The organism is Mesorhizobium sp. P160219 (assembly GCF_057786095.1).
The window spans coordinates 1288053-1518738 of sequence record NZ_JBYNWG010000001.1 but is presented as its reverse complement, the minus strand read 5'-3'; the positions used below and the strand labels follow the sequence as shown (position 1 = coordinate 1518738).

Sequence of the window (230686 nt, the reverse complement as noted above, 5' to 3'; positions counted from 1 at the left end):
GCACGCTGTTCTTCGGTTTCAACACTCGCACCCACAGCTATTTCCAGGGCACGGACCTAGCCTCCAGCGGCTTGCCGCAAGGCAAGGAATTGGAGATCCTGGAGAAGTACCGCGACAAGCTGCCGCCGGAAGTATTCACCCAGGAATTCAAGTTGCCGGTCTACGATTCGCCGCAGGCGGAGCGCAAATATCTGAAGCAGGCGGTCGACCTGTTCGCCCAGGCCGGCTGGGTGATCAAGGGCGGCAAGATGGTCAACGCCAAGACCGGCGAGCCATTCAAGTTTGAAATCCTAGGCTCGAATGAAACCGACCAGGTCATTTCCAGCCCCTGGATCGCCAATCTGCGCAAGATCGGCGTCGATGCAACACTGCGCATCGTCGACCCGAGCCAGTACACCAACCGCGTCAGAAACTTCGATTACGACGTCATCACAGGACAGCTCCAACAGTCGGAATCGCCCGGCAACGAGCAGCGCGATTTCTGGAGCTCCAAGGCCGCCGACACACCGGCATCGCGCAATTATTCCGGCATCAAGAACCCGGTCGTTGACGCCCTTGTCGACCGCATCATTTTTGCCACGGATCGCGATGACCTCGTCGCCACCACCCATGCGCTCGATCGCGTGCTGCTGTGGAATTACTATGTGGTGCCGCAATACTATCGCGCCGTTGTGTGGCTGGCTTACTGGAACAAGTTCGGCATCCCGGAAAAGCAGCCCGGCTACCGTGGCGCCGATATCGATTCCTGGTGGATCGATGCGGACAAGGAAAAGGCCCTGGCCGCCAAGTACAAGGGCAGCAATTGATGGCGGGGCTCCCTCGCCGCGATTTCCTGGCCCTCAGTGGCGCCGCGGCCGTTGCTGCGCTGCTGCCGGGCAAGGCTTTCGCCGCCAGCCCAACCGGCGTGAAACTGCATGGACTGTCGGCTTTCGGCGACCTCAAATACAAGCCGGACTTCACTCATTTCGACTATGTCAATGTCGATGCGCCGCAAGGTGGCGTCTTCAACTTCCTGCCGCGCAACTGGCTTGCCAACCAGACGCCGCTGACCTTCAACACGCTGAATTCGTTCGTTCCCAAAGGCGATTCGCCCCAGCGCACGGAGATGTGCTTCGATTCACTGATGGTGAGAGCGTACGACGAACCTGACGCCGTTTACGGGCTGATCGCTGACAGCGTGACGATTTCCGACGACCGCAACGACTTCACCTTCTCGCTGCGCCCGCAGGCCCGCTTCCATGACAGCACGCCATTGACGGCAGAGGATGCCGCCTTCACCTTCAAGCTGCTCAAGGACAAGGGGCACCCGTACTATTCCCTGCCGCTAACGCATCTGGATGACGCGATTGCCGTGGATGCCCACACGCTGCAGCTTAGGTTTTCCGGCAAGCAGACAAGCCGCACCATCCTCAACGTCGTCGAGTTCCCGGTCCTGTCGAAGGCGTTCTACACGGCCAACCCGTTCGATTCCTCGCAGATGAACCCGCCGTTGGGGTCAGCCGCCTACAAGGTCGGTCGCTGGTCGGCAGGGGCCTGGATCGAATATGAGCGTGTGGCTGATTATTGGGGCAACGACCTGCCGGTCAATCGCGGCCAGAACAATTTTCAGCGGATCCGCGTTGAGTTCTATCAGGACCGTAGCGTTGCCTTCGAAGCGTTCAAGAAGGGAGAAATCCTCTACAGGGAGGAATTCACCTCGCGCGTCTGGGCGACCGGCTACGACTTCCCAGCGTTCACTGCCGGCAAGGTGGTGAAGCACGAATTCCCGGCCGAAACGGTGCCTTCGATGCAGGGCACCGCCGTCAACCAGCGGCGCGAGCAGTTTCGCGACTCGCGCGTGCGGCAGGCGATCGGGCTCTGCTTCGACTTCGAATGGACGCGGCGCAATTTCTTCTACGGTTCCTATGAGCGCTCGCAATCCTGCTTCGAGAAATCCGAATTTCGCGCCGAGGGCAGACCGTCGCCACAAGAATTGGCTCTTCTTGAGCCGCTGCGTGAGCAGATTCCCGCCGAGGCTTTTGGCGAAGCCGTGATCCAGGACGCGTCGAACGGCTCCGGCCGCGACCGGCAGTTGCTTGGCAAGGCGGCCAAGCTTCTGGCCGAGGCCGGCTGGAAACGGTCCGGCAATTTCGTCGTGAACGACAAGGGTGGTCGGTTGTCCGCAGAGTTTCTTGTCGACGACGAAGTCTTCGAACAGGTCTACTCGCCCTGGGTCGAAAACATGAAGGCGGTCGGCATCGATGCCTCGATCCGGCTGGTGGATGCCGCGCAATATCAGCTGCGGCAGAATTCGTTCGACTACGACCTCGTCTCGGTCGCGGCCTCGTTTCCGGCGACGCCAACCCGTGACGACCTCGAAACCATTTTCCATTCGCGAGCAGCTACCGTATCGGGCTCTCGCAATCTGCCGGGAACGTCGAGCCCGGCCATCGACGCCCTGGTTGACGCCGCAGGTGCCGCCGAGGGTCGCGAAAGCCTGACAATTGCCATGCGCGCGCTCGACCGGGTCTTGCGTGCACGGAGGGATTGGATTCCAAGTTGGTTCCTGGCGAATCATCGAAGCGCCTATTGGGACATGTTCGGTTTTCCCGAGCGGAAACCCGATTTCGACTTCCCGGTCGAAGCGCTGTGGTGGGTCGACAAGGGCAAGGCGGCAAAAATTGGCAAAGGGTAGGCTGTTGCGCGGCACTTTACCCTCCCCCTCGTGGGGAGGGTCGGTGAGCACTTCGTGCGCAGCGCGAATGGCGAACCGGGGTGGGGGTGTGACGGCGTACGCCGGATCGAGACTACCCCCACCCCGCTCCGCTTCGCGGATCGACCCTCCCCACAAGGGGGAGGGTGAAAGCTGATGGGCGCCTACATACTGCGCCGTATCCTGCTGATGATACCGACCCTGTTCGGCATCATGGCGGTTGCTTTCGTCGTCACTCAATTCGCACCGGGTGGACCGGTCGAGCAGGTCATCGCCAGCCTGACCAACCAGGGCGGCAGCGACCGCCTCGGCAGCGGCGGCGGCGATGCAGGAGGCGGCGGCAATTTCGATGTGGCCGGTGACGTCGGCTCGAAGTATCGCGGCGCGCAAGGGCTCGATCCGGAATTCATCAAGAAGCTGGAAAAGCAATTCGGCTTCGACAAACCACCGCTCGAACGCTTCGGCATGATGCTGTGGAACTATGCCCGCTTCGATTTCGGCGACAGCTATTTCCGTGACATCTCGGTTCTTGACCTGATCCTGGAGAAGATGCCGGTGTCGATCTCGCTTGGGCTGTGGATCACGCTGTTGTCCTATCTGATCTCGATCCCCCTTGGCATCCGCAAAGCGGTCAAGGACGGCTCCGCCTTCGACGTCTGGACCAGCGGCGTGATCATCGTCGGCTATGCCATACCGGCCTTCCTGTTCGGCATATTGCTGATGGTGCTGTTCGCGGGCGGCTCCTTCTGGGACTGGTTCCCACTGCGCGGCATCGTCTCCGACAATTGGGACCAATTGTCGTGGCCCGACAAGATCGTCGATTATTTCTGGCACATGACCTTGCCGCTGACGGCGCTGGTGCTGTCGGCCTTCGCGACGACGACGCTGCTGACCAAGAACTCCTTCCTGGAAGAGATACGCAAACAGTATGTGGTGACGGCCCGTGCCAAGGGCCTGTCGGAGCGGCGGGTGCTTTACGGACATGTGTTCCGCAACGCAATGCTGATCGTCATTGCCGGCTTTCCAGCGGCCTTCATCTCGGCCTTCTTCACCGGCTCGCTTTTGATCGAGAACATCTTTTCCCTCGACGGTCTCGGGCTGCTCGGTTTCAGGTCCGTGTTGGCGCGCGACTATCCGGTCGTGTTCGCCAACCTCTATATATTTTCGCTGCTTGGTTTGTTCGTGACGCTGTTGTCCGACCTGATCTACACATGGGTCGATCCGCGCATCGATTTCGAGCGGAGAGACGTCTGATGACGCAGGCTGCAGCCGAGATCACACCGACAAGGATCGCCCGCCCCTGGCTGTCGCCGCTCAACAAGCGGCGCTGGCAGAACTTCAAGGCCAACCGGCGCGGCTACTGGTCGTTGTGGATATTCCTCGCTCTGTTCGTGCTGTCGCTGTTTGCCGAACTGATCGCCAACGACAGGCCGATCGTCGCCTACTACAAAGGCGAGATCCTGTTCCCGGTGGCGGTCGCCTACCCCGAGGAAAAATTCGGCGGCTTCTACGCCGTCACCGACTATCGCGACCCGGTCATCCGCGACGAGATCAACGCCAATGGCTGGATGATCTGGCCGCCAATCCGCTATTCCTACCGCACCGTCAACAATGCGATCCCCGACGCCGCTCCCGCAAAACCGTCATGGGAATACGACGCGCAGAGGCGATGCAGCCAATATCCGCAAGGCGCTGCCGATCCTGACTGCATTGTCGGCAACTGGAACTGGCTGGGTACCGATGACCAGGCGCGCGACGTGCTGGCGCGCATCATCTACGGGTTTAGGATTTCCGTGCTGTTCGGGTTGATCCTGACTGCGGGTTCGTCGGTTATCGGCGTCGCCGCCGGCGCGCTGCAAGGGTATTTCGGCGGCTGGACCGACCTTCTCTTTCAACGCTTCATAGAAATCTGGTCGGCGATACCGCTGCTGTATCTGCTGCTGATCGTCGCCGCCATCCTGCCGCCGGGCTTCTTCATCCTGCTCGGGCTGATGCTGCTGTTCTCCTGGACGTCGCTTGTCAGCGTGGTGCGCGCCGAATTCCTGCGCGCACGCAACTTCGAATATGTCAACGCGGCCCGCGCGCTTGGTGTGTCCAACCGCACCATCATGCTGCGCCATCTTCTGCCTAATGCCATGGTGGCGACGCTGACCTTCATGCCTTTCCTGGTCAGCGCCTCGATCTCGACACTGACCTCGCTCGACTATCTCGGCTTCGGCCTGCCGCCCGGCACCGCGTCGCTCGGTGAACTGCTAAAACAGGCGCAGAGTAACCTCAATGCCCCCTGGCTCGGTATATCGGGCTTCATCGTCATCTCGCTGATGCTGTCGCTGCTGGTGTTCATCGGCGAGGCGACGCGCGATGCGTTCGATCCGCGCAAGGCGTTCCGATGAGCGAGCCCCTGCTCTCGGTCCGCGATCTCAGCGTTGCCTTCACGCAAGGCGGCAACCAGTCGATAGCCGTCGACCACATCTCCTTCGATCTCGCCAAGGGCGAGACGGTGGCGCTTGTGGGCGAATCCGGTTCCGGCAAATCGGTCTCGGCGCTGTCGGTTCTGAAGCTGCTGCCCTACCCGACGGCCAGCCATCCCTCGGGCAAGATCCTGTTCCAGGGCGCCGACCTTTTGGCGATGAACGAAAAGCAGTTGCGCAGCGTGCGCGGCAACAAGATCACCATGATCTTCCAGGAGCCGATGACCTCGCTCAATCCTCTGCACACGATCGAGCAGCAGATCGTCGAGATCCTGGCGCTGCATCAGGGCATGGGCGACCGCCAGGCCAAGGCGCGCACGCTGGCGCTGCTCAACGAGGTCGGCATTCGCGAACCGGAAAAGCGGCTCGACGCCTATCCGCACCAATTGTCCGGCGGCCAGCGGCAGCGCGTCATGATCGCCATGGCGCTGGCCAACGAACCGGAACTGCTGATCGCCGACGAACCGACGACGGCGCTCGACGTCACCGTGCAGGCGCAGATCCTCGAATTGCTGGCGGGGCTGAAGAGCCGCAAGGGCATGTCAATGCTGTTCATCACCCATGATCTCGGCATTGTCAGAAAGATCGCCGACCGCGTCTGCGTGATGACCAAAGGCAAGATCGTCGAGACCGGGCCGACCAGGGACATCTTCGCCAACCCGCAACACGCCTATACCAAGCACCTGTTGGCCGCCGAGCCGAAAGGCAAGCCGCCGGCCGCCAACGACGCCGCCAAGCCTGTGATGACCGGCAAGGACATCAAGGTTTGGTTCCCGATCAAGAAGGGTTTCTTTCGCACCACCGTCGACAATGTGAAGGCAGTTGACGGAATCGACGTCACCGTACGCGCCGGCCAGACGCTCGGCGTCGTCGGCGAATCCGGCTCCGGCAAGACGACGCTCGGCCTGGCGCTGGCGCGGATGATCTCATCGACCGGCACCATCCAGTTCAATGGCAGCGACATCAACCAGCTTTCCTTCAACGCCATGCGGCCGCTGCGCCGCGAGTTGCAGATCGTTTTCCAGGACCCGTTCGGGTCGCTCAGCCCGCGCATGTCGGTCTCGGAGATCATCGAGGAAGGCTTGAAGATCCACGAGCCGAAGCTGTCGCCCGACCAACGCGACGACAAGGTCGTCGCCGTGCTGAAGGAGGTCGGGCTCGATCCGGCGACCAGGAACCGCTATCCGCATGAATTCTCCGGCGGTCAGCGCCAGCGCGTCGCCATTGCGCGCGCCATGGTGCTCAATCCACGCTTCGTCATGCTGGACGAACCGACCTCGGCGCTCGACATGAGCGTGCAGGCGCAAGTGGTCGACCTCTTACGCAATCTGCAGGCCAGGCACGACCTTGCCTATCTGTTCATCAGCCACGATCTGAAAGTCATTCGCGCCCTTGCCAATGACGTCATCGTCATGCGCAATGGCAAGATCGTCGAAGCCGGCCCTTCCGAACAGATTTTCGAGCGGCCGCAGACCGACTATACGAAGGCGCTGATCTCGGCCGCGTTCAAGATCGAGACGGCGCCGGTCGGTATCGTCAGCGAATAACAGGGAATACAATCCGCAAATGGAAAAAGGCAAAATCCTGCTTGCCGTCACCGGCTTTCATCCGCAGCGCTGGCGCGAGCTGCTGTCGGCCGAGCGCGAAGTGGTGCTGGAGCCGGACGGCGCTTCGGATCCGTCGATCACCTATGCGGTGGTGTGGAAGCAGAAGCCGAACCTCTTGAAATCGCTGCCCAATCTACGCGCAATCTTCTCGATCGGCGCCGGCGTCGACCATATCTTCGCCGATCCCGGCCTGCCCGATGTGCCGATCGTCAAAGTGGTAGCCGACAACCTCACCCAATACATGACCGAATATGTCGTCTGGCGGGTGCTCGACCATCATCGCCAGGGCATGCTCTATCGTGCCCAGCAGCCGAAGAAGACCTGGCACGAACCGCCGCAGCGGCCGGCCGGCGACATCTCGGTCGGCATTATGGGGCTCGGCAATCTCGGCCGCGCCGCGGCGTCGGTGCTGTTGTCGCTCGGCTTTGCCGTCAATGGCTGGTCGCGCAGCGACAAGGCCATGAAAGGCGTTGCGACCTATGCCGGAGAGGCCGGGCTGATCCCCTTCCTCAACGCCACCGACATACTGGTGGTGCTGCTGCCGCTGACGCCGGATACGCACGGCATCATCAATTACGGCGTGCTGAAGGAATTGCGCAAGCGCAACGGCCTCGGCGGCTCGGTGCTGATCAATGCCGGGCGCGGCCGGCTGCAGAAGGACGCCGACATATTGCGCGCGCTGGGCGACGGCACGCTGAAGGAGGCGAGCCTCGACGTGTTCGAGGTCGAGCCGCTGCCGAAGACCAGTCCGCTATGGAGTCACCCGAAAGTGTTCGTGACGCCGCACGCGGCGGCGACCTCCGACCCTGTCCACCTGGCGCCGAGCATGTTGCGGCAGATGGATGCCTTCGAGCGCGGCGAAAAGCTTGATAACGTGGTCGACCGCAAGGCGGGGTACTGAGGAAGTCCAGGTTCAGCTCGGCAGACTGAACTTCTTCTGCTTGTTGGGCGTGCCGCAGTCGCGGCGGACGATCGAGCGGTTCATGGCGTCGATCTTGCCACTTGCCAGATCAGTATCGCGCTTGCTTTTGGAGCGCATATCCGGCGTGAACGGGCCGAAGCCCATCGCCGGATTGGAGAAGCTCGGCTTGGCGTCCGTCGACAGATGGTATTGCTGCGCCAGTTCGTTGCGCTGCGCCAGCAACTGGTCGCAAGCCACGTTGTCATATTGCAGCGACGATTGCACGTCCTGGTCCTGCCGCTCCGACATCGAACTGCCCATGCAGCCGGTCATTGCCAGGCAAGACACCAAGACCATCATGTTCCAGCGCATGTGTTCCTCCTCAATGCCTGCCGAGGGCTTTTCTCGGCTTGTATCCTACCTGATGCCGCGCCAGCCGCAAAAATCCTATTCACGTTTTCGAACAAGACGAGACATCAACCCTTGGACGAGGGCACCGCCAGCGCGGCAAGCCCGCCGACCGGCTGGCGGCGATCCCAGCGGATGACGGTCGGCTGCATCGACAGCACCGACAGGCCGTTTGCGGCAAGCACCCGCTCGACATAGGCTTGAGAATGGGCGTAGCGACGAGACGGCTGCAGCGCAAAACCGGCGTCGCCGCCCGCCCCGCCCTTGGCTGGCGTTTCGACGGAAAAGGCAAACAGGCCATTGGTGGCCAGAATGCCGGCGACGGTCTTCACCACGCGATCGAGCGCGCCGACATAGATGAACACGTCGGCCGCCGCCACCAGATCGGCTTTCGGCCCGGCATAGGCGAAATGCTGCAGATCGGCCTTGGCGAGCAGGTCGTAGACGCCCTTGGCGCGGGCCTTTTTCAGCATGGCGGCGGAGATGTCGTAGCCCTCCAGCCGTTCGGCGACCGGCCGCAGTTTCTCGCCCATCAGACCGGTGCCGCAACCGAGATCGAGCGCCAGCGAAAAGCGGCCCGGTCTTGCCGCGCGAATGGCGCGATCGAGAAACTCCGGCAGCCGGTAGCCGAGCTTGTCGACCAGCGAGTCCTCGAAAGTCTCGGCATAGTGGTCGAACAGCGTCTCGACGAAGGCGCTGGGTGGCGCTGCGGCAGCCGGCGCCTTGCCGATCAGCTGCAGCTTCAGCGCAGCACCCAGGCGATCCGCCGGGTCCAGTTTCAGCACCGTCGCCCAGGCCTGCGTCGCCAGGTCGAGCAGCCCCGTTGCCTCCTGCATCTCGCCCAGGCGGAACCAGCCCGCCGCCCATTGCGGCGCCAGTTCCAGCGCGCCGAGCAGCAGCTCCGTCGCTGCCGCGTGCTCGCCCGACCCGAAAAGCATCTCGGCATAGTCGGCGCGACGGTCGGCGGTCAGGTCGCCGGACGAGATTTTCAGCGGTTGCATGGCGATGGCCCCGCCGGCTGATGCGGCCGGTGGCTGGCTGTAGGCCGAGTCAGCAGTCTCTTGCAACAGGCTTCCCGCGCTGGAATTAGCCACTATCTTGACTGGATGCGCGCCAGCGACCTGCTCCATCCCCGGCCTGAAGGCCTTTATTGCCCATGCGGCGATTTCTTCATCGACCCGGTGCGGCCAGTCAACCGGGCGTTGATCACGCATGGCCATTCCGACCATGCCCGATCCGGCCATCGTTCGGTGCTGGCGACGCAGCAGACGCTCGACATTATGGGGTTGCGTTATGGCGAGGATTTTGCCGGGACAACGCAAGCGGCCGTGCTTGGCGAAGCTATGGCGCTGAACGATGTCAGCGTCACCTTCCATCCGGCCGGCCATGTGCTGGGCTCGGCGCAGATCGCGGTCGAGCACAAGGGCAGGCGCATCGTCGCCTCCGGCGACTACAAGCGCCAGAAGGACGCGACCTGCGCACCGTTCGAACCGGTCCAATGCGACGTCTTCATCACCGAGGCGACCTTCGGTCTGCCGGTGTTTCACCATCCGCCCGACACGGAGGAGATCGCCCGGCTGCTCAAATCGGCGGCGCAGTTTCCCGAGCGATCGCATCTGGTCGGCGCCTATGCGCTGGGCAAGGCACAGCGGGTGATGCGGCTGCTGCGCGATGCCGGTTATGACAGGCCGATCTATATCCACGGCGCGCTGGCCAAGCTCAGCGAATATTACCAGAGCCAGGGCATCGACCTCGGCACGCTGGAGCCGGCAACCGTCGACAGCGGCGGCAAGCAGGATTTCACTGGGGTCATCGTTGTCGGCCCTCCATCGGCCTTCGCCGACCGCTGGGCGCGGCGCTTTCCCGACCCGATCTCGTGCTTCGCCTCGGGCTGGATGCGCATCCGCCAGCGCGCCAAGCAAGGCGGCGTCGAACTGCCGCTGATCATTTCCGACCACGCCGACTGGGACGAACTGACCGCCACCGTCAAGGAGACGGGCGCCGGCGAAATCTGGGTGACGCATGGCCGCGAGGAAGCGCTGGTGCGCTGGTGCGAGCTGGAAGGCATCGCCGCCAGGCCACTGCACCTTGTGGGCTATGAGGACGAGGGCGATTGATGGTGATCACCAGCGCCGCGACCCGTTGCGCCCCCCTCTGTCCTGCCGGACATCTCCCCGTCAAGGGGGCATATTGGCAGCTCCAATGCCGGCTCATCTCCGCCAATATCGGAGATTGGCCAAGGCCGGCGCGACATCCGATCTTCCTCCTTGAGGGGGAGATGGCCGGCAGGCCAGAGGGGGGTGCCTCGCGCCGGTTTTCACCATTGGCGTGGGGCGACGCATGAACCGTTTCGCCGAACTCCTCGACCGCTTGGTGCTGACGCCGTCGCGCAATGGCAAGCTGACGCTGCTCGTCGACTATTTCCGCAGCGTCGAGGACCCCGACCGCGGGCTGGCGCTGGCGGCGATCACCGGCGACCTCAACATTGCGGCGGTCAAGCCGGCGATGCTGCGCACGCTGGTCACCGAGCGCATGGATCCGGTGCTGTTCGGCTATTCCTACGACTATGTCGGCGACCTCGCTGAAACCGTGTCGCTGGTCTGGCCGCAAACGCCGGGACATATCCCCAACCGGGAGCCGACGCTTGGCGACGTCGTGGCGACGCTGCAGGCGGCGAGCCGCTCCGACGGACCCAAGGTGCTGGCCGGGCTGCTCGACAGCGCCGGCATTTCGGCGCGCTTTGCCATCATCAAGCTGGTCACCGGCGGCTTGCGCATCGGCGTTTCGGCGCGGCTGGCCAAACAGGCGCTGGCCGATTTCGGCAAGGTCGATGTCGCCGAGATCGAGGAGCTGTGGCACGGGCTGACGCCGCCCTATATCTCGCTGTTCGCGTGGCTGGAAGGCAAGGCCGAGAAGCCGAAGCGGACCGCACTTGCCCTGTTCAATCCGGTGATGCTGTCGAACCCGGTCGGCGACGGCGACCTCGAAAAGCTCGATCCGGCCGACTATGCCGCGGAATGGAAATGGGACGGCATCCGCGTTCAGGCGGTGTGCGAGGGCGGCGTGCGCCGGCTCTATTCGCGCACCGGCGACGATGTGTCCGGCGCATTCCCCGATCTCGCCCAGGCGATGAATTTTTCCGCCGCGCTCGACGGCGAATTGCTGGTCGGCGAGCCCGCGGCGACCGGCACGTTTTCGGACCTGCAACAGCGGCTCAATCGCAAGAGCGTGGCCCCGAAGATACAGCAGCAATACCCGGCCTTCATGCGCTGCTACGATGCGCTGCAGATCAACGGCGAAGATTTGCGCGCGCTACCTTTCCGCGAGCGGCGGGCCCGTCTTGAGGCCTTCATCACAACGCTGGACCCGCACCGTTTCGATCTGTCGCCATTCGTCGAATTCCCGGATTGGCAAACGCTGGAGGAACTGCGCCGCGCGCCGCCGCACCCGATCATCGAAGGCGTGATGCTGAAGCGCTGGGATTCGCCCTATCTCGCGGGACGGCCGAAAGGGCCGTGGTTCAAGTGGAAGCGCGATCCGCACACGGTCGATGCTGTGCTGATGTATGCGCAGCGCGGCCATGGCAAGCGGTCGAGCTTTTATTCCGACTATACGTTCGGCGTCTGGTCGGGGCCGGAAGGCGCGGAGGAACTGGTGCCGGTCGGCAAGGCCTATTTCGGCTTCACCGACGAGGAGTTGAAGCAGATCGACAAATTTGTCCGCGACAATACGGTCGAGCGTTTCGGCCCGGTGCGCTCGGTGCGCGCCGACCGCAGCCAAGGCCTGGTGCTGGAGGTGGCGTTCGAAGGTCTCAACCGTTCGACCCGCCACAAATCCGGCGTTGCGATGCGATTTCCCCGCATCTCACGGCTGCGCTGGGACAAGCCGACCGCCGAAGCCGACCGCATCGAGACGCTGCAGGCGCTGCTTGATCGCTAGGCGGCGCTTACGGTTCGATCGAAACGCGGATCTCGTAGATGTCGACCGCCTTGCCCTGCTTGTCGAAGTCGGAGTTGATGGCGATGCTGCCGGCCGCGCCCGGGGGCTTGTCGGGGAATTTCACGTCGAACAGATATTCGTTACGCTGCTGGCCGACCGCATAGCGCTTGCGGCCGCAGTCGCCGAGATCGCCGAAATTGCAGTCGACGGAGATCTGCGTGTCCTTGCCGTCCTCGGCGCGGGCGACGATGTCGAACACGGCATGTTTGCCGGCAAGCTTCTCCAGCACGCCCTGCCCGACATCGAAGCTGATGGCCGAGCCGGAAGCACCGGAGCGGATGCGCAGGAAGGAGCCGGTGTCGTCCTGCACGACATCGGCCTTGGCGTCGGACGGGGTCGCCACATGCGTTGGATCGGTGGGTGTAAACACGTTGATCCAGTCGCGCGTCTGTTCGGCGACACCAGGCTGCTGCGGCGCGCCAGGCTGCTGCGGCTCAGTTGTATCGGCAGGCGGCGTGAAGTCGTCATCGTCGACGGTCGGCGGCGCTTCGGGCGGCGCCGTGTCGAGCTGCGCCGGCGTCTTGAAGACCCCGGTCTGCACGGCGAAATAGAGGCCGATGCCGGCGGCGGCGAGCAACGTCACGCCAAAGAAGATCGCCGTCAGCGGCAGGCGGCGGCCCCTTATCCGCCTTTCATCACGGTCAGGCGCCACTTCCGCCGCGGCCTCGGCCGGCGCGGAATCGGCCATATCGATCGCCGGGGCGCCGGGCAGCGTGGCGTCAGGCATGATGTCGGGGACGACCGGCAGCACGCGCGAACGCGGCGCGTCGGATGCCTCGGGCTGAACCGGTTCATCAACGACGATCGCAGGCGACGGTCCGGCCGCGACACCTGTCGGGGCATCGACCGCGGGCGCTTCGGCGGCGCCCTGTACGGCGTCTTGCGGCTGCGCAACGCGTTGCGTCAGCGCGGTATCTTGTGTCTGCGCAGCGCTCTGCGTCGGCGCGGCGCTCTGCGTCGGCGCGGCGACATCGGGGACCGCGGGCAGGAATTCGGATTCGATCTCGGCGATCTTTTCCTGGACCGCCTTGCGGCGCTTGATGGCGGCTTCCACCGTCACGCCGGGATTGGCCTGGAGCACGCGGTCGAGCGCCGCGAAAGCCGACCGATAGACCCTCTCGCGAAATGCCCGGTCCTCGGCGTTGCCTTTCTCGAAGGCGTTGCGGATCGCTTTTTCGATCGCGTCCAAGCGAATTTCCCCTGTCCGTTCGCTTACATTGCCATGATCGTTAGCCGCAGGAGACCAATCAATCAACGGGCGAGCGCCCGCATTCTGCCTTACAGGCCTGTTCAAGGCCCATTTCGATGCGTTTTGGCAATAAAATCAGTCGGTTTTGCCGCCTTGCCGGGCAGTTTGTGCGCAGTCCACCGCGACGTCTCCGCGTAGCCGAAAAAGCAAATGAGGCGGTGGCTCATTGCGCGCCAATGGAAAATGCCGGGACGAATTGCCGGATGCCGGCTCGAAATCGCGGTTGCCCATCTTGAATTAGCGGCCGGTTGAGTCTATCACCCAGCCGATCCTGGAACCTCGCGCTTCCCGGGCCGCTTTAGCTCAGTTGGTAGAGCACATCATTCGTAATGATGGGGTCAGGTGTTCGAGTCACCTAAGCGGCACCAGTTCTCCATCCGACGCAAGCGTGACGGCAGGTGCAAGGCTAATGCACGTCACTCCCTACGCCAACACCGGCACTTCCTGTCTGCCTCGTCGACATGCGCCATATGGCCGCCGCCACAGGATTGCGTCGTCAGACGCTTGACCATCGACTATGCTGCATCGCGCAAGAATGACAGCCTAGAGAACCCGACAATACAAGCATAATTTATAAGATACAAAACCACTATCTTAGAATAATCTTCGTCAATTTTGGCCTATATCAGACACTCCGGATTATTGTTGTGTAATTAAACCGTGCCTTTTCTGACATCGTACTACTGCTCATACAGCATTGCGGACGTGAAAAACCCTCAGCGACGCAACGCACTCGCAAATCATACCCATTTTTAGCACTAACTCACACAAATATTACAGCTCGATAGATATTTTGTGTTGCACTGCACCATTGCCCGGTTGCACCATTTCTTGGGGGATTTGGTACCGGGAAGTGCGCCGTGGAGGATTCCGCCAAGTTGATCAGCTTGAATTTTTCGCTGGCCAGCACCGATTTCGAGGCTGCCCCGCGCACAAGGCGCGGGTTTGATGTTGTCGGCGCACTCTCGACGCTGGCAGGCCTCGACCTGAGGCCCGGAATGCAGGGCCGCTGGCTTCATCGGAGATTTCAGACCGGCGGAAATGGCTGATGGCGGTCGCGCGTGACAATCAGTTGGACGCTGTGCGCGCCATCGCTGTCACGATGGTTCTCTATTCCCATTTCCTTGCACCCAACGGGTCCTCCTTTTGGGGCCACATCGGGGTGCGGCTTTTTTTTGTGCTGAGCGGCTTCCTGATCACACGACTGCTGCTCGAAGCGCGCGCCGCGGCCGAATTCAAAGCCGGCCCTGCATTGAGTTCCTTCTACATCAGGCGCGCGCTGCGCATATTCCCGCCCTATTTCGCCGTGCTTGGGTTCGTCTGGCTGACCGATCTGGAGCAGTCCAGTGGATCGCTCGTCTGGCATGCGCTTTACCTGTCGAATTTTTGGTACGCGCTGCGCAACGAATGGACGCCCTGGCTACTCTGCCATTTCTGGAGCCTGAGCATCGAGGAGCAGTTCTATATCGCCTGGCCGCTGGTCGTGCTTCTCGCACCCCGCCGGCGGGTGGAAGCGATCACTATCGGCGTCATCCTGTTGTCGCTGGCCTATCGCTTCTACTGGCCGATCACCGCCACCCCGGCGCTAGCGCGCGACCTGCTGCCGCCAGCATCGATGGATGCGCTGGCGTTCGGTGCTTTGCTTGCCTGCCGGCGGACCAGAGGCGCCGGCCTGCCGCAATGGATGCGGCTAGGCTGGCCAGCCCTCGCGGCTGTCTTCCTGGCGATTGAGTGGCTTATCCCTGCGCCGGTCGATCCTATGCTGGAATGGGCCCGCTGGGCGTTGCTGCAGATCCTGCCCCTGGTGCCGCTGGTGGCCGTTGTCGCCGCCTGTTCAGCCGGCCTTGGCGGCGTCCTCGGCAGGGTTTTCGAACTGCCACCGCTGCTGTCACTGGGCCGCATAAGCTACGGCGTCTATCTTTACCATCCGATCCTTCTGTCGCTCGCCGTCAAGTCACAGCCCTGGATCCCGCTCAATGTCTCGGAGCAGGGGCCAGGGCGTTTCCTGGTCGCGAGCGCCGCCACGATCGCCGTCGCTTCGATTTCGTGGACGGCTTTCGAAAAGCCGCTCAACGGCCTCAAGCGCCGCTTCCCCTATGTAGCGCGCCGCCGCTCCCAGGCACGCGCTGGCGATGCCGGCTGGCTCGGCAGGGCGGCGGACGCCTATCCCGGCGGATCCCCCGATGGCCGCGCCGCACTCGAACTCCGGCGAACGGATGCGCAGAGATGACCACCGCGCCGCTCGTCTCCGTCCTGCTGCCGGTCTACAATGCCGGGCCTTATCTCACCGCTGCGCTGGAGAGCATTCTGCGGCAAGACTACGATCGCCTGGAGGTCATCGCTATCGATGACGGATCGACTGACAACTCGCTCGAGATTCTCGAACGATACCGCCGGGCAGACAATCGCGTTTCTGTCATCTCGCGTGAGAACCGCGGCCTCGTCGCCACCCTCAATGAAGGGCTACGGCTGGCCCAGGGCGAGCTTGTTGCGCGAATGGATGCGGACGATGTCGCCTATCCCCGGCGCCTCTCGCGCCAGGTCGCACTGTTCGAGCGGCGGCCCGATCTCGGCTTCTGCGGCGCCTGCGTCGATACCTTGCTTCACGGCCGTATCGCCAAAGGCAGGCTAGACCCGGTGTTCCGGCTCGGCCGGCTCGACATATTGTCGATGTTCTTTACGATATTCTTACATCCGACGGTGATCTACAACAGGAATGTCATTGGGAACAACGATCTCTATTACGATCCCAAATATAGACATGCCGAGGATTTTGATCTCTTCAGACGGCTTGCCGGCCGTTTCCCGGCGACCATATTGCCCGATAGCCTGCTCGTCTATCGCATCCATGCGGGAAGCGTGACCATGCGGCATGCCAAGGAAATGCGCAGGACGCATTTGCGGATCGTGGCCGAAAATCTCGAGCGTGAGGGGCTTGCGGAAACCACAGCGGATCTGCGCGACATCGGCGAGGCCGTCTCTTTCGACACGGTTTCGCGCGCAGCCGATTTCATCCGTGCGCTCGAAGAGCGGATTTCGGAGCTGCCGACCGACACACGGCCAAGCTTCGAGGCAGGCGCGCTGAACCTGTTCTATTTCCTCTACCAACTCGTCGGCGACGAAGGAGAACCGCCGCTGACCCACGAATTGCTCACGCGGACGGCGAGATGGAATTTCATCCGGCGCCGCGAACAATATGCGCTGCGTCCCGGCGTCTGGGCGCCTTGGCTCAGCCTGCTCTCGATAAGGGCCGGAAAGCGGGCGGACGCGGTGGCCTACTTCTTCAAAACCACGCCGGCCGAAGCGGTGCTTGCGCGTTATCAGCGGGGACTGGTATGACCGACAGGCCCCACCCGCTCCTGCGCGATCACCAGTTTGCGAGTGCGGCTGTCCCGACATCTCCCCGATCGGAGCGGCCGTCGCTCGAGGTCAGTTTCATCGTCTGCACGCGCGACCGCGCCGCTGTGCTGGAGGCTTGCATAGCCTCGATCCAGGCCGCATGCCGGGTGCACGCCACCTTCGCGGCAGAGTTGGTGGTGGTCGATAATGGTTCACGGGACGGCACGTCAAAGCGGCTGGCCGCTATCGCCGAAACTTCCGACATCCCAGTCACAGCCGTCTCGGAGACTCGCCCCGGACTAGCCGCTGCCCGCAATGCCGGATTGGCGCGAGCGCGAGGCCTCGTGCTGGTCTTCGTCGACGACGACTGCAAGCTCGACCGCGACTATCTCCGCGACCTGGAGCGGCACTACCGGAGTGGCGAGAAGTGGCTGATCCGCGGCGGCCGGGTCGAGCTCGGTGATGCCCGGGACCTGCCCTTCACCATAAAGCTCTGCGAGGCAAGCGAGCGGCTGACCCCGGCGGTCCACCCCGGCGGCTTCGTGCTCGGCTGCAACATGACCATGCACCGCGACGTCGCGGCCCGCATCGGCTCGTTCGACGAACGCTTCGGCGCTGGCGGCCCGCTACGCTCGGCTGAAGATACTGATTATCTCGTGCGGGCGATGCTGCTCGGCATGCCGGTCGAGTACGTGCCCGACATGACGGTCTTGCATCATCACGGCCGGCGAGACCGCAAGTCGATCGACAGGCTGCACCGCGACTATAGCCTCGGTAATGGTGCGCTGTGCCTGAAACATGTCCGCCACGCCCCTTGGCTGCTTCGCCATGTCTATTGGTCTGCGCGGGCCGCGTTCAGGGAACTGGCGGGCCGTCCTCGCTTTGACCGCGACCTCGATCTGTCGCACTGGCCTATTGTCGTTATGAATCTGGCAGGTGCCGCCAGATTTGCGCTGCTCGTCATGATGGGATGGCCAAAACGGCTGCCGTTGCGCCACGACCGACAAGCCAGCGAAGCCAATGCGGAGGCCAGAGCGCGATAATGTCACTGATTCCGTCAGCCCTGCCAATGCTGCGCCGCGCGCTTGGTGGCAGGCTGTTGCGGCTCGTTCCCGTCGTGGTGGGGCTCGGGCTTGCGGGCGCCGCGCTGGAAGGCCTCGGCATCGGTCTCATCATTCCGCTGCTTGGCATCATTATGGGACGTGGCGAAACATCAGGCATGGCCGGTTTCTCCGCCCTCCTCCAGCAGGTTGGAGCGGACCTCGGCGAGCGCCAGCGGCTGATCGCCATTTCGGCCGCGATCCTCGGTTCGATCGTACTGAAAAATGTCTTTGCCTTCGCTAACACGCTGCTGACCAGCTACATCTACGGCAAGGCAGGTTATTCGATCCGTAGCGCACTGTCGGAGCAGTTGCTCAGGGTCGGCTACCCCTTTTTCCTGCAGCAAAGCCCCGGGCGGCTGCTCAACATCATCTCCAACGAATCCTGGCGAGCATCCGACGCTATCCAGGCCCTGCTCGGCGCGATCGTCAGTGCCTCGGCCGCCGTCATCCTGCTCGCCTTCCTCCTGCTCCTCTCTTGGCAGATGACGCTGCTGGTGACGCTAGGGCTGGCGCTCGTCCAGCTGGCGCACGGGGTTTTGTCGTCCAATCTGAAGGCGCCGAGCCGCAGCGTCGTCTCGCGCAACAGCGCACTGGCGTCGCAGATGCTGCATCTGGTGCATGCCGGGCGCCTAATTCGCATCTTCGGGCAGGAGAACCGCGAAAAGGCGGTCTTCGCCAAAGCGTCCGACGGGGTGCGGCGGGCGGCTTTCGTGCTTTCAATCCGCCAGGGCGTCTTGCCGCCACTGACCGAGGTATTGCACGCGATGCTGTTCCTGGCGGTGGTGATCGGAGCCTGGCTGGCGAATGTAAGCTTCCCGCTGACCGTCGCCTTCCTCATCCTGCTCTACCGACTGCAGCCGCATATGCGGGCCTTGCAGATGTCCTGGAGTCAGTTGCAAGGCATGAGCGGCTCGCTGGAGGAGGTACAATGGCTGCTCGATCCTTCCGACAAGCCCGAGGCGCCGCAGGGCAGCCTGCCGTTCGACGGCTTGCGCCAAGGGATCAGCTTCGATGATGTGAGCTTCGCCTATTCCGGTCCCCTGTCTGGCCCCGACGCGCGCGAGGCGGTGCTGCATAAGGCGGTGTTCGATATCCGCAGCGGCCGCTCGACGGCGCTGATCGGCCGCTCGGGCGCCGGCAAGACAACGATCGTCAATCTCCTGTGCCGCTTCGTCAAACCCGACAGCGGCAGGATCCTCGTCGATGGGGCACCGCTCGATGAAGTCGACCCAAGCCAGTGGCGGCGGAACATTGCCCTGGCCAGTCAGGAGCTGGAACTGGTCGATGGCACCATTTTTGAAAACATTATCTACGGCTACGACACGGCGTCGGCCAGCGACGCCATGCGCGCCGCAAGGCTGGCCGAGGCACATCAATTCATCGAGCACCTGCCGCAGGGCTACGCGACGCTGGTCGGATACCGGGGCATCAACCTGTCAGCCGGACAAAGGCAAAGGATCGCCCTGGCGCGGGCGCTGGTGCGCGATCCCGATATTCTCATCCTCGACGAAGCCACCAGTGCGGTGGATGGGTTGTCAGAAGCCGCTATTGTCGAGACGCTGAAGTCGCGGGCCGGCCGCCGCACCACCATTGTCATCAGTCATCATTACAGCACCATATCGTTCTGCGACGACGTGGTGATCTTGAGCCGCGGTCGGGTGAAAAAACAGGCCCCCTTCGCAACCCTGGCAATGCTCAGCATGGACGAGCTTTACCAGCACGGAGCGGGTGAGTGATGGGGCGCACCCCCGACCTGCGACGCGGCTTGCGCCCGGCAGCTCGCAGATTGCGATCAATCCTGCCGGCAAACCACCGCCGCGACGCATTTCCGATTGTTCAAAAACAATTCTCGGTGAGAGGTCAGGCGGCCTTCTTCTTCGCCAGCCGCGCCTTGATCGAGGCGACGTCGGCGCGCGGGGTCGCGGCGAACAGCGTTCTGGTGTAGTTGTGCTTGGGGTCGGCGAAGACCTCCTCGCGCGAGCCGTATTCGACGGCTTCGCCGAAATACATCACCATCACGTCGTCGGCGATGTAGCGCACGACAGACAGATCGTGGCTGATGAAGACATAGGTCAGCTGGAATTCGTCCTGCAGGTCGGCGAGCAGGTTGAGCACCTGCGCCTGCACCGAAAGATCAAGCGCGGAGACCGGTTCGTCAAGCACCAGCAGGCTCGGGTTCAGCATCAGCGCGCGGGCAATGGCGATGCGCTGGCGCTGGCCGCCCGAGAACATGTGAGGATAGCGATTATAGTGCTCGGTTCCGAGGCCGACTTTCTTCAGCATCCTCATGGCGAGGTCGCGCCGCTCTTCGGCCGGCTTGTCGGTGTTGATGAGCAGCGGCTCGCCCAGCACATCGCCGATCTTTTGGCGCGGATTGAGCGATCCGTAAGGGTTCTGGAAGACGATCTGCACCTTGCGGCGCATCTCCCTGGTCAGGCCGTTCCTTGCGATGTCGACCTTGTTGCCGTCGATGAACAGTTCGCCCGACGTTGCCGGATCGATCAGCGTGATGATGCGCGCCAGCGTTGACTTGCCGCAGCCCGATTCACCGACGATGGCCAGCGTCTTGCCCTTGTCGACGCTGAACGAGACGCCCTTGACCGCATGCACGGTGCGCGCGCCGCGAAACAGGCCGCCGCCGACGTGATAGTCGCGCACGATGTCCTTGCCTTCGACGACCTTGATGCTCATCAGACGCCCCCGGCAGCCGGTTCGAACAGCATGTCCGAGACGGTCGGCAGCCGGTCGCCGACGGCATTATCCGGCAGCGCCGACAAAAGTGCGCGGGTGTAATTGCTCTTCGGCGATTCAAACAGCGACAGCACGTCGGCCTCTTCCATCTTGCGGCCCTTGTACTGGACGATGACGCGGTCGGCGGTCTCGGCCACGACGCCCATATTGTGGGTGATCATGATCAGGCCCATGCCGTATTTGACCTGTAGCGACACCAGCAGGTCGAGGATCTGCTTCTGGATGGTGACGTCGAGCGCGGTGGTCGGCTCGTCGGCGATCAGAAGCTTCGGATTGCAGGCGATGGCGATAGCGATCATCACGCGCTGGCACTGGCCGCCCGACATCTGGTGCGGGAACGAGTTCAGCCGTTCGGCCGGCTCGGCAATGCCGACCTGCGTCAGCAATTCGATGGCGCGCTCGCGACGCTGGGCCTTGTCCATGCCCATATGGAAGCGCAGCACCTCCTCGATCTGGAAGCCGACGGTGAAGCACGGATTGAGACTGGCCATCGGCTCCTGGAAGATCATCGACATGTCCTTGCCGACGATCTTGCGCCGGTCGGCCGGGCTCATCTTCAGGAGATCGCGGCCGTTGAAGCTCATCTCGTCGGCAGTGACCGTCGCCGTCCACGGCAACAGTCCCATCACAGCCAGCATCGACACCGACTTGCCGGAGCCGGATTCGCCGACGATGGCCAGCACTTCACGTTCGTTCACATGGAGCGAGACGCCATCGACCGCGCGGAACGGGCCGGATGCGGTCTGGAACTCGACGACGAGATTGCGGATGTCGAGCAGCGCCATTACGACCTCCTCAGCTTCGGATCGAGCGCATCGCGCAGACCGTCGCCGATCAGGTTAATGGCAAGTACGGTGATGAGGATGGCCAGACCGGGGAAAGTGACCACCCACCAGGCGCGCAGGATGAATTCACGCGCCGAGGCGAGCATGGTGCCCCATTCCGGCGTCGGCGGCTGGGCGCCAAGGCCGAGAAAGCCGAGAGCGGCCGCCTCCAGGATGGCGTTGGAGAAGGACAGCGTGCCCTGGACGATCAGCGGCGCCAGGCAGTTGGGCAGGATGGTGCGCAGCATAAGCCTTATATGGCCGGCGCCGGCGACCTTGGCGGCGACCACATATTCGCGGCTCTTTTCGGCCATGACGGCAGCGCGCACCAGACGGGCAAAGTGGGGTTGCAGGACGAGCGCGATGGCCAGCATGGCGTTGAACAGGCCGGGGCCGAGGATGGTGACCAGAACCAGCGCCAAGAGCAGCGACGGGAAGGACAGGATCAGATCCATGACGCGCATGATCGCCACGTCGACCCAGCCCCGGAAATAGCCGGCCAAAAGGCCGAGCGTGATGCCGCCGACAAGCGCCAGTGTGACCACGACGGCGCCGATGAGCAGCGAGAAACGCGCGCCATAGAGCAGGCGCGAGAGCATGTCGCGGCCGACCGCGTCGGTGCCAAGCAGATATTCCATGCTGCCGCCCGCCTGCCAGGCCGGCGGACGCAGGAAAGCGGTCTTGTCCTGGATGTCGGGCGCATAGGGCGCCAGCAGCGGTGCAAAGAGCGCGGCCAGCACCAGCAGGATGAAGACGAACAGGCCGATGACGGCGCCGCGGTTTACCGAGAAATAGTGCCAGAAGGTCCTGAAGCCGGTCAGACGGTCAGGGTTGCCGGCGGCCATCGGGGCGATTTCGGTGGACTGGCTCATCACGCCGCCCTGATGCGCGGGTTGATGACGGCATAAAGCACGTCGACGATCAGGTTCACCGCCATGACGATAAGGGCGATCAGCAGCAAGCCTGACTGCACGACGACATAGTCGCGCTTGGATATGGATTCGACCATCCACTTGCCGATGCCCGGCCAGGCGAAGATGGTTTCTGTGAGAATGGCGCCGGCGAGCAGGGTACTGACCTGCAGGCCGATGGTGGTGACCACCGGGATCAGCGCATTGCGCAGCGCATGCACGCCGATGACGCGGGACGACGACAGGCCCTTGGCGCGGGCGGTCCGCACATAGTCTTCGCCCAGCACTTCGAGGATGGCCGAGCGCGTCTGGCGCGCGATCACCGCCAGCGGGATGGTGCCGAGCACAATTGTCGGCAGCACCAGGTGACTCAATGCCGAGCGGAAAGCATCCCACTTGCCGTAGAGCAGGCTGTCGAGGGTCAAGAAGCCGGTGATCGGCTTGATAAAGAACTGAAGGCCGATGCGGCCTGAAACCGGGGTCCAGCCGAGATAGCCGGAGAAAAAGATGATCAGCAGCAGACCCCACCAGAAAATCGGCATGGAATAGCCGATAAGGGCGGTGCCCATCAGCCCCTGGTCGAACCAGGAGCCGCGTTTGACCGCAGCAATGATGCCGGCCGGTATGGCCAGCACCATGGCGAAGATCATGGCGAAGACGGAGAGCTCGATGGTTGCCGGGAACAGCGTCATGAAATCTTCGATGACCGGCCGCTTGGACGAAATCGACACGCCGAAATTGCCGGTCGCGGCATCGCGGACATAATGCGCGTATTGCTGCCAGATCGGCAAATTGTAGCCGAACTGTTCCTTCAGTTCCGCGTAACGCTCGGGCGACACGCCATGCTCGCCGGCCATGGCAAGAATGGGATCGCCGGGCAGCAGCCTGACGAAAGCGAAGGCGCAGATGGTGATGCCGATCAGCGTCGGCAGCACCAAGACGATTTTGTTTAGGAGATATCGGAGCATCTTGAAAAGCGGGCGGCGCCTGATTGCGCGCCGCCCGCCTAACAGTTCTATTCGGCCTTGTCGACGCCGTCGAAGCGATGAATGCCGAGCGGGTCCATCATGAAGCCGCTGACATTCTTGCGCACGACTGCGTAGACTTGGCTGTGTGCCATGAGGAAGGCCGGAGCCTGCTTCTGGAAGACAACCTGCGCCTCTTCATAGAGCTTGGTGCGTTCGGCCTGGTCGCTGGTCTTCTTGGCCTTCTGGATCAGATCCTCGAAGTCCTTGTCGCACCAGCTGGAGTAGTTCGACACGCCGATGGCCGAGCAGGCGAACAGCGTGGCGAAGAAATTGTCCGGATCGCCATTGTCACCGGTCCAGCCGATCTGGAAGGCGCCCGGGCGTTCCTTCTTCTTGCCTTCTTCGCGGTACTTCGTCCACTCGTAGCTGACGATCTCCGCCTTGACGCCGACCTTGGCCCAGTCAGCCTGGATCAGTTCGGCGGCGCGCTGGAAGTTCGGGTTGTAGGGACGGACGCGGTCGGAGGCCCAAAGCTGGATCTCCTTCAATCCGGCATCGGCCAGCACCTTCTTGGCGGCTTCCGGATCATAGGCGTCGGACTTCACGTCCTTGTTCCACGACCACATGGTCGGCGGGATCAGGTTTACGGCCGGCGTGGCGCCGGCGTCCTGGAACAGCGACTTGATGAGCGATTCCCGATCGATCGCCTGGTTGAGCGCATGGCGCACTTCAGGCTTGTCGAGCGGCGGGATGGTGGTGTTGTAGCTCATATAGCCGATGTTGAGGCCAGCCTGATCCATCAGGGTCACGTCGGCGTTGGCCTTGATCGTGCCGATGTCGGCAGGATTCGGATAGGGCGCGATATCGCATTCGCCGGCGAGCACCTTCTGGATGCGGGCGGTGGCGTCAGGCGTGATCGCGAAGACGAGATCGTCGATCTTTTCCTTGCCCTTGAAGTAGTCCGGGTTGGCCGCATAGCGGATGACCGAATCCAGCTGGTAGTCGACGAACTGGAACGGACCTGTACCGACCGGCTTGGTCGAGAAGTCGGCCATCTTGCCGTCTTTTTCCAGCTGGTCGGCATATTCCTTCGACACGATCGAGGCGAAGTCCATGCCGAGATTGGCCAGCATCGGCGCGTTCGGCTCGGTCAGCGTCAGCTTCACGGTCAGGTCATCGACCTTTTCCCACTTGGCGACGTATTTCGGCATGTCCATGCCGGTGTAGTAGTCCCAGGTCAGGTTCGGCAGGTACTTCTCGCCGTTCCAGGGGTTTTCCTTGTTGAACTGGCGATCGAACGAAAAGACGACGTCGTCGGCATTGAAATCACGCGTCGGCTTGAAGAAATCCGTCGTCTGGAACTTCACGCCCGGATGCAGGTGGAAAGTATAGACCAGACCGTCGTCCGAAATCTCCCATTTGTCGGCGAGACCGGGCACAACTTCGGTGCCGCCATGCTTGAACTCGACCAGGCGCGAATAGACGGTGCGCGACGAGGCGTCGAAGTCGTTGCCGCCCGTCGTGGTACCCGGGTCGAAGTTGGCCGGCGAGGCCTCCGAGCAATAGACCAGCGTCTTGGCATTGGCCACACCGCCGAGGACGCTTGCAGCCAGCAACGCGGCTGCAAAAGTCAGTTTCTTTTTCATTGAGCACTCCCTGATGTTCTTCCAAGCCCCTCTATAGGCTCGCGAAGCGCGCATATAAGCACCGTTTTTCCGGCTTTGGAACACCCTGTTTGCCTACCCCACCGTAAGCAGAAAATATTTCTCGGTCTTTGACGAATTGCAGAAACAAATAGCAAAATCTGCTAATCACGGGATTGTTAACGACCGCATTTTTTCATTGATCGCAGCAATCGTAAGCCAAAAATCCACAAGCCTGGGTTTCGCCACCGAGATGACAGGACGGCATTGCCTGAGCTGGCATCGCGGGAAGGATTTCGGCGGCAAATCTTTGCCGTCCTGCCGCTGGGGCAAGACTTGCACGGCCGCCGATAGTCGCAATAGATAGATGACACGCTGGATTTTCCGGGAATCCGCGACATCGCTGCAGCGGAGGACGCCTCACCACATCGAGGCGGCGCAGCAGGAGCAGGCAACAGAACGACCGAGGGAGGCTAGAGGTGGCGAAAGCAACAAAGACAACGGCCCCGGCGAAAGCAAAAGCGGCGAAAGCTTCAAAACCGGCCGCCGCTGCCGCCAAGTCGAAAGCGCCACCCGCCAAAGCCACTCCCGCTGTCAAGCCAACGGCAACCTCGACGCCGGCGAAGGCAAGCGCCAAGCCGGCAGCGAAACCTGTGGTCAAGCGCGCGGCGAAGACAGCACCCGCTGCAAAGCCCGCCCAGCCGCCAGCCGCCAAGACAGCCGCGGCGAAGCCCGCCTCGAAGCCGTCGCCGGGCGCGGCCAAAAAACTGCCGAATACGCTGACGGCGCTTGCCGCGGGCATGCCGGAAAAGCCATGGCTAAAAAGCTATTCGAAAGTCGTGCCGGCGGAGATCGGCGCCCTGCCCTACAGTTCGATCGGCGACTTCCTCGTCGGCGCCTGTAAGCAGTTTTCCGGCCAGCCGGCATACGTCTGCATGGGCAAGTCGATCTCCTATGCCGAACTCGAGCGGCAATCGGCCGCCTTCGGCGCTTATCTGCAATCGAAGGGCCTGCAGAAAGGCGCACGCGTGGCGCTGATGATGCCGAATGTGCTGCAATATCCGGTGGCAATGATGGCCGTGCTTCGCGCCGGCTATGTCGTGGTGAACATCAATCCGCTCTACACGCCGCGCGAGCTCGAACACCAGCTCAAGGATTCCGGCGCGCAGGCGATCGTCATTCTGGAGAATTTCGCCAGCACCCTAGGCGCGGTGATTGCCAGGACGGCGGTCAAGCATGTGGTGGTCGCGGCGATGGGCGACATGCTCGGCGCCCTCAAGGGCACGATCGTCAACCTAGTCGTGCGCCGGGTGAAGAAGATGGTGCCGGCCTGGTCGCTGCCCGGCCATGTCAAATTCAATGCGGCGGTGAAAGCCGGCGCCGGCATCGCCTTCAAACCGGCCAAGATGGAGGCCGGCGACGTTGCCTTCCTGCAATATACCGGCGGAACCACGGGGATTTCCAAAGGTGCTGTGCTGCTGCACTCCAATGTGCTGTCCAATGTCGCGCAGAACACGCTGTGGCTGCAGGACGCCTATGCGATCAAGCCGAAACCGGCGCATCTCAACTTCATCTGCGCACTGCCGCTCTACCATATCTTCGCGCTGACGGTGAACGCGCTGATGGGCATGCAGCAGGGCGCCCAGAACGTGCTCGTTCCCAACCCGCGCGACATTCCCGGCTTCGTCAAGGAGCTGCAGAAATACCCGATGCACATTTTCCCCGGCCTCAACACGCTGTTCAACGCGCTGCTCAACAACGAGGATTTCCGCAAGCTCGACTTCAAGCCGCTGATCATGACGCTGGGTGGCGGCATGGCGGTGCAGAGGGGGGTTGCCGAGCGCTGGAAGGCGCTGACCGGCAATTCGATCACCGAGGGCTACGGGCTGTCTGAGACCTCGCCCGTGGCCACCGCCAACAAGTTCAGCGACGGCAATTTCACCGGTACGATCGGCCTGCCGCTGCCGTCGACCGAGATCGTCATCCGCGACGATGACGGCAACAACCTGCCGCTGGGCGAAGTCGGCGAGATCTGCATCCGCGGGCCGCAAGTCATGGCCGGTTACTGGAACCGGCCGGACGAGACCGCCAAGGTGATGACCAAGGACGGGTTTTTCAAATCCGGCGACATGGGCTTCATGGACGAGCGCGGCTACACCAAGATCGTCGACCGCAAGAAGGACATGATCCTGGTCTCCGGCTTCAACGTCTATCCCAACGAACTCGAGGAAGTCGTCGCCCAGCATCCGGGCGTGCTCGAAGTAGCGGCGATCGGCGTGCCGGACGAGCATTCGGGCGAGGTGCCGAAGCTGTTCGTGGTCAAGAAGGACCCGACGCTGACCGTCGAGGCGCTGACCGCCTATTGCCGCGAGAACCTGACCGGCTACAAGCGGCCTAAATACATCGAGTTCAGGACCGAGCTGCCGAAGACTCCGGTGGGCAAGATCTTGCGCCGGGCGCTGCGGGAATAAATTTGAACGGCGAGCCTGGCGACGGCGGGATAGCGGACGATAGTCGGCGTCCCGATGCAGTAGTGTTCATCAAGGCGAACCTGCGGCTTGCGCCCGTTCCCGCACTTCCTGAAATCCAGCTCTATACGACTCATCCCGGCAGCGGCCTGAGGCGGCTTGTCGAGTGGCGAGCTCATGGACCGGAAGACGGCAGCCAGACCGAGGAGCACGAAGCTGAGCCGCAGCCGCCCTACTGGGCCTATGCCTGGGCCGGCGGCGCCGTGCTGGCGCGCTATATACTCGACCATCCGCAAATCGTGGCCGGTCACCGCGTGCTCGACCTCGGCGCCGGCTCGGGCCTCGTCGGCATCGCCGCCGCCAAGGCCGGCGCCAGCGCGGTGATCGCCGCCGAGAGCGATCGCAACGGCGTCGCCGCGATCGGCCTCAACGCGTTGGCCAACGGCGTCGAGATCACCATTGTCGATCAGGATATCACCACGGGCCCGCCGCCAGCGGTCGATCTCGTGCTTGCCGGCGACGTGTTCTACGGCCGCGAGGTTGCTCTGCGGGTGATCCCGTTCCTCGACCGCTGCCTGGCAGCCGGCATCGAGGTGCTGGTCGGCGATCCCCGCCGCGCCGATCTGCCGCTGTCGCGGCTACGATTGCTCGCCGAATATCAGGTGCCGGATTTCGGCGACGCAAAGGGTGATTTGACCAAGCCGAGCGGTGTGTTTTGGTTCGAGCCGGAAGATTGCTAGCGCGACGCGGCAAAGCCCAGTCGCTCTGAATGGCCGGATTCTACTCATTGTGGACAAACCTCAAGGGGCAGAAAATAGATTGGATTAGCCGTTGATAGGAGAAGTCGAATGGCGTGGATTAAAGTTGTTCAACATATCGGCTTCATAGTTTGCCCAAAGTGCGAAAATCGCGGCTTCGAGCTTCAGCCTGGCGAAGACATCGATAACGCAAGCGCCAAGATCAGGTGCGGCAGATGCGGGTACGTTTGCTCTGCTGATGAGTAGCCCACTATGTCCGAAAACAAACCAGAAGCTCCATAGTTTCATGGCTGCTTCCCCCAACTCGGCCATTGGCGGGGAAATCCCGAGCCGAATTGAGTTTGCCCCAGGCCCCCGTCAGACCGTCTCCTTGACCCGCGCCGACAGAAAGTCCGGCAAGTCGGCAACCGAATCCAGAACGACATCGGCGATCGACGCCAGCGATTCCCGCGTGCCGGTGCCGGAGAGCACGCCGACCGCCAGGCCGCAGCCGCCGGCACGCGCCATCTCCAGGTCGTGGCGGTTGTCGCCGACCATGGCGATCTCGGACGCCTTCAACCCGGTCAGGTCGCAAAAGGCGACGATCGTGTCCGGCGCCGGTTTCGGATTGGCGACCGCGTCATAGCCATAGGCGGCGGTGAACAGCTGCGCGACGCCGAGCGTGACCATGGTCTTTTCGGCACCGGCAGTCGAATCATTGGTGGCGACGCCGAGCCGGTAGGATCGCTTGTGCAGAGCCGTCAGCGCCGCGACGATGCCGGGCAAGGCCACCGCCATCGATGAGCCTTGCACCGAGGTGATCTCGTTGAAACGGGCGACGGCCAGCATCTGGTCCTCGTCGGACAGGCGCGGGAACCATAGTTCGACGACATCCATGTTGGTGCCCGAGGCGAAGATGGAATCCGGCTTGAAACGCTTGGCGACAAAATCGAAGCCCGCCGCTGAAAGCAGCCTGTCGGCTTTCCAGCGATCGCCCTCGGCAGCATCCATGGCCATGAAATCGGCGATGCCGAGCCAGGTCGCGTTGAAATCGACAAGCGTGCCGTCCTTGTCGAACAATATGCCCTTGATGTCGGCCGGATTTTTCATTGCGCCCCCCGCAGTTGCTGGATGCGCGCCACCAGCCCGGCCGTCGATGCGTCGCGCTTGGCGGCGCTCTCCTTGCCTTCCACGACTGGCAACAGGCCGGTCGCCAGCTCCTTGCCGAGCTCGACGCCCCATTGGTCGAAGGAATTGATGTTGAACAGAGTGCCTTCGACGAAGACGCGGTGCTCGTAAAGCGCGATCAGCCGGCCGAAGGTGCGCGGGTCGAGCTTGCGGTAGAGGATCGTCACCGAGGGGCGGTTGCCGGAGAAGACGCGGTGCGGGGCTATTCTGTCGACATCGGCCGGCTTCATGCCCTTGGCCAGCATCTGCGCGCGAGCCTCGTCCAGCGTGCGGCCCTTCATCAACGCTTCCGATTGGGCCAGGCAATTGGCAAGCAGTAGATCGTGCTGGTGCTTCAGATCCGGCTCATGGCCGACGGCAGCGGCAAGGAACTCGACCGGGATGGAATCGGTGCCCTGGTGCAGCAGCTGGAAGAAGGCGTGCTGGCCATTGGTGCCGGGCTCGCCCCAGACCAGCGGTCCGGTCGGCGTCGTCACCGGCGTGCCGTCGAGGGTGACGCCCTTGCCGTTCGATTCCATGTCGAGCTGCTGCAGATAGGCCGGCAGCCTGGAAAGGCGCTGGTCATAAGGGATGACCGCACGCGCCGGATAACCGCAGATCACGCGATGCCACCAGCCGACCAGCCCCAGCAGCGCCGGCAGGTTCTTCTGCAGGGGTGCGGTGCGGAAGTGCTCGTCCATCTCATGCGCGCCATCGAGGAAGGCGCGGAAGTTGCGCGGGCCGATGGCGATCATCACCGGCAGGCCGATGGCGCCCCACAGCGAATAGCGGCCGCCGACCCAGTCCCAGAAGCCGAACACGCGATCCGCTTCGATGCCGAACTTGGAAACCAGGTCGAGCGCGGTCGAGACGGCGGCGAAATGCTTGCCGACAGCTTCCTTGCCGAGCGCCTTCTGCACCCATTCGCGCGCCGTCTCGGCATTGGTCATCGTCTCGACCGTGGTGAAGGTCTTCGAGGCGATGATGAACAGGGTGGTTTCGGCCGACAGGCCCTTCAGCGTGTCGTGGATATGGGCGCCGTCGATGTTGGAGACGTAGTGCGCGCGCGGGCCGTCGTGATAGGGCGCCAGCGCCAGCGTCGCCATGGCCGGGCCGAGATCGGAGCCGCCAATGCCGATGTTGACAATGTCGGTGATTTTCTTGCCGGTGGCGCCGGCGGCCTTGCCGGAGCGAATGGCGTCGGCGAAAGCGCCCATGGCGTCGAGCACGGACAGCACATCCGCCTTGACGTCCTGGCCATCGACGGTGACGCCCTTGCCCGAGAGGTTGCGCAGCGCCGTGTGCAGCACGGCGCGGTCTTCGGTGATGTTGATTTTCTTGCCGGAAAACATTGCGGCGCGGCGACCTTCGAGATCGGCGGCGGCGGCGAGCTTCTCGAGCAGTTCCATCGTGCCCTGGTCGACCGCGCATTTCGACCAGTCGAGCAAAAGGTCGCCGTCGCTGGCCGAGAACGTCTCGAAGCGCTTGGGGTCGGCGGCAAAAGCCTCGCGCATCGTACCCGATGCCGCCGCGCGCGCAGCACGCAAGGCGACAAGCTGTTTGTCGAAGGAGGAATGATCCACTTTCGGCTCCTGATCGTTTTTCACGACATCTTATCAGACCGGATGTTTCCGGCGCGTGTCGTCGCGCTGATCTTATTGAGCCGAATTCCGCATGTTTCAATGCGTGGGGATGACGCAGTGCAGCATAGTGCGATGTGATGGAGCTATGACGCTGCGCGCCGCGCTGGATGATTTGATGGGAGTAGCGACGACGCTGCGCGTCGCGCTGGGGATAATGAGGCGCGACGACGCTTCGCATCGCGCGGGCGTCCGCGCTGCGGGATGACGCAAGCGTCACCCGGGGATGAGACGACGCTGCGCGTCGCGCATAGATCACTGGCATAAATCCCAGCGATCAGAAAAATTGATTGGCGCAACCCCTTGTGCCACGGTTACCTTCCGCTGGTCCAGCCAAGCAAAAAAGACTGGCCATCGAGGAACACCTTCCATGCCACAGCGTAACGACACGGCCATATGGTCCGGCCTGTTCCGGATTTCGGCGGAATCGGGCCAGACCCTGCAGGCGCAGATCCGTCAGGCGATCGTCGCCGCCATTCTCGACCGGCAGATCGCCGCTTCGATGCCGCTTCCGTCCTGCCGCATCCTGGCTGAAAAACTCGGCGTCGCGCGCGGCACTGTGGTGCTGGCGTTCCAGCAATTGGTCGACCAAGGTTTCCTGGTGGCGCGCGAACGGCGCGGCCATTTCGTCAATCCGGATGTGCTGGCCACCCCCGCCAAGCCGCACCAGAAGGCGCCCGACCAGCAGAACGAGATCGACTGGAAGGCACGCCGGCAGATCGCCGCCAGCGACATGCCGCCACCGGCCAAGCACGACAACTGGATCAAGTCCTCCTACCCCTTCGTCTACGGCCAGTTCGACCCGGCGCTGTTCCCGACAGCCGAATGGCGTGAGTGCAACCGCATGGCGCTGGCCGTGCTCGAAATCCGCAACTGGGCCTCCGACATGGTCGATCGTGACGATCCGCTCTTGATCGAGCAGATCCAGGCGCGGCTGTTGCCGCGGCGCGGCATCTTCGCCAATCCGGACGAGATCATCGTCACGCTGGGCGCCCAGAACGCGCTCTATATGCTGGCGACACTGCTGATGACAAAGGGCTCCAAGGTCGCGATGGAAGACCCGGGATACCCCGACGCGCGCTCGATCTTCCGCTTGGCAGGCGCCGAAATCCAGCCGGTTCCGGTCGATCAGTCCGGCATCGTCACCTCGTCCATTCCCAACGATTCCGGCTTTGTCTTCGTCACCCCCAGCCACCACTGCCCGACCATGGTGCCGCTGTCGGCGGAGCGGCGGCAGGACCTTCTGGCGCGCGCCAACCGCCACAACCAGATCATCATCGAGGACGGCTATGACAGCCAGCTTCTCGACGAGGCGCCGCAGCAGGCGCTGAAGAGCCTCGATCGCTCGGGTCGCGTCGTCTATGTCGGCTCGATGTCGAAGACGCTGGCTCCGGGCCTACGGCTTGGCTACATCGTCGCTTCGGCTGGACTAATCTCCGAGCTCAGGGCGCTGCGCCGCTTCATGCTCAGGCACCCGCCGGCCAACAACCAGCGCGCGGTTGCGCTGTTCCTGTCGCTCGGCCATCACGAAGCCCTGGTGCGGCGGCTGTCGTCGGCCTTCGACGAGCGGCGCAAGCGTCTGGTCCATGCGATTTCCGCATTCCTGCCGGAATGGCGCTCGACCGATTCCGCCGGCGGCACATCGCTCTGGCTGGAAGGCCCGCGCGGCACCGATTCACGTGGACTGGCCGAGGCCGCGGCGTCGCGCAGCGTCATAATCGAGCCCGGCGATCGTTTCTTCGATCGCACCGAAAAGCCGTCGCGTTTCATGCGCTTGGGCATTTCCTCGATCGCATTGCAGCACATCGAGCCGGGTATTCGCGAGCTCGCGACCGCAGCCGGACGCAGGCCCGCTGCAGCCTGATTTGCCTGTGCCGGGGCTTTGAACAGTCCCGGCCCTTGGCATGATCACCAACATTCTGCATTAGCTCTCTGGCATACTCGGCTGCGTTGACTGGCCCATAGGCTGGGCCAATGGCAACGGCATAGTCGGCTGACAGAGGGACGAAGCAAGCCGACGGTGGACCAATCACCGCGCCGTGTTTCGCGAGCTAAAGGTGGAGTGCCCCCATGTCAGTGGCTGTTGAAAAGCAGGATGCGGCTCCTAAAGATGCATCAGCCGACCAGCGTTCGCGCCGATCCGGCGGGCGCGAAGCGCGCCGCGCCATGCGGGCCGCACCGCTTGCCGACGATATCCGGCCGGTGCGCGCCGGCCTCGAAGGCGGCAGCTACGGGCCGCTCAACCAGAACGACCAGGAGCGCATCCATGAAGCGGTGCTGACGCTGCTGGAGACCGTCGGCTTCGCCAATGCCATTCCCTCCTGCATCGAGGCGCTGACCGGGGTCGGCGCCGTCTATGGCGATGACGGCCGCGTCCGCTTCCCACGCGGGCTTGTGATGGACACGATCAGACGAGCCGCGCGGAATTTTACGCTGCACGGCCAGGACCCCAGGCATGACATGCTGATCCAGGGCAAGCGCGTGCATTACGGCACGGCGGGTGCGGCGGTGCATCTGGTCGATGTCGAAAAGCGCGAATACCGCGAGTCGCTGGTGCAGGACATTTACGACGCCGCCCGCCTCGTCGAAGGGCTCGACAACATCCATTTCTTCCAGCGGCCCATGGTGCCGCGCGACATTCCCGATCCGCTCGAAATGGACTTCAACACGCTCTATGCCTGCGTGATGGGGACGTCGAAGCATGTCGGCACCTCGTTCACGGTGCGCGAGAACGTGCAGCCGGCGCTGGAAATGCTTTATGCGATCGCCGGCGGCGAGGAGAATTTCCGCGCCCGGCCGTTCGTGTCGAACTCCAATTGCTTCGTCGTGCCGCCGATGAAGTTTGCCGAGGACGCCTGCGGCGTGCTCGAAGCCTGTGTCGACGGCGGCATCCCGATCCTGCTTTTATCGGCCGGCCAGGCCGGCGCCACCGCTCCCGCGGCGATTGCCGGCGCTGTGGTGCAAGCGGTGGCCGAAGTGCTTGTCGGCCTCATCTACGTCAACGCCATCAAGCCCGGGCATCCGGCGATCTTCGGCACCTGGCCGTTCGTCTCCGACCTCAGGACCGGCGCCATGTCGGGCGGCTCGGCCGAGCAGGCAGTGTTGACTTCGGCCTGTGCGCAGATGGCGCAGTTCTACGATCTGCCGGGCGGTTCGGCCGCCGGCATGACGGATTCGAAACTGCCCGACATCCAGTCCGGCTATGAAAAGGGCATCACCGACGTGATGGCCGGCCTTGCCGGCCTCAATCTGGTCTATGAATCGGCCGGTATGCATGCCTCGCTGCTCGGCTTTTGCCTGGAGAGCCTGATCATAGACAATGACATGCTGGGCCACTGCCTGCGCTGCGTGCGGGGCATCGAAGTGACCGACGAAGCGCTGTCGATCGACACCATCACCGAAGTCTGCATGAATGGCCCGGGCCACTATCTCGGCAACGAGCAGACGCTGCGCCTGATGCAGACCGAGTATTTTTATCCGGCCGTCGGCGACCGCTTTTCGCCCAAGGAATGGAACGAGAAGGGCCGGCCCGACATCTTGCAGCGGGCGATCATCGAAAAGAAGCGCGTGCTTGCCGAGCGCTTCCCGCGCCATGTGCCGAAGCTGCTCGACGACAAATTGCGCGCCCGCTTCGGCGAGATGATCAAGCTGCCACGCAGCGGCATGGGCGGGTAAGCTTCACCTTACGTAGGTCAGTCCGCACTTAACCCAAAGCGCTCGACCACTTCGGCGCTAATCAGCTTGCCATGCAGCGCCATCAACACGATCTGGGCATCCAGGCTGTCGCCGGTTTCAAGCGCAGCCTCGATGCGGCGCTCAGCGTCCAGCCGCCGCTCCGGCCCATTGGCCTGCTCGAAGGTTTGTGGGCCCGCGATGCAATAGCCAAACAGCTGCGCCACGGACCGGTAGGCGTCGGGCGGCGGCTCGTCCGGCCAATGATCCTTCATCAAATTGACGATGGTGAGCTTTACCCCCTCAGGGACAAGCGCCGGATGCAGATCGGCGCCGCGCAGCGCGGTGTCGAGTTCCCGCAAATCGCCGGAGCGACCGAACATGCCGAGGAAACCGATTGAAGAGCGCCGTTTAGTCACGTTGATACTTTCCGTCCGATAGCCGACCACTCATATGGGAATGTAGGATCGTTTTTCATCGCCCTTGCGGAGTCTCAGGCAAGCCAGGCGTCGAGCCCGAATTCCCGCTGCAACAGGTCTTCCGCACTTTCCAGCGCGCCCTCGATCCAGCCGTGATTGTTGGACCACGCTTCGCCACAGACATGAATGCCCGGAGCAAGCGTATGGCTCGCCAGTTTTATACCGGAGATATCTATGCCACGGTCCCAGACATGCGACGCGCCGCCATAGGCCGGCGCACCCCAATCCTGCGCAAACCCGCCGATGGGTTTCGAGATGGCGCCGTGTTTGCCATGGACTTCGACCATCTGGCCGTGAAAGGCCTCCAGCGCGGAATGTCCCTCGGCCAAAACCGCAAAACCGTGGCGCCGAGCGAGCTCAGGCAGCAGTGAGCGCCAGAATACCATGTGCCTGCCATCGCAATAGGCCATGGCGACGCTCCGCCGAATCGTCGCGTCGCGCGCGTCCGCTTTTGTGAACTGCCATATCTGGCGAGCCGGCAGATCGGTCACGCTGTGGCCGGCCGCGATGCCGTTTCGAGCCCACCATGGGCTGGCATAGCAGGCGGCCAGCGTGAGCATCGGCCAGGGTTCCGGTGCCGGCAGATCGCTGGGCTGCTCGATGCCGGACTTTTCCAGCAGGGTCCGCAGGGGGCGGACCGGTAACGCCAGCACGACCTTGCGCGCCTCGACCGTCCCGCCCTGCCCCTCGACAGACAAGACCATCCCTTGCGCCGAGCGGGCGATGGCGGTCACGGTGTGATCGAGATGGACGGCGCCGCCGCTGACAGCGATCCGCCCGGCCATTCGCTCCGCAACCGGCTGGAACCCACCATCGGGGGAACAATAGGAGCGGCCGCCGCTCAGCTCGCCGAGCGCAAGCCTGAACGTCTCGGCGGCGTTGGGTCCGCGCAGGAGCAACGAATAGCCCACCGCGTCCTCGGCAAAAGCCATTTCCTCCGGGGTCAAGACCGTCGCCAGCACATCCCAAGTCGCCCAATCCGCCAGCTTGCGGCCGCGATAAACGAAGCCTGCGGCGCCGTTCCATTCGGCGCTGCCGAAGGCCTCCGAACCCGGCAGGATCAGTGCTGCCGCCTTTCGCAGCAGGCGGGACGGGCCTTTTTCCTGCAGCCGACGCGTCACGTCATAGGCAAACAGGCGGCGCGGCGCAAAGCGCGATATAGCGGCGTAGGGCAGGCTCCTACCGCGCAGATGGAGCCGGTTGGCGCCGGTGACGACGTCCATACCCGACAGCTTTACATCCAGCGTCGCCATGAGTTTTTTGAGCAGCCGATGTTGTGGCATCAGCATCATCGCGCCGAGATCGATGCCGAAGTTCGGCTCTCCGGGAAATGAGACCGTGGAGGCCCGACCGCCGACGCGACCGGCGGATTCGAAAACTGCGATCCTTGCGGGCTTTTCACTTTGGGACAAGCGCCACGCCAGGAAGAGACCGGCCATGCCCGCGCCGACAATAGCAATGTCGACCGGGGCAATGTCGATCGGGCTAGGCGGCAAGGATACGCCCGTGGCGGAAAACCATCATCATGGACGACGCTCTGGACCCCTCTTGATTTCGTGTCAAAAAACCCGAAACTGACGAGGACTGCAATGTCATACTGACAGGTGGGATCAGTTGGCGTGCGAGCAGTGATCTAAAACGGGCAACGGGTCCTATGAAGAAACAGTATCACACACCAGTCATCCGCAAGGCAGGACGACTCTCCGGCATCACAGCCATCGCCGCTTCGTCCGGCCCGCCTCCACCCTGAGGCCGCCATCCAAACAAGCTTACGCCAAGGCTTTCATGCCGGCCCGATCAGGCCGGCATTTTCATATCAAGCGGGTGCTCAGTGGTTGTCCCTCGGCACGCCGCTGGTATGGGCGACATCCTGGTATTTCACCGCCGGCTTCAGCACCATGCCCTCCGAGAACTGGTCGACCATGGAGCGCTGGATCTCCTGCCATGGCGTCTGATGCTTGGGATAATGATAGCCGCCATCGACCTGCAGTTCGGCACGGCGGCGCGTGATTTCCTCGTCGGTGACGAGGATGTTGGCAGTGCCTTTCCGTAAATCGATGCGCACACGGTCGCCGGTCTTGAGCAGCGCCAGGCCGCCGCCAATGGCGGCTTCCGGCGAAGCGTTGAGGATAGAGGGCGAGCCCGATGTGCCCGACTGGCGGCCATCGCCGATGCAGGCCAGCGCGTGAATGCCCTTCTTGATGAGATAGGCGGGCGGCTGCATGTTGACCACCTCGGCGCCGCCGGGATAGCCGATCGGGCCGGCCCCGCGCATGAACAGGATGGTGTGCTCGTCGATGCCTTGCGCCGGATCGTCGATGCGGGCGTGGTAGTCCTCGGGACCGTCAAAGACCATGGCGTTGCCTTCGAAGGCTTCCGGGTCGTTCGGGTTGGAGAGATAGCGCTCGCGGAATTCCGGCGAGATGCCGCTCATCTTCATGATTGCGGAATCGAACAGATTGCCGCTGAGATTGATGAAGCCGGCATTGGCCTTCAGCGGCTCGGCGACGGCGCGGATGACGTCGGTGTTCTCGTTGGCGACACCCTTGCAATTGTCACCGATAGTCTTGCCATTGACGGTCATCGCTTCGGGATAAGGCAGCAGCTTGGCCTTCATCAACTCGGCCACCACAGCCGGCACGCCGCCGGCATGGTGATAGTCTTCGCCGAGATATTCGCCCGATGGCTGCAGATTGACGATGAGCGGCACATGGAGGCCGACCGTCTGCCAGTCGTCATTGGTGAGCGGCACGCCGAGATGACGGGCAATCGCGTTGAGGTGGATCGGGGCATTGGTCGAGCCGCCAATCGCCGAATTGACGACAATGGCGTTCTCGAAGGCCTTGCGCGTCATGATGTCGGACGGCTTCAGATCCTCATGCACCATCTCGACGATGCGCTTGCCGGTCTCATAGGAGATCTGGCCGCGCTCGCGGTAGGGTGCGGGAATGGCGGCCGAACCCGGCAATTGCATGCCGAGCGCCTCTGCCAGCGAGTTCATCGTGGTGGCGGTGCCCATGGTGTTGCAATAGCCGGTCGACGGCGCCGATGAGGCGACGATGTCCATGAACTCGTCATAGTCAATCTCGCCGGCGGAGAGCCGCTGGCGCGATTCCCAGACGATGGTGCCGGATCCCGTGCGCTTGCCTTTGTGCCAGCCATTGAGCATCGGTCCGACCGAAAGTGCTATGGCCGGAATATTGACGGTGGCCGCCGCCATCAGCAGCGCCGGCGTGGTTTTGTCGCAGCCGATGGTCAGTACGACGCCGTCGAGCGGATAGCCGTAAAGCACTTCGACCAGGCCGAGATAGGCAAGGTTGCGGTCCAGTGCCGCGGTCGGGCGCTTGCCGGTCTCCTGGATCGGATGGCACGGGAATTCGAAGGGGATGCCGCCCATCGAGACGATGCCTTCGCGCACGCGCTTGGCGAGTTCGATATGATGGCGGTTGCATGGCGACAGATCCGAGCCGGTCTGGGCGATGCCGATCAGCGGCTTGCCCGACATCAGCTCGGCCCGCGTCAGGCCGTAGTTCAGGTAGCGCTCGAGGTAGAGCGCGGTCATGCCTGGATTGTCGGGATTGTCGAACCACTCCTGCGAGCGAAACTTCTTCTTTCCGGTGGGGGCGCCTGCCATCATGGTCTCCGTATTTGTAAGACAAATCGATATGGCAACGCGCGGAAGCAGGCAAGAGGGCGCACCGTCGCAACCGGACTTTGGTGCGATAGACACAGACCAGACCGTGCGTTAGGCCTTCGAAGTCTGTCCGGGAGGTGTCGATGGCTTTGGTGATCGAAGGCGAGGAACGCATTGCCGCCCCCCTGCAGAAAGTGTGGGACGCGCTGAACGATCCGAAGGTTTTGCAGGCGACCATTCCCGGCTGCCAGCACCTGGAGATGAAATCGCCGACCGAAATGGCGGCGACGGTGGTGTTGAAGATCGGACCGATCAAGGCGACATTCAACGGCGAGGTGACGTTGAAGAACCTGAAGCCGCCGCACTCCTACACCATCCAGGGCGAGGGCAAGGGCGGTATTGCCGGCTTCGCCAAGGGTGGCGCCGACGTGACGCTGACGGCGGACGGGCCGGATGCGACGGTCCTCAAATACGCGGCCAAGGCCGAAGTCGGCGGCAAGATCGCCCAACTCGGCAGCCGGCTGATCGAATTGACTTCGAAGAAGCTGGCCGGGCAGTTTTTTTCAAGCTTTGGCGAGAAGGTGGGCTCCCCTCCCCCTTGAGGGGAGGGTGCCTCGTTGTCCGAACCGGATAGATAGGTAACAGAATGGACCGATAGCATGGGTGACAGTTTTCTCCTTCGCCGGGAGGACCGGCGATGGTTAGGCGAGAGACTGGCATCATGGACGAGCGGCTACGGTTTGTTGTGGAGTGTCTTGCTGGGGATGAGACGATGGTTGCGCTTTGTGCGGCCTACGGGACCTCACGCAAGAACGGCTACAAATGGCTCGGACGTTATCGGGAGTTCGGCCCGGAAGGTTTGCACGACCTGCCGCGAGCCCCGCTCAATCAAGGCCGTGCAACAGCTCAGGATCTGGTTGAGCGGATTGTGGCGGCCAAGGAGCTGCATCCGCTTTGGGGTCCAAAGAAGATCGTGGCACGGCTCAGGCGCACGGCTCCCGAGTTCATGTGGCCTTCAGCCTCGACGGTCGGCGCGATCCTTGCGCGGCATGGGCTTGTCCGCGCCCGCAAGCGACCCCGCCTGCGGGCCTGCGGCAATGGACCCTGGCCACAGCCGCAAGAACCGAACGCGGTGTGGACTGGCGATCACAAGGGCTGGTTCCGGACCCGCGACGGCTGGCGTTGCGAACCCTTCACGGTGATGGATGCGTCGAGCCGCTATCTTCTGGCGCTCGAAGCGACGGGGTCGACGGCCGATAGCGAAGCCTGGCCGGTGTTCGAACGGCTGTTTGAAGAGCATGGCCTGCCGGATCGCTTCAGAAGCGACAATGGCCCGCCCTTCGCATCGGCCGGCGTCACCGGGCTGACGCCGCTTGTCGTGCGCTTCATCAAGCTCGGCATCACCCTGGAGCGGATCGCACCCGGCAGGCCACAGCAGAACGGACGTCACGAGCGCTTTCACCTGACCATGCTGCCGATGGCCGAGGCACCGGAAGCCGACCGAACGGCACAGGGCCAGGCCTTCGAGACCTTCCGCCAAAGCTACAATGAGGAACGTCCCCATGAGGCGCTGGGCATGGATACGCCCGCCCAGCACTACCGGTCCTCACAGCGCGCCATGCCCAGGACACCACCCGAGCCCGTCTATCCGGCCGAGGCCTCGGTCCGCCGCGTGCGCCACAATGGCGAGATCCGATGGAATGGCGGCTTCATATATGTCTCGCAGCGCTGGCGGGCGAACCGGTCGCTGCGTTGGAGACCGAAGACGGACAATGGACACTCTCATTCCATGCCCACCCGCTCGGCATCATCGACACACGGCACATGAAGCTTGTCCGCCGCAGCGCCGCGCCAACCAATCCGCTTGGCGCTGCGGCGGACACATAGGGGGAGAGAAGTGTCACCTATGTATCCGGTTCAAAGTGTTACCCATCTATCGGCTGGACATCGTGAAGCGAGGCGGGTGGGGTCGCCTCAACTGCCTCAACGTGAGTTGAGCTGCCTCGACTTGTAAAGAAATAGCGTCGAGCGTGTCACCGCGGACCCCATCCGGCCCTTCGGGCCACCCTCCCCTCAAGGGGGAGGGATATCCGAGCTACTCGAACACGATGTTCGGCACCGCCGCTTCGGCCGCGCCGCGTTCTTCGTTGACCCGGTCCCAGACCTTCGAAGCAATGCCGCGATAGATCTTCGCCTCGGCGCTGTCTGGCTTCGACGCCACCACCGGAGCACCTTCATCAGAACTTTCGCGAATGCCCATTTCCAGCGGCACTTCGCCGAGGAAGGTCACGCCGAGTCGCTCGGCCTCGCGCCGCGCCCCGCCATGGCCAAAGATGTCGTAGCGCTTGCCGGTATCGGGGGCTATGAAATAGCTCATGTTCTCCACGATGCCGAGCAGCGGCACGTCGACCTTCTTGAACATATTCAATCCTTTGCGGGCGTCGATCAGCGCCAGGTCCTGCGGCGTCGAGACGATGACGGCGCCGGCCAGCGGCACCTGCTGGGCCATGGTCAGCTGGGCGTCGCCGGTGCCGGGCGGCATGTCGACGACGAGCACGTCGAGGCGGCCCCATTCGACCTCGCGCAGCATCTGCGTCAGCGCCGACATCACCATCGGACCGCGCCAGATCATCGGCGTCTCCTCGTCGACGAGGAAGCCCATCGACATCACCTTAAGGCCGTAATTCTCCATCGGTTTCAGGATCTTGCCGTCGACGGTCTGCGGCCGGCCATGGATGTTGAGCAGCCTGGGCATGGACGGGCCATAAATATCGGCATCGAGCACGCCGACACGCAAACCGTTGGCGGCGAGGCCAAGCGCGATGTTGACGGCGGTGGTCGACTTGCCGACGCCGCCCTTGCCGGACGCCACCGCGATGATCGCCTCGATGCCGGGCACGCCGCGCTTGCCCGACCTTTCCGAGGCCGGGGCGTGCGGGGCTGGAGAGTGTGGAGCTGGGCGCGGCGCGGCTGGCGCAGCCGGGGGTGCCGGCCTGGGCGCGGGACGCGACGCAACCGGAGCCTCCATGCCGCCGCCCTTCTTCTCCGCCGTCAGCGCGACGACGGCGCCGGCGACACCAGGGATCGCCTTGACGACACGCTCGGCTGCGGCGCGCAGCGGCTCCATCTCCTGTGCACGGGCGGCGGGAACGGTGATCGAGAAAAACACTTTCGAATCGGCGATGAAAATCTCCGAAACCATGCCGAGGTCGACGATGTTGCCGGTGAAGTCCGGCCCGTTGACCGTCTTCAGACGCTCGGTGACGATTTCCTTGGTGACGGACATGCATTGTTCCCTAAGGCGTTTGGCTGCGGCTCAGATAGTGCAGATTGGCAGCGACTCCAAGCACCACAGTGTCCGCCTCACCTTGCCAGGCCAACCGCAAGGTAGGTGAGCGCCGAAATTGCAGCCGTGGCCGGCAAGGTGACGATCCAGGCGATGACGATGTTGCCGGCAATGCCCCAGCGCACGGCCGAGACGCGACGGGCAGCGCCGACACCGATGATGGCCCCGGTGATCGTATGGGTGGTCGACACGGGAACGCCAAGCCAGGTGGCGGCAAACAGGGTGATGGCGCCGCCGGTCTCGGCGCAGAAGCCCTGCATCGGGTTCAACCGGGTGATCTTCGAGCCCATCGTGTGGACGATGCGCCAGCCGCCGAACAAAGTGCCGAGCGCCAGTGCTGTCTGACAGGTGAGGACGACCCACAGCGGCACGTAGAACGTCCCGCCGAGCATACCTTGCGAATAGAGCAGCACGGCGATGATGCCCATGGTTTTCTGGGCGTCGTTGCCGCCGTGCCCTAGCGAATAAAGCGAGGCCGAAAAGAACTGCATGACGCGGAAAGTGCTGTCGACGGCGAACGGTGTCTGGCGCACGAACAGCCAGGAAACGGCCAGGATCAGGACCAGCGCCAGAACAAACCCTGTCGCCGGCGACACGACGATTGCGGCGACCGTCTTGCCAAGCCCGGTCCAGACGATGGCGCCGGGCCCAGCCTTTGCAACGCCGGCGCCGACGAGCCCGCCGATCAGGGCATGCGAACTGCTGGACGGGATGCCGGCAATCCAGGTGACGATGTTCCAGACGATGGCGCCGACGAGCGCCGAGAAGATCACCGCCGGCGTGACGATGCTGACGTCGACGATACCTTTTCCCACAGTTTCAGCCACGTGAAGGCCGAAGAACATGAAGGCGATGAAATTGAAGAAAGCCGCCCACAAGACCGCATATTGTGGTCTCAGCACGCGGGTGGAGACGATGGTGGCGATGGAGTTCGCCGCATCGTGCAAGCCGTTTAGGAAATCGAAAAACAGCGCGACGGCGACAAGGCCGATCAGCACGGGAAAGGCGATGGTGGCTTCCATTGCCTAAACGTTCTCGATAACGATGCCGCTGATCTCGTTGGCGACGTCCTCAAAGCGGTCGACCACCTTCTCCAGCTGGCCGTAGATCTCCGAGCCGATCAGGTAGGCCATCGGATCGCTGCGGCCATGCCGCTTGAACAGGTCCTTCAATCCCTGCTCATGCAGATCGTCGGCGCGGCTTTCGACGCGCATCACCTCTTCGGCGATGGCGTTGAGGCGTACCGTGTGCGTGCCGACCTTGCTGAGCAGCGGGATCGCTTCGGCAACCAGCCTGGAGGCGGCAACGATGACGCCGCCCATCTCCTGCATCAGCGGGTCGAATTCCTTCTTTTCGAACAGCTTCACCGTCTTGACGGTCTTGTGCATCATGTCGATGGCGTCATCCATCGACTGGATCAGGTCCTTGATGTCGCCGCGATCGAAGGGCGTGATGAAGGAACGCCGCACCGCCAGCAGCACTTCGGCCGTGATATGATCGGCCTCGTCCTCGAGATCGATGATCTTCTGGCACCAACGATCGATGTCCTTGCCCTGCAGGAGCTGCTCCAGCGCCTCGGCGCCGCCGACCACGGTGCGGGAATGCCGTTCAAAGAGGTCGAAGAAGCGATCTTCGCGCGGCAAAAGCTTGCGGAACCAGCCCAGCATGTCCGATCTCCTCGTATTCCATCCAACCACATAGCGCCGTGTTCGGCCGGGGGAAACAGCCAGCCGGCCCAAAGATGTGGATGCATGGCCAATTGCGGGTAGAGCTTGCGGCGAAAGGCAATTTCCCCGACCTTGCGCGCAACGAACGGACGGATGGGATGATCGACAAGCTCGAATTCTTCATCGCGCTGGCCAAGGAGGAGCATTTCGGCCGGGCGGCGGAAGCGTGCGGCGTCACGCAGCCGACCTTGTCGGCCGGGATCAAGCAGCTGGAGGGCCAGCTCGGCGTCATGCTGGTCAATCGCGGTTCGCGCTTTCAGGGGCTGACGCCGGAAGGCAAGCAGGTGCTGGTGTGGGCGCGTCGCATCGTCGGCGATTCCAGGACCATGCGCGAAGAGATGCGGGCGGCGCGACATGGCCTGTCCGGGCGTATCCGTATTGCCGCCATCCCAACCGCCCTCGCCATGGTGGCGCGGCTGACGACGCCATTTCGCGAGAAGCACCCGGGCGTCACCTTCTCTATCCTGTCGCGCACCTCGATCGAGGTGTTGTCGCTGCTCGGCAATTTCGACGTCGATGCCGGCATCACCTATCTCGACAACGAGCCTCTCGGACGGGTGACGAGCGTGCCGCTCTATGACGAGCGCTACCAGCTGATCACGGCGGTCGGAAATCCCTATTCGGATCGCGACAAAGTGACATGGGCCGAAATCAGCCAGCTGCCGCTCTGCCTGTTGACGCCGGACATGCAGAACCGCCGCATCATCGACCAGCATCTGGCCGAGGCCGGCGTGCAGGTGCGGCCGACACTGGAATCCAACTCGATGATCGTGCTGTTCTCCCACATACGGACAGGCAAATGGTCGTCGATCATGCCGCTCAACCTGGCGGAAACATTCGGTTTTTCCGAACCGATCCGGGCCATTCCGATCGTCGAACCGGATGCCAGCCACACGGTCGGGCTGGTCGCCGCGCCGCGCGAACCGCACACGCCGCTGGTGCAGGCGCTGCTGGACGAGGCGATGGCGCTGGCAGACGATTTCCGCGCCAATCGCTGAGCTAGTCATAACTGGTCAACCGGCGCGATAGAAATTTTCTATCGTGCAACGAAACCGCTTTATTGATTTCAGAGGTTTTCTCTGATTTCTTAAGCACTTAGCGATTAAGCGGCGTAGGCATGTCGTTGTTCCAAAACTGCTTCATGCTTTTGGACGATTATATGCATCGATCGCTACGATAGGGAGGGCGCTGCGTGACGATGCAGCCTGCAAGTACCGAGATACAGTCGCGCACGGCGGCGATCATCCAGGAGTTGAAGGGCCTCGAAGGCCCCCTGCTGCCGATCCTGCACGAGATCCAGGAAGAATTTGGCCACGTGCCGCAGGACGCCGTGCCCGTCATCGCCGATGGGCTGAACCTGTCGAGAGCCGAAGTGCATGGCGTCGTGACCTTCTATCATGATTTCCGTGCCCGGCCGGCTGGCCGGCATGTGCTCAAGCTCTGCCAGGCGGAAGCCTGCCAGTCGATGGGTTCGGATGCGATCGCCGCAAAGGTCAAGCAGTTGTTGGGCATCGATTTCCATGAGACCACCCGCGACGGATCGGTTACACTTGAGCCTGTCTATTGCCTCGGGCTGTGCGCCTGTTCACCGTCGGCGATGCTGGATGGTGAGGTGATCGGGCGGCTCGATGACGAGAAGATCGAAGAGATCGTCGGGGAGGTACGCTCATGATCCCGCGCATCTACATTCCAGGTGACTCCGGCGCGCTGGCGCTCGGCGCCGAAAAGGTCGCCAAGGCTGTTCGTGCGGAACTGGCTGAACGGGGCGTCGAGGCCAAGATCGTCCGCAACGGCTCGCGCGGCGCCTATTTCCTCGAACCGATGGTCGAGGTCGCGACCGAAAAGGGCCGCGTCGCTTACGGGCCGGTCAAGCCATCGGACGTCAAGAGCCTGTTCGACAGCGGCTTTCTCACCGGCGGGCATCACAAGCGCTGGCTGGGCGCGCCCGACAAAATCCCGTTCCTGGCCAAGCAGACGCGCCTGACCTTTGCGCGTTGCGGCATCAACGACCCGCTATCGCTCGATGCCTACAAGTCACTGGGCGGGCTCAAGGGCCTGCAGAACGCGGTGGCCATGGCGCCGCTCGACATCGTCAAACAGGTCACGGAATCGGGCTTGCGCGGCCGCGGCGGCGCCGGCTTCCCGACCGGCATCAAGTGGAAGACGGTGCTCGATACGACATCTGACCGCAAATACATCGTCTGCAATGCCGACGAGGGCGACAGCGCCACCTTTGCCGACCGCATGATTATGGAGGGCGACCCCTTCGTGCTCATCGAAGGCATGACGATTGCCGGCATCGCCACCGGCGCGACCAAGGGGTTCGTCTATATCCGCTCGGAATATCCGCATGCGGTGGCTGTCATGAACAAGGCTGTCGAGGTCGCCCGCAAGGCAGGCGTGCTCGGCGTCAGCGTGCTGGGTTCGCCCAACGCCTTCGACATGGAAATCCGCGTCGGCGCCGGCGCCTATGTCTGCGGCGAGGAAACTTCGCTGCTGAACAGCCTTGAAGGCAAGCGCGGCGTGGTGCGAGCCAAGCCACCGCTGCCGGCAATCCAGGGTCTGTTCGGCAAGCCGACGGTGATCAACAACGTCATCAGCCTGGCCTCCGTGCCCATCATCATGGACAAGGGTGCTGCCTTCTACAAGGATTTCGGCATGGGCCGCTCGCGCGGCACGATCCCGATACAGATCGCCGGCAACGTCAAGTTCGGCGGCCTGTTCGAGGCGGCGTTCGGCATGACGCTGGGCGAGATCGTCGACGATATCGGCGGCGGTACGGCCACTGGTCGCCCGGTGAAGGCGGTGCAGGTCGGCGGCCCGCTCGGCGCCTATTTCCCGCGCGGCCTGTTCGACACGCCGTTCGACTACGAAGAGTTCGCGAAGCGCGACGGACTGATCGGCCATGCCGGCATCACCGTGTTCGACGACACGGCCGACATGCTGAAGCAGGCGCGCTTTGCCATGGAGTTCTGCGCCATCGAAAGCTGCGGCAAGTGCACGCCCTGCCGCATCGGCTCGATACGCGGGGTGGAGACCATCGACCGGCTTGCCGCCGGCATCGAGCCGGAGAAGAACCTGGCACTGGTCACCGATCTCTGCAACACGATGAAGTTCGGATCGCTCTGCGCGCTGGGCGGCTTCACGCCCTATCCGGTGATGAGCTCGATCACCCATTTCCCCGAAGATTTCAAGCCCGCGCCGGCGCGCGTGGCTGCTGAATAGGAGCTGGCAGATGAATATCAAGGCCGACTTCCCGACACTCATCGAAGAACTCGATTACGGAACCCCGGAATCGAAGGCGCAAAAGCAGGTTACGCTGATCGTCGACGGCCGCAGCATCAGCGTGCCGGAGGGTACGTCGATCATGCGCGCGGCGATGGAAGGCGGGGTCGAGATCCCAAAACTCTGCGCTACCGACATGCTGGACTCGTTCGGCTCCTGCCGCGTCTGCCTGGTCGAGATCGACGGGCGCGGCGGCACGCCGGCATCCTGCACGACGCCCGTCGGCGAAGGCATGGTGGTGCGCACGCAATCCGAGCGGCTCGACGCCATCCGCCGCGGTGTCATGGAGCTTTACGTCTCCGACCACCCGACCGGCTGGAACGAGAAGGCCGGCACCGGCGCCAGCGAGTTCGACGTTGTGGCGAAATCGGTCGGCCTGACCGAGAACCGCTTCGGCATCGAGGGCCGCAACCACGTCAAGCAGGAAAACGGCGTCGCGCCCGGCCATGGCTCGCTGGCGGTCGACTACATCGCCCGCGACGAGTCCAACCCATATTTCACCTACGATCCGGCGCAATGTATCGTCTGCTCGCGCTGCGTGCGGGCCTGCGAGGAGGTGCAGGGCACCTTCGCGCTGACGATCGAGGGCCGCGGTTTCGAATCGCGCATGGTCGCCGGCATGCACGAGGATTTCATCGCCTCCGAATGCGTGTCCTGCGGCGCCTGCGTGCAGGCCTGTCCGACCGATGCGCTGCGTGAAAAGACCGTGCTTGAGAAAGGCATGCCCGAGCGCTCCGCCGTCACCACCTGCGCCTATTGCGGCGTCGGCTGCTCGTTCAAGGCCGAAGTGAAGGACGACGAAGTCATTCGCATGATGCCCTACAAGGACGGCAAGGCGAACCACGGCCACTCCTGCGTGAAGGGCCGTTTCGCCTATGGATATGCCACCCACAAGGACCGCATCCTGTCGCCTATGATCCGGGAAAAGGTCAGCGATCCCTGGCGCGAGGTGAGCTGGGAAGAGGCCATCGCCCATACGGCCAAGGAATTCCGCCGTATCCAGTATCAATACGGCCGCACCTCGATCGGCGGTATCACGTCCTCGCGCTGCACGAATGAAGAGACCTATCTCGTCCAGAAGCTGGTGCGCCAAGGCTTCCGCAACAACAATGTCGACACTTGCGCGCGCGTCTGCCACTCGCCGACCGGCTACGGCCTCGGCCAGACCTATGGCACCTCGGCCGGCACGCAGGATTTCGATTCCGTCGATTTCACCGACGTCGCCGTCATCATCGGCGCCAATCCGGCTTCCGCGCACCCGGTGTTCGCCTCGCGGCTGAAGAAGCGGCTGCGCCAGGGCGCCAAGCTGATCGTGCTCGATCCGCGCCGAACCGAAATGGTCAAGTCGGCGCATATTGAGGCCGACTATCACCTGCCGCTGAAGCCGGGCACCAACGTGGCGGTGCTGACGGCGCTGGCGCATGTCATCGTTACCGAAGGGCTTTTCGACGAAGCCTTCATCCGCGATCGCTGCGACTGGGCGGAGTTCCAGGATTGGGCTTCTTTCGTCGCCTTGCCGGAAAACAACCCCGAAATCGTGGGCAAGCTGTCCGGCGTCGATCCCGAACTGATCCGAGGTGCTGCGCGGCTCTATGCCAAGGGCGGCAATGGCGCGATTTATTATGGCCTTGGCGTCACCGAACACAGCCAGGGTTCGACCACGGTTATGGCTATCGCCAACCTTGCCATGGCGACGGGCAATATCGGCCGTCCCGGCGTCGGCGTGAACCCGCTGCGCGGCCAGAACAACGTGCAGGGTTCCTGCGACATGGGCTCGTTCCCGCATGAACTGCCGGGCTACCGCCACATCTCCGGCGAGGCGGTGCGCGACATCTATGAGACGTTGTGGGGGGTGAAGCTCGACGACGAACCGGGCCTGCGCATCCCCAACATGCTGGATGCCGCCGTCGACGGCTCCTTCAAGGGCATCTACATCCAGGGCGAGGACATCCTGCAGTCGGACCCTGATACCAAGCATGTCGCGGCCGGCCTGGCGGCGATGGAATGCGTGGTCGTGCACGACCTGTTCCTCAACGAGACCGCCAACTACGCGCATGTCTTCCTGCCGGGCTCGACCTTCCTGGAGAAGGACGGCACTTTCACCAATGCCGAGCGCCGCATCAACATGGTGCGCAAGGTTCTGGAGCCGAAGGCGCGCTACGCCGACTGGGAAGCGACACAGGAGCTTGCCCGTGCGATCGGGCTGGACTGGAACTATCAGCATCCCTCCGAGATCATGGACGAGGTTGCAAAAACGACGCCGAGCTTCGCCGGCGTGTCCTTCGAGCTGCTCGACCGTGTCGGATCCGTGCAATGGCCCTGCAACGAGAAGGCGCCGCTCGGCACACCGATCATGCATATGGATGGCTTCGTGCGTGGCAAGGGCAAGTTCATCCGCACTGAATATGTCGCGACCGACGAGCGGACCGGGCCGCGTTTCCCGTTGCTGCTGACCACCGGCCGCATTCTCAGCCAGTACAATGTCGGTGCACAGACAAGGCGCACCGAAAACGTCATGTGGCACTCGGAAGATCGGTTGGAGATCCATCCGCACGACGCCGAGAACCGCGGCCTGCGCGATGGCGACTGGGTGCGGCTGACCAGCCGTTCGGGCGAGACGACGCTGCGTGCGCTGATCACCGACCGGGTGTCGCCGGGCGTGGTCTACACCACCTTCCACCATCCGGACACGCAGGCCAACGTCATCACCACCGACTTCTCCGACTGGGCGACCAATTGTCCGGAGTACAAGGTGACCGCAGTGCAGGTCGGCGCGTCGAACGGACCTTCGGACTGGCAGCGCGACTATAACGAGCAGGCCGAGCAGAGCCGCCGCATCGCTCCGCTACAGGCGGCGGAGTAGTCTGGGTAGACTCGCCGCCGGAGGAAACAAGAGTGACTCAAAAGGAAGCCTACGAAACGCTTCTGCGCCTATGTGAGAAGCAAGGCGCCGACCTGAACCAGTTTTTGTTCGATATCCAGGGACATGCTTCCGAGGAGGATTTCAACAACCTTCGCCGCATTGTCGCGTACATAATGGGCTACGGGCATCATAAGGCCTATGAATCCATCGCGCGCGATGTTCCGGAACTGACACCGGATTGGATGAAGGGACCCTGATGCGCTCCCGCCAGCCAATCAGCCAGATCTCTCGCCTCGCCCACCGTGCAAGTGGCACCGCGGCGGCCAACCGCATGGTGCCGGAGGAGACGCCGGTGGCGTTCTCGTTTGCCGGCACCACCCATGCGGTGATGATGGCGAGCCCGGCCGACTTCGAGGATTTCGCGCTCGGCTTCTCGCTGACCGAAGGCATCATCGGTTTGCCTGACGAGATCGAGGCGATCGAGGTCGAGGACCATGGCGCCGGCATCGATATCCAGATCCGGCTGAAGGACCAGGCCAATACGCGCTTCGAGGCGCGGCGGCGGCGGCTCGCCGGCCCGGTCGGCTGTGGGCTGTGCGGCATCGAATCCATCGAGGAAGCGATGCGCTCGGTCGATAAGGTTAGTGCGTCCAAGCTTACGCTTGAAGCCGACGACATCGTTCGCTCAGTCAAGCTTTTGTCGAAGGTGCAGCCGCTGCATTCCGAGACCGGTGCAGTGCATGCCGCAGGGTTTTATGTGCCCGGCAAGGGCATCGTCATGGCGCGCGAGGATGTCGGCCGGCACAATGCGCTGGACAAACTGGCCGGCGCGCTGGCCAAGGCCGGCATTGACGGTGCATCGGGCGCGGTGGTGGTGACATCACGCGTCTCAGTGGAGATGGTGCAGAAAACGGCGGCGATCGGCTCCGCCTTCATCATCGCCGTGTCGGCGCCAACAGCCCTTGCCATCCGCACCGCCGAAGAGGCCGGCATGACGCTGGTGGCGCTGGTGCGCGGCGACGATTTCGATGTTTTCACCCACCCGGAACGGGTGGTCTTGGGAGTTGCCCAGCATGTCGCATGACGAAGAACACATCACGAGCACCGGGGAAAAGCTGGTGCGCATGGCCAACCAGATCGCCGCCTTCTTCCATTCAAGGCCCCGTGAGGAAGGTGTGGCGGGCGTGGCCGAGCACATCAACAAGTTCTGGGAGCCCAGGATGCGCCGGCAGTTCTTCGAGATGCTGGACAGCGGCGGCGAAGGTTTTGACGAACTCGTCGTCGTGGCCTCGGCCAGGATCAAGCGGCCGAAGACCGAGGAGCAGGCCGATGTGAGCATCGGCTACGTCCAACCCACGGGTGCAGAGAGCGCCGCTCCCCAGAAATAGCCTCCCCCAGAAATGGCGGGCGAACACGGTTCGCCGCGGGCTATATTCCTGTCTTCTAAAGTTTGGCTGCCGCATCCGCCAGGCGTCTGCTATGGTCGGCGATCAGAAATCGTCTGGCCGGGCGGGATAGCAACGTGAGGCCGATCGAGACGCGATATGCCCTCAGCGGCGACGTGCGGATCGCCTATCAGGTGGTCGGCCAGGGATCGTTCGACCTGGTTTTCGTGCCCGGCTTCATCTCCAATCTCGACCTGCATTGGGAAGACGAGGGCTACGCCAGGCTCTTGAAACGGCTCTCGGCGTTCTCGCGGCTGATCCTGTTCGACAAGCGCGGCACCGGCCTGTCCGACCGCGTCGACCCACGCCACCTGCCCAGCCTCGAAACCCGCATGGACGATGTGCGCGCGGTGATGGATGCCACCGGCAGCGGGCGCGCGGCCTTGCTCGGCGCTTCGGAAGGCGCGCCGATGGCAATGTTGTTTGCCGCCACCTATCCGGAACGGACACGAGCGCTGGCGCTCTATGGCGGTTATGCGCATTTCCACAAATGGGTGATGTCGCCGGAGCGCCTCGAGGCCTTCATCGCGACGGCCGGCACGGAATGGGGCACGGGCGCCACACTGCCCAACTTCGCTCCCGGCCGGGTAGATGATGCGCATTTCACCCAGTGGTGGGCCCGCTTCGAGCGGCTGTCGGCCAGTCCGACGGCAGCGGCAGCCCTTGCCCGGATGAATGCCGGAATCGATGTGCGCGGCGTGCTTTCGGCGATCGGCGCACCGACACTGCTCATTCATCGCCGCAACGACGCGCGGGTCGACCCGGACGCCAGCCGCTTCCTGGCGAAAGAGATCGCCAATGCGCGATTGGTCGAGGTCCCCGGGCGCGACCACCCGATCTGGACCGGCGATGTCGACCGGGTGGCTGACCTGATCGAGGAATTCCTGACCGGCGAGCGTGCCGTGGCCGAAGCGGAGCGCGTGCTTGCCGCTCTTCTGGCGACACGCATCTACGACACGGCGCGGGTTGGCGACCGCATGTGGAGCGAACGTAGCGAGCGCTTCCAGGAGAGCTGGCGGCAGCTGGTCGGCCGTCATGGCGGACGCGTCGCCGGCATCCATGGCGAATTGATGATCTCGCGCTTCGACGGGCCGGCGCGGGCCATACGCTGCGCGGCGGCACTGCGCGATGCGGCGCAACATATGGGCATTGCAAGCGCCCAGGGCGCCCATGTCGGTGAGGTCGAAATGCGCGGGCCGCCGGTGGGGCTGATGGCACGGGTGACGATGCAGATCGCCGCCCATGCCGGGCGCGGCGATATTCTGGCGTCGCGGCTGGCCGCCGATCTGGCGGCGGGATCCGGCCTGCATTTCATCGATGCCGGGCGTGTCACGGTGGATGAGCTGGACGAGCCGCTGGCGCTGGTCCAGGCAACGTCGGAACAGCACCTGGAGCCGGCCTGCCGCCGCAAGGCGAAACCCGCCGAGCCGGCTCAACTGACGGCGCGCGAAAGCGAGGTGGTGATCCTGATCGCCGACGGCAAGAGCAATGCCGCGATCGCCGCCGAGCTGAGGCTCAGCGAGCATACGGTCAAGCGTCATGTCGCCAACATATTGCTGAAGCTCGATTTGCCGTCACGGGCGGCGGCAGCGGCATTTTCCGCCAGGCAGGCTGGCCCGGACGGGCCATAGGGACCATGGCGCTTTCGGGCGAAGCGGCCAGGTGGGGTCGAGGCGTACCAATTCTCTCCATGCAGGCCAGGCGGATGTCGCCGGGAAAGGCACTGCGGATGGAGGATGCAATGCTGAAGTCAAACAGGTCGATCAAATCGCTGGTGATAGCGGCAGGCGTTGGCGCGCTGTTCACGATCGCTCCCGCCAGAGCCGAGGATGCCTCGGCGGCCGCCGCCTACAAGGACATCGAGGCGACGCTCGGCTCAGTGCCGGACATGTTCAAGACGCTGCCCGATGTCGCGGTTGCCGGCGCCTGGGCCGAGATCAAGGGTGTGCAGCTCAACCCCAAGACCGCGCTCGACGGCAAGACCAAGGAACTGCTGGGGCTGGCCGTCGCCTCGCAGATCCCCTGCCAGTACTGCATTTATTTCCACACCGAGGCCGCCAAGCTCAATGGCGCGACCGATGAGGAGATCAAGGAGGCGATCGCGATGGCGGCCATCGTGCGCCACTGGTCGACGATGCTCAACGGCAGCCAGGTCGATTTCGCGACCTTCAAACAACAGACCGACGGCGTGTTCGCAGCCGTCAAAGCCAAGTCGCAGTGAAAGAAACTGCCGGGCGGTGCGCCGGGCATTGCTTGTGATCATTCAACCGCCCGATCAACGGGCCATGGAGGAGAAGATGCTGACCAAGACGCAGAGCGTGGACGGCGCGGCGATCAAGAAAGCGATCGAAGGACGGGACGGCAGGATGCTCGCTAGCTTCTATGCCGACGACGCACTGGTGCGGGTGATCGACCGCAACAATCCGCCGAGCAAGCCGCGCGAGATCCGCGGCCGGGCGGCGATCAGCACCTTCTGGGACGACATCTGCAGCCGGGCGATGACCCACAAGGTCGACACCACCATCGCCGATGGCGACAATCTCGCCTTCACCCAGGCCTGCGCCTATCCGGACGGAACGAAAGTGTTCTGCGCGGCGATGCTGGAGCTGAAGAATGGGCGGATCGCACGACAGACCGTCGTGCAGGCCTGGGACGAGTAGTTCCACCGCGGAAAGATCAACCGCGGTTTGGGCCGCAAAACTGGAGGAGACAAAAATGTTCAGCGCCAGATGGCAGATCGACGCCAAGTTCGGGCACAAGCAGACCGTGCTCGACCTGTTGAAGAAATGGGAACGCGAGATCGGCTCTCAGGTCGGCATTGCCGATCTCGAGTTCCAGATCATGACCGGTTCGGTCGGAGCTCGGGAAGCGACGGTCGAATCGCATCATCAGGTCGAAAGCCTTGCCCAGCTGGAGGGATTCTTCGCCAGGATCGGCAAGATCGACGCGCACGCCAAATGGGGCAAGGAGATGGAGCCCTACGTCGTTTCAGGCACCAGCCTTTGGAACATCTACCGCATCGTGGAGTAGCCGTGCAGGTGCAGCAGTTTTCGGCCATCAGTTGCGGCGGCCGAAACTCGTCCGCTGCCCGGAAAACCGCCCTTCCCTGGCCGATCCGGCAGCCGCGACACGTGCCGGCTGATTGGGCAATGTGGCCTGCTTGGCCAGGGCCGCCGCTATCAAGGCGTCGGCCTGGCGCGCGCGCTGGTCCGCGCCGGCATCTCCGGCAGGGTTGCCCGCCACGGCGGAGGTCGACATCCGCCGGCGGGGTTTGAAAGCAAGATAGAGAAGCAACGCGCCGAGCAGTCCAGCGCCAATGACGATCGTCAAACGCGTGCCGGTCATGCCGGTGCGTTCGATCTGGGTGGGGTTGGCGGGGTTCTGGACGACGGTGAGCTTGTCGCCGACCTGCGGTTCGCGGGCACCGTTCTTGTTCAGCTCCATCGTGGCCTCGACGGCGTCGGCGCCGGTGCCGACGCGCAAGGTGCCGGTGAATTTCTGGGTCACCTTCCACTCTTTGTCAGCATGAACCGTCTTGAACGCATCCACCAGTTCGCACGGGATCGTGGCGGTGCTGACGGTCTTGTAGACAATCTTGTGGGCGGTCGATTCCATGTCGCATTCGACATTGACCGCGAGGATTTCAGCAGGCGCCTCGGGCCAGCCGCTCTTCTTGATCATGTCCTTGCCGCCGAACACAGCGATCAGCAGACAGAAGCCGCCAATGAGTACCAGCTTGATCTTGGTCGTGTTCATGCGCAAACCCCTCGCCGCGCGGTTTCCCGGCAAGAGGCTGCTCGTTCAGGTTGAATATTCAGTAAATCGTGAACTCCCGCCGTACCGCAAAAGTAACTCTCGCTTAATGTACAGAAAACGGGTTGGCGAACATTTTAGAGATATTGGCAGCCTCTACCCATGCGCGACCATCACATGACGAACGGCGGTATAATCCTCCAGCGCATAGAGAGACATGTCCTTGCCGTAGCCAGACTGCTTCAGCCCGCCATGCGGCATCTCGTTGGTCAGCATGAAATGGGTGTTGATCCAGGTGCAGCCATATTGCAGACGGGCGGCCGTCGCCATGGCGCGCGAGACGTTCTTGGTCCACACCGAGGATGCCAGGCCGTAGTCGCTGTCATTGGCCCAGTTCACGGCTTCATCGACTTCGGAGAAGCGGGTGATGGAGACGACCGGACCGAACACTTCGCGGCGCACGATCTCGTCTTCCTGCAGCGCGCCGGCAACCACCGTCGGCTGGTAATAGAAGCCGGAGCCTTCGCCCGGCTTGCCGCCGGTGGTGATCTCGATGTGCTTCAGTTCCGAAGCGCGCTCGACGAAGCTCGAGACTCGATCGCGCTGGCGGCGCGAGATCAGCGGCCCGATCTCGTTTTCGGTGTCGTCGGGCTGGTTGTATTTGATGGTCGAGACGGCAGATGAGAGATCGGCGACGAGCTTGTCGTAGATCTTCTTGCCGGCATAGATGCGGCAGGCGGCTGTACAATCCTGCCCGGCATTGTAGTAGCCGAAAGCGCGCAGGCCGTTGACCACGGCGCCGAGGTCGGCATCGTCGAAAACGATGACCGGCGCCTTGCCGCCGAGTTCCAGATGCGTGCGCTTGACCGACTTGGCGGCGGCCTGCAGCACCTTCTTGCCCGTGGCGACGTCGCCGGTGATCGAAATCATGTTGACCTTGGCGTGATTGATCAGCGTGTTGCCGACGCTGTCGCCGCGGCCGAGCACGACATTGACGACGCCCTCGGGCAGCACCTCGGCCAGGATCCTGGCCAGCTTCAGCGCCGTCAGCGGCGTCTGCTCCGACGGCTTGAAGACGACGGTGTTGCCGCCGGCAATGGCCGGCGCCAGCTTCCAGGCCATCATCATCAGTGGATAGTTCCACGGCGCGATGGAAGCGACGATGCCGATCGGGTCGCGCCGCACCATCGAGGTGTGGCCGGGCAGATATTCGCCGGCGACCACGCCCGGCATCGAACGTACCGCGCCGGCAAAGAAGCGATAGCAGTCGACGATCGCCGGGATTTCGTCATTGAGCACGGCGTTGATCGGCTTGCCGCAATTCAGCGCCTCGAGCGCCGCGAACTCCCGCGCGTTGGCCTCGATGCGGTCGGCGATCTTGAGGAGATAGCCGGAGCGCTGCGCCGGCGTTGTGCGTGACCACAAGACGAACGCTCGCTCGGCGGCAGTAACAGCCGCCTCGATCTGCGCCTGGCTGGCTTCAGGCAGGTTGAGAATGGTCGCCCCGGTCTTTGGATTCAGAATTGGCTCCTCGGTCTCGGTGCCGTTCTCGAAGCTCGAGCCGATCAGCATCTGGGTGTCCATGCAGGTTCTCCTCGGTCAGGAGCGAGTAGCGAATAGCGAGTAGCGAATAGGGCTGGTCGTGCAATCTCCCCTATTCGCTATTCGCTACTCCCTATTCGCTGTTCTTCATTTGCCCGAACCGGCGATCTGGTCGCCGTCGCGGGTCAGGTAATAGGCGGCAAGGATGGGCAGCAGCGTCACCAGCACCACGACCATGGCGACGACATTGGTGACCGGACGCTGGCGTGGGCGGATCAGCTCTTCCAGCATCCAGATCGGCACGGTCTGCTGCTGGCCGGCGGTGAAGGTGGTGACGATGACCTCGTCGAAGGACAGCGCGAAGGCGAGCATCCCCCCGGCAAGCAGAGCGGTGGCGATGTTGGGCAGCACGACGTGCCGGAAGGTCTGGAAGCCGTCGGCGCCGAGATCCATCGAGGCCTCGATCATTGAGCCGGAAGTGCGGCGGAAACGGGCGACCGCATTGTTGTAGACGACGACAACGCAGAAGGTGGCGTGGCCGAGCACGATCGTCCAGAACGAGAACGGGATGTCGGCTAGCGAGAAGGCCGAGCGCAACGCGATGCCGGTGATGATGCCGGGCAGCGCGATCGGCAGGATGACGAGCAGCGAGATCGTCTCGCGGCCGAAGAATTTCGTCCGTGACACGGCGGCGGCGCACAGCGTGCCCAGTATCAAGGCAATCGCGGTCGAGATTGCGGCGACGCGGACCGAAAGCGACAGCGCCTGCCAGACATCCGGCCGGTTCCAGGTGACGGCGAACCATTGTGTGGTCAGCCCCGGCGGCGGCCAGACGAAGCTCTTCTCTTCCGTGGTGAAGGCACAGACGAAGATCAGCAGGATCGGCAGGTGCAGGAAGAGCAGGCCGCAAGCGGCTGCGATCTTGAGGCCGAGCGGGGCGGATTGCGAACCGTCAGAGCGCATCGAAGGCCCCCATGCGCTTGGCGCCCCAGAGATAGAAACCCATGATGACGATGGGCACGACGGTGAAGGCGGCGGCGAGCGGGATGTTGCCGGCGGTGCCCTGCTGCGAATAGACGGCCTGGCCGATAAACAGCCGCGACGTGCCGATGATCTGCGGGATGATGTAGTCGCCCAGCGTCAGCGAGAAGGTGAAGATCGAGCCGGCGACGATGCCGGGCAGCGCCAGCGGGAACAGCACGTTGCGGAAGGTCTGGCCCGGCGATGCGCCGAGATCGGAGGACGCCTCGACCAGATTGCCGGGCACGCGCTCCAATGCCGCCTGCACCGGCAGGATCATGAACGGCAGCCAGACATAGACGAAGGCGATGAAGGTGCCGGTGGCGGAGACCGACAGCGAGTTGCCGCCGACGACCGGCAGCGACAGCCAGCCGTCGAGCGCCCAGAGCAGATGCAATTTGGCCAGCAGCCAGGTCAGAATGCCTTCCTTGGCGAGGATCAACTTCCAGGCGTAGATTTTCACCAGATAACTCGACCACAGCGGCAGCATGATTCCGAGATAAAACAGCGCCTTCCAGCGGCCCCGGGCATAGCGCGCCGCATAATAGGCGATCGGGAAGGCGATGGCGGCGGAGGCCAGCGTGACCAGCACCGCCATCGTCACCGTGCGCAGGATGATGTCGAGATTGGCGGGCTGGAACAGGTCGCCATAGGTCTTCAGCGTGAACTCATGGTTGATGAGGCCGGAAAATTCGTCGATCGAGAAGAAACTCTGTGCCAAGAGCGCGAACAGCGAACCGATATAGACGACGCCGAGCCACAGCACCGGCGGCGCCAACATGAGGAACAGCAGCAGTTGCGGCTTGCGCCAGAACAGGTCGGACAGCGCACCGCGCACGCCGCCGCTGCCGGGCAGGATGGCGGGGGCGGAGGTTGAGTTGAGCGCGGCGATGTTCATGGGGAGACCGCGTGCTGAAGGAACCCTGAGAAGCCGGGTTCTTTCACACCCCCCTCTGTCCTGCCGGACATCTCCCCCTCAAGGGGGGAGATCAGCAGTTTCGCTGCCTCGCCAAATCCCCAACGTTGAAGATTGGCGAAACCGGGAGGAACAGCCAATCTCCCCGCTTGAGGGGGAGATGTCCGGCAGGACAGAGGGGGGTGCTTGGCGCAAACCTCACTCATGCCGGCTCGTCCATCAAATGCAAATGCTCGCGGTTGAACGTCAGCACCACCGCTTCGCCTTCCGCCGGCAGCTTTGTCCCGGCCGGCACGATGGCGTGCAGCCTCAAGCCGTCGGCGTCGAGCGCCAGCCTGGTCGTGGCGCCGAGATAGTTGGTTCCGACCAGGCGCGCGGCAACCCCTTCGCCTTTCGCAATGCTGCCGATGCGGATCGATTCGGGGCGCAGGCTGCCCCAGCGGTCCTGGCCGGAATAACGCTGGACGAAATCCGGCGGCAACACATTGGAGGAGCCGACGAAATCGGCGACGAAGCGTGTCCTGGGCCGCTGGTAGATGTCTTCCGGCGTGCCGATCTGCATGATCTTGCCGTCATTGAAGACGGCAACGCGGTCGGCCATCGACAGCGCTTCGCCCTGATCATGGGTGACGAAGACGAAGGTGATGCCGAGCGCCTTCTGCAGCGACTTCAGCTCTTCCTGCATGTTCTCGCGCAGCTTGAGGTCGAGCGCGCCGAGCGGCTCGTCGAGCAAAAGCACCTTGGGCTGGTTGACCAGCGCACGGGCCAGCGCGACGCGCTGGCGTTGGCCGCCGGAGAGCTGGCCGGGACGGCGGGCGCCATAGCCGGGAAGCCGCACCAGTGACAATGCCTCTTCCGCCGCCTTCTGCCGCTGCGGCTTGGCGATGCCCTTGACCATCAGCCCGTAGGCGACATTGTCCAGCACGTTCAAATGCGGGAACAGCGCGTAGTCCTGGAACACCGTGTTGACGTTGCGGCGATAGGGCGGCACGCCCTCGGCGCGGTCGCCGAAGATCGAGATCGAGCCCGATGTCGGCTGCTCGAAGCCGGCGATGAGGCGCAGGCAGGTAGTCTTGCCGGACCCCGACGGACCAAGCATGGCGAAGAACTCGCCCGGCACGATGTCGAGATCGACCGCATCGACGGCGCGCACGCTGCCGAAATGGCGAGAGACTTTCTGGAAGGAAACGGCCGAGGTCATGGGCTGTCCTGATCTGTTGCCGGTTTGTGGTTCGTCGAAATAGCTCTTGCCGCCACCAATCAGGCCAGCGGGCACGGCACTTCACCTCCCCCTCGATGGGGAGGTCGCGGCGAAGCCGCGGGTGGGGGTGACTAGCACCGGACGTCAGCGCTGCCCCCACCCCGACGCTGCGCGTCGACCCTCCCCACAAGGGGGTGGGTTAAAGGGAGCTCAACGCCCGCCGATGACGCCGATATAGTCGGACACCCAGCGGTAGTAAGGCACGCACTGGTCGTTCTGGGTTGCGCACTTGGAGACCGGGGTCTTCCAGAACTTGATCTTGTCGAAGTTCTCGTAGCCGTTGGTCTTGCAGCCTTCCTCGCCGAGCAGCTCGTTGCCCTTGCAGGCAGCGGGCACCACGGGGAGCGAGCCGAACCAGGCCGAGACATCGCCCTGGACCTTGGGCGACAGCGAATGCTCAAGCCACATATAGGCGCAGTTGGGATGCGCGGCGTCGGCCTCCATCATGGTGGTGTCGGCCCAGCCGGTGACGCCTTCTTCCGGCACGGTCGAGGCGACCGGCTTCTTGGCGGCAACCAGCGTGTTGACCTGGTAAGGCCACGAACCGGAAGCGACGACGCCTTCGTTCTGGAAATCGTCGACCTGGATGGCGGCGTCATGCCAGTAGCGGCCGACCAGCGTCCGCTGAACACGCAGCAGCTCGAGCGCTGCCTTGTACTGGTCTTCGTTCAATTCGTACGGGTCCTTAATGCCGAGTTCCGGCTTGTGGAACATCAAATAGTTGGCGGCGTCGGCGATGTGGATCGGGCCGTCATAGGCCTGGACGCGGCCCTTGTTGGACTTGCCGTCCGGCAGGTTCATTTCCTCGAAGACGACGTTCCAGCTCTTGGGCGCTTCCTTGAAGACATCGGTGTTGTACATCAGGATGTTCGGGCCCCACTGATAGGGAACGCCGTAATGCACCTTGTCGACGGTGAACCAGGGCGCATCCTTCAGACGGTCGTCTACCGCCTTCCAGCTCGGGATGAGATCGGTGTTGATCGGCTGCACGCGCTTGCCGGCAACGAGGCGCAGCGATGCGTCACCCGAAGCGGTGACTAGATCGAACCCACCCTCATTCATCAGCGAGACCATCTCGTCGGAGGTGTTCGCGGTCTTGACGTTGACCTTGCAGCCGCTCTCCTTCTCGAAGGAGGTCACCCAGTCATAGCCCTTGTCGGTTTCGCCGCGCTCGATGTACCCCGGCCAGGCAACGATGCTGACCTCCCCTTCGCCCTTGCCAAGTTCCTTGACCTGGGCGACAGCCTGACCGGAAAAGGTCAGCGCGACCATCAAGGCGGTGCACGTCTTCAGGAATGAATTCATCGTCAATCTCCCATTTGGCGCCTGACTGCGAAGCGAGTCGCCGCCGCGGTCAGCCGCAGGCTGAAAAGCGTCAGTTCATCCGATGGCACGTTGCCGCTCTGATGGCGGCTTTCGTCCCTGACATGAAAAGTGCTCGGAAAATTCCGGTTTCGCAAATTTATTTATCAGAAACGCGATATCGGTTTTTCCGATAGATAACCACGCACCCTATCAACGCTGCTGGCGTACCATACGCTGCGACTGGGCAAGGCCGATGAAGTCGCGCGACGCCTGCGGCAGACCGGAGCCGCGGCGCCAGACCATGCCGACCTGGACGACCGGCAGGGAACCCGAAATGTCGCGCGATTCGATGCGGTCGCCTTCCAGCGACCACGGCCGGTAGACTAGGTCGGGCAGCAACGCCACGCCCGCACCTGTGGCGACGAGGCTGCGAACGGCTTCGACCGAGCGGGTGCGAAAGGCGACATGCGGCCTGGCGCCGATCGCCGCCAGAAGCTTGCCGGTGTTCTCCTCGATCTCGTCGACGGTCAGCATGATCAGCGGCTCGCCGGCAATGTCGCCTATGCCGATAATGTCGGCGCTGGCCAGCTTGTGGCCGAGCGGGACCCACAGCCGGTAGGCCGAGACCTCGAGGATTTCCGACTGCAGCGCGGTGCGGTCGCGCAAATTGGAGGTGACCATGACGGCAATGTCGAGCTTGCCGCCGATCAGCAGATGTTCGAGATAGTCGCCATTGTCCTCGATGGCCGAGACATCGACGCCGGGATAGGCGCGGCGGTAGCGCGCCAGCAGATCGGACAGCACATAGCCCGCGACCAGCGAGGTGACGCCGAGCTGCAGCCGCCCGCCGGCCACCACCTGGTCGTCGGAAAAAGCGCGGCGCGCGTCGGAGACGTCGGCCAGGATCTTGGTCGCATGGCGCAGGAACTGGTGGCCTTTGTGGGTAATGTTGAGGCCACGCGGATGGCGCTCGAACAATTCGACGCCGAGATCGCTCTCCAGCTCCTTGATCGCCTCGGTGACCGAGGATTGCGAGATGGAGAGGTTTTGTGCGGCGCCCGACACCGTGCCTTGCTCGGCGACGGCAATGAAGAACTGCAGCTGGCGGATGGTGAAAGCCATGGCCGGACTAAACACCGGCGCGCCGGGGAAGGAAAGCCGAAGGCGGAGCTTATACCCATACTGCTTGAGGCGCCTCCTGGTCAGCCGAACCCGAGGCGCCGCCGGCAGGCAGGACCGTAGCGAAGCGCGAGCATAAACGCCGTCTCCAGCGCCAAAACGATGATGATGATGCGAAAACCGATGGCATAGGAATCCCTGCCGCTGCCGCGCATAAGGTAGCCGGTGACGAGGAAGCCGGTGTTCCATAGCGTGGCGCCGAGCAGCGTCGCCGCCGCGAAGGGCAAGAGTGGAAGACGGAGCGCGCCGGCCGCGATCGGCAGATAGTTGCGAACCGTCGGGATGAACTGCGCCAGCAAGGAGACCCGGACATGATGGCGGCGATAGGCCTGACCAAGCTTGCTGTAGGTCGCATAGCGCAAGCAGACATATTTGCCGAAACGCTGGACCAGCCTGTCGGCACGATCCAAGCCAATCCGACGACCCAAACTATACCAGACAAGGCAGCCTGTGATGGCGGACAGCGTCGTTACCAGAAGCAGGATCGCCAGCGCCGGGAGATCGGGGGCTGCCGTCATGCCGAGGAACAGCAGCAGCACATGCGAGGGCGGCAGCGGCAGGATCTTTTCTGTGAAGGCGAGGCAGGCGACGCCGAGCAGGCCGAAGCCCAGGATCGCCGACAGTGGATCAGTCATGCGAAGCGCCAGTCATAGGTTTTGAGGTTCTTGATCCTGGACACCTTATACACCGTCATACACCGTCGCCGGCGGAAAGTTGCGGAATGTCCGGCCAAGCCGGGTCGGCTTCCAGGTCGGAGCGCGCAAGCGTCCAGGCCATGAGGAAAGACAAGGCATCGTTTGCAGCATGGTGGCCTCATTGCTGATGCGGGCGATTCGCCCGGCCCGCATTTCGACGAGGCGCTGTTTGCGGCTGCCAAGTTGCATGGACATTGCGAAGAGCGGGATGATTGAAAAACAATTTTTCACCAGAACGACATCTTACGCGGCCGGCGACGCGGCGCGCATGATGCACAACATCGCCTTCGTGGTATCGGGTGGCGGCATGGCCGGGATCGCGGCGCGCCAGTCGCTGGTGTTTGGCTAGGCCGCAGCAATGCTAAGGCGCGCTCCAGCCTCGGCAAGTGCCGAGGCAATGTCGCGCGGCGGCGGCTGGTCGGTGGCGAGTTCGGAAAAACCGTCGAAGCCGCAGACCTGGACCAGACCCTGGCGACCGAACTTGGTGTGGTCGGTGATGACCAGCGAGCGCTGGCCGCGCGACAGCACCATGCGGGCGAACTCCGCCTCTTCCAGATCGTAGTCGGCAAGGCCTGCGGCGGCATCGACGGCGCCGATCGAAATCACCGCATGGCTGACCGAGAAGCGGCTGACGAAATCGATCGCCGAGGCGCCGAAGGCGGCTCCGGAATCGCTGCGCAATTCGCCGCCGGCCATATAGACCTTGTTGCCGTTGACGGTGGCCAGCGTGCGGGCGATGTCGGATGAATTGGTGACCACGGTCAGCCGCCGGTGGCCGAGCAGTTCGCGGGCCAGGAACGAGGTCGTGGTGCCGGTGTCCAGCATGACCGATTCACCGTCGCGAATGGTGGCAGCGACCATGCGGGCGATCAGCCGCTTGGCCTCCGCATTGTCGCGCATGCGCCGCTCGAACGGCGCTTCGCCGGCCATCGACGGCAGGCCGATCGCGCCATGCATCTTGAGCACCGAGCCATTGCCGGTCAGTGGCTTGACATCCCGGCGCACCGTTTCAAGCGAAACCCCCAGCCGGTCGGCGAGGCTGGCAATGGTGACGGTGCCCTCTTCCTTGAGGAGGCGGAGGATTTCGCCATGCCGTTTCGAATGGATCATCTGGCTTCCTGAATTTGCGGCCTGCCCGGTTTTAGGGCAATGCCGCCGTTTTTAAAGGAATTGCTCGTGGTTTCGGGCAAAACACCCAAAAAAAGTCACAACATTTCATTGACAGTTAGGTAGCACTGGCGTGACATTGACGGCGTGACAGCTTCGGAACTGCCACGGGAGGGTGATGGCAGAGCCGCAATTCACGGACCGGACCGTCTGGCCAGACCGTCTGGGTTTGAACTGGCACAAAAGTTTCTCAAATCCGCGGGGGCGGAGACCGGGTATCAAAACCTGGCCAGAGGGGCTCGTCGGTGCGGCGCGGGATAGGAGTTCCTGCGTCCCGCACCGACGAGATTTTTTGCGTTTCCCAACGCTCGTTGCGCGGCGCATGGCGCCCAAGAAAGCTCCGCAAAAGTCAGGGATGGTCCCGTGACTGCTGAAGACCGCATCCGGACCTTGCCTTGCTGGAATGGCAGCATCGACATTGCGCCGTTGCCGGGCGGCCTCAGCAACGCCAACTATCTGGTCAAGGACGCGGCCGGGCGGCATGTCGTGCGCTTCGGCCAGGACTATCCATTTCACCACGTCTTTCGCGACCGCGAGGTGATGACGGCCCGCGCGGCGCACGCCGCAGGCTTCGCGCCGGCGGTCCACCATTCCGAACCCGGCATCATGGTCACGGAATTCCTCGGCGCGAAGACCTATGTCGCCGAGGATGTGCGCGCCAATATCGGCCGCGTCGCAGCGCTTATGCGCGGGTTCCATCGCGAGATGCCCAATCACATCTCCGGCGCCGGCTTCATGTTCTGGGTCTTCCATGTCATCCGCGACTATGCGCGAACGCTGAGCGAAGGCGGCAGCCGCAAGCGCGACGAGCTGCCCAGGCTGCTGGCTCTGGCCGACGAGTTGGAGCGGGCGCAGAAGCTGCTGCCGATCGTATTCGGCCACAACGATCTTCTGCCGGCAAATATCCTCGACGATGGCGACAGGTTGTGGCTCATCGATTTCGAATATGCCGGTTTCAACACCGCGATGTTCGATCTTGCCGGCGTTGCCTCCAACGCCGAGATGAGCGACGCGGAGTCCTTCACTTTCCTCACGGCGTATTTCATGCGCGAGCCGGATGAGGCGATCCGCCGCTCGCACGCGGCCATGCAATGCGCCTCGCTGCTGCGCGAGGCGATGTGGAGCATGGTTTCCGAACTTTACCTCGACGCGCCCGGCATCGACTACGTCGCCTACACCGCGGAGAACCTGACGCGGCTCGACGCGGCGCTGGACAATTACCGCACGAAGTACGGGACACAGTCATGACATTGCCTACACATGCCGGCATCGTCGTCATCGGCGGCGGCATTATCGGCTGTTCGACGGCCTATCACCTGGCGCGCGACCACAAGGCCGATGTCGTGCTGCTGGAACAGGGCAAGCTGACCTCGGGTTCGACCTGGCATGCGGCCGGGCTGGTCGGCCAGTTGCGCTCGTCGGCCTCGATCACCCGCGTGCTCAAATATTCGGTCGAGCTCTACAAGGGACTGGAAGCCGAAACCGGGCTCGCTACCGGCTGGAAGATGACCGGGTGCCTCAGGCTTGCGACCAATGCCGACCGCTGGACCGAATATAAACGGCTGGCGACGACGGCCAGGAGCTTCGGCATGGACATGCAGTTGCTGTCGCCGGGGGAGGTCAAAAAGATGTGGCCGCTGCTGGAGACCGGCGACCTCGTCGGCGCCTCCTGGCTGCCGACCGATGGGCAGGCCAGCCCCTCCGACATCACGCAGTCGCTGGCCAAGGGCGCGCGCATGCATGGCGCCAAGCTGTTCGAGGACGTCCGCGTTACCGGCTTTGACATGACGGACGGGCACATCACCGCGGTGAAGACCAACAAGGGCGACATTGCTTGCGACAAGGTGGTGAACTGCGCCGGGCAATGGTCACGCCAGGTCGGCGCGATGGCCGGCATTTGCGTGCCGCTGCAACCGGTCAAGCACCAGTACATCATCACCGAGAAGATCGACGGGCTGGCGACCGACGCGCCGACAATCCGCGATCCCGACCGCCGCACCTATTTCAAGGAAGAGGTCGGCGGGTTGGTGATGGGCGGCTATGAGCCGAACCCGCAGGCCTGGGCGACCGGCCTGCCCGGCGGCGATGTCCCCGATGACTGGGAGTTCCGCCTGTTCGACGACGACTACGATCATTTCGAACAGCATATGAGCCAGGCGATCGCGCGCGTGCCGGCGCTGGAGACGGTCGGCGTCAAGCAGATGATCAACGGGCCGGAGAGTTTTACGCCGGACGGCAATTTCATCCTCGGTGTCGCGCCCGAATGCGCCAACATGTTCGTCGGCGCCGGCTTCAACGCCTTCGGCATCGCTTCCGGCGGCGGCGCCGGCTGGGTGCTGGCGCAATGGGTTGTCGATGGTGAAGCGCCGCTCGACCTTTGGGTGGTCGACATCAGGCGCTTTTCCAATTTGCACCGCGACCGGCAATGGGTCAGCGATCGCACGCTGGAAGCCTATGGCAAGCATTACACGATCGGCTTTCCGCATGAGGAGTACGTCTCGGGCCGGCCGCGCATCGTCTCGCCGCTCTATGACCGGCTGAAAGCGCACCGCGCGGTGTTCGGCTCCAAGCTCGGCTGGGAACGGCCGAACTGGTTCGCGCCGCAGGGCGCCAGACCCGAAGACATTTATTCCATGGGCCGGCAGAACTGGTTTGGCCCGGTCGGCGAGGAGCATCGCCATGTGCGCGAGAAAGTCGGCATCTTCGACCAGTCGTCCTTCGCCAAATACGAAATGACGGGTTCGGATGCGGCCAAGGCGCTGGACTGGATCTGCGCCAACGATGTCGCCAAGCCGGTGGGACGGCTGACCTACACGCAGCTTCTCAACACGCGCGGCGGCATCGAGGCCGATTTGACGGTGGCCAGGCTCGCCGAAGACAAATTCTACATCGTGACCGGCACCGGCTTCCGCACGCATGATCTCTCCTGGATCGGCGACCATGTCGGCAAGGGTCTCGACGTGACGCTGAAAGATGTCACTGAGGATTTCGGCACGCTGTCACTGATGGGACCGCGGGCCCGCGACGTTCTGGCTGCCGTGACCGATGCCGATGTCTCGAATGCCGCCTTCCCGTTCGGCCATATCCGCGAGATCACGACTGCCGGCCATACGGTTCGGGCGCTGCGCGTCACCTATGTCGGCGAGCTTGGTTGGGAATTGCATGTGCCGATCGCCGCCACCGGCGAGATTTTCGACACGCTGATGGCGGCAGGCAAGCCGCACGGCATCCGGCCGATCGGCTACCGGGCGCTGGAATCACTTCGGCTGGAGAAAGGCTACCGCGCCTGGGGCTCCGACATCACCCCCAACGACACGCCTCAGGAGGCCGGCCTCGGCTGGGCGGTGAAGCTGAGGAAGAACACCGATTTCGTCGGCCGGCGGGCGCTCGAAAAGATCAGCGGCGCCGACCTGAAGAAACGCTTTGCCGGCTTCACGGTCGACGATCCCGATATCGTGCTGGTCGGGCGCGAGACGATTTTGCGCAATGGCGAACCGGTCGGCTATCTCACCAGCGGCGGTTATGGCTACACGCTGGCTAAGAACATCGGCTATGGCTATGTCCGCAACGCCGATGGCGTCAGCGACGATTTTCTCAGCTCAGGGGACTATGAGCTGGTGGTCGCGATGGAACGGACGCCGGCCAACATTCATCTCGAACCGATGTACGATTCTTCGATGAGCAGGATCAAGGCGTAGACGAAACCTGGATTAGCTCACACGGAGTACAAGGCCGCGGCTGGGCACGGTGTCAGCCTCGCCCGGCATCGAAACATAAGGCGCAGTCTCCTCGGCACGAACGACCCTGACCTCAGCCTCGAGCGCAGCGATGCGATCGGCAAAGCCGGCGTTCCACAGCGTGTTCTTGATGGTCAGCACGATGACGCCACCGGGACGGCAGACGCGGATCAGTTCGTCCAGCCCCTCGGCGCCGACATGGCCGGAGGTGAAAACGCCGGCCGAGACGATGCCGGCATAGGCATTGTCGGCAAAGGGCAGTGGCCCGCCGAGCGCCAGGCAATGCAGCGCCGAATAGACGCCCTTTGCCGCCGCTTTAGACAGCATGCCTTGCGAAATATCGAGCGCTTCGACCTGGGGATAGCCGGTGATGGCCAGCCACTCGCCGATCAGCCCGGTGCCGGCGCCGGCGTCGAGAAGCGGTGCGGCGCCGCGCGGCAGATGGCGGGCCAGCAGGGCCAGGCAGATCGTCGGATGGCGGTAGCCGGCGGCCGACATGTCGGCATCGTAGGTTTCCGACCAACTGTCATAGATCGCGGCGACGTCCTCGGGCCGTTGCGCCGAATAGGCGGCGCCAAGCCCGCCATGATCCTTGTTGCCCGCCATGGCTGTTTCTCCGCCAGCTCGCTGCTCACCCTCGATCGGATGATAGCCAAACGGCGAAAACTGTGGAACCGTTGTCGCAAGAAATACACGGCCAAGGGCAACAGGCATGGGGACGGACGAGGCACGCGCAACACTTGCGGCAATTCCGGCATTGGCGGGCTATGACGGACCGCTTGAGCGGCTGGGCGGGATGACCAATCTCGTCTTTCGGGCCGGCGATATCTGCCTGCGTATCCCCGGCAAAGGCACCGAGGAGTATATCAACCGCGCCAATGAAGCGGTGGCGGCGCGTGAGGCGGCCAAAGCGGGCGTCAGCCCCGAAGTGCTGCATGTCGACCCCGCGACAGGCGTGCTGGCGAGCCGCTTCGTTGCCGGCGCCGTGACGATGTCGCCGGAAAAGTTCAAGCTGCGCGCCGGCAGCCCGGCCCGCGCCGGCGAAGCCTTCCGCAAGCTGCACTCGTCAGGCGCGGTGTTCCCGTTCCGCTTCGAGCTGTTTGCGATGATCGACGACTATCTCAAGGTCTTATCGACCAAGGACGTCGCCTTGCCGCCGGGCTACCATGACGTGGTGCGCGAATTTGACACCGTGCGAGCGTCCCTTGCCGCGCATAGACTGCCGCTTGCGGCCTGCCACTGCGATCCGCTGTGCGAGAATTTTCTCGATACGGGCGAGCGGATGTGGATCGTCGACTGGGAATATTCGGGGATGAACGACCCGCTCTGGGACCTCGGCGACCTCTCGGTCGAAGGCCGGTTCGACACCGCGCAGGAGGAAGAGATGATGCGCGCCTATTTCGGCGGCGAGGCGAAACCGGCCGAGCGCGGCCGCGTCGTTATCTACAAGGCGATGTGCGACCTGTTGTGGACGCTGTGGGGGCTGATCCAGCTTGCCAACAACAACCCGGTCGAGGACTTCCGCGCCTATGCCGACGGCCGCTTCGCCCGTTGCAAGGCGCTGATGGAAACGCCCGAGTTTTCACGGCATCTGGGGGCGGTGCGCCAAGGTTAGGTCAATTCACGCCTTTCGGCACGTTCTCCGGCGGCACGACTGTTTCGACCACCTTCTGGCGGTGGAAGATGAACAGGCCGGCGAGCACGACGATGGCCGAGCCGATCAGGATGCGCGGTCCCGGCAGGTCGCCGAAGAATGCCAGGCCGAAGATCACCGCCCATAGAAGCAGGCTGTAGTGCAGCGGCGCCAGCGTCGAGGCAGGGGCCAGTTTCAGCGCCCTGGTAATCATCAGATGCGCGCTGCAGGAGACGATGCCGAGCAGGAGCATGGCGCCGAAATCGAGTGCCGAGGGCGTCTGCCAGGCGCCTATGGTCATCACGCCGCCGACCAGCAGCGTGCCGATAGTCTGCCAGGTGACCAGCGTTGTGTCGCTGGTGCCGCGCAGGCGGCGGCTGAGGATGATGGCAAAGGCGAAGGCGATGCTGCCGACCAGTGCGAACAGCGAGGACTGCGAGAACGCCGCCGAAGACGGCTTCAAGATGATCAGCACGCCGCAGAAGCCGACCATGATGGCGGCCCAGCGGCGCCAGCCGACCTTTTCGCCGAGCAGGAAATGCGACAGCGCCGCCACATAGATCGGCCCGGCCATGTAGAAGCTCATCACGTCGGCAAGCGGAAGATAGACGACGGCGGCATAGAACAGCGCCGTGTCCGCCGTGGTCGCCAGCACGCGCAGAATCTGGAGGACCGGCCGCTCCATCCGGAACAGTCTGCGGGCGCCCTGGTTGGCGATCATCGGGCCGAGCACGATGAAGGCGCCGATGGATCGGATCAGCACCACCTGGCCGACCGAGAAGCTGGCGACCAGCCATTTGCCCATCGCGTCGTTCAGCGCGAACATGAAGTCGCCGGCCAGCATCAAGAGGATGCCGGCCAGAAGCGCGTTCCTGATGGTAAAGGTGCGGACGAGCGACTGGGCCATGCGGCTCCCTAGCTGCAAGCGGCCGCTTTGACGAGGCAAATCGGCAAGACCAGCGGCGGAAATCGGCTGTTTCTACGCAGTTTTGTGCCGCCGGTTCACCTGTCCGGGACGGCCGGCGATCGACAGCCGTGTCTCCTGCTTCGTGCGCTCGGCCACCACCTTGCCCCTGGCGACGACGCACAGCCGTTCGGCACGCAGCCTCAAGGCCTCGATCGGGTTGCCGGCATCGAGAATGACGAAGCTGGCGCGCTTGCCCACGGCAAGGCCGAGATGATCGAGGCCCATGATGGCGGCGTTGACATTGGTGACCATGTCGAAGCAGCGCGCCATGTCGGCAGGGCTCGACATCTGAGCGACGTGGAGGCCCATGAAGGCGACGTCGAGCATGTCGGCGGTGCCGAGCGAATACCAGGGGTCGAGAACGCAATCCTGGCCCCAGCCGACGCGGATGCCGAGCGCCTGCATCTCCTTCACCCGGGTCATGCCGCGGCGTTTGGGAAACGTGTCGTGGCGGCCCTGCAGCATGATGTTGATCAGCGGATTGGGGATCGCCGAGACACCGGCCTCGGCGATCAGCGGCAGCAGCTTGGAGACGTAATAATTGTCCATCGAGTGCATCGAGGTGAGGTGCGAGCCGGCCACCTTGCCCTGCAGGCCAAGGCGCTGCGTCTCATAGGCAAGCTGCTCGATGTGGCGCGACAACGGATCGTCGGTCTCGTCGCAATGCAGGTCGACCATCAGCCCGCGATCTGCCGCGATTTCGCAAAGTTCGGTGACCGAGCGCGTGCCGTCGGCCATGGTGCGTTCGAAATGCGGGATGCCGCCGACGATGTCGACGCCCATGTCGAGCGCGCGCAGCGTGTTCTGGCGCGCCGTCGGCGAACGGTAGAAGCCATCCTGCGGGAAAGCGACCAGTTGCAGATCGATATAGGGCGCGACAATCTTCTTGACGTCGAGCAGCGCCTCGACCGCCAGCAGCCGGTCGTCGCAGACATCGACATGGGTGCGGATGGCGAGCAGGCCCATCGAGACCGCCCAGTCGCAATAGGCGAGCGCCCGCTCGCGCACCGCGTCATGGGTGAAGAGCGGCTTCAGTTCGCCCCACAGCGAAATGCCTTCCAGCAGCGTGCCCGAAGCGTTGATGCGTGGAATGCCGTAGGACAGCGTGGCGTCCATATGGAAATGCGGATCGACGAAGGGCGGCGAGATCAGATTGCCACGGGCGTCGATCGCCGTGCCGGCGCTGACATGCAGTTCGGACTCGATGGCGACGATCGTCTCGCCGATGATGCCCAGGTCGGCGACGGTGCCGTCGGGCAGCGTTCCGCCGCGCACAACAAGGTCGAAATCCATCTGTCGTCATCTCCCCGCAGATCAGTCGCCGCAATCGTGGCGCAAAAGACACCGTGCCGCAGCCGATTGTCTCCGCGACAGCGAAAGGTTCCATCCGGCCACAACTCGCTCTATAAGCCGCCTTTCGCCCCGGTGGCGAATCCGAAATTCGTCAGTCAGGCATGGGATCGGCCATTTGTTTCGCTTCTTCCGTTCGACGGAAAACCAGCGCCTTATCGCAAGGCTTTTGCGGGAATCCTTTCACGCACATAGATTTGGCTACGCTGCGGCCATTCTGTCGATGCTGGTGGTGGCGGCAACGACAGCAGCCAGCGCCTATATGCTGCGCGAAATCACCAATGAATTCGTGGTTTACAAGAGGATTGGGCAGGTCAATCTGATCGCGGCGGCGACCGGAGCGATTTTCATTCTCAAGGGCTTCGCAAACTTCATCCAGGCCTACTTCATGAGCAGGGTCGGCAATGCCATCATCGCCGACCGGCAGCGCAAGATCTATGACAGCATTCTTGCGCAAGGCATCGAATTCTATCATTCGACCTCTTCGTCCGAACTGATTTCGCGCATGACGAACAATGCCCAGGCCGCGCGCAGCGTGCTCGACCAAATCGTCACGTCCTATGTTCGCGACCTGGTGACGCTGGCTGCGCTGGTGGGTGTGATGGTCTGGCAGCAGCCGGCGCTGTCCCTGATCTGTCTGGTGATCGGGCCGATCGCCATTTACGGCGTCAATCGTATCCTGAAGCGCGTCCGAAAAATTGCCTCGCAAGAATTCCGTTCGCTCGGCCAGATCGTGCAGGTGATGCAGGAAACGGCGATCGGCGTGCGCGTCGTCAAATCCTTCGGTCTCGAAGGCGCCATGCGCAAGCGCATGTACAAGGCCGTGTCGGACGTGGAGAGCCGCGCCAACAACATCGCCACGCTGGAGGCCGCCACCAGCCCGGTTATGGAAACGCTTGCGGGGCTGGCCATCGCTGGCGCCGTTTTTGTCAGCGGCTTCCTGGTTCTGGGCGGCGGCGGTCAGATGCCGGGCAACATCATGGCCTTCATCGCGGCGCTGCTGTTGGCCTATGAGCCGGCCAAGCGCCTGGCCCGCGTACGCATCTCGCTTGAAACCGGCATTGTCGGCGTGCGCATGATGTTCCAGCTCGCCGACCGGCCGCTGACGCTGGCCGAAAAGCCGGATGCAAAGCCGCTGCGGGCCGGGCCGGGCGAGATCCATTTCGACAATGTCAGCTTCGCCTACCCCGAAAGCGCGCCGGTGTTCGAGGGACTGGACCTGACGCTTGCCGCAGGCAAAATGACGGCGCTCGTCGGACCCTCGGGCAGTGGCAAGTCGACCATCCTCAACCTGATCATGCGCATGTACGACCCGCAGAGCGGCAGGGTGATGTTCGACGGGCAGGACATTTCTTGTGCCACGCTCACCTCGGTCAGGGAAAAGATCGCCTATGTCAGCCAGGACACGTTCCTGTTTGCCGGCACGATCATGCACAACATCAGGCTCGGGCGCGAGGGCGCCACGGACGAGGAAGTAATGGCCGCCGCAAGGGCCGCCAATGCACATGACTTCATCAGCGCCCAGGCGAAAGGCTACGACACGGATGTCGGCGAGAATGGCGCGCTGCTGTCAGGCGGCCAGCGCCAGCGCATCTCGATCGCACGCGCCATGCTGCGCAATGCCGAAATCCTGCTTCTGGACGAGGCGACCAGCGCACTCGACGCCGAATCCGAGGCGCTGTTCCGCGACGCGCTGCAGCAGCTGACGGTCGGGCGCACCACCATCGTCATTGCCCACCGCCTGTCGACCGTGCACCAGGCCGACACGATCGTGGTGCTGGAGGCCGGCAAGGTGGTGGAAAGCGGCGCGCATCGCACGCTGCTCAACCAGGGCGGGCTGTATCAGAAGCTTTACGAATATCAGCTGATGCCGTGAGCTTTACCCTCCCCCTTGTGGGGAGGGTCGCTGCGCAGCAGCGGGGTGGGGGTCGGCGCCGCACCCCTCACTGCGGCACGTGCCTCACCGCGCCCTTGTCTGCGCTGGTGGCGAAGGCTGCGTAAGCGCGCAGCGCGGTCGTCACCTTGCGCTTGCGCTTTTCCTCGGGCTTCCAGGCCATGGCGCCCTTTGCCTCCATGGCCGCGCGGCGCGCATCTAGCTCGGCGTCACTGACCGCCAGACGTATGGTGCGGTTGGGGATGTCGATCTCGATCGTGTCGCCCTCTTGCACCAGCCCGATCAATCCGCCTTCGGCCGCCTCCGGTGAGGCATGGCCGATCGACAGGCCTGATGTGCCGCCCGAGAAGCGGCCGTCGGTGACCAGCGCGCAGGCTTTGCCGAGGCCTTTTGACTTCAGATAGCTGGTGGGGTAGAGCATTTCCTGCATGCCGGGGCCGCCACGCGGCCCTTCATAGCGGATGACGACGACATCGCCGGCCTTGATCTCGTTGGACAGGATCGCTTTGACGGAAGCGTCCTGGCTTTCGAACACGCGGGCCGGGCCGGTGAACTTCAGGATCGACTCGTCGACCCCGGCGGTCTTCACGATGCAGCCGTCGAGCGCGAGATTGCCTTTCAGAACCGCAAGCCCGCCGTCTCTGGAGAACGGCGTTTCGGCCGAACGGATGACGCCCTTCTCGCGGTCGAGGTCGAGCTCGTCCCAGCGGCGGTCCTGGCTGAAGGCGACCTGTGTCGGCACGCCACCCGGAGCGGCGAGAAAGAAGTCGCGGACGCTCTGGCTCGAGGTGCGGGAGATGTCCCAATGGTCAAGCGCTTCGCCGAGGCTTGCCGTATGCACCGTGGGCAGGTTGCGGTTGAGCAGCCCGGCATTGTCGAGCTGGCCGAGGATCGCCATGATGCCGCCGGCGCGGTGGACGTCTTCCATATGCACGTCGGACTTGGCTGGTGCGACCTTGCACAGCACCGGAACGCGGCGTGACAGCCGGTCGATGTCTTCCATGGTGAAATCGACCTCGCCCTCATGGGCGGCGGCCAGGATATGCAGCACGGTGTTGGTCGAGCCGCCCATGGCGATATCGAGCGTCATGGCGTTCTCGAAGGCGCCTTTGGAGGCGATGCTGCGCGGCAGTGCCGACTCATCATCCTGCTCGTAGTAGCGCTGGGCGAGATCGACGATGAGATGGCCGGCCTCGACGAACAGCCGCTTGCGGTCGGCGTGGGTTGCGAGGGTCGAGCCATTGCCGGGTAGCGACAGGCCGAGCGCCTCGGTCAGGCAATTCATCGAATTGGCGGTGAACATGCCGGAGCACGAGCCGCAGGTCGGGCAGGCCGAGCGTTCGATGACCTTGACGTCCTCGTCGGAGATCTTGTCGTCGGCGGCGGCAACCATGGCGTCGACCAGGTCGAGCGCTTGTGTCTTGCCGGCGAGCACCACCTTGCCGGCTTCCATCGGCCCCCCGGAGACGAAGACGCTTGGGATATTGAGGCGCAAGGAGGCCATCAGCATGCCGGGCGTGATCTTGTCGCAATTGGAGATGCAGACCATGGCATCGGCGCAATGCGCGTTGACCATATATTCGACCGAGTCCGCGATCAGCTCGCGCGATGGTAGCGAATAGAGCATGCCGTCATGGCCCATGGCGATGCCGTCATCGACGGCGATGGTGTTGAATTCCTTGGCGACGCCGCCCGCCTTCTCGATCTCGCGCGCCACCAGCTGGCCAAGGTCCTTCAGATGCACATGGCCGGGCACGAACTGGGTGAAGGAGTTGACCACCGCAATGATCGGCTTGCCGAAATCCGAGTCCTTCATGCCTGTGGCGCGCCACAGGCCGCGGGCGCCGGCCATGTTGCGGCCGTGGGTGGTGGTGCGGGAGCGATAGGCAGGCATGAATTTTCCTTGGCTGGCTGGCTGCGCCCGGTGCGGAGCGTGGCGGCGCGGAACTTGGATCGCAGGGTTTATAGACCGGCAAGTATGGTCTGACCACATTTTTGCAATGCGCCAGAGTCTCGCTGAAAATCAGGGTTCGAAAAAGATTGCCGGCCAGTGTCGGATCGCTAGCCCGGCATTCGTCCTTGGGACGACGGCAAGGGAATGGCACCATTTCTATAAGTCAGCCGCTTCACCTGTAACCGCAACAAAACACCCCGAGGAGCATGACATGCAAAAGATCACCACCTGCCTGTGGTTCGATGGCCAGGCCGAAGAGGCGATGAATTTCTACGTCTCCATCTTCAAGAATTCGAAGGTGCTGAGCGTGCTGCGTTGGCCCGAAGGCCATGCCGATGCCGGCAAGGCGCTGGTGACCACGTTCGAACTCGACGGCGTGCAGTTCCAGGCACTGAACGGCGGACCGCAATTCAAGTTCAACGAGGCGATGTCACAGTCGATCGACTGCAAGACCCAGGAAGAGGTCGATTATTTCTGGGACAAGCTCATCGAAGGCGGCGGCGAACCGTCGCAATGCAGCTGGCTGAAGGACAAGTTCGGCGTCTCCTGGCAAGTCGTGCCGGAGCAACTGCCGCGCTTGCTTCTGGATCCGGACCGGGCCAAGGCCGGGCGGGTGATGTCGGCGATGATGCAGATGAGCAAGATCGATATTGCCAAGATCGAGGAAGCTGCGGAGGGTGAGAAGGGGTCCGCGTAGCGGACGAAAAGCCAATTGGTTGGCTTTTCGAGCTTCGAACGCCCTGAGCCATGCGAACGGCCGGCGCGCGTTGGAGCCAATTGACCCTTCAAGGTCGGCGCTGCCCCTCATCCGCCCTTCGGGCACCTTCTCCGCGTAAGCGGGCAGAAGGAAAAGGGGCGCCTTACGCCGCCTTGTCGCGGACCTGGTAGTCCTTGATGGTGGCGAAGCGGATCGCCCTCCAGCGTTCGGCTTCGTAGTTCAGCGAGAAGGCGTGCTGGGCCAGAAACACAGGGTCGTTGTCGAGGTCGCGGGCGATGTCGCCGCGATGCGCTTCGATGAAGCGAAGTGTTTCGGCCTTGTCGTCGGCCGAAATCCAGCGGCAGACCGAAAAGCGCGACATTTCGAATTCGACCGGCAGCGTGTATTCGAAATTCAGCCGCTCCTTCAAAACGTCGAGCTGCAACGCGCCGACGACACCGACGATGGCAGGTGAGCCATCCTCGGGCGAAAACAGCTGCACGACGCCTTCCTCGGCCATCTGGTGCAGCGCTTCCTTGAGTTTTTTCGCCTTCATCGCGTCGCCGAGGCGCACACGGCGCAGGATTTCCGGCGCGAAGTTGGGTACGCCGCGGAACAGTATCTCCTCGCCTTCGGTCAGCGTATCGCCGATACGCAGCGTGCCGTGGTTGGGAATGCCGACGACATCGCCGGCAAACGCTTCGTCGGCGGTGACGCGGGTGCGGGCAAAGAAGAACTGCGGCGCCGACAGGCTCATCGGCTTGCCGGTGCGCACCAGCTTGGCCTTCATGCCGCGCTCGAGCTTGCCCGAACAGACGCGCACGAAGGCGATGCGGTCGCGATGGTTGGGGTCCATATTGGCCTGGATCTTGAACACGAAGGACGTCATCTTCTCCTCCGTCGCCTCGACCTTGCGGGTGTCTGCGTCCTGCGCACGCGGCGGCGGGCCGAAGGCGCCGAGCGCCTCGATCAGGTCGCGCACGCCGTAATTGCGCAGCGCCGAGCCGAAATAGACCGGCGTCAGATGGCCCTCACGGAACGCGTCAATATCAAGAGGTCGGCAGGCCTCGCGCGCGAGTTCCAGCTCCTCGATGAAGGCTTCGCGCTCGTTTTCCGGCAGCAGGCCGGCGACGCGGTTGGAGTCGGGGCCGTTGACCGGCGTGCGGTCTTTCTCGGCATCGCCCCTGCGCACAGCGTTGAGCGCCAGGTGGTAGGTGCCGGCAAAAGTCTTGCCGCGGCCGATCGGCCAGGTGATGGGGGCGGTGTCCAGCGCCAACTTCTGCTCGATCTCGTCGAGAATTTCGAACGGGTCGCGGCTTTCGCGGTCCATCTTGTTGATGAAGGTGATGATCGGGATGTCGCGCAGCCGGCAGACTTCGAACAGTTTCAGCGTGCGCGGCTCGATGCCCTTGGCGGCGTCGATGACCATGACGGCCGAGTCGACCGCCGAGAGCGTACGATAGGTGTCGTCGGCGAAATCTTCGTGACCTGGCGTGTCGAGCAGGTTGAAGACATTGTCCTCGTATTCGAAGGTCATCACCGAAGTGACGACCGAAATGCCGCGCTCGCGCTCGATCTTCATCCAGTCGGACCGGGTCTGGATGCGGTCCTTCTTGGCCTTGACCTCGCCGGCAAGCTGGATGGCGCCGCCGAACAGCAGCAGCTTTTCGGTGAGCGTCGTCTTGCCGGCGTCGGGGTGGGCGATGATCGCGAAAGTGCGGCGGCGCGATACCGCCTGTTCGATGTCTTCAGCCAATTTCTGGAATCCTGTCTGTGGCGCGGGCTTCTAGCAGCGCATTGCCAGCCTGTCGACCGTTTCGGGCCGGCAGGCCTCGACCGCCCTTGAGCTTAACCCGCTGCGGTGGCATCAGAGGAGCCCAATTTGAGAGGTCCGGTATGAGCAGCGCTAAAGAAGTCATCGTCATCGGCGCCGGCATTATCGGGGCGTCCATCGCCTGGCACCTGACCAAGGCCGGGGCGCGGGTGACTGTGATTTCCGATAGTGGTGCCGGCGGCGTCGCCACGCCAAACTCCTTTGCCTGGATCAACGCCAGCTGGGGCAATCCCGAAATCTATTTCCGGCTGCGCATCCGTGCGATGGCCGAATGGAAGCGGCTGGCAAACGAGCTGCCCGGCCTGCCGCTCGCCTGGTGCGGCGGGCTGTGCTGGGATCTGCCGGCAGGCAGGCTCGAAGCCTACGCGGCTGAGCACGCTTCCTGGGGTTACGGCATCGAACGCGTCGACGCCGGGCGGGCAGCGCAAATCGAGCCCAGTCTCGTCGAGCCACCGGAATTGGCTGTCTATGTCGCTGAAGAAGGCGTGGCCGAACCGGTCGCAGCGGCCAAGGCGCTGCTGGCCGACGCAGAACGGCAAGGTGCGCGCGTTCTCTCCAGTTCTGTAACCGCACTTGTCCAGACCTATGGCAGGATTACCGGTGTCGATACATCGCATGGGCTGATGGCAGCCGAAGAGGTGGTGATCGCAGCCGGCGTCGGGGCGCCCGATATTGCCGCTACCGCCGGCATCAAGCTACCTATCGAGACCCCGCCCGGCCTGATCGTCCACTCGCGGCCATACAAGAAGCTGCTCAACGGGCTGGTGCATGCCGAAAAGCTGCATATGCGCCAGACGGCGGAGGGCCGCATCATTGCCGGCTCGGATTTCGCCGGCGGCGATCCAGGTGAGAACCCCGACGCCACGGCGCGCGATTTGTTCGCAGCAATGAAGGCGGCCTTGCGCGGCGCCGACGGGCTGGAATTCGAATTTCACACGGTTGGCTACCGGCCGACGCCGATCGACGGCTTTCCGATCATCGGCCGCGCCGAGGGCGTCGGCGGCCTCTATGTCGCCGTCATGCATTCCGGCATAACGCTTGCGCCGGCGGTCGGGCTGTTCGCCACGCGCGAAATTCTCGACGGTGAGCGTGATCCGCTGCTGAGGCCTTATGGGTTGGGTCGGTTTGCTCAGTAGCCCGGCGGACGCTTGAAGCCGCCGGTCAGCGCTTCGATTGCCTTCCCGATGCCAAGCAGGCGCGATTCCGACCAGCGCTTGCCGACCAGTTGCAGGCCGATGGGCAGGCCGTCGCGGTCTTGCCCGCAGGGCAGCGAGAGTGCCGGATGGCCGGAATAATTGAAGACCGCGCCATAGGCCGGTAGCATCCAATAGCTTAGCTCCTTGCCGTCGACTTCGATCGGCGTGCCGGGCTCACAATGCGCGAAGGCCGTGGTCATGGCGACCGGGCACAGCAAGGCATCGCAGGTTTCGAAGAACCTGTCCCAGGCCAGGATCGAGCGGTCGCGGCGAGCGAGCGCCTCGAACCAATTGGTGATCGGCGTTGGCTGCTCCGGCGGTTCGGGCTGCGCTGCCTCCAGCATCATGCCGATCAGATCGCCGCCCTGCTCCAGATCGTCATGCAGATCGATCTCAGGCAAGTTCGCTTCTTCCACAATCACCCCTGCTGATTGCAACCGCTTGGCCAGGCTTTCGACCGCGGCAGCGATTTTACCAGCCACCGGAAAGCCGGGGAAGGACGGCGCGACGGCGATGCGCAATGTCTTGAGGTCGAGCCTGGGCATGGCCTCTACGGGCACCGGCGCGAGGTCGGTGTCTGCTCCGTCCGGGCCGGCGATGATTTTGTAGATCAGCGCAAGATCCTCCACGCTGCGCGCCAGCGGGCCGAGGCAGGACATCAGCCGCACGCTACGCGCCGCGCCGTTCGGATCGGGGAGGGCGCCGGCCAGGGACACGCGGTGCTCGGTCGGTTTCAACCCGTAGACGCCGCAAAAAGCCGACGGCAGGCGGATCGAATCCTGCATGTCGGTGCCGACATCGAACGGCGTCATGCCGGTCGCCACCGCTGCCGCTGCGCCACCGCTGGACCCGCCTGACGTGCGCGATCGGTTCCACGGATTGCTGGTGCGACCGAACAGCGGATTGTCCGATTGCCAGTCGCCCAGCATCGTCGCGACATTGGTCTTTCCAATCAGGATGCCGCCTGCGGCTTTCAATCGGGCGACGACCGGGCTGTCTGCCTTTGCCACATAGTCGGCGAATGGTGCGAAACCAACCGTGGTCTTCATGTCGGCCGTTTCGTGCGTATCCTTCAGGGTGAAGGGCACGCCATGCAGCGAGCCGAGCGCATCGCCATGCGCCAATGCCACGTCGGCGTTTTCAGCGCGCTCACGGGCGCCTTCGCGGTCGAGATTGACGATGGCGTTGACGGCCTCGTTGTGTCGGTCGATTTGGACCAGATGGGCGTCCAGAGCTTCGACGGCGGAGATCTTTCGCGCCGCGATTGCGGCGGCGAGATCGATGGTAGAGGAAAAGGCGAGGTCCATGATTGCTCCGGCTGCTGCCAAACGTATCGCGGTTTAAAACCAAGTTCAGCATTCGGAGATCATCGGCGCTTGATCAAAATTGCGCTTGCCGGTCGGTTGAGGTTGGCGCTCTACGGCGCCCCCCTCTGTCCTGCCGGACATCTCCCCCACTTTGGGGGGAGATTGGCAGCTTTGGCTTCGGCGCCCCTTTTCCTGCGTTGAAAATTGGCGAAGGCCGCCGTGACCTCCAATCTCCCCCCTCGTGGGGGAGATGTCCGGCAGGACAGAGGGGGGCGCGAAGGAATGCGGCTTAGACTAGGGCCTAGACGACCAGTGCCAGCCTTGCCACAGCCGGCACGAACGGCCGAATGCTCATCCCATCGCCAGTGATCGTGACAAAACTCGCCGGCGGGATCGCCTGCCAGTCGCCGCCTTCGCGGTCGAAGGGTTCGGACACGATGCAACGACCGCCGTTGCGGAGCGACGTGTACAGCGTCGGTGCGTGGGCATCGCTTGCGTAGCGCACGGCATAGAGCGCGCGCCCATCGGAAAGGGCTGCAGTGAGTTTCAAGGCCGGTTCGAGACCGGCGTGGCGTGACGCCTCCAGAACCCGAGCGGTGGCGCGCGATACTGCCCCTTGCGGGTCGCCAGCAAGACCCTCGTCGATCATCAGCAGGAAAAACAATTCGGAATCGGTGGTGCCCTCGCGCTGGTCGAAGACGGCGTCAGAGAGCGAGTTCTCCAGCGCGCGGCGGATCTTTTCGAAGCCGCCGATCTGGCCGTTGTGCATGAACGACCAGTTGCCGGAGATGAAGGGATGGCAGTTCATGCGGCTGGTGGCGCCGCCGGTCGACGCCCTGACATGGGCGAGGAACAGGCCGGATTTGATCTGCCGGCATAGGCTTTTCAGATTGGGATCCGACCAGGCCGGCAGGATGTCGCGGTAGAGGCCGGGCTCGGGCCGGTCGCCATACCAGGCAAGGCCGAAACCGTCGCCATTGGTCGGCGACTTGGCTTCCTGGGCGCAATGGCTCTGGGCGATCAGCGAGTGGCAAGGTGCGGTGACGACGTCTTCGAGGAAGACCGCTTCACCCAGATAGGCCGCCCATCGGCACATGGCTTCTAACCAATCCTAGGCGCGATCCAAGAGAGCCTGGGGCTCCTTGACCGCGTGCGAGCCTCTGTTGTGCGTCCGCTCGTAGAGTTCGCGAACGATTCGGCTTGCCGTAGTTTCGAAGAGAAACGGCAAGAAAGCGTGAACGAGTGCCGCACCAGCGGCCATCAGGAGGCGCGAGCAGAACCAGGCGGCAAAGGCCATATGGCTGAAATAGGTCTCGCCCACCTTGGCCGGGTGAGAGGTGAACAGCTTCGAAAACAGCGTCGTCATGGTGATCCCTCCTGCCGGGATAAGCCCCGATGTGGGTATCCTGCCACGGGGTAAAGGTTCATCGGTCTCAATTTGTCCTTGTCTAACGCCGTGGTTCGGGACATTCATCCCACATGGCGCTTGAATTTGATGAAATCGACCGAAGATTGCTGGCCGAGCTGCAACGCGACGGCACACTATCGGTCGATCAGCTCTCCGAAAAAGTGTCGCTGTCGCGCAACGCCTGCTGGCGCCGGGTCAAGCGGCTGGAAGAGGACGGCGTCATCACCGGACGGGTGGCGCTGGTCGATGCCGACAAGCTCGGGCTCGGACTTTCGGTGTTCATCCTGATCCGCACCTCCAATCATGACCCGGACTGGCTGCAGAAGTTCCGTGCGGCGGTGACCGGTTTTCCCGAGATCACCGGGGTCTATCGCATGTCCGGCGATCTCGACTACGTGCTGCGCGCCCGCGTCGCTGACATGAAGGCCTATGACCGGCTCTATCAGCGGCTGATCGCCAAGGTGGCGCTGTCGGACGTTTCGGCCTCCTTCGTCATGGAGGAGATCAAGGAGACGACCGTCGTTCCGATGGAATTGCGCTAGGTCACACTGACGCCTGAAAGAAAGCCGTTGATTGGCCTGCGGACGAGTTGACCGAATCGCCGTTCGCGCCGATAGGATCGATTTTATGCGCGCAGCCTTCCAAAATTCCTCCGTCATTGGTCCCACTGTCGGCTTCGTCAGGTTGCCGCATGGAGATGGACTTCCCCTTCCCGCCTATGAAAGCACCGGCGCCGCCGGCATGGATCTGCGCGCCGCGGTGCCGGAAGACCGGCCGCTGCTGATCCTGCCTGGCAAGCGCGCCTTGGTGCCGACCGGTCTGATCCTGGAAATTCCCGAAGGAATGGAAGGCCAGGTGCGGCCGCGCTCCGGCCTTGCCTTCAAGCATGGGCTGACCGTCCTCAATTCACCGGGCACGGTCGACAGCGACTATCGCGGCGAGGTCAAGGTGCTGCTGATCAACCTTGGCGACGAGGATTTCGCGGTGACGCGCGGCATGCGCATTGCCCAGATCGTCTTTGCCGCGGTGACGCAGGTGACGGTTGAGGAGCGCTCGCTGGCCGGCGCCACGACGCGCGGCGCGGGCGGGTTCGGATCGACCGGCACCGCCTGAAATGAGCATACCGAAACTGGTCATCTTCGACTGCGACGGCATCCTGGTCGACACCGAGAACCTTGCCAACCGGCGGCTTGCCGAGTGGTTTGTTGCCGCCGGTTATCCCACCACATTCGAATATTGCCGCAAATATTTTTCCGGCCGCAGCATGGCTTCGGTGCAGAAGGAAATCGAAGAGACGACCACGGTGCGGCTCGGCGCCGATTTCGTAGATCGCTGGAATGCCGGCCTGCCCGATCTGTTTGCGCATGGCGTCGAGGCGATCCCCTACGTGCGCGACTTCATCGAGGCGGTTCGCGCGGCCGGCATTCCCTATTGCGTCGCCACTTCCGCGCGTATCTCGAAGATGCACATCACGCTCGGCCAGACCGGGCTGCTGCCGCTGTTCGAGCATGCCATGTTCTCTTCGACCATGGTCAGCCGCGGCAAGCCGTTCCCGGACCTGTTCCTGCATGCGGCAAAGACCATGGGTTTTGCGTCGGCCGACTGCATCGTCATCGAGGACAGCGTTGCCGGCACGCAGGCCGGCATTGCCGCCGGCATGCGTGTCTATTCCTATCATGGCGATCCCTATTCCGACCGCGATGGCCTGGCCAGCGCCGGCGGCGTCCTGTTCGACGACATGCGCGAACTTGCCGGGCTGGTGCCGATCCACTGAAGCTGTGTTAGGTTCCGCGCGGCCAGCCTGAGGCACCCATGCCAACGAACCTGCTTCGCTCCATCCTAAAGCGTTTCACCGTTTCATGGAAACGGCGAACCGCTCTATCTTTTTGTTTTGTCGCAATTTCCGGCCGGAAAACCGCACACACTTTTCCTGAAATTGCTCTAGCGCTTGTGCTGCTGCCGTGGCTTTGGACCGCAGCCAGCGCGCAAGCCGTCAGCTTCCCGGAATTCGGCAGCGCCATCCCCGGTCACATGGATGTGACCTATCTGGACCTCGCAAGGATGGTCATTCCCGGCCTCGCAGGTGACAGCAACGGTTTCTACCGGGGTGGATTGCCGATCGAGATGCGCCACATCGAGGGACCGGATGGCGGCGGTTCGCCGCCTGAGACATCGGGCCTCTCCAACGCCGGCGTGCTCGCCATCAAGGCCGGGGGTAAGGACCGGCTGGCGATGCTCTACGACCTCGGCGACTCTCCCGACAGCGCCGAAGGCTATGCCGTGCTGGCGCTCTACGACATCACAGACAGGCCGAAGCTGCTCGACGTCGTCAATGTCGCGCTCGACCGCGGCACCTATTTCCGTGAACCGGGCAAGCTTTCCGTTGGGCCGAACGACGACATCGTGATCACCATGAGCGCGCATTTCAATTCAAGCCAAAACTACGCGATCACGCCGCTGATCATGGTGCGCGACGACAAATTCCAACTGATCGACATGATCTTCACCTTCGATGAGAACCTGTGCGCCTACAGCCGCAAGCAGGACGTTGCTTTCCAGACGATCGCTGACGGGCAGCCTTATGCCGCGGTCAAAGTGACGGTGACCGACGCCACGGTGCTCAACGGCGAGAGCTGCGACGGCCAGCCGCCCAAGCCTGAAGCCCACGCAATTTCCGTTGCCTATCATTGGGACAAGAAGACGTTGCACTACGTCAAGGATTCCGACGCGCTGGACAGATTGGCAGGAGAGAACGCCAAACGCTTCTGAGCCAACCGCATTCGTTTGCCCGGTGCATTTCTGCACGATAGAATCTGCCGGCATTTCCGCATCTGAAGGGAGCACTCATGGACAAGGGCAAGATCTTTCGCGACCTGCACGCCTCGACCTTCGTCATGCCCAACCCCTGGGATGTCGGCACGACCAAGCTCCTGGCCTCCTTCGGCTTCAAGGCGCTGGCGACGACCAGCGCCGGTTTTGCCTTCTCGCGCGGCCTGCCCGATGGCGCAGTGACCTTCGAGGCGATGATCCACCATTGCCGCGAGCTGACGGCGGCAACCAGCCTGCCGGTGTCGGCCGATCTCGAGAAAGGCAAGGGCGACAGCGCGACGAGTGCCGCCGAGACGGTTTTTGCGGCCGAAGCGGCAGGTCTCGCCGGCTGCTCGATCGAGGACCATACCGGCGATCCCGACAAGCCCATCTATGAGTTTTCACACGCCGTCGAGCGCGTTGCAGCTGCTGCTGAAGCCGCACGGGCGCTCAAGCATGATTTCGTCTTCACCGCACGGGCCGAGAATTTCCTTTGGGGCAAACCGGATCTCGACGACACGATCAAGCGGCTGCAGGCCTTCGAAAAGGCCGGCGCCGATGTGCTCTATGCGCCCGGCCTCAAAGATGTCGAGACCACGCAGAAAGTCTGCTCGGCGGTGAGCAGGCCGGTCAACGTCATGGCACTGTCGGCCTTCACCATCGCCGACCTTGCCATGGCCGGGGTCAAGCGCATCTCGCTCGGTCCGTGGCTGACCAATTTCGCCTTCGGCATGCTGGAAACCGCAGCGCGCGAGATCCAGCAGGACGGCACGTTCGGCTTCACCCGGGCCGCCATGCCGTTCGGCAAATTGCAGGCGCTGTTTTCCAAATCCTCAGGGTAGGGGTCCCGGCGCATGACGCTCACCGTCGTCGACATGCACACCGGCGGTGAGCCGCTCAGGATCGTCACGGACGGCTATCCAGACATTCCCAAAGGCACGATCCTGGAAAAGCGTGCCTATGTGCGCGACCACCTCGACCATTTGCGCAAGCTGCTGATCTTCGAGCCGCGCGGCCACTACGACATGTATGGCGCGCTGCTGGTGGAGCCCGACCTGCCCGGCGCCGAGCTGGCCGTGCTGTTTATGCACAACGAGGGCTATTCGACGATGTGCGGCCACGCCATCATTGCGCTTGGCCGCTACGCCGTCGACGAAGGGCTGGTGGTCAAGCAGGAGCCAATCACCACCGTCAACATCGAGGCGCCGTGCGGCATGGTCGTCGCCTCGGTCGAGGTCAGGGACGGCAAAGCGGGATCGGTGTCGTTCGAAAGCGTGCCGGCCTTTCTGTTTGCCCATGACCAACAAATCGAATTGGGGGGATACGGCAAGATTGCGTTCGACATCGCCTATGGCGGCGCCTTCTACGCGCTGGCCGACTGCCATCAATTCGGCCTGGAGTTCGGCCGCAGCCGGGTGCGCGATTTCGTCGACGCGGCAACCGCGCTGACCGAACGGCTGAAGGCGGCGTTCCCTCTATCGCATCCCGACCATGCCGATCTCGCTTTCCTCTACGGCACCATCCTCACCGATGGACACGATGCGTTCTCCGGCGAGGCAACAAAAAACATCTGCGTCTTTGCCGATGCCGAGGTCGACCGCTCGCCGACCGGCTCCGGCGTCACCGCGCGGCTGGCGGCAATGCATGCCAAGGGTGAGATCAACCCTGGTCAGGAGCGGTCCTTCGAAAGCATCGCCGGCTCGCGCTTTTCCGGAGCGGTGGCGCGCACGACCATGGCCGGCCCGCATGATGCGATCATCGCCCGCGTCGGCGGCCACGCCTACTATTCGGGCCGGGCGGAATTCACCGTCGAGCCGGATGACGAATTGGGACGCGGTTTTCTTCTGCGTTGATAGGCCTATCGCCCGGCGCTCTCCCGCGCGCCGACCGCCTTGTGCAGATGCACCATCATGGCGGCGGCAAAGAGCGGCGTCAGCAGGTTGAGCAGGGGCACGGCGAGAAAGGCGGCAATGAGCAGCCCGGCCAGAAACACGGTGCCGGCATGTTTCCGGCGCAACGCCCTCGCCTCGTCTTCCGGGCGGAAGCGCATGGCGGCGAATTCGAAGAATTCACGTCCCAGCAGATAGCCGTTGACGATGAAGAAGGCGGCGATGTTGACGCCCGGAACCAACAGAAGCAGCAGGGCGACGATGTTGCCCAGGATGACAACGCCGAAGAATTTCACCGACAACACGAGCGAGCGCAGCGCCGGCATGGCGCGTCCGACGGGATCGGCCGGATAGTCGGTGCGCTCGACCACTTCGGCGATGTCTTCGAGAAACAGGCCCGCCACGATTGCCGTCACCGGCGCGATCAGCAGCGCCATCCCGAAGGCAAGCGCGATGGCAGCGATGATGCCGCTCAGCCATCCGGCCCAGGACGGCAGGCCGGGCAGCAAGGAGTGAACCCATGGCAGGGCCAGCCAATCGACAAGCCCGGTCAAGACGAACCACAAGGCGACCAGCGCCAGGACGGTCAAGCCCAGCGTCTTCAGGAAAACCGCGCGGAATTCGGGAGAAAACAGCCGGCTGAAGGCGGCGCGGGCAGCGTTGGAGATCACGGCGTTTCACCCCCAGGAACAAACGGATATCTCCGACATAGGCGGAGACCCTGTCAGCCGCAAGCCTGCTGGAGCGGGCGCAATTCCGGACGGGAACTAGAGCATGATCCCAAAAAGTGGGTACCGGTTTTTGGAAAAGATCATGCTCCAACAAAGGGTTAGATCATGATGAGATTTCAACCAAATCTCATCATGATCTAGCGCGCCAGCGCCCGGGAGCGGGCGGGGATGGTCATCGCCGCAACGCCGGCGACGACGCAGCCCATCCCCCAAAACGCCGTCGGCCCGAGGCTTTCACCGAGGAACAGGATGCCGATGCCGACGCCGATCGGCACGCGCAGATAGGCCTGCGACGTGGTGCCGACCGAACCAAGCGTGTGGATGAGGCGGAAAAAGATGCAGAAGGCCAGCGCCGTGGAGAACACCGACAGTGCCAACAAGGCCAGTATCGACGCCATTGAAGGCGACAGCGTCCACGGGCGGTCGAAGGCCAGGCTCAAGGGGACGAGGATGACTGCGCCGCACAGCATCGAGCCGGCGGCCGGCAGCATCGGGTCGAGTCCCCTAAAGCCGCGGCCAAAGATGGCGGCGCCGGCATAGCAGACCGTGGCGGCAATGACGGCAAGCTGCGCCCACAATTGATGGCCGAGCCCGCCAAGCGCCTGGGTGCCGACGATCAGGCAAATACCGGCGATGCCGGCACCGACGCCGAACAGCTTGCGTGCGGTCACGGATTCGTGGCGGGTGATCAGCGCGGTCAGCAGAAAGGTGAAGATCGGCGAGGTCGCGTTGAGAATGGTGGCCAGGCCGGCATCGATGGAACGCTCGGCGGCGGCGATCAGCGTGAACGGCACGACGCTGTTGAGGCAGGCCTGGACCATGAACCGCCACAAGGTCGCGCTGTCCTTGGGCATGGCGAGGCCGCGCCAGCGGATCAGCGCGAGCAGGATGGCGCCGGCGATCAAGGTGCGGGCAGCGATGAAGGATATCGGCGGGATCGTCTCGACACCGATCTTGATGAAGGTATAGGACGCGCCCCACAGGGCGGCCAGCACGCCAAGCAGCGCCAGTTCGGTGGTCATGTCGGTCTTTGCTTGCATGCGGGTGCTTCCAGCGCTTGATTTGAGGCCAAGCTTGTAGGCGACCCGGCGGTCAGATGCTTCGGCCACGGTCGAACTGTGATGGAGCCTCGTCCCAGGCGCGCGCGCCGGCTTGGGCCGGCAAAGGATGGAAATCGGTTGCCATTTTTCGGGGTGATGCTGTAGACCCGCCCGGGCGCGGCAGAAAGCCGGCAGGTTCCGAGGCGGAGACATTGATGCCGGATTTTGACGTGCTTTGCATCGGCAATGCCATTGTCGACATCATCGCCCAGTGCGACGACGCTTTTCTCGAGACCAACGGCATCATCAAGGGTGCGATGAACCTCATCGACACCAAGCGCGCCGAGCTGCTCTACAGCCGCATGGGGCCGGCGATCGAGGCCTCGGGCGGCAGCGCCGGCAATACGGCGGCGGGCGTCGCCAGCTTCGGCGGGCGCGCTGCCTTCTTCGGCAAGGTGTCGAACGATCCGCTCGGCGAAATCTACGCCCATGACATCCATGCCCAGGGCGTCGCCTTCGACACCCGGCCGCTCGAAGGCCAGCCGCCGACGGCGCGCTCGATGATCTTCGTCACCCCCGACGGCGAGCGTTCGATGAACACCTATCTCGGCGCCTGTGTCGAACTCGGGCCGGAAGACGTCGAGGCCGACAAGGCATCCGGCGCCAAGGTGACCTATTTCGAGGGCTATCTGTGGGATCCGCCGCGCGCCAAGGAGGCGATCCGCCAGACGGCGAAGCTCGCACACGAGGCCGGACGCGAAGTGTCGATGACGTTGTCTGATTCGTTCTGCGTCGACCGCTACCGCGACGAGTTCCTCGAGCTGATGCGCTCGGGCACCGTCGACATCGTCTTTGCCAACAGCCACGAGATCAAGTCGCTCTACCAGACAAAATCCTTCGACGAGGCGCTGGCGGCTATCCGCAAGGACTGCAAGATTGCCGCCGTCACCCGCTCCGAAAAAGGCTCGGTGATCGTGCGTGGCGAGGAGACCGTCACCATCCAGGCGACGACGATCCGCGAACTGGTCGACACCACCGGCGCCGGCGACCTCTACGCCGCCGGTTTTCTTTACGGCTACACGAGCGGGCGCAGCCTGCAGGATTGCGGCGATCTCGGCTCGCTGGCAGCCGGGCTGGTGATCCAGCAGCTCGGGCCGCGGCCGCGGCAGAACCTGCGCAGCGCGGCCCAACTGGCGGGGTTGCTGTAGGGCCGTCTTTCGGCGCGCAGCGCCGAGCCAGATGAGGGGTGCCCGCCGGTTCAGGCTGTCCGGCGCTCCGCTCAGGCGGTGCGGCGAAGGTCGTCGGACGTAGGCCCGGGTTCCAAAGCCCCGGCGGTGACCAGCCGGTTGCGGCCGCTCTTTTTGCCGATGTACATCAGTCGGTCGGCGAGCGTTATCAGCGCCTCCGAATCGGACGCTTCCGCCGGGTAGATGGCGACGCCAACGGTGCAACCAACATGGATGGCACCATTCGGCGTCGGCACCTTGATCCGCAGCTTTTCCAGGATACGTTCGGCGACGCCCACGGCCTTCTGTCGGGCCCGGCTAGCCTCTCCTGAAAACAGGAATGCGAACTCGTCTCCACCGAGCCGCGCCACGAAATCAGCGCTGCGCAGGATGGTGCGAAGCTGACCCGCCACCTCCTGCAGCAGCGCGTCGCCGGCCTCATGGCCGAGCGTGTCGTTGACCTTCTTGAACCTATCGAGGTCGATGAACAGCAGGCCGGCCGCCTGGCCAGTGCTGTCGCAGCGGTCGATCACCGACCTCAGCTCATTGTGAAAGGCGCGCCGGTTGGGCAGGCCGGTCAATGCATCGTGGTTGGCCGAGTGGTCGCTGTGCTGCTTGGCCAGCTCGATTTCGCGCTTTTGTACGGAGAGTTCCTCATTGGCGGCCTTGAGTTCGAGCAGCAGCTCGGCGTTGAGATCCTCGACGACCTTGCGGTCGCTGATGTCGACGACGAAACCTTCCAGGAATTCCAGTTCGCCGGCCTCGTCCCAGACGCCGCCGCCGATCTCGCGGACCCAGAGCGGCTCGCCGACCTGCGGCACGATGCGGTAGTCGACGTTCCAGTTGCAGCGCGCCTCGAGCGCGGTATCGACGGCGGCATAAACGGCAGCGAGATCATCCGGGTGGATGGCCGAGACATAGTCGCGCACGGCATTTTGAATGAAGTCGCTCGGCCGATAACCGCTGACGGTGAAAATGCCGTCGCTGATGTAGAGCATGGTGTAGGACGCATCGTTGCGGCAACGGTAGAGATAACCGTCCATGCGGCCGGTGATGCTGAGCAGCGCATCCAGGCGCTCGTCGTGATAGACCCCCTGGCCGACCACAGATGCAGAAACCCCGTCATGCTTCATGGCCGCACCCCCGTTTTTTGGCGGTCTGAGCGCGCCGTAGATGCCGTAGCGGCAAGTCGGCGAGAGGGGTTCTATATCAGCTGAATGTTATCAATATGTTATGGGGGTCCGACGCCGTGTTGGGCGCCGCCTGTTCGGAGGCCGGAGCGTTGGCTTTTCGTCCATTGCGCGGACAGCTCGTCACGCCCGCAGTATACGCTATGTTGGACCTGTTTAGCACTGAGTGAGACATAGAGATCGACCACCGTCAGCTAGGGTTTTTCGACGAGGGTCAAGCCGCTTTGGCTGGTTGCTGCGGAGATATCCGATTATAAGCAGACGATCCGGATGAGTTGAAGGCCCCGGTGAACATCAGACGTTGGTGCGTTACTTTCTTAACTTGTCACGGGAGATCGCTTCAACGCCATGTCAACTTCACTACGAATGTATGTGGAAAAACCTAAAATCTCCAAATCCTGACGAGCAAGCCAAGCCTTCGCCTCCTTTATGTCCAGCGTCTTTATCGGGCAAATACTAGTCAGGTTTTTTGCCGCCAACCGGGACAACCCTAGGGCAATAAAGCTAATCATTGTCTTATCTGAGGCGCCAATTTCAAGATAAAGCGAGATAGATGGCATGCTTTTACACAATTCGCCATATCCACTAATCTTGAGTGCTTCACTTAGGAGAGCGTTGTAGCACCCAAAGGCACGCACATAGTTAAAGCGAAGCTCCTGCTCGACGAGATCGAGCGTGTTGCGTATCGTGGTATCGATCTTCTCAGCTGGATAAAAGCTCGCGCGACCGTCGACTAACTCCGAAATCGATATACCCTGCATCCATTTGAGGAGCATCAATGCAAAAAACCTATTCTGTTTAATGCTCCCTGCCCTTCGCAGAAGTGCGCCATGGCATAGCGCCAACGCGGCGACGTACGAATCAAACGCCTTCGTCTCTCTCGGATGTTTCAACAATAATTCTCGCGCGGCCAGTTCGCCTCCTCCCTCGATTAATCTAACAAAGCTGTTGTACAGCCGCTGTTGTCGATGGGCGGATATTGTGGGCGAAGCAGAAATTACGTCCGCTGAAAGAGGCACAATCTGGTCTGCTATGGCGAGAGATTTCTCAAGCTGTTCCCTTAGCGAGGCATCACGACCAACATTAGCACGATCCAGAGTTACTGCGATACGTCCACGCTTGTAGTCAGCAAGAAGCTTGACAAAAATTGTCTCTAATCCTGCATCCGAGGTTCCCGGCATCAGAAACTGATTGTCTTGAATAACGGCATCCAAATCGTTGGTACGTGCATGAATGACATGCTCAATTGCCGGCACAATTTTCGCTGATTTCGGCCCTGAAAGCGGCTGGTGCGTCCATTTCTCGTAATCAATTAGGTAGATATTACCCTGAAACTCGCGACGTAATCTACCAGCTCTCCCAGCCAAGTTCCAAAAATCAACTGATTCCAGCGGAACTCCCTTCATCCGCTGCGGTAGGCACATAAAGAGGTTCCTCGCCGGGAGATTGACGCCAGACAACAACGTACTCGTGCATACGATATACCTCAGAGCGCCACTTATAAATGCCTTCTCTATAGCGTTTCGTAGTATAGTTGGTATATTTCCATAGTGGAAGGCAACACCATTTTCGACAGTAAGGGCCAAGATATACTTTGGGTGAACCGCCTCTTTGGCTAGTTCGGCCAGCGCATCCAAGTCTCTTGACTGGCTGTCCGATGTGCTTTCGGAACGCAGATCGGATATCTGAAAGGCTATCTTCTCAGCGTCAGCCTGGCCATTCGCATAGACGATGGACTGCCTATCTGCACCGAATTTGTGTGCGATATGAACCAAGCACTCCACACGAGAGGAAAGTTGCTGACCAATTTCAGCGCCGCCAACCTCAGTACATATTGATGAAATTCTGGGAAACGGTGACCTGTTCGGTGGCCTGAACAGAAACGTCCTTCCGGCCGGTCATTCCAGAAAAAACGTTAAGATTTGAAACCGTGGGGCTCGCAAAAAGAAGTTGCACGTTTGGACCACGAATAAGAATCTCGTCGATCGCAGACTGCAATATTATTCCTCTGTCCCCGTCTTTTATTGAATGAGCCTCATCAACCACCAGAAAATCGACGCACTTGTTCGGATGATTTAGCAAGAGCAATTGAAGACGCTCTTGGGTGAGCACATACACAGCCTTTTCGGGGAGCGGCTCCCCTTCCTCCAGCGGAACCGTAACAACTTCAACATCAGACAGACCTGCTGCTGCTAATGCATCAGAAAGGTCTCCATGCACCTGTGTTATCAGAGCTCTCGTGGGAACGATGTAACACGCAGAAAATAGGGGTTGTTTTGTCAGGCTCTGGGCAATGAAGGCTTGAAGTATAAAAGATTTCCCAGTGGAGGTGGGCGCAGAGATCGCGATCGACTCTCCGGAGGATAGAGCGCGCCAAAGCGTCACCTGAAAATCTGTTAACGCCACCGCTGCTCCGGCGATTTCCACCTCATTTGCTGCCCGCCTAACGAGTTCCTCCTCTGCAATTGCCCAAGAGGCTTTGGACAAAGCTGAATTGATTTCCATGTTCGGTCGAAAGGCTTGGGAAATTGCCAAGGCGAGTTAGGACAGCCCTCACAGACGCTTCGAGGCCGTCGATCTCACCCCGAAATAGATCGTAGATGTAGGTTGCGATTCTATAAGCAGCCAATCTCTGAGCGGCCATCTCAGAGCAAGCCAAAATTGCTGCTGCCTCAATGTACCGACAGGCATCGGCCTTGCTTATCGCAACAGACGGTGCCTGCTCCAGATGAAGCGTCTTCACAAGCCAGTTCTGCTCCAACGCACTGAGAGCCTGCGCTAGCACAGGGTTGTTCCAGACCTTATCTATCAGCGCGCCAATCACGATTTCCAACCGATACGGTTTTGGAATTCAATCCTTAGATCCTCAACGGAGGGCACGGGCATAAAGAACACTTCCATTCGGTGATGTGAAATGCCCGACGCCTCCAGATTCGAGGCAAGACTCGTAGCGGCGGACTTCAAAGCCTCTTCCAACAATTCGGCAAATCGCACTTCCAATGTCGCCGAGTCACAGTTTTTTAATTTCGTGAAGCCGTCGAAATCGAACCCGATTAAGCACGCTGAGGCGTCTGTCTTCTTCTGATAAAGCTGGCTCAGTGGATCAAGAAATTCAACAACTTTAACTTGTCCTTCAGGAGACAATCCCGAGAAGCTGATGTGACGTCTAACGAGGTTTATGTCCTCTTTCAGCTTGTCGTATTTCAGTGTACTGGAGATTGACGTGACCGCGCTGCTCATAGCTCCCGATATGGTGGCATGAAATTTGGCCTCGCCCCAAAAGAAGATTAAGCCATCAGTGGCGGGGTCGTATTTTACATGTATTCCGTCTGAGCCGTGAACTGGCATTTGCCCACTGGCTTTAAGCGACATTTTTGCCAGAATTTGGGGTGCTTCGAGTATCCATTCTATCAACAGATATAAAATTAGCTCGCCGCACTCACCATTGCGGTTCGTGGACTTTTGCGCCTTCATAAATAGGTCGGCGGCATCGTCTCTTAGTTTGTTATAAGCAATCATTGTTTGCTGAGGAGAGAGTGTCGCTGCGCTTTTGTGAACCTGCTCGATCTCCGAGCGGCTCATAGCAAAATTGCAGATGTAACCTCTAATGGTATCGAGCAGTTCTCCCGTACACGGCTTTCCGTTCCTGAAAGGAAGATAGTGGGCCCGTATCTGAACATTCTTGTCGGCACATTGGATTGTATGTTCTAGGGTTTATTATAAGGGCCTTTAAATGACTGAAATCGCTGGACATTGACGCGATCATTTGATCGAGTCCAACCTTCTCTTCTCCTTCTAACTGCTTATCCAACGAGTTTACCGATGACAATAATTGCTGAGACTCACCCTTGTGAAGCTTGAACTGCCCCAGTCACAAACGCAAGCTGAGCATTACGAAAGAACAACGCGCTTAGCTGAGCGACCTCGGATTTCATTAATATCTAGAACCGCTGGACGACGACACCATTAATTTTGATGAGATGACTCGGAATTTACGCAAGTGATATATTCTGCTGCCGTTATTTCTAATTACACAGAAGCACGTCGTGCCATACTCAGCGTCAGTGACTTCAAAATGGTGAATTCCGTTGCCAACCTTCTCTGCGTAGTCTGGGTGCCGCATGAGAAGCGATTCCAGCTCTATTGCATCTACGTCAGAAACTACGCTGTTTGCAGGATATCTCAATAGCATCGCGCGAAAAGTGACTAATTGCATCTTGTCGCTTTGGAAACTGGCGGCCCCTCAATATGACTGGCTTACTCCTAGCCATTCAACTGCCTTTCAACGAAACATAAGACTAAAAGCTACGCCGACTATTTCCCCATGTCGAGCTTCCAACATCTTTTCGCCCACTCAAGCCCCCGCGCTATACGCTGCAATCGCAGCCATGTTGACGATGTCCGAATCCTTGGCGTTGAGCGAGACGATCTGGACCGGTTTGTTCAAGCCGACCAGCAGCGGGCCGATGACGGTGGAGCCGCCGAGTTCCTGCAGCATCTTGGTCGAGATAGAGGCCGAGTGGAACGCCGGCATGATCAGCACATTGGCAGGGCCGGTCAGCCGGATGAACGGATATTGCGCCATGGCGCGGGCGTTGAGCGCCACGTCGGCGGCCATCTCGCCGTCATATTCGAAATCGACGCGGCGCTTGTCGAGGATGCGCACCGCTTCCTGCACGCGCTCGGAACGTTCGCCCTGCGGGTGGCCGAAGGTCGAATAGGCAAGCATGGCGAGCCTCGGCTCGTAGCCCATGCGGCGGGCAAATCCCGCCGCCTCTTCGGCGATGTCGGCGATCTGCTCGGCATTGGGCATGTCGTGCACGGCGGTATCGGCGACGAGGACTGTTTTGCCCCGCGCGAGCACGATGGAGACGCCGATGACGCGGTGTCCGGGCTTGGCGTCGATGACGCGGCGGATATCGTCAAGCGCCGTGGAATAGTTGCGGGTGACGCCGGTGACGATGCCGTCGGCATCGCCCAGCGCCACCATGCAGGCAGCGAAATGGTTGCGGTCGTTGTTGATCAGCCGCTGGCAGTCGCGGAACAGGAAGCCTTTGCGCTGCATGCGCTCGTAGAGATAATCGGTGTAGATGCCGTTGCGGCGCGAAAGCCTGGCATTGATGATCTCGATGCCTTGCTTGTTCAGGTCGATGCCGGCGTGCCTGGCGTTTTCCTTGATTACATCGTCGCGGCCGAGCAGGATCGCGGTGCCGAGCTTCTGGTTCACATAGGAGACGGCGGCGCGCATCACCTGTTCTTCCTCGCCCTCGGCAAAGACGATGCGCTTGGGCTGGCGGCGGACGCGATCGTAGATGCGCTGCAAGGTCGAAGCGATCGGGTCGCGGCGGGCCGACAGCTCCTGCGCGTAGCGGTCGAGGTCGAGGATAGGCTTGCGGGCGACGCCCGACTCCATCGCCGCCTTGGCCACCGCGAGCGGGATGGCCGAGATCAGGCGCGGATCGAACGGCACCGGGATGATGTAGTTCGGGCCGAATTTCGGCCGGTTGCCCTGATAGGCGGCGGCGACATCGTCGGGCACGTCCTTGCGCGCCAGGTCGGCCAGCGCTCTCGCTGCGGCGATCTTCATGTCGTCATTGATGGTGGTGGCCCTGACATCCAGCGCACCGCGGAAGATGTAGGGAAAGCCCAGCACATTGTTGACCTGGTTGGGGTAGTCGGAACGCCCGGTGGCCATGATGGCGTCGGTGCGGATTTCGGCCACTTCCTCCGGCGTGATCTCCGGGTCGGGATTGGCCATGGCGAAGATGATCGGGTTCTTGGCCATCGATTGCACCATCCTGGTGGTCAATGCGCCCTTGGCCGACAGGCCGAGGAAGACGTCGGCGCCATCCAGCGCCTCGGCCAGGCTGCGCGTGGCGGTCTTGACCGCATGCGCCGACTTCCACTGGTTCATGCCTTCGGTGCGGCCCTGGTAGACGACACCCTTGGTGTCGCACAAGATGATGTTTTCCGGGGCGAAACCCATCGCCTTCATCAGTTCGATGCAGGCAATGCCGGCGGCGCCGGCGCCGTTGCAGACCATTTTCGTGGTCTTCATGTCGCGGCCGGTGATCTCCAGCGCGTTGATCAGCCCGGCGGCCGAGATGATGGCGGTGCCGTGCTGGTCGTCATGGAAGACCGGGATGTCCATCAGTTCGCGCAGCCGCTGCTCGATGATGAAGCATTCCGGCGCCTTGATGTCTTCCAGGTTGATGCCGCCGAAGGACGGGCCGAGAAAGCGCACGCAATTGATGAATTCGTCGGCATCCTCGGTGTCGACCTCGAGATCGATGGAATCGACATCGGCGAAGCGCTTGAACAGCACCGCCTTGCCTTCCATCACCGGCTTGGAGGCCAACGCGCCGAGATTGCCGAGGCCGAGAATGGCGGTGCCGTTGGAGATGACGGCGACCATGTTGCCGCGCGTCGTGTAGTCGAAAGCGCGGCTGGGGTCTTCGGCAATGGCCAGCACAGGAACCGCGACACCCGGCGAATAGGCGAGGCTCAGATCGCGCTGCGTCGCCATCGGCTTGGTGGCGACGATCTCCAGCTTGCCGGGGCGGCCCATGGCGTGGAATTCCAGCGCCTCCTCGGCGCTGACGGAGGGGCCGCTATTTTCGGTTTTCTTGGCCATGATGCTTTTGATTTCCTCGCCGGTGTCGCCCCCTTGAGACGGGTGCGTGTTTTTGAAACTTCCGAATTAAGGCTACACGCCACCGCTGTAAACCGCCAAGCGATCTTCACGCCCGCAGCGAAATCCCCCAAGGTCGAACGGCGTCACGTCGGCTCTGGCTCGCTGACGAAGGCAGCGATTTCGCGCACCGTTCCCCGACGCATCATGCCGTCTGTGCCGGGGAAAGGCCACGTCTCGATGGGTGGCGCACGGCTTCCCTTGCGCCGCAGCAATGCAGTCAGGAACGCCATGAGTTCGATGCGCTGGGCGTGAACCTTCTCCAGCGTGCGGCGGCGGATGTGCTGACGCGGTATGGCACGATCTCGCAGCGTCTCGACGGCGCGGCGAATGGCAGCCGGTTCCGGATCGGCGACGATGCAATAATCCGGATCGAAATAGACGTCGCGACCGCCAAGGCTCGGCGTACTGACGATCGGCAGGCCGGCCATCAGATATTCCATCGAGGAGTACATCGCTCCTTCCACGGCCGACAGGCACAGCCCGACGGCGGCCTGGTTGTAGACGTGGTTGACCTGTTGCGCCGTCAGCTTGCCCGGCCAGCCGTCGACGAGCGGATTGGCGATCTGGTGGAGCGGCGAACGCGCCTGCAGTCGCCGAACAAAGGCGCGGGCGGCAACCGGCGGCAATTCGCCGATCGAATAGGTGATGTGGGCCAGCCGCTCTATGTCGAAGGCCAGGTGATGGCGTTTGATCGGCGAGATGCGGCCATTGTAGACCGCGTCGAATTCGACCGGCACGTCCGGCAGTGGCCGGAATATATCCTCCGACACCATCAGATTGTGGTTGGAGAAGATGGCATTGCCGCCCGCAGCTGCGATGAGACGGCGCTCTTCCTCGGTGTTGCACAGGAAGATGATTTCGTGCAGCGGAAACCGGCCGGCATACCAGGCGAGATCGCGGCCCATCCGGGCGATGACAGCCGGCCGCTCCATGGTCCAGGTCTGCATCGTCAGGAAGGTGACGCGGCGCGCCGCCAGGCGCCGGCCGAGCGCTGCCAGCGGATAGAGCGGCCGCGACCCGCCAATCGGGACATAGAGCACCAGCGGGTCGCGGCTGAGCACATGCAGCGACATGTCGATGCCGCCATCGACATCGGACAGCGGCCCGCGTGTCGGCAGGAGGAAGGGGACGCGCTTGCGCAGTGTCCCCCTGAGCTTGCCTTTGGTGCGGTGGACGCGCCGCGCCGCCAACAGCAGCAGGCGCTCAAGCGCCGATCCAGCCGGACCGACCAGCTCTTCGAACGCCTCCTGTTTGTCCTGATCCATGCCGCTTATCCCCGCCATGGCGATCATAGGGTCTGGTTGGCGCCCGAAGCAACCAACGGCTTCACCCGGCGTAGAGGGAGCACAAGCCGCCGTCGAGGCCGGTCGTCCCCTGCTTTTCGGGCCGCCGGCATTAAACCCCGCACCCACATCTGCTAGCGTGCGGGCATGAACATGCACACTTCAGCAGAAACCGACGCCCCCGAGGTGACACCGCCTGCGCCCGTCGGCAGCGTCACGCCGATGATGGAGCAATATATCGAGATCAAGGCGGCGAACCCGGATTCTCTGCTGTTCTACCGCATGGGCGATTTTTACGAGCTGTTCTTCGACGACGCCGAAAAGGCGAGCAAGGCGCTGGGCATCGTCCTGACCAAGCGCGGCAAGCACCAGGGTAACGACATTCCGATGTGCGGCGTGCCGGTGCATGCGGCCGACGACTATCTGCAAAAGCTGATCGGCCAAGGTTTTCGCGTTGCCGTCTGCGAGCAGATCGAGGACCCGGCGGAAGCCAGGAAGCGCGGCGGCAAATCGGTCGTACGCCGTGACGTGGTGCGCCTGGTGACGCCAGGCACCATCACCGAGGATAAATTGCTGGCGCCGTCGGAATCGAGCTTCCTGATGGCGCTAGGGCGGGTGAAGGGCGGCAACAGCGGTGACGCCTTCGCCCTGGCCTGGATCGAGATCTCGACCGGCGTCTTCCGCGTCGCCGAAACCACGACCGACCGCCTGCTGGCCGATGTCTTCCGCGTCGACCCGCGCGAGCTGATCGTCGCCGAGCCGGTGTTTTACGATCCCGAGTTGAAGCCGGTGTTCGACGTCATTGGCCGCGTTGCCAGCCCGCAGCCGCCGTCGCTTTTCGATTCGGCTTCGGCAGCGGGGCGGATCGCGCGTTTCTTCGAAGTGGCGACGCCGGACAGTTTCGGCGCCTTCTCGCGCGCCGAATTGTCGGCGATCTCGGGCGCCATCGCCTATGTCGAAAAGACGCAGAAGGCCGAGCGGCCGCCTTTGTCGCGTCCCGAACGCGAGGAGCAGGGCTCGACGCTGTTCATCGATCCTGCGACACGCGGCAATCTGGAACTGTTGCGCACGCTGTCGGGCAGCCGCGACGGCTCGCTGTTCAAGGCTATAGACCGCACGGTCACCGGCGGCGGCGCCAGGCTGCTCGCCGACCGGCTGATGGCGCCGCTGACTGACCCGGCGGCGATCGGCGCCAGGCTCGATTCTGTGTCGTTCTTCCGTGCGGAGACGCAGCTTTGCCAGGCGGTGCGGTCAGGCCTGAAGAGCGTCGCCGACATGCCGCGGGCGCTGTCGCGGCTGGCGCTCAACCGCGGCGGCCCGCGCGATCTCGGCGCGCTGCGTGCCGGCTTCGAAGCGGCGGCCACCATTGCCGAACTGTTCGGAACGGCCGTCCTGCCCGCGGAGCTGACAGCGGCACTTGCCGCGATAAAGGCGCTGCCGCGCGCGCTGGCCGGGCATCTGACCCAGGCTCTTGGCGAGGAACTGCCGCTGCTGAGGCGCGACGGCGGCTTCGTGCGCGGCGGCTACCATGCCGAGCTCGACGAGATGCGGGCGCTGCGCGATGAGTCTCGCAAGGTGATCGCCGGGCTGGAGCGCTCGCTGATCGAGGAGACTGGCATCCGCTCGCTGAAGATCCGCCACAACAATGTGCTGGGCTATTACATCGAGGTGACCGCCAACCATCATTCGATCATGACCGGCAGCGATGGCGCCAAGGCACGCTTCATCCACCGCCAGACCATGGCCAATGCCATGCGTTTCACCACGACGGAACTTGCCGAACTCGAGACCAAAATCGCCAATGCCGCTGACCGGGCGCTGAGCATCGAGCTTGCCGCTTTCGATACGCTGACGGCTGAGGCGGTCGGCGAGGCGCAGAAGATCCGCGCCGGCGCCGATGCGCTCGCCGTACTCGACGTGTCGGCGGCGCTCGCGCTGTTGTCGGAGAGCGAAGCCTGGTGCCGGCCGCTGGTCGATTCCAGCCTCGCCTTCGACATCTCGGGCGGACGCCATCCGGTGGTCGAACAGGCGCTTCGCCGTTCGGGCGAAGGGCCGTTCGTCGCCAATGATTGCGATCTGTCGCCGCAAGACGGTGCCAAGGCCGGCGCCATCTGGCTGCTCACCGGTCCGAATATGGGCGGTAAGTCGACCTTCCTGCGGCAAAACGCACTGATCGCCATCCTTGCCCAGACCGGCTCCTTCGTGCCGGCGACATCGGCCCATATCGGCGTCGTCGACAGGCTGTTCTCGCGCGTCGGCGCCTCGGACGATCTGGCGCGTGGCCGCTCCACCTTTATGGTCGAGATGGTAGAGACGGCCGCGATCCTCAACCAGGCCGGTGAGCGGGCGCTGGTGATCCTCGACGAAATCGGCCGCGGCACCGCCACCTTCGATGGCCTGTCGATCGCCTGGGCGGCGGTCGAGTATCTGCACGAGAAGAACCGCTGCCGGGCGATCTTCGCCACTCATTTCCACGAAATGACGGCACTCTCCGGCAAGCTGCCGCGACTGCACAATGTCACGATGCGGGTCAAGGAGTGGGAAGGCGACGTCGTCTTCCTGCACGAGGTCGGCAAGGGTGCCGCCGATCGCTCCTATGGCGTTCAGGTCGCTCGCCTTGCCGGTCTGCCGGAAGCGGTGGTCGGCCGCGCCAAAGAGGTGCTGCATCAGCTCGAGGAAGGCGATGTCTCCGGCAAGGCCAACCGACTGGTCGACGATCTGCCGCTGTTTTCGGTGGCAATGAAGCGGGAAGCGGCAAAGCCTGCGGAGAGCGACGCATTGGGCGCAGCGCTGGGTGAGATCAATCCAGACGAGATGACGCCGCGCGAGGCGCTGGAAGCGCTCTACCGGCTGAAGGGGCTGGCGGGGAAAACCTAGCCCGATTTCGGCCTTGACCAATTGTACCGATTGGTACAATGCTCGCCATCGCCTTTGCCTATGGGAGAATGACATGAGCCGTCCGCCGCTGCCGCCCTTCACCGCCGAGACCGCCGCGCAGAAGGCTCGGCTTGCCGAAGACGCCTGGAACAGCCGCGATCCCGAACGGGTTTCGCTCGCCTATACGCAGGACAGCACCTGGCGCAACCGCGCCGAGTTCGTCTCGGGCAGAAATGAGATCGTCTCCTTCCTCACGCGCAAATGGGCTCGCGAGCTCGACTATCGCCTGATCAAGGAGGTCTGGACCTGGAACGACAACCGCATCGCGGTGCGCTTTGCCTATGAATGGCGCGACGACAGTGGCCACTGGTTCCGCTCCTACGGCAATGAGAATTGGGAATTCGACGCGGCCGGGCTGATGCGTAGGCGCGTCGCCAGCATCAACGACCTGCCGATCGCCGAGGGTGAGCGCAAATATCACTGGCCGCTCGGCCGCCGACCGGACGACCATCCCGGCCTGTCCGAACTCGGATTTTAGAATATGATCCCTAGAGCTGTGTCGCGGTTTTCGGCAAAGATCATGCTCAAGCGGAAAAACTAGCGCATGCGCAGGATCGCGTCCGATCGCGCCGATTTGCTCTCCATCATCGGCGAGGTTTTCCGCGAACACGGCTATGAAGGGGCGAGCCTGGCGCGGATCGGTGCGGCGACCGGCCTAGGCAAAGGCAGCCTTTACCACTTCTTCCCCGGCGGCAAGGAAGAGATGGCGGCGGCTGTCATTGCCCATATAGATGGCTGGTTCGAGGAGAATGTCTTCGTGCCGTTGCAGGACAGGGCCTACCCTCGCACGGGTATCGATCGGATGTTCGAAGCGACCGACAGCTATTTCCGCTCGGGACGCCGGGTGTGCCTGATCGGCGCCTTCGCGCTGGACGAATCCCGCGACCTCTTCGCCATTGCGATCAAAAGCTATTTCGGCCGCTGGGTGGCGCATCTTGCCGAAGCGCTGACCCGAAGCGGGCACAGCGCTGCCAGGGCGGACGAACTCGCCGAAGAAACGGTCGGCGCCATCCAGGGCGCGCTCACGCTGGCGCGCGCCTTCGACGACACCGCAGTGTTTTCGCGCGCGTTGCGACGGGCGCGGGCGGCGCTCGGCTAGAGTGCTACAAGGGCTCGAAGCGGAAAGCCGTCTCGGTTCGAAAAACCCGGCCGACGCCGGGCGAATCAAGATGCGCGCCGGCGACGTAGCAGTCGTTGTTGGCCGCAAGCGCCAGCATTTGCAACCGGCTTGCCCTCGCCTGCTGCTGGTCTGCGTCGAATTCCCACGTGATCTCGGGTCGAGCGAATTGAAGCGACGGCACATGTACGATGTCGCCCCAGATCAACAGTGTTTCGCCTGCGCTCACAACGCGAAAGCAAGTGTGGCCGGCTTCATGGCCAGCGGAGCCGATCGTATCGATGTCAGCGCTGACGCGCTGTCCAGCATCGAGAGGCTGGGCGCGATCGTGGAAGCATTCCAGCCTCGCCACGTCGCGAAACATGCCGAGCTCAGCGCGCGGGACAAGCAGGCGAGAGAGCTGCGGGAAGCCGTCGCCACCATCGGCAAGGATGAGCCCGTGTATATGGTCGAGATGGGTGTGGGTGAAAGCAACAGTCCGAATCCGGTCGGTGGCGATCTTCGCCTCGCGCAGCGCCTCGGGCAGGTGCCCCATTGTCGGGTGCCAGGCGTTCGAAGCCCCTGTGTCGATCAGCGTGATGTCGTCGCCGTCATCGATGGCGAAGGCGTTGACCGACAGCCTGAGCGCACCGTCGACGAGCGGTACATGCGAGGGCAGGTTGTCACCGAATGTCCGGTCTCCGGGCTGGCGCAGCCGCCTGATTGGCATGTCGACGTAACCGTCGCGCAGCGACGTGACCGTCATGGCTCCGACTCTATACGCCGTATGATGATACCCGGTCGAAACCCGTTCCAATCTAGATCATCTCCAGCCCGCGCTTGCGCGTCGGCGGTGGAAAGGCGCGGTCGAGTTCGGCGAGGTCTTCGGCCGTCAGCCTGATATCGTGCGCGGCGACATTCTGGCGGACGTGCTCCTGGCTGCTGGCCTTCGGGATGGCGATGACACCGGGCTGCGCCATCACCCAGGCAAGCGCGATCTGTGCTGCCGTGGCGTTGTGGCGGGCGGCGATGGTTTCCAGCCTAGAATTGCGCGCCAGCGCGCCCTGCTCGACCGGCGAATAGGCCATCAGCGGGATGCCGCGCTGCCGGCTCCACGGTACGAGATCGAATTCGGGGCCGCGCCGCGACAGATTGTAGAGTACCTGGTTGGTCTGGACATGATCGCCAGACGACAGACCGGTCAGTTCCTCCATTTCGTCGGTGTCGAAATTGCTGACGCCCCAGTGACGGATCTTGCCGGCCTTCTTCAACGCCTCGAAAGCGTCGACCGTTTCGCCTAGAGGCACACTGCCCGGCCAATGTAGGAGATAGAGATCGATGCGGTCGGTGCGCAGGCGCTTCAAGCTGTTTTCGCAGGCCCGCGCCACGCCGGTGCGCGAGGCATTGGACGGCAATACCTTGGAGACAAGAAAGAGTTCGTCGCGGCGCCCGGCAATGGCTTCCGCCACCACCTCCTCGGCGCCGCCGCTGGCATACATTTCAGCGGTGTCGATCAACGTCATGCCGAGGTCCAGCCCGAGCTTCAGGGCATTGACCTCCCCGGCGCGGCGGCGGAAATCCTCGCCCATCTTCCATGTGCCCTGTCCCAGCACCTGGACGGCCTCGCCCGAAGGCAGCGTGGTGGCTCTTATCGTCGATGGCATGTGGGCTCCTGGCGCCGTGTAATCGATGTGAATGGCATCACAACCACGGAGAGAAATCCAGAATGGATCTCTCCGGCATGGCCGTTGCTGCCTTACTTCGCCGGATGGGCGGCGAGCCAGGCCTGCATCTTGGCGATCTCGGCTTCCTGCGCGGCGATGACATCTTCGGCCAGCTTGCGGATTTCGGGATCCTTGCCATTGGCGAGTTCCACCTTGGCCATGTCGATCGCGCCCCGATGATGCGGGATCATGCCGCGCACGAAATCGACATCGGCATTGCCGGAATATTCGATCATCATGTCGGTGTGCATCTTGTCCATCGCCGCCTTGTAGCCGTCGGTCGAAGGACCTTGCGCGCCCATCGCGCCCATGTCGTGTTTCATCTCTTCGGATTGCGCCGGGACGCTTTCGAGGAAAACGGCAAGCAGCATTCCCGCCGCCATCATCAAAAGCACGATTTTCTTAGCCAAGGTCATCCATGATCTCCTGTTGATTGAAATTCGTATCTGGGGGCTTTGCTCAGAGTTTCAACGTCCGCAGCCGCAATGCGTTGGCGATCACCGAAACCGAAGACAGGCTCATGGCCGCCGCCGCCAGCATCGGCGACAAAAGCGTGCCGGTGAGCGGATATAGCACGCCGGCAGCAACCGGCACGCCAAGCACATTGTAGAGGAAGGCGAAAAACAGATTCTGGCGGATGTTGCGGATCGTCCCCTGCGCGAGCGTTCGCGCCCTGACGATGCCGTTGAGATCGCCCTTGACCAGCGTAATGCCGGCGCTCTCGACAGCGACATCGGCGCCGGTGCCCATGGCGATGCCGACATCGGCGCTGGCCAGGGCCGGCGCATCGTTGACGCCGTCGCCGGCCATGGCGATTCCGGCTTTCGCACGCAACTCCTCGACAAGGGCTGCCTTTTGTTCCGGCAGCAGGCCGGCGCGCACCTCGTCGATACCAAGGCTTTTGGCGATGGCGCGCGCCGTGCGCTCGTTGTCGCCGGTCGCCATGATGATCCGCAAGCCTCTGTCGTGCAGCGCCCTGATCGCCTCGGCTGTCGTTGCCTTGACCGGATCGGCGACCGCGACAATGCCGGCCAGTCTTTTGTCCACCGCAACGAACATCGCCGTCTTGCCCTCGGCCTGCAGCGCCTCAGCTTTCGCCGAAAGGGAAGCGGTGTCGATGCCGACATCGGCCATCATGGCGGCGTTGCCGAGCGAAACCTTCCTGCCAGACACCGTGCCGGATACGCCCTTGCCGGTGACGGCGTCGAAGCCGCCGGCCTCAACGAGCGTCAGGCCGCGTTCGCCGGCGCCGCCGACAATGGCCTCGGCCAGCGGATGCTCCGAGCCTTTTTCCAGGCCGGCGGCGAGCGCCAGCAATACATTCTCAGACAGGCCTTCGGCAGCGACGACATCGGTCAAGCGAGGCTTGCCTTCGGTCAAGGTGCCGGTCTTGTCGACGATCAACGTGTCGACCGAAGCGAAGCGCTCAAGCGCGGCCGCGTCCTTGATCAGCACGCCCGCGTGCGCCCCGCGCCCGGTGGCGGTCATGATCGACATCGGCGTCGCCAGGCCGAGCGCGCAGGGGCAGGCGATGATCAGCACCGAGACCGCCGAGACGATGGCAAAGATCAAGCTGGGTTCGGGACCGAGGATCGCCCAGGCGGCAAAGGCCGCGAGCGCGACCAGCACGACGGCCGGCACGAAGTAGAAGGAGACGCGATCGGCCAGACCTTGAATCGGCGCGCGCGAACGCTGCGCCTTTGCGACCAGCTCGACGATGCGCGAAAGCGTCGTTTCGGAGCCGACCTTTTCGGCGCGCATGATCAGCGAACCGTTCTTGTTGAGCGTGCCGCCGGTCAAGGCATCGCCTTTCGTTTTTTCGACCGGCAGCGGCTCGCCCGAGATCATCGATTCGTCGATGGAGGAACGGCCTTCCGTTACGATGCCGTCGACCGGCACGGCGTCGCCTGGACGGAGGCGCAGGTGGTCGCCGGTCTTGACCGCATCGAGCGGCACGTCGGTGTCGGAGCCGTCCTCCCCGATCAGCCGTGCCGTCTTCGGCGCCAGGTCGAGCAGCGCACGGATGGCCGAGCCGGTCTTTTCGCGCGCCCGCAATTCGAGCACCTGACCGAGGAATACCAGCGCGACGATGACGGAAGCTGCCTCGAAATAGACCGGGACGGTACCGCCATGGCCACGGAACTGATGCGGAAAGATGTCCGGAAACAGTGCGGCGACGACGCTGTAGAGGTAGGCCGCACCCACACCCAGCGAAATCAGCGTCCACATGTTGGGGCTGCGGTTGACCAGCGACTCCCAGCCGCGGTGGAAGAAGGGGAAGGCCGCCCACAGCACCACCGGGCTGGCCAGCGCCAATTCCAGCCAGACCATCGTTCGCCCGTCGACAAACGCCTGGAACGTCAGGCCGAGCATCGGCGCCATGGCAACGATCAGCAGCGGCAGGGACAGCACCGCGCTGACCCAGAACCGTCTGGTGAAGTCTACCAGTTCGGGGTTCGGGCCCTCATCGCCAGTGGGAACGCCCATCGGCTCAAGCGCCATGCCGCAGATCGGGCAGGAGCCGGGCTTGTCTCTTATCACTTCGGGGTGCATCGGGCAGGTGTATTGAGTGCCTTTCGGCACTGGCGACGGCGTCGGCCTATCGCCGAGATAGTTTTGCGGCTCGGCCTCGAACTTCGCCCGGCAGCCGGCCGAGCAGAAATAGAAACCCTGGCCTTCGTGGCGGAAAAAATGCCTGGCGGTAGCGCGGTCGACACTCATGCCACAGACGGGGTCGGTGGCGGTCAGGTATTTTTCGGGCCCGGCGACGAATTTCGTACGGCAACCCTCGCTGCAGAAGTGAAAGAGACGGCCGCCATGCTCGGCCGTCGGCTTGCCCGCGGCCGGATCGACGCTCATGCCGCACACCGGATCGCGCACCACGGCTTCGGCGGCCGGCTCAGCAGCCTTTGCCGCACAACAGCTGCCATCGGCCGCGTGGTGGTGATGCTCGGAATGCGCCATCGAAAAATGCCTTATATCTGTCTGGGTGAGGAGGTAGTGCTTCCAGTAACTGGAAGGTCAAGGGGCGATTTCGACTTTTCGATCATGGCCGTCATCGCGCACATCAAAGGGAAAATCGCTTACGCGACTTTGTTCCCATGCTATGGACGCGCGTCCCACTGCATCGATCCCACCCAAATGAAATGCCTGATTATAAATCTCGATCGGTCCCGCGATCGCCTCGCCCATGTAACGGCGGAGTTCGCGCGCATCGGCACCGCCTTCGAGCGGGTCGCCGCCATCGATGCGCGAGATCGGCCGGATCTGGCCGAAATGCCGCAGGGCAAGAAGCATTTGCGTCTGGCCGACGCCGAGATTGCATGCCTGCTCAGCCACCAACAGTGTTGGTCGATGATCGCGACAGGTGAGGATGCTTACGCGGCGATTTTCGAGGACGATGTCGTTTTCCCGGACAAAGCCGGTGCTTTGCTTGCCGATGCGGGCTGGATTCCCGCCGATGCGGACATCGTCAAGCTTGAAACGTTCTTCAACCGGACCGTCATTTCACGCAGGCAAGTCGCCTGCGGCCACGGTTTTTCTGCGAGCAGACTGCACGGGCTCCATATCGGTACGGCGGGATACATCCTGTCCAGACAGGCCGCGCGGGACCTTCTTGCGGCAACGAATGAGATCAGCATTCCCGTCGATCACCTCATCTTCAATCCGCGTTTTGCGACCTCGTCCGACAAGGTCATTTACCAACTCGTCCCAGCATTGTGCCTGCAGGCACAATTCCTCGGCGACAGTCCGGTGAGATTGCCAAGCCTGCTCAAGCAGGAGCGAACAGAGGAATGGGTGGCAAGCGGGATAGGTAAACGGCGCCCCAGGCCAATCACCGCCAAGGTAAGGATCGAGACCAGGCGGTTGACGCGGCAGATCGCCGATCTCTTCCGGCTCCGGCGCGAGATGATCATCCCTTTCTGGTATCGCGGCCGACGCGTCCGTCCGCCCCATACACAGCGCCGTGAAAACGCGCTATAGACGCCGCGCAAAGGCGAGGCCCACCGGCAATCCATGGCAAAAATCTCCCTCAAGCTCGACGCGCTGATCGACAGCGAGGCTTTGCGCCGCGACATGACGGCGCTGATCTCGGCGGCCAGCGGCATCGAGCCCGGCGCGCGCGTCGGTGCGCTCCGGCTGCTGAAGGATCGGCTGACCGAGGGCCGCAAGGTTGCCGAGCGCATGCTGATGGACGATGGCAGCGGCACGGCCTGCGCCGCCCGGCTGTCGCATCTGATGGACGAGATCATCCGCGCCCTCTACGAGTTCGCCGCGACCCACGTCTACCGGGTGAAAAGCCCCTCGACCGCAGAGCGCATGGCGGTCGTTGCCGTCGGCGGCTATGGCCGCGGCACGCTGGCGCCGGGCTCCGACATCGACCTGTTGTTCCTGCTGCCCTACAAGCAGACGCCGTGGGGCGAACAGATCGTCGAATATATGCTCTATATGCTGTGGGACCTCGGGTTGAAGGTTGGCCACGCCACCCGCAACATCGACGAGTGTCTCAGGCTGTCGCGCAGCGATATCACCATCCGCACCACGATCCTGGAAGCGCGGTTCCTGTGGGGCGAACAGAAGCTCTTCGACGAATTGCTCACCCGCTTCGACCATGAAGTGGTGCGCACCACCGGACCGGAATATGTGCAGGCCAAGCTCGCCGAACGCGACGATCGCCATGCCAAGGCCGGCGAAAGCCGCTATCTGGTCGAGCCCAACGTCAAGGACGGCAAGGGCGGCCTGCGCGATTTGCAGACGCTGTTCTGGATCGCCAAATACTTCTATCGCGTGCGCACCGGCGAGGAATTGGTCGAGAAAGGTGTCTTCACCGAGGCCGAGTACCGCGAATTCCAGAAGGCCGAAGACTTCCTGTGGGCGGTGCGCTGCCACATGCATTTCCTCACCGGCAAGCCAGAGGAACGGCTGCATTTCGATATCCAGCGCGAGATCGCCGAACGGCTGGGCTACACCACCCATCCCGGTCTGTCGGCTGTCGAGCGCTTCATGAAGCATTACTTCCTCGTCGCCAAGGATGTCGGCGACCTCACCCGCATCTTCTGCGCCGCGCTCGAGGAAGAGCAGGCCAAGCATGTGCCCGGCTTCAACCGCATCTTCCTCACGTTCCAGCGCCGCAAGCGCAAGCTGGCCGGCACGTCGGATTTCATTGTCGACAATCACCGCATCAACGTCGCCGACGATAGCGTGTTCGAGCGCGACCCGGTCAATCTGCTCAGGCTGTTCTGGTTCGCCGACAAGCACGGGCTGGAGTTCCACCCCGATGCGCTGAAGCTGCTCACCCGCTCGCTCGGTCTGGTCAACAAGTCGCTGCGGCGCGACGAGGAGGCCAACCGGCTGTTCCTCGACATCCTGACCTCGGACCGCAATGCCGAGCTTAATTTGCGGCGCATGAACGAGGCCGGCCTGCTCGGCAGGCTGATCCCCGATTTCGGCAGAATAGTCGCCATGATGCAGTTCTCGATGTACCACCACTATACGGTGGACGAGCACCTGATCCGCTGCATCGGCGTCTTGGCCGAGATCGAGCGCGGCGACGGCGAAAAGGTGCATCCGCTCTCGCACACGCTGATGCCGGGGCTAGAGAAGAGCCGCGAGGCGCTCTATGTCGCGGTGCTGCTGCACGACATCGCCAAGGGCCGGCCGGAGGATCACTCAGAGGCCGGCGCCCGGATCGCACGCCGCATCTGCCCGCATATGGGGCTGTCGGCCGCCGACACCGAGACCGTCGCCTGGCTGGTCGAGAACCATCTGGTGATGTCGATGACGGCGCAGACGCGCGACCTCAACGACCGCAAGACGATCGAGGATTTCGCCTCGATCGTGCAATCGGTCGAACGGCTGAAAATGCTGTTGATCCTGACCGTCTGCGACATCAGGGGTGTCGGGCCGGGCGTGTGGAACGGCTGGAAGGGCCAGCTCCTGCGCACGCTCTACTACGAGACCGAACTGCTTTTGACCGGCGGCTTCTCGGAAGTGTCGCGCGCCAAGCGGACGGCGGCGGCGCGCGAGCGGCTGGCCGAGGCGCTGGCCGATTGGCCGGACAAGGCCCGCAAGCGCTATGTCGGCCTGCATTACGAGAACTATCTGCTGACGGTCGACCTCCCCGATCAGCTGCGTCATGCCGAATTCATCCGCGAAGCCGACGCGGCAGGCAAGAAGCTCGCCACCGTGGTCAGGACGCACCAATTCGAGGCGGTGACCGAGATCACCGTGCTGGCGCAGGATCATCCGCGCCTGCTTTCGGTTATTGCCGGCGCCTGTGCCGGCGCCGGCGGCAACATCGTCGACGCGCAGATATTCACCACGTCCGACGGCCGCGCGCTGGACATCATCCTGATCTCACGGGAATTCGACCGCGACGAGGATGAGCGCCGTCGCGCCGAGCGCGTCGGCCGGCTGATCGAGGACGTGCTGTCGGGCAAGAGCTGGTTGCCGGAGATGATCGAGAAGCGCACCCGGCCGCGGCGCGGCGCCAACGTGTTCAAGATTCCGCCGCGCGCCGAAATCCGCAACACGCTGTCGAACCGGTTTTCGGTGATCGAGGTCGAGGGACTGGACCGGCCTGGGCTGTTGTCGGAAATCACCAGTGCGTTGTCCGATCTCTCGCTCGACATCGCCTCGGCCCACATCACCACCTTCGGCGAGAAGGTGATCGACACTTTCTATGTCACCGACCTGACGGGGCAGAAGATCGACAATCCGGCGCGCACCGCCGCCATCCACACAAGGCTGATCGCGGCACTTGAAGGCGTTGTCCCGGAGCGCGGCGGCAAGGCCAAGGCGGCGGCCGAGTGACCATCACTTTGTCCCAATCACCCCCTTTGTCCCAATCGTCCCCTTTGTCCCAATCATCCAGGCAATCTCCCCGCGCATGAGCCTCGTCAAGAAATTCGCCACGGTTGCGTCCGGCACGCTGATGAGCCGCGCCCTTGGCTTTGGCCGCGAAATGCTGATGGCGGCCGCACTCGGCACCGGGCCGGTGGCGGACGCCTTCAACGCCGCCTTCCAGTTTCCCAACACGTTTCGCCGGCTGTTTGCCGAAGGCGCCTTCAACGCCGCTTTCGTGCCGCTGTTTGCCAAGGAGATCGAGATTCACGGCACCGAGGGCGCCAAGCGCTTTTCGGAGGAAGTGTTCGGCGTCCTGTTCACCGCACTTCTGGCGCTGACCATCGTCATGGAATTGGCGATGCCGCTGATCGTGCGCTATCTCGTGGCGCCGGGCTTTGCCGACACGCCGGGCAAATTCGAGACGACCGTCCTGCTGGCGACGATCATGTTCCCGTATCTCATCTGCATGTCGCTCGCAGCCATGATGGCCGGCATGCTGAATTCGCTGCGCCGCTATTTCGCGGCTGCCGTGGCGCCCGCATTCCTCAACATCATCCTGATTAGCGTGCTCGGCTACGCCTGGTACCACGGCATGGATGCCCGTGAGGTTGGTTTCAGCCTGTCCTGGGGCGTGCTGGCGGCGGGGCTGGTACAGCTCGCCATTGTCTGGGTGGCTGTGCGCAATGCCGGCATCGCCATCGGTTTTCGCCGGCCGAAGATGACGCCCAACGTCAAGCGCCTGCTGATCCTGGCGCTGCCGGCGGCGATCACCGGCGGCATCACCCAGATCAACCAGCTGATCGGCACGGCGATCGCGTCGGCGCAGGACAGCGCCGTGTCGTCGCTTGCTTACGCCGACCGCATCTACCAGCTGCCGCTCGGCGTCGTCGGCGTCGCGGTGGCCATCGTGCTGTTGCCGGAGCTGTCGCGGGCGCTGAAATCGGGCAATCTGGTCGAGGCAGCCAATCTGCAGAACCGCTCGGTCGAGTTCACCCTGTTCATGACCTTGCCGGCGGCGGCGGCCCTTTGGGTAATGGCGGAGCCGATCGTGCGGCTGGTCTATGAGCGCGGCGCCTTCGCCGCCAACGGCTCGACGCCGACCGTGGCCGCGATCCTGGCGATTTTCGGCCTCGGCCTGCCGGCCTTCGTGCTGATCAAGGCCTTCACTCCCGGCTATTTCGCCCGCGAGGACACGCGCACGCCGATGATGTTCGCCGCCATCTCGGTCGGCGTGAACGTGATCACCGCGCTGACGCTGTTCCCGAAAATGGGCGCGCCCGGCATTGCGGTGGCCTCGGCCGTCGCCGGCTGGGTCAACGCGGTGATGCTGCTTGCGGTGCTGATCCGACGTGGCCATTGGGGCCGCGACGTGCCATTGCTGAAGCGCATTCCGCGCCTGGTGCTGTCGGCTGCGGTGATGGCGGTGGCGCTCTATTTCGCCGAGCACTGGCTGGCCGTCAGGCTCGGCCCCGGCTCGCCACTGGTGATCAAGGCAACGACGCTGCTGGCGCTGGTAGCCGGCGGCGCTCTGCTCTACTTCATCACGGCCTTTGCCACCGGCGGCGCCGATTTCGGCATGATCCGGCGCAATGTGAAACGCGGCTCGGGCAAGGCAGCGGCGCCAGCGCCAAACGCCGATCTGGACGAATAGTCCGGGCGAGCTAACAGCAACACCGGTCTTGATCCTCTCCGCCCCTTCGTCCATAAGCGCGCCGTCGCAAGACTTTCGCCGCGCGTGGTTTCCAGCCGCGTGATTGGCTCCGAAAAGTCTGCAACTTTTCGGAATCACGCTTATACGGCCCTCCACAAGCCATGAGGACATCATGACCGCCTTCAAACAGCTCGTCTTTTCCGGGGTACAGCCGACCGGCAATCTGCATCTCGGCAACTATCTCGGCGCCATCAAGAAATTCGTCGCCCTGCAGGACACGTCAGACTGCATCTATTGCGTCGTCGACCTGCATTCGCTGACGGCACAGCTCGTCCATGACGACCTCGCCGACCAGACCCGCTCGATCACCGCGGCCTTCCTTGCCTCCGGCATCGACCCGAAGAAGCACATCGTCTTCAACCAGTCGCGGGTGATGCAGCATGCCGAGCTTGCCTGGATCTTCAACTGCGTGGCGCGCATCGGCTGGATGAACAAGATGACGCAGTTCAAGGACAAGGCCGGCAAGGACCGCGAAAATGCCTCGCTGGGCCTGCTAGCCTATCCCTCACTGATGGCGGCCGACATCCTGCTCTACCGCGCCACCCATGTGCCGGTGGGCGAGGATCAAAAGCAACATCTGGAGCTGACCCGCGACATCGCGCAAAAGTTCAACAATGACTTTTCGAGCCGCATCGCCAGCCTTGGCGTCGGCGTCGAGATGCAGGTCGGCGAGGAGACGGTAAACGGGTTCTTCCCGATAACCGAACCGGTGATCGGCGGGCCGGCGGCGCGCATCATGAGCCTGCGCGACGGTTCGAAGAAAATGTCGAAGTCGGACCCGTCCGACCTGTCGCGTATCAATTTGACCGACGATGCCGACACCATCTCGAAGAAGATCCGCAAGGCCAAGACCGACCCGGAAGCGTTGCCAAGCGAAGTCGACGGCCTGGAAAGCCGCCCGGAAGCGGAAAACCTGGTCGGCATCTATGCCGGGCTGGCCGAGATGTCGAAGGCGGACGTGCTGAAGGAGTTCGGCGGCCAGCAGTTTTCCGTGTTCAAGCCGGCGCTTGCCGACCTTGCCGTGGAAAAACTGGCGCCGATCGCCGGCGAGATGCGCCGCATCGAAGGCGACCGCGCCCATGTCGACGCGGTGCTGAGAGACGGCGGCGAACGCGCCGGCGCGCTGGCTGAGACCACGATGAAGACGGTACGCGACATTATAGGCCTGTTGCAGGGCTGATCCTACCGTCAGTGCACCGCACCATTCTGGCCCAAGGCCGGCGGCTTGCCGCCGGTCTGTCGCGGTGGCAGATTGCGGCCGAAAACATCGAGTAGATAGACATGGTCTCCAAACGCCTCAGTCGCGAAGCCGGCCATCGCAGGAAATTCCTGACGATCATCGACGACACGCCGGAGTGCGAGCGCGCCGTCGCGTACGCCTCCAAGCGGGCGCAGAGCACCAGCGGCACGCTGGTGCTGCTCTACATCATCACACCGGACGACTTTCAGCACTGGCTGGGCGTCGAGAAGATCATGCGCGAGGAAGCCAACGCCACGGCGCGCGCGGCACTCGACGGCTACGCCAACAAGGTGCGCCAGAAGCTCGGCATCGAGCCCGAGATGGTGGTGCGCGAAGGCAAGCCGACCGAGGAGATCCACAAGCTGATCGAGGAAGACCAGGACATCGCCATCCTGGTGCTGGCGGCAGGTGCCGGCAAGGAAGGACCCGGGCCGCTGGTCGGGGCTGTTGCCGGCAAGGGCGCCGCCTTCCCTATTCCCGTCACAGTGGTGCCGCAGAACCTTTCCGACGAGGAGATCGATAGCCTCGCATAGAGAGTGATGCCGGAAAGTGTGAAGCGGTTCGGATAACATCACGATCCTGGATTTATAGCCCGCGGGGGATTCATCCCCAGCCAGTAAAAACATTCCGCCAGCCAGCCATTTTGAGCGATGCGTTTCGCTTGAATGTCCAGCAGATTGAGCCTATTTAGAACTATTCCAAACTAGCTGCCCGACTGGGGCACGGAGACGGCCATGTTCATCCAGACCGAATCGACGCCGAACCCGGCAACGCTGAAGTTCCTGCCCGGCAAGGAAGTGCTTGTCGAAGGCACCGCCGATTTCCGCGACGCCGACAGTGCAGCCAGCGCCTCGCCGCTGGCCGGCCGCCTGTTCGAGATCCCCGGCGTGACCGGCGTCTTCTTCGGCTATGACTTCATCACCGTGACCAAGGACGGCCCGGACTGGCAGCACCTGAAGCCGGCCATCCTCGGCGCCATCATGGAGCATTTCATGTCGGGCGCGCCCGTCATGGTCAACGCCGGCCCCGCTGCCGAGACCAGCCAGACCGGCGAATTCTACGACAAGGCCGATGAGCAACTGGTCATCACCATCAAGGAATTGCTCGACACCAGGGTGCGCCCGGCGGTTGCCCAGGATGGCGGCGACATCACCTTCCGCGGCTTCGAGAACGGCACCGTGTTCCTGCACATGAAGGGCGCCTGCGCCGGCTGCCCGTCCTCGACGGCGACGCTGAAGCACGGCATCCAGAACCTGCTCCGCCACTTCGTGCCGGAAGTACAGCAGGTCGAGCAGGTCTCCTAAGACCCCTTCACGCATTCGAGCGAGCAACAAAAAACCGGGCCAGATTGCCCGGTTTTCTGTTTTGGACGTCCGTTGTTGCCTAGACGGTCCGCGTACGAAGGGTAACGCCTATCTTGACCTTGATCTTCCCGAAAACCGGTTCCACTTTTCGCTTTCGTGGACCTCGGTTCCGGATCAAGGTCCTACATCACGATGACCTTGGCACCGACCGAAGTGCGGTCGTAGAGGTCGATGATGTCCTGGTTCATCAGCCGGATGCAGCCTGACGACATCGCTTTGCCGATCGAATTCCATTCCGGACTGCCGTGCAGGCGGTAGCCCATGTCGCCGCCCTTGTTGAACAGATACATGGCGCGCGCGCCGAGCGGGTTCTTCAAGCCCGGCTCCATGCCGCTCGCGAACTTCGCTAGCTCCGGCTGGCGCTGGATCATCTGCCGCGGCGGCGTCCAGGTCGGCCATTCGCGCTTCAGCGCGATATGGGCGGTGCCGTGCCATTCAAAGCCTTCGCGGCCGACGCCGATGCCGTAGCGGATCGCCCGGCCGTCGCCTTCGACGAAGTAGAGAAACTTGTTCTGAGTATCGACGACGATGGTGCCCGGCTTTTCCGAGGTGTCGTAGTTTACCTCTTGCCGGTGGTACTTCAGTGGCACCCTCTCGATCGGGATGCGCGGCAGTTGGTAGCCTGCATCGTTCACCGAACCGTAGTTGTTGGTGAACAGCTGCGAGCCGACCGTGCTGCAACCCGAGATCGCGGCCGACAACGCAAGTGCGGCGACGATTGCAAATGACTTCATGCGCATGAAATGGTCCGATGCCCCACCAAGATGTCGCGACACGTTACGGCCGCTTTTCCTGAAATCATTCATGCTGGCATTTGCTTTGCTTGCCAAGCGCGCGATGCCTATATGCAGGAGCTTACGTGCCGGTAAGCCGGCAACTATGGCATTTCGGCAACAGGACTCACGGGATTGTGAAGGAAAAACAATGGTCGGTCCTGTCGGATAGCCTAGAATCAGGGAACCACATCGAGGAATAACAATGAATGTAGGCGATGCCGCGGCGCGGTCCGGCCTGCCGGCCAAGACCATCCGCTACTATGAAGAGATCGGCCTGATCGCCCCGGAGCGCGCCGGCAATGGCTATCGCGATTATTCCAGCGACGACATCCATCGGCTAGCCTTCCTGCGCCGCGCTCGCAACCTCGGCTTTTCAATCGACGATTGCCGGCAGCTGATGGCGCTCTACCGGGACCGCAGCCGCGCCAGCCACGATGTGCGCGAGATTGCCGCCGCCCATGTGAGCGCCATCGAGGAAAAGGTGCGCGAGCTGCAGTCGATGCGCACGACCTTGCAGACGCTGATCCAGGCCTGCCATGGTGACGACCGGCCGGATTGCCCGATTTTGGATGACATTGCGGGGGCTGCGCAGGCCGCAGACAGGCGGGCCACGGTTTGAAGCACGGGCGCCGGGATAGACTGGGCGCCGGACGCGCAAGAAAAACCTCCAAAGGTCTATATCTCATTTGGCTAAAATTACGGAACGTCCAATGGACAAGAACGGAACCAAAGCGGTTACATCAGACCTTTGCGCTCACGACGTAAGACTTTAGTCCGGCCGATTTATAGCTAAGAACGGAAGTCGATCGGCACGACATAGGGCCGCTGCGGATCAATACCAGACTGCACCCAGACTAATATGGTGCGATCGCGGAAGACGCTCGGACCAAGCCGTCACCCAGGTTTGTCAACCGAATAATCGTCTGATGAGGCGCGCGGATGCTGGGGTCAAAATCCGAAAGCGACCGCCACCTTCGGACCGAACGAGTAAGAAGCAGACCTAGCTTGAGGTAGGTTCAAACTCTTCTCTGACTTCCTTCCAGAGCAAAAACTTGAATGGCCACGCTCTGAGATAGGGGATCAGCTTCTCTCGCGGCAGAGCCGCAAAAAGAAGGGTGGTCAGAACTGAAAACATACAGGACAGAAACGCCACAAAAGCTATCGGCATCATCAATACCGCAGTGAAGCCACCGACAATATGCGGCCAAGTACCCTTCTCAGCTACGATTCCCGCGCTAGCAATCAGGCCAATCCCCAGCAAGATTAGGCCTATCGTGCCCAACGATACGAGCAGCGCGGTGAGTGCGGTTCTACGCTTCATATGCTTTGCCTCCCGGTAGCTTATCTCAAGCATAGCGGGGATCAATCCGCAGGGCGCGTTGTAAAGTATATAGTCGCCCTGCGAAAGGCGATTGTATGGTTGACAAACCCATTTGCTCACGACCTTGGCCCTGCTAGTCTCGCGCTTGGGTTTGGGGGTCAAGACATGAATGCCGTTGAGTTTATCGACAAGGTTCTAACGCCGCTCGGTGGCGGGCTTGGCGTCCTGCTGGCATGCCGGTTTTCACCGCAACTTCGTGCGCAGGTCAGGCCTGGTCTGGAATTAGTGATGGCAGTTATTGTCGTGCTGATCCTGGGAGCCATCAAATGGCTCTAGGAGCTACCCAGCCGTAGGGAAGTTACCAATTTCGGAACCAAATTCCGCCTAACGCTTACGAGTCGTCGTTTCGTATACGGCTTGGTCATTTACAAGGTTTCGTATGCATCCGCCCTGATAGCCGCCAGTCGGAACGCGCTATGCTGGTGCGGCGTGGCGTGCAACGGCTGTTGCGGGACATGGGCCCTCTGCATAACTGGCCCACGCTTGCCGCGGCGATAACAGGCCCTGACTGCCTCGATTTTTGATGATATGGCGGGCTTAGGCCGGGCGAAGACAAGGCCGCTTCGGGCAGTGACATAAGCGGCCGGACCTCGCTCATCCGAGACTTCAGGACCTTTTCGGCCATCCCGCTTCTCACAAACGCGGAGATGACACCGATCAGAGATTCGATCCAACGCAGTATTGTCCGCAGTACTTCCCGTAGCGCCTGGCCCATGACGTGACATGCCTCTCGGATCATCAACCGTAGCAGGATTATATTCCTATCTGGCGGAATTTGTCAATCGGATCTTGCCCAACATGGGTTCAAACCGTGAACAAAATCTGGCATGGTGGGTGCCATGCCGATCATTTCGCCGATTCCCCTCAATCCCCTCATCGACGGCCGCCAGTCCGAACGCGCCATGCTGGTGCGGCGCGGCGTGCAGAGGCTGTTGATGCAAATGGGCATGCATGTGCTGCCCGAACTGTCGCTGGCCACCGGGCGGCGCGCCGACCTTGTGGCGCTGACCCGGCAGGGCGATATCTGGATCATCGAGGTCAAATCCTCGATCGAGGATTTCCGCGTCGACCGCAAATGGCCTGACTACCGGCTGCACTCCGACCGCTTCTTCTTCGCCACCCATCCGGGCGCGCCATCGGAGATCTTCCCCGAGGAATGCGGCTTCATCCTCTCCGACGGCTACGGCGCCGAGATTCTGCGCGATGCGCCCGAGCACCGGATGGCGGCGGCAACGCGCAAGGCGCTGATGCTGCGCATCGCACGGGCGGGTGCGGCGCGGCTGCTGGCGGCGGAACTGGCGGGTGTGGCGGTGCCGGCGCTGGCGGGAGAGAGCGAGTAGACGAAGCTCAAGTTCCTCGCCCCGCTTTGCGGGGGCGAGGAACCCAAGAACACCTACTCCACCACCTCCTCCACCCCTGCCGCCGGCGCCATCAGGAGCACGGCGGCACCCAGCAGCGCTGCAACGAAGGACCCCGCCAGGATGCCGACCTTGACGGCGTCCTGCAGCGCCATGTCGTTGGCGAAGGCGAGCAGGCCGATGAACAGGCTCATGGTGAAGCCGATGCCGCAGAGCAGCGAAATGCCGATCATGTGCAGCCAGCCGGCATTGACCGGCAGGTCGGCGAAGCCGAGCCGGATGGCAAGCGCGGACGAGCCGAAGACGCCGACCAGCTTCCCCAGCACCAGGCCAGCGGCAACGCCGAGCGTCAGCGGCTCGACCAGGGCAGAGGCGCTGAGGCCGGCCAGCGACACGCCGGCATTGGCAAAGCCGAAGATCGGGATGACGAAGAAGGGCACGATCTTGTGCAGGCCGTGTTCAAGCCGGTGCAACGGCGAATGGTCGAGATCGTGGCCGCTGCCGTCAGAGATTTTCAGCGGAATGGTGAGCGCCAGCGCGACGCCGGCCAGCGTGGCATGCACGCCCGATTTCAGCACCAGCACCCACAGCACGGCGCCCAGAACGAGATAGGGCGTCAGCGTCGTCACCCGCATGCGGTTGAGCACGATGAGCACCGCGATGACGGCGAAGGCCGCACCGAGATAGGCCAACGACAGGGCGCTTGTGTAGAAGATGGCGATGATGATGACGGCGCCGAGATCGTCGATGATGGCGAGCGCGGTAAGGAAGATTTTCAGCGAGGCCGGCACGCGGCTGCCGAGCAGCGACAGCACGCCGAGCGCAAAGGCGATGTCGGTGGCGGTCGGGATCGCCCAGCCGGAGAGCGCGGCGGCGTTGTTGCGGTTGATGGCGACATAGACCAGTGCGGGAACCAGCATGCCGCCGGCGGCGGCGACGCCTGGCAGCACGCGGCGCGGCCAGGTCGAGAGCTGGCCGTCGAGCATCTCGCGCTTGATCTCGAGGCCGACCAGCAGGAAGAACACCGCCATCAGCCCATCGTTGATCCAGTGCGACACGCTGAGCGGGCCGAGATAGGCGTGGAGAGCGGCGAAATAGGTTTCGGCCAATGGTGAATTGGCGACGATCAGCGCAAGGGCTGCCGCAATCATCAGGATGATGCCCCCCGCCGCCTCGCCGTCGAGGAATTCGCGAAGGATGGATTTCGGCTGCTTGTCGCGCATCTGTGCTCCGTTGCCGGGTTTTCCGGCGGCGTTATTGCCGATGATGGGCAAAGGTCGATGGCACGGCAAGCGCAACTGTTTGGCGCCGCCCCAACCAATCCGCTTGGCGCTGCGGCGGACGCATAGGGGGAGAGAAGTGTCACCTATGTATCCGGTTCAAAGTGTTACCCATCTATCGGCTGGACAGCAGCTTCAGCCTCGCCGTCGTCTCCTGCAACGCCGGCGATTGGCGAAGCCGGCGATGAGAGCGCCCCTCTCCCCCGTCTCTATACGGGGAGAGGACGCCGGCAGGCAGGTGAGGGGCAGCGCTGAGGTCGGCAATTGGCGGCCGGCGCCGCCGGCGTGAACCTCAGCGTGGTGCGCGCTTGGCGAGTATCCGCTGCAGCGTGCGGCGATGCATGTTGAGCCGGCGCGCGGTTTCCGACACGTTGCGGTCGCACATTTCGTAGACGCGCTGGATGTGTTCCCAGCGCACGCGGTCGGCCGACATCGGATTTTCCGGGGGGGCGGCGCGCTCGCCGGCGGTGCGGGTGAGCGCTGCAAACACGTCGTCGGCGTCAGCCGGCTTCGACAGATAGTCGATGGCGCCGAGCTTCACCGCGGTCACCGCGGTGGCGATGTTGCCGTAGCCGGTGAGGATGACGGTGCGGGCATCGTCGCGCTTCTCGCGGATGGCGGCGACGACGTCGAGGCCGTTGCCGTCGCCAAGCCGCATGTCGACCACCGCATAGGCTGGCGGGTGGGCGCGCGCCTTGGCCACTGCCTCCTCGACGCTCTCGGCCGTCTCGACCACGAAACCCCTGGTTTCCATGGCGCGGGCCAGCCGCGTCAGGAACGGCTTGTCGTCGTCGACGATGAGCAGCGAGGTGTCCTCGCCTTCGACCATTGCGCCAATTGCTTCTTCGCCAGTCATTATCTTAAAAAATCCTGCTGCCTTAATTTTACGCAGATATAGTTCCTGAACGCCATTGTCCAATTTTGCCGCCTCCGCCAAGGCTTTTACGCGGTGTCGAACATCGAGATCCCCACCGATTCCGGGTTGAGGAAGACCGTGCGCGGCCACGATATCTGCACGATCGCGCCTTCGCCCAGTCCGCTCGAATTGCGGAAATCGAGCGTGGCGCCGGAGCGTTCGAGCAAGGTCTTGGCGATGAACAGCCCGAGACCCAGGCCACCGCCAGCTTCGTTGCCCTGGCGCGTCGACATATAGGGCTCGCCGATGCGGTCGATGATTTCGGGCGGAAAGCCCGGCCCGTCGTCGATGATCGAGAAGGTGACGTCGAGCTCGTCCCAGCTCCAGCGCACGGTGACGGTCTTGCGGGCGAAGTCGACGGCGTTCTCGACCAGATTGCCGAGGCCGTAGATGACGCCGGGGTTGCGTCGTCCCACCGGTTCGGGGCCGACGCGCTCGCCCGGCCGAAGCTTGATCGAGATGCCAAAATCGCGGTGCGGCGCGGTCACCTCCTCGACCAGCGAGGTCAGCGGCAGACGCGACAGATGCGCCTCGCCCTCGGAGGACAGGCTGGTCAGCCGCTTCAGGATCTCGCGGCAGCGCTCGCTCTGCGACCGCAGAAGTTTGACGTCCTCACCGTATTTTGGGTCGTCGCCAAGTGCCTTTTCCATCTCCTTGGAGACAAGGGCGATGGTGGCGAGCGGCGTGCCGAGTTCGTGCGCGGCGGCGGCGGCAAGCCCATCCAGAGCCGACAGATGCTGCTCGCGCTGCAACACCAGTTCGGTGGCGGCAAGCGCATTGGCGAGCAGGCGGGCTTCCTCGGCAACGCGGAAGGCATAGATGGCAGTGAAGGCGATCGAGGAAAACACCGCCATCCATATGCCGGCGACATAGATGAATGGCATGGGCAGAGGCGCGCCCTCATACCATGGCAGCGGCTGGTGGAAGAAGACCAGCAACGTGGCCGCCGCCATGACCAGCGCGCCGAGCACCGCAGTCAGCCGCAGCGGCAGCGACGCCGCCGAGATGACGACGGGCACGGTCATCAGCACCGAGAAAGGGTTGGTGAGGCCGCCGGTCAAATAGAGCAGGCCGGCAAGCTGCAGGCTGTCGAAGGTCAGGATGAAAAAGGCTGAGAACGGGGTCAGCCGGTGCGCTGCCGGATAGCGGAAGGTCAGCACCAGGTTGAGCCAGGCCGAACAGGCGACCAGCGCGAAGCAGAGGCTGACCGGCAGCGGGAATTTGAGCCCATAGGCGACGACCAGCACCGTCAGGCTCTGGCCGACGATGGCCAGCCAGCGCAGCCGGATCAGCGTGTTGAGGCGCAGCCGCTGGCTTTGCTGGAAGTCTGGCGCGTGCAGGATGTTGATCATAGCCAAGGATTATAGCCGGGAAAGGACGAGCGCTAGGTCCCTCGCGGTTTGGCGCGGGCGGTGGCTGCAGCGAGCAGCGGATTTTCGGGCCAGACATGGCGGGGATAGCGGCCGCGCATGTCGGTGCGCACATCGGCCCAGGAGCCGCGCCAGAAGCCGGGCAGGTCGCGCGTCGTCTGGATCGGCCGGTGCGCCGGCGACAACAGCTCGAGCGTCAGCGGCACGGTGCCGTTGGCGATTGCCGGATGGCGGTCAAGGCCGAACAGTTCCTGCACGCGGATGGCCAGCACCGGCCATTCGCCGTCATAGCGGATCGGCACATGGCTGCCGGAGGGCGCGTCGAAATGGGTCGGCGCCAGTGTGCCGACCTTGCGCTGCAATTCGTGCGGCACCAGCGCCATCAGGCCTGACGACAGCACGCCGGGATCGATCGCGGCGAAGGATGCCTTGCCCGAAAGGAACGGCAGCAGCCAGTCGTCGAGGCCTTCGAGCAGGGCGGGTTCCGAAACATCGGGCCAAGGCGCGCCGAGGCCGCGATGCAGCCAGCCGAGCCGTTGGCGCAGCGTCTCGCCGTCCTTGCCCCATTCCAGCAGCGACAGGCCGTGCTCGCGCAAGGCATCTGTTATGGCGCGGTCGGCGTCTGTTCCAGTTGGTGCGGGCAGCATGCGCTCCGACAAAGTGATGGCGCCGAGCCTGGCGGTCTCGCGCACGCGCACCGCGCGCCGCTCGCGGTCGAAACTCGTCTCGCGGCGAATCTCGATCCTGTCGGCGAGAGCGGCACGGATGTCGGTCTCGTGGACCGAGGCCGCGGCGGTTATACGGGCGTTTTGCGCCTTGCCCAGCAGGTCGGCGACGACCAGCCAGGTCTCACCGGCCAGCGGATCGGCGGCGTCGAGCATGGCGCCGGAGCCGTTGGCGAGCACGAAACGGCCACGCTCGCCGCGCGCCCTGGCGACGCGGTCCGGCCAGGCGTGGATGAGCAAAAGACCGGCAGAAGCGGCTTCGCTGCTCTTGGCGCCGCCCGCCTGCTTCGCCAGCCGCTCGGCCAGCTGCCTTGCCCCAACGGCGCGCGGCGACTTCTCAGTGCGAAAACGGATGAGCCGCCGTTCGAGATCGGCGCCATCGCCGCCGAGGCCACGCTCGGTGAGCAGGACGGCTAGCATCGCAGCCTCGAGCGCGTGGCCGCCGCCAGCGGCTTCAGCGACCATGTGTGCGAGCCGCACGGGCAGCGCCAGCTTGCGCATCGCGCCGCCCGCCTCCGTCAGCCGGCCGGCCGCATCGATGGCGTGCAGCGCCAGGAGCAGCGCCCGCGCCTCGTTGAGCGCGGGAGTGGGCGGCGGATCGAGGAAGGACAGGCTCGCCGGATCGGCGACGCCGAAGGCGGCGCAATCGAGCAGCAACCCGGACAGATCGGCCTCAAGAATCTCGGGCGGGGTGAAGGCGGGAAGTGCCGCCGTCTGCTCGGCCCGCCACAGCCGAATGGCGACACCTGGCTGCGTGCGTCCGGCGCGACCGGCGCGCTGGTCGGCGGACGCCCTGGAAACGCGCACCGTCTCCAGCCGGGTCAGGCCGCTCGCCGGTTCGTAGCGCGGCAGCCGCGACAGGCCGGAATCGATGACGACGCGCACGCCGTCGATGGTGATCGAGGTCTCGGCGATCGACGTCGCCAGCACCACCTTGCGGCGGCCGGGCGGCGCCGGTTTGATGGCGGCATCCTGCGCCCTGTTGTCGAGCTGGCCGTAGAGCGGCACGATGTCGGTGTCGGCGCCGAGCCGGCCCTGCAGCCGCTCGGCGGTGCGCTCGATCTCGCGCTGTCCCGGCAGGAAGGCGAGCACGCTGCCGCTCTCGCCGGCAAGAGCGGAGCGGATCGCCTTGGCCATGGCGTCTTCGATGGGAACGCCGGCTGGCCGCTCGTCGTATCTGACATCTACGGGGAACGCACGGCCTTGGCTTTCGATCACCGAGGCGCCGGACAGGAGTTTCGCGACGCGCGCGCCATCGAGCGTTGCCGACATCACCAGCAGCCGCAAATCCGGCGGCAGCGCGCCCTGCACGTCGAGCGCCAGTGCCAGGCCGAAATCGCCGTCGAGCGAGCGCTCGTGGAATTCGTCGAAAATCACCGCCGAGACGCCGGGCAGCTCGGGATCGTCTAGGATCATGCGCGCCAGGACGCCTTCGGTGACGACCAGGATTTTTGTCCGGGCCGATGTGCGGTTTTCCATGCGCATGGCATAGCCGACAGTGGCGCCGGGCTCTTCATCAAGCAATTGGGCCATGCGGCGGGCGGCGGCGCGGGCGGCGAGCCGGCGCGGTTCGAGCAGGACGATCTTGCCGGCGACCAGCCAGGGCGCATCGAGCAGCGCCAGCGGCACCAGCGTCGTCTTGCCGGCGCCGGGCGGCGCCACCAGGACGGCGCTGTTGCCGGAGCCGAGCGCCTCGCTCAGGGCCGGCAGCACGGCGGATACCGGAAGCTCCGGCAAGGATCTCGTCGTCATTGCGTCCGCATATCAGCGGTCACCACAACCGTGCAACGGCTCAAAGCCTTGTGCGTGAAAACGGGTTCCAGCGCACCGTGCCCAGCCGCACCTCCTCGCGCACCATGGTGAGCAGGCCAGACGCGCCAACGACGGCCAAGCCGACCAGCGATATCCAGTCCGGATACTCCTGGAAGAACAGCGCGCCGAGGATGACCGCCCAGACGATCTGCGAATAATGCGTCGGCGCCATGCGGTTGGCCGGCGCGTATTTGGCGGCCAGCAGCTGCAGCAATTGGCCGCCGGCGGTAAAGGCGCCGCCCAGCACCAGCCACAGCAGTTGCATGGCGTTGGGGAGGGTGAACGATGTAGCGATGGTGCCGGCCCCGTTGAACAGCAGCCCGTAACCGATGAGCACGCCGAGCATGGTGGTGCGCTTTTCCTGCTGGGCGAGCGACCGCATCAGGATGACGCTGGCCGCGGCGAGGAAGGCCACCGTGAAGGCGGCAAGGTGTCCGAGATGCAACTCGCGAAAACCTGGCCGCACCACCAGCATGACACCTGCAAAGCCGGCAACCACCGCCAGCCAGCGCCATGGACCGACCTTTTCTTTCAGGATGACGGTCGAGAGAATGGTAACGCAAAGCGGCGCCAGGAAGATCAGTGCATAGGTCTCGGCCAGCGGAATGGTGGTGAAGGCGTAGACGCTGAGCACGCCCGAGGCGATGCCGGCCCAGGCGCGGGCCTGCACCGCCCATGGCCGCCCGGTGCGCCAGAAGTCGCGCCAGCGCTCATCGACTGGGCGGCTGAAAAACAGGAAGCAGCCGGCAAACAGCGTGATGAAGAAGCCGATCTCGAAGACGGTGAACTGTCCGCCAAGGCTCTTGATAACGGCATCGCTGCACGAATAGCTTGCATAGGCGATGAGGGCGAGCAGGATTCCGTTCGTCACGCTTTTCCATTTCCGGGGAGAGTGCAGTGAAGGTATTGGCGCTCGGCGCGCATCCCGACGACATCGAGATATTCATGTTCGGTACGCTGGCTGCCTATGCCACGCAAGGCGCAGAACTGACTTTTGCCGTGGCCACGGATGGCGCCAGGGGCGGCATGGGCGACCCGAGCGATTTGGCTCGTGTCCGCCGCGACGAGGCGTCGGCCGCTGCGGCGTTGCTCGGCGCAACCCTTCGCTTTCTCGACTTTCCCGACGGCGAACTGGTGGCCGATGCGGCACTGATCGCTTCGCTGAAAGCGCTGATACGCGAGACCGCGGCGGATCTGGTGATCACGCATGCCCCCAACGACTATCACGCCGACCATCGTGCTTTGTCGGACGGCGTGCGCATCGCGGCCTCGTTCGGCGTCCCCGTGCTGCATGCCGACACGATGGGCGGCACCGGCTTTGCGCCGACGCATTACGTCGACATTTCCGCCTACGGCGATATCAAGACGCAGGCGATCCGAGCGCACCAGTCGCAGTGGCCGGAGCAATATGTCGACAGAGCGCGCGTCCAGAATGAGTTTCGCGCCGGGCAATGCAACAGCGTTCCCGGCTCCCTGGCCGAGGCCTTCCGATTCGAGCCGACATTTCCCTTCGCCGACATCCGCGCGCTGCTGCCGCCCGCGCCCCCTGTTCGGCCGGTGACGCCGCAGACGAAAATTATAGGCGACCCCGGCTAAGCAACTTCCGGGCGAGCCGTCCGGCAATCATTTCCCAACGATTTCAATCGCCGTTTCGCCATGTTGCGGCGCAGCGACGAATTCGCTTGCCTTGTTTAGTAAAAATTGCATCACTAAACAAATTACTAAACATCTGCGACGCACCGCGCCGCCCTGGCGACGCATAGCGCGCCGTGTTTAGCCCCTCGGAGGAGCGAGGGTTGAGGGGTTCTTGAAACGGCCATCCGGGCGCGTTTCGCAAATGGGAGGAAGGCATGAAATCGAGCTTGAAACTGGCGTTGGGACTGACCTCGGCGATTACCGCGTCGACAGCCGTCTCGAACGTTGCGCACGCTGAAGACCTGACGCTTTGCTGGGCCGCCTGGGATCCGGCAAACGCGCTGGTCGAACTGTCCAAGGATTTTACCAAGGAAACCGGCATCGGCATGAAATTCGAATTCGTGCCGTGGACCAACTATGCCGACCGCTTCCTCAACGAGCTCAACTCGCACGGCAAACTGTGCGACCTGATCATCGGCGACAGCCAGTGGATCGGCGGCTCGGCCGAGAACGGCCACTACGTCAAGCTGAACGACTTCTTCGACAAGGAGAAGATCAGCATGGACGACTTTGTGCCGGCAACAGTCGTCGGCTATTCCGAATGGCCGAAGAACACGCCGAATTACTGGGCGCTGCCGGCCATGGGCGACGTCGTCGGCTGGACCTACCGCAAGGATTGGTTCTCCAAGCCGGAGCTGCAAAAGGAATTCAAGGAAAAATATGGCTGGGATCTCGGCCCGCCGGCCACCTTCGACCAACTGAAGCAGGTCGCCGAGTTCTTCCAGAAGCGCGAGATCGACGGCAAGACCGTCTATGGCGCTTCGATCTACACCGAGCGTGGCTCGGAAGGCATCACCATGGGCGCCATGGACGTGCTCTACAGCTACGGCTTCCAGTATGAAAACCCCAAGAAGCCCTACGAGATGGAAGGCTTCGTCAATTCGCCAGACGCGGTCAAAGGCCTGGAGTTCTACAAGTCGCTCTACGATTGCTGCACGCCTCCGGGTGCCTCGAACAGCTATATGGGCGAAGGCGTCGACGCCTTCAAATCCGGTCAGGTGGCCATGCACATGAACTTCGCCTTCACCTGGCCCGGCCTGCAGAAGGACGAGAATGTCGGCGGCGACAAGATCGGCTACTTCGTCAATCCGAAGGGTCCCGGTGGCGCCCAGTTTGCGCAGCTTGGCGGCCAGGGCATTTCGGTGGTGTCCTATTCAGACAAGCAGGAATCGGCGCTGAAATACATCAAGTGGTTCGCCGACAAGGATGTGCAGGCCAAATGGTGGTCGCTCGGCGGCTATTCCTGCCTGAACGCGGTGGTCAAGGACCCGGCCTTCCCGTCCAGCCAGCCTTATGCGCAGACCTTCCTCGACTCGATGGCGATCGTGAAGGACTTCTGGGCCGAGCCGAGCTACGCACCGCTGCTGCAGGCGTCGCAGAAGCGCTTCCACGACTATGTCGTTGCCGGCCAGGGTTCGGCCAAGGACGCGCTTGACGGCCTGGTCAAGGACTGGACGCAAGTGTTCCAGGACGACGGCAAGATGTAACCGGACCAACGGCTCCTCCCGAGCCTGACCCCAGAGGCGGATGATTTTCAGGCCGAATCGACCAGAAATCATCCGCCTCGGGCTAAAAAGAGAGAGAGCATGATGTCGTCCGAAAACCGCTTCACACTTTTCGGCTTCATGCTCTTGGTCCCGTGCCGCCCTTGGCACGGGACGCAGTTCAGATAAATTCCAGTGTCGAGACTTGACGTGACCGAAGCAGGACTCACCATGCTCAATCGGACTGCGGAGAACGTTGCCCGGGCGACCCCGGAGCCGTTGGCCCGCAAGGTCCGGGGCATCAGCGACAAGGGCCTCGCCTGGCTGTTCATCTCGCCGACGATCCTGTTGCTCTTGGCCATCAACATCTTCCCGCTGTTCTGGGCGATCTACCTGTCCTTCACCAACTTCCGCGCGAACCGCCCGAACGAGGTGGTGAAAAACCTCGGCTTCGCCAACTACCAGCGCATCCTCGGCGACCAGGACATCTGGATCGCCATGCAGACGACGGCGCATTTCGTGTTCTGGACGATCTTGCTGCAGACGCTGATCGGTTTCACGCTGGCATGGCTGATCGACAGGAAGTTTCGCGGCCACGCCTTCTGGACGACCATCATCCTGGTGCCGATGATGCTGTCGCCGGCGGTGGTCGGCAATTTCTGGCGTTTCCTCTACGAGCCGCAGATCGGCCTGTTCGCCTACGCCATCTCGTTCGTCACCCGGATACCACCGACCGACATCCAGATGCTGTCCAACGTGTCGCTGGCGCCGTGGTCGATCATCATCGTCGACACCTGGATGTGGACGCCCTATGTCATGCTGATCTGTCTCGCCGGCCTGCGCTCGATCCCCGAATACATCTATGAGGCGGCCGAGGTCGACCGCGCATCCAACTGGCGGCAGTTCTGGTCGATCACGCTGCCCATGGCGCTGCCCTTTATCATGCTGGCGGTGCTGTTTCGCGGCATCGAGAACTTCAAGATGTTCGACATGGTCAACCTGCTGACCGGTGGCGGGCCGGGCTCGACCACCGAGGTCGCTTCCATCACGCTGAAACGGCAAGCGTTCGAGAGCTGGCGCACCGGATATTCCTCGGCCTTCGCCATCATCCTGTTCGTCGCGGTGTTTGGGCTGGCCAACATCTACGTCAAGGCGCTGAACAAGGTGAAGCAGAGATGAGCCTGACCACCGCCCACTCCGTCGTCGCCCCCTCGGCCAATTCGAAGCGGATCGCCGGCACGATCATCGTGCTCTACGCGCTGATCTCGATCGTGCCGCTGCTGTGGATCTTCGCCACCAGCTTCAAGACGCCGCCGGATTCGATCGCCTATCCGCCCAAGATTCTGTTCCAGCCGAGCATCGAGGGCTATTGCAACCTGTTCACGACGCGCACCAGGCAAACGCCCGAGTACATCAACTCGCTCGGACCCGCGACCGGTTTCTGCGACGAGACCTCGCGCAAGCGCAACATGGTGATTGCCGGCCCGTCCAATTTCCTGCCGCGCTTCGTCAATTCGCTGATAATCGCCTTCGGCTCGACCTTCTGCGCGGTCTTCCTCGGCACGCTGTCTGCCTATGGTTTCTCGCGCTTCAAGGTGCCGCTGGCCGATGACCTTCTGTTCTTCATCCTGTCGACGCGCTTCATGCCGCCGATCGCGGTCGCGATTCCCATCTACCTGATGTACCGCGAGCTCGGCCTGTCCGACACCGCGCTGGGCATGATCCTGCTCTACACGGCGGTAAACGTGTCGCTGGCGGTGTGGCTGCTGAAAGGCTTCATCGACGAGATCCCGCGCGAGTATGAGGAAGCGGCGATGATCGACGGCTACACCAGGCTGCAGGCCTTCTGGCGCACCGTGCTGCCGCAAGCCACCACCGGCATCGCCGCGACCGCCATCTTCTGCCTGATCTTCGCCTGGAACGAATATGCCTTCGCGGCACTGCTCACCTCCGGCACGGCGCAAACCGCACCGCCCTTCATCCCGACTATCATCGGCGAAGGCGGCCAGGACTGGCCGGCGGTGGCGGCGGGCACGACGATCTTCCTGGTGCCGATCCTGGTCTTCACCATCCTGCTACGCAAGCAGTTGCTGCGCGGCATCACTTTCGGCGCGGTTCGCAAATGAGTGGTGTGCCAGGTCGACCCCCACTCCGTCGAGCTTCGCTCGACACCTCTCCCCCCATCGACGGGGTAGAGGAAGGACGCGCACTTCATTCAGGCAGGCTGCCTTCCTCTCCCTCCGGAGGGGGGAGAGGTGACGCTGCGAAGCAGCGACGGAGTGGGGGAACCACCTGGCAACCGTCTCGCCCCGTTGCCGGGCAGAAGGAAGGCAGCTACGCATGACGCGCCCAGCCATCTCCAAAAAGTCATCCTGGCCTCGCTGGGCCCGGCGCGGCCTCATGGAAAACATTGCGACGGCGCTCATCGCCGTCGGCTTCCTGATGCTGTTCCAGCCTTTCGCGCTCGCGCTCTACACCTACTCCTTCATCACCATGCTCGCCGGCACAGTGATGTTCATCATCGTCTCGAAATTCCCGGAATAATCATGGCCGAAATCCGCGTCCAACATTTGAGAAAGGCCTTCGGCGATTTCGTCGCCGTGCAGGATTCCAGCTTCATCGTCGAGGATGGCGAGTTCTTCGTCATGCTTGGCCCGTCGGGCTGCGGCAAGACGACGACGCTGCGCATGATCGCCGGGCTGGAACTGCCGACGGGCGGCCAGATCCTGCTCGGCGGCGAGGATGTCACCATGCGCCGGGCGCGCGAACGCGACATCGCCTTCGTCTTCCAGCTTTTCGCGCTCTATCCGCATATGAATGTGCGCAAGAACATCGGCTTCCCGCTTCTCGCGCAAGGCATGCCGTCGGCCGAGATTCGAAGCCGTGTCGAGGAAACGGCGAAGCTGCTGCGCATCGACCACCTGCTCAACAAATCGGTCTCAGGGCTTGCCGGCGGCGACCGCCAGCGGGTCGCGCTCGGCCGCGCCATCGTGCGACGGCCAAAGTGTTTTCTGATGGACGAGCCGCTCGGCACGCTCGACACCGAATTCCGCGATCTGATGGTGCATGAGCTGCGCGAGCTGCACAACCGCATCCACGCCACCACCGTCTATGTCACGCACGACCAGATGGAAGCGATGTCGATGGCCGACAAGATCGCCGTCATGAACCATGGCGTCATCGAACAGTTCGGCAGCCCGCGCGAAATCTACGACCGCCCGGCAACCATGTTCGTCGCCGACTTCATCGGCTCGCCGCCGATGAATTTCCTGGGCTTCGGTGGCGGGCTGGCGAAGGGGGCGAAGGAAATCGTCGTCCAGGGCGCCAAGGTGGCGGTGCCGGAAGTGCGCGAGGAAATTGCGCCCGCCGACATGGCGCTCGGCATCCGTCCCGAGCACATCCGTTTCGACGATGCGTCGAAACTGCGCGGCGCCATCTACGGCACCGAATATCTCGGCACGACGCAGATCGTGGCGGTGGAGACGGCGGACGGCATCATCAAGGCGCGGGTGCCGGCCGAAATCCGGCTCGCTGCCGGCGATCATGTCGGGCTGACGTTGAACAGCGCGCGGCTGTCGCTGTTCGACAAGGGCTCGGGTCGGGCGGTGCGCACCGCGATCCACGATACCGCCTCTCAAGGGAGAGCGCAGCATGGCTGACGTGCACATCAAGGGCGTGACCAAAAGCTTCGGCGATCATGTCGCCGTCAATGGCCTCGACCTCAACATCGCCGATGGCGAATTCGTCGTGCTGCTCGGCCCGACCGGCGCCGGCAAGACGACGACGCTGAGATTGATCGCCGGACTGGAGCGGCCGGATGGCGGCAGGATCGATATTGGCGGCCACGATGCGACGACGCTGTCGCCGGCCGAGCGCGACACCGCTTTCGTCTTCCAGCAATATTCGCTCTACCCGCATCTGTCAGTCTACGACAACCTCGCCTTCCCGCTGCGCTCGCCGGCGCGGAAAGTACCGGAGGACCAGATTCGCCGCCGCGTCGAAGAGGTGGCAAAGATGGTGCGCATCCACCACAAGCTCGCCAACCGCTCGACCAAGCTGTCGGGCGGCGAGATGCAGCGCGTCGCCATCGGCCGAGCGTTGGTGCGCAAACCGTCGATCTATCTGATGGACGAACCGCTGTCGTCGCTGGATGCCAAATTGCGCGCCGATCTCAGGCTCGAACTCAAGCGCATCCAGGCCGAACTCGGCGCCACCATGCTCTATGTCACGCACGACCAGATCGAGGCGATGACCATGGCCGATCGCATCGGCATCCTCAATGACGGCGTGCTGGTGCAGATCGGCACGCCGCGCACAATCTATTCGGAGCCGGCCAACCTTCATGTCGCGGCCCGCCTCGGCCAGCCGGCGATCAACCTGCTGCCGGCCGGGCTGCTGCCTGATGGTGGGGCGCCGACCGGAACCAAGACCATCGGCGCGCGCACCGAGCATCTGTCGATCGAGAAGACCGCAAGCGGCCATGCCGACGGCGTCGTCGACTGGGTCGAACATCTCGGGGACCAGAACCATCTGCATGTTACGGTCGGCCCGAAGAAACTGGTGACGCTCACCGACCCCGATACGGATCTGGCCGAGGGCGACAAAGTGGTGATCCGCTACCGCTCGCCACTTTATTTCGGCGCCGACGGACAAAGACTGATGTGAGGTTTTCGGTGTCTCGCCAAGGGCACGGCACCGGCTTCTGATTGACGAATACAGGACGAATTCGATGAAGCACTTTTTCAACCGCAGGGAAACGATCGTCACCGAGGCGCTGGACGGGCTGTTGCGGACTATCGGTTCCGGCGATCTCGCCCGCCTCGACGGCTATCCCGAGATCAAGGTCGTGCTGCGCGCCGACTGGGACAAGGCAAAGGTTGCCGTCGTCTCCGGCGGCGGTGCCGGGCACGAGCCGTCGCATGCCGGGTTTGTCGGCAAGGGCATGCTGACGGCGGCGGTCTCGGGCGAGATATTTGCCTCGCCCAGCGTCGAGGCGGTCCTGGCGGCCATTCGCGCGGTGACCGGCCCGGCTGGCTGCCTGCTGATCGTCAAGAACTACACCGGCGACCGCCTCAATTTCGGCCTCGCGGCCGAGAAGGCGCGCGCCGAGGGGTTTTGCGTCGAGATGGCGATCGTCGCCGACGACATTGCCTTGCCCGATATCAACCAGCCGCGCGGCGTCGCCGGCACCTTGTTCGTGCACAAGATATCAGGCCATTTGTCGGAGACGGGAAGCGGTCTGACAGCGATCGCGACAGCGGCTCGCGCGGCGGCGAAGGACATCATCTCGCTCGGCATGTCGCTGTCGTCCTGCTCGATCCCCGGCCAGCCACATGAAGAGCGGTTCGGCGAAAATGACGGCGAACTCGGCCTCGGCATCCATGGCGAGCCGGGCGTCGAGCGCATCGCCGTGCAGAGCGCCGACAGACTTGTGGCGATCATGGCGGAGCGGCTGGCCGCGCGGCTCGACCCGAACGCCAGCCACGCGTTGATCATCAACAATCTCGGCTCGGTGCCGCCGCTTGAAATGTCGCTGGTCGCCAATGCCGTGCTGGCCTCGCCGCTGGCCAAAACCGTCAAACTTGCGATCGGCCCCGGACCGCTGATGACGGCGCTCAACATGAACGGCTTTTCGCTGTCGCTGATCAAGCTCGATGCGGCGCGCGAGGCAGGCTTGCTGGCGCCTGTCGGCCCACATGCCTGGATGCCGGCCAAAACCGTCGTCGCGCCGGCTATCGTGCCTATGGCGAAAGCGGCTGGAAACAGCGCAGCCCAAAAGGCCAGTCAGGATCCCGGTACCAGGCGTTTGATCGTCACGGTCTGCGAACGGCTGATCGCGCTCGAAGAGACACTGAACGGGCTCGACGCCAAGGCGGGCGACGGCGATACCGGTTCGACGGTTGCGACCGGCGCGCGCAGCGTGCTGGAACGGCTCGATGCGCTGCCGCTGGCCGACCCTGCCGCCACACTTGCGGCTATAGGCGATAGTCTGGGCGTCGCAATGGGCGGCTCCTCAGGCGTCTTGCTGTCGATCTTCTTCACGGCGGCGGCTCAGGCTTCGAACGGCGGAGCAACCCTGTCCAAGGCGCTGCTTGCCGGGCTTGACCGCATTACTTTTTACGGTGGCGCCAGGGTCGGCGACCGCACCATGGTCGATGCCTTGGAGCCGGCGCTGAAGGCGCTCGATGCCAAGGGGCTGGATGCCGCGGCTACAGCGGCACGGCACGGCGCCGAGGCGACCGCTGCCATGGAGAAGGCGAAGGCCGGACGCTCCGCCTATGTCGGCGCCAAATTGCAAGGCGTAGTCGACCCTGGCGCCCATGCCGTGGCCGAAGTGTTCGCGGCCGCCGCCGCGCTGCATGCAGCGGCCTGACGGCATGCTTCGATTGTCGAATGACAACTCTTGCGATACTGCCGGCAGGATCGAAACCGGGAATCTGGACATGGCAGCGTTCGACCTTGCCAGGCTGATCACCGCCGCCGCGGACACGATCGCCGCTCACTCGGAAGAGTTGACCGCGCTCGACCAGGCGATCGGCGACGGTGACCATGGGCTGAACATGAAGCGCGGCTTCGAGGCTGTGCGCGCCGATGCCGGGGCGTTCGCTGCAAAGCCGCTGCCCGAGGCGCTGAAGGCGATCGGCACCAAGCTGGTGATGACGGTTGGCGGTGCATCCGGGCCGCTCTTCGGTACATTGTTCCTGGCGCTGGGCAAGGAGATTTCGGGAGAGCCGGATCGTGCCAATCTGGCGGCTGCTTTCGGCAAGGCAATCGAAGCTGTGGCCGCCAGAGGCAAATCCCAGGTCGGTCAAAAGACCATGCTCGATGTGCTGCAACCTGTGCAGGACGCGTTGGTCGAAGGAAAGACGGCCATGGAAATTGCAGATATCGCCGACATGGCTGCCGAGGCGACCGTGCCGATGAAGGCAACACGCGGTCGCGCCTCATTCCTCGGCGACCGCTCAATCGGTCATATGGATGCCGGCGGACGCTCTGTGGCGCTGCTGGTGCGGACCGTCGCCGAAACCGTCGAGGGCCAAGCATGAGCAATGTCGGCATCGTCATCGTCTCGCATTCCCCGCTGGTTGCCGAAGGCACGGCCGACATGGTGCGGCAGATGGTGGGCGACGAAGTGCCGCTTGCATGGTGCGGCGGAAACGGCCATGGCGGGCTCGGCACCAGCGTCGAAGCGATCATAGGCGCCATCGACAAGGCGTGGTCGGAGGCGGGCGTCGCCATACTGGTCGATCTCGGCGGCGCCGAGACCAATTCGGAAATGGCGGTGGAAATGATCGGCGAGCCGCGGGCGCAGAAGATCATCGTCTGCAACGCGCCGATCGTCGAAGGCGCGGTGATGGCGGCGACCGAGTCCTCCGGCGGCGCCTCGCTGAAGGAAGTGGTGGCGACGGCGCATGAATTGTCGCCGTCGTGAGTGAACGGGAATTTTGACCTGATGTCCGCCTTTGCCGAAGCGACCGTCCTGATCACCCACGAGGTGGGTCTGCATGCGCGCCCTTCGGTGAAGTTCACCAAGCTTGCCAAGAGCTTTGCGGCCGAGGTGGAGATTGCGCTTTCTGCCAACGGCCCATGGTTCGACGCCAAGAGCATCGTCAAGGTGATGGCGGCCAGGGCGCCGAAAGGCACCATGCTGCACATCCGGGCCACAGGCGACGGCGCCGATGATGCCGTGAGAGCGCTGGTCGAGCTGGTGCGGCGCGATTTCGACGAAGGCGCGGGCCATGCCCGAACCGCTTAGGCTGCAAGGCATTTCGGCCTCCGCCGGCTACGCCGAGGGGCCGCTGTTCAATCTCGACAACGGCACCGCGCACTACTCACGGAAGGCGACAGCCGGCGAGGAAAAGGCTGCATTGGAAGCAGCTATCGCCAGTTCGGCTGACCGGCTCGCGACCCTGATTGAAACCGCCGATGAGGAGGCCGCCGGCATTCTCGAATTCCAGCTCGCCATGCTTGAGGACGATGCCCTGACCGGCCCGGCTTTTGCCGCGATCGCGTCCGGCATGCCGGCTGACATGGCCTGGCGACAGGCGCTGGACGCCGAGATCTCCGGCTACGAAACGTCAGACCAGGACTATTTCCGGGCTCGCGCCGCCGATATCAGCGATATCCGCGACCGCGTGCTGCGCGCCCTTACCGAGGAGCAGGAGAGCGCTCCACCAGCGGGCGCCATTCTCTATGGCGAGGACATCGCGCCGACGCGCTTTCTCGAGACCGACTGGAGCACCGGCGGCGGCATCGCGCTGAGGGCCGGCAGCGCCGCCAGCCACGTCGCCATGCTGGCGCGCTCGCGCGGCGTGCCGATGGTGGTGGGGCTTGGCGCTTCGCCGGCTAATCCCGTCGGTCTGGCTCTGCTCGATGCGGAGCATGGCGGTATCGTGCTTTCGCCGACCACGACCGAGATCGAAGCGTTCCACCGGTCCTCGTCCTCGTTTGTGGCACATCGAGACAAGGCCGGAGTCTATCTCGCGAAACCGGCGGTAACCCGGGCCGGGACGACAGTGCGCGTGCAGGTCAACATCGCCGATCCGTCCGAGGTCGACGGCATCGACATTTCGACCTGCGACGGGGTCGGGCTGATGCGCACCGAATTCCTGTTCGGCAAGGCGCCGCCGGACGAGGAGACGCAATACCAGGCCTATCGCAAGGTGCTGGAATGGGCAGGCGACAAGCCGGTGACCATCCGTACCGTCGACGCCGGCGGCGACAAGCCGGTGCCGGGCTTCACCGTCGAGGAGAGCAACCCGTTCCTCGGGCTGCGTGGCATCAGGCTGTCGCTGGCAAGGCCGGAGGTGTTTCGCGTACAGATCCGGGCGCTGCTGCGCGCGGCGGTGCACGGCAATCTGAAGGTGATGTTTCCGATGATCGCCGTCGCGGAGGAATACCAACGCGCCGCCGCTCTGTTCGTGGAGGAGCAGGCCGGGCTTGCCGCGCGCGGCATCGCGCAAAAAATGCCGCCGCTCGGCATCATGGTCGAGGTGCCTTCGGTGGCGATCGCGCCGGAGGCGTTCGCCGATGTCGCCTTCTTCTCGATCGGTTCGAACGATCTGACCCAATATGTAATGGCGGCTGCCCGCGATAACGCAGCCGTGGCGCATCTTAATTCTGTCCGCCATCCCGCCGTGTTGCGGCTGATCGGCTCGGTTGCCGCTTTTGGCCTGCGCGCGAAAATCCCAGTCAGCCTGTGCGGCGATGCCGGCGGCGATCCGGCATCGATCCCGGCACTGCTCGAGGCCGGCCTGCGGGATCTCTCGGTGGCTCCCGCCCAACTCGCCATGGCCAAGGCGGCCATCTCGGATGCATCGGTCTAGGATGACTGAGATGGCCGACAAGACACCAGAAGCCGGCTCCGAAGAGGCGATCCGCGCCTACAAGACGATCCTGTCGCAGGTCATCGACCAGCGACCGTCGGGTATGCGACAACGCCTTGCCGACGCGCTTGGCAAGCACCGCAGCTTCGTCACCCAGATTTCCAGCGCGGCCTATTCGACCCCGATCCCGTCAAAACATCTGCCGGCTATTTTTTCGGTCTGCCATTTCAGTCCGGCCGAGCGCGATCAGTTTCTGGCTGCCTATCATCTGGCGCATCCCGGCAAGATGTCGGTTGCGGCAGGCATGCGCAAGACCCGGCATGTCTCGCTGATCGTGCCCGATTTCGGCGACGACAAGCAGAATGCAGCGCTCGACAAGGCGATCAACGAATTCATCCAGAAGATCACCAGCATCACCGGCAGGAGTGGTGGCTGATCGTGTTGTGTCGGGAGGACACATGAAGAAGTTTATGAATTCCGTCGACACGGTGCTGACCGAAAGCCTCAACGGCTTCGTTGCAGCTCATGCCGACATCCTGGTGCTGGGCGAGGAGCACAAATTCATTCGCCGCAAGGTGATGAAGCCGGGGAAGGTGGCGCTGATCTCGGGCGGCGGTTCCGGCCACGAGCCGTTGCATGCCGGCTTTGTCGGTCACGGCATGCTGGACGCCGCCTGCCCCGGCCAGGTCTTCACCTCGCCAACGCCGGACCAGATACTGGCGGCGGCCGCCGCCGTCGATACCGGCGCCGGCTGCCTGTTCATCGTCAAGAACTATGAAGGCGACGTGATGAATTTCGACATGGCCGGCGAAATGGCCGACGGCGTCCTGCAGGTGGTGATCAATGATGACGTCGCCGTCGAGAATTCGTCCTTTACGACCGGCCGGCGCGGCGTCGCCGGCACGCTGGTGGTGGAGAAGATCGTCGGCGCCGCCGCCGAGCAAGGCATGGCGCTGGCGGATCTCAAGGCGCTCGGCGGTCGCATCAACAGCGCGACGCGTTCGATGGGCGTGGCGCTGACCAGTTGCACGGTGCCGGCGGCCGGCAGGCCGACCTTCGAGATTGGCGATGGCGAGATGGAATTCGGCGTCGGCATTCATGGCGAGCCCGGCCGGCGTCGCGACACGTTGAAAAGCGCCGATGCGATCGCCGAAGAGATTTGCGCCGCGATCCTGGGCGATCTCGGCGACAGGGCGAAAGGCCCGGCACTGTTGTTCATCAACGGCTTTGGCGGCACGCCGCTGATGGAGCTCTATCTGATGTACAACAGCGCCCGAAACATCTTCGAAAAACAGGGCGTGACGGTGACCCGCTCGCTGGTCGGGTCCTACGTGACATCGCTCGACATGGCCGGCTGCTCGATCACGCTGACCATGCTGGATGACGAGGCAACGTCAATGTGGGACGCGCCGGTGCACACAGCCGCGCTGCGCTGGGGACTGTAACGGAGGGGCCTTGCCCATATCCCGAACAGGCGGCTTATGAACTTGCCTTAGCCTGCGGGACCGGACGGACCGTTACCCGCAGTCACGCCGACAGATTGCCCGCCTGCAGCGCGGCTTGCCTTGCGGCCGACCGCTCCGGCTTCATCCAAACCGAAGCCGTAGAAGTCTTATCGCGGTATCGGCAGCGACGGCCCGGCCACCACGCTGGACAACTTTCCTGCCTTGCGCAGCACGGGCGCTTCATAGTTTTTCTTGGCCATTCCAAACACCCTTTTCAGTCAAGTGCAAAAGAATGGACCGAAACCGTGGAAAGTCAATTCATGAGCTGGTTCTGCCACCACACGCTGGCTTCATGCATGCTTTTCTGCAACATACGCTCCTCTGAGTTGGTTGTTTGACGCAATTCCGGACGGGAATTGCTGATGTGGGCGAACGCAATCCGGGTTTGATGCTGCCATCTCTTGCGCCTGCCGATGAAAAACTGCTGCTGACCTTCGCCGACCCGGAGGCGACGGTTGCCATTGGCCGTGACGTTGCTGCCGAAAGCTTGCTGGCACTGCTCGCCAATGCCGAGTTCCACGGCGTGCTGCCGATCATGCTGCGCAAGCTCAGCGAGATCGGCGACGCCCAACTGCCTGCGGACGCAGCCTTGCGGCAAAAGCTGTCGGAACTGCGTGATCGCTCGACGCTGGCGACCGGCCAATCGATGCTGCTGCAATATCATGGCGACCGCATCATGAAGGCATTGGCGGCGAAAAATGTTCCGGCCCGCATCGTCAAGGGTCCGGTCTTCGCACGCAAACTTTACCGCCACGCCGCTGACCGGCCGTTCACCGACATCGACATTCTGGTCGAGCCGGCCAGCATCATTGAAGCCAACACGGTGATTGCCGGATGCGGCTTCGAGCTCTGGAGCGGCGAGGCGCAGTCGCAGGATCTGCAGGAGTTCAAGTGGCTGGAGAAGGAGAATACCAGCCTGCTGATCGAACTGCACGGCAACCTGGTGCATGATTCCGGCATGCGGCGGCGGCTGTCGCTGGGCTTTCGCGAATTGCAGATCATCGACGGCAGCGAGGCCGACACGCCGGCCGCGCTGCTGACCATCGCCATTGTCCATGCCGCGGGCGGGCACAAGTTCCACCGGCTGCAGCTTTGCGTCGATGTGCTGCAGGGGGTGCGCGCGCTGCGGTCGCCCGCGGATGAGGAGCGGCTGTTCGAGGCGGCGCGCATGAGCGGCATCGAGCTTGAGCTGGCGACGGTTCTCAATGTGACGGGGCGGCTGTTTGATGCACCGCGCGCGATCGAACTGGCCGACCGCATCAAGCCCGACCTCTCGATATTTTTGGCCAAATGGCTGATCACCGGCGATACGCTGCTCGGCGTCAATTCCAGGGACAAGATGCATTCGCGCCTGCGCCGCGACGCCTTCCGCTGGATCCAGCGCCTCGCCAGGCCAAAGCCGCATTCTGCCTGAAGTGTGCTTTAGTCCCGCGCCGCCAGCGCCGAGCGGATCAGCGGGGCCGCCTCGGCCGGGTTCGCGCCGACTTCCAGGGTAAATGTCGGGACGGCTTTGACCAGCGTTGCGATGGTTGCCATGCGGCGCCTCTGCGCCGGCAAAAGGCCGGTCATGCCGGTCCTAACATTGTCGGTGGCAAGCGCCACCATGGCGTCTGTCCTGGTCATGGGCACGAGCCGGGTTTGCGCGTCCGCCGAGCGGGCGAGATGAAACAGTGCCGCAACCGGTCTGCCGACAGTTTCCTCGATGCGGATGATCTCGGCGAGACGTTCCAGCGAGACGGCCTGCTCGCCATTGGCGTCCCATTTGTCGCCAAGGCAAGGGGCCACGAAGGGCAGCATTGCCGCGGTGTGGCGGTGGACCTTCACCTTGCGCGGCAAGCCCCAGGCCGTGATGCCGCCACCGGCCAAAACCTTGAGGATCATGGCGTCATCCGAGCACAGGCCGAAACCTTGCGACGCCAGCGCCAGCGACGTCGTCGACTTGCCGGTGCCGCTCGGCGCATAGATCAGCACGAGCGCCTCGCGGCCGGGCAATGTCAGGCCGGCGGTGTGCAGCATGTGCTGGTCGCCGGCATCAAGTGCTGCATCCAGCACCATCATCAGCACCGTCCATTTGACCTTGGCATCGGGATGAACTCGTATCTCGGCCCAGCCTCCATCGGCATTGATCGAGACGGTCTGCAGGCCGGGAAAGACCAGATGAACGGTGCCGCCACCGTCGATCAGCCGGCAATGGCCGTCCTCCGGCACCTCGCCGTCGAAAGCGAGTTTTCCGGCAGGCGATTCCGGTAACTCCCGCGTCTCGACGATGTCGACGCGGAAATCGGGCTCGACCGGCCCGCTCACGCGCAACGTGCCGAGCAAGAGGTCGAAGCTCGGCCAGAGATCGGCCCGCGAGGCCGATATGCTGATGACCTGGCCCTGGAGATCATAGCAGAAGGTGGTCGCCGGACCGGTCAAGCAGCGTGCGCCTTTCCGGCATCGGCGTGATGGCGATAGATCTGCACCATGCCGGGGAGGCTGTCCGAGACCACCGGGCGGCCATCGAGACAGACCCAGCAATGGGCAGACATACGCGGCGCCTGCATCGACTTCGGATCGACGCCGAAGCGCAGATCCGGATCGAAGCCGGCAAAGCGCAGGAAGCGGTGGGCGAGCAGGCCCTCGCGCAGGCATCTGCGGTCGCGCATCAGCCAGGGGTGCCGAACGGTCCGGTTGACGGCAGCGACAATGTAGGCTGACGACAGGCCGCGATAAGGGGTGGGTGCGCTGAGCGGCGCCCATTTCAGCACCGATTCGAAGCTGCGGCGGCCGACCAGGATCGGCATCAGCCGCGCGCTTGCCCATAAATGGACACGAAACAAAGCGCGCAGGAGAACGCCGTCCACCATCAGGGAGCCGGGTCGGCGAGAATGCCTTCGCTCACCAGTTCGGCGGCCAGCGCCGCCATGTCCTGGTCGAGCGTGCCCTTGTCGACCTCGAACTCGTCAGACAACAGGACGACGATCTGGTCAAGGCTGCGGGCGCCGTCCACCTTGTCGAGAAAGGCTTCGGTGGTGCCGTTGCAGGTGTAAAGCTGGCCGCTGCGCGCCAAGAGCACGACGGCGCCATCGCCGACATGCTGGACCGAGGCGTCGTCCGCCAGCCGCAGAACCATTTCAGAACCGATTTGGGCCATGGAGCCCCTCCACCATTTTCCTGGAGAGCAGATAGCGCGGCGATGCGGGTCTGTCCATTGCGCGGACGAGAGGGAGAACAGGCCGGCCTGACCGTTCTGTGGCAATCCGGCAACGCCACCATCCTCACGACACAGGCAACCGAAGCCTAATGGAGACATCCAATTTCAGATTGTGGTAACTTCCACATCATTCAGAGCCTGAGAACAGGGAAGCACCCCAGAAATAGTCGGTGATTGCAGCTGGGAATCACCGCCGCAAACGGTCAAGCCAGCTATCTCGCAGGGTCAAGGTCTTGCTTTTCTTACCTAAAGTAAGCTATGGAGTCGCGGGGTTTTGGGAGAGCATTGGGTATGCGTTACAATTGGGAGCGGGCTCCGACCGCGTTCGAACGTCATCGAAAAGCATTGGCAGCCGCCATATTGATCGCGGGTGGCGTCGGGCTGATGCTGGCGGCCTTGCCGCTTTAAGACCTGATATCCGACACGAACGCCCTGCTTTCTCCGGGCGCATGAGCTTTTTCTGCCTGCCACAAGACGGGCCGCGGCTTAGCGTGCATGGCCGGTTACGGCGATGAAGCGGCGGTCGCGTCCTTCGAAGCCCTGGCTGAAGCGCTGCACCAGCACCGCCACTACCGCCGGCCTGCCGGGCGGGGTGTATTCGTAGGATTCCGACAGGCTGTAGGAAGTCGGGCAGTTGCGCGAGCCCGGCACGGCCTTGTCCTCGTGCAGCACCTTGAACGGCTTGCCGTCCTGCCCCTGCAGCGACCGGCGGAAGCCGCGCGCCTTGCCCGTCTTGGTGCCTTGAAGTTTCTTTTCGCCCTGAAGTGTCTTGTCGCTCGGAAGAGCCTGGTCGCTTGGCTTGGCGTCATCAAAGCTTGCCGAGCAGTCCGTCTTGCTGTCGGCCAAAATCTCATCGAGATGGATGGTCGAAATCTGTGTTTCGCCATAGAACGGCGACAGCCATTTCTGCGCGGCCTGCTCGAGGCGGGGGATGTCGTTGTACTCGACCGTGTCGTCCGGGAAGGTGAACCTGTCGGAGGCCGTGCGCGTGCCGCGCTCGGCGATGCCGTATTTGGCCAGGATTGGCGCGGCCTGCTTTGCGGCCTGCGCCCGTGCCTGCTCCACCGTCGTGGTCGCCTCTTCCGATTCATCGAGGACAAGGATCGGCTTGCCGCCGACGAACTCGTCTGTGCTTGTGTCGATGATGTCGATCTGCGACCAGCCGGAAACGGCAGCGTCGAGCTCGCCATATTGCTCGAAGGCGAAATATTTGCCGTCGGGGGAAAAGCCGATGATGCGCCGCGCGGCGGCATCGCCAGCCTGGGCGGCGGAAACGATCGTCAACAGCAGCGCTGCTCCAACGGCAGATCCAACCCCGTATCGTACCGTCATTGCGCGCCCTGCCCCGATTTCAAACCCGGCCATGGTGCCTGCAATTTATGGCCAAGGCGAGATCGGCCAAGCCCCAAATTTCGGGAAAGACATGGCATTTGGGGAAAGACGTGGCCGGGAAAACCCGCATAGGCTATTGCAAGATAGAGAGTTTTCCCGAGGAGGGATGAATGGCGTCACGCTACCACGAGGTCTATGACGGCTGGAAACGCGACCCGGAACAATTCTGGGCCGCTGCCGCCGAGGCGATCGACTGGTATTCGCCGTGGACCAGCGTCTTCGATGCCAAGGCGGGCGTTTACGGGCGCTGGTTCAACGGCGCCAGCTGCAACACCTGCTTCAACGCTCTCGATCGCCATGTCGCAAGCGGCCGCGCCGACCAGATCGCACTTATCTACGACAGCGCGATCACCGGCACGGTCAAGAAATTCACCTATGCCGAATTGAAGCGCGAAGTGGTAGCGCTGACTTCGGTGCTCAAGAACCGCGGCATTCACAAAGGCGACCGCGTCATCATCTACATGCCGATGGTGGCCGAAGCGGCGGTCGCGATGCTTGCCTGTGCCCGCATCGGCGCGGTGCATTCGGTGGTGTTCGGCGGCTTTGCCTCGCACGAGCTCGCCACCCGCATCGACGACGCCAAGCCGAAGCTGGTCATCTCCGCGTCCTGCGGCCTGGAGCCTGGACGTGTCGTGGCCTACAAGCCGCTGCTCGACAAGGCGATCGAAATGTCCCGCCACAAGCCGGACGCCTGCCTGATCCTGCAGCGCGACCAGCTGCGCTGCGATCTGAGGGAGCATTACGATATCGATTTTGCCGACGCCGTTGCCCGCGAGCGCGCCGCGGGCGCCAACGTCGATTGCGTTCCGGTGCTCGCCACCGACCCGCTCTACATCATCTACACCTCCGGCACGACCGGCCAGCCTAAGGGCATCGTGCGCGACAATGGCGGCCACATGGTCGCGCTCAAATGGACGATGGAAAACGAGTTCGGCGTCAGACCGGGCGAAGTGTTCTGGGCGGCCTCCGATGTCGGCTGGGTGGTCGGCCATTCCTACATCGTTTACGGACCGCTGCTGCATGGTGCGACAAGCGTGCTGTTCGAGGGCAAGCCGATCGGCACACCCGACGCCGGCACCTATTGGCGGGTGATCGCCGAACACGGCGTGGTCGCGCTGTTCACCGCGCCGACAGCCTTCCGCGCCATCAAGGGGCAGGACCCCAAGGGCGAATTCGTGCCGAAATACGATCTGTCGAAATTCCGCACTCTGTTCCTGGCCGGCGAACGCGCAGACCCGGAAACCATCAAATGGGCGGAGCAGAAACTCAACGTGCCGGTGGTCGATCATTGGTGGCAGACCGAGACCGGCTCGCCGATGACCATCAACCCGGCGGGCCTCGGCCTGCTGCCGGTGAAATACGGCTCGCCCGGCGTGCCGATGCCGGGCTACGACATTCGCGTGCTCGACGATGCCGGCCATGAAGTGCCGCGCGGCACACTTGGCAATGTGGTGGTGAAACTGCCGCTGCCGGCCGGCTGCCTGCCGACGCTGTGGAATGCCGACGAGCGTTTCCGGCAAGCCTATCTCGAGGAATTTCCCGGCTTCTACAAGACGGCCGATGCCGGCATGATCGACGAGGACGGCTACCTCTATGTCATGGCGCGCACAGACGACATCATCAATGTCGCCGGACACCGGCTGTCGACCGGGGCCATGGAGGAGGTGCTTTCAGCGCATCCCGATGTTGCCGAATGCGCCGTCATCGGCGTCGCTGACGTTATGAAGGGCCAGGTCCCGCTCGGCTTCGTCGTGCTCAATGCCGGTGTGTCGCGCGATACCGCTGCCATCGAAGGCGAAGTGGTGGGGCTGGTGCGCGAACGGATCGGCCCGGTCGCGGCCTTCAAGACCGTGGTGACGATCAAGCGCCTGCCCAAGACGCGCTCCGGCAAGATCCTGCGCGGCACCATGCAGAAAATCGCCGACAAGGAAGAATGGACGATGCCGGCGACAATCGACGATCCCGCCATTCTTGACGAGATCACCGCGGCGCTCAAAGCCCGCGGCATCGGGGTCTGACGGCCCCAGTGGCGTTGTTTCAGCGGTCCAGACCTCCCCGGCCGGCGCCGCGCGAGCGCCTGGAAATGGATATGGACGACACCGTCGTCTACGCGATCGGCGACGTGCATGGCTGCTACAAGGAATTGCTGTCGCTGGAGCAGAAGATCCAGCTCGACGCGCTGCAATTTCGCGGCCGCAAGATTATCGTCATGCTCGGCGACTATATCGATCGCGGGCCGCAATCGTCGCGCGTGCTCGACCACCTCTTGGCGCTGCCGCCAACAGAGTTCCTGCGCGTCTGCCTGGCGGGAAACCACGAAGTGGCCATGCTGAACTATCTCGACGGCTATCTGTCGCGGGACCGCTGGCTGGCGGTCGGCGGCCTCGAGACGCTGTTTTCCTATGGGGTCGATCCGGCGCGGCTTGCCAGCCTCTATGCCTCGAGCGACGAGGTCGACCGGCGCGTGAAGGAAGTCATTCCGGCCAGCCATATCGACTTTCTGCGCAGCCTGCCGGTGCTGCTCTGTTCGGATAAATTCGTTTTCGTCCATGCCGGCATCAGGCCGGGTATCGACCTGGTCGCACAGGATGAGCAGGACCTGCTCAACATCCGCGACGAGTTCTTCAACGCCGCCTATCTGCTCGACCGCTTTGTGGTGCATGGGCACACGCCGGTCGATATCCCCAGGCTTGACGGGCGAAGGCTCGGCATCGACACCGGCGCCTTTCAAAGCGGCCGGCTGACAGCGCTCAGGATCGCCGGTAAATTCGGCAAGCTGATCTTTTCCTGACCTGCCGTGCTTCTTCGTTTGAGCGTGATCCTTTCCGAAAACCGGATCCGCTTTTCCGGATCACGCTCCTTTTCAGGATCGCGCTCCGTTCAGGCCGCGGTCTTGGCCCGCACGTCCGATTTCTCCAGATAGTAGGTCGAATAGCGGTCGAAGAACTTTTCCGAGCCGCCGAGCGAGCCGTATTTCGGCAGCTTCTTCAGATCGACCTTGTTGAGCACGGCGCCGACGACCTTGCTTGCGACGTAGGGTTCCTGCTCCAGCAGCGAGCGCACCATGGCGCGCGGCGTGCGGCCCCATTCGGCAACCAGCACGAAGCCGTCGACCAGCGGCGCAAACGCCTTGGCGTCGACCACGGGGCCAAGCGGCGGCAGGTCGACGATGATGTACTCGAACGTCTCCTTGGCGTTGTCGATGAAGCGCCGCATGCCGGCCGACGACAGCAGCTCGCTGGTATGCGAGAACTGCCCACGCAGCACGGCCGGGATGATCGCCAGCTTGGTCTGGCGGTCGACCTTGCCGACCGACTGCCAGGTCTGGCCGTTGACCACGGCCTCCATCAGCCCCTGCTCGGCCTCCATGCCGAGGTTGCGGCTGAGGCCAGGATTGCGCAGATCGGCGTCGATCAAAAGCGTCTTCGAGCCGTTGGCGGCCAGCAATCCGGCGAGATTGGCGGCGACCGTAGACTTGCCCTCGCCGGGCAGGACCGAGACCACGCCTATGACCCGGCTGCCTTGCCCTTCCATGACGACGTCGAAGGCGATCTTGGCGTTGCGCAGCGTTTCGGAGAACATCGATGCCGGCGCATCGACGCTGACCCGCAAGCGCGCCCGTTTCTCGGCCGCCGACAATGTGTTGGCGCCTTTGGCATCCGCCGCACCGTCGTCGGCGTCCTTGCCGAGCCTGCCGCCGATCATCGGCAAATAGCCGAGGAATTTGAGGCCGACGCGATCGCGAATGTCCTCGCCGGTCCTGAAGAAGCGCTCGTTGAACTCATTCAGGCCACCGAAGCCGGCGCCAAGCAGCACGCCAAGCACCAGCGACAGCGCCAGCACCCTGGAGGTGCGCGGGCTTGAGGCGGAAAGCGGCGTTGAGGCATCCGAGATGATGCGGACCTTGCCGACCGGGAAGGATTGCTGCTGCGAGGCCTCCTCGTAGCGGCTAAGGAAGGTCTGGTAGAGCGTGGTCAGCGCCTGCGCCTGCTGGTCGAGTTCGCGCAGTTTGACCTGGCTCTGGTTGTCGATGGAGCTCTTGCCGGCCGCGTCGGCGATCTTCTGCCTCAGTGAGGTCTCGCGTGAAAGCGCGACTTCATATTCATTGCGATAGCTTTCGGTCAGTTGCTTCAACTCGCCGAAAATCTGGGTCGACAGGTCGGCCTTTTCCTTGGCCAGCGCCACCGCCTGCGGATGGTCGGCGCCGAAATTGGCCGTCACGTCCTGCAGCCGCTTGGCCACTGCGAGATAGCGGGTCTTGAGCGTTGCAATGACGGAGCTTGCCGGCTGATCGCTTGAGATGGCGGAATCGTTGAAGGCATTGTCCGAGCCGCTTTCGACGATGGTCTTGTATTGCTGATAGCGGGCGCTGGCGCGCGCCGTATCGGCCTGCGCGACGATCAGTTGCGCTGTGAGATCGGCAATCTGCTTGTCGCTGATCAGCTGGCCGTCGCTGTTGGCGGCCAGACCATGCTCGGCCCTGAATTTCTCGACCGCCATAGCGGCCGCCTGTGAGTTCTGACGAAGCTCGGTCAGCCGGCCCTGCAGCCAGACCGCAGCGCGCTCGGTGGCGTCGAAACTGGCATTGAGCTGGTCGGCGAGATAGGCGTCGGCATAGGCCTTGGTGATGGCGGTGGCGAGCGCCGGATTGGTCGACTGGTAACCGATGGCGAGCACATAGGAGCGGCCGTTGCGCTGCGCCAGCACCTCGCTCTGCAGCTTCAGCACGGCATAGTCGTGGCGCGCCGTCTGCATCATGGTCTGGCGTGTCGCCTCATCGACGTTTTCCATGCCGGGAATCTGCTCGGCGGAACTTGAGCGGAAATAGCCGATCACGCCGCGCACGAAGCCGATGCCCTTGACCAACGCCGATTGCGGCGGGTTCATGAACTCTGCGTTCTGGTCGAGTTTCAGCTTGTCGACCACCACCGAGGCCAGCCGCGCCGAGGTGATGATTTCGATCTGGCTGAGCAGGGCGGCGTCGGTCTGCATGGTGACGGATGCAGCCGAGATGTCGTCGATGACCTTGTTCAGGCCTTCGTCGATCAGCACGCTGGCGACCGACATGTATTGCTTGGGCGTGGTCTGCAGATAGAGCAACCCCAGGAACAGGCCGATGATGGCGCAGACCGCCACCACCTTGACCTGACGCGCCGCCATGCCAAGCAGGCGCTCGACGTCGATGAAGTCTTCACCCTTTTCCTGATCGGGGTTGGGCAATGGCATCCTCTTGTCGAGAGGAAAGCTGGCATAATTCATCTTCGATCCAATTCTAGGTTACAGGCGCCGGAGCGAGACGGGTCAGGTCCCACCTCGTCCGAAGCTGCGGAGATCGGGGGCAAGATATGCAACGCAAGCTTCATGCCATCCGGCGCCGGGCCTGAGCGGCCAGGCGTGCAGGCATGAGCCGCGCCATCGTCCAAACGCATATGCCCTCGAAAGATGGGCATTATGCGGCCACTTCCTGACGCTCATGCGACCGCACGAACGCCTGCAGCATTTCCAGCACAGGTCCCTTCATGTCGTCGCGCGCCAGCGCGAAGGCGATGGTGGCCTCTATGAAGCCTTCCTTGGAGCCGCAGTCGAACATGCGGCCATTGAAAGGCTGGGCAAAGAAAGACTGGCTTTTCGCCAGCCGCACCATTGCATCGGTAAGCTGGATTTCGTTGCCGGCGCCGCGCTGCTGGTTGCCCAGCAGCGAGAAGATCTCGGGCTGCAGGATGTAGCGGCCGTTGATGTAATAGTTCGACGGCGCATTGGCCGGCGCCGGCTTTTCGACCATGGCCGTCACCTCGAAGCCGCTGCCTGTCTCGGCGCCGCGCCCGACGATGCCGTATTTGCTGGTCTCGCTGGGATCACAGCGCTCGACGGCGATCACATTGCCGCCGGTCTGCTGATAGAGATCGACTGTTTCAGCCAGGCAACCTCGGCGACCGAACGACACCATATCGGGGAGCAGCAGGGCGAAGGGCTCGTCGCCGATGACTTCGCGTGCGCACCACACCGCATGGCCGAGACCATGTGGCGACTGCTGGCGGATGAAGCTGGTGGCGCCGGCCACGGGCAGCATGCTTTCGAGCGCCTCCAGCTGGGTCTTCTTGCCGGTTTGTTCGAGCGTTCCAATCAGTTCGGGGTGCAGGTCGAAGTAGTCCTCGATGACAGCCTTGTTGCGGCCGGTGACGAACACGATGTGCTCGATGCCGGCTTCGAAGGCCTCGTCCACCGCATATTGGACGACCGGCCGGTCGACCACGGGCAGCATCTCCTTCGGAATCGACTTGGTTGCCGGCAGGAACCGTGTTCCAAGCCCCGCCACAGGGATGACTGCCTTCCTGATTTTCTTCATCGCAAATTCCTTCTGAGCAGATCGATTTCAGCCTGTTGCAGGCCACGAACAAACGTCTTCATGTACTCGCCCTCCTTACCTCTCCGCGCCGACGGCAAACTGCGCCGCCACCCTTTTGAGGCGGACGGCGATCGGCATCGACATGTGCCTGACAGCCGCCGGATCACTTAGCGCGGTGCGTATCGCTTTCAACGGCGAACGCGCCTTGATGTGCTGGACCAGCGACAGGAACGATGCCGCCTTGCGCAGGCTGCGGGCGCGTTTGGCGAAGGCGGCCGCAGCAGCAGCGTCCATGGAATTGGTCTCGGCGAAGACCGCGTCGGCCTTGCGCATCGCCTCGATATGGTGAAGCTCGAGCACGCGCGAGATCGAGCCCGTGCGGATGTGGTAGATATAGCCGGTCGTCGGCTCGACGACGCATTTTCCGCTCTTGGCCAGCGCGTTGGCGAGCAGGATGTAATCCTCGCCTATGCTCAGACTTTCATCATAGCGAAGCCCGTTTTCGATCAGGAAACGGCGCTGGAAGATCGGCTTGAGATAGCCAAGGTTGAACGTGGATTCGAAAACGATGTTGCCAGCGATGTAGTCGGCGAGCGTGATTTCACGCAGGCCCTCCAGATATTTGGCGGGAAACATCGTCGCTTCGGCAATGCCGTCCTCGCGCACCACCTGGAGGTTGTCGACGGCGATTACAGCGCCCGCACTTTCGGCTCGCGCGATCATGGCGGCGAGCCGCCCGGGCAGGACGGCATCGTCGGAATCGAGCACCGCGACCCAGCGGCCTGTGGCGAGGTCGAGGCCGGCATTCCTGGCGCCGCCAGGGCCACGATTTGCCGGCAGCGCAACCACTTTGACGACATCTTTTGGATAGGCTCTTGCGACGTCGAGCGTGTTGTCGCGCGACTGGTCATCGGCGACGATGATTTCGACGCTGACATCGCGCTGGGCCATGGCGCTTGCGATCGCCCGGTCGAGCGTGGCCGCGGCATTGTAGGCTGCGATGACAAAGGAGACGTCAGGCTGCACGCTTGCCTCCTTGCTGCGGGGAAGACAGTCCGTATTGGCGAATTTCGCTGATACCGACGAGGCCGCTGACGACGCCGACATGCATGATGCCGCGCAGCACGCTGCGGTTGCGGCGGACCGGGCTAATCGCGGTCAACGCCGCCATGCCGAAGCAATAGACGGCCTTGGCCGAGGCAAGGCCGACAGCCTTCGCACGCTCTATCACGCCTGCGTCATGGCCGATGAGGTGGCCGTGCGTCTGGCCGAAGCGGAAGCGGCGGCGGCGCAGCCAGTCGAAAGCGGCTCGCGAACGCGGCACGACTTCCTCGACCCACGCCTCCGGCGCAAAGGCGATGCGACCGCCTGCCTTGACCATGCGGTCGAAGAATTCGGTGTCCTCGCCGCCGCTCTGGCCGCGCGCCAGGCTGAAACGACGGTCGCGCAAGCTGTCGGCGCTCATCCTCAAAAGGACGTTGCAGGTGTAGCCGGTGCGGATTTCGCCCTGCACCCAGACCGGCAAGGTCGAATGGAAATCGCCCTTGCGCATCCAGTCCGGCGCATCCGAGCGGTAGAGCGCCCGCACCGGACCGAGCACGGCCTCGGCGCCGCTTGTCTCCGCGATAGCAATCAGTTCGGCCAGCCATTGCCGGGAAGCGGTTTCATCGTCGTCGATGAAGGCGACAAAATCGGCCGTGCTGGCATCAAGACAGGCGTTGCGGGCAACCGAGATGTTGCGCGCCGGGGCGTGCCGGTAGCGGGCCACGAGCTTCAATTCGCTCGCCAGCGCGGTCACCAGCGGCTCGGCGGTCGGCTCGTCGTCATTGTCGGCGACGATGACGCCGATGCCGAAACCGGCAGGCATATCCATGGCAGCGAGCGACCGCAGCGTGTCGGCCAGTTCCGGCCGCCGGAACGTGCAGACGCAGATGTCGATTCGGCGGCTGTCGGCGACCATCATGCCACCCCGCGCTGCGATCGCGAGCCGAGCAGTTGCAGCCAAAACCCGAGCGACCAGCCGAAATGCATGACCATCGCCGAAATGCCCGCCAGCACATTGTTGGGATTGCGCTGGCTGATGGCGGTCACAGCGCCGTAGCCCAGACAGACCGAAGCCCAGACCAGCAGCGGCACCGCCGCCAGCCAGTGGATAAAGGAAAATACCGCGAGAAGGACGACCGGCGCCACCAGCAGCGGGATCATCTGCCGAACTTTCGGGATCATGCGGTGCTTGAGCACATTCTTGGCGCGGCCGCGGCCATAGCCGAGATATTGGAAATACAGGCCCTTCAGCGACGAACGCGGATAGTAGACCATCTGCGTCTTGCCGCTCATCCAGATGCGGTAGCCTGCCCGGCGCAGGCGGTAGTCGAGTTCGGCATCCTCATTGTGGCTGAAGGTCTCGTCATAGCCGCCGACCGCGGTGAAGGCCGAGATCCGGATCAGCGCGTGATGGCCATGGTCCACCCATTCGCCGGCGGAAAGGTGCCGGTGCTTGGAGCCGCCGGTGCCGAGCTTGGAATTCTGCGCCGCCGCGACCGCTTTCTGCACCGCGCCGCTGCCGCTGGTCAGCATCGAGACGACGACCGAATCGGCTGAAGTGGCGAGCGCCTCCTCGACCAGCCGGTCGCAATAATCGGCGGGATAGCCGCCATGGGCATCGATGCGGATCAGGTATTCGGCGCCGTCACCGAGGCTGGCGACGGCGAGATTGATCGCCGCGCTCTGGATACGTTTTGGGTTGTTCAGGAGGACGACCTGAGGGTCCTTGGCCGCAACCGCTTCGGCAATGGCCAAAGTACCATCGGTGCTGCCGCCATCGGCAACGACGATGCGGGCGCCGAGCCTTAGCGCTGCCGGCCTGAGCTGCTCGAGCAACGCGCCGATATGGGCTGCCTCATTCAGGCACGGAATGACGATCAGGCTTGGCGGCAGCGCTTCGGTTTGCGTCATCGGCGCCTTTCCATGAACTGCACTTTTGTCATTGGTCATCCTTCAGGCCAGTGCCTCGGTGGCGAACGAACCAGGGGCAACCGCAAGGCCGCGCAGCCTGTCGACAAAGGCGCGGCAGTCGCTGCGGTCGTAACTCCAGGTTCGTGGGTTGCGGGCCAGCACACGCGCCTTGGCCTTGCCGAAGTGCTCCTGGTCCATGCGGCCGAGCGCGGTTTCCAGGATTTCGGGCGTGGCATCGGAAAGCAGGACGCCAACGTCCTGCTGGTTGAGAAAGCGCCCGGTCTCGGTATTGCCCATCGAGATCGGTACGGCGCCGAAGCGGCAGCCCTCATAGAGGCGGTTGGGCAGCAGCCATTCCGAATTCTGCCCTTCCTCGAAGAAATCGATCGCCCAGGAAAAATGCACTTCGCCGTAGATCGCGGCCATGTCTTCCGGGTTGCGGTAGGGGCCACGAAAGGAGAGATAGGGTTCGGCCTCGACAAAAGCGTGGAAATCCGGGAATTCCGAGAGTGCCGGACGGCCCCGGAGGACGACCTCGAAGCGCCCGCCCTGACGGCGCGTGAAGTCGGCCAGCAGCTCCAGCGAGCGGCGGCAGCGCAGCGCGCCGAACCAGCCGATGCGCCACGGGGGTGCTGCAGGGTTTTCGGCCGTTGACCTGTCATCCAAGGCGATCGGCGCGGTTTCGAAGTATTTGTTTTCGACCAGTTCCACCGGTGCGGCGACCTGCCCGAACGGCTTGAAATAATTGGCGATGAAGGCCGGTGAGCTCGTCACCAGAAGCTTCACGTCGCGGGCGAGATAACGCTCCGCTGTGCGCAGCGCTTTGCCCAGCATGTCATTGCGCAGCACCAGGCGATGAATGTCGAGGCATTCGTAGACGATCGGCACGCCGCCGCGAAAGGCGGCCTTGGCGCGCCTGGCCAGCGCCAGCATTTCCAGATTGCGCGCGATGATGAGGTCGGGCTTCGGCATCGCCGCAAGCTTCGAGCCTATCGACAGCGCCGCCTTGGCGACCGCCGCCAGACGCTGGCCGAATCGGCCGTCACGCGTCGCGCCGAGGTCGACCGGCTGCAGCCCCTCGACGTCGGGAACAGCATTTGTGGTCCGACGGAAGCCGGCCAACGTGACCCGCGCGCCGCCTGCCTTGAGCATTATGATCCGCCGGCGCACCGCCGGGTCGGAAACATCGTGCACAAGGTACAAGACATGCAGCATGAAAACTCGACCGCTGTTGGCCCACCCACGGGAATGCTAACCCAGCTTTTGCTGCATCGCAACATTTTTGGTGCGCCGTAGCATAAGTGCACGTTTTTTGTTGCACTGCAAAATTGATGCGTTACCCTCCGTCGGGCTTGAGCGCCGCTCTGACTGGTCACCCAGCCCGATGCAGCGATGAATTGTGACGCGAGCCGCATCGGGATCGTCCTGGCGTGGGTATTTTCGGTCACCATGCCCGTCCTAGGCACCGCAGGCCCCGCCGCGGAATCTGCTGACGAAATGAGGTATCCCATGAAGATCGTCGTTGAAAACACAGTCTGCCTGAATACCGGGGATGCGGCGATTCTGCTGGCGATCCGCCACATTCTCAGGACGATCGTGCAAGGCGACGTGCGGTTTGCCGTCTTCGACAGCCAGCCCGAGGTTGCGGAACGACTCTATCCGAAGACGGATTATCTCGACCTCGAATTTCATAAGCTGCTGTCGGAATCCCTGTTCCGATACAAGAATGGCAGCGGGCTGAGGGACCGGTTCAAGCCGATCTACAATCGGCTCGTTCTCCAGGCCCTGCGCTGGTTTGGCAGCAGCGCGCTAGGCAATTTTTTCAGCCATCGCGACCGGCGCGGTCTCGATATCTACGCCGACGCGGACATGGTGGTCACCACAGGGGGAACCTATCTCGTCGAGAACTACAATCTCGAACGACGCCTCAATCAGTTCAGGCTCGATGCCGTATTTGGCAAAGATCCGGTCTTCTTCACGCAATCCCTCGGTCCGTTCGACAAAAGTTACAACCGCCAGGAGCTCGGCCCGATCTTTGACCGCAGTCCGCTCATCCTGTTGCGCGACGAACGGTCGCGGACCCATATCCGGGACTTGGTGAAGGATCTCGGAAAGTGCCACGTGGTGGCCGATGCCGTATTCGCCTTGGCCGATACCGACAGGATCGGCAAGCGTCTCGCTTCCAGCCAGCCGCCGGCGTCGACGGGCCGCGTCGCTATTTCGGTCCGCCACTGGAACTACGTCAGCGACGGTGAGGGCGGCATGCGCCGCTATCTGGATTCGGTCCGCGAGATCGCCACAATTCTTGTCAGGGACCTTGGCAAGGAGGTGACCTTCGTCTCCACGTGTCAGGGCGTGCCGGAATATGCCCATGACGATTCCAAGACCGCACAGGCCATCGTTGCCGAGCTCGATCCTGAGATCGCCAGCCACGTGACAGTGGACGCTTCGTTCCACACGCCGGACCAGTTGATGGCGCTGGTGAAGGGCTTCGACTTCGTCGTCGCGACGCGCATGCATATGATGATCATGTCGCTTTGCGTCGGCACGCCGGTGCTGCCGATCGCCTACGAGTTCAAAACCAAGGAAGTGGCCAAGCGAATCGGTGTCGACGATGTGCTGCTCGACATCGACACCGTGACGCCCGAAGAGGCGCGCGAAAAGCTCGGCCGATTTGCGGGAAATCTCGACCGCTATCGCAAGACAAGCCTTCAGGCCGTGCTCGAAGAACATGCTTCGGCAATGTCGGCCACAAACCTGCTGGCGCCGCTGATCGCCGGCCGCTCAGCGGATATTGCGCGCGGCGTTGGACAGGGTGGTGAACAAAGCGCGTCGCGACTGCGGGACGGCAAGCATGAAAACGAGACCGATGCCGTAGTTGAGGGCAAGCGCCAAAAAGACCGCGAGCAGGTCTGACTGGCCCGTTAGAGACGCCGGCAACCACAGGTACAGGAACCAGGCAAGCAGGGACGAGGCGATGAAAAGCCCCTGCATGAGCAGGAAGTCGGCGGCGGTCACCGGACCGACGCGATGGACCAGTAGCGCCAGCACGGGAACGCGCAGCACGTAACCGCTGATGGCATAGGCCGCGGCAACGCCGACGGCGCCCCAGTGCAGGCCAACGACGAAGGCAGCGACGGTCGTCAGCGACGAATAGATGCCCCAATGGAACATGGTCTTCGTCTTGCCCTGACAGATGAATATCCATCCCGTCGTGCTTGAAACGGACTGGACCAGGCTGGCGATGCCCAGCCAGGCAAAGATCGGTGCGACCGGTGCCCAGCCCGCGCCGAAGAGAAGTCCGACGATCTGATTGGAGGTCAGCGTCAGCGCCGCGATGCCCGGCATGGTAACGGCCGCCAGCATCCAGTTGGTGCGCACATAGATATCGCGAAAGCGGGCCTTGTCATCGTGGATGCGGCTGAGCAGCGGCACCATGACCCGTGTAAGCGGCTGGTTGATGTTCTGAAGCGGGAACAACAGGAGCTTGTAGGCGCGGTCGTAATAGCCGAGTTCGATCGCCCCGGAATATTTTCCGATGAGAATGTTGTCGAGATTGCGCGAGAAGAAGTTGGCGAGGTTGAAGCCGGTCAGGTTGGCGCCGAACGACAATATATCGGCATCGACCTTCAGGTCCGGCCGCAAAGGCGTCCAACGCGCCACCAGCCAGGCGGCAGCCAGGGCGATAGCTGCCGAAACCGCCGGGCCGATGACCAGCGACCAGTAGCCCAACCCCGCATAGGCCGCGATCGCGGCGGCCAGAAGTCCGGCGGCGGCGCTTATCACGTCGTTCAGTGCGAGCTGGCCGAACTGCAGGTGCCGGTTCATCAACGCCAGCGGCACTGCGGCGAGACTGCCGAGAAGCAGCGGCAGGGCGGAGCCAAGGGTAATGCCGGACATACGTTGATCGCCATAGAACGCGGCGATGGCAGGCGCCAGGCCGGCCACTACCACGGCACTACCCAGCCCGACGAGCGCGCTGATCCAGAACACCTGGTTGAGCTGCTGGTTGCTGATGTCCTTGCGCTGAACCACAGCCTGCTGCAGGCCCAGATTCTGAAGCAGCCCGACGAAGGCGACGATCGGCCCGACGGAAGCCACCAGACCGAAATCCTCGGGGACGAGCAGACGGGCCAGCACGATGACGGAGAGAAACTGGATCGCCATCTTGAAGCCCTGGGCGCCGATGGTTACCAGCCCGCCGCGCAGGGCGACACGACCGAACTGGGGGGGCGGATTGGCGTTCATGCAAGCGACCTCGTTTCGCCAAGCCGCATGGCGATTTCCACGAAATGTTGGTTCAGCAGATCGGAGTTGAACTCGGCCTCGATCTTCTTGCGCGCTGCGAGAGCGATCTCTTCACACGGCTTCGGATTCTCGGCGATCCAGGCAAGCTTTCCGGTCAGCGCCGCAACGTCCCGCTCAGCCACGAGAAAACCCGTCTTGTGATCATCGATCAGTTCAGGGATCCCGGAATGATATGTGCTGACCACCGTCAGGCCGGCGGCCATCGCTTCCATCAGGGAAACCGGAATGCCTTCCAGATCGCCATCGCGGGCGCCGACGCTGGGCAGCAGGAACACATGCGCATCGCGCAGACGCTGTTTGACTTCGCTGTGCGGCCGGGGCCCAAGAAAATTCACCCTGTCGGCAATGCCAAGCTCTGCGGCGATCCCCTTCAGCTGCTCGAGAAGTTCTCCGCCGCCGATCACCGAGTAGATCCAGTCTCGCCGCGGCAGGCCAGCAAGCGCGCGAAGCGCATATTCGATGCCCTTCTTTTCAGTCAGGCGGCAGACCGAGATGAAGGAGAGCGTAGCCTGCTCCCATGAACGCCACCGATAGTCGATCTCACTCGGCCGCACCCCCATATGGTGAACCACAACCTGCTCCGGCGATGCACCGACCTCAATCAAGGCATCGCGGAAAAACGCATTCACCGGCAGTTGAAGAACGCCCTTTTCGAACACAATCTTGTAGCGCGCGAGCGTATTGTCATGCAGCGGTTCGCCGACATCACGGCCGTGAAATATCGTCACCAGGGGAGCGGAAATCCTCCCGCGCTTGATCGCGCGGGCCACGCGCATGCCGTTGTTGCCGAAATGGGCAACGATGACGTCGGCGCCCTGCAGTTTTCGCGCATGAGCAATGTCGATGGCGGTCGAGAGCTTGTCCCAGAACCTGCCGGACCACTTCCTGAGCAGCGGGCGATAGCGACCCAGGCCACCCCACCAGCATACGACCTTTCCTGGCAACGCCTGCCAGCGCGGATCATCGATGTTGCTGTCCCTGCCGAAGGACGTCTCGTTGCAGACGACGCCGACTTCCATGCCGCGCTCAAGGCATCCGGCTATCTGGTCGAGAACAAAGGTTTCGGACAATGAGGGAAACTTGTCGACTACAAAGCAGATCTTCATCGGCAGGATGCGCTCGTCCGGGGAGCCGGTGTCCCTTTGACAAAAGCCGGGCCGAAGACAGGGTGGCGGAAGCACAAGACATGCAGCATGGAACTCTACCGCTGTTGGCCCACCCGCAGGAACGTTAGTACAGGTCTTGCTGCACTGCAACATTTTTGGTGCAGTGTAGCAAGATTTCCCTCAGCTTGGCGTGCCTGCCGATCAAACGCAGAGGAGCAGTGTCAGCCGGCAGATGAAGGATCCGCCAAGCCCTCGGAAACGCCGACATGACCGGTGGGTGCATGCGCAGGGCTCGATGTGGCCAGTTGGGTAACGATCTGCGCAAAACGTTCATTCAGAACATCTGCGTTGAAGTCCTCCTCGACTTTGCGGCGTGCGGCAAGCGCGATACGCTCGCATTCGGTCGGGTGCTCCGCGGCCCAGGTAAGCTTGCCGGCAAGCGCTGAAATATCTCGCTCGGGCGCAAGCAACCCCGTCTCCCCATCCTTGATGAGCTCCGGGATTCCCGAATGATACGTGCTGACCGCAATCAATCCGGCGGCCATGGCCTCCATGAGCGCGACCGGAATGCCTTCCATATCCCCGTCGCTGGCAGTGATACTTGGCAGCAAAAAGAGATGCGCCATGCGAAGCCGTCTTTTCACCTCTGCGTGAGGGAGGCTGCCGAGGAATGTTACGCGACCAGCCAAGCCCAGCTCTACGGCCAGCTTCTCCAGATTCATCCGCAGAGGACCGTCGCCAACAATGTCGTAACGCCAGTCTAGCTGCGGCTGGGAGGCCTTGAGGGAGGCCAGGGCTCGCAAGGCGAACTCGACGCCTTTCTTTTCGACCAGGCGGCAAACCGTCGTCACGACCAGTTGGGTGCCTTCCCACGATTCCCAGCGATAGCCGATTTCGCGGGTGTCAATTCCCATATGGTGGACCGTCGTGCTCGCCTGGGACAGGCCGGCTTCCAGCAGCATCGTGCGGAAGTAATCGTTGACGGGCAGGTTCAGGGTCCCATGCTTGGTCAGCCCGGCATATTGTGTCGCGAGCACTGCCTGCCGCGCCGGGATCGCCACGTCCGCGCCGTGAAAGATGGTTATGATCGGTGGTTTGAGCACCTTCCATTTCTTCAGTGCGGCTGCTCTCTCGCCGTTCTGTCCGAAGTGGGCGACAATCACGTCGCAGCGGTTCAGGCGGCGTGCAAAGGCGATGTCGAGAACGGTCGAGGCCTTGTATCGCAGACGCGGCGGCAGACGCTGTACAAATTTGCTGATTACAGCGGCCCATCGCCACCAATGTCGGGTTCTGGCGAGCAGCGTCGCCATCGGCTCGCTTTGCCGGTCAATTCGGTGGTCACCTTGCATCTTTTCGCAGACCACTTCGACCTGAAAGCCCCGCGCCAGCAGCCCAGCCATCTGGTCCACGACGAAGGTTTCCGAAAGCAGAGGGAATTCGCCGACGACAAAGCCCACGCGCATGACCCGCCCATAAGGTTGGGGCTTGCTCGGACCAAGCGGTCCATATCGCACAAGCCCTAATGTAGACAGGCAGAATACACGTTGATTGCTGCAGTGCCACAAAATATTGCACTGCAGCAATTAAAAGTGATCCGGACGGGCGCACGACGCCTGGACCTGGCTAACGGGAACTTTGCGCGACCACGGTCGTGCAGCGTCTCAGCTGAACTGCAACACGACGCGTTTAGGCTGCGCGCTCCAAACCGACACGTCTTGCGCGGTCGAGAACGCCCATGAACGTTGCGAACTGGCTGTCGGGGTTCATTTGCCGCCGCTCCGAAAACTGACGTGCTGTCGCTGACAGCCGCTTGTACTCGGCCTCATCGCTCCACAGCCGCCTGACCGTTGCGACCCAGTCGGCGAGCGGGGCGTCGTAGTCCAGTACCACGCCGCCGGCGCCGATCGCTTCCGGCAGACCGCCGCGCCGCGAGCCGACCACGGGAATGCCACTACAATGCGCTTCCGAGGCCACCCGGCCCCAGGCTTCTTCCCATTTGCTGGGCGCAAGCAGGATTTTCGTGCGGCCGTAGACCGTCTTCATGTCGCTGGTGCGGCTTTCCAGCTTGACGTTCTGGAGGGGAGAGATTGTTGCTTCGATCCGGGCTCGATGATCGTCGTCGAGCTTCCAGCTTTCGACGAACAGGAACGGGATCTCGGGACAGGCGGCGGCAATGCGCACCGCAAGATCGAAGCCTTTTTCCTCATATGGATTGATGAGCGTGACAAATTCACCGGTCGTCGGTGTGCTGTAGAACGCGGGATTGATGGTCGGCGGAATAACCGTCGAATCGATATCGAATTTTGCCTTATAGGCGCGCGCGGTGAACTCGGAGTTGGCGATATAGACCGCCGAATGGAGCTCACGCAGATCGCCGGCCAATTCGTCGAATTCGACATTCCTCAGATAGACGGTCAGCGGCACGCCAAGCCTCTGCAACTCTCTGCCGATCGGCACCGAATTGTGGCACTGCACGACCGCGACATCCGGCCTCAACTTTTTGACGGCGAAGTCGGCCGCTTCCCAGGGGAACCACGCCCGTACAACCGGATAGCCCGGGAAATTGTCGATGACCGCGCGCTGACGAAGGAGCTTCATCTTGGCGCGCGCCCGGAAGCCGAACATGCCGTCGCCGAACAGCGCTGCCAGAACGGATGCCTCGTGACCGTTTTCGCGCAATTGCTCGACCAAGTGGTGGGTGCTCGACTGGACGCCCCCGCTGAATTGCGGCGTGTAGCCGGTGCCGCCTGCAAACAGAACTTTCATGAACCTGGCTCCGCGTTGTGCCGCCCTGCCTTCACGCCGCCATCCTGCCGATCGAGAAATACTCGATGCCGTGACGGGCGATGACCTTGGGATCATAGAGGTTGCGGCCATCGAAGATGACCGGCGTGGTCAGGGCATCCTTCACCGCGTCGAAGGACGGGGCGCGGAAACTCTTCCACTCGGTGGCGATCAGCAACGCGTCGGCGCCGCGCAACGCCGCCTCCTTGGTGCCGCACAACAAAAGGTCGTCGCGCAGGCCGTAGATGGCCTGGCATTCCTGCATCGCCTCGGGGTCGTAGGCCTGCACATTGGCGCCGGCCTGCCACAGCGCCTCCATCAGGACGCGCGCCGGCGCCTCGCGCATGTCGTCGGTGTTGGGCTTGAAAGCGAGGCCCCAGAGCGCGAAGGTCTTGCCCTTGAGACTGCCCTTGAAATAACGGTGCACCTTGTCGAACAGCACCGACTTCTGGGCATTGTTGCGCTCCTCCACGGCGCGCAGCAGCTTGGCGTCGAACTTGACACCTTCGGCGGTCTTGATCAGCGCGCGGACATCCTTGGGAAAGCACGAACCGCCATAGCCGAGGCCGGGATAGATGAAGTGGTAGCCGATGCGCGGATCCGAGCCGATGCCCTTGCGTACCTCCTCGATGTCGGCGCCGAGCTGCTCGGCCAGATTGGCCATTTCGTTCATGAAGGAGATCTTGGTCGCCAGCATGCAGTTGGCGGCGTACTTCGTGAATTCGGCGCTGCGCACGTCCATCACGATCATCTTCTCGTGGTTGCGGTTGAACGGCGCGTAGAGCTCCCGCATCACCGCCTCGGTGCCCTCGCTGTTGGTGCCGACAATGATGCGGTCAGGCTTCATGCAGTCGGCGACGGCGGAACCCTCCTTGAGGAACTCAGGATTGGAAGCGACGTCGAAAGCCAGGTCCTGGCGCCCGCGCGCCTTCAGCGTCGCGGCGATTTTGGCCTTCACCTTTTCGCAGGTGCCGACCGGCACGGTCGACTTGCCGACGACGATCTTGGGACCGTCCATCTCGCGGCCGATGGTCTCGGCCACCGCCAGCACATATTTGAGGTCGGCCGAACCATCTTCGCCGGGTGGCGTGCCGACCGCAATCATCTGGATCTCGCCATGCTTGACGCCGGCGGCGGCATCGGTGGTGAACTTGATGCGGCCGGCGGCGTGGTTCTCCTTGACCAGGGCCTCCAGTCCCGGTTCGAAAATCGGCACCAGGCCCTGGTTGAGCCGCTCGACCTTCTTTTCATCGACATCGACGCACACCACCTGGTGCCCGACCTCCGCCAGCACCGCGGCCTGCACGAGACCGACATAGCCAATTCCAAAGACCGTCAAATTCATTCGGGTTAATTCCTGTTCACGCCCTTTGGCCTTATATAGCCGGGCCGGTTCAGATCTACTTTATGCTGCTTACACTGCATGCCAGCGATTCCGGAAACTGGCACGGCTGGCCGAGCGCGGTGAAGGCGACGCGCTGCACCTGCATCGTCACCTGGCGGCCGGGGTCGGAAAAGGCGCCCATCCAGTTTTTCAGCGTGTCGCTGCCCCAGAGGCTGAAGAATATCTTTTGCGAGTGGGTCGGCAATTGCTCGGGATTGGTCACCTCCTGGACCAGCTTGCCGTTGACGTACCAGCGCAGCCGGTCCTTTTCCCAAATAAAGGCATAGTCGTTGAAGCCCTTGTCGGCGCCGCCTTCGACCTCGGCCAGCTTCTCGTTCTTGGGCTTGCCGGCGATGTAGCTGTTGACCTGCACCTTGGATGTATCCTTGGTCAGCACCTCGAAGTCGATCTCATACCAGGGCTGTTTGTCGGCAGGGCCGATATAGGTGAAGAAAGCGGCGTTGAGACCGGATCCGGTGTCGGTCTTCATCCGTGCTTCATAGGTCCCATAGCCGAAGCGCTGCTTGGTCTGGATCTCGGCGCAGGCGAACTCGCGGTCCTTCAGTTTGCGCTTTTCGAAGCCGAGCGTCAGCATGTTGTCGGAAAGTTTTGCCAGGCTTTTCGACCAGGTGCAGTTCTGGTGATTGCCGTTCGACCAGCCGTCGGAGACATACCAGCGCGAACGATCGAAACTCTTGAAATCGTCGACGAAGGACGGTGCGCTTTGCATCTCCGGGGAGGCGTCCTGGGCGCGGGAGGGGTGGGCGGCGCCGAGCAGAGCTGCGGCTGCCGCCAACAGAAGCGCACCAACGGATAGAAGACGCGTTGGGTTTACAAGACGCATTGGCCGATTTGGCCGCGTTGAAATCATGGCATCGATTGCCGCCATGGGCGTCGTCTTCGGATCTGCGTTCATATCAATTCACCTTTGTGCTGTTCCGCCCCAACCCAAAGTCACCGATTGGCCCACATTGCTAACGGGCCGATCCCGATCCTCCGTCCCCGAACTTTCTCTTCTGTGTCTCGTGTGACCGTGTTCAGCCGAAGCGACCTGCGGGTTTGACATATTCCCCGTGCGAATCAGAACTCTGGCCATCCTCGCCGACGATCGCGTCGAGTGAATGACGCAGTTCCTTCATCCGGCTCGTCTGGCGCACCAGCTCGGCGATGCGCTGTTCGCAGTTCAGGATGGACTTCGTCAGCTCGCCGACTTCCGACAGCTTGCTTGCCGACGCCGAGCCGTTCTCCATCGACTCGACCAGGAAGGCCGCGTTGGTGGACTTCGACCGGTAGCGGGCCTCCAACCCGGTCTTCTCGGCCGCAATCTCGGCCGTGATCTGATCCAACAGCTTTGCCAGACGGTCGAAACGCGCCAGATCGGTCTGCTTGTCGCGCGCTGGGTCCCTGGACCTGAAGCCGAAAATTGAAGCCATCCGGTTGGCCTTCCAAAATTGCTGCACCGCAACATACAGTGCCATCGTCGGGGCGTGTAGGCAACCTCCGAGTTTCAGAAAGGCAATTTTTTCAGCCTTGCGGCCGCCGTCCCGGACTTGGCGGAGCCTACTTTTGCGCCGCCGTGCTGGTAGCGGCCATGAGGAAGCGCAAGGGCGGCACCGGCTGCTGCCGCGGGGGCAGACCGGCGTGGCGAAACAACGCATCGAGCTTGTCGGCGGCCACGCCGACAACGATGGGAATGAAGTTCGACTGGCTGGCCAGCGCGTAGGCGGCGGCAGACGCCATGCCGCGCTCGGCCTTCACATCGAGAAAATTGCGCAGCCGGTATTTGTCACGCACATGCCGCTCGTGCTTGCGCAGCAGGGCCTTGGAGCCTTCCGGCAGGCTGTCGATCTTGAGCAGTGCCAGATCCGCATCGGCGAGGCGCTTCAGATCCTGTGTCTTGTGGCGCCCGCTCAGCGAATCGGCGCGCACGATCGCGCCATAGCCGCAGGAACGGATGACCTTGAAGCGTGCGCCAAGGGCAAAGGCGCGAGCGTAGAGTTCGTAATCTTCGCCGAGACGCAGGTTCTCGTCGTAACGCAGCCCATGCCTGTCGAGGAAAGCTCTTGATATCACCGGCTTGAGAAAGCCGAGTTCGCCGCGCTGGACACGCCGTCTGGAGATGTTGCCCTCGATGAATCGCTCGAAGTCGAGGAATTCCGGGTCCGCCGAAAAGGACGGGGCGACGATCTTCGAGACATCGGTCGCCGTATCGTCACGGATCAGCATGATGTTGTCGGCGGCGAAATCCCAGTCGGTGCTGGCAAACAGCTGGCGAAACCGTCCCTGAAGGAAGAAATCGTCGGCGTCGAGAATGCTGATGAAAGGCGATTTCGACCCGGCAATGGCGGCATTGCGAGCGAAGGACGGGCCGCGATTGACGTCGAGCCGGATGACCGAAAGCCGACCGCTGCCATCGTCGGCAGCGCTGGCCACCTTTGCGGTGTCGTCGGTGGAGGCGTCGTCGACGACAACGACTTCCGCCACCTCCGGCTCGCGCAGCGCCGAGGCGATGGCTGCGGGAATGGTCCGGGCCGCGTTGCGCGCCGCGATGATCACGCAGACCCGGGATTCTGTCATGGACATAGGGTGGCCTTTCGATTGCATAAAGTGTCGCGAGGCCCCTCGCCCTCCCGGCGCGCGGCGCCGGACCCCGATCCATCCCCCGATCCATCCCCAGCGGATCGGGACGGAACGTTATCTGCCTGCTGCATGACGACCCTCATCGTCACCGGCTTTCCCGCTCGAAAATCCGCCGGCTGAGGTCGGCTGACGCGGCCCAGCCGGCCTCGGTCAGATAGCGGACAGGTTCGCGGCCGCACAATTCCCACAAAACGGTGCGCCGTTGCGGCCATCTGAGCGACGACAGCCACGGCGCGATGACCATGTGGAACAGGTCTTCATTGCCGATGCGTGAGAGGATCCTGGTGGCCCGATCCGACAGCAGCGTGCCGGCGCCACCAAGCACCACATCGGCGGCGCGCAGGCCCAGCAGCAGGGTGTCAGCCAGCCCCTGCTCGGCCGCGTAGTCGAGCACAGTCTGCTGCTCGGCCTCGCTCAGCCGACCGGCAGCGGCCCGGACATCGCAGACATAGCCCGCGCACGGCTCGCGGTTGAACAGCGCCTTTGCGACACTGATGCAGGACAGGAGCAAAGTGTCGGAGGCCGAGATGAACGGCACGCTGGAGCCGGCGATCGCAAGCGCGCGCTTGCGGCGCAGGAACCCTTCCGTATCGCGCGGGCTGGGCGATCCCGGCTGCTGGAGCCGGTAATGGAGATCGACGGTGGACAATTTCCGACCCTGGCTGCGAACCATGTGCTGCTCGCCCAGAAAGCGCACCCACCAGACGGAGCGGGACTTGCCGGCGACCTCGTAGCCGATCGAGCGCAGCGCATCACGAGCTCTAAAGAAGCCGGCCGGCGACACCAATATGTCGACATCTCCAGACGGCTTCATGAAATGGTCGCCATAGAGCAGTTGCTGCTGGAGGGGGCCCTTCAGGAAGACGAAATCGATGCTGCTGCCGCGCAGCGCCTTGTCGATGGCCATCGAATCCATGATGCCGGACGAGTTCATCGCAATCGTGCGCCGGCGATAAGTGTCGAGCCACTCGAGCAATCCCGGCGGCGTCTCGCCCGCCGGTGGGCGCGACAGCGCCTTCAGCATGAAGGTGGCGACCTTGTTCAGCCTGGCGATATCGCAAACATCGGCAACGGAGATGGCCGGTGCAGGCGCGGCGCTGGGGCTCGCCCTGGAGGCGAAGAACAGCCGCAGGCAAGCCTGCACATAGGCCACTTCGTCGGCGCAGCCAGCGGCGCGCAACCTTTCGAAGGTCCCTTCCTGCAATGCCATATGCTGCAGCATCTCCGCAAAAAATTCGCCAGGCGCGTTATATTGCAATGCGAAGCAAAGCATCGCCAAATTCATGCGCCGCGTCCAGTTTTTCCTTTGGCGCCAATTTTCCTGCAACCTGAACGTTTCGCAACACAGTCCTACAACGAGATGCAAGGCGCCGCCTGATCGGGGCTTGTGGCGGGTACGTCAGCAACAATTTTGTGGGAATGCGCCAGCGCCCAAGTGAGGAGCATTCGAAGGAAAATTTAACGTAATTAATCAGATACTTAGTTGATGGCCTCGGACACTCTGCTGAATTCTCCTGGGATGTGAAAATGCAAAGCGCTTTGATCACCATTTAAGGGAGTCGCAACCGAGAATTGATTAACGGCGGGTAAATCAGGCTTGACTCATAAATGCTGCCATGCAGCTATTGCGGTGCAGCAATAGCTCGCTGCCGGCAATCGACAGGCCGCTTCCAGTCCACAAGTGGAGAGTAAATTGGAACAGAATGTTGAAAAGCATGAGTACGAAACCCCTAGCCTGACGGTCCACGGCTCGATCGAGACCATCACGCAAGGCGGTAGCGGTACTACGGCACTCGACGCCTCGTTTCCGGCACATACGCCGGTCGGCGAACTCACCTTCTCCTGAGTCTTCTCTCGTTGGGGTGACAAAGTCCGGACTCTGCAAACAGAGCGCACTAAGGAGAGTCGGGGGTCAAACCCCGGCTCTCGCGTCTTTGTCCGGAATTGCCGAAGCGTTGGTGTTGTGAGCGAGGTTTAGGAATGGATTGGAACCCCACGGACCATGATCGGATGAGCGCGAGCAAGGATGCCGTGGCCTGCGAATTCGGCAACGGCCTGGCGCTGCTCGATATGAGGTCCAACATCTATTACAGCCTGAACAGCGTCGGCGCCTATATCTGGGAGCTGATCCAGGAGCCGCGGCCGATTTCCGAAATCCGCAGCGCCGTGCTGGATCGCTACAATGTCGATCCGGAACGCTGCAGGGCCGATGTCGATGGATTGTTGAAGGGCTTGGCGGACGCCGGGCTTGCGAGGCTCCATGATGAGGAACTTGTCTAGAGCTTTCTCGCTGAGCGGGCCGGAGATGCTCTTTCTCGCCCACTGCCTTGCGGTGGTCGTGGCGGTGCGGCTGGGGCTGACGCTGCTTTCCTATAACAGGATTCGCCGAATAGTGACGCGGCTCGATGCAAGCGAGACAGCTGACATCGGCGATCTCAGGCGTGTCGCCTGGGGCGTGGCTGCGGCTGCCCGCCTGGTGCCTGGCGCAAGCTGTCTGACCCAAGCGCTTTCCGGCCAGTATTTGCTTGCCCGCCAGGGCAACGCCTCAAAAATCCGCATCGGCATCGAGCGCGATACCGGGACCGAGTTGAAGGCGCATGCCTGGCTGGTCAGTGGCGACCACATCGTGCTCGGCGGCTCGCTTGGCAGGTTTAACCATCTCGTCGACCACGGCCAGTGAGCGATGAGCGGCGTCGCCGGAATTCTGCTGAGGCAGGAAGGCAGGCAGGCCGCCGCGGCCGACATCCAGCGCATGCTTACCCGCATGCAACATCGCGCGCCTGACGGCAGTTCGTGGTGGATGGACGAGGGCGTCGTTCTTGGCCACGCCTGGCTCAACACCACCAATGAAGCTGGCCCCGGCCCGCTGACCATGGCCGGCGGCAAGCTCGCGATCACCGCGGACTGCCGGCTGGACAATCGCGACGAATTGCTGGCCAGGCTTGGCATCAGGGACAGTTCGGTTGCCGACGCCGTGCTGTTGATGCGCGCCTATCTGCGCTGGGGCGAAGCCTGCCCCGAGCATCTGCAAGGCGACTTCGCCTTTGCCATCTGGGATGGCGAGCGCCGGCAGCTGTTTTGCGTGCGCGACCATTTCGGCGTCAAACCGTTCTACTATCATTCGAGCGACCGGCGCTTCGTCTTTGCCTCGGAGATCGGGCCGATCCTCGATGCCGGCGGCGTCGACATGCGCATCAGCGAACACCAGATTTCGGGATTCCTGGCCGGGCTGCCCGACGATCCGCAGTCGACAGCCTATGCCGATATCTTCCGCCTGCCGGCGCGCCACAGTCTGACAGTGACCGGCAACCAGGTGGTGCTGCGCCGCTACTGGCAGATCGAACCCTCGCCAAGGCCGATGCGATCGGATACGGCCGAGGAATTCCGGCATCTGTTTTCGCAATCGGTCCGCAACCGTATGCGCGGCACGCCTGCGGTCGGTGCTATGCTGAGCGGAGGCCTCGATTCCTCGTCGATCGCCTGCGTGGCGGGCCTGCAGAATGCCGCGCAGCGAAAGCCGAGGCTGCCGACCTTCTCGCTGGTGTTCGAAAAGGGTTCGCCGATGGACGAGCGGCCTTTCATCGAGGCAGTGCTTGGACAGGAGAAGGTCGACGGCACTTTGATTTCCGTCGGCAACTATGCGCCCTTCGCCGAATTCGAACGCATTCTGGAGGAGCAGGAAGAAACGTTTCTTGCGCCCGGCCTGTCGCTGACCCGCGACATCTACAGGACCGCCGGCGCCAAGGGCATGAGGGTGCTGCTGGACGGCCATGGCGGCGACGAGGTGGTTTCGCAGGGCCACGGCCATCTGCACGAACTCGCCGATGCCGGCAAATGGATGGAGCTGTGGCGCGAGCTGCGCAGCGCTTCCAACACTTATGGCGACGGCATGCTCGGCCTCTACTACAAGTTCCTTACCCTTTACGGGCCGGCCTGGCGCATCGCGAGAATCAAGCGGTTCGCGAACCGCGTGCTTGGCAAATTGCGGCGCCATCCCACTGGGCGGCCGGCGACGAGCTGGCGCGCCCTGATCAATCCGGACCTGGCGATGCGTACCGACCTCGTCGAACGGTTCCGCAGGGCCGGCTATATGCCGCCCGCGGTCAGCGCCAGCGAGACCTTGACCCATCGCTGGCTGCTGTCGAACGGCATGGTGCCGCACGCCTTCGAGGTACTCGACAAGGCGGCGGCGAATTTCGGCGTCGAGCCGCGCTACCCCTTCTGGGACAAGCCTCTGGTCGAGTTCTGCCTGGCACTGCCCGGCGCGGAAAAGCTGAACCAGGGCTTTGGCCGCTCGGTGTTGCGCCGTGCCATGGAAGGAATTTTGCCCCCGGCGGTGCAGTGGCGGCGCGACAAGATCGATTTCACCTCCAATTTGGTCAAAGGCATGCTGGGCAATCACCGCGATCTCCTGGACAAGGTGCTGGTGAAAGATGCGGCGCGGATTGCCCCTTACGTCAACCTGCCTGAGGTGACCGCCGCCTATGGCCGCATTTCCAGCCAACCCGAGGCCGCGACCTTGCCCGATGTCCAGTATGTATGGCGTTCGATTTCGCTATCGTTGTGGCTGCGGCAGGTGCAACAGCGCGGGAGCCACTGATGATGCCGGCCAACATGCCTCTTGCCGCTGATGACCGCCATGCAATTGCTGCTCGCGCACAGCACTTGTACAAAGCCTATGGGCTGACGATCGCTTCGCAGGTCGAACTGCCTGAGCTAGAGCCGAGCGAACCAGCTTGCGTCGATGTGCTGATCACGGTCGGCCCGATCGACCTGCCAAAACCCTCGCCCGAGACCGGAACCGCTTTCCGTTTCGAGCCGCGGCAGCAATATTTGGCATGGCAGACGGTCGGCGCCTTCCTGATCACCGATGCCTGCCGGATCGAGGTGGAGCCGGCGCCCGATGTCGACGATGCGCTGCTGGCGTTTCCGCTGCTCGGTCCGGTCATGGCACTGCTCCTGCACCAGCGCGGCCTGCTCATCCTGCACGCCAGCGCCATTGCGGTCGGCGGCAAGAGCGCTGTCTTCATGGGCGACAAGGGCGCCGGCAAATCGACGACGGCGAGCGCGATGATCCGTGCCGGGCATCGATTGCTGACCGACGATGTCGTGGCGCTCGATCTCACGGACCGGCCGATGATCGTTCCGGGTTTTCCGCAGTTGAAGCTCGCCGCCGATGCCGCCGCCGCGTTTCCCATCCGCCAGGCAGAAATACGCCCGCAGGTGCATGCGGCGATCGACAAGATGCAGCATCGCCTGCACGCCGGATTTGCGGCAGACGCGGTGCCGGCGACCCGGATCTATATCCTCGAGCGCGGCGATAAGGCAGCGATCACGCCGCTGCCAGGCATCGGCGCCCTGCCGGCCATCATCAAATTTTCCTATGTGACGCGTTTCGGCCGTCCAGCCCTGGTCGGCGATTTTGCCACGACACATCTTCGCCAATGCGCGGCCCTGGCCAGCCAGATCGGCGTCTGTCGCCTCGAAGTGCCCACCGGGCTCGACCGTATCGGCGAAGCCGTCGCCCTGATCGAAAACGATCTGGCGGCCGACAAAGGGCCGCGGTGACTGACATGTCCGCATCGCAGATCCTGCGCTTTTCGTTTTACCGCGATGTCGCCGGCTTCGGCGCCGCCATGGCCCGGATCGGCGGGCGCAGGACCTTCACGGCATTGCTGTTCCTGATCCTGGGAAGCCTGACCGAAGGCATCTCGATCCTGCTTCTGGTGCCGCTGCTGCATCTGGTCGGGCGACCCGAGCAGAATTTCGCGGTCAGGTTGCCTGACCGCGACTGGGTGCGCTGGCTGGCGCCGGACGGAACGCTGCAATTGACCACGGTGCTTTGCCTGCTGGTCGGGCTTGTCGCGCTGCAGGCGGCGTTCAACCGTTATAAATCCGTCTACATGGCGCGGCTGCTGCTCGACTTCATCAATCGCCTGCGCATGAACCTGTTCGAGAGCATCGGCAAGGCGCGGTGGGGGATATTCGCGCGCATGCGCATCTCGGATCTCGACCATGCGCTGACCGGCGATATCGACCGCGTGCAGTCGGCGGCGTTCTCGCTGCTGATGCTGGTGCAGATCGCCGTGCTTCTGGCGGGTTATCTCGTTGTCTCGCTGTTCATTTCGACAGTGATGACGGCGTTTGCCATTGTCGTCGGCATCGTCACCTTCCTGGCACTGCAGCCGTTTCGGGCACGAGCCAGCGCCTTCGGCCGGGTTTTGACCAGCAATCGCCAGGAGCAGTACCGAACGGTCTCGGAGTTCCTCGGCGGCATCAAGGTGGCCAAGAGCCTGAATGTCGAGGCGACCTATTACGCGCAGCTTCGCGCGACGCTGGAGAAGATGAAGGCCGACAACATCAACTATGTGCGCAACAGCACCATCGGCACCGCTCTGTTCCAGGTCGCCAGCGTCATTGGTCTGAGCCTGTTCATCTATGTCGCTTTGGTGCGCTTCAACCTCTCGCTGGCCGAGATCGTTGTCCTGCTTCTGGTGTTCATGCGCATCGCGCCGCGTTTCATGGACATGCAGATGCAGGCGCAGCAGGTGCTGATCAACCTGCCGGCCTATGCCTCGATGCGCGACATGCAGGCGCGTTTCGATGCCGAACGCGAGCCGGCAAACCTCGAATCGGATGCCAAGCTGTCGCTCGATGTCGGGCTCAACATCCGCAACGTCTCCTTTGCCTATGAGGCCGGCGGCAAGCCGGTGGTGAGCGATGTGACGTTTGGCCTTCCCGCCGGCAAGGTAACGGCGCTGATCGGTCCGTCAGGCTCGGGCAAGAGCACGCTTGCCGACATGCTGCTTGGCCTGCTCGAACCGAGCGAGGGCAAAATCCTGGCCGATGGCGTCGAGATCGGCGCCGCCAACCGCCGGCGCTGGCGCGACCAGGTGGCGTATGTGCCGCAAGACGTGTTCCTGCTGCACGATACGATCGCCGCCAATCTGCGCCTTGCCGCGCCGCAAGCCAGTGACGCGGAGCTGTGGACTGCACTGCGCGCTGCGCATGGCGCCGACTTCGTCGAGCGGCTGGAGTTGCGGCTCGACACGGTGGTCGGCGACCGCGGCGTCCGGCTCTCGGGCGGCGAACGCCAGCGCATCGCGCTGGCGCGCGCGCTGCTGCGCAAACCTTCGCTGCTCATTCTCGACGAGGCGACCAGCGCGCTCGACTGGCAGAACCAGTCCCTGATCGCCAAATCGATCGACGGCTTGCGCGGATCGATGACGATCCTGACCATTGCGCACAGGCCATCGATGATCGCCTTCGCCGACTGGGTGGTTGCAGTCGAAAACGGACGAATCGTCGAAGTCGGGCAATATCAGAGGTTGAAAGCGAAGGCCGGCAGCCGCCTGTCGAAAATGCTTTCAGGCGAGCAATCGGAACCCGAGCCGGCCGAAGCAGGCTGAGTCCGGCTGCAAGATGATCCGAGGCCGACCTTGCGGCTTCAGACTGTTCAATGCACGCTGCGCCTCGCCGAGAGCTTCTCGCCTTCAACCGCCTTGTCGGCGCCGAGGCTTCTTTCGGCGTCGCGAGCCCTGTCGGCCGATGTCGGCGCGCTCCTGGCGATCATAACATACACCAGCAGGAAATAACCGACTTGGATGAGGACAGCGCAGCCGATGACGCGAAGCACCGTTGTGGTGACCGTCGCGCCGTCGACATAGGACCACGCGACCACGATCGCGAGGGCGAAAACCATTCCAATGACGAATTTTGGTAATGACATGTTCGGCGGCCCGTCAACCGGCCCGAGCATGCAAAAGCGATGACTTACCCACCCGAGTATCTCCCCATTCGCCATGCGAGCTTATTTAGCTGCTCTTTTTCGGCCGGTTGCTTCCGGCCTTCCCAACCCATCCAGACTCTATCAGGAATAATTTGCGACTCTATTAAGGCGCGAAACTGACGGCAAGGGCAACCTGCAATAATTTTCGGCTTGGCGGCGGCTTGGACTCCGCCATGCTGCGATGCACACGCAGGGGTGGTGACCTAACTCGTCATGCGCTTTATACTACAGTAGAATCTACAACGTTGATTAGTATTTTACTTGATTAATTTAGCAAAGCCAGTGATTCGAAAATCAGTTAAAGCCGTTCCCTCTGCGGCAAAGGACGATTTGCCCAAAACCCGCCGAAAAAATGCATTACATTTCCTACGGTTGCTAATTATTCGTCACAAACCCGCCATAAAGGGCAAAATTTGGGCAAGGAGGGTTTATTATTTAGTCAATTCCTGACGTGACTATTTCAGCCATATGGGAAATTGTGTGTTGCGCTGCAGCATTTTTTTGGTATCGTGGCATAAACCATCCGTTCAACGTATGGAGCTTTTGCATGAGGGACGTTGCCAAGTCGGCCAATGCGGCATTTTCGCATGTCGGCGTAGATTTTCCGCCACCCATCGGCGGGCTGCTGAAGCGCAGTTTCGATATTTTCGGTTCACTTGTCGGCCTGGTGGCGCTTAGCCCGCTGTTCCTGATGGTGGCCCTTCTGGTCAAGCTTTCCGACGGCGGCTCGATCTTCTACGGCCACAAGCGCATCGGACGCGGTGGGCGGATTTTCCCCTGCCTCAAGTTCCGCACCATGGTCGAAGACGGCGAACGTGTGCTGGCCGCCTATCTCGCGGCCAATCCGGAAGCCAACGCCGAATGGATCGCGACCCGCAAGCTGAAGAACGATCCGCGCGTCACCCGCGTCGGCGCCGTTCTGCGCAAGCTCAGCCTCGACGAGCTGCCGCAGATCATCAACATCCTGCAGGGCGACATGAGCCTTGTCGGGCCTCGCCCGGTGGTGCGCGACGAGCTTGAGATCTACGGCAGCGCCGCGGTCTATTATTTGAAGTCGCGGCCGGGCCTGACCGGGCTCTGGCAGGTCAGCGGACGCAACGATGTCTCCTATGACAGTCGCGTCGCGTTCGACCGTCACTATGTCGAGAACTGGTCGCTGTTCGAAGACGTTCGCATCATCCTCAAGACCGTGCCTGCGGTGTGGATGTCGCGCGGTTCCTACTGACCGACCGCAACTGGTCAGCAATCGGGCCGGTACGGCCCGAAGCCAATCCGGTCCAAAGCTATTCGGCGATGGGCCGGTCTCGCATTGCAGCCATAGTATTCTGCCAGGTTCCGAAGGAGGCACTCGGCAGCAGGCCTATCGGGCGGATGGGGCCAAAACGGATCGGAAACGTTCAGTTGAAAACAGACATATCAGCGTATTTTCGCCTTGCCGGCCCGATGCGGCCGGCACGGCTCGTCGCCACGTGCCTCGCTCTGTCGCTCGCGGTTCCGGCCATGGCCGACGAGTACCGGCTCGGCTCGCAGGACAAGCTCAACATCCGCGTCGCCGAGTGGCAGACGGTGGAAGGCACGTTCCGTGACTGGTCGGCGGTAAACGGCGAATATTCGGTCGGTCCAGCCGGCAATTTGTCGGTGCCGTTCGTCGGCGAACTGCCGGCCGCCGGCAAGACCACGTCGGAGGTTGCGACCGCGATCAGCGTCGCCCTGCAGCGCAAGCTTGCCTTGTCGGACAAGCCGGAAGCCTCGGTGGAAATGGTGCAGTTCCGGCCGTTCTACATCTCGGGCGAGATCCAGACGCCTGGCCAGTTTCCCTATGTGCCGGAGTTGACCGTGCTCAAGGCGATCAGCATCGCCGGCGGCATCCGGCGCAACGCCGATTTCGGCACCCAGCTCGGCAAGGATCTGATCACCGCCAAGGGCAATTTCGACATTTATGACGACCAGCGCGTGCGGTTGATCGTCAAGCGTGCCCGCATCGATGCCGATCTCGCCGGCAAGGAGAGTTTCGAGGCGCCTAAGGAAGTCGAGGGCGACCCGCGCCTGGCGACAATCGTCGCCGACGAAATGCAGATCCTGATCTCCGACCAGAAAGCGTTGAAGCTGAAGCTGCAGGCGCTTGACGATCTGAAAGGGGTCCTGCAGTCCGAAATCGAGGCGCTGCAGAAAAAGATCGTCAACCAGCAAAAGCAGGTCGACCTGGCGCAGCAGCAGGCGGACAGTATCGGTCCGCTGGCGCAAAAGGGCTTGGTCGCCAACGCACGCCTGCTTTCCTCGCAACAGTCGGTCACCGATCTGCAGGGCAAGATCCTGGACTATGAGACGGCGATCCTCACCGCCAAGCAGTCGGTCAGCAAGGCGACGCAGGATGCCATCGATGCCCAGAACACGTTGAACTCGAGACTTGCCGCCGACCGGCAGCAGGTCGAAGCAGACCTCAACGAAGCCGCACTCAGGGTCAACATGCAACAGGGCCTGATGGCCCAGGCATCGGACCCGGCCACGACCGCCGCCATCACAAACCACAATGAAGAGCCGGCGCTCATCTATTCGCTGGTGCGCGTGACGGACGGCAAGACCAGCGAGATCGACGCCAAGGAAGATACGCCGGTGCTGCCGGGCGACGTCATCAAGGTGAAGCTGGCGCCGACGGCCAGCCAGTAACCTGTTTGTTTGGAGCAATTCCGGACGGAAAACCGTTTCCCACTTTTCCCGGAATTGCTCTAGCGCTCGGGCTCGCTCGGCGAGGCCCGCGCGATGGAGGCGGGAGGAACCAGTTCGGCTCGTTCGCGCCAGGGTGCGGGCGGGAACTTCCGTTTTTCGACCGCTTGAAGGCATTCCATGCAGCCCGCCGCACCGCGCCACGTCTACCTCAATCTCGATGCCATCCGCGGCGTCGCGGCGATCAGCGTCATGCTCTACCACTTCTCGCCGTTCCTGGCCGCCGGCAAGGTGCTGCCGTCGAGCTATTTGGCCGTCGACCTGTTCTTCCTGCTCAGCGGCTTCGTCATCGCGCATGCCTATGACCGCAAGATCGAAAACGGCATGGGCGTCGGCACCTTCGTGGCGATCCGCCTGATACGCCTCTACCCGCTCTACCTCGCCGGCACGCTGCTCGGTTTCTTCTATCTCGTCGTCAAGAACCGGCTGATTCCGGCGGAATACATGCCGATCTCCGAGATTGGCACCATGCTGACGACCGGCATGTTCTTCATCCCGCTGGTCAGCGATGCCTATCACACGATCTTTCCGCTCAACCCCGCGTCGTGGTCGCTGTTCTTCGAGCTGATCGTCAACATAGCCTATGTCGCCGTCTTCTTCCTGCTGACGAAACGCGTGCTGAGCACGCTCATTGCCGTCAGTCTGGTGCTGCTGGTCATCGCTTCGATCGTGGCCGGCACCCTCGACTTCGGCATGACCGGCTCGACCATCATCAGCGGCCTGCCGCGCGTCTGTTTCTCGTTCTTCCTGGGCGTGCTGCTTTGCCGGTCCATGACAGGCTATCAAAGCGGGCTCGGCTTTCTGCGGCGCGGCTGGTGGATAGAGGCCGCGATCGCACTGACGCTCGTCGTCTTTGCCATCGCGCCGGCCGGCGGCGCGCGCGTCGCCTACGATCTCGCCTGCGTCGTCTTTGTTTTCCCGGCGCTGGTGGTGGTCGGCACTATTGCGCCGACGGCGCCGCGCCTGTCAGGCCTCTATGGCTGGCTGGGGCGGATTTCCTACCCGATCTACATCATCCACACGCCGCTGCTGATGATCATCGCCGGGGCGGGCAAGGCCGCAGCGATCGACCCGTTCGCGCATCATCCCTGGTTCGGCATCGTCATGGCGGTTTCGGTCATCGTCATCGCCGACATCGCCACGCGCGTCTATGACGAGCCGTTGCGCCGCTTCCTGCAGCGGCTGATGCTGCGCAAGCGCGCCGTCGCCTGAGATAAGCAAGTCAGACGCGCGCCGGCATGCGGCCGTTGGCGGTGTTCTCGTCCGGCACCGGAACATAGGCCCGCCTTGCCCTGGCGAGCGGCACCGGGCGCAGCTTGAACAGGCCGTAATAGACGATGAACGAGGCCATGAAATAGGGGCCGAGGATCTCGACCTCGAAGAAGGAGCGGATCAGCATCATGCCGACCGCGCCGGCGAGCACCACCGAATCGGCGCTCCAGTCACCGAACACCACCTTCGAAACATGGCCCCAGAAGGAGCGCAGGATGATCAGCGCCAGCATCGTCACGCCGATGAAGCCGAGCTCGACCAGCGTCTCGATATAGGTGTTGTGGAAATGGAAGCCGGTGCGGGTGGAGATGTAGAACTCGGCCCAGAGCCGTTCCGGATCGGCAAAACCCTGGATCCAGTAGGCGGCATAGCCATAACCGAGCACCGGACGCTGCTGCGCGGCGGCCCAGCCCTGTTCCCAGAGATAGGTGCGGCCGGTCAGCGTCGAATCCTTGCCGAAGATGCCGAGCACGACATCGAGCAAGCCAAGGTTCAGCGCAGCCATCACACCGCCCACCAGCGCCGTAGCGCCGACGACGAACAGCACGCGGCGGTAGCGGCGTGACAGAACCTTGCTCATGGCAAGCAAGGCAACGACACCGATCACCGCCGGAAGCGAAGCGACTGACGTCGCCGAGTGGGCGATCGCCAGCATATAGACGGACAGCAGGATGATCGGCGCGGTCCAGACGAAGCTCATCCAGTTGCGCCGGTAGAAGGCCAGAAAAGCGAAGCAGAAGAAGATGCCGAGCGAGGCGAAGAAGCCGATCTGGTTCTTGGAGCCGAAGGCGCCGACGAAATTGGTGGTGCCGTCGATAGTGTCGAGCGCATAGGCGCCAACCTTCAGCGAATACAGCAGCACGATGAAGATGCCGATCAGCGAGCCCAGCACCAGCGTGCGCGTGCTGATGGTGCGCGCCGCGATGTAGGCGCACAGCATGTGGGAGAAATATTGCAGCCCCGCCCGCGCGCTGGTGCCGGCCGCTTGCGACCAGAACAGCGACAAACAGACATAGGCCGCAAACAGCAGCGGCAGCCAGGCGCTGGAGAGATCGCGGGCGAAACGCCGGTAGTCGACGAACAGCAGCGGCAGCCATACCAGATAGTAGGCGAGGATCAGGATCTGGCCGAAATTAGTGGAGTAGGCGAAGGCAAAGACCGACACCGCAACGGCGAAGGCGGCATAGGCCTTGTTGTTGTCCGGATCGATCAGAATGGATTTCGGGATCTTCATATCCGTACCGGATTCCTCATGCTGCCGCCTTTCAGCTGGGCTGAAGCGCCCATGGTCGGCTTTTCTGCGTCATGCGCGATCGCCGGAACCTGCCCTTGCCGGATCCCGATCAGCGGGCATCCATTGTGCAGTGCACAATATAACCTCTATCGCCTGTCACTCAATGGTAAATTTGCCGCGAGGGGTAAAGTTGCCGCAGGCAGGGCCAAAACGAACATGCAACCGACAAATGGCGTTAATGCGGCTCGCTCGTTCGAAAATTCAAACTGTGGCCGCTACCACAGCGCTCCGCCGGTGATCTGGATGTTTTCCATGGTGATGCCCTTGGCCAGATCCGAGCACAGGAACACGGCTAGAGCCGCGATTTCCTGCGGCTGCAGCATGCGCTGCTGGGGATTGCCCTTGGCGATCTCGGCCATCGCTTCCTCGGCGGTTCTGCCGTTGCCCTCACGCTCGACCACCTGCGCCACGTTGCGGCGCATCAGTTCGGTCTCGACCCAGGTCGGGCTGATCATGACGCAGGTGACACCGTGCGCGGCGCCTTCCAGCGCCACGCAGCGGGTAAGGCCGAGCAGCCCGGCCTTCGAGGCGCAGTAGGCCGGGTTGTCCTTCCAGCCGACGGAAGCCGCTGTCGAGCCGATGTTGACGATACGGCCCCAGCCGCGCTCGATCATGCCGGGCAGCACAGCTCGGGTGACGCGGAACGCTCCGCTCAGATTGGTGTCGACGATCTTGTCCCACAGTGCGTCGGAATGGCCGCAGACCGGCTGTTCGGCGGTGGTGCCCGCGGCATTGACCAGTATGTCTCCCGGGCCGATGGCGGCCTGCGCGTCGGCTGCAAACCGGTTGGTCACATCGCTGTCGCGGACATCGAGATGGGCGGCATAAACCCTGGTGCCGTGTGCCGACAGGGCCAACCGCACGCGCTCGATTTCATCGGCGCCGGGATAGTAGGCGGCGTCGGTTCTGTCGGCGCCGGCGGGGGCGATGTAGGAGCCGACCGCTACATTTGCGCCGGCCTGCGCCAACGCCGTCGCAATGGCGAAGCCCATGCCGGAAAACCCGCCGGTGACGATCGCACTGCGGCCGGAAAGGTCTGTCATGGGCAGTGAATCTCCGATGCCGACGTTTGATGCCATAGTCTTAGACCCAGCCCGGTGACGAGCGCTACCTTGCCTGCAGCGCTGGTCACCACGTCGCTAAAGCGGTTTGCCCAGCCACTCGCGATAGAAGCCTTCGAGATCGGGTTCGAAATCATGCACGATCGGATAGCCGGGTGCTGCCGCCTCGACCTCGTGCATGGTGCCGCATTGCGGGCAGATGAATTCGCGGATTTCCATCCATTGCGGATCGGGGATATCGCTGTTGGGATAGATCTCGCGCAGCGCTGCCTCGGTGTTGCGCACGTTGATCGCGGCCTTGAGCTTCCAGTTCTTGCGGTAGTCGCCGAAGGAGTGGCCGCATTCGCAACGGGTGATGCGCTCGTCGCCGCTCTGGCAGATGAACAGGTGATCCGAGACCGGCAGCAGGATCGGGTCCTTCCAGGTGACACGGTCCTGATAGACGGCGAGCATCTTGAAGAAGCGGTCGTCGTCCTTGTAGGCGCTCATGATGCGCTTTGTCTGAGGCCAGGGGAGCTTGCCGGCTGAGAGATCGCCGAGGACTTCCTTGCTGTACGAGGTCATGGCTTTGCTCCCGGCATGAAGATCGATCTGGCGTCGACGGTCCAGAAATCGCTGAAATCCCTGGTGAAGCGCGACGACAGCTTGATCGCGCTGGCATACATTTTCTTCACCTCGGGCGCGAAGTCGGCCTTCTCGACACGGCCGTGTTCGGCAGCGATCCAGTCGGAAACCGGGATCGCCTTGGCCAGACGCTCTCTGCGCATGGCGGCACGACGTTCGACGGTGGCGTCGATATCGGCAACCGGATAACCCTCGGCGTCGTCCTTCAGCACGATGCCGAAAATCTGGATCGCCGCCTGGCGGGTGAGAAAACCGTTCTCGACATCCCAGGCGGTCTTGACCGGATCGCGCTCCAGCACGTCGCCGTAACCGCCGCCACCATTGTAGGAATGGCTGAAGATGTCCCCCGACTTGTGCGGCGAGGTGATGTAGGGGCCTTCGACCACGGCATGGTCGCCGCCGATGTTCTTCTCGTAGTCGGAGACATGCGGATCGATACCTGGGGCATGCGCGAGCGGTTCGCCTTTTGCCGCCAGTTCATGGATGTTGGAATTGCGTACCGCGCGATGCTTCTGGCAGGTCGGCGCGGGATAGCCGCCACACATGCCGCCATTGTCGAATACCCGCGAGGAGTGTTCCGAGGTGTGCAGTCGCAGGTGCGAGGTCTTGTTGATCAGCCAGGTCGAGACGAAGGAACAGCCGCCGCGATATTTGCCGGCGCCCCCTGAATTGGGGACGATCGAGCGGCCGATATAGACCATCGGCATCGATTGTTCCCAGACCTCGATGTTGCCCATGTCGGATTCCGGATTCCAGCCGACATAGGCGGTGTCGAGGCCATCGGCGATGGCCAGCGCGCCGGAGCCGGCGGCGGCGCATTCGAAATGCGCCATGCCGAACGGCGTACCGTACTGGCTTTCGCCGCCCATCTCGATCATCGGGCTGTTGACCTGGCCAACGAAGGCCTCCTCGACGAAGCCGCGCGCGACGAAGCCGCGCGACAAAAGGCGCTGGAACACGCCATAGGCCGGCAGCAGCAGCGCCCAGGATGTGGCGGTCGCCACCATCTCATTGTCGGGGTTGGTCCAGGTGCCGTGCGGCAGCTTCAGCTCGGTCGCCATCCAGGCGCCGTCATTGACCAGGCCCTCGAAATTCATGTGCTGGGTCAAGGTGACGAACATGCCGCCATCCATGCCGGCCGGCGTGCAGTTCATCGAATGGTAGCCCCAGGGCTGCGTGCCCTCGAAGTCCATGGTGATCTTGCCGTCGGTGGTGATCTCCATCTCGATCGGGATGTTGTAGAGCCAGTCGGGATCGCCAAGCAGCTGGAAGCCGGGCTTGCCCGCCGTGACATGGCCGTAGAAGGTGTGGCCACGATAAATGCCGGGCACGGTGAGCTGGCGGGTGCGGGCGAGCTGGGCGCGACGGCCCTCCTCGATGAACTCCTTCGACACCTTCATCCAGTAGTCGAGGCCGATCTCGGAGATCAGCTGCTTGACGCTTTCGCGCATGTCGATGCAGGAGGCGACCTTGGCCTTCTCGTCGAGCACCCAGTAGATCGGCATGCGTAGATTGCGCTCGCAGCGGATGACGTAGTCGCGGCGGATCTCGTCATTCTCGCCGATCTTCTCGGCGCAGACGAACAGGCCTTCGGTGAAGCGCTCCTGCGCCAAGCAGACGTCGCCGCCGGGCGTGATGCCGCCGGCTTCGAGCTCGTGGCAGACCGCACCGGCCCAGCCGACCAGCGTGCCTTGATGGAAGATCGGCACCACGTCCATGACGTCGGGCACCTGCACGGTGCCGATGAAGGCATCGTTGTTGGCAAAGATGTCGCCTTCGCGGATCTTCGGGTTTTCCTCGTAATTGTTCTTGATCATCCATTTGATGAAGCGGCTCATCGTGTGGACGTGGACCATGATGCCGTTGGACAGCGCGATCGCATCGCCCTCGGGCGTATAGATCGCCACCACCATTTCGCCGACTTCGCGCACGCCGGGCGAGGCCGAGATGCGGCGGGCCATTTCGCGGGCCGAGACGCAATAGGCGCGCAGCTTGGTGTGCAGCGTCTCGAATTTCAGCGGGTCCTGGTTGCGCAAGGTGAGCTCGGTGATGCCGTCATAGCAGCCGGTCTCTTCCATCAGCCGTTCTGAATCGAGCAATCGTTCGCGAAGGCGCAGGGCCGAGGCAGGTTTGTCCAACATGGCGGTGCCCTCTCAAGAATGGGTGTAGTGCAGCAGCGTCCATTCATCGACATGGACACGGTCCTGCGGATGAACGACGAGCGTCGTCGCGGGATGTTCGATGATGGCCGGACCGATCACCTCATGGCCGGGCTGCAGTAGGTCCATCTCGTAGAGATTGGCCTTGTGCCAGCGTCCCCCGATATAGGCCTCGCGCACGCCCTTGTGCGCTGCTGCCGGGGCCGACTTGCCGAGCGGGCGCTTCAAGAGCACCGGCTTGACCTTGTCGGCGGTGGCGATCAATCCGAGCTCGGTGATGGTGAAGCCGGCTTCGCCATAGCGCGAAACGCGATGGTTGACCTTGGCGTAGCCCGCCTCGAACTCGTCGATGACCCTGCGCATGTCGTCAGCCGAATTGACCTCGGCAAGCGGTGCCATGACCTCGACATCCTCGAGCTGGCCGGTGTAGCGCATCATCAGGAACGGCACGGTCTTGATCTTGTCTCTGATATGGCCGTCGCTGATCATCTCGTCGACCGCCGCCTTGGTGAGATCATTCCAGACGTCGGTGACCTTCTTGCCGAAAGCGAGCAGCTCGTCATCGCTTGCGCGGGCGCCAATGTCGTGCTGCGTCGACACCGAATGCCGACGCATGAAATCGGCGGTGGTGCAGCCGAAGGCCGAGAAGGCGGCGGCAAACTGAAAGGTGATGATGTCCTTGAAGCCGATGCCCCTGGAGCAGCCGGCCAGATGCAGCGGACCCGAGCCGCCATAGGACAGCAGCGTGAATTCCGAGGGATGGATGCCCTGGCCGGAGATGACCCGGCGCAGCGCGTTGTTGGCATCGGCTTCCAGCATGTCGATCATGCCTTCGGCAGCCTCCTCGACACCGACGCCAAGGATGCTGGAGCATTTTTCCTCAAACGCTTTGCGCGCCTTCTCGACCTGCAAGACGACCTTGCCGCCGAGGAAATAATACGGGTTGAGGCGGCCTAGTATGGCGTCGCAATCGGCGATGGTGGGTTCAGTGCCACCCTTGGCAAAGCAGATGGGGCCGGGGTCGGAACCGGCGCTTTCCGGCCCAAGCGAGACTTTCTTGGTCAGCGGGTCGACCTTGAGGATCATGCCGGCGCCGGCGCCGATCGTGTCGAGATGCAGGGTCGGCACGTTGAGCTTGAAACGGTCCATCAGCGGCTCGTTCTCGATCCGCGTCTGGCCGCGCGAGATGACGCCCATGTCGAAGGAGGTGCCGCCCATGTCCGAGCAGATCAGGGAGTCGTTGCCGATGAGCTTGCCGACATAGGCCGCGCCGAGAATACCGCCGATCGGGCCGGAAATCATGGTTTCGTGCAGGCGCGGATGGTTGATTGAGGTCAGGCCGCCAAAGGACAGCAGCGTCTGCACGCCGTATTTGAAGCCGTATTTTTTCGAAACGTCCTCGATACCCCTAAGCTGCTTGCGGCCGCGCGACGTCGCGTAGGCTTCGATCAGCACCGAGTTCAGACGCGACTGTTCGCGGATGACCGGGCGGACCTCGTGGCTGGTGTAGATGAGGATGTCGGCGCCGGCTTTCAGCACCTCCTCGCGGCATATCTCGGCGATGCGCTTTTCGTGCACCGGATTGACGTGCGAGAAGATGGTCATGATGCAGATCGCCTCGACCTTGTCGGCAATCAGCTTCCTGGCCGCAATCGCGACTTCATGCTCGTAGAGCGGCAGCACGATGTCGCCGAACTGGTCGATGCGCTCGGTGACGCCATGGGTGCGACGGCGCGGCACCAGCGGATCGGGATGATGGTGGGTCACCGCATGCAGCCGGTCGGCATAGGAATAGTCGGCCCAGGCCTGCAGGCCGCGACCCATCAGGATCATGTCTTCCAGACCCTTGGTGGTGATCAGGCCAAGCCGGCGCCCGGTGCGCGACAACAGTGTGTTGAGCATGCCGGTGCCGGAATAGAGCACGACGTTGACGCCGGAGAACAGCTGCTCCAGCGAGATGCCCCAGGCGTCGGCCGCGTCTTCGGCCGATGCGAGGAAGCCTTCGGCCTCGTTCTTCGGCGTGGTTGCCGACTTGCCGATCTTGAAGTGGCCGTCCTGGTCGACAAGGATCGTGTCGGTCATGGTGCCGCCGGCGTCGATGCCGATGACGATTGGATTGCCGACGATGGGGCTGGTGAGGTTGGGTTGGGTCACGGTCGCCTCAGGATTGCTGTAGGATGGCTCAAGCTAGATTCCTTGGGCGGCCTTGCGCCATATGCCAAAAGACACAATGTCCGCCGGACCGGGATAGCCGAGAAAAGGGCATGCGCATGGGCAATATCTGGGGGCCGCTCGCCAGGGCGATTGCCGCCACCGGTACGGACAGGCATGTCGACTGCCTGATCGACCTGATCGGCGCCGATATCGAGCACGATCTCGTCACCGTGACCCGATATTCGGCGACGCAGACGCCGGAATTCATCAAGCACCGGCGCTTCTCCGACGAGATGGTCCGGCGCTATCTCGACAATTACTACGTCTTCGACCCGTTCTATGCCTCGTGGCGGCGTGAACGCCGGCTGGGCATCCTGCCGCTGAAGCGGCTTGCCGACGACGAAGCCAAACGCGGCCAGTACATAGCCGGCTTCCTGGCGCAGTCGGAGATCTGCGACGAGGTCGGCATCATGCTGGCCGATGGCGGCGACTGGTGCCTCGGCATCTTCCTCGACCGCTCGACCTCCACCTTCAAGGAGAGCGAAATCGCCCTGCTGGACGAGCGGCTGCCGGTGTTCGAGGCCTTGCATGCGCTCGACATCAAGGCGCGCGGCACCGAGTTCTCCCGCACATCGGCGCCGACCGGCCCCGGCGCCTCGCCCCGGCAAGAGCCGACCATTCCTGCGAGCCTGTGGCCGGAACTGTCGCTGCGCGAGCGGGAATTGGTTCAGTTGATCCTGGCGGGACATCCGACCGCCAACATCGCGGAACGGCTCGGCATCGCCGTCGGCACGGTGAAGAACCACCGCCGCCGCATCTACGAGAAGCTCGACATAACCACCGAACGGGAGCTGTTTTTGCAGTTCTTCCAGCATCGGGCAGACGGTTAGTCCGCCATCGATATGGCCGTCAGTCGTGCAATTGCCTGGAAATCGGCGGGCCGACAGTAAAGCCGGAGAATGTTACCTCAAACCCTTCGCGCTGCGGCGAGCAGCACATCATGCCGACATCGACGGATTTGGAGATCGGGAAATAAGCCAGCCGCACCGGCTTCCACTTGCCATCGGTGGTATCAAGATATTGGATGCGGATCGCCTCGGCATGGCGGGTCAGCCGGATGCGCACGCCGTCGGGGCCGGTGGGAATGCTGAGCAGCGACCAGTCCGAGGTGTCGTTGGTGACCACCACCGAAAAGTAAGCCAGCCCGTCGGTGTATTCGATGCCGGCCTTGATCCAGTGCGTTTCACTCAGCCGCAGCATCAGCCCGGCCTGGTCGTAGAGCACCTTGTAGTCGCCCTTGACCGTGACTTCGGCGCTGAAGTCACCCTCGACCGGCCGATACAGGAAATGGCCATTGTCACGCCAGAAACCGTAGAAGGTTTCGCGCCAGAAGTCGGTTTCCCCGGCGGTGCGCACATGCACGATGCCATCGCCGAAGGCATGGTGCGGCGGCGGGTTGAGCCAGGTCAGGTCCTCTTTCGCCGCTGCCATCGGGTCACCCGTCGATCAGCCGGCGAATGTATAGGCTGTCTTCACCGTGGTGTAGAACTCCGCGGCATAGCGGCCCTGCTCGCGCGGGCCGTAGCTCGATCCCTTTCGGCCACCGAACGGGACGTGGAAATCGACGCCGGCGGTCGGCAGATTGACCATCACCATGCCGGCCTCGGAATTGCGCCGGAAATGCGTGGCATGCTTGAGGCTAGAGGTGCATATCCCGGAGGTCAGGCCGAAGGGCGTGTCGTTGGCAACCGCAAGCGCCTCGTCATAGTCCTTGACGCGAATGACGTTGGCTACCGGGCCGAAGATTTCTTCCCGCGAAATGCGCATGGCGTTGGTGCTCTCGGTAAACAGCGCCGGCCGGAGATAGAAGCCGGGCGTTTCGCGATCGAGTCGCTCGCCGCCGAAAGCGAGGTTGGCGCCTTCCTGGCTGCCGATGGCGATATAGTCCTCGTCCTGCTTCAGCTGGCTCGCATCGACGACCGGCCCGATCTGCGTCTTTGCATCGAGCGCATCGCCGATGACGAGCTTTTCCAGTCGCTCCTTGAGCGCGGCGACGAAGCGGTCGTGAATGCCTTCGGTCACCACCAGCCGGGAAGAGGCCGTGCAACGCTGGCCGGTCGAGAAATAGGCGCCGTTGATGGCGCATTCGACCGCCGTGGCGAGGTCGGAGTCGTCGAGCACGACCATCGGGTTCTTGCCGCCCATTTCGAGCTGGAACTTTCGCATGTGCTCCACACTGGCCGCGGCCACGCGTTTGCCGGTGCCGACCGAGCCGGTGAAGGTGATGGCGTTGAGGTCGGGGCTGTCGAGCATGGCCTGGCCGACCACCGAGCCCTTGCCCATGACCAAATTGAGCACGCCTTTCGGCAGGCCGGCGCGGTGCAGGATGTCGACAATGGTCCAGGCGCTCTCCGGCACCAATTCGGCCGGCTTGAAGACGATGGTGTTGCCGTGGGCGAGCGCCGGCGCGATCTTCCAGGTGGGAATGGCGATCGGGAAATTCCACGGCGTAATGATGCCGACGACGCCAACGGCCTCGCGGGTGATCTCGACGCCGACGCCCGGGCGCACGCTGGGCACCAATTCACCCGACAGGCGCAGCGTCTCGCCGGCGAAGAAGTCGAAGATCTGGGCGGCGCGGATGGTCTCGCCAATGCCCTCGGCCAGCGTCTTGCCCTCTTCGCGCGACAGCGCGCGGCCGATCTCGTCCTTGCGCGCCATGATCTCGTCCGACGCCTTTTTCAGCACGGCGTGGCGCACCAGCGGCGCCGAACGCGACCAGGCCGGGAAGGCGGCTTTGGCCGCCGCTATGGCCTGCTTTGCCTGTTCGGCGCCGGCCGAGGCATATTCGCCAACGACATCGCCCGTGTTCGAGGGATTGATGTTGCGCGAGCCGGCCTCGCCCACCCACTCGCCATCGATCAGATTTTTACGAAACAGGCTCATGTCGCGGTTTCCTTGTATTGGTTCGCTGGCGGTGCCGTATGCCTGAATTATTTATCAGACAAATGACGACACTGTGAGGGCTGAAATCTAGCTGCGGACTGGATAGCCGATGGCGCGCGGCTATGAAAGCCGCGACCTCAAGATGGACAATATGAAGCGGCCCTGTCAGGTCGGAAAAGTCCAGAACAGGCAAGCCAGCGTCGCCGCGGCGAAGATGACGAAGAACAAGCTCCTGAGCAGGATGTTGCGGCGCAGCCCGTTCATGGTGAAATGGCTGCCAACGATGGCCGCGGCGAACAGGAAACGCCAGTTCAGGAGCGCCCACAGCACGCTGCTCTGGCCGAAAGCCCAGCGGGCGACGAGACAGCCGACAATTGTGGCGAACAGGGCAATCACCGCCCAGAACAGCGCATCCGCAGCATGGGTCAAGACGATGCCGGCGGCGCGGATCGGCAGGATCATCATCAGCATGGCGCCGAAAAAATAGACGGCGGCGAGCGGCAGGAACGAGCGGGCATCGGCAATGCCGTCCAGCCGCCTCACGCCGATCGCGCCATAGGGATAGCCGTGCCTGGCCACCGCCAGGCTGAGCGCCATGAGCAATGCGGTGAGCACCGCGACCAATGCGAATGTAATGAGGGCCTTGCTCATGCCGTTCCTTTCTTTGAGGCCTGTCAGAGCCGAATCACGAGGAACGATTTTAGCGCACGGTCCGCGATTGCGCGTCAGCTTTGCTGAGCGTTCCGCTCTTCACCGATCGCTGTTTTCGAAGGCGCCCATGCCTTGCGCGATCAGATTGGTTGCCATGACAAGCGAAACGATGGCTGCGGAGTTGAAGATCACCACCCACCATTTGCCGCCGGTCAGGAAGCCGTAGCCGTCGGCGACCGCCAGTCCCCAATCGGCTGAGGGAGGCTGGATGCCGAGGCCGAGGAAGCTCAGCGTGGCGATCGAAAAGAAGGCGTAGCCAAGCCTTGTGACCAGCTCGATGAGGATGGTTTCCCTGACATTAGGCAGGATCTCGAGGAACATGATGGAAAGAGCGCTCTCGCCGCCGAGACGGGCGGCGCTGACATAGTCGCGTTCGCGCTGCTCGCGCACGGCGGCACGCACCGTCCGTGCCACCAGCGGGGCATAGGCGATGCCGATCACAAGGATGACGGTGAGGTTCGATGGCCCAAGCGCGACCAGCGCCATGGTGACGAGGACGATGAAGGGAAAGGCCATCAGCGTGTCGAGCAGCCTGGCGCCGATGGCGTCGATCAGCCCGTCGAAATAGCCGAGCACGAGGCCAAGCACGCTGCCGGCGGCAACGCCGAGCAGTGTTGCTGCCGGCGCGACCAGCAGGATGTCACGCGAGCCGACGACGATGCGCGACAGCACGTCGCGGCCAAGTTGGTCGGTGCCGAACCAGTGCGCGGCATCAGGCGGCGCCAGCATGACGAGGAAATCCTCGGCATAGGGATCGTAGGGCACAAACAGGCTGCCTAACACGGCGCAGCCGACCCAGAACAGCAGGATCAGCGATCCAACGATCACCGAGGGCGGCAGCTGCGAAACAGTCTCGCGGATGCGACTTGCTGCCCGCCAGCCCAGCGTACGGCGCTCCGGCAATTCCATCAGTTCCATCATGGCGAAACACGGCGGCGCTGCCGCGGATCGAGCAAGGCATTCACGAGATCGCCTGCCGCGGCCGACAGCACGAAGATGGTCGCCATGACCAGCACGCCGGCTTCGAGCATCGGGAAGTCACGCGACTTGGCGGCGTTGAGCACCAGATTGCCGAGACCCTGTATGCCGAACAGCGCTTCGATCACCACCAGCCCGCCAAGCATGTAACCGGTCTGCGTCGCCAGCACGGCGATGGTCGGCGTCAGCGCATTACGCAGCACGTGCCGGATGAGGATTTCGCGACGCTCAAGGCCTTTCAGGACGGCGGTGCGCGTATAGTCGGCGGCCAGCGCCTCGATCACACCGGCCCGCGTCATGCGGGCGATGTAGCCGGCAAGGTTCAGCACCAGCGGCAGCGCCGGCAGGATCAGATAATAGCCACTGACCCACAGCCCGGCGCCATCGGGAGCAGCGCCGGTGATCGGGAACCAGTTCAGCCACAGGCCGAAGACGATGAGCAACAGCAGGCCGGAGACGAAGTCCGGGACGATGCCGAAGGACACGCCGGCGAGTACGATCAGGCGGTCGACAAAGCGGCCCTGGTTGAGACCGGCGACGATGCCGGCACCGATGCCCAGCGGCAACAGAAAGACGAGGATAATTCCGGCAAGGGCCGCCGAGCGCTTGAGGCTTTCCAGAACGAAGGGCGCCACCGGCAAACGCAACGACAGGGAGGTGCCGAAGTCGCCTGACAGCACGCTGCTGAACCAGTGCCAGTATTGCACGAGCACCGGCTGGTCGGCGCCGAGCTGCCTGTTCAGCGCCGCGACGGCCTCGGCATCGGCGAACGGCCCGAGCATGAGGCGGGCGACATCGCCGGGCAGAACCTGCCCGGCGAAGAACACCAGCATGCTGACCAGCCACAGCGTGAGCAGAAGCGAGGCTGCCCGCACCGACACAGTGCGGCCGGTCAGCATCGGATTCCGGTGCCCGGAGTGGCTGGACGTCTCGCAATCATGCCTGGGCGAACGTCACGCGATCGAGCAGCAGATGCGAGATTGCCGTGAAGCGGACGCCCTCGACCTTCGACGAGACGATGCGGCTGTATTGCGAGAAGTAGCTGATGATCAGCGGCGTCTCGTCCAGCAGCAAGGTCTGGATCTTGCCCGCGGCAAGGCGTTGCGCCTGAAGGTCGCGGGCCTTGCCGTATTCGAGCAGCAGCCCGTCATAGGCCGGGTTGTTGAAATGCGCGGCGTTCCAGGCGCCCGAACTCTTCAGCGTCGCGTTGAGGAAGATGTCGGGCGTGCCGCGATGGCCAAAATCGGTAATGCCGAGATTGGAATCGAGCCATGGCGACGAGCCGAACTTCGCCGAGCCATAATAGGCGTCCTGCGGCAGCACGTTGAGCTTGATGTCGATGCCGGCCTTCTTGGCAAAATTCTGGATCAGCACGGCATAATCGGGAATGTCATAGGCGCGCTCGGTGGTCAGCGTCACCGGGAAGCCGTTCGGCACGCCGGCCTCGCCAAGCAGGCGCTTGGCCTCGGCGATGTCCTGCTTGCGCTGCGGTACCGACGGATCGGCCGAGGGGAAGATCGGCGCGAACGGGGTGTCGTTGCCGATGATGGCGCGGCCCTTGAGCAAGCCCTTGACCACCGCCTCGCGGTCGATGGTGAGCGCCAAGGCGCGGCGGATGCGCTTGTCGGTGAACGGCGCCTGGTCGGTCCTCAGATGCACCTCGTCATGCGAACTTGCCTGCACGCTGAGCAGCTTGAAGTTGGGATTGCCCTCGATCGCCAATTCCAGCCGGGTCGTGCTCGGGATGACGTCGAGCTGGCCGGCCTGCAGCGCCAGCACCTGCGCCTGCTCGTCGTCGAAGAACTTGATTTCGACGCGGTCGGGCAGCGCCTTGTCGCCCCAATAGTCAGGGTTGCGCACGAAGCTGGCGCCCTGCTTGGGGCGGAAGGATTCGAGCTTGAACGGGCCGGTGCCGTTGAAATTCTTCTCGAAATCGCCGGCATAGTCGGCCGGCAGGATGACGGCATTGTAGACGTCGGACGAGACATAGAAGGGGAAGTTGCTGTTGGGCCCGTCGAGATCGAAGGCGACTGTCTGGTCGTCGACGACCTTGGCGCCGCCCTTGGACAGGATGCCCTTATAGGCCGACAAAGCGGACGAACCGCTGGCCGGATCGACCAGCCGCTCGAAGCTCGCCACCACATCCTTGGCGGTGACGGTGCGGCCGTCGTGGAATTTTACGCCCGGCCGCAATTTGAAGGTCCAGCGGCTGGCGGTCTCGTCGGCCTCCCACGACAGAGCGAGCTTGGGCTGCAGACCGTCCTTGGGATCGTCGAGGATGAGATATTCGCCGACCTGGCTGATGACGCCGATGCTGGCCGGATCGGTGATGGAGACGGGATCGATCGCCTTGGTCGGCTGTCCGAGCCCAACGCGGACCGTGCCGCCGGCGCCGGCAGCGCGCGCCGTGCCGAAACCAGCAAGTCCCTGCGAGGCGGCAAAGCCGGTGAGGCCGATCAAGGCTGCGTATTTCAGCAGATCGCGGCGCTTGAGGAAGCCGGCCTGGTGCTCATCGACGGCGACGTTCCAGATGTCGCCGGACAGATTGCGAAGCGTATCGATGTCGTTGCGTTTGGTCATTTTGAAACCCCTGTCTGAAATGACTGTTGAATGGCTTAAGCGACTGGTTCGCCGTCGAGATGGATGCGGTCGACGGCTTGCGGGTAAAAGGCGATGAGGCCCCTGATCTTGGGCATTTCGGCAATGGGATCGCGGTAGCTCCAGGCGACATCGGGGCTTACCGAGCCGTCGGCGCGCCGGCCCGACCAGTAGGAGGCGATGCCCTTGTAGGGACAGCGCGTCGTGCTGTCCGAATCGGTCAGCCGGTCGAGCCTGACATCGTCCGGGTGCAAATAGAAACGCGTCGGCAGATGCGTTTCGAACAGCAGCACCGGGCGATGGCTGTCGGCGATCAGTTCGCCGTCGAACCAGATCTGGACATGGCTTGAACTCTGCAGAGCGTCGATGCGGGCGTATGGGTCGCGGGCGTGGACGAAGACTTCTTCCTCCTCCTCGAACCATTGGTCGACCGCTTTCCAGGTGAAGGCGATGCGGCCGGCCAGTGGCGACAGGCTTTCATCCTGCGGCGCGACAAACGACCAGGCCGCATTGGGAGAAGCTTTCGATCCCGTCTCCAGGTCCCAATAGGTGGTTTCGCCGCCGACTGGATGCGGCTGGCGACGCTCGGACGGCTTCAAGAGCGAGCGGTCCACCGAGGAGGCCGGGAAGAAATAGATCGGCAGAAAATGGTTGGAGCGCAGCACCAGGACGTTGCGGCTGTCGGCGATGGTGCGGCCGGCGAATTTGACCCGAATGCGCTTGGGGCTGTGCAGAACATTGATGAGCTGCGGAGCCGTGGCTTCGCGGGGCTGAAGTTTTGGCGCTGCGGTCATATCAGTTGCCCCAAGTCAGGATACGGCGCGCACATTGTCGCGCTGTTCGGCGAAGCGGTTGGCCGGCCGAGCCAGGCCGAAACGATCACGCAGCGTCCCCGGCGCATATTCGGTGGGGAATACGCCGCGGCGCTGCAGTTCCGGCACGACCTGCTCGGCAAAATTCACCCAATCCTCCGGGAGCAGCGGGAACATCAGGTTGAAGCCGTCGGCGGCACCTGCCTCGAACCAGTCCTGCAGCTGATCGGCGATCTGGTTCGGTGTGCCGACGACGGTCGGCACCGAACCGCTGTTGGCGAGCTTGCGAGCGATCTCGCGCAGAGTGAGGTTCTGCTTCGACCATTCCTTGACGCGATTGAGCGAGGTGCGGCCGCCATTGAAGGTGCTCTCGTCCGGCAGCGGCGGCAGCGGGCCGTCCGGCGGATATACGGAGAGATCGACGCCGCTCCAGCTCGAGAGAAGGTCGATGCCGACCCGATCGGGAAGCAAGCTCTGCAGATACTCCTGCCGCTCGCGTCCCTCCGCTTCGGAAGCTGCGACGATCGGCAGGATGCCCGGCAGGATCTTGAAGCTCTCGGGCTTGCGGCCGTAACGGGCGAGGCGCTCGTTGATGTCCTGCCTATATTTGATGCCGTCTTCCTTGGTGCTGTAGATGGCAAAGTGCGCATCGGCATGCGCGGTAGCGAAATTCTTGCCGTCTTCGGACGAGCCGGCCTGGACGATCAGCGGATGGCCCTGCGGCGGGCGCGAGACATTGAGCGGTCCGCGCACCTTGAAGTGCGGGCCCTTGTGGTTGATCGCATGGACCTTGTCGGGATCGGCGAAATAGCCCGATGCCTTGTCGATAAGCAGGGCTTCGTCTTCCCAGCTGTCCCACAGTGCCTTGACGATATCGAGGAATTCGGTGGCGCGCTCATAGCGAAAGGCGTGCTCGATATTGCCGTCGCGGCCGAAATTGCGGGCCTCCTCGTCCATGGCCGACGTCACCACATTCCAAGACGCCCTGCCCTTGCTGATATGGTCGAGCGACGCAAACATGCGGGCGACATTGTAGGGCTCGCTGTAGGAGCTCGAGGCGGTGGTGATGAGGCCGATATGCCTGGTCACGCCGGCAAGCGCCGACAACAGCGTCAGCGGTTCCAGGCGGGCATTGGCGTAATGGGCTACGCCGCTCTGTACGGAATCCCAGATCGCGACATGGTCGGCGACGAAGATCGTATCGATCCTGGCGCGCTCGGCAGACTGGACGAGATCGCGGTAGAAGTCGAAGTCGAGCACTTCGCGGCCCGGCGCGCGCGGATGGCGCCACGACATGCGATGATCGCCCTGCGGATTGAAGAAAAACGCGCTGAGGATCATGTGGTCGCGTGCCATGCCGGTCTCCTTGCAGAACTGCTTCAGGCGACCGTCGCGATGCCTCGACCGGCTGCGACAATCTCTCCTGAGCGGTGAAAGGTAGATTGCGCTCCAGCTTAATTCGAGTAATTTTATAGAGATTGTGCGGCGCGAAAGCGGAAGCGATTGCCCTCGAAGACCGCGCCGAAAGAAAGTGGTTTCAGCAAGACATGTCGTCATCGGTTCTGAACGTCGAGCAGCTCACCGTCGCCTATGATGAACGCCGGGGATCGCATCCGGCCGTCAACGGCGTGTCGCTCACCATCGGCGAAGGCGAAGCGCTCGGCCTTGTCGGCGAGTCCGGCTCGGGCAAAAGCTCGGTGGCACTCGCTATTCTGCGCTATCTGCCGAGTAACGCCCGGATCGCCGCGTCGGCGCTCGAGTTCCAGGGCCGCGAGATCCGCAATCTCTCCGGCGAGCAGCTTCGCCGGCTAAGGGGCGATCGCATCGCGGCCGTCTACCAGCATCCGGGTGCGGCGCTCAATCCGGCCATGACGATTGGCCGGCAGATCACCGAGACGATCATGCGGCATCGCCCGGTTCGGCAGGACGAAGCACGCACCCGCGCCGCCGAGCTGCTCGGCCGCGTCAGGGTGAGCAATCCGGAGCGGGTGCTCGATCTCTATCCGCACGAATTGTCGGGCGGCATGCAGCAGCGCGCCAACATCGCGATTGCCATTGCGCTCGACCCGTCGCTGCTGGTGCTGGACGAGCCGACGACGGCGCTTGACGCCAGCGTCCAGTCCGAGATCGTCGCCATCCTGCAGGACTTGCGCCGCGATCACCAAACCAGCGTTCTGCTGATCAGCCATGACATCAACATGGTCCGCCGGGCCTGCGATCGGGTGGCCGTGATGCAGTCGGGGACGGTGGTCGAAAGCGGCATCGCCAACGATGTCTTCGAGAACCCTGTTCACGCCTACACCAAGGCGCTGATCGCCTCGATCCCGGCGCTCAACTTCACCAAGCGCGACGGCAGGCTGGCCGAGATGCACACAACCGGCCCGTCGAAGCCTGTCCGCAGCGATCAACCGGAAGCCGCACGTCCGATCGCCGTCGCCTGCAAAGGCATCAGCCACGCCTTCGGCTCCCAGGCCGTCCTGCACGATATCGACCTGGAGATAGCCCAGGGCGAGACGTTCGGGCTGATCGGCGAATCCGGCTCCGGCAAGTCGACATTGGCAAGGATCGTGACTGGCCTCCAGACGCCGGACGCTGGGTCGGTCGAGCTGTTCGGCAGCACTGTCGCGCCGCGCGTCGAGAAAAGAAGCCTGAGCGAACGGCGCGACGTGCAGATGGTGTTCCAGTCACCCGACCGCACGCTCAATCCGCGCCAGCGGATCGGCAGGATCCTCGGCCGTCCGCTGCGGCGGCTCGCCGGCTTTAGCCGCAGCGAGGTGAAGCAGCGTGTCGGCGATCTCCTGGCCTCGGTTCGTCTTGCCGCTACGACCGTCGACCAGAAGCCGAGATCGCTGTCTGGTGGCCAGCGCCAACGGGCGGCGATTGCGCGCGCCTTTGCCGGCGTGCCGAAGCTCGTGGTGTTGGACGAGCCGACCTCTGCGCTCGACGTTTCCGTGCAGGCGACCGTGCTCAATTTGCTCAACGACCTGCAGCGCGACAAGGACACCACCTATCTGTTCATCAGCCACGACCTCAGGGTGGTGCGCTATATGGCCGACAGGATCGGCGTGCTCTATCGCGGCCGGCTGGTCGAGGCGGGGTCATCCGAGCAGATTTTCCGTGGCCCCAACCACCCCTACACGAAGCTGCTTCTGGCCGCCTCCTCGGATGAGACGGCGCCGAGGGCTCCGGCTCAGCTCGACGTCGCGGCACACGATGCCGAAACCTCCGGATGCTCCTTTGCCGCCCGCTGTCCTGTCGCGCTGCCCGATTGCCGAAAGGCGCAACCACCCGTCAGGCAGGCCGGCGACGGTCATCTGATCGCCTGCTGGAGGGACACAGGCAGTCTCTGATTGCGAAGCGGGCCGGCCCAACTGCAAGCCTGCCTTCGAAGAGATGTCCCCCGGCCGATGCGCCGGAGGACAGGCTTGGGAGGCGCCGGACGTCGGCTGGAAATTTCCGGCGATGGTTTTGACCAGCGTCGATTTGCCGGCACCATTGTCGCCCATCAGGCCGAGAACCTCGCCCTCATTGATGTCGAGCGACACATTGTCCAGCGCGCGGACGGCACCGAAATCCTTCACGATATGTTCGAGACGCGCTAGAACCGGCACGCATCCTCCCATGCCAATTTGTAAGTTTCTGATACAAATCCTCGTTTGAAACTTGGGTCAAAGGGCTTGGGGATGCTGAATATCTTGTTGCAATGCACCCAACCTTGGGTCTTTCAAACCGCCTAGAAATTCTATTAGTATGCAAATCAAACAAATTGTGGAGAACGACGTGCTGGTGTCGACCGATCTTCGGCCGAACGAAACGAGGGCACTTGCGGCGCTGTTTCGTGCCGGCGCGTTGAGCCGAGCGGCGCTCGCACGCGATCTCGGCCTGACCCGGTCGACCACCGGCGCCCTGGTGCTGGGGCTGACCGAAGCCGGTCTGGCGCGCGAGCGGTCGGATGGAACGGATGACGAGCAGGATAGCGAGGGTCGGGTCGGCCGTCCCGGTATCCTGGTCGAGATCGAAGGCAATGGCGGCTTCTTCCTTGGCGCTTATATCGGCGTCAACTGGATCGCAGTCGTGACTGTCGACCTTGCCGGCGCGCGGCGTGCGAGCGCCTCTAGGGCATTTGCCGGCCCCGGTAGCACGCCCGAAGCCGCGGTCGACATCATCAAGGAGCTCGTTGCCGAGATCCGGTCGCAATTGCCTGAAGGCACGCGCCCCTACGGGCTCAATGTCGCCGTGCCCGGCTTCCCCGCAGCTGATGGCGTCTCATACCATGCCACCATCCTTGGCTGGCACGGGGTCAATCTAGCGGAGCTTTTGGGCAATGCCTTTGGCGACGATTTTCCGATCCTCTTGGAAAACGATGCCAATGCCGTCGCGGTGGCCGAGACATACCGGCCGCAGCCGGGAAAGGACGATGAGGATGCCCTGGTCATCCTGATCGAGAACGGCGTCGGCGGCGGCATCATCAATGCCGGCAGGCTGCATCGCGGCCGACTCGGCGGCGCCGGCGAAATCGGTCATCTGCGCATCGGCGACGAAGGTTTTGTCTTCGACGCGAAGCGCCCGGGCCGACTGGAATCCTATGTCGGCAAGGATGCTTTACTGGCTCGCTATTTGCACATAAGCGGACTGCGCGCCGGCGTGGATGAGTTTGTCGCAGCGCTTGCCGGCGGCGATCCGGCAGCCGTTGCCACCGCGCGCGACTGGGCGCTCTGGTTCGGCCGCGGCCTGGCGACACTTGCCTGCACCTTGCAGCCGGAGCGCATCATCCTCTCCGGCTCGGTCAATGCGGTCTATCCCTTTGTCGCCGAGCAGGTGGAAGCTTTCTTGCTGGACTTCCTGGCTGAAGGTTACCCCGTTCCCACGGTCGAACTGTCGCGCGTCGGGGCCGACGGTCCGGCATTGGGCGCTGCCTGTCTGCTGCATCAGGCAGCTTTGTCGGGCGATCCGCAATTTCAACTTCGCGGCCTCGCCGCGCGCTAATCAGGAGAGATTCAATGCCTCGCAAAGACGAAAAGCGGCTGCGTGTCGGCGTGCTCGGCTGCGGTCCGATTGCCCAGGCGGCGCATTTCGAATCCTGCACCAAGGCACGCAATGCCGATCTCTATGCCATTTGCGATGTCGCCGACGATCTGCGCGACAGGATGGCCGCGACCTACGAGCCTGAAAAATCCTATGCCGACTACGGCCTGATGCTGGCCGATCCCGATCTCGATGCCGTCATCATCGCGACATCGGACATTTTTCACGTCAAGGCCGCGGAACTGGCGCTCGATGCCGGCAAGCATGTGCTTTGCGAAAAGCCGCTGGGCGTTTCGGTCGAGGAGGTCGAAGGCTTGCGGGCCACGCTCGACAAGAGCGGCAAGGTGCTTCAGGTCGGCCATATGAAGCGCTTCGATCCCGGCATCCAGGCGGCAAAGGCTTTCGTCGACGACGAAATGGGCGAGCGGCTGGCGTTCAAAGGCTGGTACTGCGACAGCACCCACCGCTACCCGATGACCGATGCAGTGCAACCGCTGATCATCACCAGCGCCAAGGCGCGCAAGCCTGCCGTCAATCCCAAGGCGGATCTGCGCCAATACTACATGCTGGCGCATGGCAGCCATCTCCTTGATACGGCGCGCCATCTGCACAGGTCGATCGAGGCGGTGGAGGCCCGGCTCACCGAGCGCTATGGCGCCTATTGCTGGTTCATCACCACCATCTTCGCCGACGGCACGATCGGCCATCTCGACCTGACGGTCGCCGTGCGCATGGACTGGCACGAAGGGTTCCAGATCTACGGCGAGAACGGCAGCGTTCTCGCGAAGACCTATAACCCCTGGTACTACAAGAGCAGCGAGGTCGACATTTTCCGCGAGGCCGATGGCAGTTGGCACCGGACGCTTGGCGCGGATGGCCACTTCTATCGCCGGCAGCTCGAAGGCTTTGCCGATGTCGTGCTAAATGGCGCGCCGATGATCGGCGCCGGCATCGAGGACGGCATCGCCTCGGTCAGGGGCATGGCGGCCATCGCCCGCTCGGCCGCTGCCGGCGGCCGCGCCGTCCGTCTGGCCGATGTCGACGGGGTCGTGTGATGCAGCTTGGGATTTTCGCCAAGACCTTCGCCACCACCGGCGCCTTGCCGGTGCTGCGCGCGGTCGCGGACGGCGGCTACACGGCGGCGCAGTTCAACATGGCGTGCCTTGGACTGCCGTCGATGCCGGACAGCATTGAGCTCGGCGCGGCCCGGTCCGTCGCTGAGGCGAGCGGCGAGGCCGGCGTTTCGATCGCGGCGGTTTCGGGAACCTACAACATGATCCACCCGGATCGCACGGTTCGCATCCAGGGACTCGCCCGGCTTGAGGTACTGGCCGCGTCATGCGCCGATATGGGCACCCGTCTGATTACGCTGTGCACCGGCACAAGGGATGCGCAGGATCAGTGGCGCTGGCATCCCGACAATGCAAGCGAGGCGGCATGGAGCGATCTGCGGACGGAGATGGAAGCGGCGATCGCGATTGCCGAGCGCTTCGACATCGAGCTTGGCATCGAACCGGAACTGGCCAATGTCCTCTCCAGCGCCCGGGCCGCACGCCGCCTGCTGGACGAAATGAACAGCACGCGGCTGCGCATCGTGCTCGATCCGGCCAATCTGTTCGAAGTGGCCGACAGCGCGGAGCGTCATCGCCTCATCGACGAAGCCATCGATCTGCTGGCCGCCGAGATCGGCATGGCCCATGCCAAGGACCGCCATGCCGATGGCAGTTTTGCCGCAGCCGGAAAGGGCGTGGTCGACTTCCCGCATTTCATCGGCCGCCTGAAGGCTGCCGGGTTCGACGGCCCCTTGATCACACATGGCCTGACAGAGGCCGAGGCGCCCGGCGTCGGCGCTTTTCTGCGCACCGTGCTGGAAGCGAGCGACGACACGTGAAAAAGACCTTCAGCCGAGATGGCGTCGACCTTGCCTACCGGGACGTCGGCGCCGGGCCTCCCTTCATCTTTCAGCACGGCCTAGGCGGCGACGACGCGCAGGTCGCCGACGTGTTTCCCGATCTGCCGGTGACCCGGCGGGTGACGCTCGAATGCCGTGGCCAGGGTGGATCCGGCTACGGGCCGGTCGAGCGGCTTTCGATCGCGACGTTTGCCGAGGACATTGAAGCGTTGGCCGACGATCTCGGCATCGGTCCGGCCGTCGTCGGCGGCATTTCGATGGGCGCGGCGCTGGCACTGCGCCTGGCGGTGCATAAGCCGGCCCGCGTGCGCGCGCTGGTGCTCGCGCGGCCCGCCTGGGTAGCCCAGGCGGCTCCGGAAAATATGAAGCCCTATGCCGTCGTCGGCAATCTCTTGATGCGCCATTCGCCTGAAGACGCCAGGCGTCTGTTCGATGACAGCGCTATTGCCGGCGAACTGGCCAGGCTGGCGCCGGACAATCTCGCCAGCCTGCAAGGCTTCTTCAATCGCCCGGACCCGGTTCTGTTCGGTAGGCTGCTTTCGGCGATCGCCGGCGATGGTCCCGGCGTGAGCGAGGCGGACATCCGCGCTATCGCGGTGCCGACTCTTGTCATCGGCCATGACCATGACCTCGTCCATCGCCTGGCCGACGCACAGACGCTGGCCGGACTCATTCCGTCGGCCCGGCTTTGCACCATCACAGCCAAATCGCAGGATCGCGCCGCCTACCGGCTGGAATTCCGCGCCTGTCTTTCGGAATTCCTGGAACCGCTCGCATGACGCATCAAACGATGGACGACACGATCGCCGTGGTCGAGATCGGCGGCACGTCGGTCAAGGTTGGCTTTGCCGACCACGGCATCCCGGTGGATTTTGCCCGCACCTACCCGACCGCGCAACTGCGCAAGGGCGCGCCTGTGGCGGGGTTGGCCGATGCGGTCACCGCAGCCTGCCGCGATGCCGGGCTCAAACCTGCACGGGTCGTTGCGACGGTGCCTGGGTTCATCGACCGCGACTTCGACACGGTGCTGCACACGGCCAACATTCCCGAGCTGAACGGCATCCGGCTGGGTACGGAACTGGCATCGCGGCTCCGCGTTCCCGTGCGGCTCGAACGCGACGTCGTGCTGCAATTGCTCGGTGAAAGCGTCGCCGGCGCAGTGAAGCGGCAAAAGGAAGTGCTGGCGGTCTATCTCGGCACCGGCATCGGTGCGGCCTATCTCGGCAAGGACGGCATTTTCAGGGGCGGCGGCTGGGCGCTGGAAATCGGCCATATGCCGATCTACCGGCCTGACGAAAGCGGACCGCCAAACCGCGTCGAGACCTACGCCTCAGGGGCAACGCTTGTCGACCTTGCCGCGGACTACGATATCCCGGTTGCCGAGCTGTTTTCGGCAACCGGGCAGCCGCCGTCGCTGCGCGAATGGCTCGATGAGATCGTCTGGCAGCAGGCGGTGACCATCGCAACGGCAGCCGCTTTGTTTTCCCCGCAGACGATCCTGATCGGTGGCGGCATTGTCGACATGAAGTCCTATCCCCGCCAGGCGCTCAAGCAGCGCATCGCGGACAGCCTGCCGCATTCGCTTGTTGTAGAGCCTCTGGACATACGCTGGGCGGCCCTGGGCTGGCAGGCGGCGATCCATGGCGCGGTGCTGCTCGGCGCGGTGTGATCGCCGTGGTTGCTGTCGGCGAAGGATTACTTGATCGTCTTCCCGTCCGCCCCAAACCGGTATGTCTTACCCGGCTCCGGCGTTGCATACAGCGTCGCACCTGGCTCGGCGTCGTAGACACCGAAAATGCGGACCGTGATCAGCCCGGCCTTTTCGCAGTCGAGATAGAGGTTGGTGTCGGCGCCGAGATGTTCGGCATGCACCACCGTTCCCTTCCAGGCGCCGGACCTTGGATCCACGGTCAGATGCTCCGGCCGCACGCCGATCGTCTTGGCCGTCTCGCCCAATCTGGCGCCGTCGATGAAATTCATCTTCGGCGAGCCGATAAAGCCGGCGACGAACTCGTTTGCCGGCGAATTGTAGAGCTCCATCGGGCCGCCGATCTGCTCGATCTGGCCGGCGTTGAGCACGACGATCTTGTCGGCCAGCGTCATCGCCTCGACCTGGTCGTGGGTGACGTAGATCATCGTCGCCTTCAGCCGGCGATGCAGCTGCGCGATCTCCAGCCGCGTGTTGACGCGAAGCGCTGCGTCGAGGTTCGACAAGGGCTCATCGAAGAGGAACAGTTTTGGCTCGCGCACCACGGCGCGGCCGATGGCGACGCGCTGGCGCTGGCCGCCTGACAGCTCCGCCGGCCGCCGCTCGAGATACGGTTCCAGCGACAGCATCGACGAGGCGACGCCGATGCGGCGTTCGATCTCCGGGGCGGGCGTGCCGGCCTGCTTGAGGCCGAGGCCCATATTGTTCTTCACCGTCAGATGCGGGTAGAGCGCGTATGTCTGGAACACCATGGCGATGCCGCGTTTTGCCGGGGGCGTGGCCGAGACATCGGCGCCGTCGATCACCACCCTGCCGGAGGTCGAATCCTCCAGCCCGGCGATGACCCTGAGCAAGGTTGACTTGCCGCAGCCAGATGGGCCGACGAAGACGACGAATTCGCCGTCGGTCACTTCGAGGTTGATGCCTTTCAGCACCTCGACCGGCCCGAAGGCCTTCTTCACATTCTCGATTACCAGCGAGCCCACGGCTTCGTCCTTGTTCTAGAGTTTGCCCTACTAGAGCTTAACTGGGGCGCCGCTGCGCACGCTCTCATCGGCGGCAAGGCAGACGGCGAGCGATTTCACCGCGTCGTCCATGTGGCGGGTCAGGTCAATGTCTTCCCGGATCGCCTTCAGCACGAAGGCCTGTTCGAGATCGCAGAGGTCCTGGTGGCCGGGTTCGCCGTCCATCGACAGCATCTCGTCCGGCCTGGCGAACTTGCCGTCCGCGCCGGTCGCCGCACTGTGCAGGCGGATGGTCGAGGTCTTGGTGTGGGTGTCGATGTCGTCCGACTTCACACCTTCCTTCATGACGATCGACACGCAGCCATTGGGCGAAATCACGTCCTTCACGAAGAACGCTGTCTCCGAGATCATCGGGCCCCAAGCCGCCTCGTACCAGCCGACCGAGCCGTCGTCGAACAGCACCTGGAGATGGCCGTAATTGTACATTGTCGGCGCGATCTCCTCGGTCAGCCGCAGCCCCATGCCGCGCACCTCGACCGGCCTGGCGTCGGTGATCTGCAGCATCACGTCGAGATAGTGCACGCCGCAATCGACGATCGGCGACGTCGTCTGCATCAACTGCTTGTGCGTCTGCCAGGTCGGGCCTGACGATTGCTGGTTGAGGTTCATGCGAAACACGTAAGGGCCGCCGAGCTTGCGCGCCTCGGCGATCAGCCTGACCCAGGACGGGTGGTGGCGCAGGATGTAGCCGATCACCAATTTTCGGCCATTGGCCTTGGCCGCGGCGACGACGCGCTTGGCGTCCGCCACCGTCGTTGCGAGCGGCTTCTCGACGAAGACGTGGCAGCCGGCCTCGAATGCCTTCACCGCATAGTCGGCATGGCTGTCGGAATAGGTGGCGATGCAGGCGACATCCGGCTTTTCATCGCGCAACGCGTCGTCGAAGGAGCGCCTGATGCCATAGCCCGACAGCCCGTCCGGTAACGGCACGTCGGAGCGGTTGATCAGGGCCGCGATCTCGAAGCCCGGATTAGTGTGGTAGGCCAGCGCATGGCTACGCCCCATGTTACCGAGGCCTGCGACGACGACGCGAAGGGGCGATTTAGAGGTCACCTAACTACTCCAGATGTTCCAGTTGTTCCTTCTGAGAGGGTGTCACCCCACCCGGCGCTTCGCGCCGACCTCCCCATCGAGGGGAGGTAGGACGTTGGCGCGAACACCCTCACTGCCAAAGAAGCTTCTCCGAAAGTCGCCCTTTGGCGGTCGTGAATGAAGCCACGACCTTTTACCTCCCCTTGATGGGGAGGTCGGCGCGCAGCGCCGGGTGGGGTGAAGGCTCCAGCAGAGATTTGTAGGGCTCCGCTCACTTGACGGCTCCGGATGTGATGCCGCGGATCAGCTGCCGCGAGAAGATGACGTAGAGGGTCAGCACCGGCATGATCGCCAGCGAGAGTGCGGCCAGGATGGCGTTCCAGTTGGTGACGAACTGGCCGAGGAACAACTGCGCGCCGAGCGTCACCGTCTTGGTCTCTTCCGACGGCGCCAGGATCAGCGGGAACCACAGATCGTTCCAGATCGGGATCATGGTGAAGACGGCGACCGTCGCCATCGACGGCCGCACCAGCGGCAGCACCAGCCGGAAGAAGATCGTGTATTCCGACAGGCCGTCGATGCGGCCGGCATTCTTCAGATCGTCGGACACCTGCTTCATGAATTCCGACAGGATGAAGACGGCCAGCGGCAGCCCCTGCGCGGTGTAGACCAGGATCAGCGCCGTCAGCGTGTTGACCAGCCCGCTCGCCACCATCAATTGCAGGATGGCGACGGTGCCGAGCCGGATCGGGATCATGATGCCGAGCGCGAGGTAAAGCCCCATCAGCGTGTTGCCGCGGAAGCGGTATTCCGAGAGCGCGAACGCCGCCATCGCGCCGAACAGAAGCACGAAGAACAGCGAGGCGACGGTGACGACCAGGCTGTTCTGGAAATAATGGATGAAGTCGCCCTGGCCGATCACCGTGGTGTAGCCGATCAGGTCGAAGGTTTTTGGCGTCGGCGGCGTCAGCGGCTCGCTGAAGATGCCGGCGCGCGATTTGAACGAGTTCATGATGACCAGGATCACCGGAAACAGCGCGATCGCCGTATAGGTCAGAAGGATCGCGTGGGCGCCGATGGTGCGGGGCAGCGAACGGGTGGCGGTGCTCATTGGAAGGTCTCCTGACGAGCGATGACTGTTGAGGTCGGCACCAAGGCACCCCCCTCTGTCCTGCCGGACATCTCCCCCTCAAGGGGGAAGATTGGCAGCTTGAGGCTCGGCGCCTCTTCTCCAACGCTGGAGATTTGCGAAGCCAATGGTGCCATCCAATCTCCCCCCTTGAGGGGGAGATGGCCGGCAGGCCAGAGGGGGGTGTTTAGCCGTAACATGTCTGCCCTCTAAAACTGGTAGCGACGCAGGCGCGTCTGGACGAGGAACAGGTAGACGCAGACGCCGCCGAGGATGATCAGGAACATCATCGTGGCGATCGCCGCACCCATATTGGGATCGCCGGTCTGCAGCTGGAAGCCGAAGAAGGCGCGGTAGAGGAAAGTGCCCAGAATATCGGTCGAATAGTTCGGGCCGGCCAGCGCCCCTTGCGCGGTGTAGATCAGGTCGAAGGCGTTGAAATTGCCAACGAAGGTCAGGATCGAGATGATGCCGATCGAGGGCAGGATCAGCGGCAGCTTGATCTTCCAGAACTGCGACATGCCGGTGATGCCGTCACACTCGGCCGCCTCGATCACCTCTTCGGGGATCGACAGCAGCGCCGCATAGATCAGCATCATCGGAATGCCGACGAACTGCCAGACCGAGATCAGGCTGAGCGCGGTCAGGGCATATTGTTCTTTGCCGAGCCACGGCGTGAACAGGCTTTTCAGGCCGACCAGATCCATCAGATGCGGCGCCACGCCCCACAACGGCGACAGGATCAGTTTCCAGGCGAAACCGACGATGACGAAGGAGAGGATGGTCGGCACGAAGATCGCGGTGCGATAGAAGGCGGCGAATCTCAGCCTCGGGCTGGACAGCAATGCCGCCAGCATGACACCGATCGGGTTCTGCACCACCATGTGGATGATGAAGAACCAGGTATTGTTCCGCAGCGCGTTCCAGAAGCCGACCGACCAGTTGAGGTCGCCGAACAACGTACGGAAATTAGTGAAACCGACGAACACCTGATGCTGATCGACATTGCGGAACAGCGACAGCTGCAGCGTGCCGGCCAGCGGCAGGATCATGATCGCCGTATAGACCAGCAGCGCCGGCGCCAGAAAGACGCCGATATGCCAGCGGAACGGTCGTTTCGGTCGTGTTTGTGCGGCCATGAGTGCGGTCCCCGCCGATCAGGTTTAGCAATGCCTTCGACGGCAGCGCTGCCCCCTCACCCTTACCCTCTCCCCGTGAAGGACGGGGAGAGGGGGCGCCTGCGTTTCGGCTAATCCTTCTCCCGTCACTATACGGGGAGAAGGTGCCGGCAGGCGGATGAGGGGCGGCGCCGTCGTTCGCAGTCGATGATGCTGTCGAAAAACGCAGGGCCGTCCACTTGGGGCCCTGTCTGTTGTCTGAGCTCTTATTTGCCCGGCTTGTACCAGCTGTCGAGGCCGTCCTGCAGCTTCTTGGCGGCAGCTTCCGGCGTGTCGGTGCCATTGATCACGTTGGCCGATTCAACCCAGGTTTCGTTCTCGAGGTTCGGCGTGCCGCGCGACAGGATCTGGTAGGTCGAGCGGATCGTCGACTTGCACTTGTCGCGCCAGGAGACGAATTCCTGCGCCAGCGGGTCTTCCATCTTCACCGGGGTGGAATTTAGGCTGAAGAAGCCCGGCAGTGCGTTGGCGTAGATGGTGGCGAAGTCCGGCGAGGCGACCCAGGACAGGAAGGTCTTGGCCGCGTCGGCATTCTTCGACGCCGCATTCAGGCCCATGCCGATATCGGTATGGTCGGAGATGTAGCAGGTGTCGCCGGCCTTCTCGACCGGCGGCGGGAAGGCGCCCATCTTGAACTGCGCCTGGGTGTTGAACAGACCGATCTCCCACGATCCCGCCGGGTAGATGGCGGCGCGGCCAAGCGTGAACAGGTTCTGGCTGTCCGGATAGGTCTGGGCCTCGAAGCCGTCGCCGAGATAAGGCTTCCACTTGGCCAGTTCCTCATAGGGAGCAACCCAGTCCTTGTCGGTCAGCTTCTGGTCGCCCTTGATCAACGCTGCGCGGCCCTCTTCGCCCTTCCAGTAGTTCGGACCGATGTTCTGATAGCCCATGGTCGCGGCTTCCCAGAGGTCCTTGGTGCCCATGGCCATCGGGATGTAGGTGCCGTCGGCCTTGATCTTGTCGAGCGCGGCGAAGAACTCGTCACGCGTCGTCGGCACCTTGAGGCCGAGCTTGTCGAAGGCGTCCTTGTTGTAGATGAAGCCGTGAATGACCGAGGCCATCGGCACGCAGAAGCTCGCCTTGCCGTCGTCGGTCTGCCAGGCGGCCTTGGCAACGGGCGAAAAGTTTTCCATGCCGGGCAGCGCCGACAGGTCGGCAAGGTTGCCCTTCTTGAACAGTTCGAGCGACTTGTCGAACGGGCGGCAGGTGATCAGGTCGCCAGCCGAGCCGGCGGCGAGCTTGGCGCCGAGTGCGGCGTCATACTCGGTCGGCGCCGACGGTGCGAACACCACTTTGATGCCCGGGTTCTTGGCCTCAAAAGCCGGGATCAGCTTGTCCTTCCAGATGGCAAGGTCGTCGCCGCGCCAGCTTTCGATATTGAGCGTTACGTCATCGGCGTGAGCCAACCCGGCGGTGCCGAGAATGCTGGTGCCGAGAAGCAGTGCCGTCAGTAATTTCGTTGTCATGCTAGTCTCCCTGTTGACCTTTTTCAGGTTCGGTTTTGAGAACAGGGGCCTTCGCGCCCTTGTTCCCCTCGATCGCGGAAAGGGCTGGCCGCAGCTTCTGGCCGGTCCCTTCCAGTATCTTCTCGGCCGCAACGGCGTTGGCAGCGCCGGCGGCGAGCAGAATGGCTGTCTTGACGACGCCGCCGCTCGCTTCGAGCAGCCGCACGGCGTCTTGCCGGTCGCGGCCGCTGATAGCGGCGACGATGCGAGCCGCGCGGTCGCGCAGCTTGATGTTGTCGGCGGTGAGATTGACCATGTAGCCGTCATGGACATGGCCGAGATGAATGGCGGTAAGCGTCGACAGCATGTTGAGCGCGATCTTCTGGGCAGTGCCGGCGCCCATGCGCGTCGAGCCGGCAATCACCTCCGGTGGCGTCTCGAGCAGGATGGCGACGTCGGCCAGCCTGAGCAGGGGCGTGTCCTTGTTGTTGGCAATGGCGATGGTTGCCGCGCCCCGGCTGCGCGCATCCTTCAGCGCCTGCACCGCATAGGGCGTCGAGCCGCTGGCCGAAATCGTGATCAGGCAGTCGCCCTTGCCGATGCCGGCGCCGGCAATTGCCGTCGAGGCTTCGTCGGTGTCGTCTTCCGGTCCGCCGGCCAGGGTCTTGAAAGCGTCGTCGCCACCGGCGATGAGGATGGCGATGCGTTCGCGCTTGATGCCGAAGGTGCCGGGCAACTCCAGCGCGTCGGCCAGCGCCATCAGGCCGGAGCTGCCGGCCGCAGCATAGGCGAGCTTGCCGCCGCCGTTCAGCCGCCCGGCGATGATTTCGGCTGCGGCGGCGATGGCGGGAATGGCGTCGCGCACAGCCTTGGCGGCCTCGATCTGCGCATTGACCAAAGAAGAAAGGATGGCGTCCGGGGCCTGGATGTCCAGTCCCTCGGCATTGCTGTGAAGCGCTTCGGTGCGCGGTTCGGCCATCCCTGTCCCTCCGATGGAAGAACAATACCAAAAAAATACCACTTGTCCACACGCATTAACGAAATTGCGAACTGGAAAGCCTTGATCCGGCAAAATTCCCGGGTTTTTCAACCTGATACGCCTTAATCTTTTTGAAACGGAAATTAATCCCTTGGCTATTGGTATTTTATTGGTATTATCCGCCCGGAGGAGACATCGCGTGAAATTCGTGCTCGGTATCGACGGCGGCGGCACCAGCTGCAGGGCAGCCCTTGCGACAGGCGATGGCGTTGTCATTGGCCGTGCCAAAAGCGGCGCCGCCAACATCCGCACCGATCTCACCGGCGCTCGCACCCACATCGTCGAGGCTGCTCGTCAGGCCTTCATCGCCGCCGGGCAAGATCCGGACCTGATCCCGCAGACACCAGCCATTCTCGGCCTTGCCGGCGCCAATGTCGGCACCTACCGCCAGCAGCTTGAAGCAATCCTGCCGTTCAGCATCAGCCGCGTCGAGACGGACGCCGAGATCGCGCTCGAAGGGGCAGTCGGCTCTGGTGACGGCGCCATGGCCATCCTCGGCACCGGCACCGCCTATATGGCGCGCAAGGGCGGCAGGTCGCGCGCCATCGGCGGCTGGGGCTTTCAGGTCGGTGATCAAGGCAGCGGCGCCCGGATCGGCCGCGACCTGCTGGAGCAGACGCTGCTCGCCCATGACGGCGTCCGGCCGCGCTCAGCCCTGACCGACAGCATGATGGCCATTTTCCGCAACAATCCCGAAGACGTGGTCGAGTTCACCACCAATGCCAAGCCCGGCGATTTCGGCGGCTTCGCGCCCAAGGTTTTCGAGCATGCCGAGAAGGGCGACAGCGTCGCCAACTGGATCGTGGACAAGTCGGTTGCCGATGTCGAGGCGTCGCTCCACGCGCTCGACCTCTCTGATGACGCCCCGCTCTGCCTGCTCGGCGGGCTGGCGCCGCTCTATGGGCCGCGCCTTTCCCAGCGCTACCAGGCGCTGCTGAAAGCGCCGCTCGACGATGCCCTGGGCGGCGCCGTGCAGATGGCGGCCCGCATCTTCGTCAAAGCGGAGGCGACGCGATGAGCGATGCCGCCGACCAGATCTTCGCCACGCTGAGGCAGTCGTCGCAGAGCGGCGCCCCGCTCTACCTGCAGCTCAGGAAAAGCATCGAGGACGCCGTCAATCGCGGCCTGATCGGGCCGGGCGATGCGCTGCCTTCCGAGCGCGACATCGCCACCAAGGCCGACATTTCGCGCGTCACCGTCCGCAAGGCGGTGCAGGACCTAGTCAAGGGCGGCATCCTCGTGCAGCGCCACGGCTCCGGCACCTTCGTGGCGCCGCGCATGGAGCGCGTCGAGCAGTCGCTGTCCAGGCTCACTTCATTCACCGAGGACATGGCAAGGCGCGGCATGGCGGTGCGTTCAGCCTGGCTCGACCGCGACCTCTACCCGCCCTCGCCCGACGAGATGATGGTGCTCGGCCTGTCCTCGAACGAGCTGGTGGCGCGCGTGGCGCGCCTGCGCATCGCAAACGACACGCCGCTGGCCATCGAGCGCGCCTCGTTGTCGGCCAGCGTGCTGCCGGATCCGGCCGGGATAGGCTCGTCACTCTATGCGGCGCTGCAACTGACCGGCAACCGGCCGGTGCGGGCGGTGCAGCGCATTTCCGCCGCCAATCTCGGCGACGCCGATGCGCGTCTGCTCGAAGTGCCATCCGGCATTGCCGGCCTGCACATCGAACGCATTTCCTATCTCGCGAGCGGCAAGGTGATCGAGTTCACCCGCTCCATCTACCGCGGCGACGCCTATGATTTCGTCGCCGAACTGCGCCTGACAGGGCCGAGCGAAGAGGGCCGACCATGATCCCCAAGACCACCCATATGCGGCGCGAGATCGACGAAATTCCGCAAGCCGTCGCGCGTCTGCTCGATGGCTCGGCGGCGGTGCTGACCGAGGCCGGACGCGGCATTCGCGAGCGCGATCCGAGCTTCGTCGTTACCGTCGCGCGCGGTTCGTCCGACCATGCCGCCACCTTCATGAAATATGCCGTCGAACTGACCGCCGGCCTGGCCGTGGCATCGGTCGGTCCGTCGATCGCCTCGATCTACGGCGCCAAGCTCAAGCTCGCCGGTTCCGCTTGCCTCGCCATCTCGCAATCCGGCAAGAGCCCTGACATCGTCACCATGGCCGAGACGGCACGGGCCGGCGGTGCGCTCACCGTCGCCATCACCAACACCGCCGATTCGCCGCTGGCTCGGGCTTCGGATTTTGCCATCGACATTCTGGCCGGCCCCGAGCGCAGCGTCGCGGCGACCAAGACATTCGTCAATTCGGCGGTCGCCGGCCTGGCGCTGATGGCGCATTGCACCGGCGACGACAGACTGCTGGCCGCCCTTGCCCGCCTGCCCGAGCATTTCAGCAAGGCGATCGCCTGCGACTGGATGGCGCTGGCCGGCGCATTGGAGACGCCGCAATCGCTGTTCATCCTCGGCCGTGGCCCGTCGGCAGCGATGGCCGACGAGGCGGCGCTGAAATTCAAGGAGACCTGCGGCATGCATGCCGAGGCCTACAGTGCAGCCGAAGTCATGCACGGCCCGCTGGCGCTGGTCGGGCCAGGCTTCCCGGTGCTGGCGCTCGCCGCCCGCGATGCCTCCGAGCCGTCCGTGGCAGAGGCTGCCGACAACCTTGCCGGCAAGGGTGCAGCAGTTTTTGTAACCTCGGACAAAGCCAAGAGCGCGGCGCGGCTGCCGCATGTCGCCACCGGTCATCCCTTGACCGATCCGCTGACGCTGATCGTCTCCTTCTACGGCTTCGTCGAAGCCTTCGCCCGCCATCGCGGCCTCGATCCGGACGTACCGCGCAATCTGCGCAAGGTGACGGAAACCGTATGAGCGACCGTTTTGCCCTGACTGGCGCCCGAATTTTCGATGGCGACGACTGGCATGATAAGGCCGCCCTTGTCGTGCACGGCGATGTGGTCGAAGGCATTCATCCCGTCGGCGCCATTCCGTCGGGCGTTGCCCGCATCGACGCCGGGGGCGGCATGCTGGTGCCGGGTTTTGTCGACCTGCAGGTCAATGGCGGCGGCGGCGTCATGCTCAACGACCATCCCGATGTCGCCTCGCTGGCAACAATCTGCCGGGCGCATGCGCCGTTCGGCACGACCGCACTGCTGCCGACGCTAATCACAGATACGCCTGACATCACCGCCGCGGCCATTGCCGCCGGCACCGAGGCGGCACGGCAAAAACTGCCGGGGTTTCTCGGCCTGCATCTCGAGGGACCGCATCTCTCCGTCGCCCGCAAGGGCGCGCATGAACCGGCGCTGATCCGGCCGATGACGGATGCGGATGAAGCGGCGCTGGTCGCGGCACGCAAAAACCTGCCGGTGCTGCTGACGACGATCGCGCCCGAATCCGTCGAGCCCGCCCGTGTTGCGGCTTTGGCCAAGGCCGGCATCGTCGTCAGCCTCGGCCATTCCGATGCCGGCTATGCCACGGCCAGAGCCTTTGCCGACGCGGGCGCCAGCGTGGTCACACATCTGTTCAACGCCATGAGCCAGATCGGCAACCGTGAGCCGGGGCTGGCGGGTGCGGCCATCGACATAGGCAGTCTGTCGGCCGGGATCATTGCCGACGGCATCCATGTCGATCCCGCCACCATGGCAATCGCGCTGCGCGCCAAGCAGGGGCCGGGCAGGATCGTGCTGGTCACCGACGCCATGGCGACGATCGGCACCGACATGACGTCGTTCACCCTCAACGGCCGCATCATCTATCGCAAGGATGGCAGTCTGCGGCTGGCCGACGGCACGCTGGCCGGCGCCGATCTCGATATGATCTCGGCCGTCCGCTACATGCACAGGATCGTCGGGCTGGACCTGTCGGAAGCGTTGCGCATGGCCTCGCTCTATCCGGCGCAGGCGGTCGGCCAGGCCCACCGGCTCGGCCGCTTCGCCAGTGGCACGGCTGCCGATATCGTCGCTCTGTCGGACAACCTCGACGTCAACGGCGTCTGGATCGGCGGCGACAAGGTTTTTGCAGGCGCGGACAGTCCGCGCTAAAGTCCACTTATGCATGATGTCGACTGCGTTGTCGCCGGAGCCGGTGTTGTCGGCCTCGCCATTGCCCGCGCGCTGGCGCTGTCGAGCCGCGAGGTGCTGGTGGTCGAGAAGGCCGCAGCCATCGGCACCGGCACCAGTTCGCGCAATTCGGAAGTCATCCATGCCGGGCTTCATTATACGCCGGGCAGCCTGAAGGCCCGTCTCTGCGTCAACGGCCGCGAGCGTCTCTATGCCTATTGCCGCGAGCACGACGTCGCCCATCATCGCACCGGCAAACTGATCGTTGCCGTCGAACCCGACCAGTTGGACAAACTGCAGGCGATCCAGATCAACGCGGCGCAATGCGGAGTCGGTGACCTCAAGCTTTTGACGCGCGCAGAGGCCGAAAGCCTGGAACCGGCGCTGAGCTGCGCCGGCGCGCTGCTGTCGCCGTCAACCGGCATCGTCGACAGCCAGGCGCTGATGCTGTCATTGCGTGGAGACGCGGAAGCGGCCGGCGCATCTTTCGCCTTGCTCACCGTTGTCTCAGGCGCGAGCATCGAAGCCGACGGCATCCGGATCGACACGCGCGACGCCGATGGCGAGGGTTTCACCTTGAAGACCGGCGCCTTCATCAACGCCGCCGGCCTCGACGCGCAGGCGCTCGCCGGCCGCATCGAAGGCCTCCCGCAAGACCGTGTTCCGCCGCTGTGGCTGGCGCGCGGCAATTATTTCGCGCTTTCCGGCCGCTCGCCCTTTTCGCGGCTGATCTATCCGGTGCCGGTCCATGGCGGCCTCGGCGTGCATCTGACCCTCGACATGTCGGGGAGCGCGCGCTTTGGCCCGGATGTCGAATGGATCGATCGCGTCGACTATACCGTCGATCCCGCACGAGGCGCTGCCTTCTACGACGAAATCAGGCGCTACTGGTCCGGCCTGGCGGACGGCGCCCTGCAACCGGCCTATGCCGGCGTCAGGCCGAAACTGTCCGGTCCGGGCCAGCCGCCCGCCGACTTCGTCATCCAGGGACCGGCTGACCACGGGGGCGGTCAGATCGTCAATCTGTTCGGCATCGAGAGCCCTGGCCTTACCGCCAGCCTCGCCATGGCAGAGCATGTCGTTGGGCTTTTATATCCGCAATGACGGACGTTTCCTGAAACGTCGGGCAGGCGCATACCATGAAACCTTTTGATATGGAGGTCGTTGTCGGGGCATATGTCCGAGGCAAAACCCAAATCGGAACCGACCGACGGTGTCGGAGCGCGCGATGCCACGAAGTCGCGCCGGGAAAAGCCGTCACGGCAAACGCGCGGAGATGGACCGCGCAAGGACACGCCGCGCGAGAAAAAAGCATCGACAGTGGAAGCCGCCTCCGAGCCCGTTGGCGAGGCTGCGCCGCCGCCGGATGCCGTCGAACCCGATCCCAAGCTGACGCCTGAGCAGGCCGAGCAGGCGCGCAAGAAATATCTGCTGCGGCGTTTCTGGATCAGCGGGCGCGGCTATTGGGGGAGGCATGGCGACAAGCTCGCCTGGCCTTTGACGATCGGAGTGCTGCTGCTGATCTGCATCAACATCGGTTTCCAGTATGGCATCAATGTCTGGAACCGCTCGATGTTCGATGCCCTCGAGCAGCGCAACGCCCGCACGGTCTATCTCCTCAGCGCCGTATTCGTGCCGCTGGTGATCTGCAGCGGCAGCCTTGTCGTCGCGCAGGTCTACCTGCGCATGACGATCCAGCGCCGCTGGCGTTCCTGGCTGACCACCGGGGTGGTCGCGCGCTGGCTGGCAAACGGCCGCTACTACCAGCTGAACCTCGTGGGCGGCGACCACCAGAACCCCGAGGCCCGCATGACCGAGGACCTGCGCATCGCCACCGAGTCGCCGGTCGATTTCACCGCCGGCGTCCTCAACGCGTTCCTGTCGGCCTCGACCTTTATCGTCGTGCTGTGGACCATCGGCGGCGCGCTCACCCTGCCGATCGGCGGCGAGAGCATCACCATTCCCGGCTTTCTGGTCATCACCGCGATCATCTATGCCGCCATCACCTCGACCTCGATGGTGGTCATCGGCCGCGATTTCGTCCAGCTCTCCGAGCGGAAGAACCAGGCGGAGGCCGAACTGCGCTACACGCTGACGCGCGTGCGCGAAAACGGCGAGAGCATCGCCTTGCTGGGAGGCGAGGACGAGGAGCGCAGCGGCATCGACAGAAATTTCGGCCACGTGCTGAGGCAATGGGCTCTGCTGACCGGACAGCACATGCGCACGGCGGCGGTGTCGCAGGGATCGAGCCTGTTTGCGCCGGTCGTGCCGATCCTTTTGTGCGCGCCAAAATTCCTCGAAGGCTCGATGACGCTTGGCGAGGTGATGCAGGCGGCGTCTGCCTTTGGCATCGTGCAAGGCGCGTTCGGCTGGCTGGTCGACAACTATCCGCGCCTCGCCGACTGGAACGCCTCCGCGCGGCGCATTGCCTCGCTGATGATGTCGCTCGACGGGCTCGAGCGCGCCGAGCAGAGCGATGCGCTCGGACGCATCAACCGGGGCGAAGCGGAAGACGGCGCCATCCTCAGCCTCGACAATCTTTCCGTGACACTCGACGACGGCACCTCCGTGGTCAAGGAAACCGAGGTCGTGATCGAGCCGGGCGAGCGGGTGCTGGTTTCAGGCGAATCCGGTTCAGGCAAGTCGACGCTGGTGCGGGCCGTCGCGGGCCTGTGGCCATGGGGCGGCGGCAGCGTCAATTTCCACACCGACAGGCGCCTGTTCATGCTGCCGCAACGCCCCTACATCCCTTCCGGAACGCTTCGCCGCGCGGTCGCCTATCCCGCGGCGGCGGACAAGTGGACCATCAAGCAAATCAAGGCTGCCCTCGACAAGGTGGGGCTTGGCTATCTCACCGGCAGGATCAAGGAAGAGGCGCCATGGGACCAGACGCTGTCGGGCGGCGAAAAGCAACGCCTCGCCTTCGCGCGCCTGCTGCTGCATCGCCCCGATATCGTGGTGCTGGATGAAGCGACTTCGGCGCTCGACGAGAAGAGCCAGGACACGATGATGTTGACGGTGATCCGCGAACTGCCTGACGTCACCATCATCAGCGTGGCGCATCGTGCGGAGCTCGAAGCCTTCCACAGCCGCAAGATCACCCTGGAGCGGCGGGAGGGCGGCGCCAAGCTCGTCAGCGACGTCGACCTCATCCCGCGCAAGCGCAAACGCAGCCTGCTGAACCGCGCTTTGTGGGGTTCCAGCACTCGGGTGAAAAAGCCGCGCAGGTAAAAGGCGCCACTGCCGAACCGCGAACAGATGTCCAGGCGAAGCGCTTGGGCAAAGACATTAGCCGGCTATGGATTAGCCGTAGAGACCCTTGTAGGTCTCGCGCAGCAGGTTCTTCTGCACCTTGCCCATCGTGTTGCGCGGCAGCTCATCGACGAAGATCACCTGCTTCGGGTGCTTGTATTTGGCCAGCTGGCCGGCAATGGCGCCAACGATCTCGGCCCCGGTGATCTGCGATGCCGGCGCCCGCACCACGACAGCGGTGACGCCTTCGCCGAAATCGGGATGGGCAATTCCGATGACGGCACTTTCCAAGACGCCGGCAACGGCGTCGATCTCGCTCTCGATCTCCTTGGGATAGATGTTGTAGCCGCCGGAGATAATGAGATCCTTGCCGCGGCCGACGATGTGGACGTAGCCGTCCGCGTCGATGATGCCGAGGTCGCCGGTGATGAAGAAGCCGTCCTTGCGAAACTCCGCCTTGGTTTTTTCCGGCATGCGCCAATAGCCGGAAAAGACATTCGGACCTTTGACCTCGATCATGCCGACTTCACCCTGGCCAAGCGCATCGCCGCTGTCAGGGTCGGCGATGCGCAGCGAAACGCCGGGCAGCGGGAAACCGACCGTGCCGGCCCGACGCTCGCCCTCATAGGGGTTCGACGTGTTCATATTGGTCTCGGTCATGCCGTAGCGCTCGAGAATGTCGTGGCCGGTGCGCTCGCGCCAGGCCTTGTGCGTTTCGGCGAGCAGCGGCGCCGAGCCGGAAACGAACAGGCGGATGTTCTTCGCCGCCTGGACATCCAGCCCGTCCTGCTGCAGGAGCCTTGTATAGAAGGTCGGCACGCCCATCAGCACTGTCGCGCGCGGCAAGAGCGAGACGATGCGGGCGCCGTCGAACTTCTGCTCGAACAGCATCGAGGCGCCGGCCATCAGGGTGACGTTGGTGGCGACGAACAGGCCATGCGTGTGGAAGATCGGCAGGGCATGGATCAGCACGTCATCCCCGGTGAAACGCCATTGCTCGACCAGCACGCGCGCATTGGAGGCCAGGTTTTCGTGGCTGAGCATGGCGCCCTTGGAGCGTCCGGTGGTGCCCGATGTGTAAAGGATTGCGGCCAGATCGTCCGGCCCGCGCGCCACGGCGTCGAAATCCGTGGGCTGTTGTGCCGCCAGTTCGGTCAGCGAGCCCTCACCATTGCTGCCAAGCGTGAAGGTGGCAGCACCCGACGCCTGCGCCAACGGCGCGATAGCGCCGGCGCGGGCCGGGTCGCAGACGACCAGCCGCGGCTCGGCATCACCGAAGAAATAGCCGAGTTCGGCCAGCGTGTAGGCGGTGTTGAGCGGCAGGAAGACCGCGCCGGCGCGCAGGCAGGCGAGGTAAAGGAAAATGCATTCGGGGCTTTTTTCGACCTGCACGGCAACGCGGTCGCCCGGCTCGACGCCGAAATGCCTCAGCGCATGTGCCAGCTGTGCCGATTGCGCCAGCATGTCGCCATAGGCGATCGCGCGTCCGTCATCGGTCGCCATCAGGATGCGCTCGGAGGCTGAAATCCGGCTGCGGAACGCGTCGAACAGGTGATTGGTCATGCGCCTTCCCTAGAGCATGATGCCGAAAAGTGTGAAGCGGTTTTCGGAGGACATCATGCTCTACCCTTTGATTTAGAGCCGGATGATTCCAGGTCGATTCGGCCTGAAATTCATCCGGCTCTAGCGCATGGCCTTGGAACAAAGGAAACGATTTCGCCTCCGTCCGGCAAAAACGTGAAATCGGGTTTGCCGCCGATCAGATGAAGGCAAGCGGACTTGGATAACGGGCGATTTTGGATAGCGGGCGGATTTTGGATAGCGGACCGGAAGCGCTTCTATCTGCGACTGCGCAGCGCCTTGGTGGCGCTCACGCGTGGATCGCCGCTGTCGTTGAAGCGCTCCATGCACATGGCTGCCGTCAGACGGTAGTGGCTGAGGAGGGCTTCAACGGCGCCATCGGCATCGCCATCCACCGTGCGCTCCGCAATCAGCCGATGTTCACTGATTTCGTCGCGCTCGCTGCCGTCCTGGGAGATCAGCCGGTAGCGGGAGGCCTGATCCGAAAGCTGGTCGCAAAAGCCGGTCAGCCAATGCGAGCGGCAGCCTGCGATCAGTGCCCGATGGAAGGCGCGGTGCAGCTTTTCCCATTCCGGATTGTTCGAGGACGGATCCTCCGGCAAGCGGCGCGGGGCACGCGCCAGGCGATGCAAGGCCAGCACGAGCTGCTCTTCCCATTCGCCGGTGCGGTTGGCAATGGATTCACGCAGGGCCCGCTCTTCCAGCCAGCAGCGAGTGCGCGTCAATTCCTCAAGTTCCGGGGCACTGACCGGCATGATGAAGAAACCGCGCTGGTCGTGGCGGCCGAGCAGGCCTTCCGAAGCAAGTCGGTTGAGGGCCTCGCGAACCGGTGAGGCGCCGGCGCCGTAACGGGAAACCACCCATTCGACACGAAGCTTGCTTTCACTTTCAAACACGCCGCGCAGGAGATCGTCGCGAAGCTGTTGATAGACCGTACTAGCGAGTGTGCTCTTGGGTCCCGCGCCTTCGCTCACATCGGCAGATCCGTAGGTCAATATGACTCCTGTAGCTCTCCCAAGCTCCGCTAGCCCGTTCGCGAAGCAAACGATTTCCCGTGTGAATCTACTGTAGCTCCTAAGGCATCCGCCCCTCAAGCGAAAGATCACGATATTCGACTTAAAGAGGAAGGTTGACCGCATCTTATCCGCCGGAAGTAACTAAAATCGTGAAAAACTTGTTCTTCTGAAGAAAGTTTGTCTCCCAGCATGGCAGGTGCCCTCGAGAAACAGCTTCGAGATCCCGAATACGGATAATTTTGTCTTAACGCGCGTCATGCCGCCGGATTGACCTCTCCCCGCATGCAGATCCCTTCGGCAGTTATCCACTAGGTTTATGGGCCAAAACTAGTGCCGGATGCCGCGATCCTGTCGCGTGCCGCGATGCCCTTGCGGCTGCCACCCGTTGACGGCTTCTTGGGAGATCGAAGGATCAGGCAGGGAGATCAGGCCGAGGAGAACCGACCAGCCGGGAACTTGCCCTGGAACTGATGTCAGCCGGCAGCCCGGTCGGCCGCGGTTCGGATGGCTTCTATATTGGCCCGGTAGGCTTCGACGCTGCCGCCCTTGAAGATGGCGGCGCCTGCCACCAGCACATCGGCGCCGGCTGATGTGACAAGGGGGGCAGTTTCCGGCGACACGCCGCCGTCGATCTCGATGCGAATCGGCCGGTTTCCGATCAGCGCTTTCACCCGCTTGACCTTGTCGACCATGGCCGGGATGAAGGCCTGCCCGCCGAAACCCGGATTGACGGTCATGATCAGGATCAGGTCAAGCCGGTCGAGCACATATTCGATCGCACTTTCCGGCGTCGCCGGATTGAGCGATACGCCGGCCTTCTTGCCGAGACCCTTGATGGTCTGAAGCGAGCGGTCGAGATGCGGTCCGGCCTCGGCATGCACGGTCATGCCGTCGCAGCCGGCATCGGCAAAGGCGGCCAGATAAGGATCGGCCGGCGCAATCATCAAATGGCAGTCGAAAAAGGCCTTGGTGCGGTTGCGGATGGCCTTGATCACCGGCGGGCCGAAGGTGATGTTGGGCACGAAATGCCCGTCCATCACGTCGAGATGGATCCAGTCGGCGCCGGCCGCCGTCACCGCCTCGACCTCGTCGCCGAGCTTCGAGAAATTCGACGCCAGCACCGATGGCGCGATCAGGGTCTTCCTGCTCATGATGCGGCCCCTTTGGGCGCCCTGTTTGCGGGCGCGGCCTTGACGACTGCTAGAGCAATTCCAAGAAAAGTGGGAACGGCTTTCCGTCCGGAATTGCGTGAAAACAAAGAGATAGAGCGGTTCGGCTTTTCCACCAAACGATGAACTGCTCTAGACCATGATCCCGGAAAGGGAAAGTCGGTATTTGCTGCGCCCGGCAGCGGGTTCGGCGAATACCTGGCCGCCCGATCGCCGCAGCGCGCCCAAGGAAAAACCCCGCCGGATCGCTCCGGCGGGGTTCTGAATTTTGACTCGTATCCAGATCCTACGGCTTGAAGTTGGCCGCCGGATCCCTTTGCGGCTGTACCTGCGTCTGCGGCGTGCGCTTCGGTATGAACTGCTGAAGGACACCTGGATTGAGCAACAGGGTCGGATCGAGCGACGGCTGCTGCCGGATCGCCCTGCAGTTCGGGAACCGACCAACCGTGCCTTCGGGGCAGCGCCGCTTGATGATCGGCACGCACTGGCCGCCGACCATCTGCGAGCCCGGGGCGCAGTCTCCCACCTGCGGCCTCGGCTTGCGGCATGCGCCGTCGATCACCTGGGTGCCGCGCGGGCAAACACACTCGCCGCGCTTGTTGTGCACCTGGCCGCGTATGTCGCACTGTTCCAGCACAGGCTTCTTCTGCCGGCAGGCATTGCCTTGCACCTCGGTACCCCGCGGGCAGACACAATTGCCGTTGGCGTCGTGGACCTGGCCGCGGATCGAGCACTGCTCGGGCTTCGGCCGGATCGGCCGGCAGACCTTGCCCCTGACTTCTGTGCCGTCCGGGCAGACGCAATCGCCATTGGCGTTTTGGATCTGACCACGGATCGAGCATTGTTCAGGCTTTGGCCGGATCGGCCGGCAGGCTCCATTGCGCACCTCTGTCCCACGCGGGCAGACACAATCGCCATCGGCATCATGAACCTGGCCGCGTATGCCGCACTCCTCGGGCTTCTGCTTGTCGCGCACGCAGGCATTTGCCTGTCGGTCGAGATGCGTACCTTCCGGGCAGTAGCAGCCATTGCCGTCCGACGTCGGGACCGAACCGGGGATGGCGCAGCCAGGCTTGTCGGTCTTGACGCAAGCGCCGTTCTCAAGCTCGGTTCCGCGCGGGCAGACACAGCGTCCATCCTCGGTGCGAATCTGGCCCTTGAGCAGCACGCAGGGCCTCGGATCCTTCGGCTGGATGATGACGCCGCCGTCGGGCGAGCACTGGCCGTTGCGGAACGTCGTGCCTTCCGGACACACGCACCGGCCGGCATCGTTCATGACGAAGCCTGGCGAGCATTCCTTCTTCACCTCGCGCTTGATGGTGAACGGATGGCAGGCATAGGCCTTGCCGCGATCGCCCTGGACGTTGGTCAGGTCGCCGGGCAGTACGTCGCCGCCGCCTTGCACCCTGGTGTCGGGAGACAAGACGCCGACGCAGTTCTGGCCGCTGACGTTGCCCCGCAGATTGACCAGGGGAGCGTCGGGAAGGACCACGGTGACCTTGTGCACATGGCTTTCCCCGGCGCCGAGCGTCAGGTTGGCAATGCAGGTCAACGGCAAGGTCGTCGGTTCGGGCGAGCAGCCAAAGGGCGGTTCGATCGAGGTGATCGCGACGCCTTGCAGCCGCCCCAGCCCGTCCACCCCGATCGCATCGCCGATGCGGACCGGACCGGAGAAGGCGGTCTGGCCATCATTGGTGATGGTGATCTCGAACGAGCAGGGTTGCCCCGGCTGGCACTCGGCATCGCCGGTCTTCTTGACGCTGATGGTGGACGTGCCGCCGCCCTTGGCGCAGGCCTGGCCGATCGGGTAGACGACGTCGTCTCCAGGGGCCGGGCCGTATGAGCCGCGTGCGCAGTTCTCGAACGCGCCATTGGCCAAGACCGTCACGTCGAAGTGCCTGGAGGTCCCGGGCGTCATCGCGGCGCCGGGTATCTGGCATGACAGCGCATTGGCCGGAACCGCTCCGCAGGCCCATTCCGCACCGTCGGGTGTGACGGTCTGGATCTGGACCGGCGCGCCACCCGATATCAGCGTGGCAGCATCGTTGACCCGCACCGGACCGGTGGGGGCAGAGGTGCCAAGGCTGATGACGGTGATGCGGCAGGAAACCACCGCCGCACCGGCGAGCGAGCCATTGCAGACCTTGGTGATGCGTAGGGTCGGCTTGCCGCCATTGGGATGACGGAAGCGTTCCTTGGCGCAGGCCTTGTTGTTGGTGAGGTCGACCTCACCGGGGACGGGCTTCAGCGCCGCGCAGTTCTCGACCGAATCCGACTGGTAGCCGGCCGGCATGACCGCCTTGACGACGATCGGCGTCGAGGCGCCCGGCATCAGCACGATGCCTGCATTGTCGCAGCGGAACTGGCCGGGACCGTTCGGTCCGCATGTCCAGGGCGGAGACGGGCCGAAGGTCGAAGAGGCCGGCGCGCCGCCCGGGTAATTGTCGATAACCGTCAGCGGCCCATTATAGGGGACGCTGCCATTGTTGATGATGTCGATCACGAAGTAGCAGATGCCGTCGGGCGTGCAGACCGGGATGCGGGCACGCTTCTTCAGGATCAGGTCGACCTTCTTGTCGACCGGGGGCCAGCAATCGCGGTCGCGGTCGCCACGCCGGCAGATCGGGATCGAGGCACAGCCGCGATCGTTCTGCTGGCTGCCGAACAGCGGCTTGCCGCTGGCGCCGTAGTTATAGGTGGCGCAGTTGCGCAGTGCGCTGCCTTGCCAGCCGCCCGCCGGCTTGAAGCCAAGCTTGAGGTCGACGGAAGCGCCCGGACTGAGCGTAGTCACCGGATAGGTGCACGTCATCGGGGTCACGCCGGGCACGCAGACCCAGGGCGGATTAGGCCCCGAATCCAGCGTCGAGCCGGCCGGCAGCGTCACCTCGTCGAGCACGATCTTGCCGTGATACGGCCCGTCGCCGACATTGGTGACCCGGATGGTGAAGTCGCAGCCGCCGCCCATCGTGCAACGCGTCACATCGGCGCGTTTCTCGACCTTGAGGTCCGGTTCCTTGTCCTTGGGCGGACATCTCAGGTCACGCGGGATGATGATGTCGATGGTCTGCGTGCAGCACAGGCCCCAACCCTCCTTCGGGCCGGCATAAGTCTCGATGCCGGTGACGATGAGGTGGATGACGTCGCCGGGCGATGCGCCGACGATCTTCCAGTTCAGCACACCGCCGCCCGCCGGCACCAATTGCGTGTCGGGGATGATGATGATGCCTGGGGTCGTCGTCGATACCTGCACCCATTTGCCGCCCATCTCCGGGCCGACAGGCATGTGGTAGATGAACGCGCCGCCGCCTTGCACGCAATCGACCGTGCCGCGCTCCACCTTGAAACATTCCCGGTCGGGAGGCGGAGGCCGCTTGTCACAGTTGGTGAGGTCGATCTTGATCGAGGTCTTGGCCCCGGTCTTGTAGTAGCCGTCGTCGGGCTTGCCCGGATCCTGCGACGGGATGATGGCCCCCGTGCCGACGCCCGGCGTCACCTTGATCATGCCCTGGTTGTCGACGATGGTCGGCGAAGGAAACGCCGCATGGTCGATCTTGGCGGTGATCTTGAAATTGATGACGCGTTCATTGCCAGCCCCAGCGCCGTCGAGATCGGTGGCGGAAATCCGGAAATCGGAAACCATTGCCGTATCGTTCGGATTAGCCGAGGTGCTGATTGTCGCACCCGGCAGCGGTCCGCCAGACGCATCCGTGCCGTCGCCGGACACGTTGACGTTGACGATCGCAAGACCGTGCGGAAGCTGATCCTTGAAGTCGAGTTGGAGTTTCTTCAGCCTGGCCGAAAAGCTTGGGTCGGCAAAGCCTTGCGGGTCGCCGCGCAGGCCAAAGCTCAGAGAGTAGACGACGTAGTCGCAGCTCCTCTGTGTGCCTGTTTTGGTGAAGAACGGCACGATCCGTTCCGGCCTCGGATTGACGATTTTTGAATTGTCGAGGTCGAGCCGCAGTTCCGGAGTGATCGGGACTGCATCTTCGGCGTGGCTTGCCACAGGGGTGAACATGGCGACCGCGATACCGGCCGCCATCAGCCAGCGCGCGCCGCGCCTGGCATATGACAGGGGTTTCATGATGGTCTCCATGACGGTTGGCTGCTTGCCGGTGGATTGACTGCTCTTCGCGGTCGGGGAAAGTGCGAGATTTTTCATCTTTCCCTCCTCAACGTTCGCAGCTGACGGCTGGGGTTCTGAGCGGCAGAGTCATCTTGCAGCAAGGGTAGTAGCCACCCTTGTCCTTGTCGGACTGCCTGTAGAAGCAAAGTCCAACATCGACTCTGTCGCCCGGAGAATGGCCGGTGATGTCGACCGTGTAAGGCTTGCCGTGAGCATGCGACTGGGGTGATGTCACCCCGACGCCTGGTGTCATGGACTGGACTTTGATCGAATCGCCGCCAAAGCCGGCATGGTCATGGAGATAGAGGTCGGCCTGGAGGCCGCGAGGCGTGCAGTAGAACTGAACATCCTCGACATCGATGCACGGAGGCAGATCGCCGGGCGGTGGGAAGCCCGGCGGATAGAACGGCGGCAGATAACCGCCTGGGATCTCTTCATAATAGCCGGCACGGCCGTCGCAGGGGTGCCAGACCTCGACGTCGCCGACATGGCCTTCCACTTCTGGGTCTTCGAAATAGCCGTCGAAGTCGACGAACCACGAGCCGAAAGGCGGCACGTTGGCCGGCTTGACCAACGGCGTCGGCGTGATCTGCACGCCGTGCACGGCAAGCGGCCCGCCGGCGGCGAGCTGGTCGGCAAGTGTCGGGTTGTCGCGCAGCTTGTCGCCGGTGTTGACCAGCGTGTCGGTGCACACGCCGGTGTCGAGATTGCCGTCGGCGTCATAGCCATATTGCAGGTCGAGCCCACCGGCCGACTGCCGGTTGCCTTGCGGGAAGCCGACCGCATATTCCTGCGGCTCTTCCACCCAGACCGATTCCGTCGCCGGATCGTCCGGGTTTTCGCGCCAGTAGCGGATGACCTCGCCCTTGCCGGAATCGGCGAACTGGCTGTAATCGTAGCGATTCTCGACCGGGCCGCGCTGCGCCAGATACATGAAGCCCTGGTTGTCGAAGGCGATGTCGGTGACGGCGTAGTCCTTGTCGGCCTTGACCGTCAGCTCCCAGCGCGGATCACCGGCAAAGCTGCCATCGCGGGCAATGCCAACCGACCAGATCTCGGCCTTTTCGCCGACCGAATAATAGAGCCGGCCGCCATGATAGGCGACGGACCAGACGCGGCGTTCGTCCTGCGTGTAGCCCCATGTGTCGGGGTCTTCCGAGTCGAAGGCAGCACCCTGTATGTCCATCACCGCACCGTCATCGGCGACGGGAGCCAGCCCATGCGCCGGCCGCCCGGCAACGCCGTGATCGAATGTGTCGATCAGCGTGCCGTTGGCGTCGAGGCGGTGGATGAAGCCCGTGTCGAGGTCGCTGGCGAAGAACTCGCGGTGATTGCTGTCGAAGCTGATGTCGCCGATGCCGGAACCGCTGTTGGTGTCAATGTCGGCGAATTTGGAGACCGCGCCGGTGATGCCGTCGATCTTCCAGATCGTGCCCGGACCGCCACCGCTTTCGGTGCCGAACTGGCCGTCCATGAAGACGGCGCCTGCGGTTCCGCGGCGCTGTCGCTCGAGCCGACCGTCGGCATCTTCGTCCGGGGTGACGATACGGATGCCGTGCAGCGAGGTCGCGCCGGCATAGAGGTTGGGGACGCCCGTGGGAACGCCGTCGCGCACACCGTCATCATAGGTAATGGCGAACACCTGGCCGATCTGTTCGGCCGTCACCTCGAAAGGCGGCGGCGTGTAGACGAGCTGGCCGGAAGCCGGTCCGCCGAGCGCCGAAACGTCGAAGACGCGCAAGGTGGCGCGCGTCGTGTCGATGAAGGTTTCGTCGACCGGGTCGACGCCGGGCGGCAGCCCCCCCCTTTCGGAATCGGCAGAGTCGAAATTGGGAATGACGGTGCCGGAAAATCCGGTGACCGCCATCGAGCCGGGATAGATGATCTGGGTTTCCTGCGCTTGGGCGGCTGTGTCCAACCAGAGCGTGGCGCTCAGCGCCAGGGCAAGCAAACCGCCGGCCAGATGGAGCGAACGGCGCAAACCGCCGCTTGGAGACGACATGGACGCGCCGCGATCGCAGGACATAAAACTCCCCCCGAAGTTTTCGGGAGGAACATCCGGTCCGGCCGCGCGAAACAGGGCAAGGCGCGGCGTTCCGGCACGTTCGTCCCTGATCGAATTGTCTGCTTTCCTCATCTTCACGATACGCCTGCTCCTGCGCAGGGTCAACGGAATCAGCCGAAAGCCCAGCGCATCGACTCCATCCCGAAGGCGGTGGTCGCGCTGAGCTTGCGTTGGTCCCGGAGACCGTGGAGCCTCTGGGGTCCTGGTCATGGGGGCATCCTTTCCGGCCCGCACCATGCGGCGCCTGGTCGTCAGTCGCAGGCTGGAGCGGAAAGGTTCATGCAAAACGGCGGCCGGGTCTGTCCGCCATTTCACAGAGGCGCGGCCAATTCCTTGTGTCAACTCAAGGTGGAAAACAGTCTTGGCGCGCGAAAGACCGGCCGGCTTACTTACCGTCAGTGCCGGCTTCTGCTAGCGTCTTCCCAACCCTGGGGGGATCATGACACGCAGGCACTTCGTTCTCTTGCTGGCGGCGCTTTTTCCATGTGCGTTGCCGGTCCATCAATCCGTAGCCAAGACCTTGGTCTACTGCACCGAGGTTAGCCCCGATACGTTCGATCCCGCACTCGCCTCCGGATCCCGCGACGCCTCGGCCACCGCTCTCTACAACCGCATGGTCGAGTTCGAGCCCGGCACCACCAAGGTGCGCCCCGGCCTTGCCGAAAGCTGGGAGATTTCCGACGACGGCCTCACCTACACATTCCACCTGCGGCACGGCGTGAAGTTCCACAGCGTCGAGGGTTTTACGCCGAGCCGCGACTTCAACGCCGATGATGTGCTGTTTACCTTCGACCGGCAGGCCAACGCGCAGAACCCGTTCAACAATTACGCCAAACGCCAGTACATTTACTTCGACGGCATCGGCATGCCGGATCTTGTCGCCGGTTGGCGCAAGCTTGACGACCATACTATGGTGATGAAGCTGAAGGCGCCGCATTCGCCGATGCTTGCCGACCTGGCGATGGATTTCGCTTCGCTCGTTTCCAAGGAATATGCCGACAAGCTCGTCGCAGAGAAGCGGCTTCTCGACTTGGCGCTGAAGCCGGTCGGGACGGGTCCGTTCCAGCTTGTCGACTACCAGCAGGATGCAGTCATCCGCTACAAGGCCAATCCGGACTACTGGCGCGGCAAGCCGAAGATCGACGATCTCGTCTTCGCCATTGCCACCGATGCCAGCATTCGCATGGAAAAGCTGCGCGCCGGCGAATGCGATCTCATGCCCTATCCAAATCCGGCCGACCTGGAGGCGATCAAGGCGACGCCCGGAATCAAGGTCATGCGGCAGGAGGGCCTCAATACGGGATACCTCGCCTTCAACACCTTGCAGAAGCCCTTCGACGATCCAAGGGTGAGGAAGGCGATCGCCATTGCCATCGACACGCAGGCGCTGGTCGACGTCGTATTCCGCGGCACCGGCGAAGTCGCACGCAATCCGCTGCCGCCAACCTCCTGGGCCTATGACAAGACGAGCCCCGATCATGTCTTCGACCCCGCTGCCGCCAGGCAGGGGCTCGCCGATGCCGGCGTAAAAGACCTGCACATGAAGATCTGGGCGATGCCGGTGCAGCGTCCGTATAACCCGAATGCGCAGCGTATGGCCGAAATGATCCAGTCCGACCTGGCAAAGATCGGTGTCACCGTGGAAGTCGTGACGTATGAGTGGACTGAATACCTTGCCCGCTCGAAGTCACGCGACCGCGACGGCGCCATGCTGTTCGGCTTCACCGGCGACAATGGCGACCCCGACAACTTCCTGTCGGTGCCGCTTGGCTGTGCCGGCGTCGGCACCACCAATCGTGCCAACTGGTGTTTTCCGGCCTTCGACGATCTGCTCAAGCAGGCAGCCGGGATCGTCGATCCCGCTGCCCGCGCAAAACTCTATTCGCAGGCGCAAACGATCTTCAGGGAGCAGATGCCGTGGGTCGCTATCGCCCACTCCGTGGTCTCGATCCCGATGCGCGAACAGGTGACGGGCTATGTCATGGACCCCTTTGATCACCACGATTTCTCGGGCGTCGATATCAAGGAATAGCGTTCGGTGTCTGCCGCAGATCTCGATGTCTATGTAGAGAGCCTGCGCAATTTCCGACTGGTGCGGAGCTATTGCATCGCGCAGTTACTGCCTTACCTGGAACAGGCTGGATTGAAAGTGCGCCTGCTCGACCGGCCGGCCGGCCGAGATCGGGCGCCGGTGGCCTTTCTGCATGTCGACCTGACAATCGTGCCGCCAACGTACCGCGGTCTCGGCCACCTCTACGACCGCACCATCAATGGCCGCGCGCTGTCCATCCACCGGCACCTTTATTCGACACTGAAGCTGGAGGCCGGCGACAGCCACAAGGGGCCGGTTGTCGTCAAGACGGTCCTCAACTCCAGGGGCCGACCAGAGCAGCGCTGGTGGCAGCATCGCAACGGCCTGACCAGGAGCGCGCATGCCATCCGCAAGCTCTTCGAACCCGGCTACAAGGACCGCCTGTGCCCGCCCTATAAGGTCTACCAGACGATCGGCGAGGTTCCGCGGGATGTATGGCGCAACAATCGCCTGATGGTGGAAAAGTTCGCTTTCGATACGCTCGACCTGCCCATCGTCAAGCACCGCTACATGTTCCTGCTCGGTGCCGAGGTCAACATGCGGCAGGTCTACGACGATGTGTTGTGCGCCGGCTCAAAAATCCTGAGCAATGAGGTGGGCGGCGCCGTGCCACCGGAAGTGCTGGCGGTGCGGCAGCGGCTCAACCTGGACTTCGGCGCCATCGACTATTTCATTGTCGATGGCAAAGGCGTTGTCGTGGATGCCAACAAGACCGTCGGCTCAAACCCTGAATGGCTGAAGAAAAACCGCTTTCGTCGGGAATTCAACGATCGCATGGCTGAGGAACTGATCGCCTTTGTCCGCGGTTGAGCCGGATCACCAGATCCAGTCGCCCTTGCCCAGCACCGACACCGCTTCGACGATACGGTTGAAGCTGGCGCGGGCCCGGCCGACCGTGTGCCTGGCCCGGAGATAGCCATGCACCAGCCCCGGCTCCTCGGACCAGCTGGCGTGTCCGCCTGCGGTAAGGATGCGGTCGCGGTAGGCCTCGCCGTCGGACGACAGCGGGTCGCATTGCGCGGTGATCAGCACGGTTGGCGGCAGTTTGGTGAAATCGGTGTCGGCGAGCGGCGACAAGGTGATGTCACCAGTACCGTCAGCGCCGCCGGTGCGGATGTGCTTGTAGAATTCGAGATCGCGCATGGTCAACATCGGTGCTTCGGCGTGCGCGACATACGAGCCCTTCGAACGGTCGCCGCCGAGGCCCGGATAGATCAGCACCTGGCCGATCGGCTTTTTGGCATGGCCACGCGTTGCGTGAGCAACAGCCGCGCAGAGATTGCCGCCGGCGCTGTCGCCGCACAGCAGAATAGGGCGGTCGTAGGTTTTGGCTGCCCATTCGAAGGCACGTAAAGCATCGTCGAAAGCGGCCGGGTGCAAATGCTCCGGCGCCAGCCGGTAATCGATGGAACCCACCTCGTAACCGGTGCGGGCGCAGAGCTCGGCGCAGACATCGTCATGGCTGTCTAGGCCGCCGAGGATGAAACCCCCGCCATGGATGTAGAGCACCATCGCCGCCGTGTTCGGGGTAGCGCTGCGATAGATGCGGATCGGGATGTCGTGTGATCGGTTGGCAATGAAAGTCGTTTCCGCCGTCACACCATTGGGATAGCCGGCAAAGAACTCGCGGCACATCCGGTCATAAATCGCACGCTGCTGGGCGATGGTGTAGTCGATCGTATCGGGCGGGTAATAGGAATTGGTCCGCTCGATGAAGGCCCAGGTCTCGGCATCGATGAGGGTTTTGTAGTCGGTCATGCAGCTCCTTTACCTCCCCCTTGATGGGGGAGGTCGCCGCGAAGCGGCGGGTGGGGGTGGTGGCGCATCACCCCACCCCGGACCTTCGGTCCGACCCTCCCCATCGAGGGGAGGGTAAAGAGGCTACTTCCCCTTCCACACCGGGTCGCGCTTCTCCGCAAACGCCCGGAACCCTTCCATACCGTCCTCGGAGCCATAAAGCGCATCGACCGTCGCCAGTTGCCGGCGCGTGACGCGGTTCATGGCATCCTGGAAGGTCAGCGCCTCGGCCACCCGCGCCGTCTCCTTGATCGCGGCAAACACCAGCGGCGGGCCGCTGGCCAGTAGCCTTGCGACCTCCCAGACGCGGTCTTCAAGCTTTTCCTTGGGCAACACTTCGTTGACCAGGCCCCAGCGATGCGCTTCCGCTACATCCATCCAGCGGCCGGTGAGCAGCAAGTCCATGGCGACATGATAGGGAATGCGCTTCGGCAGCTTGATCGTCGCGGCGTCCGCTAGCGTGCCGGCGCGGATTTCGGGCAGTGCGAAGGAGGAGTGGTCGGAGGCGAAAATGAGGTCGCAGGACAGCGCCAACTCGAAGCCGCCGCCGACCGCCATGCCGTTGACGCAGGCGATGACCGGCTTGTTCATGTCGCGCAGCTCCTGCAGGCCGGCAAAGCCGCCGACGCCATAGTCGCCGTCGACCGCGTCGCCACCGGCGGCTGCCTTCAAATCCCAGCCGGCGCAGAAGAACTTGTCGCCGGCGGTCTTGACGATGGCGACGCGCAGTTCCGGGTCGTCGCGGAACGCCTTGAAGGTCTCGCCCATCAGCCGCGAGGTCTTGAGGTCGATGGCGTTGGCCTTGGGCCGGTCGAGCGTGACCTCGAGGATGGTGCCCTCGCGGCGGGTGGAAATGACGTCAGACATTCTTCTTCTCTCCCAGCACCAGCAGCGCGTCGGCGATCCAGGCGCCCTTGCCCTCGGCGCAGACGATCAGCGGGTTGATGTCGAGTTCCTCGATCTCTCCGGCATTCGTCTGCACGAAGCCGGCAATGCCCGCGATGGCGTCGATGGCCGCGGCGACATCGGCCTTCGGCCGGCCGCGATAGCCCTCAAGCAGAGGGAACAGTTTCAGGCCGCGTAGCGCCGCCTCGATATCGTCGCGCGTTGCCGGCAGCATCAAGGTCACGCTGTCGCGCAACAGCTCGACCAGCACGCCGCCAGTTCCCAGCGTCATGACGGCGCCGAACATCGGGTCGCGGGTAAAGCCGACAATCAGTTCGGCAACGCCGTCGCGCACCATGCGCTCGACATAGAGCCCGGTGCCGAGCGGCAAGAGATCGTGCGCCGCGGTGCTGA

197 protein-coding genes, 1 tRNA gene and 3 pseudogenes (2 of these 201 only partly in view) are annotated in these 230686 nt (G+C 63.1%); 99 read left to right on the top strand and 102 right to left on the bottom strand.

The genetic code is table 11. From position 1 onward, the window contains the following. The 6 genes from AC3EMP_RS07450 to AC3EMP_RS07425 all read left to right on the top strand — a co-directional run. Nucleotides 1-806 carry the 3' end of an extracellular solute-binding protein gene (locus AC3EMP_RS07450; RefSeq protein WP_023682035.1) on the top strand. Its footprint begins 1072 nt before the window's first position, so 806 of the gene's 1878 nt are visible here — the last part of the coding sequence; its start codon lies beyond the left edge, outside the window; its stop codon occupies nt 804-806. After that, on the top strand, nt 806-2674 hold the full coding sequence (locus AC3EMP_RS07445) for an extracellular solute-binding protein (protein ID WP_023682036.1): 1869 nt from the start codon (nt 806-808) through the stop codon (nt 2672-2674). Before AC3EMP_RS07450 ends, AC3EMP_RS07445 begins: the two co-directional genes overlap by 1 nt. A 174-nt stretch (nt 2675-2848) precedes the next feature. Further along, nucleotides 2849-3946: a microcin C ABC transporter permease YejB gene (locus AC3EMP_RS07440; protein ID WP_023669509.1), complete on the top strand. Its 1098-nt coding sequence runs from the start codon at nt 2849-2851 to the stop codon at nt 3944-3946. Beyond that, nucleotides 3946-5085 carry an ABC transporter permease gene (locus AC3EMP_RS07435; RefSeq protein ID WP_023682037.1) on the top strand — a complete coding sequence of 380 codons (1140 nt, stop codon included), beginning with the start codon at nt 3946-3948 and terminating at the stop codon, nt 5083-5085. The genes AC3EMP_RS07440 and AC3EMP_RS07435 overlap by 1 nt, the downstream gene beginning before the upstream one ends. Further along, on the top strand, nt 5082-6710 hold the full coding sequence (locus tag AC3EMP_RS07430; RefSeq protein WP_023682038.1) for an ABC transporter ATP-binding protein: 1629 nt from the start codon (nt 5082-5084) through the stop codon (nt 6708-6710). Before AC3EMP_RS07435 ends, AC3EMP_RS07430 begins: the two co-directional genes overlap by 4 nt. Before the next feature lie 19 nt (nt 6711-6729). Next, nucleotides 6730-7671, top strand: coding sequence for a 2-hydroxyacid dehydrogenase (locus tag AC3EMP_RS07425; protein WP_023682039.1), 942 nt, complete (start codon nt 6730-6732; stop codon nt 7669-7671). 12 nt (nt 7672-7683) lie between these two features. Here the strand turns inward: AC3EMP_RS07425 and AC3EMP_RS07420 are convergent, their stop codons facing one another. Both AC3EMP_RS07420 and AC3EMP_RS07415 read right to left on the bottom strand, forming a co-directional pair. Further along, nucleotides 7684-8043 (bottom strand): hypothetical protein, encoded by a 360-nt coding sequence (locus AC3EMP_RS07420; protein ID WP_023682040.1) that lies wholly within the window; start codon nt 8041-8043, stop codon nt 7684-7686. 104 nt (nt 8044-8147) lie between these two features. Continuing rightward, nucleotides 8148-9080 carry a methyltransferase domain-containing protein gene (locus AC3EMP_RS07415; RefSeq protein WP_023682041.1) on the bottom strand — a complete coding sequence of 311 codons (933 nt, stop codon included), beginning with the start codon at nt 9078-9080 and terminating at the stop codon, nt 8148-8150. A gap of 105 nt (nt 9081-9185) precedes the next feature. Between AC3EMP_RS07415 and AC3EMP_RS07410 the strand changes: the two genes are divergently transcribed. Beyond that, a complete protein-coding gene (locus tag AC3EMP_RS07410; protein ID WP_023712591.1) occupies nt 9186-10196 on the top strand; it encodes a ligase-associated DNA damage response exonuclease in 1011 nt (336 codons plus the stop codon). Nucleotides 10197-10419: 223 nt separating this feature from the next. Then, nucleotides 10420-12018: a cisplatin damage response ATP-dependent DNA ligase gene (locus AC3EMP_RS07405; protein WP_352710343.1), complete on the top strand. Its 1599-nt coding sequence runs from the start codon at nt 10420-10422 to the stop codon at nt 12016-12018. A 7-nt stretch (nt 12019-12025) separates the two neighbouring features. Here AC3EMP_RS07405 and AC3EMP_RS07400 read toward each other — a convergent pair whose 3' ends face one another. After that, nucleotides 12026-13267, bottom strand: coding sequence for a hypothetical protein (locus AC3EMP_RS07400; RefSeq protein WP_352710340.1), 1242 nt, complete (start codon nt 13265-13267; stop codon nt 12026-12028). 352 nt (nt 13268-13619) lie between these two features. Between AC3EMP_RS07400 and AC3EMP_RS07395 the strand changes: the two genes are divergently transcribed. The 6 genes from AC3EMP_RS07395 (at nt 13620) to AC3EMP_RS07370 (ending at nt 19505) form a co-directional block, all read left to right on the top strand. Then, nucleotides 13620-13695, top strand: a tRNA-Thr gene (locus AC3EMP_RS07395). Between the two features lie 492 nt (nt 13696-14187). Beyond that, nucleotides 14188-14376 carry a hypothetical protein gene (locus AC3EMP_RS07390; protein ID WP_023682045.1) on the top strand — a complete coding sequence of 63 codons (189 nt, stop codon included), beginning with the start codon at nt 14188-14190 and terminating at the stop codon, nt 14374-14376. Continuing rightward, the gene (locus tag AC3EMP_RS07385) at nt 14376-15557 is read left to right on the top strand and encodes an acyltransferase family protein (protein WP_023708195.1); all 1182 of its coding nucleotides are present in this window, start codon (nt 14376-14378) and stop codon (nt 15555-15557) included. Before AC3EMP_RS07390 ends, AC3EMP_RS07385 begins: the two co-directional genes overlap by 1 nt. After that, nucleotides 15554-16666 (top strand): glycosyltransferase family 2 protein, encoded by a 1113-nt coding sequence (locus AC3EMP_RS07380; RefSeq protein WP_023669498.1) that lies wholly within the window; start codon nt 15554-15556, stop codon nt 16664-16666. The genes AC3EMP_RS07385 and AC3EMP_RS07380 overlap by 4 nt, the downstream gene beginning before the upstream one ends. Further along, complete coding sequence (locus AC3EMP_RS07375) at nt 16663-17709, top strand: glycosyltransferase family 2 protein (RefSeq protein ID WP_352710338.1); 1047 nt, start codon at nt 16663-16665, stop codon at nt 17707-17709. The genes AC3EMP_RS07380 and AC3EMP_RS07375 overlap by 4 nt, the downstream gene beginning before the upstream one ends. After that, complete coding sequence (locus tag AC3EMP_RS07370) at nt 17709-19505, top strand: ABC transporter ATP-binding protein (protein WP_027049321.1); 1797 nt, start codon at nt 17709-17711, stop codon at nt 19503-19505. The genes AC3EMP_RS07375 and AC3EMP_RS07370 overlap by 1 nt, the downstream gene beginning before the upstream one ends. Before the next feature lie 124 nt (nt 19506-19629). On the opposite strand, the gene AC3EMP_RS07365 is transcribed toward AC3EMP_RS07370, so the two are convergent. From AC3EMP_RS07365 to AC3EMP_RS07345, 5 genes are read right to left on the bottom strand one after another with little or no spacing between them, the layout of a single operon-like run. Then, nucleotides 19630-20460, bottom strand: a complete 831-nt coding sequence (locus AC3EMP_RS07365; RefSeq protein ID WP_023682050.1) for a dipeptide ABC transporter ATP-binding protein — start codon at nt 20458-20460, stop codon at nt 19630-19632. Further along, complete coding sequence (locus tag AC3EMP_RS07360) at nt 20460-21305, bottom strand: ABC transporter ATP-binding protein (RefSeq protein WP_023696764.1); 846 nt, start codon at nt 21303-21305, stop codon at nt 20460-20462. Before AC3EMP_RS07360 ends, AC3EMP_RS07365 begins: the two co-directional genes overlap by 1 nt. Next, nucleotides 21305-22189 carry an ABC transporter permease subunit gene (locus AC3EMP_RS07355; protein ID WP_050485757.1) on the bottom strand — a complete coding sequence of 295 codons (885 nt, stop codon included), beginning with the start codon at nt 22187-22189 and terminating at the stop codon, nt 21305-21307. The genes AC3EMP_RS07360 and AC3EMP_RS07355 overlap by 1 nt, the downstream gene beginning before the upstream one ends. 26 nt (nt 22190-22215) lie before the next feature. Beyond that, nucleotides 22216-23223 (bottom strand): ABC transporter permease subunit, encoded by a 1008-nt coding sequence (locus tag AC3EMP_RS07350; RefSeq protein WP_352710336.1) that lies wholly within the window; start codon nt 23221-23223, stop codon nt 22216-22218. 47 nt (nt 23224-23270) lie between these two features. Further along, a complete protein-coding gene (locus tag AC3EMP_RS07345; RefSeq protein WP_023669491.1) occupies nt 23271-24869 on the bottom strand; it encodes an ABC transporter substrate-binding protein in 1599 nt (532 codons plus the stop codon). A gap of 476 nt (nt 24870-25345) precedes the next feature. Here AC3EMP_RS07345 and AC3EMP_RS07340 point away from each other — a divergent pair, with 476 nt between their 5' ends. Both AC3EMP_RS07340 and AC3EMP_RS07335 read left to right on the top strand, forming a co-directional pair. Further along, the gene (locus AC3EMP_RS07340; protein ID WP_352710333.1) at nt 25346-27337 is read left to right on the top strand and encodes a long-chain fatty acid--CoA ligase; all 1992 of its coding nucleotides are present in this window, start codon (nt 25346-25348) and stop codon (nt 27335-27337) included. 2 nt (nt 27338-27339) lie between these two features. Continuing rightward, nucleotides 27340-28074: a class I SAM-dependent methyltransferase gene (locus tag AC3EMP_RS07335; RefSeq protein WP_488494600.1), complete on the top strand. Its 735-nt coding sequence runs from the start codon at nt 27340-27342 to the stop codon at nt 28072-28074. A gap of 84 nt (nt 28075-28158) precedes the next feature. Here AC3EMP_RS07335 and AC3EMP_RS07330 read toward each other — a convergent pair whose 3' ends face one another. The 3 genes from AC3EMP_RS07330 to pgi all read right to left on the bottom strand — a co-directional run bounded on the left by AC3EMP_RS07330 (nt 28159) and on the right by pgi (nt 30821). Next, entirely contained in the window at nt 28159-28380 is a 222-nt protein-coding gene (locus AC3EMP_RS07330; protein ID WP_352710330.1) for a hypothetical protein, read from the bottom strand. 69 nt (nt 28381-28449) lie between these two features. After that, entirely contained in the window at nt 28450-29181 is a 732-nt protein-coding gene (locus tag AC3EMP_RS07325) for an HAD family hydrolase (protein WP_023688783.1), read from the bottom strand. Then, nucleotides 29178-30821 (bottom strand): glucose-6-phosphate isomerase, encoded by a 1644-nt coding sequence (gene pgi / locus AC3EMP_RS07320; RefSeq protein WP_023688784.1) that lies wholly within the window; start codon nt 30819-30821, stop codon nt 29178-29180. Before pgi ends, AC3EMP_RS07325 begins: the two co-directional genes overlap by 4 nt. A gap of 427 nt (nt 30822-31248) precedes the next feature. Here pgi and pdxR point away from each other — a divergent pair, with 427 nt between their 5' ends. After that, the gene (gene pdxR, locus AC3EMP_RS07315) at nt 31249-32742 is read left to right on the top strand and encodes a MocR-like pyridoxine biosynthesis transcription factor PdxR (protein WP_023669484.1); all 1494 of its coding nucleotides are present in this window, start codon (nt 31249-31251) and stop codon (nt 32740-32742) included. 206 nt (nt 32743-32948) lie between these two features. Further along, on the top strand, nt 32949-34553 hold the full coding sequence (locus tag AC3EMP_RS07310; protein WP_023669483.1) for a trimethylamine methyltransferase family protein: 1605 nt from the start codon (nt 32949-32951) through the stop codon (nt 34551-34553). A gap of 17 nt (nt 34554-34570) precedes the next feature. Here the strand turns inward: AC3EMP_RS07310 and AC3EMP_RS07305 are convergent, their stop codons facing one another. The 3 genes from AC3EMP_RS07305 to AC3EMP_RS07295 all read right to left on the bottom strand — a co-directional run bounded on the left by AC3EMP_RS07305 (nt 34571) and on the right by AC3EMP_RS07295 (nt 38663). Next, a complete protein-coding gene (locus AC3EMP_RS07305) occupies nt 34571-34969 on the bottom strand; it encodes a hypothetical protein (protein ID WP_023826842.1) in 399 nt (132 codons plus the stop codon). Nucleotides 34970-35043: 74 nt separating this feature from the next. After that, complete coding sequence (locus tag AC3EMP_RS07300; protein ID WP_023682062.1) at nt 35044-36525, bottom strand: flavin monoamine oxidase family protein; 1482 nt, start codon at nt 36523-36525, stop codon at nt 35044-35046. 332 nt (nt 36526-36857) lie between these two features. Then, entirely contained in the window at nt 36858-38663 is a 1806-nt protein-coding gene (locus AC3EMP_RS07295) for an IlvD/Edd family dehydratase (protein ID WP_023682063.1), read from the bottom strand. 143 nt (nt 38664-38806) lie between these two features. Between AC3EMP_RS07295 and AC3EMP_RS07290 the strand changes: the two genes are divergently transcribed. Together AC3EMP_RS07290 and AC3EMP_RS07285 are read left to right on the top strand one after the other, a co-directional pair. Next, entirely contained in the window at nt 38807-39265 is a 459-nt protein-coding gene (locus AC3EMP_RS07290; protein ID WP_488494599.1) for an SRPBCC family protein, read from the top strand. A gap of 95 nt (nt 39266-39360) precedes the next feature. Further along, nucleotides 39361-40550, top strand: a pseudogene (locus AC3EMP_RS07285) (integrase core domain-containing protein). 208 nt (nt 40551-40758) lie between these two features. Here the strand turns inward: AC3EMP_RS07285 and AC3EMP_RS07280 are convergent. The 3 genes from AC3EMP_RS07280 to AC3EMP_RS07270 form a co-directional block, all read right to left on the bottom strand. Beyond that, nucleotides 40759-41949, bottom strand: a complete 1191-nt coding sequence (locus AC3EMP_RS07280) for an Mrp/NBP35 family ATP-binding protein (RefSeq protein WP_286440766.1) — start codon at nt 41947-41949, stop codon at nt 40759-40761. Between the two features lie 77 nt (nt 41950-42026). Continuing rightward, entirely contained in the window at nt 42027-43031 is a 1005-nt protein-coding gene (locus tag AC3EMP_RS07275; protein WP_023688789.1) for an inorganic phosphate transporter, read from the bottom strand. Between the two features lie 3 nt (nt 43032-43034). Then, entirely contained in the window at nt 43035-43676 is a 642-nt protein-coding gene (locus tag AC3EMP_RS07270; protein WP_023673429.1) for a DUF47 domain-containing protein, read from the bottom strand. 158 nt (nt 43677-43834) lie between these two features. On the opposite strand from AC3EMP_RS07270, the gene AC3EMP_RS07265 reads away from it, so the two are divergent. From AC3EMP_RS07265 to AC3EMP_RS07215, 11 genes are all read left to right on the top strand, one after another. Then, nucleotides 43835-44734, top strand: coding sequence for a LysR family transcriptional regulator (locus AC3EMP_RS07265; protein ID WP_023688790.1), 900 nt, complete (start codon nt 43835-43837; stop codon nt 44732-44734). A gap of 194 nt (nt 44735-44928) precedes the next feature. After that, nucleotides 44929-45408, top strand: a complete 480-nt coding sequence (locus AC3EMP_RS07260; protein WP_023688791.1) for a formate dehydrogenase subunit gamma — start codon at nt 44929-44931, stop codon at nt 45406-45408. Next, nucleotides 45405-46961, top strand: coding sequence for a formate dehydrogenase beta subunit (locus AC3EMP_RS07255; protein ID WP_023673426.1), 1557 nt, complete (start codon nt 45405-45407; stop codon nt 46959-46961). The genes AC3EMP_RS07260 and AC3EMP_RS07255 overlap by 4 nt, the downstream gene beginning before the upstream one ends. A 10-nt stretch (nt 46962-46971) precedes the next feature. Next, a complete protein-coding gene (gene fdhF, locus AC3EMP_RS07250; protein ID WP_023698931.1) occupies nt 46972-49884 on the top strand; it encodes a formate dehydrogenase subunit alpha in 2913 nt (970 codons plus the stop codon). A gap of 32 nt (nt 49885-49916) precedes the next feature. Further along, nucleotides 49917-50141 carry a hypothetical protein gene (locus AC3EMP_RS07245; protein WP_023688794.1) on the top strand — a complete coding sequence of 75 codons (225 nt, stop codon included), beginning with the start codon at nt 49917-49919 and terminating at the stop codon, nt 50139-50141. After that, on the top strand, nt 50141-50968 hold the full coding sequence (gene fdhD, locus AC3EMP_RS07240) for a formate dehydrogenase accessory sulfurtransferase FdhD (RefSeq protein ID WP_352710322.1): 828 nt from the start codon (nt 50141-50143) through the stop codon (nt 50966-50968). Before AC3EMP_RS07245 ends, fdhD begins: the two co-directional genes overlap by 1 nt. Continuing rightward, complete coding sequence (locus tag AC3EMP_RS07235) at nt 50958-51272, top strand: formate dehydrogenase subunit delta (RefSeq protein ID WP_023688796.1); 315 nt, start codon at nt 50958-50960, stop codon at nt 51270-51272. Before fdhD ends, AC3EMP_RS07235 begins: the two co-directional genes overlap by 11 nt. 134 nt (nt 51273-51406) lie before the next feature. Continuing rightward, complete coding sequence (locus AC3EMP_RS07230; protein ID WP_352710319.1) at nt 51407-52960, top strand: alpha/beta fold hydrolase; 1554 nt, start codon at nt 51407-51409, stop codon at nt 52958-52960. Between the two features lie 110 nt (nt 52961-53070). Next, nucleotides 53071-53550 carry a carboxymuconolactone decarboxylase family protein gene (locus AC3EMP_RS07225; RefSeq protein WP_023688798.1) on the top strand — a complete coding sequence of 160 codons (480 nt, stop codon included), beginning with the start codon at nt 53071-53073 and terminating at the stop codon, nt 53548-53550. 76 nt (nt 53551-53626) lie between these two features. Then, nucleotides 53627-53989: a nuclear transport factor 2 family protein gene (locus tag AC3EMP_RS07220; RefSeq protein ID WP_023688799.1), complete on the top strand. Its 363-nt coding sequence runs from the start codon at nt 53627-53629 to the stop codon at nt 53987-53989. A gap of 55 nt (nt 53990-54044) precedes the next feature. Then, a complete protein-coding gene (locus tag AC3EMP_RS07215; protein WP_023738143.1) occupies nt 54045-54359 on the top strand; it encodes a hypothetical protein in 315 nt (104 codons plus the stop codon). A gap of 27 nt (nt 54360-54386) precedes the next feature. On the opposite strand, the gene AC3EMP_RS07210 is transcribed toward AC3EMP_RS07215, so the two are convergent. From AC3EMP_RS07210 to AC3EMP_RS07175, 8 genes are all read right to left on the bottom strand, one after another. Beyond that, the gene (locus AC3EMP_RS07210; RefSeq protein WP_023673418.1) at nt 54387-55085 is read right to left on the bottom strand and encodes a DUF3592 domain-containing protein; all 699 of its coding nucleotides are present in this window, start codon (nt 55083-55085) and stop codon (nt 54387-54389) included. Between the two features lie 153 nt (nt 55086-55238). Next, a complete protein-coding gene (locus AC3EMP_RS07205; RefSeq protein ID WP_023692629.1) occupies nt 55239-56666 on the bottom strand; it encodes a gamma-aminobutyraldehyde dehydrogenase in 1428 nt (475 codons plus the stop codon). A 105-nt stretch (nt 56667-56771) separates the two neighbouring features. Next, the gene (locus AC3EMP_RS07200; protein WP_352710316.1) at nt 56772-57587 is read right to left on the bottom strand and encodes an ABC transporter permease; all 816 of its coding nucleotides are present in this window, start codon (nt 57585-57587) and stop codon (nt 56772-56774) included. Then, nucleotides 57577-58542, bottom strand: coding sequence for an ABC transporter permease (locus tag AC3EMP_RS07195; protein ID WP_352710313.1), 966 nt, complete (start codon nt 58540-58542; stop codon nt 57577-57579). Before AC3EMP_RS07195 ends, AC3EMP_RS07200 begins: the two co-directional genes overlap by 11 nt. Before the next feature lie 220 nt (nt 58543-58762). Further along, complete coding sequence (locus AC3EMP_RS07190) at nt 58763-59761, bottom strand: ABC transporter ATP-binding protein (protein WP_023692631.1); 999 nt, start codon at nt 59759-59761, stop codon at nt 58763-58765. A 210-nt stretch (nt 59762-59971) separates the two neighbouring features. Beyond that, the gene (locus tag AC3EMP_RS07185; protein ID WP_023698923.1) at nt 59972-61126 is read right to left on the bottom strand and encodes an ABC transporter substrate-binding protein; all 1155 of its coding nucleotides are present in this window, start codon (nt 61124-61126) and stop codon (nt 59972-59974) included. Nucleotides 61127-61336: 210 nt separating this feature from the next. Next, the gene (locus AC3EMP_RS07180) at nt 61337-62248 is read right to left on the bottom strand and encodes a LysR family transcriptional regulator (RefSeq protein WP_023673412.1); all 912 of its coding nucleotides are present in this window, start codon (nt 62246-62248) and stop codon (nt 61337-61339) included. A gap of 80 nt (nt 62249-62328) precedes the next feature. Continuing rightward, complete coding sequence (locus AC3EMP_RS07175; protein ID WP_023698922.1) at nt 62329-62940, bottom strand: DedA family protein; 612 nt, start codon at nt 62938-62940, stop codon at nt 62329-62331. A 247-nt stretch (nt 62941-63187) separates the two neighbouring features. Between AC3EMP_RS07175 and AC3EMP_RS07170 the strand changes: the two genes are divergently transcribed. Next, the gene (locus AC3EMP_RS07170; RefSeq protein WP_023698920.1) at nt 63188-63349 is read left to right on the top strand and encodes a hypothetical protein; all 162 of its coding nucleotides are present in this window, start codon (nt 63188-63190) and stop codon (nt 63347-63349) included. Here AC3EMP_RS07170 and AC3EMP_RS07165 read toward each other — a convergent pair. Next, a complete protein-coding gene (locus tag AC3EMP_RS07165) occupies nt 63346-64110 on the bottom strand; it encodes a DeoR/GlpR family DNA-binding transcription regulator (protein WP_023685103.1) in 765 nt (254 codons plus the stop codon). The two genes, AC3EMP_RS07170 and AC3EMP_RS07165, sit on opposite strands and share 4 nt — an antisense overlap. A 420-nt stretch (nt 64111-64530) precedes the next feature. Between AC3EMP_RS07165 and AC3EMP_RS07160 the strand changes: the two genes are divergently transcribed. After that, nucleotides 64531-65415: a phosphotransferase family protein gene (locus tag AC3EMP_RS07160; protein WP_023712609.1), complete on the top strand. Its 885-nt coding sequence runs from the start codon at nt 64531-64533 to the stop codon at nt 65413-65415. Further along, nucleotides 65412-67865, top strand: coding sequence for a GcvT family protein (locus AC3EMP_RS07155; RefSeq protein WP_352710312.1), 2454 nt, complete (start codon nt 65412-65414; stop codon nt 67863-67865). Before AC3EMP_RS07160 ends, AC3EMP_RS07155 begins: the two co-directional genes overlap by 4 nt. A gap of 12 nt (nt 67866-67877) precedes the next feature. Here AC3EMP_RS07155 and AC3EMP_RS07150 read toward each other — a convergent pair whose 3' ends face one another. Beyond that, entirely contained in the window at nt 67878-68510 is a 633-nt protein-coding gene (locus tag AC3EMP_RS07150) for a class I SAM-dependent DNA methyltransferase (protein WP_023703533.1), read from the bottom strand. A 106-nt stretch (nt 68511-68616) separates the two neighbouring features. Here AC3EMP_RS07150 and AC3EMP_RS07145 point away from each other — a divergent pair, with 106 nt between their 5' ends. Beyond that, nucleotides 68617-69519 carry a phosphotransferase gene (locus AC3EMP_RS07145; RefSeq protein WP_488494598.1) on the top strand — a complete coding sequence of 301 codons (903 nt, stop codon included), beginning with the start codon at nt 68617-68619 and terminating at the stop codon, nt 69517-69519. Between the two features lies 1 nt (nt 69520). Here the strand turns inward: AC3EMP_RS07145 and AC3EMP_RS07140 are convergent, their stop codons facing one another. Together AC3EMP_RS07140 and AC3EMP_RS07135 are read right to left on the bottom strand one after the other, a co-directional pair. Beyond that, on the bottom strand, nt 69521-70444 hold the full coding sequence (locus AC3EMP_RS07140) for a DMT family transporter (protein ID WP_023692641.1): 924 nt from the start codon (nt 70442-70444) through the stop codon (nt 69521-69523). A gap of 72 nt (nt 70445-70516) precedes the next feature. Continuing rightward, nucleotides 70517-71797 (bottom strand): amidohydrolase family protein, encoded by a 1281-nt coding sequence (locus AC3EMP_RS07135; RefSeq protein WP_023685109.1) that lies wholly within the window; start codon nt 71795-71797, stop codon nt 70517-70519. A gap of 175 nt (nt 71798-71972) precedes the next feature. Here AC3EMP_RS07135 and AC3EMP_RS07130 point away from each other — a divergent pair, with 175 nt between their 5' ends. After that, nucleotides 71973-73730 carry an ABC transporter ATP-binding protein gene (locus AC3EMP_RS07130; RefSeq protein ID WP_023685110.1) on the top strand — a complete coding sequence of 586 codons (1758 nt, stop codon included), beginning with the start codon at nt 71973-71975 and terminating at the stop codon, nt 73728-73730. A 67-nt stretch (nt 73731-73797) separates the two neighbouring features. Here the strand turns inward: AC3EMP_RS07130 and ilvD are convergent, their stop codons facing one another. Continuing rightward, the gene (ilvD, locus tag AC3EMP_RS07125) at nt 73798-75642 is read right to left on the bottom strand and encodes a dihydroxy-acid dehydratase (protein WP_023715582.1); all 1845 of its coding nucleotides are present in this window, start codon (nt 75640-75642) and stop codon (nt 73798-73800) included. 271 nt (nt 75643-75913) lie between these two features. On the opposite strand from ilvD, the gene AC3EMP_RS07120 reads away from it, so the two are divergent. Beyond that, nucleotides 75914-76399, top strand: a complete 486-nt coding sequence (locus tag AC3EMP_RS07120) for a VOC family protein (RefSeq protein WP_023715581.1) — start codon at nt 75914-75916, stop codon at nt 76397-76399. 163 nt (nt 76400-76562) lie between these two features. Here AC3EMP_RS07120 and AC3EMP_RS07115 read toward each other — a convergent pair whose 3' ends face one another. Further along, nucleotides 76563-78155 carry a peptide chain release factor 3 gene (locus tag AC3EMP_RS07115; RefSeq protein ID WP_023715580.1) on the bottom strand — a complete coding sequence of 531 codons (1593 nt, stop codon included), beginning with the start codon at nt 78153-78155 and terminating at the stop codon, nt 76563-76565. Between the two features lie 140 nt (nt 78156-78295). On the opposite strand from AC3EMP_RS07115, the gene AC3EMP_RS07110 reads away from it, so the two are divergent. Next, on the top strand, nt 78296-79369 hold the full coding sequence (locus tag AC3EMP_RS07110; protein ID WP_023715579.1) for an NAD(P)/FAD-dependent oxidoreductase: 1074 nt from the start codon (nt 78296-78298) through the stop codon (nt 79367-79369). On the opposite strand, the gene AC3EMP_RS07105 is transcribed toward AC3EMP_RS07110, so the two are convergent. The 3 genes from AC3EMP_RS07105 to AC3EMP_RS07095 all read right to left on the bottom strand — a co-directional run bounded on the left by AC3EMP_RS07105 (nt 79363) and on the right by AC3EMP_RS07095 (nt 82102). Then, the gene (locus AC3EMP_RS07105) at nt 79363-80736 is read right to left on the bottom strand and encodes an amidase (RefSeq protein ID WP_023685115.1); all 1374 of its coding nucleotides are present in this window, start codon (nt 80734-80736) and stop codon (nt 79363-79365) included. The two genes, AC3EMP_RS07110 and AC3EMP_RS07105, sit on opposite strands and share 7 nt — an antisense overlap. Nucleotides 80737-81037: 301 nt before the next feature. Beyond that, on the bottom strand, nt 81038-81832 hold the full coding sequence (locus tag AC3EMP_RS07100) for a class II glutamine amidotransferase (RefSeq protein WP_023685116.1): 795 nt from the start codon (nt 81830-81832) through the stop codon (nt 81038-81040). 15 nt (nt 81833-81847) lie between these two features. Further along, nucleotides 81848-82102 carry a DUF6356 family protein gene (locus AC3EMP_RS07095; protein ID WP_023685117.1) on the bottom strand — a complete coding sequence of 85 codons (255 nt, stop codon included), beginning with the start codon at nt 82100-82102 and terminating at the stop codon, nt 81848-81850. A 113-nt stretch (nt 82103-82215) separates the two neighbouring features. On the opposite strand from AC3EMP_RS07095, the gene AC3EMP_RS07090 reads away from it, so the two are divergent. The 6 genes from AC3EMP_RS07090 to AC3EMP_RS07065 all read left to right on the top strand — a co-directional run bounded on the left by AC3EMP_RS07090 (nt 82216) and on the right by AC3EMP_RS07065 (nt 86805). Beyond that, nucleotides 82216-82686, top strand: a complete 471-nt coding sequence (locus AC3EMP_RS07090) for an Lrp/AsnC family transcriptional regulator (RefSeq protein WP_023672880.1) — start codon at nt 82216-82218, stop codon at nt 82684-82686. A gap of 85 nt (nt 82687-82771) precedes the next feature. Further along, nucleotides 82772-83257, top strand: coding sequence for a dUTP diphosphatase (gene dut, locus AC3EMP_RS07085; RefSeq protein WP_023672879.1), 486 nt, complete (start codon nt 82772-82774; stop codon nt 83255-83257). Between the two features lies 1 nt (nt 83258). Continuing rightward, on the top strand, nt 83259-83918 hold the full coding sequence (locus tag AC3EMP_RS07080; RefSeq protein WP_352461785.1) for an HAD family hydrolase: 660 nt from the start codon (nt 83259-83261) through the stop codon (nt 83916-83918). Between the two features lie 176 nt (nt 83919-84094). After that, entirely contained in the window at nt 84095-84913 is an 819-nt protein-coding gene (locus tag AC3EMP_RS07075) for a hypothetical protein (RefSeq protein ID WP_352597286.1), read from the top strand. Nucleotides 84914-84990: 77 nt separating this feature from the next. Next, nucleotides 84991-85794 carry an isocitrate lyase/PEP mutase family protein gene (locus AC3EMP_RS07070; RefSeq protein ID WP_352597287.1) on the top strand — a complete coding sequence of 268 codons (804 nt, stop codon included), beginning with the start codon at nt 84991-84993 and terminating at the stop codon, nt 85792-85794. Between the two features lie 12 nt (nt 85795-85806). After that, complete coding sequence (locus AC3EMP_RS07065) at nt 85807-86805, top strand: proline racemase family protein (RefSeq protein ID WP_352597288.1); 999 nt, start codon at nt 85807-85809, stop codon at nt 86803-86805. A gap of 5 nt (nt 86806-86810) precedes the next feature. Here the strand turns inward: AC3EMP_RS07065 and AC3EMP_RS07060 are convergent, their stop codons facing one another. Both AC3EMP_RS07060 and AC3EMP_RS07055 read right to left on the bottom strand, forming a co-directional pair. Further along, nucleotides 86811-87512: a sulfate transporter family protein gene (locus tag AC3EMP_RS07060; protein WP_352597289.1), complete on the bottom strand. Its 702-nt coding sequence runs from the start codon at nt 87510-87512 to the stop codon at nt 86811-86813. 197 nt (nt 87513-87709) lie between these two features. Continuing rightward, on the bottom strand, nt 87710-88612 hold the full coding sequence (locus AC3EMP_RS07055; protein ID WP_352597290.1) for a DMT family transporter: 903 nt from the start codon (nt 88610-88612) through the stop codon (nt 87710-87712). Nucleotides 88613-88827: 215 nt separating this feature from the next. Between AC3EMP_RS07055 and AC3EMP_RS07050 the strand changes: the two genes are divergently transcribed. Beyond that, entirely contained in the window at nt 88828-89820 is a 993-nt protein-coding gene (locus tag AC3EMP_RS07050; RefSeq protein WP_352597291.1) for an adenosine kinase, read from the top strand. A 71-nt stretch (nt 89821-89891) separates the two neighbouring features. Here AC3EMP_RS07050 and AC3EMP_RS07045 read toward each other — a convergent pair whose 3' ends face one another. The 7 genes from AC3EMP_RS07045 to AC3EMP_RS07015 all read right to left on the bottom strand — a co-directional run bounded on the left by AC3EMP_RS07045 (nt 89892) and on the right by AC3EMP_RS07015 (nt 98987). After that, on the bottom strand, nt 89892-90971 hold the full coding sequence (locus AC3EMP_RS07045) for a GGDEF domain-containing protein (protein ID WP_023703543.1): 1080 nt from the start codon (nt 90969-90971) through the stop codon (nt 89892-89894). 374 nt (nt 90972-91345) lie between these two features. Further along, complete coding sequence (locus AC3EMP_RS07040) at nt 91346-92803, bottom strand: hypothetical protein (protein ID WP_352710306.1); 1458 nt, start codon at nt 92801-92803, stop codon at nt 91346-91348. 49 nt (nt 92804-92852) lie between these two features. Next, the gene (locus tag AC3EMP_RS07035) at nt 92853-93533 is read right to left on the bottom strand and encodes a DEAD/DEAH box helicase (RefSeq protein ID WP_352710304.1); all 681 of its coding nucleotides are present in this window, start codon (nt 93531-93533) and stop codon (nt 92853-92855) included. Between the two features lie 315 nt (nt 93534-93848). Further along, entirely contained in the window at nt 93849-94727 is an 879-nt protein-coding gene (locus AC3EMP_RS07030; protein WP_352597327.1) for a HamA C-terminal domain-containing protein, read from the bottom strand. 235 nt (nt 94728-94962) lie between these two features. Then, on the bottom strand, nt 94963-95220 hold the full coding sequence (locus AC3EMP_RS07025; RefSeq protein ID WP_352710441.1) for a DUF3223 domain-containing protein: 258 nt from the start codon (nt 95218-95220) through the stop codon (nt 94963-94965). A gap of 162 nt (nt 95221-95382) precedes the next feature. Continuing rightward, nucleotides 95383-97662: an NADP-dependent malic enzyme gene (locus AC3EMP_RS07020; protein ID WP_023672870.1), complete on the bottom strand. Its 2280-nt coding sequence runs from the start codon at nt 97660-97662 to the stop codon at nt 95383-95385. 143 nt (nt 97663-97805) lie between these two features. Then, nucleotides 97806-98987, bottom strand: coding sequence for a glycosyltransferase family protein (locus tag AC3EMP_RS07015; protein WP_032934763.1), 1182 nt, complete (start codon nt 98985-98987; stop codon nt 97806-97808). A 165-nt stretch (nt 98988-99152) separates the two neighbouring features. Here AC3EMP_RS07015 and mutS point away from each other — a divergent pair, with 165 nt between their 5' ends. From mutS to AC3EMP_RS07000, 3 genes are all read left to right on the top strand, one after another. Continuing rightward, complete coding sequence (mutS, locus tag AC3EMP_RS07010) at nt 99153-101882, top strand: DNA mismatch repair protein MutS (protein ID WP_023752996.1); 2730 nt, start codon at nt 99153-99155, stop codon at nt 101880-101882. A gap of 73 nt (nt 101883-101955) precedes the next feature. Further along, entirely contained in the window at nt 101956-102420 is a 465-nt protein-coding gene (locus AC3EMP_RS07005; protein ID WP_023685130.1) for a nuclear transport factor 2 family protein, read from the top strand. A 66-nt stretch (nt 102421-102486) separates the two neighbouring features. Next, a complete protein-coding gene (locus tag AC3EMP_RS07000; protein ID WP_023826514.1) occupies nt 102487-103041 on the top strand; it encodes a TetR/AcrR family transcriptional regulator in 555 nt (184 codons plus the stop codon). 4 nt (nt 103042-103045) lie between these two features. Here the strand turns inward: AC3EMP_RS07000 and AC3EMP_RS06995 are convergent, their stop codons facing one another. The 4 genes from AC3EMP_RS06995 to AC3EMP_RS06980 all read right to left on the bottom strand — a co-directional run bounded on the left by AC3EMP_RS06995 (nt 103046) and on the right by AC3EMP_RS06980 (nt 107726). Next, nucleotides 103046-103804, bottom strand: coding sequence for an MBL fold metallo-hydrolase (locus AC3EMP_RS06995; protein ID WP_023685132.1), 759 nt, complete (start codon nt 103802-103804; stop codon nt 103046-103048). Nucleotides 103805-103856: 52 nt separating this feature from the next. After that, nucleotides 103857-104702: an aldo/keto reductase gene (locus AC3EMP_RS06990; RefSeq protein WP_488494597.1), complete on the bottom strand. Its 846-nt coding sequence runs from the start codon at nt 104700-104702 to the stop codon at nt 103857-103859. 92 nt (nt 104703-104794) lie between these two features. Further along, nucleotides 104795-105178 carry a CopM family metallochaperone gene (copM, locus tag AC3EMP_RS06985; RefSeq protein ID WP_023685134.1) on the bottom strand — a complete coding sequence of 128 codons (384 nt, stop codon included), beginning with the start codon at nt 105176-105178 and terminating at the stop codon, nt 104795-104797. 43 nt (nt 105179-105221) lie between these two features. Then, on the bottom strand, nt 105222-107726 hold the full coding sequence (locus AC3EMP_RS06980) for a heavy metal translocating P-type ATPase (protein WP_352710302.1): 2505 nt from the start codon (nt 107724-107726) through the stop codon (nt 105222-105224). Between AC3EMP_RS06980 and AC3EMP_RS06975 the strand changes: the two genes are divergently transcribed. From AC3EMP_RS06975 to AC3EMP_RS06950, 6 genes are all read left to right on the top strand, one after another. Next, nucleotides 107709-108746, top strand: a complete 1038-nt coding sequence (locus AC3EMP_RS06975; protein WP_352710300.1) for a glycosyltransferase family 25 protein — start codon at nt 107709-107711, stop codon at nt 108744-108746. The two genes, AC3EMP_RS06980 and AC3EMP_RS06975, sit on opposite strands and share 18 nt — an antisense overlap. A gap of 33 nt (nt 108747-108779) precedes the next feature. Then, complete coding sequence (locus tag AC3EMP_RS06970) at nt 108780-111575, top strand: [protein-PII] uridylyltransferase (RefSeq protein ID WP_352710299.1); 2796 nt, start codon at nt 108780-108782, stop codon at nt 111573-111575. 76 nt (nt 111576-111651) lie between these two features. After that, nucleotides 111652-113259, top strand: a complete 1608-nt coding sequence (gene murJ, locus AC3EMP_RS06965; RefSeq protein WP_352710298.1) for a murein biosynthesis integral membrane protein MurJ — start codon at nt 111652-111654, stop codon at nt 113257-113259. Nucleotides 113260-113431: 172 nt separating this feature from the next. Beyond that, nucleotides 113432-114499, top strand: coding sequence for a tryptophan--tRNA ligase (gene trpS / locus AC3EMP_RS06960; protein ID WP_023725837.1), 1068 nt, complete (start codon nt 113432-113434; stop codon nt 114497-114499). 101 nt (nt 114500-114600) lie between these two features. Continuing rightward, nucleotides 114601-115092, top strand: coding sequence for a universal stress protein (locus AC3EMP_RS06955; protein ID WP_023672856.1), 492 nt, complete (start codon nt 114601-114603; stop codon nt 115090-115092). A 201-nt stretch (nt 115093-115293) separates the two neighbouring features. Continuing rightward, the gene (locus AC3EMP_RS06950) at nt 115294-115863 is read left to right on the top strand and encodes a NifU family protein (protein WP_023685140.1); all 570 of its coding nucleotides are present in this window, start codon (nt 115294-115296) and stop codon (nt 115861-115863) included. Between the two features lie 182 nt (nt 115864-116045). On the opposite strand, the gene AC3EMP_RS06945 is transcribed toward AC3EMP_RS06950, so the two are convergent. Continuing rightward, entirely contained in the window at nt 116046-116663 is a 618-nt protein-coding gene (locus tag AC3EMP_RS06945; protein WP_031355767.1) for a L,D-transpeptidase, read from the bottom strand. Nucleotides 116664-116901: 238 nt separating this feature from the next. Between AC3EMP_RS06945 and cueR the strand changes: the two genes are divergently transcribed. Continuing rightward, entirely contained in the window at nt 116902-117318 is a 417-nt protein-coding gene (gene cueR, locus AC3EMP_RS06940; RefSeq protein ID WP_023698939.1) for a Cu(I)-responsive transcriptional regulator, read from the top strand. A 381-nt stretch (nt 117319-117699) separates the two neighbouring features. Here cueR and AC3EMP_RS06935 read toward each other — a convergent pair whose 3' ends face one another. Further along, nucleotides 117700-118020: a hypothetical protein gene (locus AC3EMP_RS06935; protein WP_352710295.1), complete on the bottom strand. Its 321-nt coding sequence runs from the start codon at nt 118018-118020 to the stop codon at nt 117700-117702. 165 nt (nt 118021-118185) lie between these two features. Here AC3EMP_RS06935 and AC3EMP_RS06930 point away from each other — a divergent pair, with 165 nt between their 5' ends. Then, nucleotides 118186-118356, top strand: a complete 171-nt coding sequence (locus tag AC3EMP_RS06930; protein ID WP_023685143.1) for a hypothetical protein — start codon at nt 118186-118188, stop codon at nt 118354-118356. A gap of 563 nt (nt 118357-118919) precedes the next feature. Further along, entirely contained in the window at nt 118920-119420 is a 501-nt protein-coding gene (locus AC3EMP_RS06925) for an MmcB family DNA repair protein (RefSeq protein WP_352710293.1), read from the top strand. Between the two features lie 53 nt (nt 119421-119473). On the opposite strand, the gene nhaA is transcribed toward AC3EMP_RS06925, so the two are convergent. From nhaA to AC3EMP_RS06900, 5 genes are all read right to left on the bottom strand, one after another. Beyond that, nucleotides 119474-120661, bottom strand: coding sequence for a Na+/H+ antiporter NhaA (gene nhaA / locus AC3EMP_RS06920; RefSeq protein WP_031206328.1), 1188 nt, complete (start codon nt 120659-120661; stop codon nt 119474-119476). A 349-nt stretch (nt 120662-121010) separates the two neighbouring features. After that, a complete protein-coding gene (locus AC3EMP_RS06915; protein ID WP_023672848.1) occupies nt 121011-121574 on the bottom strand; it encodes an ActR/PrrA/RegA family redox response regulator transcription factor in 564 nt (187 codons plus the stop codon). A gap of 86 nt (nt 121575-121660) precedes the next feature. Further along, complete coding sequence (locus tag AC3EMP_RS06910; RefSeq protein WP_352710439.1) at nt 121661-122986, bottom strand: ActS/PrrB/RegB family redox-sensitive histidine kinase; 1326 nt, start codon at nt 122984-122986, stop codon at nt 121661-121663. 32 nt (nt 122987-123018) lie between these two features. After that, nucleotides 123019-125481 carry an ATP-dependent helicase HrpB gene (gene hrpB, locus AC3EMP_RS06905; RefSeq protein WP_352710291.1) on the bottom strand — a complete coding sequence of 821 codons (2463 nt, stop codon included), beginning with the start codon at nt 125479-125481 and terminating at the stop codon, nt 123019-123021. A 40-nt stretch (nt 125482-125521) separates the two neighbouring features. Beyond that, complete coding sequence (locus AC3EMP_RS06900) at nt 125522-126412, bottom strand: DMT family transporter (RefSeq protein WP_023725843.1); 891 nt, start codon at nt 126410-126412, stop codon at nt 125522-125524. Between the two features lie 26 nt (nt 126413-126438). Between AC3EMP_RS06900 and AC3EMP_RS06895 the strand changes: the two genes are divergently transcribed. The 15 genes from AC3EMP_RS06895 (at nt 126439) to AC3EMP_RS06825 (ending at nt 140965) form a co-directional block, all read left to right on the top strand. Then, a complete protein-coding gene (locus tag AC3EMP_RS06895; RefSeq protein ID WP_352710290.1) occupies nt 126439-127137 on the top strand; it encodes a PIG-L deacetylase family protein in 699 nt (232 codons plus the stop codon). Between the two features lie 254 nt (nt 127138-127391). Beyond that, on the top strand, nt 127392-128723 hold the full coding sequence (locus AC3EMP_RS06890) for an ABC transporter substrate-binding protein (RefSeq protein ID WP_352710287.1): 1332 nt from the start codon (nt 127392-127394) through the stop codon (nt 128721-128723). A 228-nt stretch (nt 128724-128951) separates the two neighbouring features. Beyond that, nucleotides 128952-129899, top strand: a complete 948-nt coding sequence (locus tag AC3EMP_RS06885; protein WP_031198535.1) for a carbohydrate ABC transporter permease — start codon at nt 128952-128954, stop codon at nt 129897-129899. Then, nucleotides 129896-130846 (top strand): carbohydrate ABC transporter permease, encoded by a 951-nt coding sequence (locus AC3EMP_RS06880; RefSeq protein WP_023711245.1) that lies wholly within the window; start codon nt 129896-129898, stop codon nt 130844-130846. The genes AC3EMP_RS06885 and AC3EMP_RS06880 overlap by 4 nt, the downstream gene beginning before the upstream one ends. A gap of 214 nt (nt 130847-131060) precedes the next feature. Then, nucleotides 131061-131264: a hypothetical protein gene (locus AC3EMP_RS06875; RefSeq protein WP_023694181.1), complete on the top strand. Its 204-nt coding sequence runs from the start codon at nt 131061-131063 to the stop codon at nt 131262-131264. Nucleotides 131265-131266: 2 nt separating this feature from the next. Beyond that, nucleotides 131267-132379: an ABC transporter ATP-binding protein gene (locus AC3EMP_RS06870; protein WP_023816343.1), complete on the top strand. Its 1113-nt coding sequence runs from the start codon at nt 131267-131269 to the stop codon at nt 132377-132379. After that, nucleotides 132372-133385: an ABC transporter ATP-binding protein gene (locus AC3EMP_RS06865; RefSeq protein ID WP_023816344.1), complete on the top strand. Its 1014-nt coding sequence runs from the start codon at nt 132372-132374 to the stop codon at nt 133383-133385. The genes AC3EMP_RS06870 and AC3EMP_RS06865 overlap by 8 nt, the downstream gene beginning before the upstream one ends. Before the next feature lie 64 nt (nt 133386-133449). Beyond that, nucleotides 133450-135093 carry a dihydroxyacetone kinase subunit DhaK gene (locus tag AC3EMP_RS06860; RefSeq protein ID WP_352597302.1) on the top strand — a complete coding sequence of 548 codons (1644 nt, stop codon included), beginning with the start codon at nt 133450-133452 and terminating at the stop codon, nt 135091-135093. A 70-nt stretch (nt 135094-135163) separates the two neighbouring features. Then, nucleotides 135164-135766: a dihydroxyacetone kinase subunit DhaL gene (gene dhaL, locus AC3EMP_RS06855; RefSeq protein WP_352597303.1), complete on the top strand. Its 603-nt coding sequence runs from the start codon at nt 135164-135166 to the stop codon at nt 135764-135766. Then, nucleotides 135763-136152 carry a dihydroxyacetone kinase phosphoryl donor subunit DhaM gene (dhaM, locus tag AC3EMP_RS06850; protein WP_023668781.1) on the top strand — a complete coding sequence of 130 codons (390 nt, stop codon included), beginning with the start codon at nt 135763-135765 and terminating at the stop codon, nt 136150-136152. Before dhaL ends, dhaM begins: the two co-directional genes overlap by 4 nt. A gap of 21 nt (nt 136153-136173) precedes the next feature. Continuing rightward, entirely contained in the window at nt 136174-136476 is a 303-nt protein-coding gene (locus AC3EMP_RS06845; RefSeq protein WP_023729629.1) for an HPr family phosphocarrier protein, read from the top strand. Continuing rightward, entirely contained in the window at nt 136460-138046 is a 1587-nt protein-coding gene (gene ptsP, locus AC3EMP_RS06840; protein ID WP_023702322.1) for a phosphoenolpyruvate--protein phosphotransferase, read from the top strand. The genes AC3EMP_RS06845 and ptsP overlap by 17 nt, the downstream gene beginning before the upstream one ends. A 10-nt stretch (nt 138047-138056) precedes the next feature. Then, a complete protein-coding gene (locus tag AC3EMP_RS06835; protein WP_023668784.1) occupies nt 138057-138482 on the top strand; it encodes a hypothetical protein in 426 nt (141 codons plus the stop codon). Between the two features lie 22 nt (nt 138483-138504). Next, nucleotides 138505-139491, top strand: coding sequence for a dihydroxyacetone kinase subunit DhaK (gene dhaK / locus AC3EMP_RS06830; RefSeq protein ID WP_023668785.1), 987 nt, complete (start codon nt 138505-138507; stop codon nt 139489-139491). Between the two features lie 448 nt (nt 139492-139939). Then, the gene (locus AC3EMP_RS06825; protein WP_023752391.1) at nt 139940-140965 is read left to right on the top strand and encodes a nucleotidyltransferase family protein; all 1026 of its coding nucleotides are present in this window, start codon (nt 139940-139942) and stop codon (nt 140963-140965) included. Between the two features lie 8 nt (nt 140966-140973). Here AC3EMP_RS06825 and AC3EMP_RS06820 read toward each other — a convergent pair whose 3' ends face one another. From AC3EMP_RS06820 to AC3EMP_RS06805, 4 genes are all read right to left on the bottom strand, one after another. After that, nucleotides 140974-141969, bottom strand: coding sequence for a phosphoenolpyruvate carboxykinase (ATP) (locus tag AC3EMP_RS06820; protein WP_023752392.1), 996 nt, complete (start codon nt 141967-141969; stop codon nt 140974-140976). Beyond that, the gene (locus tag AC3EMP_RS06815; protein ID WP_023745211.1) at nt 141966-142400 is read right to left on the bottom strand and encodes a lasso peptide biosynthesis B2 protein; all 435 of its coding nucleotides are present in this window, start codon (nt 142398-142400) and stop codon (nt 141966-141968) included. Before AC3EMP_RS06815 ends, AC3EMP_RS06820 begins: the two co-directional genes overlap by 4 nt. Then, a complete protein-coding gene (locus tag AC3EMP_RS06810) occupies nt 142400-142687 on the bottom strand; it encodes a PqqD family protein (RefSeq protein WP_023684213.1) in 288 nt (95 codons plus the stop codon). Before AC3EMP_RS06810 ends, AC3EMP_RS06815 begins: the two co-directional genes overlap by 1 nt. A gap of 546 nt (nt 142688-143233) precedes the next feature. Next, nucleotides 143234-144031 (bottom strand): DUF2259 domain-containing protein, encoded by a 798-nt coding sequence (locus tag AC3EMP_RS06805; RefSeq protein WP_245261948.1) that lies wholly within the window; start codon nt 144029-144031, stop codon nt 143234-143236. A gap of 218 nt (nt 144032-144249) precedes the next feature. Here AC3EMP_RS06805 and AC3EMP_RS06800 point away from each other — a divergent pair, with 218 nt between their 5' ends. Together AC3EMP_RS06800 and AC3EMP_RS06795 are read left to right on the top strand one after the other, a co-directional pair. Next, entirely contained in the window at nt 144250-146157 is a 1908-nt protein-coding gene (locus tag AC3EMP_RS06800) for a propionyl-CoA synthetase (RefSeq protein ID WP_352710282.1), read from the top strand. Nucleotides 146158-146228: 71 nt separating this feature from the next. Continuing rightward, the gene (locus AC3EMP_RS06795) at nt 146229-146930 is read left to right on the top strand and encodes a metallophosphoesterase family protein (RefSeq protein ID WP_245261950.1); all 702 of its coding nucleotides are present in this window, start codon (nt 146229-146231) and stop codon (nt 146928-146930) included. Nucleotides 146931-147019: 89 nt separating this feature from the next. On the opposite strand, the gene AC3EMP_RS06790 is transcribed toward AC3EMP_RS06795, so the two are convergent. From AC3EMP_RS06790 to AC3EMP_RS06765, 6 genes are all read right to left on the bottom strand, one after another. Continuing rightward, the gene (locus tag AC3EMP_RS06790) at nt 147020-149398 is read right to left on the bottom strand and encodes a polysaccharide biosynthesis tyrosine autokinase (RefSeq protein ID WP_023694192.1); all 2379 of its coding nucleotides are present in this window, start codon (nt 149396-149398) and stop codon (nt 147020-147022) included. A gap of 190 nt (nt 149399-149588) precedes the next feature. Next, nucleotides 149589-150485: a UTP--glucose-1-phosphate uridylyltransferase GalU gene (gene galU / locus AC3EMP_RS06785; RefSeq protein ID WP_023668795.1), complete on the bottom strand. Its 897-nt coding sequence runs from the start codon at nt 150483-150485 to the stop codon at nt 149589-149591. Between the two features lie 75 nt (nt 150486-150560). Then, nucleotides 150561-151511, bottom strand: a complete 951-nt coding sequence (locus AC3EMP_RS06780) for a glycosyltransferase family 2 protein (RefSeq protein WP_023755602.1) — start codon at nt 151509-151511, stop codon at nt 150561-150563. Further along, a complete protein-coding gene (locus AC3EMP_RS06775; protein ID WP_023694194.1) occupies nt 151501-152448 on the bottom strand; it encodes a glycosyltransferase family 2 protein in 948 nt (315 codons plus the stop codon). Before AC3EMP_RS06775 ends, AC3EMP_RS06780 begins: the two co-directional genes overlap by 11 nt. After that, the gene (locus tag AC3EMP_RS06770; RefSeq protein WP_023694195.1) at nt 152445-153440 is read right to left on the bottom strand and encodes a glycosyltransferase family 2 protein; all 996 of its coding nucleotides are present in this window, start codon (nt 153438-153440) and stop codon (nt 152445-152447) included. Before AC3EMP_RS06770 ends, AC3EMP_RS06775 begins: the two co-directional genes overlap by 4 nt. A 42-nt stretch (nt 153441-153482) precedes the next feature. Beyond that, nucleotides 153483-154655, bottom strand: coding sequence for a glycosyltransferase (locus tag AC3EMP_RS06765; protein ID WP_023694196.1), 1173 nt, complete (start codon nt 154653-154655; stop codon nt 153483-153485). Nucleotides 154656-154832: 177 nt separating this feature from the next. Between AC3EMP_RS06765 and AC3EMP_RS06760 the strand changes: the two are divergent. Beyond that, nucleotides 154833-155999 (top strand): annotated as a pseudogene (locus AC3EMP_RS06760) (polysaccharide pyruvyl transferase family protein); the annotation flags it as partial. 225 nt (nt 156000-156224) lie between these two features. Here the strand turns inward: AC3EMP_RS06760 and AC3EMP_RS06755 are convergent. The 9 genes from AC3EMP_RS06755 to AC3EMP_RS06715 all read right to left on the bottom strand — a co-directional run bounded on the left by AC3EMP_RS06755 (nt 156225) and on the right by AC3EMP_RS06715 (nt 166872). Next, a complete protein-coding gene (locus tag AC3EMP_RS06755) occupies nt 156225-157688 on the bottom strand; it encodes a lipopolysaccharide biosynthesis protein (RefSeq protein ID WP_023684224.1) in 1464 nt (487 codons plus the stop codon). Continuing rightward, a complete protein-coding gene (locus tag AC3EMP_RS06750; protein ID WP_352710280.1) occupies nt 157685-158854 on the bottom strand; it encodes a glycosyltransferase in 1170 nt (389 codons plus the stop codon). The genes AC3EMP_RS06755 and AC3EMP_RS06750 overlap by 4 nt, the downstream gene beginning before the upstream one ends. A 221-nt stretch (nt 158855-159075) precedes the next feature. Continuing rightward, nucleotides 159076-160317, bottom strand: coding sequence for a glycosyltransferase (locus AC3EMP_RS06745; RefSeq protein WP_023736210.1), 1242 nt, complete (start codon nt 160315-160317; stop codon nt 159076-159078). A gap of 223 nt (nt 160318-160540) precedes the next feature. After that, the gene (locus AC3EMP_RS06740; protein WP_023711257.1) at nt 160541-161620 is read right to left on the bottom strand and encodes a glycosyltransferase; all 1080 of its coding nucleotides are present in this window, start codon (nt 161618-161620) and stop codon (nt 160541-160543) included. A gap of 31 nt (nt 161621-161651) precedes the next feature. Beyond that, nucleotides 161652-162983: a UDP-glucose dehydrogenase family protein gene (locus tag AC3EMP_RS06735; protein WP_023668805.1), complete on the bottom strand. Its 1332-nt coding sequence runs from the start codon at nt 162981-162983 to the stop codon at nt 161652-161654. 55 nt (nt 162984-163038) lie between these two features. Beyond that, a complete protein-coding gene (gene exoK, locus AC3EMP_RS06730; RefSeq protein WP_488494596.1) occupies nt 163039-163938 on the bottom strand; it encodes an endo-1,3-1,4-beta-glycanase ExoK in 900 nt (299 codons plus the stop codon). 121 nt (nt 163939-164059) lie between these two features. Continuing rightward, on the bottom strand, nt 164060-164368 hold the full coding sequence (locus AC3EMP_RS06725) for a hypothetical protein (protein WP_488494595.1): 309 nt from the start codon (nt 164366-164368) through the stop codon (nt 164060-164062). Between the two features lie 214 nt (nt 164369-164582). Then, nucleotides 164583-165605 (bottom strand): glycosyltransferase family 2 protein, encoded by a 1023-nt coding sequence (locus AC3EMP_RS06720; protein ID WP_023742531.1) that lies wholly within the window; start codon nt 165603-165605, stop codon nt 164583-164585. Nucleotides 165606-165747: 142 nt separating this feature from the next. Beyond that, complete coding sequence (locus AC3EMP_RS06715) at nt 165748-166872, bottom strand: nucleotidyltransferase family protein (protein ID WP_023703575.1); 1125 nt, start codon at nt 166870-166872, stop codon at nt 165748-165750. Between the two features lie 483 nt (nt 166873-167355). Here AC3EMP_RS06715 and AC3EMP_RS06710 point away from each other — a divergent pair, with 483 nt between their 5' ends. From AC3EMP_RS06710 to AC3EMP_RS06685, 6 genes are all read left to right on the top strand, one after another. Next, entirely contained in the window at nt 167356-167508 is a 153-nt protein-coding gene (locus tag AC3EMP_RS06710) for a lasso RiPP family leader peptide-containing protein (RefSeq protein WP_023684233.1), read from the top strand. A 164-nt stretch (nt 167509-167672) separates the two neighbouring features. Next, nucleotides 167673-167942 carry a PqqD family protein gene (locus tag AC3EMP_RS06705; RefSeq protein ID WP_352710276.1) on the top strand — a complete coding sequence of 90 codons (270 nt, stop codon included), beginning with the start codon at nt 167673-167675 and terminating at the stop codon, nt 167940-167942. Next, nucleotides 167935-168342, top strand: coding sequence for a lasso peptide biosynthesis B2 protein (locus AC3EMP_RS06700; protein ID WP_245260050.1), 408 nt, complete (start codon nt 167935-167937; stop codon nt 168340-168342). Before AC3EMP_RS06705 ends, AC3EMP_RS06700 begins: the two co-directional genes overlap by 8 nt. 3 nt (nt 168343-168345) lie before the next feature. Then, complete coding sequence (locus AC3EMP_RS06695) at nt 168346-170262, top strand: lasso peptide isopeptide bond-forming cyclase (protein ID WP_352710273.1); 1917 nt, start codon at nt 168346-168348, stop codon at nt 170260-170262. Continuing rightward, nucleotides 170262-171230 carry a phosphoenolpyruvate carboxykinase (ATP) gene (locus AC3EMP_RS06690; protein WP_352459278.1) on the top strand — a complete coding sequence of 323 codons (969 nt, stop codon included), beginning with the start codon at nt 170262-170264 and terminating at the stop codon, nt 171228-171230. The genes AC3EMP_RS06695 and AC3EMP_RS06690 overlap by 1 nt, the downstream gene beginning before the upstream one ends. A gap of 5 nt (nt 171231-171235) precedes the next feature. Then, nucleotides 171236-173071 carry an ABC transporter ATP-binding protein gene (locus AC3EMP_RS06685; protein WP_352597311.1) on the top strand — a complete coding sequence of 612 codons (1836 nt, stop codon included), beginning with the start codon at nt 171236-171238 and terminating at the stop codon, nt 173069-173071. 47 nt (nt 173072-173118) lie between these two features. Here the strand turns inward: AC3EMP_RS06685 and AC3EMP_RS06680 are convergent, their stop codons facing one another. After that, a complete protein-coding gene (locus AC3EMP_RS06680) occupies nt 173119-173391 on the bottom strand; it encodes an exopolysaccharide production repressor protein (RefSeq protein ID WP_023711266.1) in 273 nt (90 codons plus the stop codon). A 607-nt stretch (nt 173392-173998) separates the two neighbouring features. Between AC3EMP_RS06680 and AC3EMP_RS06675 the strand changes: the two genes are divergently transcribed. The 3 genes from AC3EMP_RS06675 (at nt 173999) to AC3EMP_RS06665 (ending at nt 177387) form a co-directional block, all read left to right on the top strand. Further along, nucleotides 173999-174676 carry a sugar transferase gene (locus tag AC3EMP_RS06675; RefSeq protein ID WP_023668816.1) on the top strand — a complete coding sequence of 226 codons (678 nt, stop codon included), beginning with the start codon at nt 173999-174001 and terminating at the stop codon, nt 174674-174676. A gap of 218 nt (nt 174677-174894) precedes the next feature. Then, entirely contained in the window at nt 174895-176118 is a 1224-nt protein-coding gene (locus AC3EMP_RS06670; protein WP_032894632.1) for a polysaccharide biosynthesis/export family protein, read from the top strand. A 177-nt stretch (nt 176119-176295) separates the two neighbouring features. Beyond that, complete coding sequence (locus AC3EMP_RS06665) at nt 176296-177387, top strand: acyltransferase family protein (protein WP_352597312.1); 1092 nt, start codon at nt 176296-176298, stop codon at nt 177385-177387. Between the two features lie 10 nt (nt 177388-177397). Here AC3EMP_RS06665 and AC3EMP_RS06660 read toward each other — a convergent pair whose 3' ends face one another. From AC3EMP_RS06660 to AC3EMP_RS06640, 5 genes are all read right to left on the bottom strand, one after another. After that, nucleotides 177398-178681: an O-antigen ligase family protein gene (locus AC3EMP_RS06660; protein ID WP_023689977.1), complete on the bottom strand. Its 1284-nt coding sequence runs from the start codon at nt 178679-178681 to the stop codon at nt 177398-177400. A 275-nt stretch (nt 178682-178956) separates the two neighbouring features. Beyond that, nucleotides 178957-179784: an SDR family NAD(P)-dependent oxidoreductase gene (locus tag AC3EMP_RS06655; RefSeq protein WP_352459279.1), complete on the bottom strand. Its 828-nt coding sequence runs from the start codon at nt 179782-179784 to the stop codon at nt 178957-178959. A gap of 96 nt (nt 179785-179880) precedes the next feature. Next, a complete protein-coding gene (locus AC3EMP_RS06650; protein ID WP_023729650.1) occupies nt 179881-180366 on the bottom strand; it encodes an acetone carboxylase subunit gamma in 486 nt (161 codons plus the stop codon). Further along, a complete protein-coding gene (locus tag AC3EMP_RS06645; RefSeq protein ID WP_352710269.1) occupies nt 180363-182567 on the bottom strand; it encodes a hydantoinase B/oxoprolinase family protein in 2205 nt (734 codons plus the stop codon). Before AC3EMP_RS06645 ends, AC3EMP_RS06650 begins: the two co-directional genes overlap by 4 nt. 12 nt (nt 182568-182579) lie before the next feature. Beyond that, nucleotides 182580-184739 carry a hydantoinase/oxoprolinase family protein gene (locus AC3EMP_RS06640; RefSeq protein WP_352710266.1) on the bottom strand — a complete coding sequence of 720 codons (2160 nt, stop codon included), beginning with the start codon at nt 184737-184739 and terminating at the stop codon, nt 182580-182582. 110 nt (nt 184740-184849) lie between these two features. Here AC3EMP_RS06640 and AC3EMP_RS06635 point away from each other — a divergent pair, with 110 nt between their 5' ends. Continuing rightward, nucleotides 184850-185629, top strand: a complete 780-nt coding sequence (locus tag AC3EMP_RS06635) for a helix-turn-helix transcriptional regulator (RefSeq protein WP_023834390.1) — start codon at nt 184850-184852, stop codon at nt 185627-185629. A 19-nt stretch (nt 185630-185648) separates the two neighbouring features. Here AC3EMP_RS06635 and AC3EMP_RS06630 read toward each other — a convergent pair whose 3' ends face one another. The 8 genes from AC3EMP_RS06630 to AC3EMP_RS06595 form a co-directional block, all read right to left on the bottom strand. Further along, nucleotides 185649-186230, bottom strand: a complete 582-nt coding sequence (locus AC3EMP_RS06630; protein WP_023738080.1) for a DUF1349 domain-containing protein — start codon at nt 186228-186230, stop codon at nt 185649-185651. A gap of 15 nt (nt 186231-186245) precedes the next feature. Continuing rightward, on the bottom strand, nt 186246-187685 hold the full coding sequence (locus tag AC3EMP_RS06625; protein WP_352842900.1) for an aldehyde dehydrogenase family protein: 1440 nt from the start codon (nt 187683-187685) through the stop codon (nt 186246-186248). 165 nt (nt 187686-187850) lie between these two features. Next, nucleotides 187851-188336, bottom strand: coding sequence for a hypothetical protein (locus AC3EMP_RS06620; protein WP_023745190.1), 486 nt, complete (start codon nt 188334-188336; stop codon nt 187851-187853). Between the two features lie 99 nt (nt 188337-188435). After that, nucleotides 188436-189317: an ABC transporter permease gene (locus AC3EMP_RS06615; protein ID WP_023707792.1), complete on the bottom strand. Its 882-nt coding sequence runs from the start codon at nt 189315-189317 to the stop codon at nt 188436-188438. Next, nucleotides 189314-190273 carry an ABC transporter permease gene (locus AC3EMP_RS06610; RefSeq protein WP_031196280.1) on the bottom strand — a complete coding sequence of 320 codons (960 nt, stop codon included), beginning with the start codon at nt 190271-190273 and terminating at the stop codon, nt 189314-189316. The genes AC3EMP_RS06615 and AC3EMP_RS06610 overlap by 4 nt, the downstream gene beginning before the upstream one ends. Before the next feature lie 37 nt (nt 190274-190310). Next, a complete protein-coding gene (locus AC3EMP_RS06605) occupies nt 190311-191954 on the bottom strand; it encodes an ABC transporter substrate-binding protein (protein WP_023703589.1) in 1644 nt (547 codons plus the stop codon). 35 nt (nt 191955-191989) lie between these two features. Then, nucleotides 191990-192766 carry a DUF427 domain-containing protein gene (locus AC3EMP_RS06600; protein WP_352710256.1) on the bottom strand — a complete coding sequence of 259 codons (777 nt, stop codon included), beginning with the start codon at nt 192764-192766 and terminating at the stop codon, nt 191990-191992. Between the two features lie 15 nt (nt 192767-192781). Then, nucleotides 192782-194140: an LLM class flavin-dependent oxidoreductase gene (locus AC3EMP_RS06595; RefSeq protein WP_023668832.1), complete on the bottom strand. Its 1359-nt coding sequence runs from the start codon at nt 194138-194140 to the stop codon at nt 192782-192784. A 191-nt stretch (nt 194141-194331) separates the two neighbouring features. Here AC3EMP_RS06595 and AC3EMP_RS06590 point away from each other — a divergent pair, with 191 nt between their 5' ends. Continuing rightward, nucleotides 194332-196134 (top strand): dipeptide ABC transporter ATP-binding protein, encoded by a 1803-nt coding sequence (locus tag AC3EMP_RS06590; protein ID WP_352710252.1) that lies wholly within the window; start codon nt 194332-194334, stop codon nt 196132-196134. Between the two features lie 81 nt (nt 196135-196215). Here the strand turns inward: AC3EMP_RS06590 and AC3EMP_RS06585 are convergent. After that, nucleotides 196216-196395 (bottom strand): annotated as a pseudogene (locus tag AC3EMP_RS06585) (ATP-binding cassette domain-containing protein); the annotation flags it as partial. 139 nt (nt 196396-196534) lie between these two features. Here AC3EMP_RS06585 and AC3EMP_RS06580 point away from each other — a divergent pair. Genes AC3EMP_RS06580 through AC3EMP_RS06560 form a run of 5 tightly spaced genes read left to right on the top strand, consistent with a single transcriptional unit; the run spans nt 196535 to nt 201390 of the window. Further along, the gene (locus AC3EMP_RS06580; protein ID WP_352500282.1) at nt 196535-197770 is read left to right on the top strand and encodes an ROK family transcriptional regulator; all 1236 of its coding nucleotides are present in this window, start codon (nt 196535-196537) and stop codon (nt 197768-197770) included. Between the two features lie 14 nt (nt 197771-197784). After that, entirely contained in the window at nt 197785-198864 is a 1080-nt protein-coding gene (locus AC3EMP_RS06575) for a Gfo/Idh/MocA family protein (RefSeq protein WP_023822107.1), read from the top strand. Further along, on the top strand, nt 198864-199700 hold the full coding sequence (locus AC3EMP_RS06570) for a sugar phosphate isomerase/epimerase family protein (protein ID WP_023696939.1): 837 nt from the start codon (nt 198864-198866) through the stop codon (nt 199698-199700). The genes AC3EMP_RS06575 and AC3EMP_RS06570 overlap by 1 nt, the downstream gene beginning before the upstream one ends. Beyond that, a complete protein-coding gene (locus AC3EMP_RS06565) occupies nt 199697-200500 on the top strand; it encodes an alpha/beta fold hydrolase (protein ID WP_027049253.1) in 804 nt (267 codons plus the stop codon). Before AC3EMP_RS06570 ends, AC3EMP_RS06565 begins: the two co-directional genes overlap by 4 nt. Continuing rightward, on the top strand, nt 200497-201390 hold the full coding sequence (locus AC3EMP_RS06560) for an ROK family protein (protein ID WP_023696938.1): 894 nt from the start codon (nt 200497-200499) through the stop codon (nt 201388-201390). The genes AC3EMP_RS06565 and AC3EMP_RS06560 overlap by 4 nt, the downstream gene beginning before the upstream one ends. A 26-nt stretch (nt 201391-201416) precedes the next feature. Here AC3EMP_RS06560 and AC3EMP_RS06555 read toward each other — a convergent pair whose 3' ends face one another. From AC3EMP_RS06555 to AC3EMP_RS06530, 6 genes are all read right to left on the bottom strand, one after another. After that, entirely contained in the window at nt 201417-202415 is a 999-nt protein-coding gene (locus tag AC3EMP_RS06555) for an ABC transporter ATP-binding protein (RefSeq protein ID WP_023668840.1), read from the bottom strand. A gap of 30 nt (nt 202416-202445) precedes the next feature. Beyond that, nucleotides 202446-203507: a Gfo/Idh/MocA family protein gene (locus tag AC3EMP_RS06550; RefSeq protein WP_023755586.1), complete on the bottom strand. Its 1062-nt coding sequence runs from the start codon at nt 203505-203507 to the stop codon at nt 202446-202448. 250 nt (nt 203508-203757) lie between these two features. Continuing rightward, on the bottom strand, nt 203758-204597 hold the full coding sequence (locus AC3EMP_RS06545; RefSeq protein ID WP_023668842.1) for a carbohydrate ABC transporter permease: 840 nt from the start codon (nt 204595-204597) through the stop codon (nt 203758-203760). A 227-nt stretch (nt 204598-204824) separates the two neighbouring features. Continuing rightward, entirely contained in the window at nt 204825-205754 is a 930-nt protein-coding gene (locus tag AC3EMP_RS06540) for a carbohydrate ABC transporter permease (RefSeq protein WP_352710249.1), read from the bottom strand. Between the two features lie 245 nt (nt 205755-205999). Next, nucleotides 206000-207259: an ABC transporter substrate-binding protein gene (locus AC3EMP_RS06535; protein WP_023668844.1), complete on the bottom strand. Its 1260-nt coding sequence runs from the start codon at nt 207257-207259 to the stop codon at nt 206000-206002. Nucleotide 207260: 1 nt separating this feature from the next. Continuing rightward, entirely contained in the window at nt 207261-208217 is a 957-nt protein-coding gene (locus tag AC3EMP_RS06530; RefSeq protein ID WP_023694233.1) for an N-acetylmuramic acid 6-phosphate etherase, read from the bottom strand. A gap of 199 nt (nt 208218-208416) precedes the next feature. On the opposite strand from AC3EMP_RS06530, the gene AC3EMP_RS06525 reads away from it, so the two are divergent. From AC3EMP_RS06525 to AC3EMP_RS06500, 6 genes are all read left to right on the top strand, one after another. Further along, on the top strand, nt 208417-209295 hold the full coding sequence (locus tag AC3EMP_RS06525) for a glucosamine kinase nucleotide-binding domain-containing protein (protein ID WP_023819484.1): 879 nt from the start codon (nt 208417-208419) through the stop codon (nt 209293-209295). Then, a complete protein-coding gene (locus tag AC3EMP_RS06520) occupies nt 209292-210074 on the top strand; it encodes a GntR family transcriptional regulator (RefSeq protein WP_023668847.1) in 783 nt (260 codons plus the stop codon). The genes AC3EMP_RS06525 and AC3EMP_RS06520 overlap by 4 nt, the downstream gene beginning before the upstream one ends. Then, nucleotides 210071-211102: an SIS domain-containing protein gene (locus AC3EMP_RS06515; protein ID WP_023694234.1), complete on the top strand. Its 1032-nt coding sequence runs from the start codon at nt 210071-210073 to the stop codon at nt 211100-211102. The genes AC3EMP_RS06520 and AC3EMP_RS06515 overlap by 4 nt, the downstream gene beginning before the upstream one ends. Beyond that, nucleotides 211099-212274, top strand: a complete 1176-nt coding sequence (gene nagA / locus AC3EMP_RS06510; protein WP_352710246.1) for an N-acetylglucosamine-6-phosphate deacetylase — start codon at nt 211099-211101, stop codon at nt 212272-212274. The genes AC3EMP_RS06515 and nagA overlap by 4 nt, the downstream gene beginning before the upstream one ends. Nucleotides 212275-212283: 9 nt before the next feature. After that, nucleotides 212284-213396 (top strand): NAD(P)/FAD-dependent oxidoreductase, encoded by a 1113-nt coding sequence (locus AC3EMP_RS06505; protein WP_352710244.1) that lies wholly within the window; start codon nt 212284-212286, stop codon nt 213394-213396. A gap of 72 nt (nt 213397-213468) precedes the next feature. After that, on the top strand, nt 213469-215523 hold the full coding sequence (locus tag AC3EMP_RS06500) for an ABC transporter ATP-binding protein/permease (protein ID WP_352710242.1): 2055 nt from the start codon (nt 213469-213471) through the stop codon (nt 215521-215523). Between the two features lie 72 nt (nt 215524-215595). Here the strand turns inward: AC3EMP_RS06500 and AC3EMP_RS06495 are convergent, their stop codons facing one another. The 5 genes from AC3EMP_RS06495 to AC3EMP_RS06475 form a co-directional block, all read right to left on the bottom strand. Continuing rightward, the gene (locus tag AC3EMP_RS06495; RefSeq protein ID WP_352710240.1) at nt 215596-217107 is read right to left on the bottom strand and encodes a malonate--CoA ligase; all 1512 of its coding nucleotides are present in this window, start codon (nt 217105-217107) and stop codon (nt 215596-215598) included. A 275-nt stretch (nt 217108-217382) separates the two neighbouring features. Next, entirely contained in the window at nt 217383-218120 is a 738-nt protein-coding gene (locus AC3EMP_RS06490; protein WP_023668851.1) for a GntR family transcriptional regulator, read from the bottom strand. A 494-nt stretch (nt 218121-218614) separates the two neighbouring features. Next, the gene (gene rpe / locus AC3EMP_RS06485; RefSeq protein ID WP_023729671.1) at nt 218615-219292 is read right to left on the bottom strand and encodes a ribulose-phosphate 3-epimerase; all 678 of its coding nucleotides are present in this window, start codon (nt 219290-219292) and stop codon (nt 218615-218617) included. Between the two features lie 304 nt (nt 219293-219596). Next, nucleotides 219597-223469: a DUF7929 domain-containing protein gene (locus AC3EMP_RS06480; RefSeq protein WP_023725897.1), complete on the bottom strand. Its 3873-nt coding sequence runs from the start codon at nt 223467-223469 to the stop codon at nt 219597-219599. A gap of 10 nt (nt 223470-223479) precedes the next feature. Beyond that, on the bottom strand, nt 223480-225735 hold the full coding sequence (locus AC3EMP_RS06475; protein ID WP_031201801.1) for an NHL repeat-containing protein: 2256 nt from the start codon (nt 225733-225735) through the stop codon (nt 223480-223482). Between the two features lie 202 nt (nt 225736-225937). On the opposite strand from AC3EMP_RS06475, the gene AC3EMP_RS06470 reads away from it, so the two are divergent. Next, nucleotides 225938-227530 carry an ABC transporter substrate-binding protein gene (locus AC3EMP_RS06470; RefSeq protein WP_023696926.1) on the top strand — a complete coding sequence of 531 codons (1593 nt, stop codon included), beginning with the start codon at nt 225938-225940 and terminating at the stop codon, nt 227528-227530. Nucleotides 227531-227536: 6 nt separating this feature from the next. Continuing rightward, nucleotides 227537-228400 (top strand): hypothetical protein, encoded by an 864-nt coding sequence (locus tag AC3EMP_RS06465; RefSeq protein WP_023696925.1) that lies wholly within the window; start codon nt 227537-227539, stop codon nt 228398-228400. 6 nt (nt 228401-228406) lie between these two features. On the opposite strand, the gene AC3EMP_RS06460 is transcribed toward AC3EMP_RS06465, so the two are convergent. The 3 genes from AC3EMP_RS06460 to AC3EMP_RS06450 form a co-directional block, all read right to left on the bottom strand. After that, nucleotides 228407-229348: an alpha/beta hydrolase gene (locus AC3EMP_RS06460; RefSeq protein WP_023696924.1), complete on the bottom strand. Its 942-nt coding sequence runs from the start codon at nt 229346-229348 to the stop codon at nt 228407-228409. Nucleotides 229349-229471: 123 nt separating this feature from the next. Beyond that, nucleotides 229472-230254: a carnitinyl-CoA dehydratase gene (locus AC3EMP_RS06455; RefSeq protein ID WP_023696923.1), complete on the bottom strand. Its 783-nt coding sequence runs from the start codon at nt 230252-230254 to the stop codon at nt 229472-229474. Next, a protein-coding gene (locus AC3EMP_RS06450; RefSeq protein WP_023702509.1) for an acetate--CoA ligase family protein crosses the window boundary here: on the bottom strand, nt 230247-230686 show its 3' end. It continues 1639 nt past the right edge of the window; only the last 440 of its 2079 coding nucleotides appear in the window; its start codon lies beyond the right edge, outside the window; it ends in the stop codon at nt 230247-230249. Before AC3EMP_RS06450 ends, AC3EMP_RS06455 begins: the two co-directional genes overlap by 8 nt.

What these genes read in the sequence shown, in the direction of transcription:
- AC3EMP_RS07445 (WP_023682036.1), top strand. Translation starts at nt 806, where the DNA reads ATGGCGGGGCTCCCTCGCCGCGATTTCCTGGCCCTCAGTGGCGCCGCG.
- AC3EMP_RS07440 (WP_023669509.1), top strand. Translation starts at nt 2,849, where the DNA reads ATGGGCGCCTACATACTGCGCCGTATCCTGCTGATGATACCGACCCTG.
- AC3EMP_RS07435 (WP_023682037.1), top strand. Translation starts at nt 3,946, where the DNA reads ATGACGCAGGCTGCAGCCGAGATCACACCGACAAGGATCGCCCGCCCC.
- AC3EMP_RS07430 (WP_023682038.1), top strand. Translation starts at nt 5,082, where the DNA reads ATGAGCGAGCCCCTGCTCTCGGTCCGCGATCTCAGCGTTGCCTTCACG.
- AC3EMP_RS07425 (WP_023682039.1), top strand. Translation starts at nt 6,730, where the DNA reads ATGGAAAAAGGCAAAATCCTGCTTGCCGTCACCGGCTTTCATCCGCAG.
- AC3EMP_RS07420 (WP_023682040.1), bottom strand. Translation starts at nt 8,043, where the DNA reads ATGCGCTGGAACATGATGGTCTTGGTGTCTTGCCTGGCAATGACCGGC.
- AC3EMP_RS07415 (WP_023682041.1), bottom strand. Translation starts at nt 9,080, where the DNA reads ATGCAACCGCTGAAAATCTCGTCCGGCGACCTGACCGCCGACCGTCGC.
- AC3EMP_RS07410 (WP_023712591.1), top strand. Translation starts at nt 9,186, where the DNA reads ATGCGCGCCAGCGACCTGCTCCATCCCCGGCCTGAAGGCCTTTATTGC.
- AC3EMP_RS07405 (WP_352710343.1), top strand. Translation starts at nt 10,420, where the DNA reads ATGAACCGTTTCGCCGAACTCCTCGACCGCTTGGTGCTGACGCCGTCG.
- AC3EMP_RS07385 (WP_023708195.1), top strand. Translation starts at nt 14,376, where the DNA reads ATGGCGGTCGCGCGTGACAATCAGTTGGACGCTGTGCGCGCCATCGCT.
- AC3EMP_RS07380 (WP_023669498.1), top strand. Translation starts at nt 15,554, where the DNA reads ATGACCACCGCGCCGCTCGTCTCCGTCCTGCTGCCGGTCTACAATGCC.
- AC3EMP_RS07375 (WP_352710338.1), top strand. Translation starts at nt 16,663, where the DNA reads ATGACCGACAGGCCCCACCCGCTCCTGCGCGATCACCAGTTTGCGAGT.
- AC3EMP_RS07370 (WP_027049321.1), top strand. Translation starts at nt 17,709, where the DNA reads ATGTCACTGATTCCGTCAGCCCTGCCAATGCTGCGCCGCGCGCTTGGT.
- AC3EMP_RS07365 (WP_023682050.1), bottom strand. Translation starts at nt 20,460, where the DNA reads ATGAGCATCAAGGTCGTCGAAGGCAAGGACATCGTGCGCGACTATCAC.
- AC3EMP_RS07360 (WP_023696764.1), bottom strand. Translation starts at nt 21,305, where the DNA reads ATGGCGCTGCTCGACATCCGCAATCTCGTCGTCGAGTTCCAGACCGCA.
- AC3EMP_RS07355 (WP_050485757.1), bottom strand. Translation starts at nt 22,189, where the DNA reads ATGGCCGCCGGCAACCCTGACCGTCTGACCGGCTTCAGGACCTTCTGG.
- AC3EMP_RS07350 (WP_352710336.1), bottom strand. Translation starts at nt 23,223, where the DNA reads ATGCTCCGATATCTCCTAAACAAAATCGTCTTGGTGCTGCCGACGCTG.
- AC3EMP_RS07345 (WP_023669491.1), bottom strand. Translation starts at nt 24,869, where the DNA reads ATGAAAAAGAAACTGACTTTTGCAGCCGCGTTGCTGGCTGCAAGCGTC.
- AC3EMP_RS07330 (WP_352710330.1), bottom strand. Translation starts at nt 28,380, where the DNA reads ATGAAACTATGGAGCTTCTGGTTTGTTTTCGGACATAGTGGGCTACTC.
- AC3EMP_RS07325 (WP_023688783.1), bottom strand. Translation starts at nt 29,181, where the DNA reads ATGAAAAATCCGGCCGACATCAAGGGCATATTGTTCGACAAGGACGGC.
- pdxR (WP_023669484.1), top strand. Translation starts at nt 31,249, where the DNA reads ATGCCACAGCGTAACGACACGGCCATATGGTCCGGCCTGTTCCGGATT.
- AC3EMP_RS07310 (WP_023669483.1), top strand. Translation starts at nt 32,949, where the DNA reads ATGTCAGTGGCTGTTGAAAAGCAGGATGCGGCTCCTAAAGATGCATCA.
- AC3EMP_RS07295 (WP_023682063.1), bottom strand. Translation starts at nt 38,663, where the DNA reads ATGGCAGGCGCCCCCACCGGAAAGAAGAAGTTTCGCTCGCAGGAGTGG.
- AC3EMP_RS07290 (WP_488494599.1), top strand. Translation starts at nt 38,807, where the DNA reads ATGGCTTTGGTGATCGAAGGCGAGGAACGCATTGCCGCCCCCCTGCAG.
- AC3EMP_RS07280 (WP_286440766.1), bottom strand. Translation starts at nt 41,949, where the DNA reads ATGTCCGTCACCAAGGAAATCGTCACCGAGCGTCTGAAGACGGTCAAC.
- AC3EMP_RS07275 (WP_023688789.1), bottom strand. Translation starts at nt 43,031, where the DNA reads ATGGAAGCCACCATCGCCTTTCCCGTGCTGATCGGCCTTGTCGCCGTC.
- AC3EMP_RS07270 (WP_023673429.1), bottom strand. Translation starts at nt 43,676, where the DNA reads ATGCTGGGCTGGTTCCGCAAGCTTTTGCCGCGCGAAGATCGCTTCTTC.
- AC3EMP_RS07265 (WP_023688790.1), top strand. Translation starts at nt 43,835, where the DNA reads ATGATCGACAAGCTCGAATTCTTCATCGCGCTGGCCAAGGAGGAGCAT.
- AC3EMP_RS07255 (WP_023673426.1), top strand. Translation starts at nt 45,405, where the DNA reads ATGATCCCGCGCATCTACATTCCAGGTGACTCCGGCGCGCTGGCGCTC.
- fdhF (WP_023698931.1), top strand. Translation starts at nt 46,972, where the DNA reads ATGAATATCAAGGCCGACTTCCCGACACTCATCGAAGAACTCGATTAC.
- fdhD (WP_352710322.1), top strand. Translation starts at nt 50,141, where the DNA reads ATGCGCTCCCGCCAGCCAATCAGCCAGATCTCTCGCCTCGCCCACCGT.
- AC3EMP_RS07235 (WP_023688796.1), top strand. Translation starts at nt 50,958, where the DNA reads ATGTCGCATGACGAAGAACACATCACGAGCACCGGGGAAAAGCTGGTG.
- AC3EMP_RS07225 (WP_023688798.1), top strand. Translation starts at nt 53,071, where the DNA reads ATGCTGAAGTCAAACAGGTCGATCAAATCGCTGGTGATAGCGGCAGGC.
- AC3EMP_RS07220 (WP_023688799.1), top strand. Translation starts at nt 53,627, where the DNA reads ATGCTGACCAAGACGCAGAGCGTGGACGGCGCGGCGATCAAGAAAGCG.
- AC3EMP_RS07215 (WP_023738143.1), top strand. Translation starts at nt 54,045, where the DNA reads ATGTTCAGCGCCAGATGGCAGATCGACGCCAAGTTCGGGCACAAGCAG.
- AC3EMP_RS07210 (WP_023673418.1), bottom strand. Translation starts at nt 55,085, where the DNA reads ATGAACACGACCAAGATCAAGCTGGTACTCATTGGCGGCTTCTGTCTG.
- AC3EMP_RS07205 (WP_023692629.1), bottom strand. Translation starts at nt 56,666, where the DNA reads ATGGACACCCAGATGCTGATCGGCTCGAGCTTCGAGAACGGCACCGAG.
- AC3EMP_RS07200 (WP_352710316.1), bottom strand. Translation starts at nt 57,587, where the DNA reads ATGCGCTCTGACGGTTCGCAATCCGCCCCGCTCGGCCTCAAGATCGCA.
- AC3EMP_RS07195 (WP_352710313.1), bottom strand. Translation starts at nt 58,542, where the DNA reads ATGAACATCGCCGCGCTCAACTCAACCTCCGCCCCCGCCATCCTGCCC.
- AC3EMP_RS07190 (WP_023692631.1), bottom strand. Translation starts at nt 59,761, where the DNA reads ATGACCTCGGCCGTTTCCTTCCAGAAAGTCTCTCGCCATTTCGGCAGC.
- AC3EMP_RS07185 (WP_023698923.1), bottom strand. Translation starts at nt 61,126, where the DNA reads ATGAATTCATTCCTGAAGACGTGCACCGCCTTGATGGTCGCGCTGACC.
- AC3EMP_RS07180 (WP_023673412.1), bottom strand. Translation starts at nt 62,248, where the DNA reads ATGGCTTTCACCATCCGCCAGCTGCAGTTCTTCATTGCCGTCGCCGAG.
- AC3EMP_RS07175 (WP_023698922.1), bottom strand. Translation starts at nt 62,940, where the DNA reads ATGACTGATCCACTGTCGGCGATCCTGGGCTTCGGCCTGCTCGGCGTC.
- AC3EMP_RS07170 (WP_023698920.1), top strand. Translation starts at nt 63,188, where the DNA reads ATGGACATTGCGAAGAGCGGGATGATTGAAAAACAATTTTTCACCAGA.
- AC3EMP_RS07165 (WP_023685103.1), bottom strand. Translation starts at nt 64,110, where the DNA reads ATGATCCATTCGAAACGGCATGGCGAAATCCTCCGCCTCCTCAAGGAA.
- AC3EMP_RS07155 (WP_352710312.1), top strand. Translation starts at nt 65,412, where the DNA reads ATGACATTGCCTACACATGCCGGCATCGTCGTCATCGGCGGCGGCATT.
- AC3EMP_RS07150 (WP_023703533.1), bottom strand. Translation starts at nt 68,510, where the DNA reads ATGGCGGGCAACAAGGATCATGGCGGGCTTGGCGCCGCCTATTCGGCG.
- AC3EMP_RS07145 (WP_488494598.1), top strand. Translation starts at nt 68,617, where the DNA reads ATGGGGACGGACGAGGCACGCGCAACACTTGCGGCAATTCCGGCATTG.
- AC3EMP_RS07140 (WP_023692641.1), bottom strand. Translation starts at nt 70,444, where the DNA reads ATGGCCCAGTCGCTCGTCCGCACCTTTACCATCAGGAACGCGCTTCTG.
- AC3EMP_RS07135 (WP_023685109.1), bottom strand. Translation starts at nt 71,797, where the DNA reads ATGGATTTCGACCTTGTTGTGCGCGGCGGAACGCTGCCCGACGGCACC.
- ilvD (WP_023715582.1), bottom strand. Translation starts at nt 75,642, where the DNA reads ATGCCTGCCTATCGCTCCCGCACCACCACCCACGGCCGCAACATGGCC.
- AC3EMP_RS07120 (WP_023715581.1), top strand. Translation starts at nt 75,914, where the DNA reads ATGCAAAAGATCACCACCTGCCTGTGGTTCGATGGCCAGGCCGAAGAG.
- AC3EMP_RS07110 (WP_023715579.1), top strand. Translation starts at nt 78,296, where the DNA reads ATGAGCAGCGCTAAAGAAGTCATCGTCATCGGCGCCGGCATTATCGGG.
- AC3EMP_RS07105 (WP_023685115.1), bottom strand. Translation starts at nt 80,736, where the DNA reads ATGGACCTCGCCTTTTCCTCTACCATCGATCTCGCCGCCGCAATCGCG.
- AC3EMP_RS07100 (WP_023685116.1), bottom strand. Translation starts at nt 81,832, where the DNA reads ATGTGCCGATGGGCGGCCTATCTGGGTGAAGCGGTCTTCCTCGAAGAC.
- AC3EMP_RS07095 (WP_023685117.1), bottom strand. Translation starts at nt 82,102, where the DNA reads ATGACGACGCTGTTTTCGAAGCTGTTCACCTCTCACCCGGCCAAGGTG.
- AC3EMP_RS07090 (WP_023672880.1), top strand. Translation starts at nt 82,216, where the DNA reads ATGGCGCTTGAATTTGATGAAATCGACCGAAGATTGCTGGCCGAGCTG.
- dut (WP_023672879.1), top strand. Translation starts at nt 82,772, where the DNA reads ATGCGCGCAGCCTTCCAAAATTCCTCCGTCATTGGTCCCACTGTCGGC.
- AC3EMP_RS07080 (WP_352461785.1), top strand. Translation starts at nt 83,259, where the DNA reads ATGAGCATACCGAAACTGGTCATCTTCGACTGCGACGGCATCCTGGTC.
- AC3EMP_RS07070 (WP_352597287.1), top strand. Translation starts at nt 84,991, where the DNA reads ATGGACAAGGGCAAGATCTTTCGCGACCTGCACGCCTCGACCTTCGTC.
- AC3EMP_RS07065 (WP_352597288.1), top strand. Translation starts at nt 85,807, where the DNA reads ATGACGCTCACCGTCGTCGACATGCACACCGGCGGTGAGCCGCTCAGG.
- AC3EMP_RS07055 (WP_352597290.1), bottom strand. Translation starts at nt 88,612, where the DNA reads ATGCAAGCAAAGACCGACATGACCACCGAACTGGCGCTGCTTGGCGTG.
- AC3EMP_RS07050 (WP_352597291.1), top strand. Translation starts at nt 88,828, where the DNA reads ATGCCGGATTTTGACGTGCTTTGCATCGGCAATGCCATTGTCGACATC.
- AC3EMP_RS07045 (WP_023703543.1), bottom strand. Translation starts at nt 90,971, where the DNA reads ATGAAGCATGACGGGGTTTCTGCATCTGTGGTCGGCCAGGGGGTCTAT.
- AC3EMP_RS07035 (WP_352710304.1), bottom strand. Translation starts at nt 93,533, where the DNA reads ATGGAAATCAATTCAGCTTTGTCCAAAGCCTCTTGGGCAATTGCAGAG.
- AC3EMP_RS07025 (WP_352710441.1), bottom strand. Translation starts at nt 95,220, where the DNA reads ATGCTATTGAGATATCCTGCAAACAGCGTAGTTTCTGACGTAGATGCA.
- AC3EMP_RS07020 (WP_023672870.1), bottom strand. Translation starts at nt 97,662, where the DNA reads ATGGCCAAGAAAACCGAAAATAGCGGCCCCTCCGTCAGCGCCGAGGAG.
- AC3EMP_RS07015 (WP_032934763.1), bottom strand. Translation starts at nt 98,987, where the DNA reads ATGGATCAGGACAAACAGGAGGCGTTCGAAGAGCTGGTCGGTCCGGCT.
- mutS (WP_023752996.1), top strand. Translation starts at nt 99,153, where the DNA reads ATGAACATGCACACTTCAGCAGAAACCGACGCCCCCGAGGTGACACCG.
- AC3EMP_RS07005 (WP_023685130.1), top strand. Translation starts at nt 101,956, where the DNA reads ATGAGCCGTCCGCCGCTGCCGCCCTTCACCGCCGAGACCGCCGCGCAG.
- AC3EMP_RS07000 (WP_023826514.1), top strand. Translation starts at nt 102,487, where the DNA reads ATGCGCAGGATCGCGTCCGATCGCGCCGATTTGCTCTCCATCATCGGC.
- AC3EMP_RS06995 (WP_023685132.1), bottom strand. Translation starts at nt 103,804, where the DNA reads ATGACGGTCACGTCGCTGCGCGACGGTTACGTCGACATGCCAATCAGG.
- AC3EMP_RS06990 (WP_488494597.1), bottom strand. Translation starts at nt 104,702, where the DNA reads ATGCCATCGACGATAAGAGCCACCACGCTGCCTTCGGGCGAGGCCGTC.
- copM (WP_023685134.1), bottom strand. Translation starts at nt 105,178, where the DNA reads ATGACCTTGGCTAAGAAAATCGTGCTTTTGATGATGGCGGCGGGAATG.
- AC3EMP_RS06975 (WP_352710300.1), top strand. Translation starts at nt 107,709, where the DNA reads ATGCTCGGAATGCGCCATCGAAAAATGCCTTATATCTGTCTGGGTGAG.
- AC3EMP_RS06980 (WP_352710302.1), bottom strand. Translation starts at nt 107,726, where the DNA reads ATGGCGCATTCCGAGCATCACCACCACGCGGCCGATGGCAGCTGTTGT.
- AC3EMP_RS06970 (WP_352710299.1), top strand. Translation starts at nt 108,780, where the DNA reads ATGGCAAAAATCTCCCTCAAGCTCGACGCGCTGATCGACAGCGAGGCT.
- murJ (WP_352710298.1), top strand. Translation starts at nt 111,652, where the DNA reads ATGAGCCTCGTCAAGAAATTCGCCACGGTTGCGTCCGGCACGCTGATG.
- trpS (WP_023725837.1), top strand. Translation starts at nt 113,432, where the DNA reads ATGACCGCCTTCAAACAGCTCGTCTTTTCCGGGGTACAGCCGACCGGC.
- AC3EMP_RS06955 (WP_023672856.1), top strand. Translation starts at nt 114,601, where the DNA reads ATGGTCTCCAAACGCCTCAGTCGCGAAGCCGGCCATCGCAGGAAATTC.
- AC3EMP_RS06950 (WP_023685140.1), top strand. Translation starts at nt 115,294, where the DNA reads ATGTTCATCCAGACCGAATCGACGCCGAACCCGGCAACGCTGAAGTTC.
- AC3EMP_RS06945 (WP_031355767.1), bottom strand. Translation starts at nt 116,663, where the DNA reads ATGCGCATGAAGTCATTTGCAATCGTCGCCGCACTTGCGTTGTCGGCC.
- cueR (WP_023698939.1), top strand. Translation starts at nt 116,902, where the DNA reads ATGAATGTAGGCGATGCCGCGGCGCGGTCCGGCCTGCCGGCCAAGACC.
- AC3EMP_RS06935 (WP_352710295.1), bottom strand. Translation starts at nt 118,020, where the DNA reads ATGAAGCGTAGAACCGCACTCACCGCGCTGCTCGTATCGTTGGGCACG.
- AC3EMP_RS06930 (WP_023685143.1), top strand. Translation starts at nt 118,186, where the DNA reads ATGAATGCCGTTGAGTTTATCGACAAGGTTCTAACGCCGCTCGGTGGC.
- AC3EMP_RS06925 (WP_352710293.1), top strand. Translation starts at nt 118,920, where the DNA reads ATGCCGATCATTTCGCCGATTCCCCTCAATCCCCTCATCGACGGCCGC.
- nhaA (WP_031206328.1), bottom strand. Translation starts at nt 120,661, where the DNA reads ATGCGCGACAAGCAGCCGAAATCCATCCTTCGCGAATTCCTCGACGGC.
- AC3EMP_RS06915 (WP_023672848.1), bottom strand. Translation starts at nt 121,574, where the DNA reads ATGACTGGCGAAGAAGCAATTGGCGCAATGGTCGAAGGCGAGGACACC.
- AC3EMP_RS06910 (WP_352710439.1), bottom strand. Translation starts at nt 122,986, where the DNA reads ATGATCAACATCCTGCACGCGCCAGACTTCCAGCAAAGCCAGCGGCTG.
- hrpB (WP_352710291.1), bottom strand. Translation starts at nt 125,481, where the DNA reads ATGACGACGAGATCCTTGCCGGAGCTTCCGGTATCCGCCGTGCTGCCG.
- AC3EMP_RS06890 (WP_352710287.1), top strand. Translation starts at nt 127,392, where the DNA reads ATGAAATCGAGCTTGAAACTGGCGTTGGGACTGACCTCGGCGATTACC.
- AC3EMP_RS06885 (WP_031198535.1), top strand. Translation starts at nt 128,952, where the DNA reads ATGCTCAATCGGACTGCGGAGAACGTTGCCCGGGCGACCCCGGAGCCG.
- AC3EMP_RS06880 (WP_023711245.1), top strand. Translation starts at nt 129,896, where the DNA reads ATGAGCCTGACCACCGCCCACTCCGTCGTCGCCCCCTCGGCCAATTCG.
- AC3EMP_RS06875 (WP_023694181.1), top strand. Translation starts at nt 131,061, where the DNA reads ATGACGCGCCCAGCCATCTCCAAAAAGTCATCCTGGCCTCGCTGGGCC.
- AC3EMP_RS06870 (WP_023816343.1), top strand. Translation starts at nt 131,267, where the DNA reads ATGGCCGAAATCCGCGTCCAACATTTGAGAAAGGCCTTCGGCGATTTC.
- AC3EMP_RS06865 (WP_023816344.1), top strand. Translation starts at nt 132,372, where the DNA reads ATGGCTGACGTGCACATCAAGGGCGTGACCAAAAGCTTCGGCGATCAT.
- AC3EMP_RS06860 (WP_352597302.1), top strand. Translation starts at nt 133,450, where the DNA reads ATGAAGCACTTTTTCAACCGCAGGGAAACGATCGTCACCGAGGCGCTG.
- dhaL (WP_352597303.1), top strand. Translation starts at nt 135,164, where the DNA reads ATGGCAGCGTTCGACCTTGCCAGGCTGATCACCGCCGCCGCGGACACG.
- dhaM (WP_023668781.1), top strand. Translation starts at nt 135,763, where the DNA reads ATGAGCAATGTCGGCATCGTCATCGTCTCGCATTCCCCGCTGGTTGCC.
- AC3EMP_RS06845 (WP_023729629.1), top strand. Translation starts at nt 136,174, where the DNA reads ATGTCCGCCTTTGCCGAAGCGACCGTCCTGATCACCCACGAGGTGGGT.
- ptsP (WP_023702322.1), top strand. Translation starts at nt 136,460, where the DNA reads ATGCCCGAACCGCTTAGGCTGCAAGGCATTTCGGCCTCCGCCGGCTAC.
- AC3EMP_RS06835 (WP_023668784.1), top strand. Translation starts at nt 138,057, where the DNA reads ATGGCCGACAAGACACCAGAAGCCGGCTCCGAAGAGGCGATCCGCGCC.
- dhaK (WP_023668785.1), top strand. Translation starts at nt 138,505, where the DNA reads ATGAAGAAGTTTATGAATTCCGTCGACACGGTGCTGACCGAAAGCCTC.
- AC3EMP_RS06825 (WP_023752391.1), top strand. Translation starts at nt 139,940, where the DNA reads ATGCTGCCATCTCTTGCGCCTGCCGATGAAAAACTGCTGCTGACCTTC.
- AC3EMP_RS06815 (WP_023745211.1), bottom strand. Translation starts at nt 142,400, where the DNA reads ATGGTGGACGGCGTTCTCCTGCGCGCTTTGTTTCGTGTCCATTTATGG.
- AC3EMP_RS06810 (WP_023684213.1), bottom strand. Translation starts at nt 142,687, where the DNA reads ATGGCCCAAATCGGTTCTGAAATGGTTCTGCGGCTGGCGGACGACGCC.
- AC3EMP_RS06800 (WP_352710282.1), top strand. Translation starts at nt 144,250, where the DNA reads ATGGCGTCACGCTACCACGAGGTCTATGACGGCTGGAAACGCGACCCG.
- AC3EMP_RS06795 (WP_245261950.1), top strand. Translation starts at nt 146,229, where the DNA reads ATGGACGACACCGTCGTCTACGCGATCGGCGACGTGCATGGCTGCTAC.
- AC3EMP_RS06790 (WP_023694192.1), bottom strand. Translation starts at nt 149,398, where the DNA reads ATGAATTATGCCAGCTTTCCTCTCGACAAGAGGATGCCATTGCCCAAC.
- galU (WP_023668795.1), bottom strand. Translation starts at nt 150,485, where the DNA reads ATGAAGAAAATCAGGAAGGCAGTCATCCCTGTGGCGGGGCTTGGAACA.
- AC3EMP_RS06775 (WP_023694194.1), bottom strand. Translation starts at nt 152,448, where the DNA reads ATGATGGTCGCCGACAGCCGCCGAATCGACATCTGCGTCTGCACGTTC.
- AC3EMP_RS06770 (WP_023694195.1), bottom strand. Translation starts at nt 153,440, where the DNA reads ATGACGCAAACCGAAGCGCTGCCGCCAAGCCTGATCGTCATTCCGTGC.
- AC3EMP_RS06765 (WP_023694196.1), bottom strand. Translation starts at nt 154,655, where the DNA reads ATGCTGCATGTCTTGTACCTTGTGCACGATGTTTCCGACCCGGCGGTG.
- AC3EMP_RS06755 (WP_023684224.1), bottom strand. Translation starts at nt 157,688, where the DNA reads ATGAACGCCAATCCGCCCCCCCAGTTCGGTCGTGTCGCCCTGCGCGGC.
- AC3EMP_RS06750 (WP_352710280.1), bottom strand. Translation starts at nt 158,854, where the DNA reads ATGAAGATCTGCTTTGTAGTCGACAAGTTTCCCTCATTGTCCGAAACC.
- AC3EMP_RS06745 (WP_023736210.1), bottom strand. Translation starts at nt 160,317, where the DNA reads ATGCGCGTGGGCTTTGTCGTCGGCGAATTCCCTCTGCTTTCGGAAACC.
- AC3EMP_RS06740 (WP_023711257.1), bottom strand. Translation starts at nt 161,620, where the DNA reads ATGAAAGTTCTGTTTGCAGGCGGCACCGGCTACACGCCGCAATTCAGC.
- AC3EMP_RS06735 (WP_023668805.1), bottom strand. Translation starts at nt 162,983, where the DNA reads ATGAATTTGACGGTCTTTGGAATTGGCTATGTCGGTCTCGTGCAGGCC.
- exoK (WP_488494596.1), bottom strand. Translation starts at nt 163,938, where the DNA reads ATGAACGCAGATCCGAAGACGACGCCCATGGCGGCAATCGATGCCATG.
- AC3EMP_RS06720 (WP_023742531.1), bottom strand. Translation starts at nt 165,605, where the DNA reads ATGTCCATGACAGAATCCCGGGTCTGCGTGATCATCGCGGCGCGCAAC.
- AC3EMP_RS06715 (WP_023703575.1), bottom strand. Translation starts at nt 166,872, where the DNA reads ATGGCATTGCAGGAAGGGACCTTCGAAAGGTTGCGCGCCGCTGGCTGC.
- AC3EMP_RS06705 (WP_352710276.1), top strand. Translation starts at nt 167,673, where the DNA reads ATGAGCGCGAGCAAGGATGCCGTGGCCTGCGAATTCGGCAACGGCCTG.
- AC3EMP_RS06695 (WP_352710273.1), top strand. Translation starts at nt 168,346, where the DNA reads ATGAGCGGCGTCGCCGGAATTCTGCTGAGGCAGGAAGGCAGGCAGGCC.
- AC3EMP_RS06690 (WP_352459278.1), top strand. Translation starts at nt 170,262, where the DNA reads ATGATGCCGGCCAACATGCCTCTTGCCGCTGATGACCGCCATGCAATT.
- AC3EMP_RS06685 (WP_352597311.1), top strand. Translation starts at nt 171,236, where the DNA reads ATGTCCGCATCGCAGATCCTGCGCTTTTCGTTTTACCGCGATGTCGCC.
- AC3EMP_RS06680 (WP_023711266.1), bottom strand. Translation starts at nt 173,391, where the DNA reads ATGTCATTACCAAAATTCGTCATTGGAATGGTTTTCGCCCTCGCGATC.
- AC3EMP_RS06675 (WP_023668816.1), top strand. Translation starts at nt 173,999, where the DNA reads ATGAGGGACGTTGCCAAGTCGGCCAATGCGGCATTTTCGCATGTCGGC.
- AC3EMP_RS06670 (WP_032894632.1), top strand. Translation starts at nt 174,895, where the DNA reads ATGCGGCCGGCACGGCTCGTCGCCACGTGCCTCGCTCTGTCGCTCGCG.
- AC3EMP_RS06665 (WP_352597312.1), top strand. Translation starts at nt 176,296, where the DNA reads ATGCAGCCCGCCGCACCGCGCCACGTCTACCTCAATCTCGATGCCATC.
- AC3EMP_RS06660 (WP_023689977.1), bottom strand. Translation starts at nt 178,681, where the DNA reads ATGAAGATCCCGAAATCCATTCTGATCGATCCGGACAACAACAAGGCC.
- AC3EMP_RS06655 (WP_352459279.1), bottom strand. Translation starts at nt 179,784, where the DNA reads ATGACAGACCTTTCCGGCCGCAGTGCGATCGTCACCGGCGGGTTTTCC.
- AC3EMP_RS06650 (WP_023729650.1), bottom strand. Translation starts at nt 180,366, where the DNA reads ATGACCTCGTACAGCAAGGAAGTCCTCGGCGATCTCTCAGCCGGCAAG.
- AC3EMP_RS06645 (WP_352710269.1), bottom strand. Translation starts at nt 182,567, where the DNA reads ATGTTGGACAAACCTGCCTCGGCCCTGCGCCTTCGCGAACGATTGCTC.
- AC3EMP_RS06635 (WP_023834390.1), top strand. Translation starts at nt 184,850, where the DNA reads ATGCGCATGGGCAATATCTGGGGGCCGCTCGCCAGGGCGATTGCCGCC.
- AC3EMP_RS06630 (WP_023738080.1), bottom strand. Translation starts at nt 186,230, where the DNA reads ATGGCAGCGGCGAAAGAGGACCTGACCTGGCTCAACCCGCCGCCGCAC.
- AC3EMP_RS06625 (WP_352842900.1), bottom strand. Translation starts at nt 187,685, where the DNA reads ATGAGCCTGTTTCGTAAAAATCTGATCGATGGCGAGTGGGTGGGCGAG.
- AC3EMP_RS06620 (WP_023745190.1), bottom strand. Translation starts at nt 188,336, where the DNA reads ATGAGCAAGGCCCTCATTACATTCGCATTGGTCGCGGTGCTCACCGCA.
- AC3EMP_RS06615 (WP_023707792.1), bottom strand. Translation starts at nt 189,317, where the DNA reads ATGATGGAACTGATGGAATTGCCGGAGCGCCGTACGCTGGGCTGGCGG.
- AC3EMP_RS06610 (WP_031196280.1), bottom strand. Translation starts at nt 190,273, where the DNA reads ATGCTGACCGGCCGCACTGTGTCGGTGCGGGCAGCCTCGCTTCTGCTC.
- AC3EMP_RS06605 (WP_023703589.1), bottom strand. Translation starts at nt 191,954, where the DNA reads ATGACCAAACGCAACGACATCGATACGCTTCGCAATCTGTCCGGCGAC.
- AC3EMP_RS06600 (WP_352710256.1), bottom strand. Translation starts at nt 192,766, where the DNA reads ATGACCGCAGCGCCAAAACTTCAGCCCCGCGAAGCCACGGCTCCGCAG.
- AC3EMP_RS06595 (WP_023668832.1), bottom strand. Translation starts at nt 194,140, where the DNA reads ATGGCACGCGACCACATGATCCTCAGCGCGTTTTTCTTCAATCCGCAG.
- AC3EMP_RS06590 (WP_352710252.1), top strand. Translation starts at nt 194,332, where the DNA reads ATGTCGTCATCGGTTCTGAACGTCGAGCAGCTCACCGTCGCCTATGAT.
- AC3EMP_RS06580 (WP_352500282.1), top strand. Translation starts at nt 196,535, where the DNA reads ATGCAAATCAAACAAATTGTGGAGAACGACGTGCTGGTGTCGACCGAT.
- AC3EMP_RS06575 (WP_023822107.1), top strand. Translation starts at nt 197,785, where the DNA reads ATGCCTCGCAAAGACGAAAAGCGGCTGCGTGTCGGCGTGCTCGGCTGC.
- AC3EMP_RS06570 (WP_023696939.1), top strand. Translation starts at nt 198,864, where the DNA reads ATGCAGCTTGGGATTTTCGCCAAGACCTTCGCCACCACCGGCGCCTTG.
- AC3EMP_RS06560 (WP_023696938.1), top strand. Translation starts at nt 200,497, where the DNA reads ATGACGCATCAAACGATGGACGACACGATCGCCGTGGTCGAGATCGGC.
- AC3EMP_RS06545 (WP_023668842.1), bottom strand. Translation starts at nt 204,597, where the DNA reads ATGAGCACCGCCACCCGTTCGCTGCCCCGCACCATCGGCGCCCACGCG.
- AC3EMP_RS06540 (WP_352710249.1), bottom strand. Translation starts at nt 205,754, where the DNA reads ATGGCCGCACAAACACGACCGAAACGACCGTTCCGCTGGCATATCGGC.
- AC3EMP_RS06535 (WP_023668844.1), bottom strand. Translation starts at nt 207,259, where the DNA reads ATGACAACGAAATTACTGACGGCACTGCTTCTCGGCACCAGCATTCTC.
- AC3EMP_RS06530 (WP_023694233.1), bottom strand. Translation starts at nt 208,217, where the DNA reads ATGGCCGAACCGCGCACCGAAGCGCTTCACAGCAATGCCGAGGGACTG.
- AC3EMP_RS06520 (WP_023668847.1), top strand. Translation starts at nt 209,292, where the DNA reads ATGAGCGATGCCGCCGACCAGATCTTCGCCACGCTGAGGCAGTCGTCG.
- AC3EMP_RS06515 (WP_023694234.1), top strand. Translation starts at nt 210,071, where the DNA reads ATGATCCCCAAGACCACCCATATGCGGCGCGAGATCGACGAAATTCCG.
- nagA (WP_352710246.1), top strand. Translation starts at nt 211,099, where the DNA reads ATGAGCGACCGTTTTGCCCTGACTGGCGCCCGAATTTTCGATGGCGAC.
- AC3EMP_RS06505 (WP_352710244.1), top strand. Translation starts at nt 212,284, where the DNA reads ATGCATGATGTCGACTGCGTTGTCGCCGGAGCCGGTGTTGTCGGCCTC.
- AC3EMP_RS06500 (WP_352710242.1), top strand. Translation starts at nt 213,469, where the DNA reads ATGTCCGAGGCAAAACCCAAATCGGAACCGACCGACGGTGTCGGAGCG.
- AC3EMP_RS06495 (WP_352710240.1), bottom strand. Translation starts at nt 217,107, where the DNA reads ATGACCAATCACCTGTTCGACGCGTTCCGCAGCCGGATTTCAGCCTCC.
- rpe (WP_023729671.1), bottom strand. Translation starts at nt 219,292, where the DNA reads ATGAGCAGGAAGACCCTGATCGCGCCATCGGTGCTGGCGTCGAATTTC.
- AC3EMP_RS06480 (WP_023725897.1), bottom strand. Translation starts at nt 223,469, where the DNA reads ATGAAAAATCTCGCACTTTCCCCGACCGCGAAGAGCAGTCAATCCACC.
- AC3EMP_RS06475 (WP_031201801.1), bottom strand. Translation starts at nt 225,735, where the DNA reads ATGGTGCGGGCCGGAAAGGATGCCCCCATGACCAGGACCCCAGAGGCT.
- AC3EMP_RS06470 (WP_023696926.1), top strand. Translation starts at nt 225,938, where the DNA reads ATGACACGCAGGCACTTCGTTCTCTTGCTGGCGGCGCTTTTTCCATGT.
- AC3EMP_RS06460 (WP_023696924.1), bottom strand. Translation starts at nt 229,348, where the DNA reads ATGACCGACTACAAAACCCTCATCGATGCCGAGACCTGGGCCTTCATC.
- AC3EMP_RS06455 (WP_023696923.1), bottom strand. Translation starts at nt 230,254, where the DNA reads ATGTCTGACGTCATTTCCACCCGCCGCGAGGGCACCATCCTCGAGGTC.